This window comes from Klebsiella terrigena, assembly GCF_012029655.1.
Lineage (GTDB): Bacteria > Pseudomonadota > Gammaproteobacteria > Enterobacterales > Enterobacteriaceae > Klebsiella > Klebsiella terrigena.
Window position 1 is genome coordinate 285,043 of record NZ_CP050508.1, and the last position, 226,850, is coordinate 511,892.

The following is a 226,850-nucleotide window of genomic DNA, read 5'->3' on the forward strand; positions in this document are numbered from 1 at the left end:
CGGTTCTTGGGAGTAGCGTCTGATGGGCTTAATCTGGGCGCTGCTTAGCGTCGGGCTGGTCAGCGCCGCGCAGCTGCTGCTGCGCGGGGCGATGGTCGAGCTGCCGCCGCTCACCGACCTGGTCGCGTTTATCGGCCACCTTGTCCATTTCCGGGCCGGCACCTTCGGCCTGGCGCTGGGGCTGGGCGGCTACCTGCTGTCGATGGTGTGCTGGTACTTTGCGCTGCACCGCCTGCCGCTCGCCAAAGCCTATGCCCTGCTGAGCCTGAGCTACATTGTGGTATGGGCCGCCGCTATCTGGCTGCCCGGCTGGCACGAGGCTTTCCGCTGGCGCTCGCTGCTGGGGGTGCTGATTATCGTCGCCGGCGTGCTGACCATCTTCTGGCCGCTGAAACGCAAAGCCTGACTTAGCCCGCCGGTTCGACCTTGAGCTCGAACGGCGTCGGCGTGCACACCGCCAGGCTGAGGTCGCCAAGCTGAAGCTGGCCGACCGACAGCCGTGAGCGGAAGGTGCTGTCAACGCTGGCGATCTGCCAGGCGCTGCCGCCGCGCTGCTTAACGATTGCCTCTTTACGCGTCCAGATGCGCCAGAACGCGGCCAGCTGCATTTCCGGGCTTTCGGCCTCCACCTCGGCGTGCTCGCCGGAGCTAAACACCGCATTGGCGATCCGACGCCAGTTTTCACGCGGGCGAATGACTTCAATATCGCAACCCACTTCGCCCTCGTCGCTGAGCAGCAGCGCGATATCGTCGCCGCTGTGGCTGAGGTTAAACCACAGCGGCGTCCCGTCAGCAAACCCCGGCTTGCCCTGTTCGGCGTAGATAATCTCGGGCAGCGGCGTCACCGCCTGAGACAGCAGCGCGCGGCCGGCCAGCCAGCCGTCGCGGCGCGCGCCCTGCGGCGCAAGGGAGCAGAGCGCCGGCGGTAGCGCCTGGGTGCTTAAGGTCGAAATTTTCCCCAGCAAAAGCCGATACATATCAAGACCAACGTTTAATGATGATGGACGTATTGATGCCGCCAAAGGCGAAGTTATTGCTCTGCAGATACTCACAGTCGATCCTGCGCGCTTCCCCCATGATGTAGTCGAGCTCGCCGCACTGGGGATCCGGCTGGCGCAGGTTGAGCGTCGGGGCGAACCAGCCTTCACGCATCATCTGCAGGCTCATCCAGGCTTCCAGCGCCCCGCAGGCGCCCAGCGTATGGCCAAAATAGCTTTTCAAGGACGAGATCGGCACGCGGTTGCCGAAGAGGGCGGCGCTGGCCCGGCTTTCGGCAATATCGCCGCGATCGGTTGCCGTACCGTGGGCCGAAATATAGCCGATATCTTCGGCGCGTAAACCGGCCATGCTGAGCGCCTGCGCCATGCAGATTTGCATCGTTTCCTGCTGCGGCTGGGTGATATGCGCGGCGTCGCAGTTGGTGGCAAAGCCGACGATTTCGCCGTAGATCGTCGCGCCGCGCGCTTTGGCGTGCTCCAGCTCTTCGAGGATAAGCGTACCGGCGCCTTCGCCAATCACCAGGCCATCGCGACGCTCGTCGAACGGCGACGGGGTGGTTTTCGGCTCATCGTTGCGCTGGCTGGTGGCGAACAGGGTATCAAAGATCGCCGCTTCGGACGGACAGAGCTCTTCGGCGCCGCCGGCCACCATTACCGTTTGATAGCCGTGGCGAATGGCTTCCCAGGCGTAGCCGATGGCCTGGCTGCCGGAGGTGCAGGCGCTGGAGGTGGGAATAACCCGCCCGCGCAGGCCGAAGAAGAGCCCGGTATTGACCGCGGTGGTGTGCGGCATCATCTGCACGTAGGTGGTGCCGGTAATGTTGTTGGTATGCTTTTCCGTCAGCATGGTAGCAAACTCGCTCACCGGGCCGGTGCTGCCGGTCGACGAGCCGTAGGCAATACCGGTTTCGCCGTTCGTCAGCACCGCTTCGCCAATCAGGCCGGCCTGCTCCAGCGCCAGCTCGCTGGCGCGGGTGGACATCAGCGATACCCGGCCCATGGCGCGAATACGCTTGCGGGTATAGTGCTCCGGCAGGGTGAAATCGTCGATCGGCGCGCCGAGCAGGGTGTGCAGGCCGTCGTAGATTTGCCACTCCGGCATCTTGCGCACGGCGTTCTCGTAAGCGAGCAGCCTGGTGGAAACGTCCTGCCAGTTTTCCCCAAAGGCGGTGACGCCGCCCATCCCTGTGATCACGACACGACGTGTCATAACATACCTCCATTGATGGAAATAACCTGGCGGGTGACGTAGCCCGCAATGTCGGACATTAAATAGCTGGCCAGCCCGGCCACTTCCTCTGCCTGGCCCATACGCTTCATCGGGATCATTGCCATCGCCTCTTTCTGCGCGGCCTCTTCCATCTCGATCATCCCGGTATCAATCAGCCCCGGCGCAATGCAGTTGACGGTGATTTTGCGTTTCGCCAGCTCGATAGCCAGCGCCTTGGTGGCGCCGATAATGCCCGCCTTCGCCGCGCTGTAGTTGACCTGACCGCGGTTGCCCATCACCCCGGAAACGGACGACAGGGTAATAATCCGCCCGCCTTGACGGGCGCCGATCATCGGCATAATGCACGGCTGAATGACGTTGTAAAAGCTGTCGAGGTTGGTGTGGATGACGCAATCCCAGTCGTCGTCGCTGAGCGCCGGGAAGGCGCCGTCGCGGGCGATCCCGGCGTTATTTACCACGCCGTACCACGGGCCGTGGACGGCGATATCCTGCTCCAGCACCTCGCGGCACTGCTCGCGGTTGGCGACATCAAAGCTCAGTACCCGTCCGGCACCGCCGGCGGCCTGCAGGGTCTCGAGGGTCTCCCGCGCGCCCTCGGCATCGCGATGGTAATGAACGCCGACGGTAAAACCGTCTGCCGCCAGCTGGCAGGCGATGGCGCGGCCAATGCCCTTGCTGGCACCGGTAACTAATACTGAGCGACTCATGGTTTCTCTCCCTGATTAAAAAGCGTCGTTAACTCTTCGGCGGTGGGCTGGAAGGTATTCACCCGGCCGGTTGCCAGCGCCTCATCCCCGGCGCTGATGGCGCACTCGAAGCTGCCAAAACGCGCGTCCTGCATGAGCAGGCTGACGCTGATGGTCAGCGTCCGGCCGGCGGGCAGAATCCCCGCGGCGCAGATAAGCTCCCTCGCGCCGAGCACCATGCCGAGCGCAATAGTGCTCTGCCCCTGCTGGCGGCGATGCCAGCCCGACCAGACGCCGACGGTCTGCGCCATCAGCTCCAGCGCAAACCAGCCGGGCAGGTTACCGTCGGCGTCAAGAAACGGTGCCAGCACGCCGCGCCCGGTGACGGCAACGCGGCACGCGGCGGTTTCGTCAGTGACCTCCAGCACCTCTTCCAGCAGCAGCATCGGCGCGTCGTGCGGCAGGTAGTCGCCGGGCGATAAATAGTGGTTCATAAAACTCTCCCGAGCAGAATGCTGGCGTTATTGCCGCCAAAGGCGAACGAGTTGGACAGGATCGTCGGACGGGCGAGCGGCTGCGCGGTATCGATGATGCCGCAGGCGGGCAGCGCCGGGTCGCGCGGCGAAAGACTGAAATCCTGAGCCGGCAGCGGCAGGCTGCGCTGCAGGATCAGCATGGCGATTGCCGCCTCGGTGATCCCCGCCGCGCCCAGCGTATGGCCGGTCAGATGCTTGGTGGAGCTGCACGGCACCTGCTCGCCAAACAGCGCGCTCACCACCTGCGACTCCACCTGATCGTTAAGCGGCGTCGCGGTGCCGTGGAGGTTGATGTAGCCCACCGCCTCGGCTGAGAGACCGGCATCGTCGAGCGCCTGGCGAATGGCGCGGATGGCCCCTTCGCCCTGCGGATGAGGGGCCGAAATATGGTGCGCGTCGCTGGATTCGCCCACCCCGAGCAGGGCGATGGGCTGCGGCTCGCGGGTCAGCAGCATCAGCCCTGCGCCTTCGCCGATCGTAATTCCGCTCCGGTCGCGGCCGAAGGGCTGGCACAGCGTCGGGGAGAGGGACTCCAGGCTGTGGAAGCCGTTCACCGGCATCCGGCTGAGGGAGTCGGCGCCGCCGACAATCGCCACGTCCGCGAGGCCGGCCTCGATCAGCCGCCGCCCGCTGATTATCGCGCGGGCGCTGGAGGAGCAGGCGGTGGAGAGGGTAAAGGCCGGGCCGTCGAGATCCAGCCAGTGGCTGAGAAAGCGCGACGGATCGCCCAGCTCCTGCTGCGGGTAGTGCCAGGCCGCGCTCGCCTTCGCGTTGAGGGTCAAGTCCACGTGCCTGTCGCCCTCATCGAGTCCGGAGGTGCTGGTGCCGAGCACCACCGCCACCCGGTCGCGGCCGTAACGGGCGATAGCGTCGTCCACCTGCGGTTGAATCTGCGCCAGCGCCGCCAGCAGCAGCTGATTGTTACGCGAGCGATGGGCGGCAAACGCGTCGCCGATGGCGGGCAGCTCGCCGTCAACGCCGCCGAGCATCGCCTGCGGTTGCCCCTGCAGCCAGCCGGCGCGCGGGCGCATACCGGGGGCGATGCCGCGCGTCAGGTTGCAGGCAATCTCGTCGAGGCTGTTGCCCAGCGCGTTGATCATGCCGACAGCGGAAATGTAGATCATCTCAGTCACCCAGGTATTGAATGGTGATGTGGTAGCCGAAGGCGTGCTGCTGAATGCTGATGGGCTCACGGCGGCCTTTGCGGTTCAGATAGGTGATTTCCGTCACCAGCCTGCCGCGGGCGTTGCGCACCTCGCGCCTGTCGCCGGCGTCGGTCAGCGTCCAGCCTTTCGGCAGCTGCGGCTGCCAGGCCGCTATCGGCCAGTGGCTGAGCATCACGTCGGCCAGCACCTGACTGGCGGGCGGCATCTGCGGCACCACGATCGACTGTTCGGTATGCACGCCTTTTTCATCATAGGTGACGAGGAACAGGCGAATGCCCACCGATGAGAGCCCGGCCAGCGTCACCCTGTGCGCATCGGCGTTGAGCATCACCAGCAGCGACTGGGTCTGGCCGTTAAAGCTGCCGGTCAGCAGCTGCTGTGAGCTGAGCGTCGGCGAGATGCCCGGCGCCGGGAGCGTCACTAGGGTGCCCGGCTCCAGCCACGCCTGCGGGCGGTCCTGCTGCGCCTTCTGCGAATGGCCGCAGCCGGCAAGGGCTAAGGTGGCAATCAGCGCGAGGGCGCGGCCAAATCTGAACGTCATCATCGTCTGTGTTTCCCTTTTTTGCCGGGCATCGCCAGGGGCGATAGCAGGAAGGCGGTGAAAATCCCGCTGACCAGCACGATGCCAAAGCTGGCGATCGCCTGGGTTGAGCTAAATACCAGCATGCCGAGGGTCAGCAGCGTGGTCATCATGGCCAGGGTAACGGCCAGCAGCGAGGTCAGCGGCGTGCCGCGCGGGTTGCTGAAGAACAGCGTGTAGTTGATGCCAATCCCCAGCACCAGCACCAGCGCCAGCAGCGAGAACAGATTGAGCGAGTGGCCGCTGAAGGAGAGCGCCGCGAGGCCGCAGCCTAATGAGAGCACCGAAGGCAGGAGGCTGATAAGCCCTTTACGCCAGCCGAGGCGCAGAACCGCCCCGCAGGCGATGGTCGCCAGGGCGATACCCAGCAGCCCGGTGAGCAAATGGCGATAGAGGGCGAAGAGCTCGTCGAAAGCGCTTTTCCTGTCGACCCACGCCACGCCGCTATATTTTGCGCCAAGGGCCTTCAACATCGGGCTCTCCTTCACGCCGTCAACCGGCACCAGCACGCCGCTCTCGCCGTTCTGCAGGGTTATCCATAGCAGACGCCAGCCTTCGCTGGCCGGGCTGGCAAGCCAGGCGTCCACGGTGACCGGCATGGGACTGAGATCCGGATTGATCGCCTGCAGCCCGGCGCTTTGCAGCACGCGGCTTACCGCCGGGGAGGCGGCCTTCAGCAGCGCCAGATCCTGATGCTGACGGGCCAGCGAGTTCAGGGGGATCGTCCGGTAGCCGTTAAGCAGCCCCTGCCGCTGCGCCTGTTCCAGCGCCGGCGTAAAGGCTTCCAGCCGCTCCAGCGTTTGCTGCGGCGTCCGCCCGTAGACCACGAACCACTTCTGATCGACGCCCTGGCCGGTTAAGGCCGCGATCGTCTTTTCCTGCGCCAGCAGGGGCTGCGGCAGCGCCTGTAGCTGTGAAATATCGTCGTCGACGCGCAGGGTGGCGATCCCCGCCAGCGAGCACAGCGCGAGGGCGACCGGCAGGCCGATGGTGAGCTTTTTATTGCGTCGCCATGCCGCCAGCCAGCGCAGCATCAGAACCATCGCCGGCACCGGACGCACCGGCAGGCCGCGGGAGAGCAGCGGATGCCAGAAGATAACCGTCAGGCAGGAGGCGCTGAGCCCGGCGGCGGCGAATACCGACATCTGGCGAATGCCGGGGAAGGGCGCGAGCATCATGATCAGATAGGCTACGACCACCGTAAGGAGCGCCAGTAGCAGCGCGTTGCGTACCTTGGCGAGGCTTTGCCACGGCGTGACCTCGCCTCCGTGCACCATCCGCTCGGTCAGGTAGTAGAGCGTGTAATCGGCGGAAATACCGATAATGCTCATGCTCATTACCAGCGTCATCAGGTGCAGCTCGCCGAACAGCAGCAGCGTGGCGACGGTGCCCGCCAGCGCGCCGATGCCGATGGAGATCAGGCTCAGGATCAGCGGACGCAGCGAGCGAAAGACCGCGACGATGAGCAGAATAACGCCCAGGATGGTGGCCACGCCGAGGGTTGAGATATCCCGTTTTGCCTGCTGGCTGGCGTAGTCGCTGTAAAATACCGTGCCGCGCGAGAGCAGCTGAGCCTGCGGATAGCGGGCCTTGAGCTCGGCTTCCAGGGCGGAGAGGGTGGTCACAAGACGATGCGTTTGCTGCATATCAAACGACGAACCCGCCAGCTCGCCGTGCAGCAGATACCACTGGTTGCCCTGCTTATCCTCGGTCACCAGCCAGCCATCCTTCAGCTGCATACGCTGGCCGTTTTTCGCCATCGCCAGCTGTGAGCCGCGCATCAGCATCAGCGGGTCATTTTGCAGCTCTTTGCCGCTGACGCCGGAGAAGGCGGAGTAGAGCTGAGAGAGGATCCACTGCGCCTGGGCTTCGCCGCCGTTTTGCAGGCGGGCGCGGGTGGCATCGTCAATCAGTCCGTTGCGGTGCTGCCAGAAAAAAGTGCCCCAGGCCTGCTGGCTGGCGGCATCCATCGGGCCCTTCACCGTCGCCAGCGCGTGGGCGTTCTGCAGCAGTCTGAGCCACTCGCGGGCCACCTGCGGGTCGGCCTGCTTGCCGGGGCTGACCAGCCACACCAGCTGTCGGTCAAGGCGCTGCATAAAGCCCTCATTGAGGCTCGGAGGAACGGCGCCAAGCGCCTGTTTCGGCAGCATCGCCAGCACGCTGCTGTTCATCCGCGACTGCGGCAGCAGCGTCAGCAGCACGCCCAGCATCACCAGGCAGGCGAGCCCCCACAGCAGCGCGAAGCTCCTGCGGTTACTGTGCAGCAAATCGTTGGCGTTCGTCATCGGTCAGTTGCGCTGGCGTAAGTTGATGTTGAGAAAGGGTGATATCGGTGCGGTCGCCCTGCTTATCGTTTAGCTGAATGCGTTCCAGGTAGGCCTGTCCGCCGAGATCGATGGTGGCGAAGATTTTATCCAGCGGCGTGGCTATCGGCGTCAGGCGCAGCGTCCAGCGGCCTGCGCCCGCATCGTTGAATTCAACGCGGAAGTTCTGCTCCAGCACCCGGCGATCGGCCTGGAACAGCGCCCGCAGCAGATGGTTGAACTGAAACATCTGCGGGTTGCTCTCGGCGGTGATGACCTGCGGCGGCTGGCCGTTAATCGCCTGCACCATTCGCCTGTCGTCGAGCAGCAGCTGCATCGGGAACGGCTGGGTTTGATCCCACAGCAGGCCCTTATCGCGGGCGATCAGCATCGTTCCCTGGGATCGCAGCGGCTGCGGCAGATCCTTGATGGTGCGGGTTTGATCGAAGTGGGCGCGGATAACCGGCTGCTCGGTGAAGCGCTGCTGCAGATCGTCGAGCGTCAGCGCGCTGACCAGCGGGCAGACGAGCAGCGCCAGCAGGGGCCAGAGTTTCATGGCGTGACCCCCATGCGTTCAAACAGAATATCCGGGCTGACGAAGCTCATTTCCCGGCTTTTCTCCTCTACCGCGACCTGAATGGTGTAGCCGGTGGTGGTCCGTTTTCCGCTGGCCGCGTCGACGATCTCATAGCCAATGCGCAGCCGGTTCTCATACTCTTCGAGGCGGGCGCGCACGCGAAAGCGCTGTTCAAAGGTGAGCACGTCGCGGTACTTAACGCGGGTGTCGACGACCGGCCACAGGTAGCCGGACTCCTTCATCTGCCGGTAGCCGTAGTTGAACTGATTGAGCAGCGCCTCGCGGGCGATCTCGAAGTAGCGGAAGTAGTTGCCGTGCCACACCACGCCCATCATATCGACGTCGTGAAACGGGACGGTCAGCTCTACTTCGGCAGTAAAACGGGGATCGTTAAGCACCCTTTACTCCTTCTCTTTGGCGTCTGGCAGCTGCCAGAAATCGAAAAAATTAAACCAGTCCAGCGGCGAGCGCAGGGCGTAGTGCTCGAGGCGGCTGGCGTAGCGATCGACCGAGTTTTGGATCGCCTCCTCGCGCCCGGCGCGCGGCAGGATCAGCGGGTCGGCGAACGGTTCACAGTGAATATGCAGCTTGTCCTGCTGGCGGAGGGCGAAGATCAGCTGTACCGGGCAGCGCAGGACCGATGCCAGAATAAAGGGCCCCTGCGGGAACGGCGCGGGCTGGCCCATAAACGGGCTCCAGCAGACGCGCCACGTGCCGCCGCGCTGGGGCGTCACCGCAATGCGGTCGCCGACGATCGCAATCCATTCTCCGCGCTCCAGCTTCTCTTTCAGCAGGATGGCGGTATCCGGACCGATATCGGTTACCGGTATCAGGTTCAGCCCGGCCTGGGGCGCCATCTCCTGCATAATTTGCTTAAAGCGGCGGGCGTTGTCGCTAAACACCAGCGCATTGATGGTTTTGGTGCCCTGCAGCTGCGCCAGCGCCCGGCAGGCTTCGACGTCGCCCAGATGCGAGGCCAGCAGCAGCTTGCCGCCAGGGGCGCTGCTGTGCAGCGTTTCCTCAGCGCCGGGCGCAAAAACCACATCGCGATCGAAGCGGAGCTCGCCGCGCCAGCCGGCGATTTTATCGAGCATCGCATGGCCAAAGCGCAGAAAGTGGCGATAGCTGTTCAGCGCAGGCAGCGGCTGCTGCCGGGCGCGAAGCTGCGTCCGCACGCGGGAGAGCCAGCTGCGGGAGGCACGGCGGGCGCGGTGCGCGCTGAGCCAGTAGACCGCAACCACCGGATAGAGCAGCAGCGAAAACGCTTTGCGTCCCAGCAGACGCCACACCAGCAGCATCAGGCGCATGCCCCACAGCCCTTTGACCTCCTGCTGCTGCGCCCAGTGTACGGGGGAGCGGCGCAGCAGCAGGGAGGGGATGCGCGGCAGCATGCCGAGGAACAGGCGGGTATGCATCCAGGAGATGCGGCAGTTGTCCTTAAAGGCGTCAAAATGAGAGAGCCCGTCCGGCGGATAGGTGACGCGCGTCGGCACAAAATAGCTGGGGTTGCCCTGCCAGTAGAGGCGGACCATGACTTCGGTATCAAAATCCATGCGCTGGCCGAGGGCGACGCGGTGCGCCAGGCGCAGCGTTGGCGCTATCGGGTAAACGCGAAACCCGCACATGCTGTCTTTCAGCTGCAGCGATAGCGTTTCGAACCATACCCAAACGTGCGTTATCCAGCGTCCGTACAGGCGCGAGCGGGGAATGGAGTCGTCGTAAATCGGCTGGCCGGAAATCAGCGCCGCTGGATGGCGGCGGGCCAGCTCGAGCAGCTGCGGAATATCTTCGATGGCGTGCTGGCCGTCGGCGTCGACCTGCACGGCGTGGCTATAGCCGGCTTCGGCGGCGGCCTGCAGCCCGCGGATCACCGCCACCCCTTTGCCGGCGTTCTCGGCCAGCCGAATCAGCGTGAGGTTTGGCTCCCGCGCCGCCAGCTCGTTCAGCTGCAGGCGCGTCTCCTCGCTGCTGCCGTCGTCCACCACGATGCAGGGCAGGTCGAACGGCTGCAGTTGGGCCAGCACGCGCGCCATCATTGCCCCGTGGTTGTAGCAGGGGATCACCACGCAGGGGCGGAAGGTTAGCGACACAGGCGAATCTTCCCGCTGCTGGCGGTATGGCGCGCGTCGCCGTCGTGGCGCTGATAGCTAAAGGCCAGTATCTGGTGCGCTTCCTGCCAGCTCAGGGCCAGCGTGACGGTGGTCTCCGGCAGCAGCGGCGCCTGGAATTTGACGTTCTGAATGCTGTGAAAGCGCCAGCCCGGCGCCAGCAGCGTGGTGGCGTAGTGCATCACCCAGTCGAGCTGCGCGACGCCTGGCAGCAGCGGCTGTACGGCAAAATGGCCGCCGAACCAGAAGAGGTTAGGGTCGAGGTGCAGGACGATTTCAACCTGCTGCGGCTGTGCCTGATGGCGCTCTATTTCATGGGGTATCATGAAAAAATTCCTGTAGTTGCGCATAGACACGCTTGTTCATACTGTTGACCGGGATGTCGTCAATCACGCGCCAGTAGCGGGGGATCGCCACCGGTTCCAGCGTCGGGCGCAGCGCCTGGCGCCACTGCTGCTCAAGGATTTTGCCCTCGTGCTGCCAGCGCTGACGGGTTTGCGCATCCAGCACCAGCAGCGCGCCAATCCCCTGGCGATCGCCGCGGGTGACCGGCAGAGCCACGGCTTCGCGGATCCCCGGCAGGTTCTGGAGCCTGAGTTCTATTTCACTGAGCGAAATCCGCTTCTCTTCAATTTTGACCACCCGCCCACGCCGTCCGGTCAGGCGAAACTGGCCGTTGGCGGTGAATTCCAGGGTATCGTCGATTAACAGCCCGTCTTCATCGGCGATAAGCGGTGAAAACAGGCGGAAAGTCTCCCCCTGCTGCAGCAGCCTGATGCCGGCAAAGGGCTGCCAGGCCGCCTCTTCCTGGCGCCGCGAACGCCAGGCGATCACGCCGGTTTCGGTGCTGCCATAAATTTCGTCCGTCCAGACCTTCAGCCAGGCCGCCGCCTTGGCGACATCTTCCGAGGGAAGCTGGCCGCCGGCAGACAGGACGAGCGCTACCGGCGGCGGCGTCAGATGGGGATCGAGGCGTTTCAAAAACGCCGGGCTGCTGATAAACGCATAGCGGTGCTGCTGGCTCAGGGCGCTGAGCTGCTCGGCGTAAAAGAGCATCGCCGCGTGGAGCGGCAGGCCGAGAGCCATCGGCAGAAAGATGCGAAAGGTGAGCCCGTAGAGGTGCTGAGGCACCACCGAGGCCACGATGCGGCAGCCCTCGAGGCGGGTGGCGAAGCGCGCGGCCAGCAGCTCGGCTTCGCAGTCAAGATGGGCGATCGGTTTGATAACCCGCTTGGGCTTCCCGGTTGAGCCTGAGGTAAACAGCTCTACGCAGGCGTCCCCGGCGATGCGGCAAAACGCGGCGGGCTCTGCCATCGCGCGGCGCGCGCTGCCGATGACCAGCGAGGGTCCGTGCCAGTCGAGGAGCCTGTCGCTGAGTACGCCGTCAAACAGCGCTCGCTGCTCGTTCAGCAGCGAGCTGCGGCTATGTCCAGGGATCACCGGGATTTTATGCGCGTGCAGCGTCGCCAGCAGCGCGACGAGAAAGAGGTAGCTGTCCTCAAAGCACAGCGCCCAGCGTTCGGCATCGTGCTGTTGCAGCCGTTCGACCCACTGCGCCACGTCGTAGCGCAAATGGCCGAGGGTCCAGGTTTGCTCATCCAGCCAGGCGATCGGCGTGTCCGACGGACGCGAAGCGTCCAGCCAGCGCGCCAGTGAGAGAGGCACTATCATGACGACTCTCGCTTTATCATCCGCTGGCGCACCAGCCACTCTGCGGCCATCAGCGTGCCGATCAGCAGATAGGCAATCATGCCGTTCCACGCCGTCCATAGCGCCATATCGCCATACAGCGCGGTAAAGAGCGCCATGCCGCCGTTAAGAATAAAGAGGCCGCACCAGATTTGCGTCACCCGACGGGTGTAGCGTACGCCGGCCGCGGAAAGCTGCGGGTCGCGCAGGCGCGCCAGCCGTTCAACAACCGGCATCGTGGACCACAGCGAGCCGCCGAAAACGGCGAGCATGACGGCGTTGACCACCAGCGGATAAAACAGCAGCAGCTGATGCGTTTTGAGCAGGTAGCTGGCGGTACAGAGTGCCATACCCGCCAGCGCCACCAGCCGGGTGACGGCGTGCAGCGGTCCCGCCTGTCGCCGGGCCTGGCGAAAGCGTAACAGTAGAATCAGCGCCATCAAGGGGAGCAGCCAGTGCAGGCTGTTGCGCGCGAGGCCCAGCCAGATTAAAAATGGCCAGGCCAGCAGGAGCAGGCTCGTTAGCAGCTGTATACCCTTAGATGAAGGGGCTTCCGACATGCGGGTCAGGCTTCTCGGGACAAGCGTTCAACCGCATCAACCACGTCCTGTACGGTACGCACGGCCTTAAACTCTTCCGGCTTAATTTTCTTGCTGGTTTTCTTTTGCAGGTGGACGATCATATCGACGGCGTCAATGCTGTCCAGCTCGAGGTCTTCGTACAGACGCGCTTCCGGGCGGATCTCCTGCGGGTCGATTTCAAACAGCTTAACCAGAAGCGCCGAGACTTCTGCATAAATATCATGTGATTCAGTCATGGGTGGTGCCTCAGGTACGTTGAGCGTGGATGAACGCGGCCAGGGTCGCGACGGAGTAGAAGTGCTGGCGCATCTCGTCGCTTTCGGCGGAAAGCACCACGCCGTAGCGGTTTTTCACCGCCAGCCCCAGTTCCAGGGCGTCAATGGAGTCGAGGCCGAGACCATCGCCAAAGAGCGCCGCGTCGGCGTCGATGTCGTCAGCCGACAGCTCTTCCAGATTCAACGTGTTGATGATGAGATTTTTCAGTTCAAGATAGAGCGCTTGCATCATTAATTCCTGAAGTAGGCGTAGTACCTGATTGTAATTGAAGCAAAATATGCCGATTTAGCTGTCTTGCTGCCAGCGACGGTTCTTGTGAGTTATCGTCGTAAAACTGGGCGATCTGCACCCGCTCGCCTACCTCGATGGTAAACAGGGGCCGGGTTGCCGGCGCATCGTACCATTTACTGTTTTTGCCCAGCATATGTTCGCTGCAGCGAATGACCACTACGCGCAAATCGCTGGCGCAGCGCACGGCAATATTGGCCGCGCCGCGCTGAAGGACCATGGGTTCACCCGGCAGGGTGCGGGTTCCCTCCGGGAAAATTAAGATGGTATCGCCCTGCTGCAGGCGCTGTCGGCTGGCGGGCAGTAGCGCATCGGCCTGATCGTTAATTAAATAGTCCGCCGCGCGGATCACGCCGCTGACGAACGGGTTTTTCAGCAGGGCGCTTTTTACCAGGCAGTCGGTCTCGGGCATGATCGAAGCCAGCATCACGTAGTCGATAAGGCTGGGATGGTTAGCCACCACCAGGCATCCGCGCTCCTGGCGCAGGAGCTCGGCGCCCAGGATCCGGTAATCCAGCACCCCAACGGCTTTGACCACCGTTAAGAAGAGGCGAAAGCTGGCCGAGATGCTGCGTCGCGCCAGGCGACGGCGGCGAGATTTATCTCTGACCACCACCAGCAGCAGGTTAAACCAGACTAAGGAGAGCAGCAGCCCGCCAAGACCGAACAGCGCGAAGCAGACGCCGGTCATCAGCCCGCGCCAGGCGCGATTTATGCGTGATGGAACGCCGTTCATGAGCGGCTCCACTGCCACTGCAGGCGCTCGCCGGCGAGGGTAAAGGCCGAGCTCTCCTGCAGATAGTGGCGTAAAAACTGCAGGCTCTGCGGCAGCTCCGCCTCTTCGCTCGGTGCGGCGCGCTGCGTCGAGCAGCGCCACTCTTCGCCCGCTTCGATAACCAGCGCGAGCGCGTAGGGCCAGGTCGGCATCGCAGGGGGAAGATAGGGGTGATAAAACTCCGGGAGATGGCCGTCGAAATCAACCATCAGCACGCGCTGATAGCCCGCCTGCAGGAGGCACATCGCTTCGCACAGCCCCTGCTGGAAGGTATCCCGCCCGGCGGAGAGTGAAGAGGAGACGATCGGCCTTTGGGCGGCAATGGTCAGGTTACCGACCGCTGAATTATGCACCGAGAGCGCGAAGTCAGTCGGGGAGAGCGCCTGCTCCGTCGCCAGCGCGTGCAGGATGCGGTAGTTGCGTTCAAGCTCGCCGTGGCGGCTGGTGTACAGTACGGCATCGATGCGATGGCGGCGCAGCATCGCCAGCCCGCACTCAACGGCAAGCCGGCTGCCGGAGCTGAGTCGTCTGGCGGTCATCATCGGTAGTTCGCTCAGCTTTGCCTGAGGTGCCGCCGGATCGATGGCGTGCGAAAGCCGTGACCACTGCTGCCACTGCGTCGTTTCGCTTAGTCCTGGGGCTCTGCCCTGCCAGTCAATTATGTTTAGTGCAAATTTCATCAACGCGAGTCCGCGGTAAATCGGTGATTCCGGTAGCGTTTTTTAACGCCACCTTGTTATTTTTCTGCTGGCCTGCCAATACAGTATGACCGACGCCAGGTTATCGGGCGCGCCGCAGCCCGCATTATTTGCCGATCGATTTCGCGTATTTTCGATATTTTCGCGCATCAGTGCAATTTATTGTGGCAAATCTAAGAGCACGAGCCGAATATTTTCATCGTTCCGTCCGCCGCCTGACGCGCATTTTCTGCCGCGACCACCACATATCATACAGGCCGGCTTGCGAATACATAGGATAATGCCGAATCAAATGGCGGTTCGGCATTATCCCGCGGGCCTTCAGGCGATTGCCGGCTGGCGTTAGCGGGATGATGCCGATATAGCGCCGGGCGCTATATTCCTCTTTAGGGGTAAGAACCCTAATCACTTCACGCCGAAGCGCGGAGAGCGAATGCTTACAGCGCGCTTCCCGCAGCCAAATTAACCTGGATGTCTTTATCTAAATTATGTACCCAGCGGTTATAGTTTTTATGGATTTCACCGCCGGAGGCCATCAGGTTGAGGCTGCTGACGTAACGAATAGAATAACCGGTCGCGGAATAGTTAATTTGCACTTCAGCGACGTGATCGCGCGCCTGCTGGCGGGCTTTGATAATACCCGGCGCCGTTTCTGACATTATCCACTGGCGCTGTACGCCGGCTCGGAAAATAGCATTTTTTACCTGAGCATCGGTATGGCCAGCGCTGACCGTGGTCTGAATTTGTTCGATGGGCGCCGTACGGGCGCAGCCTGCCAATGTCCCGATAACGGCAATAGCTGCCAGCCACTTAACAACCTTTTTCATGAACGCTTCCTGTCGAATTATGGGTATATGATGAGATGCCCAATGCTAAGAATAATTAATATCAGTCTCACCGGGCCGGAATTATGTCTCAGGTAAATATCTCGCACGTTTTCCGTTTTGACGTCAGGCGAGAAGGTTTTTCATCATAAAGCATAGATCGCGAGGTCACCAGCGGCAATGAGTAATGATGATGGATTTCATATGGTTAAAATTTACTTTGATAGCCTAAAATTCACAAAAATTATACAATCCTCGCTATTCTTCACCATCAAATTAATCAGTCGGCTTATTCAGTCATATCATTCTCATCATTTAATAATAAGCAAACTATTACCCGGCTATATAATGGGGGTATTATATCTCCGGCTGCCGGGGGCAGCGGGAATTCTGTTTTATTTCCCCGATTTAAGCCGTGAATGACGTAAATCAATATTCAGTTCTGGTAGCTGTTTTTCACCGGATGACGTGGTAACGGGGAAACATCGAGTGGGGCATATCCGCTGAACCTGAATACCGCAACCGGCGCCTGAAGGAGTTCGCTTCCGGCTGCGGATTGGCCGGGAGCGATGTTTAATTTGCCCGCGGCTGACGATCGCGGTGCCGTCGGGGCGGCGGCCAAAAAAAATGGCCCCCGGTGGCGACACCGGAGGCCATAACCTCTGACCGTGAGTTACTGAATGGTCAGGGTATTGATGATGTTTTCCGCCGCAGTCTGCGCCTGCTGCTGGTTGTCCGCCGGCAGAGTGATCTGCAGGGTCAGCAGCTTGTCATCTACCTTGCCGAGAAGAACCGAAGACCAGGCGGTCTGTCCTTTGGCGGAGATGATGCTGTCCAGCTGCTGCAGCGTGTGGCCTTTGATCTCAACGGATTTATTGGTCACGACCTGCAGCTGCGGATCGCGGCTGCGCTGCTGCTCTTCCAGACGCTGAGCCAGTACGGACAGCTCTTCAGTGGTGCTGTCGCCCACAATCACGATCACCGCTTTCTGACCTGTGACATCAGAATAGACGTGCATGTTGTTGGCCTGAGTACCCAGCTTCCCGCTCTGGTCAGTCATCCCAGCGGGCAGGGAGAAGCTCAGTTTGCCGTCCAGCAGGCTCACGGTTTGTCCGCTGGCGTTGCTTTCAGCCGCAGCCCCTTCGGTTGGCGCTTTTGAATCGCTGTTATCACAGGCCGCAAGGCCCACAACCAGCAGGCCAATACCGACATATTTAACCAAATTGCGCATTGACATCTTCCTTTCGATAAACGGCCATTAACGGCTCATTCGCTTATCTTATCACATCAGTCTGCGAGTACTCTTAACCTGGCTGCAATGCTGACAAATCAGATTTATCCGCCATTTTTTTCAGCAGCATATTCAACAACATGCCGTACATCGGCAGGAAGAATACGATGCTAATCAGCACCTTGAAGCAGTAGTCAACGATGGCGATTTCTCCCCAGTGGGCCGCCATAAACGGGTCCGGGCTGCGCCAGAAGGCGATAAAGAAAAAGGCCAGCGTGTCGCTGACGTTGCCAAACAGCGTCGAGGCGGTGGGCGCCAGCCACCAGCGGCGGTTTTGACGCAGGCGGTTAAAGACGTGGACGTCGAGGATCTGCCCCAGCGCATAGGCCATAAAGCTGGCGGCCGCGATACGCGCCACGAACAGGTTGAAGTGCATCAGTGCGGCAAAGCCCTGCCATTCGCCCATATAAAACAGCGCGGAGACGCCATAGGAGATCAGCAGCGCCGGGACCATTACCGCGAGGATGATGCGTCGCGCCAGCGGTGCGCCAAAAATGCGTACCGTCAGATCGGTGGCGAGGAAGATAAACGGAAAGCTGAACGCGCCCCAGGTGGTATGGAAACCAAAAATGGAGATCGGTAGCTGCACCAGATAGTTACTGGAGGTGATCACCAGCAAATGGAATAGCGATAGCCAGACCAGCGCTTTTTTACGCTGTACGGTAGTAAAGGGATTCATATTGTGACCTTTTTATGCCCGTTATCCTTCAGGCTGCAGAGGCGTCGCCGCTTTTCTACAACATGAATGAGTGAGGGACTGAAATTTGGGGTGAGGGAACCCAATTAAAAACGGCTGCATGATACTGCGTTGAGAGCGTAATGCAACGGTTGTTTTTCGCGCAAACGTTAACCTGGCTTGCGTCGCGTGCGGGTGGGGGTAAACTAGGGCCGTTTTGTTGACGTGAGATGAAAATGAGCGAACTTTTTTCCAGTCCTGACCACACTTTGGATGCACAGGGGCTGCGCTGCCCCGAGCCGGTAATGATGGTGCGCAAGGCCGTGCGTACGATGCCGGTTGGCGAGACGCTGCTGATTATCGCCGACGATCCGGCGACAACCCGCGATATTCCCGGCTTTTGCCGCTTTATGGAGCATGAGCTGGTGGCGCAGGAGATTAGCGCCCTGCCGTACCGCTATTTGATTCGTAAAAACCACTGAACTCCCCGCTAAGCGCTGCGCCAGCGGGGAGCGCGTCCGCTACTTCTGGCGCAACAGCCGCAGGGCGTTGACGGTGACCAGCACCGTGGCGCCGGTATCCGCCAGCACCGCCAGCCAAAGTCCGGTCAGGCCGAGCAGCGTGGTTATCAGGAAAATCCCCTTCAGTCCCAGCGCAATCGCAATGTTCTGCCGGATGTTGGCATGGGTGGCGCGAGCCAGCGAAATCATCTGCGCCAGGCCGGTTAAGCGGTTATGGGTTAACGCCGCGTCGGCGGTCTCCAGCGCCACGTCGGTACCGCTGCCCATCGCAATGCCGATGGTGGCCGCCTTCATGGCCGGCGCGTCGTTGATGCCGTCGCCGACCATCGCCAGCGGCGCTTCGGCGTTGAGCGCCATCACCGCCGTGACCTTATCGGCAGGCAGCAGCCCGGCGCGGAACGCCAGCCCCAGCTCGTCGGCGATGGCCGCCGCCGCGCGCGGGTTATCGCCGGTCAGGATCACCCCCTGTACGCCGAGCTGACGCAGATCTTCAACCGCCTGGCGGGCGTCGTCGCGCAGGGTATCGCGCAGCGCCAGAATGCCGAGCAGGATATCCTCACGCAGCACCAGCACCACCGTTTGGCCGGCGCTCTCCAACTGCTGGATCTGCTCTTCATACGCCGCCGCCGCGCCTTTACCTGCCGCGCAAATCAGCACCCGGCGGCCGGCAACGTCGGCTTCGATGCCGGAACCGGCCAGCGCGCGCTGGGCGCTGGCGGTGGGGATATTCAGCCCCCGCTGCTGCGCTTCGCGGACGATGGCCTGGGCCAGCGGATGGCTGGAACCTTGCTCCACCGCGGCGGCCAGCGCCAGCAGGTCGTTCTCATCGATGTCGGCGGTGACGATCGCTGCGCTCACGCGCGGCTGGCCGACGGTCAGGGTGCCGGTTTTATCAAAGGCGACCTGGCGAATCTGGCCCAGCTGTTCAAGCGCGGCGCCGCCTTTAATCAGCGCACCGCGACGGGCCGCGACCGCCAGCCCGGAGGTGATTGCCGCCGGGGTGGAAATCACCAGCGCGCACGGGCAGCCGATCAGCAGCAGCGTCAGCCCCTTGTAGATCCACGGCAGCCAGGCACCGGCAAAAAGCAGCGGCGGTACGACGGCTACCAGCAGGGCAACGAGCATAATGGCCGGGGTATAAATGCGGCTAAAGCGATCGATAAAACGCTCGATGGGCGCCCGGCGCTCTTCGGCTTCCTCAATCAGCTTCAGAATACGATCGATTGCGCTGTCGCCGGGTTCGGAGATGACCGTCAGCTGCACCAGACGGTCGACGCTGGTTGCGCCTGCCGCCACGCGCTGGCCGGCGCTGCGTTCCACCGGGACGGATTCGCCGGTTAACGCGCTCTCATCGAAGCTGGCAAACGGCGTCATCAGCTGACCATCGGCGGGCAGGCGTCCGCCGGCGGCGACCTCAATCAGATCCCCGGGGCGCAGGTCGCGCTGGGCGACGGTTTCCCGCACGCCGTCGCGGATCCGCGTGGCGGTATCGGGCTTGAGGGCCATGAGCGCGCTGACGCCCTGGCGAGCGCGGCTGGCGGCCCAGCCTTCAAGGCGTTCGCCGATCAGGAACAGCAGCAGCACCATCGCGGCTTCGGCGGTGGCACCGATAAACAGCGCCCCGATGGCGGCGACGCTCATTAGCGTTTCAATGGCAAACCAGCTGCCGCTTCTCATCAAACGCACCGCCTGGCGCGCGACCGGCCACAGGCCAACGAGGGTGGTGGCAACGAAGGCCAGCTCGCCGAAAGGGTGGTTGAACTGCTCCAGCCCCCAGCTCAGCGCCATCATCAGCACCAGGGTTATTAGCGGCAGATTCTCCCGCAGCCGGGAGATTTCCTGCTGCGGAGTCTCTTCATCGCGCAGGGTATATCCCGCCGAGCGCACCGCGCTTTCCACCTGCGGGCGGATATCGCTCCCGGCGTTCACCAGCAGCTTTTGCGTGGCAAACAGCACCTGTACCTGGCTGACGCCCGGCACCTGGCGTACGGCGTTCTCGACCTTGCGGGCGCAGGCGGCGCAGTCCATGCCGTCGATTAACCAGCTGTAGCGCGCGGTTTCCAGGGGTTCTTGGCGGGCTTGCGCCGCGCAGGAGGAGTCCGTACAGCAGCTGTCAGGCTGTGCGGCTGCGGGTTTTAATTTGAATGACGAGAACTGTGGGACTTTTTTATCCTGAGCTTCTGGAGTCGACATGGGACCCTCCGGGTAATGATAATTTTCTCATTGCCCAGAGGATACACTCTGGAGTCTACTCCAGAGTCAAGCGCTAAATTAGAGGTACAGCGCACGCACGATCAGGAAGTGTCCGGCGAAGTAGAAGGCGGCGGCAATCGCGTTATCGGCGCGGAAGCGGCGGCGATAGTGGCTGACCAGCCAGACAATATTCCCCAGCAGCAGGAAGGCGGCGCCGATAAAGCCGGAGAGGGCGGTATCGGTCGGGCGCACGAACCACAGCTCGCCCGCCAGCCAGACCATCACCAGCGTCATGCCGATAAAGGTGAATACCGGCAGGCGCATCTCTTCCAGCCGGGTCCAGATTACCGCCAGCAGCAGCGCGCCAACGACCAGCAGCACCAGCGGCAGCGGCCAGAAAAATGACAGCGTCATCTGGCTGGCAAACCAGATGGTATAGAGCAGATGCGAAAGGAAAAAGGCGCCGACGGCGTACATCACCCGCTGGCGCGGCAGCAGCGTCAGCGCGTCGCCGACCAGCGAGGCGCACAGACCGGCCAGCACCAGGTAGCTGATGGCGTTGAACATCGGCGCCTGCCAGGCAAGCAGCAGCAGGAGAATGAGCGTAACGGGTTTAAACAACCAACGTTGCCACGTTGGCCCACGATAGGACGCATCGACGTAAAGCCATGCGGAAAAACAGACAGCAATAAACGACCAAAGCATAGTGAGTCCCTGTATCTGTTATCGCTATACCCGCCGCCTTACAGGCCGCAACCCGAAATGCATAGGGTATAAGTAGTTGTACTGACGGTACTAATGTTCAGTGTAGTGGCTCGGGAGGGCAGATGACAACGTTAATCAAGGCACGGTATGCTGATTCCTGAGAATTCCTGGGGGTAAGATGAATGAGTAAGATCCCGCTGTTTTTTATTATCGTCGTGGCCATCATTGTGGTGGCGGCATCGGTTCGCTATGCGCAGCAGCGACGGGAAGGCAGGGACAACGACGCCGCGCCGCTGCTGCAAAGGCAGGTGGTGGTGAGCAACAAGCGGGAGAAGGTGATTAACGATCGTCGTTCGCGCCAGCAAGCCGTCGCCCCGGCCGGCAGCGAGATGCGCTATGACGTCAGCTTCAGGCCGGAAAGCGGCGGGCTCGAAGTCAGCTTTCGTCTCGAAGAGGCGCAGTATCATGCGCTTAGCGTTGGCGACAGGGGAATGCTGAGCTACAAAGGCTCAAGGTTTGTCGCGTTTACGCCAGATCCTTGAGCCTGCTGCGTCCGGCTATGCTACGCGCCGTGCGGCGCGGCAGCGAGCCGGGCGCCATCACTTCTTACGCAGCGTGGCCTTGAGCTTTTTCTGCCAGGCAACCAGCTCGAATACGCCGAAGACAAAAATGCGTACCTGCTCGAAGCGGCCCAGCGGCGGCGCATCTTTTGGCTGAGTAGCCTTCAGCAGCGTCAGCTGCAGGCCGTGCATCAGGATCATAAAGATAAGCGCGACGTTGACGAAAATATTCAGCGGCTTAGGGAAAGGCTGAAACAGGTTTAAGAGCAAAAAGGCCCATACGCACAGCATCAGTACCCGGCCCAGATTAATCAGCATTCTTTTCTCCTTGTGCCTCTCGTTGATAGAGGCGGTAGGCGACCTGTCCGGCCACTTTCTCACGATACAGGTGCCAGCCGGCCGGTACCGGCGGTAGCCCATTTTCGACTTCACTTTCGACGTAGATCAGCGCCTCGTCGGCGAGCCAGCCGTTATTCTCCAGCAGCCGCAGCGTCTCCTCCAGCAGCCCTTTACGGAAAGGCGGGTCGACGAAGGCTATCTGGTGTGGCGTGCCGGGCTGATTAAGCCAGGTCAGGGTATTGGTGTTGACCACCGTGCCGTTGCTGGCTTTCAGGGTCGCCAGGTTTTTCTGCAGCTGCTGGGCAACGCCGCGCTCCATCTCCAGCAGCGTGGTGCTGCCCGCGTAGCGGGAGAGCGCTTCCAGGCCCAGCGCGCCGCTGCCGGCAAAGCAGTCCAGGCAGCGCGCGTCGACCATAGACGGCGCCAGCCAGTTAAAAAGGGTTTCACGGACCCGGTCGGTGGTCGGGCGCAGGCCCGGGCTCTCCGGCACCGGTAATTTCCGGCCCCGCCACTGTCCGCCGATAATGCGGATCTGGCCGCTGCCTGCGTGGTTTGGTTTCTTCATCTCTCTGCTCAAGTCTCAACTTCCAGCCTGCTATTCTAGCGATCGAAGGCGGATGACGAAACCTTAATCCGGGGGCGGTGATGCGCGTTAAGTTAAGTGATAGACTATCTGACTAATTTCATTATTTTTCAGCTTCCGCGACAGATATGCCGAAGCTGTGCCATGAATAATCAGCGAGGAGTGTAGTCGCAAATGGCGAAAGAGAAAAAACGTGGCTTCTTTTCCTGGCTGGGCTTTGGACAAAAAGAGCAGGCGCAGGAAACAGAAGTTGAACAAAAAGTAGAAGGGCTGCAGGAAGCTGCGGAGCAGGCTTCTGCCGAACAAGCGCCGGCTGAGACCGTCGTGGCGCCTGAAGCCGAAGCGGATCGCGCCCCGGCGCCGGAGAAAGCAGACCCGGAGGCCTTTGCCGCTGACGTCGTTGAGGTCACCGAACAGGTTGCCGAAAGCGAGCAGCCGCAGCCGGTAGCAGAAACCATCGTGGAAGAGGCGGTTCAGCCGCTGCCAGCGATAGACGCCGCGCCGACCGTTGACGTAGCGAAAGAGGCTGCGGTTGAAGAACTCGCCGCTGAGTCGGCCGTCGTCGAGCCGGAAGTGCGACAAGCCGTAGTCGACGAAACGCCGGTGGAAGAGCCGCTGGTTGAAGAGGTGATTGCCGAGCCGGCGGTCGCCGAAGCGCTTGCTGAACAAGAGCCGGAAGAGGCTATCGCCGAGCCGCAGGCAGCCGTGGTGGAAGATACGCTGATTGAGGACGCGCCTGCGCTGTCTGACGATGAGCTGGAAGCCCAGGCGCTGGCGGCAGAGGTTGAGGCAGAGACTGAGGAAGAGAGCGAGCCGCAGGAAGCCGCTCAGATCGAGCAGGAGAAGCCGACGAAAGAGGGCTTCTTTGCCCGACTCAAGCGCAGCCTGGTTAAAACGAAACAGAACCTCGGTTCCGGATTTATCAGTCTGTTCCGCGGCAAAAAAATAGATGATGATCTCTTCGAAGAGCTGGAAGAGCAGCTGCTGATCGCCGACGTGGGCGTGGAAACGACGCGTAAGATTATTACCCACCTTACCGACGTTGCCAGCCGCAAGCAGCTCCGCGATGCCGAAGCGCTGTATGGCCTGCTGAAAGAGGAGATGGGCGATATTCTGGCTAAGGTTGACCAGCCGCTGAACGTTGAAGGGAAAACGCCGTTTGTTATTCTGATGGTTGGCGTCAACGGCGTGGGTAAAACCACGACCATCGGCAAGCTGGCGCGTCAGTTTGAGCAGCAGGGCAAGTCGGTCATGCTGGCCGCGGGGGATACCTTCCGCGCCGCTGCGGTTGAGCAGCTGCAGGTTTGGGGTCAGCGGAATAATATCCCGGTGATTGCGCAGCATACCGGTGCGGACTCGGCTTCGGTTATTTTCGACGCCATTCAGGCCGCTAAGGCGCGCAACGTTGACGTCCTGATTGCCGATACCGCGGGTCGTCTGCAGAATAAATCGCACCTGATGGAAGAGCTGAAGAAAATTGTCCGCGTGATGAAGAAGCTGGACGAAGATGCCCCGCATGAAGTGATGCTAACAATTGATGCCAGCACCGGGCAGAACGCGATTAGCCAGGCCAAACTGTTCCATGAGGCCGTTGGCCTGACCGGCATCACGCTGACTAAGCTGGACGGTACCGCGAAAGGTGGGGTTATCTTCTCGGTTGCCGACCAGTTCAGTATTCCGATTCGCTATATTGGCGTCGGTGAACGTATTGAGGATCTGCGTCCGTTTAACGCGGGCGACTTTATTGAGGCACTTTTTGCCCGAGAGGATTAATCATGATTCGCTTTGAACAAGTCAGCAAAGCCTATCTCGGTGGGAGACAAGCGCTGCAGGGGGTGAACTTCCACCTGCAGTCGGGCGAGATGGCGTTCCTGACCGGCCACTCCGGCGCGGGGAAAAGTACCCTGCTCAAGCTTATCTGCGGCATCGAGCGGCCGAGCGCTGGCAAAATTTTGTTCGGCGGCCACGATATTAGCCGCCTGAAGAGCCGTGAGGTGCCGTTTTTGCGCCGCCAGATCGGCATGATTTTCCAGGATCACCATCTGCTGATGGATCGCACCGTGTTTGATAACGTGGCGATCCCGCTGATTATTGCCGGCGCCAGCGGGGATGATATCCGCCGCCGGGTGTCGGCGGCGCTGGATAAAGTCGGGCTGCTGGACAAAGCGAAAAATCTTCCTATCCAACTCTCCGGCGGTGAGCAGCAGCGCGTGGGCATCGCCCGTGCGGTGGTGAACAAGCCGGCGGTGCTGCTGGCGGATGAACCGACCGGTAACCTCGACGAGGCGCTCTCGGAGGGGATTTTACGACTGTTTGAAGAGTTTAACCGCGTAGGGGTCACGGTTCTGATGGCGACGCACGACCTGGGGCTGATCTCCAGTCGTTCGTATCGCATGCTGACCCTGAGCGACGGGCATATGCACGGAGGCCACTGGGGTGAATAAGCGCGACGCAATAAACCACATTCGCCAGTTTGGCAGTCGATTTGACCGCATCCGCAATGCCGCAGGGGCAGGCGGTGGGCGCAATGCGCCGAAGCGGCCAAAAGCGGCGCCGAACCCGGCTTCTCGTAAAAGCAACGTTTTCAATGAGCAGGTGCGCTACGCCTGGCACGGTGCGGTTCAGGATCTGAAAAGCACGCCGCTGGCCACCTTTCTGACCATCATGGTCATCGCCATTTCGCTGACGCTGCCGAGCGTGTGCTACATGGTGTACAAAAACGTTAACAGCGCGGCGTCGCAGTACTATCCATCGCCGCAGATCACCGTCTACCTGGAGAAGACGCTGGACGATGACGCCGCGGCGCGGGTGGTCGGGCAGCTGCAGGCGGAGCAGGGCGTGGAGAAGGTCAACTATCTGTCGCGGGATGAAGCCTTAGGCGAGTTCCGCAACTGGTCCGGCTTTGGCGGCGCGCTGGATATGCTGGAAGAGAACCCGCTGCCGGCGGTGGCGATTGTCGTGCCGAAGCTGGATTTCCAGGGGACCGACTCGCTCAACACCCTGCGCGATCGGGTTGCGCATATTCAGGGCGTCGATGAAGTCCGCATGGATGACAGCTGGTTTGCGCGCCTCTCTTCGCTGACCGGGCTGGTTGGCCGCGTCTCGGCGCTGATTGGCGTGCTGATGGTGGCCGCCGTGTTCCTGGTGATTGGCAACAGCGTGCGCCTGAGCATCTTTGCCCGCCGCGATACCATCAACGTGCAGAAGCTGATTGGCGCAACGGACGGTTTTATCCTGCGTCCGTTCCTCTACGGCGGCGCGCTGCTGGGCTTCTGCGGGGCGTTTCTATCGCTGATCCTGTCGGAGATTATGGTGATGCGTCTGTCATCAGCGGTAACGGAAGTGGCGAAGGTATTCGGCACTCAGTTTGAGCTCAGCGGCCTGGGCTTCGACGAGTGTCTGCTGATGCTGATCGTCTGCTCGATGATCGGCTGGGTCGCGGCCTGGCTGGCGACGGTGCAACATTTACGTCACTTTACTCCCGATTAAAAATTTTCTGGTATAATCTTTCCCTGCACTGACTGAATGTCTCTCTGCAGGGAAAGAGTCCCTGTTGTCTCTTCCCTACGCTTCATCTCCATGTCACATTTTGTGCGTAATGTATTCACACCGTTGCATGGAACTTGTGGATAAAATCACTGTCTGATACTAATGTGGGTGATATTCTCGTTGCTCATAAACGCTGGCATGATTGTTGCCTGGTTGTCTAAGCGGGAACTGTCGAGCCAGACGATATCGATTGAGAGGATTTGAATGACCAAAGATATGCAAACTTTAGCCTTAGCCCCCGTTGGTAACCTGGAATCCTACATCCGGGCTGCGAACACATGGCCGATGTTATCGGCCGATGAAGAGCGGGAGCTTGCTGAAAAGCTGCATTACCAGGGCGATCTGGAAGCAGCGAAAAGGCTGATCCTGTCTCACCTGCGCTTTGTTGTTCATATTGCTCGTAACTACTCGGGCTATGGCCTGCCGCAGGCGGACCTGATTCAGGAAGGCAACATTGGCCTGATGAAAGCCGTGCGCCGTTTTAATCCGGAAGTTGGCGTGCGCCTGGTCTCCTTTGCCGTGCACTGGATTAAGGCCGAAATTCACGAATACGTTCTGCGTAACTGGCGTATTGTGAAGGTCGCGACCACCAAAGCCCAGCGTAAGCTGTTCTTTAACCTGCGTAAAACCAAGCAGCGTCTGGGCTGGTTTAACCAGGATGAAGTTGAAATGGTTGCCCGCGAGCTGGGCGTATCAAGCAAAGACGTGCGTGAGATGGAATCACGTATGGCGGCGCAGGATATGACCTTCGACATGTCGTCGGACGACGAGTCCGATAGCCAGCCGATGGCTCCGGTGCTCTATCTGCAGGATAAAACGTCTAACTTTGCCGACGGCATTGAAGACGATAACTGGGAAGAGCAGGCGGCAAACAAGCTGACCGACGCGATGCAGGGCCTCGACGAGCGTAGCCAGGATATCATCCGCGCCCGCTGGCTGGACGAAGACAACAAGTCTACGCTGCAGGAGCTGGCGGATCGCTACGGCGTTTCGGCTGAGCGCGTGCGCCAGCTTGAAAAGAACGCCATGAAGAAACTGCGTACCGCTATCGAAGCGTAAGTCCGCGCCCGGCATTAAAAGAAGCTCCCGCTGTCTCAGCGGGGGCTTTTTGTTTTTTTATCCCTCCACGCTTCAACCATATTAATTTCTTCTTCCGCTGGGCTTGAATGCCGGGCAGGCGCTATTGTTTTTAGACAGGCATGACTTACTAAATTCATATAGGGAGAAGGCGGGTGAAAAATAACGATCTTAATCAGCGTCGACAGCAGGCGACGCCGCGCGGCGTGGGCGTCATGTGCGACTTCTACGCGCAAAAGGCCGAGAACGCGACGCTGTGGGATATCGAAGGCCGGGAGTTTATCGATTTTGCGGCGGGGATTGCGGTGCTCAACACCGGGCATCGACACCCCAAAGTTGTCGCCGCGGTGGCCTCGCAGCTGGAGGCTTTTACCCATACGGCCTATCAGATTGTCCCCTACGCCAGCTACGTCACGCTGGCCGAACGCATTAACGCTTTGGTGCCGGTCTCCGGCGCCGTCAAAACGGCCTTCTTCTCCACCGGCGCGGAAGCGGTAGAGAATGCGGTCAAAATTGCCCGCGCCTGGACCCGTCGTCCGGGAATCATCACCTTTGGCGGCGCTTTCCACGGCCGAACCTACATGACGATGGCGCTGACCGGCAAGGTGGCACCCTATAAAATCGGCTTCGGTCCGTTTCCGGGCTCCGTTTTCCACGCTCAGTATCCCAATGCGCTGCACGGCATCAGCAGCGAAGAGGCGATAAAAAGCCTCGAGCGCCTCTTTAAGGCCGATATCGCGGCAGATCAGGTGGCGGCCATCATCATTGAGCCGGTACAGGGCGAGGGCGGGTTCAACGCTGCGCCTGCCGGGTTTATGCAGGCGCTGCGCGCGCTCTGTGATACCCACGGCATCCTGCTGATTGCGGATGAGGTGCAGTCCGGGTTTGGGCGAACCGGCAAGCTGTTTGCGATGGAGCACTATGGCGTGCAGCCCGACCTGATAACGATGGCGAAAAGCCTGGCGGGCGGGATGCCGCTGTCGGCGGTGGCCGGGCGGGCGGAGGTGATGGATGCTCCCGCGCCGGGCGGCCTCGGCGGCACCTACGCCGGTAACCCGCTGGCGATTGCCGCCGCGCACGCGGTGCTGGATGTGATTGCCGAAGAGCAGCTTTGCCAGCGGGCAAATGAGCTTGGCCACCATCTGGTTGAAGTCCTCAATCAGGCCAAAGCGTCGTGCCCGCAGATTGCCGAGGTGCGGGCGCAGGGGTCGATGGTGGCGGTCGAGTTTTTTGATCCGCAAACCGGCGAGCCGTCGAGCGAGTTCACCCAGGCCGTCCAGCGACGCGCGCTGGCTGAAGGGCTGCTGCTGCTGACCTGCGGTGTTTACGGCAACGTCATCCGCTTCCTCTATCCGCTCACCATCCCCGATGCGCAATTCCGCCAGGCGCTGGCGATTATTCAGCGCGCGCTGGCCGCATAGCCCCACATCTCGCCACTCTGCGGAGTGGCGTTCTGCTTCAGTCACATAACTGTTACATAACCTAAAAAAATGTTGTTTCAAATTCTGAAAAATGGGATATGTTCTAGCATAGTGTGCTGCAAAGGCGCGAGCGGCAGACCTCAATCTAGCTATCATATGCTTTTCTTATGTGATTAATTAGAATAATGCGCTAAAAAACAACATCACAACAAATGCAAAAAACCATAATAATGGGGAGCTTCAGGATGAATATGAAGGGTAAAGCGTTACTGGCAGGATGTATCGCCTTGGTAATGAGCAATGCAGCGCTGGCTGAAGATATCAAAATTGCCGTGGTTGGCGCGATGTCTGGCCCGGTGGCGCAGTATGGCGATCAGGAGTTTACCGGCGCTGAGCAGGCGGTTGCCGATATTAACGCGAAGGGCGGTATCAAAGGCAATAAGCTGCAAATCGTAAAATATGATGATGCCTGCGACCCGAAACAGGCGGTAGCGGTAGCCAACAAGGTTGTTAATGACGGCATTAAGTACGTTATCGGCCACTTATGCTCCTCTTCTACTCAGCCGGCGTCTGATATCTATGAAGACGAAGGCATTCTGATGATCACCCCGGCCGCGACGGCGCCGGAGCTGACCGCGCGCGGATATAAAATGATTCTGCGCACCACCGGCCTGGATTCTGACCAGGGCCCGACGGCAGCTAAGTACATCATTGATAAGGTGAAACCGAAGCGCATTGCTATCGTTCACGATAAGCAGCAGTACGGTGAAGGTCTGGCGCGCGCGGTGCAGGATGGCCTGAAAAAAGGCGGCGCTAACGTCGTGTTCTTTGACGGCATCACCGCCGGTGAGAAAGATTTCTCTACGCTGGTGGCGCGTCTGAAGAAAGAAAATATCGACTTCGTTTACTACGGCGGCTATCACCCGGAAATGGGGCAGATTCTGCGGCAATCGCGCGCGGCCGGCCTGAAAACGCAGTTTATGGGACCGGAAGGCGTAGCGAACGTCTCCCTGTCTAACATTGCCGGTCAGTCCGCTGAAGGCATGCTGGTCACCAAGCCGAAAAACTATGACCAGGTTCCGGCGAACAAACCGATTGTAGACGCCATCAAAGCGAAAAAACAGGATCCGAGCGGCGCGTTTGTCTGGACTACCTATGCGGCTATCCAGTCGCTCCAGGCGGGCCTGAACCAGTCTGAAGACCCGGCGGCTATCGCGAAATACCTCAAGGCAAACTCCGTTGATACCGTGATGGGACCGCTGTCATGGGATGCGAAGGGCGACCTTAAAGGCTTCGAGTTCGGCGTGTTTACCTGGCATGCCGATGGCACCGCGACCGACGCCAAATAATTTAACCTTCGCCTTTCACGCTACAGGTGCGTTGGCTGCGCTCTTCAACCCCGGTCACTTACTTATGTAAGCTCCCGGGGATTTCAGAGCTTGCCGCCTGCCTGTAGCGCGAAATTCTCGGTTAAATAAATTGTCAATTTGTTGGCCGGATAAGAGAAGATCCTGGTTAAATGAATGGTCAGCTTATGGCTGGGGAAAGCGGTGAGGATTATTGGTTAAATACGGCGTAATTGTGGTCGGGGAAAGTAGAAATTCTCGGTTAAATAAATGGCCCCTTTTCGGCCGGGAAAAACAGCGATTATGGGTTAAATAAGCGGTCAATTTGCGGCTGGTAAAGACGGGATTACTGGTTACCTAAATTTGCTGAACAAGCTAAAGCCATCGCAGCCCGGATAAGGCGCGATGTGCCGTCATCCGGGGTTTTCCCGCTTAGTTTTTAATGCTTTTGCCAACCGCCGTCCTGGGTGCTGAAGCCCAGAGCCTGCATAAACGCTGACATGACGCGCTGGTCTTCAATACCGGTATCCGCCATCCGCCAGCGACCGATTTCTGGATTTCTTTGTAGCACCTCTTCCACCAGATACTGCCCGACGCCGCGACGGCGGGTGACTTCTCGCACGCACAGCACGCTCAGCTCGCCCTCTGCACCGTCTAAGGTCACGCAAACGGCGGCCAGCAGGCGCTCGTTAAAGCGGGCGGCGTAAATAGCGTGACTTTCATCCACGGTGATCCCGGCCAGATCGCGTGACGGCCAGATTTTCCCTAAATCGATGCGATCCTGATCGCTGAAGTGCGTTAAACGAATAATGGTCAGTTTCATGCGCGGCAAGTCCAGTCAAAACGGATGCGTCAGTGTACCTAAAATGACTGTCCGGCGGAGCGCTGTTTTTTGCGCATTCATCAGGCGATTCGTTTTCCTGGTGAATGCAGGGTAGCGCAATGCGTTATGGATCGAAAAATAAGCAGAGTTTTAACCTAAAGTGCAGCGTTTTATTCCGCCATAAGTATCGTTATTTTATGCTGAAAACGGGACTTTTTTTGTTTATCTTCGCGTGAATACAGAATATTATCTTTGCTTAATCGCCTGAAAAATAGAGATTTTAATCTGGTTTCCGGCAAAAAACTGCGCTAAACCATTAAAGATCATGGTAAAAGTAGCGTTGTTTAATAAAAGCACAGAATGCTTTTTAACCATAAAAATACAAAATATTTACACCACATCACGAACGGGGTTCTGGAGCATGAAAAGGAACGCGAAAACAATCATTGCGGGATTAGTCGCACTGACCATGTCGCACGCGGTAATCGCCAAAGAGATAAAAGTCGCCGTCGTTGGTGCGATGTCTGGTCCGGTAGCGCAATGGGGCGACATGGAGTTCAACGGCGCGCGTCAGGCAATTAAAGACATTAACGCGCAGGGCGGAATTAAGGGCGATAAGCTGGTCGGCGTGGAGTATGACGACGCCTGCGACCCTAAACAGGCCGTCGCGGTGGCGAACAAAATCGTTAACGAAGGGATTAAATACGTTATCGGCCACCTCTGCTCCTCCTCAACCCAGCCGGCCTCCGATATCTACGAAGATGAAGGCATTCTGATGATCTCTCCGGGGGCCACCAACCCCGAGCTGACCCAGCGCGGCTATCAGTACATCATGCGTACCGCCGGCCTCGACTCCTCGCAGGGGCCAACCGCCGCAAAATATATTCTGGAAACGGTGAAACCGCAGCGTATTGCTATCATTCATGACAAGCAGCAGTACGGTGAAGGCCTGGCGCGCTCGGTCCAGGAGAGCCTGAAAAAAGGCAACGCCAACATCGTCTTCTTCGACGGGATCACCGCCGGTGAGAAAGACTTCTCGGCGCTGCTTTCTCGCCTGCAGAAAGAGAATATTGATTTCGTTTACTACGGTGGCTATTACCCGGAAATGGGCCAGATGCTGCGTCAGGCGCGGGCTAACGGGCTGAAAACCGTCTTTATGGGGCCTGAGGGCGTGGGCAATGCTTCGCTGTCCAATATCGCAGGCGCCGCGGCAGAAGGCATGCTGGTGACAATGCCGAAACGCTATGACCAGGATCCGGCAAACAGCGCTATCGTAGACGCGCTGAAAGCAGAGAAAAAAGATCCGAGCGGGCCGTATGTCTGGATTACCTACGCCGCCGTGCAGTCCTTAGCGCAGGCGATGGACAGAAGCAGCAGCCAGGAGCCGCTGGACTTAATCAAAGATCTGAAAGCTCACGGTGCGAAAACCGTGATTGGGCCGCTGAATTGGGACGAAAAAGGCGATTTGAAGGGATTTGAGTTTGGTGTCTTCCAGTGGCATGCGGATGGGTCATCCTCGGCTGCAAAATAAGACAACCCCTCGTCATGGTTCGAGCCGCTGATGCCTCGACGACGTTTCCGCTCCGGGGCTGCCGGGGAGGGAACAGTTTGCCGTCCGTCGCCGCTCGAATCGTTGCGAGTGGGATTCAACATCCCGCCTTGCCGGGTTTAGAAAGGTTACCTTATGTCCGAGCAGTTTCTCTACTTTCTGCAGCAGATGTTTAACGGCGTCACGCTGGGCAGTACCTATGCGCTGATCGCCATCGGTTACACGATGGTATACGGCATTATTGGCATGATTAACTTCGCCCACGGCGAGGTATATATGATAGGAAGCTACGTCTCCTTCATGATCATTGCCGCGCTGATGATGATGGGCATCGATACCAGCTGGCTGCTGGTCGCCGCCGGATTCGTCGGGGCTATCATTATTGCCAGCGCCTATGGCTGGAGTATTGAACGCGTGGCCTATCGGCCGGTGCGCAGCTCCAAGCGCCTGATTGCGCTGATTTCCGCCATCGGGATGTCAATCTTCCTGCAAAACTACGTCAGCCTGACGGAAGGGTCGCGCGACGTGGCGCTGCCGAGCCTGTTTAACGGCCAGTGGACGGTGGGCAGCAGCGAAAACTTCTCTGCCACGATCACCACCATGCAGCTGGTTATTTGGATCGTCACCTTTGTGGCGATGCTGGCGCTGACGCTGTTTATCCGCTATTCGCGCATGGGCCGCGCCTGCCGCGCCTGTGCGGAAGACCTGAAAATGGCCAGCCTGCTGGGGATTAACACCGATCGCGTTATTGCCCTGACCTTTGTTATCGGCGCCGCGATGGCGGCGGTCGCCGGGGTACTGCTCGGTCAGTTCTACGGCGTTATCAACCCCTATATTGGCTTTATGGCCGGGATGAAAGCCTTTACCGCAGCGGTCCTTGGCGGCATCGGCAGTATTCCTGGCGCGATGATCGGCGGCCTGATTTTGGGTATCGCCGAAGCGCTCTCCTCCGCCTATCTCAGCACCGAATATAAAGACGTGGTCTCCTTTGCGCTGCTGATTCTGGTGCTGTTAGTGATGCCTACCGGTATCCTCGGTCGCCCGGAGGTTGAGAAAGTATGAAACCGATGCATATTGCAATGGCGCTGCTGTCCGCGGTGATGTTCTTTATTCTGGCCGGCGTCTTTATGGGCGTGCAGCTGGAGCTGGACGGCACCAAACTGGTGGTAGATACCGCGGCGGATATCCGCTGGCAGTGGATCTTCATCGGCACGGCGGTGGTCTTCCTCTTCCAGCTGATGCGCCCGCTGTTCCAAAAAACCCTGAAAAACGTCTCCGGGCCGAAGTTTATTCTGCCGGCCATCGACGGGTCGACGGTAAAGCAGAAGCTGTTCCTGGTGGCGCTGCTGGTTATCGCCGTCGCGTGGCCGTTTATGGTGTCGCGCGGCACGGTGGATATCGCCACTCTGACCATGATTTACATCATTCTCGGCCTGGGGCTGAACGTGGTGGTGGGGCTGTCCGGCCTGCTGGTGCTGGGCTACGGCGGCTTCTACGCTATCGGCGCCTACACCTTCGCGCTGCTGAATCACTATTACGGCCTCGGCTTCTGGACCTGCCTGCCGCTGGCGGGGCTGGTTTCGGCCGCTGCGGGCTTCCTGCTGGGCTTCCCGGTGCTGCGCCTGCGCGGTGACTATCTGGCGATTGTGACCCTCGGCTTCGGCGAAATTGTGCGTATTTTACTGCTCAATAACACCGAAGTGACCGGCGGCCCGAACGGCATCAGCCAGATCCCTAAGCCGACGCTGTTTGGCCTCGAGTTTAGCCGCAGCGCGCGCGAAGGCGGATGGGATACCTTCAGCAACTTCTTTGGCGTCAAGTACGACCCCAGCGATAGGGTTATTTTCCTCTACCTGGTGGCGCTGCTGCTGGTGGTCTTCTCGCTGTTCGTGATTAACCGCCTGCTGCGCATGCCGCTGGGCCGCGCGTGGGAAGCGCTGCGTGAAGATGAGATTGCCTGTCGTTCTCTGGGCCTCAATCCGACGCGCATCAAGCTCACCGCCTTTACCATCAGCGCCGCGTTTGCCGGCTTTGCCGGGACGCTGTTTGCCGCACGCCAGGGCTTCGTTAGCCCGGAGTCCTTTACCTTCGCCGAGTCGGCCTTCGTGCTGGCCATCGTCGTGCTGGGCGGGATGGGCTCGCAGTTTGCGGTGATTCTGGCCGCTATTTTACTGGTGGTCTCGCGCGAGCTGATGCGTGATTTCAACGAATACAGCATGCTGATGCTGGGTGGACTGATGGTACTGATGATGATCTGGCGTCCGCAGGGTCTGCTGCCGATGACGCGCCCGCAGCTGAAGCTGAAAAAAGGTCAGGCTAAAGGAGAGCAGGCATGAGTCAGCCATTATTATCCGTAAGCGGCCTGATGATGCGCTTTGGCGGCCTGCTGGCGGTCAACAACGTGTCGCTGGAGCTGCGCCCGCAGGAAATTGTTTCGCTGATCGGCCCTAACGGCGCCGGTAAGACCACGGTCTTTAACTGCCTCACCGGTTTCTATAAGCCGACCGGCGGTTCGATTATGCTGCGTGACCAGCACCTGGAAGGGCTGCCGGGCCAGCAGATTGCCCGCATGGGCGTCGTGCGTACCTTCCAGCACGTGCGCCTGTTCCGTGAAATGACGGTGATTGAAAACCTGCTGGTAGCGCAGCATCAGCAGCTGAAAACCGGCGTCTTCTCCGGGCTGCTGAAAACGCCGACCTTCCGTCGCGCGCAGAGCGAAGCGCTGGATCGCGCCGCCGCCTGGCTTGAGCGTATCGGCCTGCTGGAGCAGGCTAACCGCCAGGCCAGCAACCTCGCCTACGGCGACCAGCGGCGGCTGGAGATCGCTCGCTGCATGGTGACGCAGCCGGAAATCCTGATGCTGGACGAACCGGCGGCGGGCCTGAACCCCAAAGAGACCAAGGAGCTTGACGAGCTGATCGCCGAGCTGCGCAGTCATCACAACACCACCATCCTGCTGATTGAACACGATATGAAGCTGGTGATGGGCATTTCCGATCGCATTTACGTGGTAAACCAGGGCACGCCGCTGGCCAACGGAACGCCGGAAGAGATCCGCAATAACCCGGACGTGATCCGCGCATACCTTGGTGAGGCATAAGCATGGAAAAAGTGATGTTATCTTTTGACAACGTAAGTGCCCACTACGGCAAGATTCAGGCGCTGCATAACGTCAGCCTGCATATCAATCAGGGGGAGATTGTGACCCTGATTGGCGCCAACGGCGCGGGTAAAACCACGCTGCTCGGCACCCTGTGCGGCGACCCGCGCGCCAGCAGCGGAAAGGTGGTGTTTGACGGTAAGGATATTACCGACTGGCAGACCGCGAAAATCATGCGCGAAGCGGTGGCGATTGTTCCGGAAGGGCGTCGCGTCTTCTCGCGGATGACGGTCGAAGAGAACCTCGCGATGGGCGGCTTTTTTGCCGACCGTGACCAGTTCCAGACCCGCATTAAGTGGGTATACGAGCTGTTCCCGCGTCTGCTTGAGCGTCGTATTCAGCGCGCGGGCACCATGTCCGGCGGCGAACAGCAGATGCTGGCGATTGGCCGCGCGCTGATGAGCCAGCCGCGCCTGCTGCTGCTGGATGAACCTTCTCTGGGCCTGGCGCCGATTATCATCCAGCAGATTTTCAACACCATCGAACAGCTGCGCGAGCAGGGGATGACCATATTCCTTGTAGAGCAGAACGCCAATCAGGCGCTGAAGCTTGCCGATCGCGGCTACGTGCTCGAGAACGGCCATGTGGTGCTCGAAGATACCGGCGACGCGCTGCTGGCTAACGAAGCGGTGCGTAGCGCCTATCTGGGAGGGTAATCCCAAACCTTTCGCGCTTATTCCCGGCCGCCCGGCCGGGATATCCCTCAGCCAGAAAGCCGCCGGCCGGCAATCATCCCCTTGACGTGTCGCAGCTCCCACTTTCCTGTCTCCGATCTTTCATCGTCTTGCCATCTCCCTGACGTCTTACTATCTTTTTTTTGTAATAAAAGAGTTATTTTTCTGTAATTCGAGCATGTCATGTTACCCCCGCGAACATCAAACGCGTGAAATCGCGCATCTGGAACAACAAGAGAGATAACCGATGATATCGTTACGACATACGGCTTTAGGACTGGCGCTTAGCCTGGCATTTGCCGGCCAGGCCCTCGCAGTAACTACCATCCCGTTCTGGCACTCAATGGAAGGTGAGCTGGGTAAAGAAGTTGATTCTCTGGCGCAGCGTTTCAACGCGGCCAATCCGGATTACAAAATTACGCCGGTCTACAAAGGTAACTACGAGCAGAGCCTGAGCGCCGGTATCGCCGCGTTTCGTACCGGCAACGCCCCGGCGCTGCTGCAGGTTTATGAGGTCGGCACCGCGACGATGATGGCGTCAAAAGCCATCAAGCCGGTGTATCAGGTCTTCGCCGACGCGGGCATTAAGTTTGATGAATCGCAGTTCGTACCGACCGTTTCCGGCTACTACACCGACTCTAAAACCGGCCATCTCCTCTCCCAGCCTTTTAACAGCTCCACCCCGGTGCTGTACTACAACAAAGACGCCTTCAAAAAAGCCGGCTTAGATCCGGAGCAGCCGCCGAAAACCTGGCAGGATCTGGCCGCCTATACCGCGAAGCTGAAGGCCGCCGGAATGAAGTGCGGCTACGCCAGCGGCTGGCAGGGCTGGATTCAGATTGAGAACTTCAGCGCCTGGCACGGCCTGCCGGTCGCCACCAAAAACAACGGCTTCGACGGCACCGACGCGGTTCTGGAGTTCAACAAGCCGGAGCAGGTGAAGCATATCGCCATGCTGGAAGCGATGAACAAGAAGGGCGACTTCAGCTACTTCGGGCGTAAAGATGAGTCCACCGAGAAGTTCTACAACGGTGACTGTGCGATCACCACCGCCTCCTCCGGTTCGCTTGCCGATATCCGCCAGTACGCCAAATTCAACTATGGCGTCGGGATGATGCCGTACGATGCCGACGTTAAGGGCGCGCCGCAGAACGCCATTATCGGCGGGGCGAGCCTGTGGGTGATGCAGGGTAAAGATAAAGAGACCTACACCGGGGTGGCGAAATTCCTCGAATTCCTCACAAAACCGGAAATCGCTGCGGAATGGCACCAGAAAACCGGCTATCTGCCGATCACTACCGCCGCCTACGATCTGACCCGTCAGCAGGGCTTCTATGACAAGAACCCTGGCGCCGATATCGCCACCCGTCAGATGCTGAACAAGCCGCCGCTGCCGTTCACCAAAGGCCTGCGCCTGGGCAATATGCCGCAGATCCGCACCGTAGTGGACGAGGAGCTGGAAAGCGTTTGGACCGGCAAGAAAACCCCGCAGCAGGCGCTGGATTCAGCGGTTGAGCGCGGTAACCAGCTGCTGCGTCGTTTCGAGCAGTCGACGAAGTCGTAACGTATTGATGCCGATTGATTCAGGGCAGTAGGTCGAACGGACGTCCCCCGATAGCGCCTTGCTTACCGGGGGATATCCGCCTTTGGCGATCGCCGATAGCAGCGAATCACTGGGCATCATCGAGCAAAAGAGTAACCTCATGTCATCAACCCGTCCGGTATTCCGCTCGCGCTGGCTGCCCTATCTGCTGGTTGCGCCGCAGCTGATTATCACCATTATTTTCTTTATCTGGCCCGCGGGCGAGGCGCTGTGGTATTCGCTGCAAAGCGTCGACCCGTTTGGCCTCTCCAGCCAGTTCGTCGGCATGGATAACTTCGTTACCCTGTTCCACGATCCGTACTATCTGGACTCATTCTGGACCACCATCAAGTTCAGCTCGATGGTGACGTTCAGCGGCCTGATCGTTTCGCTGTTTTTCGCCGCGCTGGTCGACTACGTAGTGCGCGGTAGCCGCTTCTATCAAACGCTGATGCTGCTGCCCTACGCCGTCGCGCCCGCGGTCGCCGCGGTGCTGTGGATTTTCCTCTTTAACCCAGGACGCGGGCTGATTACCCATTTCCTCGGCGAGATGGGCTACGACTGGAACCACGCGCAGAACAGCGGCCAGGCGATGTTCCTCGTGGTGTTTGCTTCGGTATGGAAGCAGATTAGCTACAACTTCCTGTTCTTCTTCGCCGCGCTGCAGTCGATCCCGCGCTCGCTGGTGGAGGCCGCGGCGATTGACGGGGCCGGCCCGGTCCGCCGCTTCTTCAAGCTGGCGCTGCCGCTGATTGCGCCGGTGAGCTTCTTCCTGCTGGTCGTCAACCTGGTTTACGCCTTCTTCGATACCTTCCCGGTTATCGATGCCGCCACCGCCGGCGGCCCGGTCCAGGCGACGACGACGCTGATTTATAAGATCTATCGCGAAGGCTTCGCCGGGCTCGATCTCTCCGCTTCCGCCGCGCAGTCGGTGGTGCTGATGATGCTGGTGATTGTGCTGACGGTGGTTCAGTTCCGCTATGTTGAACGTAAGGTGCGCTACCAATGATTGAGAACCGTCCCGGGCTGACGATTTTCAGCCACACCATGCTGATTGCGGGAATTGCCGTCATTCTGTTCCCGCTGTACGTCGCCTTTGTCGCGGCCACGCTGGACAACAAGGCGGTCTTTGAGACGCCGATGACGCTGATCCCCGGCGGCCACCTTTTGGAAAATATGGCCATCATCTGGAAACAGGGTGTGGGGGCCAACAGCGCGCCGTTCTGGCTGATGATGCTCAACAGTTTCATCATGGCGTTCAGTATTACGGTGGGCAAAATCGCGGTGTCGATGCTGTCGGCGTTCGCCATCGTCTGGTTCCGCTTCCCGCTGCGTAACCTGTTCTTCTGGATGATCTTTATCACCCTGATGCTGCCGGTTGAGGTGCGAATTTTCCCGACGGTAGAGGTGATTGCCAACCTGAAGATGCTCGATAGCTACGCCGGCCTGACGCTGCCGCTGATGGCCTCGGCAACCGCCACCTTCCTGTTCCGCCAGTTCTTTATGACCCTGCCGGATGAGCTGATTGAAGCGGCGCGCATCGACGGCGCTTCGCCGATGCGCTTTTTCCGCGACATCGTACTGCCGCTGTCGAAAACCAATCTCGCGGCGCTGTTCGTTATCACCTTTATCTACGGCTGGAACCAGTATTTATGGCCGCTGCTGATCGTCCAGGACGTCAATCTTGGCACCGCAGTCGCCGGTATTAAAGGCATGATCGCCACCGGCGAGGGCACCACGCAGTGGAATCAGGTGATGGCGGCAATGCTGCTGACGCTGATCCCGCCGGTTGTTATCGTTTTAGCCATGCAGCGCGCGTTTGTGCGTGGTTTAGTGGACAGTGAGAAGTAGGTTGTATCCCTTGATTGTTCGTGGCGTCGACGCTGAGCCGAAACCGCGTAATCAAGGCGGAGGATGATGGACATAGTGGGCCTATGTCCAAATCCGACAACGCAGAGTACGCGGTTTCGGCACGCGTCCCGAAGGGCTGGGGCCATTTTTGCCCGGTACCGCGTTACTCGCGTCTTATTTGGGCCCACCAAACTGCGACGCTTGCGCCTTGCCCCGAGCAAAAATAGCCGCCAGCGACGTTCATGAACAATCAAGGGATACAACCTTTTATGGCAGGACTTAAATTACAGGCAGTAACCAAAAGCTGGGATGGCAAAACCCAGATTATTCAGCCGCTGACGCTCGACGTGGCGGACGGGGAGTTTATCGTGATGGTCGGGCCTTCCGGCTGCGGCAAATCGACCCTGCTGCGGATGGTGGCCGGGCTTGAGCGCGTGACCAGCGGGGATATCTGGATTAACCGCCAGCGCGTTACCGAGATGGAGCCGAAGGATCGCGGCATTGCGATGGTGTTCCAGAACTACGCCCTCTACCCGCATATGAGCGTGGAGGAGAATATGGCCTGGGGGCTGAAAATTCGCGGGATGGGTAAAAGCCTGATTGACGAGCGGGTGCAGGAAGCGGCGCGCATTCTGGAGCTCGATGGCCTGCTTAAGCGCCGCCCGCGCGAACTCTCCGGCGGCCAGCGCCAGCGCGTGGCGATGGGCCGCGCCATCGTCCGCGATCCGGCAGTATTCCTGTTTGATGAACCGCTGTCGAACCTTGATGCCAAGCTGCGCGTGCAGATGCGTCTGGAGCTTCAGCAGCTGCACCGTCGGCTGAAAACCACCTCGCTGTACGTCACCCACGACCAGGTTGAGGCGATGACCCTTGCTCAGCGGGTGATGGTGATGAATAAAGGCGTTGCCGAGCAGATTGGTACGCCGGTTGAGGTGTACGAAAAGCCGGCCAGCCGCTTTGTGGCGAGCTTTATCGGCAGCCCGGCGATGAACCTGCTCGACGGGCGCATCAGCGACGACGGCAGCCGTTTTGAACTGGAGGGCGGCCTGCATCTGCCGATCAATAGCGAGCATCGTCGGCACGCCGGGCGTAAGATGACCCTCGGTATCCGTCCGGAACATTTTGCCGCAGGCCCCGAGACGGAAGGCGGCGTACCGCTGGTGATGGATACGCTGGAAATTTTAGGTGCCGATAACCTCGCCCACGGGCGCTGGGGCGCGCAGAAGCTGGTCGTCAGGCTGCCGCATCAGCAGCGTCCGGCGGCGGGCAGCACGCTGTGGCTGCATCTGCCGCAGGATCATCTGCACCTCTTTGATGGTGAAACAGGACAACGCGCATGAGTTACTGGCCTTACCCCCATATCGTCGCCCATCGCGGCGGTGGAAAGCTGGCGCCGGAGAATACCCTCGCCGCTATCGATACCGGCGCTCGCTTTGGTCATACCATGATCGAGTTCGACGCCAAGCTGTCGAAAGATGGGCAAATCTTTTTGCTGCATGACGATAATCTCGAGCGCACCAGCAACGGCTGGGGCGTGGCGGGCGAGCTGGCGTGGCATGAACTGCTGAACGTCGATGCGGGAAGCTGGTACGGCCGCGAATTTAAAGGCGAGCCGCTGCCGCTGCTCTCTGCCGTGGCGGAGCGCTGTCGTCAGCTGAACATGATGGCCAATATCGAAATTAAGCCGACCACCGGCAGCGGGCCGCTGACCGGCAAGGTGGTGGCCTTAGCGGCCCGCGAGCTGTGGCACGGCATGACCGCGCCGCTGCTATCATCGTTTGAAATTGACGCCCTGGAAGCGGCGCAGCAGGCGGTGCCTGAGCTGCCGCGCGGGCTGCTGCTGGACGAGTGGCGTGAGGACTGGCGCGAGCTGACCGCCCGGCTGGGCTGCGTGTCGATTCACCTGAACCATAAGCTGCTTGATGAGGCGCGGGTGGCGAGCCTGAAGGCGGCAGGTCTGCATATTCTGGTGTATACCGTCAATAAACCCCAGCGTGCCGCCGAGCTGCTGCGCTGGGGCGTCGACAGCATCTGTACCGATGCGATAGACGTCATCGGCCCCAACTTCCAGCCCTAATCTGCCGACAGGCGGCCTTTACGGGGTCGTCTGTCGCTGCAGCATGCCACCGTTACTATTCGGCAGCACCTGCTGCTGAGAATTCACGTTCCCGCCCTGCAATGCGCGCTGCTGGTTGTTGTTCAGCTGCGTTTGAAGATGCTGCTGCTGAGCGCGCGTCTGGTTCTGCATATCCTGCTTCAGCATGCTCTGATGCTGCTGCTGCTGGACCTGCATCTGGTTTTGCATCCGCTGCTGGCTGGGGATGACGTACCCCGGCTGGTTGGGATTGTTGGTGGTATTAAGCGGCTGTGCCAGGGCGGTCAACGGCATCAGCACCGCCAGAAATAGTATTGCCTTCATTGTTCTCTCCTCCCGTGCGTGGGATCACTTAAGTGTACCTCCTTTCCGGCATAACAATGATTTTTTAGGACTTATCAACCAGGCTTATGCAGGGACAAAAACAGATTCAGGAGTATGGCAATGATAACAACACTATTCTGGCGTCAGGCGGTCATCGCTTTGCTGCTGGCGGGCGGGAGCTTTACCGTCGCCGCCAGCCCCGCCCCACCTCCCGTATCCTACGGGGTTGAAGAGGACGTCTTTCATCCGGTTCGCGCCCAGCAGGGGATGGTGGCGTCGGTTGATGCCCTGGCTACCCGCGTCGGCGTGGATATTTTGCGCCAGGGTGGAAACGCCGTCGATGCGGCGGTGGCCGTGGGCTATGCGCTGGCGGTCACGCACCCGCAGGCGGGCAATATTGGCGGCGGCGGCTTTATGATGCTGCGTACCAAAGACGGTAAAACGACGGCCATCGACTTCCGCGAAATGGCGCCGGAACAGGCGACCCGCGATATGTTCCTCGATGACCAGGGCAACCCGGACAGCAAGAAGTCGCTGACCTCGCATCTCGCCTCCGGCACGCCGGGCAGCGTGGCCGGCTTCTCGCTGGCGCTGGAAAAATACGGCACCATGCCGCTGAACAAGGTGATTCGCCCGGCCATCAAGCTGGCTGAAGAGGGCTTCACGGTCAACGATGCGCTGGCGGACGACCTGAAAACCTACGGCAGCGAGGTGATCCCGAATCACGCCAACAGCCGGGCTATCTTCTGGAAAAACGGTGAGCCGCTGAAAAAGGGCGACAAGCTGGTGCAAAAACAGCTGGGGAAAAGCCTGGAGCTGATCGCCGAGCACGGCCCGGACGCGTTTTATAAAGGGGCGATAGCCGACCAGATTGCCGATGAGATGCAAAAAAACGGCGGGCTGATCACCAAAGCGGACCTGGCGAACTACCGGGCGGTGGAGCGCACGCCGATAAGCGGCGACTATCGCGGCTACCAGGTGTTCTCGATGCCGCCGCCTTCCTCCGGGGGGATCCACATCGTGCAGATCCTCAATATCCTTGAAAACTTCGATATGCATAAGTTCGGCTTCGGCAGCGCGGACGCCATGCAGGTGATGGCGGAAGCGGAGAAGCACGCCTATGCCGATCGCTCTGAGTACCTCGGCGACCCGGATTTCGTTAAGGTTCCGTGGCAGGCGCTCACCAGCAAGGCCTACGCCAAATCGATAGCCGAGCAGATCGATATCAACAAAGCGAAACCCTCCAGCCAGATCCGTCCGGGCAAGCTGGCGCCTTACGAGAGCAACCAGACCACCCACTTCTCGGTGGTGGATAAGGACGGCAACGCGGTGGCGGTGACCTACACGCTGAACACCGTTTTTGGTACCGGCATTGTGGCGGGGAACTCCGGGATCTTAATGAACAACCAGATGGATGATTTCTCGGCGAAGCCCGGCGTGCCTAACGTCTATGGGCTGGTAGGCGGTGACGCCAACGCCGTCGGGCCGAAAAAACGCCCGCTGTCGTCAATGTCGCCGACGATTGTGGTGAAGGACGGTAAAACCTGGCTGGTCACCGGCAGCCCGGGCGGCAGTCGGATTATCACGACGGTGCTGCAAATGGTGGTGAACTCCATCGATTTTGGGATGAACGTAGCGGAAGCCACCAACGCACCGCGCTTCCATCATCAGTGGCTGCCCGATGAGCTGCGGGTTGAGAAGGGCTTTAGCCCGGATACGCTGAAGCTGCTGGCCGATAAAGGGCAGAAAGTGGTGCTGAAAGAGGCGATGGGCAGCACGCAGAGTATTATGGTCGGCCCGGACGGTACGCTGTACGGCGCCTCTGACCCGCGTTCACCGGGGGATTTAACCGCCGGATACTAGGCTATTTTCCACCCTCTCCCGGAGCGGGAGAGGGTGGGGAAGGGCTACTCCTTCAGGCGGGCCATAAAGAGGGCATCGACGTATTCACCGTTGCGCAGCGCAAACTTACGCCCGGTCCCCTCAACGCTAAAGCCGTATTTGCGATAGACGGAGATGGCGGAGGCGTTATCAGCGAATACCGTTAATTCAATGCGTTCGACGCGCAGCCAGTTATCGCACAGGTTGATCATCTCGCGCATCAGGGCGCTGCCGACGCCGCGTCCGTGAAAGGGTGCCGCCACGCTCATACCGAAGGTCGCAACGTGGCTACGGCGCGGGCGGGATTCAACGCTCAGCATCAGGTGGCCGACGACCTGTTCATCGATGCTGGCGACCAGGTGGTGGCTGTTTGGCCGGGGCTGTAGCCGCTCCTGCCACATTTCCATTGCCGGATGAGGTAGCTGTAGCGTGTCGTGATAGACCTCCGGGTGTGCAGTCAGCTGACGTAACGGTTCTGCATCGCGCGGTTCGGCGTGGCGTATCACTATCTCACTCATTCCTCTTCTCCTTAGTGCCTGCATATCAGGCTTTAACTGCTCGTTGAGTCCCTTTCAACATCCCTGACTTTGAAAAACGCGTCAACGGCTATTTTTTGCAAAAAGAAGTAGACAAGTGCGAATGAGAATGATTATTATTGTCCTGCATTCAGGGGGACCCTTGCGGAAAGCCTGAAAGCACGACATTGCTCACATTGCTTCCAGTATTACTTTAGCCAGCCAGGTGCTGGCTTTTTTTTTGCCTTTTTTTGCCGGTCGTTTTCCGCCATCGTCAGTGGGTTAAGGGTTAAGTTCGTCGCCGGGGTGCGCTATGGTTAGCAGCAGAAACCTCAACTAAGGACTGCGTTATGACTCTGCACTGCGCATTTATTGGATTCGGTAAAAGCACCACCCGCTACCATCTTCCTTACGTTCTGCACCGCAAAGACCGCTGGCACGTGGCGCATATCTATCGCCGTAGCGCGAAGCCGGAAGAGCAGGCCCCGCAGTACTCGCATATTCACTTCACCAGCGATCTCGATGAGGTACTTAACGATCCTCAGGTCAGGCTGGTGATTGTCTGCACCCACGCCGACAGCCACTTTGACTACGCGAAGCGCGCGCTGGAAGCGGGCAAGAACGTGCTGGTGGAAAAACCCTTCACCCCGACGCTGGCGGAAGCGAAAGCGCTGTTTGCGCTGGCAAAAAGTAAGGGGCTGACGGTAACGCCGTACCAGAACCGCCGCTTTGACTCCTGCTTCCTGACCGCTAAGAAAGCGATTGAAAGCGGTAAGCTGGGCGAGATCGTTGAAATTGAAAGCCACTTCGACCTCTATCGCCCGGTGGCGGAAACGCAGCCCGGACTCGCGCAGGATGGCACCTTTTATGGCCTTGGCGTGCATACGCTGGATCAGATAATTTCCCTGTTCGGCCGCCCGGATCACGTGGCGTACGACATTCGCAGCCTGCGTAATAAGGCCAACCCGGATGATACCTTCGAGGCCCAGCTGTTCTACGGCGACCTGAAGGCGATTGTTAAAACCAGTTATCTGGTGAAGCTGGCGTATCCGAAATTTATCGTTCACGGCCATAAAGGGTCGTTTATCAAATACGGCATCGACCAGCAGGAAACCAGCCTGAAGGCGAATATCATGCCGGGCGAGCCGGGCTTTGCGGCAGACGAGAGCATCGGCCTGCTGGAGTACGTGGATGATAGCGGCGCGAGCGTGCGCGAAGAGCTGCGGGTGGAGCCCGGCGACTACGGACGGGTGTATGATTCGCTCTACGAGACCGTGGTAAACGGGGCCGAGAATTACGTCAAGGAATCTGACGTTCTCACCAATATGGAGATCCTCGAACGCGGCTTCATGCAGCCATCGCCGGCCACGATAACCCTCGATAAATAAGCTTCCTGAGCTCCTCTGCTCTTATTCATATTTTTTGAACAGAGGAGTCAATTTTCACCCTCTATGATCGTTAGCGGAATGGGTCCACACTTATTCCATCGAAAACATACGGGGGTGCAACATGATCTACTTACGCAAAGCTAACGAACGCGGTCACGCTAATCATGGCTGGCTCGATTCCTGGCATACTTTCTCTTTCGCCAACTATTACGACGCCAATTTTATGGGCTTTTCCGCTCTGCGCGTGATTAACGATGACGTGATTGACGCCGGCCAGGGCTTTGGGACCCACCCGCATAAAGATATGGAAATTCTGACCTACGTGCTGGAAGGGGTGGTTGAACACCAGGACAGTATGGGTAACAAAGAGCAGGTTCCTGCGGGTGAATTCCAGATCATGAGCGCCGGTACCGGGGTTCGTCACTCTGAATACAACCCGAGCAGCACCGAACGTCTGCACCTGTATCAAATCTGGATTATGCCGGAAGAGAACGGCATCGCTCCGCGCTATGAGCAGCGCCGGTTTGATGCGCTGCAGGGCAAACAGCTGGTGCTGTCGCCGGACGCTCGCGAAGGCTCGCTGAAAGTGCATCAGGATATGGAACTGTACCGCTGGGCGCTGCTGAAAGATGAGCAGTCGGTCCATCAGATTGCCGCGGAACGTCGTGTGTGGATTCAGGTCGTCAAAGGTGAAGTCACCATCAACGGCACCAAAGCGACCACCAGCGATGGCCTGGCGATTTGGGATGAGCAGGCTATCTCGGTTCACGCCGATAGCGACAGCGAAATCCTGCTGTTCGATCTGCCGCCGGTCTAATACTCAGTCCTGCTTTTTGCCGCTCACCCGGTCGCCAGCGCGGCCGGGGATTTTTGGCGCAGCGGCCGCAGCGCCGCTCGCCTGATTGCGGCCATTAAGGCTAAATAAAGTCGTTAGCGCGCGTTTCTCCGGGAAGGTTGCGCTTTGTCCGTGATAAACTGAGAGAATCTCTCCCATTTATTACAGTCAGGACGATGAAAAAGAAAAGACCCGTACTTCAGGATGTAGCCGATCTTGTCGGCGTGACCAAAATGACGGTCAGTCGCTTTTTACGTAACCCGGAACAGGTTTCCGAGGCTCTGCGTGGCAAGATTGCCGTTGCTCTCGATGAACTGGGTTATATCCCCAATCGTGCCCCTGATATTCTCTCCAACGCGACCAGCCGCGCCATCGGCGTGCTCCTGCCCTCGTTAACCAACCAGGTCTTTTCTGAAGTGCTGCGCGGTATTGAAAGCGTCACCGATGCTTTTGGCTACCAGACCATGCTGGCGCACTACGGCTATAAGCCTGAAATGGAAGAAAAACGCCTGGAGTCGATGCTCTCGTGGAACATCGACGGACTGATCCTCACTGAACGTACCCACACGCCGCGCACGCTGAAAATGATCGAAGTCGCCGGGATCCCGGTGGTCGAGCTGATGGACAGCCGCTCGCCGTGCCTCGATATCGCCGTCGGTTTTGATAACTTCGACGCCGCGCGCCAGATGACCGCCGCCATTATTGCCCGCGGCCATCGGCACGTGGCCTATCTTGGCGCACGTCTTGATGAACGTACTATCATCAAGCAGAAGGGGTACGAGCAGGCGATGCACGACGCGGGCATGACGCCGTACAGCGTGATGGTCGAACAATCTTCTTCCTACTCGTCAGGGATTGAGCTGATGCGCCAGGCACGTCGCGAATATCCGCAGCTTGACGGGATCTTCTGCACCAACGATGACCTCGCGGTCGGCGCGGCCTTTGAGTGCCAGCGTCTGGGATTACGCATTCCGGATGATATGGCGATTGCCGGCTTCCACGGCCACGATATTGGCCAGGTTATGGAGCCGCGCCTTGCCAGCGTGCTGACGCCGCGTGAGCGGATGGGACGCATCGGCGCCGAGCGTCTGCTGGCGCGTATTCGTGGTGAGACGGTTACCCCTAAGATGTTAGATTTAGGTTTCACATTGTCACCGGGTGGATCTATTTAAACTGACAAGTTTGAAGTAGATCACACATATTCACTTCTGGCACGAATGGTGATTGCTTCTCCCTAAGTCCGGCATGACAATGTTACCGATAACAGTTACCCGTAACAATCAACCTGTGCGCGCGCCGTTCACGTCGAATCCAAACGACCTGAAGGACGACGCGTATGTGTCCAGTGGGAGGAAGCTTTGAGCACGACTAACCATGATCACCACGTCTATGTCCTGATGGGCGTTTCCGGCAGTGGAAAATCCGCTGTCGCCAGCGAAGTGGCGCATCAGCTGCATGCCGCGTTTCTCGACGGCGACTTTCTGCATCCGCGTAGCAATATCAACAAGATGGCTTCCGGCGAGCCGCTGAATGACGACGACCGCACGCCGTGGCTTCAGGCGCTGAACGACGCCGCCTTCGCCATGCAGCGGACCAATAAAGTGTCGCTTATCGTGTGCTCGGCGCTGAAAAAAAGCTATCGCGACATCCTGCGCAAAGGCAACCCGAACCTCTCCTTCGTCTACCTGAAAGGTGATTTCGACCTGATCGAAAGTCGTCTGAAGGCGCGCAAAGGCCACTTCTTCAAAACCCAGATGCTGGTAACGCAGTTTGAAACTCTGCAGGAGCCCGGCGCAGACGAAGGCGATGTGTTAATCGTCGATATTGATCAATCGCTGGAAGGCGTGGTCGCGAGCACCATTGAGGTGATCAACAAAGGCAGTAACTAGTGAGTACATTAACGCTTGTTTTAACAGCAGTCGGCTCCGTTTTGCTGCTGCTGTTTTTAGTCATGAAGGCGCGTATGCATGCCTTCGTGGCTTTGATGGTGGTTTCTATTGGTGCAGGTCTCTTTTCCGGGATGCCGCTGGATAAAATTGCGGCAACCATGGAAAAAGGGATGGGTGGGACGCTCGGCTTTCTGGCGATCGTCGTGGCGCTTGGGGCGATGTTCGGTAAGATCCTTCATGAAACCGGCGCCGTCGACCAGATAGCCGTTAAGATGCTGAAGTCTTTCGGCCACAGCCGGGCGCATTACGCCATTGGCCTGGCCGGCCTTATCTGCGCGCTGCCGCTGTTTTTCGAAGTGGCTATCGTGCTGCTGATTAGCGTTGCTTTCTCGATGGCGCGCCATACCGGCACCAACCTGGTGAAGCTGGTCATTCCGCTGTTTGCCGGCGTTGCCGCCGCTGCGGCATTTCTGCTGCCGGGGCCCGCGCCTATGCTGCTGGCGTCGCAAATGCACGCCGATTTTGGCTGGATGATCCTGATTGGCCTCTGCGCTGCGATCCCGGGGATGCTGATCGCCGGACCGCTGTGGGGCAACTTTATCAGCCGCTATGTCGAACTGCATATTCCTGACGACATCAGCGAGCCGAGCCTCGGTGAAGGCAAGATGCCGTCGTTCGCCTTTAGCCTGTCGCTGATCCTGCTGCCGCTGGTGCTGGTGGGGCTGAAAACGGTCGCCGCGCGCTTTGTCCCGGTTGGCTCGAGCACCTATGAATGGTTCGAATTTATCGGCCATCCGTTCACCGCGATTCTGGTGGCGTGCCTGGTGGCGATTTATGGCCTGGCGGTACGTCAGGGGATGGCGAAAGATCGGGTGATGGAGATCTGCGGCCACGCGCTGCAGCCTGCGGGGATTATCCTGCTGGTCATCGGTGCCGGTGGCGTCTTTAAGCAGGTGCTGGTGGATTCCGGCGTCGGCCCGGCGCTCGGTGAAGCGCTGACCGGTATGGGTCTGCCAATTGCGATTACCTGCTTCGTGCTGGCGGCCGCAGTGCGCATTATCCAGGGCTCTGCGACGGTCGCCTGCTTAACGGCGGTTGGTTTGGTGATGCCGGTTATCGAGCAGCTGAACTACAGCGGCGCGCAAATGGCGGCCCTGTCGATTTGTATCGCCGGCGGTTCAATCGTCGTGAGCCACGTCAACGACGCGGGCTTCTGGCTGTTCGGTAAGTTTACCGGCGCAACGGAAGCCCAGACGCTGAAGACCTGGACCATGATGGAAACCATTCTCGGCACCACCGGCGCCATTGTCGGTATGATTGCGTTTTCGCTGCTCAGCTAAACGTTAAATAAGCGAGTCCGGCGCAGCGCTGCCGGGCTCTTTTCGCCTGACGGCAGACGCCGTTTTTATCCTCGCTTCCTGCCCGCATCCATGCCCCCTTTTTCGCCTGACTCCGCGCCATAATGAGCGCTACGACAAAAGCCTGACGTCTCAGCAGCCCCCGCAGCGCAAGGGTTTGTCGGGTTTTGCTGCGCTGCGGTTAGCGGCCCATTTTCCGTGTAAATCCATAATCCAGATCAATAAAAACGCGGCGGAAATTATTCCCTTTTCGCCACGCTTTCCCCGATAATCTTTAAGGTTTTCCTGAATGCCGATGGCTGCGGATGCTGCATAAGATAAGTTGCTTTACTGATTGCCGGGCAATCATTGATTAATTTCACTTGCGACTTTAGCAGCATTTTGTAATGTGAAGGATGATCCAGTAGGAAACTGGCTTGGCACAAACAGCACACATCTCCCAGGAAATACGTTATGAAAAATGTTGGTTTTATCGGCTGGCGCGGAATGGTCGGCTCTGTACTCATGCAACGCATGGTTGAAGAGCGCGATTTCGACGCCATTCGCCCTGTTTTTTTCTCCACCTCTCAGCTGGGGCAACCTGCTCCATCATTCGGTGGCAGCACCGGCGGTACGCTTCAGGATGCGTTTGACCTGGAAGCACTGAAGGCGCTGGATATCATTGTGACATGCCAGGGCGGCGATTATACCAACGACGTATATCCGAAGCTGCGTGAAAGCGGCTGGCAGGGTTACTGGATTGACGCCGCGTCTTCGCTGCGCATGAAGGACGACGCCATCATTATTCTTGACCCGGTTAACCAGGACGTGATTACCGCCGGCCTGAATAATGGCGTGAAGACCTTCGTTGGCGGCAACTGTACCGTCAGCCTGATGCTGATGTCCCTCGGCGGCCTGTTTGCACAGGATTTAGTCGAGTGGGTCAGCGTCGCGACTTACCAGGCGGCCTCCGGCGGCGGCGCGCGCCACATGCGTGAACTGCTGACCCAGATGGGCCAGCTGCACAGCCACGTTGCGACGGAGCTGGCTAATCCGGCTTCCGCTATTCTGGAGATTGAGCGCAAGGTCACCTCGCTCACCCGCAGCGGCGATCTGGCGGTAGATAACTTTGGCGTACCGCTGGCCGGTAGCCTGATCCCGTGGATCGACAAGCAGCTGGATAACGGCCAGAGCCGTGAAGAGTGGAAGGGCCAGGCGGAGACCAACAAAATCCTCGCCACCTCAGCGGCCATTCCGGTTGACGGCCTGTGCGTGCGCGTTGGCGCGCTGCGCTGCCACAGCCAGGCGTTCACCATCAAGCTGAAAAAAGACGTTTCTATCCCGACCGTTGAGGAGCTGCTGGCAGCGCACAACCCGTGGGCGAAAGTGGTCCCTAACGATCGTGATATTACCATGCGCGAGCTGACTCCGGCTGCCGTCACCGGCACCCTGACGACGCCGGTTGGTCGCCTGCGTAAGCTGAATATGGGGCCGGAGTATCTCTCGGCCTTCACCGTCGGCGACCAGCTGCTGTGGGGCGCAGCCGAGCCGCTGCGCCGGATGCTACGGCAGCTGGCGTAATCACAGGATGAATAAAAAGGGGGTGTCTGACACCCCCTTTTTTTGCGTAATACAAGGAGTAAACGCGGATGTTTGATTTTTCTCAACGGGGGTAAGAAAGCCTTGGCTATGCTTTAGTAAGGAACGACGTTTCCTTACCTGAAGGTGGGACGGAGCAGAAGGATGCACAGTGTGCTGCACCGTTCAGGTCAAAAAAAGTCGCCAGATACAGGAAAGGGCGGCACTTACAACAGGATGAAACCATGTCTAATCATATTGATAGAGACGTGATTAACGCGCTAATTGCCGGTCATTTTGCGGACCCTTTTTCTGTGCTGGGCATGCACGCCACCGATGCCGGGCTGGAAGTACGCGCGTTGTTACCCGATGCCACCGATGTGTGGGTGATTGAACCGAAAACCGGACGCAAAGTCGGCAAGCTTGAGTGCCTCGACTCGCGCGGTTTCTTTTGCGGCACTCTGCCGCGTCGAAAAAATGCTTTTCGCTATCAGCTGGCCGTCACCTGGCATGGTCAGCTCAATCTGATTGATGACCCTTACCGCTTTGGCCCGCTGCTGCAGGATCTGGACGTCTGGCTGCTCTCCGAAGGTACCCATCTGCGGCCGTATGAAACGCTCGGTGCCCATGCCGATACGATGGACGGCATTACCGGCACGCGCTTCTCGGTGTGGGCGCCAAACGCCCGCCGGGTTTCCGTTGTCGGCCAGTTCAACTACTGGGACGGCCGCCGCCACCCGATGCGCCTGCGTAAAGAGTCGGGGATTTGGGAGCTGTTTGTCCCCGGCGCGCAGAACGGCCAGCTGTATAAATTTGAGATGATCGACGCGCACGGCCACCTGCGGGTGAAGTCCGACCCTTACGCCTTTGAAGCGCAGATGCGCCCGGATACCGCCTCGCTGATCTGCGGCCTGCCGGATAAAATTGCCCAGCCGCCGGAGCGCAAGCAGGCGAACCAGTTCGATGCGCCGATTTCGATTTATGAGGTTCACCTGGGCTCCTGGCGTCGCCATACCGATAACAACTTCTGGCTGAGCTATCGCGAGCTGGCGGACCAGCTGGTGCCTTATGCCAAATGGATGGGCTTTACCCATCTGGAGCTGCTGCCGGTTAACGAGCACCCGTTTGACGGCAGCTGGGGCTATCAGCCCACCGGGCTGTACGCGCCGACCCGACGCTTTGGTACCCGCGAAGATTTCCGCTACTTCATTCACGCCGCCCACGCCGCGGGCCTCAACGTGATCCTCGACTGGGTGCCGGGGCATTTCCCCTCCGATGATTTTGCCCTCGCGGCGTTTGACGGGACCTCGCTGTACGAACACAGCGACCCGCGCGAAGGCTATCACCAGGACTGGAATACCCTGATCTACAACTACGGCCGCCGCGAGGTCAGCAACTTCCTCGTGGGCAACGCGCTGTACTGGATTGAGCGTTTCGGCATTGACGCCCTGCGCGTCGATGCGGTGGCCTCGATGATCTACCGCGACTACAGCCGTAAAGAGGGCGAATGGGTGCCGAATGAGTTCGGCGGACGGGAAAACCTGGAAGCGATTGAGTTCCTGCGTAATACCAACCGCGTGCTCGGCGAACAGACCCCTGGCGCGGTCACCATGGCCGAAGAGTCCACCGACTTTGCCGGCGTTTCGCGTCCCTCCTCGACGGGCGGGCTCGGCTTCTGGTTCAAATGGAACCTCGGCTGGATGCACGACACCCTCGACTACATGAAGCTCGATCCGGTTCACCGCCGTCATCATCATGACAAGATGACTTTCGGCATGCTCTACAACTACACCGAGAACTTCGTTCTGCCGCTCTCCCACGATGAAGTGGTCCACGGCAAAAAGTCGATTCTTGACCGCATGCCAGGCGATGCGTGGCAGAAGTTTGCTAACCTGCGCGCCTACTACGGCTGGCTGTTTGCCTTCCCCGGTAAAAAGCTGCTGTTTATGGGCAACGAGTTTGCCCAGGGGCGGGAGTGGAACCACGACGCCAGCCTCGACTGGCATCTGCTGGAAGGCGGCGACAACTGGCACCACGGCGTCCAGCGTCTGGTTCGCGACCTGAACCATACCTATCGTCGTCACAAGGCGCTGCACGAGCTTGATTTTGACCGCTACGGCTTCGAATGGCTGGTTGTAGACGACCACGAGCGCTCGGTGTTTATCTTCGTCCGTCGCGATAAGGCGGGGAATGAGATCATCGTTGCCAGCAACTTCACGCCGGTACCGCGTCACGGCTATCGCTTCGGGATTAACCAGCCGGGTCGCTGGCGCGAAGAGCTGAATACCGACTCGATGCACTACCACGGCAGCAATACCGGTAACTGCGGAATTGTGGAAAGCGAGGCTATCGCCAGCCACGGCCGCGAGAACTCGCTGTCGATTACACTGCCACCGCTGGCAACCGTCTGGCTGGTGCGGGAGGCGGAATGACGACGCTCTCGCCAGGAAAGCCCGCTCCGCTGGGCGCCAGCTATGACGGAAAGGGGGTGAACTTTACCCTCTTTTCCGCCCATGCCGAGCGGGTAGAGCTATGCCTGTTCGATGAGCAGGGGAACGAACGACGTGTTGATCTACCCGCGCGCAGCGGCGACGTCTGGCACGGCTGGCTGGCCGGCGTTGGCCCAGGTTTGCGCTACGGCTATCGCGTCCACGGCCCGTGGGAGCCCGAGCAGGGGCATCGCTTTAACCCGGCGAAGCTGCTGCTCGATCCCTGCTGCCACCGGGTGGATGGCGCGCTGCCTGACGATGAGCGTCTTCACGGCGGCGCCCGGCAGCCCGATAACCGCGATAGCGCGGCAATCGCACCGAAGTCGCGGGTTGTTGACCTGCATTACGACTGGCTGGGCGACAAGCCGCCGCGCACGCCCTGGGGTCAGACGGTCTTTTATGAAGCCCACGTCAAAGGGCTGACGTACCTGCATCCCGGACTGCCGGAGGAGATTCGCGGCACCTACCGGGCGCTGGGTCATCCGGTGATGATCGACTATTTCAATACGCTGGGTATTACCGCGCTGGAGCTGATGCCGGTGGCGCAGTTTGCCAGCGAACCGCGCCTGCAGCGGATGGGCCTGAGCAACTACTGGGGCTACAACCCGCTGGCGATTTTCGCCCTCGACCCGCGCTACGCCAGCCAGCCCGAGCGCGCGCTCGACGAATTTCGCGACGCGGTGAAGGCGCTTCACGCCGCAGGTATCGAGGTGATCCTCGACGTGGTGCTGAACCACAGCGCTGAAATCGATCTTGAAGGGCCGACCTTCTCCCTGCGCGGAATCGATAACCGTAGCTATTATTGGATAAGAGAAGACGGCGACTACCACAACTGGACCGGCTGCGGGAACACCATCAACCTCAGCCATCCTGGGGTGGTGGAGTACGCCCGCCAGTGCCTGCGTTTCTGGGTGGATGAGTGTCACGTTGACGGCTTCCGCTTCGATCTGGCCTCGGTTATGGGACGGACGCCTGAGTTTCGTCAGGATGCGCCGCTGTTTGAGGCGATCCGCCGCGATCCGCAGCTGGCGGAGGTGAAGCTGATTGCTGAGCCCTGGGATATCGGCGCCGGTGGCTATCAGGTGGGCAACTTCCCGCCGCTGTTTGCCGAGTGGAACGACCACTTCCGCGATGTTTCGCGCCGTTTCTGGCTGCAGCAAAACGCCTCGTTGGGGGAGTTCGCCCAGCGCTTTGCCGCTTCCAGCGATCTCTTTCAACGCAGCGGGCGGCAGCCGGCGGCGGCGGTAAATCTGATTACCGCCCATGATGGCTTCACCCTGCGCGACTGCGTCTGTTTCAATCAGAAACATAATGAGGCGAACGGTGAAGAGAATCGCGATGGGACTAACAATAACTACAGCAGCAATCATGGTATAGAGGGTTTAGAGGCTACGCTCGACGTGATTGAAAGGCGCCGGGACAGCGTTCACGCCCTGCTGGTGACGCTCCTGCTGTCGCAGGGAACGCCGATGCTGCTGGCGGGTGATGAACACGGCCATAGCCAGCATGGCAACAATAATGCGTACTGTCAGGATAACGCGCTGACCTGGCTCGACTGGGGCAAGGCGAACAGCGGGCTGACCGCGTTCACTGCGGCGCTTATTCATCTACGCCGCCGTATCCCCGCCTTAACCGGCAACCGCTGGTGGCAGGAGGGAGACGGCAGCGTTCGCTGGCTAAATCAACACGCTCAGCCGCTGAGCGCTGATGAGTGGCAGCACGGCGTGATGCGTTTGCAGATCCAGCTATCCGAACGCTGGCTGATAACGCTGAACGCCACCCCAGAAGTCACAAATATGGAATTACCTGCGGGGGAATGGCACGCCGTTCTTCCGTTCGCCGGAGAGAACAATCCGGTCATCATGGATGTCTGGCATGGGCCCGCGCACGGAGTGTGCGTATTTCAAAGGTCGTAAGCCCTGAGGCTTCCGGTAAGTTTCGCGGCGGCAACGCGGCGGGAAGGGCAGGAAGGCTGGGATGTAAAAAGGAGTTAATCATGGTTAGGCTAGAAAAGAACGATCCGTTGATGCTGGCGCGTCAGCTGCCCATCAAAACCGTTGCGTTGATTCTTGCGGGTGGTCGCGGTACCCGACTGAAAGATTTAACGATTAAGCGCGCAAAACCGGCCGTCCATTTTGGCGGTAAGTTTCGCATTATCGATTTCGCATTATCTAACTGCATTAACTCAGGTATTCGCCGCATTGGCGTTATCACCCAGTATCAATCGCACACGCTGGTACAGCATATCCAGCGCGGCTGGTCGTTCTTTAGCGAAGAGATGAACGAGTTCGTCGATTTGCTTCCGGCGCAGCAGCGCGTGCATGGTGAAAACTGGTATCGCGGTACCGCGGATGCGGTGACCCAGAACCTCGATATTATTCGCCGCTACAAGGCGGAGTACGTGGTGATCCTCGCCGGCGATCATATCTATAAGCAGGACTACTCGCGCATGCTTATCGATCACGTCGAAAAAGGGGCGCGCTGCACCGTGGCCTGTATGCCGGTGCCCATCGAAGAGGCATCCGCTTTCGGCGTGATGGCGGTTGATGAGAGCGACAAGATCATTGAGTTTGTCGAAAAGCCTGCCGTGCCGCCCGCCATGCCGAGCGATGCCAGCAAATCGCTGGCCAGCATGGGTATCTATGTCTTTGATGCCGATTATCTTTATGAGCTGCTGGCGGAAGATGATAACGATGAAAACTCCAGCCACGACTTCGGCAAAGATATCATTCCGAAGATAACCGAAGCTGGCATGGCTTATGCACATCCTTTCCCACTCTCCTGCGTTCAGTCGGATCCCGAGGCCGAACCCTACTGGCGCGACGTGGGGACGCTCGAGGCTTACTGGAAAGCCAACCTCGACCTGGCATCGGTGACGCCGGAGCTGGATATGTACGATCAGAACTGGCCGATTCGTACCCACATGGAGTCGCTGCCGCCGGCTAAATTCGTTCAGGATCGCTCCGGTAGCCACGGCATGACGCTGAACTCGCTGGTCTCCGGCGGCTGTATTATCTCCGGTTCGGTGGTGGTGCAGTCGGTGCTGTTCCCGCGCGTGCGGGTGAACTCATTCTGTAACATTGATTCGGCAGTCTTATTGCCAGAAGTTTGGGTCGGACGCTCGTGCCGCCTGCGCCGCTGCGTGATCGACCGCGCCTGCGTGATTCCGGAAGGCATGGTGATTGGTGAACACGCGGAAGAAGATGCGCGTCGGTTCTACCGCTCAGAGGAAGGTATTGTGCTGGTCACCCGGGATATGTTGCGGAAGTTGGGGCACTCACAGGAGCGATAATGCAGGTCTTACACGTATGTTCAGAGATGTTCCCGCTGTTAAAAACCGGCGGTCTGGCGGATGTCATCGGCGCGCTGCCTGCGGCACAAATTGCAGAAGGTATCGATACGCGCGTGCTGCTGCCCGCGTTTCCTGATATTCGTCGCGGGATAACCGATGCGCAGGTGGTGACGCGCAGAGACACCTTTGCCGGCCGCATCACGTTGCTGTTTGGCCATTTTAACGGCGTGGGCATCTATCTGATTGATGCACCACATCTTTACGATCGCCCGGGGAGCCCTTACCACGATACCAACCAGCATGCCTACACCGATAACGTGCTGCGCTTTGCGCTGCTTGGCTGGGTAGGCAGCGAAATGGCCTGTGGGCTGGATCCCTTCTGGCGCCCTGACGTTGTGCACGCCCACGACTGGCATGCGGGCCTGACCCCGGCCTATCTGGCGGCGCGCGGCCACCCGGCGAAATCGGTTTTCACGGTGCACAACCTAGCCTATCAGGGGATGTTCTACTCCTGGCATATGAACGAGATTGAGCTGCCGTGGTCGTTCTATAACATGCACGGCCTCGAGTTCAACGGCCAGCTCTCGTTCCTGAAAGCGGGCCTCTATTATGCCGACCATATTACGGCGGTCAGCCCAACCTACGCCCGTGAGATAACCGAACCGCAGTTTGCTTACGGCATGGAGGGGCTGCTGCGCCAGCGGCAGCACGAGGGGCGCCTGTCGGGCATCCTTAACGGCGTGGATTCAAATATCTGGAATCCGCAAAACGACCTGCTGCTGGCCGCGCGCTACGACCGCGATAGTCTCGAAGATAAAGCGGAGAACAAGCGCCAGCTGCAAATTGCGATGGGGCTGAAGGTGGACGACAAGGCGCCGCTGTTTGCCGTGGTCAGCCGCCTGACCAGCCAGAAGGGGCTGGACCTGGTGCTTGAAGCGCTGCCGGGCCTGCTGGAGCAGGGCGGGCAGCTGGCGCTGCTGGGCGCCGGCGATCCGGTGCTGCAGGAGGGCTTCCTGGCCGCAGCGGCCGAGCATCCGGGCAAAGTGGGCGTGCAGATTGGCTATCATGAAGCCTTCTCACACCGCATTATGGGCGGCGCCGACGTCATCCTGGTTCCCAGCCGCTTTGAACCGTGCGGGCTGACGCAGCTGTATGGCCTCAAGTACGGCACCCTGCCGCTGGTACGGCGTACCGGCGGCCTGGCGGATACCGTCACCGACAGCTCCCTGGAAAACCTGGCCGATGGCCTGGCCAGCGGGTTTGTCTTTGAAGACAGCAATGCCTTGTCGCTACTGCGAGCAATTCGGCGCGCATTCGTTCTGTGGTCGCGGCCTTCGCTCTGGCGTTACGTGCAGCGCCAGGCGATGAATATGGATTTTAGCTGGCAGGTCGCAGCGAACTCTTATCGCGAACTTTATCAACGCTTGATGTAACCACAGGAGTCATTGCGATGAATGTACCCTTTAGCTACGCATCACCCACGCTGAGCGTTGAGGCACTGAAGCACTCTATCGCCTATAAGCTGATGTTTATCATCGGCAAAGATCCGGCGATCGCCAACAAACATGAATGGCTTAACGCCACGCTGTTCGCCGTGCGTGACCGAATGGTGGAGCGCTGGCTGCGCTCTAACCGCGCTCAGCTTTCGCAGGAAGTTCGTCAGGTTTACTACCTGTCGATGGAGTTTCTGATTGGCCGCACTCTCTCTAACGCGCTGCTGTCGCTGGGTATCTATGAAGATGTCAACAACGCGCTGGAAGAGATGGGGCTCAACCTTGAAGAGCTGATCGACGAGGAGAATGACCCGGGGCTGGGCAACGGCGGGCTCGGGCGTCTGGCGGCCTGCTTCCTCGACTCTCTGGCGGCCCTCGGCCTGCCGGGTCGCGGCTACGGCATCCGCTATGACTACGGGATGTTTAAGCAGAATATCGTCGACGGTCGGCAGAAGGAGTCGCCGGACTACTGGCTGGAATACGGCAACCCGTGGGAGTTTGAGCGCCATAACACGCGCTACAAAGTGCGCTTTGGCGGCCGAATTCAGCAGGAGGGGAAAAACTCCCGCTGGGTGGAAACCGAAGAGATCCTTGCGGAAGCCTACGATCAGATTATCCCGGGCTTCGATACCGATGCCACCAATACCCTGCGGCTGTGGAGCGCTCAGGCCAGCAGCGAAATCAACCTCGGTAAATTCAACCAGGGCGACTACTTCGCGGCGGTAGAAGATAAAAACCACTCCGAAAACGTATCCCGCGTGCTCTATCCGGATGACTCCACCTATTCCGGGCGCGAGCTGCGCCTGCGTCAGGAGTATTTCCTCGTCTCCGCGACGGTGCAGGATATCCTTAGCCGCCACTATCAGCTGCATAAAACCTACGCCAACCTGGCCGACAAAATCGCTATCCACCTCAACGACACCCACCCGGTGCTGTCGATCCCTGAGCTGATGCGTCTGCTGATTGACGAGCATAAGTTTAGCTGGGATGAGGCGTTTGAGGTGACCTGCCAGGTCTTCTCCTACACCAACCATACCCTGATGAGCGAAGCGCTGGAGACCTGGCCTGTCGATATGCTGGGTAAAATTCTGCCGCGCCATCTGCAGATTATCTTTGAGATTAACGACTACTTCCTCAAGACGCTGCAGGAGCAGTATCCCAACGATACCGCGCTGCTGAGCCGGACCTCGATTATCGATGAGTCCAACGGCCGCCGGGTGCGGATGGCCTGGCTGGCGGTGGTCATTAGCCATAAGGTGAACGGCGTTTCCGAGCTGCACTCGAGGCTGATGGTGGAGTCGCTGTTCGCCGAGTTTGCGCGGATTTTCCCGATGCGCTTCACCAACGTGACCAACGGCGTGACCCCGCGCCGCTGGCTGGCGTTGGCGAATCCGCCGCTGTCGAAGGTGCTGGATGAAAATATTGGCCGCACCTGGCGCACCGATCTCAGCCAGCTCAAGGAGCTGGAGCAGCATATTGATTATCCGACGGTGAACCAGGCGGTGCGCCAGGCGAAGCTGGAGAACAAGCAGCGGCTGGCAAACTATATCGGCCAGCAGCTTAACGTGGTGGTTAATCCGAAGGCGCTGTTTGATGTGCAGATCAAGCGTATCCACGAGTACAAGCGTCAGCTGATGAACGTGCTGCACGTGATTGCGCGCTATAACCGCATCAAGGCCGATCCCGACGCCGAGTGGGTGCCGCGGGTCAATATCTTCGCCGGGAAAGCCGCTTCGGCCTACTACATGGCCAAGCACATTATTCATCTCATTAACGACGTGGCGGCAGTGGTCAACAACGATCCGCAGATCGGCGATAAGCTGAAGATCGTGTTTATCCCTAACTACAGCGTCAGCCTGGCCCAGCTGATTATTCCGGCGGCGGATCTCTCCGAGCAGATCTCGCTGGCGGGAACGGAAGCCTCCGGGACCAGTAATATGAAGTTTGCGCTCAACGGCGCGCTGACCATTGGTACCCTCGACGGGGCTAACGTTGAAATGCTCGAGCACGTGGGCGAAGAGAATATCTTCATCTTCGGCAATACCGCGGAGGAGGTTGAGGCGCTGCGCCGCAGCGGCTACAAACCGCGCGACTACTACGAGCAGGATCCGGAGCTGCATCAGACGCTGACGCAGATCGGTACCGGCCTGTTCAGTCCGTCGGAGCCCGGCCGCTATCGCGACCTGCTGGATTCGCTGATTAACTTTGGCGACCACTATCAGGTGCTGGCGGATTATCGTAGCTACGTCGATTGTCAGGATAAAGTGGACGAGCTCTACCGTCACCCGGAAGAGTGGGCCAACAAAGCGATGCTCAACATCGCCAATATGGGCTACTTCTCTTCTGACCGGACGATTAAAGAGTATGCCGACCATATCTGGCATATCGATCCGGTGCGGCTGTAACCGCCGCGATGCCATAAAAAACGGGGCCATCAGGCCCCGTTTTTTTGTCTTTTTTGAACCCCTCAGACCGCGCCTTCTCGTGCGCTTAGCGACCGGCGAGAGACCCCGCCGGGGCGCCTACGAGGCCAGAGAGAGCTCAGACTTTCCCACGTGCTGCGCCAGCCATTCGCTAATGCGCGCCTGCTGCCCGGCGCTGAGCCACATGCCCTGTTTGGTACGACGCCAGATGGCGTCATCGAGGCTGCGCACCCACTCATGCTCCACGAGGTATTTCAGCTCGGCTTCATAGAATTCGTGGCCAAAATCTTCGCCCAGATCGGCAAGCGATGTCGCCTCGCCGAGCACCCACTCGCTGTTGCTGCCGTAGGTGCGGGCGTAGTGACGCGCCATTGATTCGCTGATAAATGCGAAGCGGCGGCGCAGTTTGGCGGCGTAATCGTCGCGATCGCCGTCGATCTCGCCCCCGGGCAGAACGGCGGTTTTGGTCCACGCCGGGCCGATGCCTTTATAGTACGGCGTCAGCTTTTCCAGCGCGTGCTCTGCCAGCTTGCGGTAGGTCGTGAGCTTGCCGCCAAAGACCGACAGCAGCGGCGCCTGGCCGTTTTCGTCATGAATATCGAGCGTATAGTCGCGGGTAATCGCCTGCGGTGAATCAGATTCATCGTCGCACAGCGGGCGGACGCCGGAATAGGTCCAGACGATATCGTCGCGGGACAGCGTCTTTTTAAAGTGCGCGTTGTAGGCGTTGAGCAGGTAGCTAATCTCTTTTTCATCGATCGCCACTTTCTGCGGATCGCCGTTGTACTCCACGTCGGTGGTGCCGATTATCGAGAACTCGTCCATCCACGGGATCACGAACACAATTCGCTTGTCTTCGTTTTGCAGAATATAGGCCTGCTTCTGGGTATGTACGCGCGGTACCACGATGTGGCTGCCCTTAATCAGGCGGATGCCGTAAGGGGAGCGCAGGTGCATCCCTTCATCAAAGAAGTGTTTGACCCACGGGCCGGTAGCGTTCACCAGGCCCCGCGCCTGCCAGGTAAACTTCTCGCCGCTGTCGATATCTTCCGCCTCGACAATCCACAGCCCGTTTTCACGCCGGGCGGAGATGGCACGGGTGCGGGTACGAACCTCGCCGCCTTTGCGCACCACCATCTGCGCGTTCGCCAGAACCAGCCGCGCATCGTCTACCCAGCAGTCGGAATATTCGAAACCGCGCACGATTTCAGGTTTAAGTACCGACTCTGCGCCAAATCGCAAACCGGTTGAGCTGGGTAAGCTGGTGCGTTTTCCCAGGTGATCGTACATAAACAGACCAATACGGATCATCCACGCCGGGCGCAGATGCGGACGGTGCGGCAGGCGGAAGCGCATCGGGAATGCGAGATGCGGCGCCATTTTTAGCAGCACTTCACGTTCGGCCAGCGCTTCGCTGACCAGACGGAATTCGTAGTGTTCAAGGTAGCGCAGCCCGCCGTGAATCAGCTTTGAGCTGGCGCTGGAGGTGGCGCAGGCGAGATCGCGCGCTTCCAGCATCAGTACGGATAAACCACGCCCGGCGGCATCTGCCGCGATACCGGCACCGTTGATGCCTCCGCCTATCACAATCAGATCTTTGGTTTCCACGTTCGCTACCTCTTGCACTTTCGTTTAAGCTCACAAATGTTCGATATCGCTCAATATAGCAAACAAACGCGCTATTGGTAACATCAAAAAAACATTTCAGAGTGATGCATGTAACATATTGGCGTTTATTTCCCGTCTGACGGTAAACTAGGCAGTAGAATCATGGCCGGCAATCAGCCCGCTATATCACCCCGCAATAAAGAGACAAGAGCACATGGATCACTTTGAATGTATCAACGTAGAAGAGGCGCATCAGAAGCTGCAGCAGGCCATGGCGGTACTGGTGGATATCCGCGACCCGCAAAGCTATGCGATGGGCCACACTCCGGGTGCGTTTCATCTGACCAACGATACGCTGGGCGCGTTTATGCGTGATAACGACTTTGAGACGGCGGTGATGGTGATGTGCTACCACGGTAATAGCAGTAAGGGCGCCGCGCAGTATCTGCTGCAGCAGGGCTATGACAAGGTCTACAGCGTGGACGGCGGGTTTGATGCCTGGCATCGTCACTTCCCGGCGGAAGTGGCTCACGGGACGCTCTGACCGGTAACCGTATACGCTTTAGGGTTCAAACAGCCCGCGTACCGGGCGCCTGTGCTCGTTCGCGGCTGCCGTCGCCACGCATCTTGAATGATTTTGCGTATATACTGTCCCCCTTTGTGTGGAATAAGCGATCCGCTGCATGTTAATGATTACCTCTTTTGCCAACCCGCGCGTGGCCCAGGCGTTTGTCGACTATATGGCGACCCAGGGCGTTATCCTGACTATTCAGCAGCACAGCCAGAGCGACGTCTGGCTGGCGGACGAGAGCCAGGCCGCGCGGGTTCAGGCTGAACTGACTCGCTTTCTCGAAAACCCCGCCGACCCGCGCTACCTCGCGGCAAGCTGGCAATCGGGGCAAACTAACAGCGGGCTGCACTACCAGCGCTTCCCCTTCTTCGCGACCCTGCGCCACAACGCCGGGCCCGTTACGTGGGTGGTTCTGACGCTCTGCGTGCTGGTCTTTGTGCTGCAAAATGTCCTTGGCGACCAGCCGGTTATGCTGCTGCTGGCCTGGCCGTACGACCCCTCGCTGAAGTTTGAGGTCTGGCGCTACTTTAGCCATGCGTTGATGCACTTCTCGCTGATGCACATCCTGTTTAACCTGCTATGGTGGTGGTACCTCGGCGGTGCGGTTGAGAAACGGATTGGCAGCGGCAAGCTGGTGGTTATCACCGTCATTAGCGCGCTGCTGAGCGGGTTTGTTCAACATCAGTTTAGCGGCCCCTGGTTTGGTGGCTTATCCGGCGTAGTGTATGCGCTGATGGGCTACGTCTGGCTGCGGGGAGAGCGCGATCCGCAGAGCGGCGTTTATTTACAGCGCGGCTTGATACTCTTCTCCTTAGTATGGTTAATTGCTGGATGGTTTGATGTTTTTGGCATGTCGATTGCGAACGGCGCGCACGTAGCCGGCCTGGTGACCGGACTGGCGATGGCGTTTGTAGATACTCAGCATGTGCGAAAACGAACATAGAGACTCCCCGTCATCCATGATAAGCGAGTCAAATTTTCCCAGGGATATTGCATGAAACAAACACAACGTCATGACGCTATTATCGAGCTGGTAAAAAAACAGGGATATGTCAGTACGGAGGAGCTGGTCGAGCAATTTTCCGTCAGCCCGCAGACCATTCGTCGTGACCTCAACGATCTCGCCGAACAAAAAATGATCCTGCGCCATCACGGCGGCGCCGCGCTGCCTTCCAGCTCGGTTAACACCTCCTGGCACGACAGGAAGGCGACCCAAACCCAGGAAAAAGAGCGTATTGCCCGCAAGGTTGCCAGCCAGATCCCCGACGGGGCGACGCTGTTCATTGATATCGGCACGACGCCAGAAGCGGTGGCGCACGCGCTGCTGGAGCACAACGATCTGCGCATCGTTACCAACAATCTCAACGTTGCGAACACGCTAATGGTGAAGGATGACTTCCGCATCATTCTGGCGGGCGGCGAGCTGCGCAGCCGCGACGGCGGCATTATCGGCGAAGCGACGCTGGATTTTATCTCCCAGTTCCGCCTTGATTTTGGCATTCTCGGCATCAGCGGCGTCGATAGCGACGGCTCGCTGCTGGAGTTTGACTATCATGAGGTCCGCACCAAGCGCGCGATTATTGAAAACTCGCGGCACGTGATGCTGGTAGTGGATCATTCGAAATTCGGTCGTAACGCGATGGTGAACATGGGCAGCATCAGCATGGTTGATGCGGTTTACACCGACGTGATGCCGCCGGCGGGCGTGCTGAAGGTTATTAAGGACAATAACCTGCAGCTGGAGCTGTGCTAAACGGCGTCAGACGCCGTATCCCATCATTTTAAGCAACCGCTGGGCGTGCTGAACGGCATCCTGGCGGTGCGCGACCCCGAGCTTCTGATACAGATTGCGAATGTGCGTTTTAATGGTCGTTGCCGCCACGTCAAGCTCGCCGGCGATCTGCTCGTTGCTGTAGCCGGAATAGATCAGGCCGAGCACCTGCCATTCGCGCTGGGTCAGCGGGCTGGTGCGGATAAGCTCCGGCACTTCCGGGTGGTTGAGCAGCCGTTCGACGAAGCCCTCATCGAAGTGGGCAAACTTGTGGCGATGGTGCTGGTTGATATCGCGCAGAATGCGCTGAGCGCGATGCTGCTCCAGCTCCGGCAGCGTATTGAGCTGAATAAGCTGACGCAGCTGCTGGGCCATGGCCTCGCCTTCAATAACAAAGTGATTGATAAATCCGGTACGGTTGGCGAGCGTGAGCGCTTCCAGCAGGACCTTCTGCGCCTCGCTCTTACGTCCCGCCTGCCAGTAGAGCTGGTTGAGCAGCAGCAGGTTGCGGTTAATATCGCTCATCAGGCGCAGCGAACGCGCGTTTTCATTGAGCTCTTCCAGCACCATTTCGGCGGAATCGAAATCACCGAGCAGGATTTGCGCTCTGGCGATGTTGCGCCACTGGCTCTGCAGGAAGTGATTATTGGCAAACTCGGGCTTCGGCGTCTGGCGCAGCCAGTTGGCCGCCGCGGCTTTATCGCCGATCATCTGCCAGTAGATCACCCGCACCTTGTCGGCATTTGACACCCAGTCGCTGTGATAGTGGCCGTTGCCGAGCAGGTTTTCCAGCCGGTTCAGGTGGCTGCGGGCGTTGTCCAGATCGCCGCGCGCCAGCGAGCACTGGACCATTAGCGCCAGGCACTGCAGCTGCTGCTGCGGCTGATAGGTTGAAAGGACGTTCATCCCGCCGCGCGCAGAGGCCTCGGCTTCGTCCAGCCGCGCCCAGGCCCACAGCAGCTGCGCGCGAATGCGCAGCAGGAATTCGTGCATCGGCAGCTGTTCGAGGTGCTGGTCGCGGATGAGCTGGAAGGCTTTCTCCTGAATTTCCCATGCCGCCTGCAGGAAGCCCTGGGCAAAGAGGATCTCGCTTTGCTGGATCATGCTCCACAGGGCGTAGTGCCAGATATCGTGGCGACGCGCCATCTGCTCGGTCTGCTGCATCACCGCCAGCGATTTGCTCAGCTGGCCCTTGCAGTGCAGCACTTCGCCGTGCACCGAGGTGGCGACGATGCGGCTGTAGTAGCTTGCCAGCGGCAGCTCTTCTAAGGCCACCATCGCCAGGCGTTCGGCTTCTTCCTGATCGCCGGCGTTAATGGCGACCTGCGCGCGCAGGGCGTTAAAGTCGCCGTGCATGGCGATATCCATCTCCGCGTCCATCTCCTGCTCGGCGCGGGCCAGCAGGGTGTTTACTTCGCTATAGCGGTGCTGGCTCTGCATCAGCCAGGCCTGCAGCAGGATCAGCCGCGGGTTTTCCAGCAGGTTTGACCACGGCAGCGCCGCCAGCGACTGCTCGAGCAGCCCCAGCTCGCTGTGGTTGAACATGCCCCAGGCGTGATTCAGTAAAATGTCGCGCAGCATTTTGGCATCGCCAGCCGCCAGCGCATGGTGAATCGCTTCGCTGGGGAAGCCCTGCGCCATCCAGCCTTCTGCCGCACAGCGGTGAATTTCAGGCAGCTCGGTCGCCAGCTCCCACTGACAGCGCTGGCGCAGGAAGTTGCCGAACAGAGGATGGTAGCGGAACCACTCGCCGGAATCGTCCATGCGCTGCATGAACAGCCCCTGGCGTTCGATCTCTTCCAGCTGCATCTGGCCGTTCTCTTCGCCGGTAACGCGAACGATGAGCGCATCGTTCATCGAGCGCAGCAGCGAGCTTTTTAGCAGCACGTTACGGGTGCGCGCGTCGACGTTGTCCAGCACCTCATCGACGAGGTAGTCGGAAAGATGGCTGGCGTTAATGCCGGCGAGGCGGCGGGCGGAGTGCTGGGCGGAGGAGTTATTCTGGCGCGCGGAGAGGGCGATGAGCTGGAGGGCCGTTGCCCAGCCAGCGACGTCGTCACATAGTCTGCCGCTATCTTCGGCCTCAATCGGTGAGGCGAGGCGACAGTCGAAAAATTGTTTTGCTTCCTGATGGGTAAAGGCCAGCTGCTGGCTGCCAATCTCCAGCAGCTGATCGCGCACGCGCAGGTTGGCAATGCCCAGCTGCGGCAGGTTACGCGACAGGACGACCAGCGTCAGGTTTTCCGGCTGATGGCGCAGGAAGAAGCGCATGGCGTCGTGGATCACCGGGTTATTAATCAGATGATAATCGTCGATGACCAGGAATAGCGGGCGCTGCCACTCGGCAAGCTCGATGAACAGCTGGGCAAACAGCGAGGGCAGGCTGGCATACTGGCGCTTTTGCACCATCGTTTCGCTGGCCACGCAGTGGCCCCCGGTCGCCTGTTGAATAGAGGCGATCAGATAGCTGGCAAAGCGCTCCTGTTGGTTATCGCCTTCATCCAGCGAGAACCACCCGAGCTCATTTTTTCCTGCCGCCCACTGAGAAATGAGCGTGGTCTTGCCGTACCCGGCGGGGCTGGTGACCAGCGCGAGACGATAATTATTCGCGCCGGAAAGTTTCGCCAGCAATCGTTCGCGAACCACGGTGTGTTCAAGGCGGACTGGGCGACTTAATTTAGACGGAATCAACATAGTTCAACATTTCGCTGTGCAAGAGAGGGGTGCGATTTTTTTTGCGCTTCGTAATTAATACCTAATAAGGTCGGCGATAATGAAAGTTATTGCAAGTTATGTCCGAATTTTATGCTCTTGAATTTGCTCTATGTCACAAATTCTCAATTAGAACGTCATCATCCTAAAACCGGTACCAGTGGGCATGACGTCTGGGTTTGCCTCACTTCCGGCTGCCAGGAAATCACTTTTATTCCCATTTTTTGTAGTTGTTTGTTTTTATTAAGTTAATGTCAGTTAATTCTGATAAGTAATCTCTTTGACGTATTTACATCATCAAACATGTTTATTTTGCTGTAGGCCTAATTGTTATTTACAGATAATTACCAGGGCCTTTTTTTATTCATCCGTGCGGTATTGGCCTGTAACAAATCTGTTAGCGCGGTAATTGAACGATATATTGTTTCGAAGCGGTGAATTTTGCAGCATCTTTTTGGTGGGAGGCTAACGTTATAGTGGCCGCGATCACACTTTTCGCTCATCCCTGCTACTCCTCCCTGCCTAATCCCTGCCGGGATGAGGACGTTACCCCGGGAGGTCGGCACACTAACGCTAACGTTTTAGTAAAGGACCCGGATTTCTTATGTCACAGACTTCTTTTAACAAAGATCGGTTTCAGGCTGCACTGACGCGTCAGTGGCAGCATTTTGGCCTACAGTCCGCTTCTGAGATGACCCAGCGTCAGTGGTGGCGTGCCGTGAGCGGCGCGTTAGCCGAGCTGCTGGCTGCTCAACCGGCGGCGAGGCCTGCGGAAGGCCAGCGCCACGTTAACTACATTTCGATGGAGTTTTTAATCGGCCGTCTGACCGGCAACAACCTGCTTAACCTTGGCTGGTATCAAGGGGTGAGCGATGAGCTGAAGGTGCATGACGTTCACCTGACTGACCTGCTGGAAGAGGAGATCGATCCGGGCCTGGGTAACGGCGGTCTGGGTCGCCTGGCGGCGTGCTTCCTGGATTCGATGGCCACCGTTGGCCAGTCGGCAACCGGCTATGGCCTGAACTATCAGTACGGCCTGTTCCGTCAGTCTTTCGACGACGGCCAGCAGGCGGAAGCGCCGGATGACTGGGGACGCAGCAGCTATCCGTGGTTCCGCCACAACGAGCAGCTCGACGTGCAGGTCGGGCTAGGCGGCAAGGTCTCGAAAAATGGGCATTGGGAGCCGGCGTTCGTGATTACCGGTGAAGCCTGGGATCTGCCGGTGCTGGGCTATCGCAACAACGTCGCGCAGCCCCTGCGCCTGTGGCAGGCTAAGCACGCGCATCCGTTCAACCTGACCAAATTTAACGACGGCGATTTCCTGCGTGCCGAGCAGCAGGGTATCGACGCGGAAAAGCTGACCAAGGTGCTCTATCCGAACGACAACCACCAGGCAGGGAAAAAGCTGCGCCTGATGCAGCAGTACTTCCAGTGCGCCTGCTCGGTTGCGGATATTCTGCGTCGTCATCACCTGGCGGGCCGTAAGCTGGCCGAGCTGGCGGATTATGAAGTGATCCAGCTGAACGACACCCACCCGACGATTGCGATCCCTGAACTGCTGCGGGTGCTGATCGACGAGCACCAGCTGAGCTGGGACGACGCGTGGGCAATCACCAGTAAAACCTTCGCCTACACCAACCACACGCTGATGCCTGAAGCGCTGGAGTGCTGGGACGAGAAGCTGGTCAAAGCGCTGCTGCCGCGCCATATGCAGATTATCAAAGAGATTAACGCCCGCTTTAAGACGCTGGTGGAGAAAACCTGGCCCGGCGACGAGCAGGTATGGGCTAAGCTGGCGGTGGTGCATGACAAGCAGGTTCGCATGGCGAACATGTGTGTGGTCAGCGGTTTTGCGGTAAACGGCGTAGCCGCGCTGCACTCCGAGCTGGTGGTGAAGGATCTGTTCCCGGAATATCACCAGCTGTGGCCGAACAAGTTCCACAACGTGACCAACGGCATCACGCCGCGCCGCTGGATCAAACAGTGCAACCCGGCGCTGGCCGCGCTGCTCGATAAATCGCTGAAAAAAGAGTGGGCGAACGATCTCGACCAGCTGATTAACCTGGAAAAGTACGCTGATGATGCGGCGTTCCGCCAGAGCTATCGCGAGATTAAGCAGGCCAACAAGGTCCGCCTCGCCGAGTTTGTGAAGGCGCGTACCGGGATCGACATTAACCCGCAGGCGATTTTTGATATCCAGATTAAGCGCCTGCATGAGTACAAACGTCAGCACCTCAACCTGCTGAATATCCTGGCGCAGTATAAAGAGATTCGCGAAAACCCGCAGGCCGACCGCGTACCGCGCGTGTTCCTGTTCGGCGCGAAGGCGGCACCGGGCTACTACCTGGCGAAGAATATCATTTTCGCTATCAACAAGGTGGCGCAGGCCGTCAACAGCGATCCGCTGGTTGGCGATAAGCTGAAGGTGGTCTTCCTGCCGGACTACTGCGTGTCGGCCGCGGAGATGCTGATCCCGGCGGCGGATATCTCTGAACAGATCTCGACGGCGGGTAAAGAAGCCTCCGGTACCGGCAACATGAAGCTGGCGCTGAACGGCGCGCTGACCGTCGGCACGCTGGACGGTGCGAACGTTGAAATCGCCGAGCAGGTGGGCGAGGAGAACATCTTTATCTTCGGTAATACCGTGGAAGAAGTTAAGGCGCTGAAGGCCAAGGGCTACGATCCGCTGAAATGGCGTAAGAAAGACAAGCTGCTGGACGCGGTGCTGAAAGAGCTGGAAAGCGGTAAGTACAGCGGCGGCGATAAGCACGCGTTTGACCAGATGCTGCATAGTCTGCTCAAAGGCGGCGACCCGTACCTGGTGCTGGCTGACTTCGCGACCTATGTGGCCGCGCAGAAGCAGGTGGATGAGCTGTACCGTGACCAGGAGGCCTGGACCCGGGCAACGATCCTGAATACCGCCCGCTGCGGCATGTTCAGCTCCGATCGCTCAATTCGCGATTATCAGCAACGTATCTGGCAGGCAAAACGCTAAGGACAGGCCTATGGAGACGAAACGCCTTGATAACGCCGCGCTAGCGGCGGGGATCAGCCCGAGCTACATCAACGCGCACGGCAAGCCGCAGTCGATTGCCGCGGTGACCAAGCAGCGTCTGCTTGATGCGATGCATCGTACGACCACCGTCGCGAAGGCGGCGGTTAATCCGCTGCCGAATGTACAGGTTTTCACCCACGGCAAAAAGATGTCGCTGCCGGTGGCCGGGCACGGTGAGTTTCACTGGATCCTGACCACCGAAGAAGGGAAGCAGTATCAGGGGCAGGTAAAAGGCGGCGACACGCTGTCGCTGCCGACCAAACTGCCGGAAGGCTATCACACCCTGACGCTCACCCGGGACGGTGAGCGCTGGCACTGTCGGGCGATTGTCGCCCCGGTGCGCTGCTACGAGCCGCAGGCCCTGAAAGAGGGGCAGAAGCTGTGGGGCGCCTGCGTGCAGCTGTATACGCTGCGTTCGGAAAAAAACTGGGGGATTGGCGACTTCGGCGACCTGCGCGCGATGCTGCCGGAAATCGCTCAGCGAGGCGGGGCGTTTATTGGCCTCAACCCGATTCATGCGCTCTATCCGGCCAACCCGGAAAGCGCCAGCCCGTACAGCCCCTCTTCGCGCCGCTGGCTGAACGTTATCTATATCGACGTTAACGCGGTCGAAGATTTCCGTTTGAGCAAAGAGGCGCAGGCGTGGTGGCAGCTGCCGACGACCCAGCAGGCCTTACAGGCGGCGCGGCAGACGGATGATGTTGACTACACCGCCGTCACGGCGTTGAAAATGACCGCGCTGCGCATGGCCTGGAAAGGCTTCTCTGCCCGCAGCGATGAGGCGATGACGGAGTTTCGTCAGTTCGTTCAGCGCGAAGGGGAAAGCCTCTACTGGCAGGCGGCGTTTGATGCGCTGCACGCGCGGCAGGTCCAGCAGGATCCGCTGCGCTGGGGCTGGCCGGCCTGGCCAAAAGCGTACCAGGATATCTCCAGCCCGGAGGTGAAAGCGTTCTGTTCTGAACACGCTGATGAGGTCGATTTTTACCTCTGGCTGCAGTGGCTGGCCTGTTCGCAGTTTGCCACCTGCTGGCACACCAGCCAGCGCGATGCGATGCCGATTGGCCTCTATCGCGATCTGGCGGTTGGCGTAGCGGAAGGCGGGTCTGAGACCTGGTGCGATCGCGAGCTTTACTGCCTGAAAGCCTCGGTAGGGGCTCCGCCGGATATTCTGGGCCCGCTCGGGCAAAACTGGGGCCTGCCGCCGATGGATCCGCACATCATCGTCGCCCGCGCCTATGAGCCGTTTATCGAATTGCTGCGCGCCAATATGCAAAACTGCGGCGCGCTGCGCATCGACCACGTGATGTCGGTGCTGCGCCTGTGGTGGATCCCGTACGGCGAAACCGCCGATCACGGGGCCTACGTTCAGTATCCGGTAGACGATCTGCTCTCTATTCTGGCGCTGGAAAGTAAGCGCCATAGCTGCATGGTGATCGGTGAAGATCTGGGCACCGTGCCGGTGGAAATTGTCAGCAAGCTGCGTAAGAGCGGCGTCTACTCCTACAAAGTGCTCTATTTTGAAAATGACAATGAGAAAACGTTTCGTGCGCCGCAGACGTATCCGGAACAATCAATGGCTGTGGCAACAACGCATGACCTGCCAACGCTGCGCGGCTACTGGGAAAGCGGAGACCTGACGCTCGGCAAATCTCTCGGACTCTATCCGGATGAAGTGGTGCTGCGCGGGCTATATCAGGACCGGGAGCTGGCGAAGCAGGGGCTGCTGGATGCGCTGCATAAGTACGGCTGTCTGCCCAAGCGCGCCGGGCATAACGCGTCGCTGATGACGATGACCTCAACCCTCAATCGCGGAATGCAGCGCTACATCGCCGACAGCAACAGCGCGCTGCTGGGCCTGCAGCCGGAGGACTGGCTGGAGATGGCCGCGCCGGTTAACATTCCGGGTACCAGCACCGAGTATCCGAACTGGCGGCGTAAGCTGTCGACTTCGCTCGAGCAGATGTTTGCCGATGCGCAGGTCAACAAGCTGCTCAAGGATTTAGACAAGCGCCGCAGGGCGGCAGCAAAGAAGAAACCGTAATGAGGTAGCGCTTCCCCGGCGGCAAAGACTCGTCGCCGGGGAGGCGGCCAAAACGATAAATAAAAAGGCCGGGTAGCATCACGCATACCCGGCCTTTTTTTATGCTTAATCGACCCTTACACGACCATTCCCAGCAGCAGACAACCTACCAGGCCGCAGACTGAGATAATCGTTTCCAGCATCGACCACGATCTAATGGTCTCGCCGATGGTCAGGTTGAAGTACTCCTTGAACAGCCAGAATCCCGGATCGTTGACGTGAGAGAAAATCACGCTGCCGGAGCCCACGGCGATAACCATCAGCTCCGGGCTGACGCCGGTGGTGGCGATCAGCGGAGCCGCAATACCGCCCGCGGTAATTGCCGCAACGGTCGCCGAACCCAGCGCAATACGCAGAACCGCCGCAATTGACCACGCCATAAACAGCGGAGACATGCTGGAACCATGCATCATCGAGGCGATGTACTTATCCATGCCGCTATCAACCAGAACCTGCTTAAAGGCGCCGCCGCCGCCGATAATCAGCAGCATCATGGCGATGATTTTAATGGACGAGGTCAGCGTTTCGTTGATCTGTTCCATCGAGCGGCCGCGGTTGAGGCCAAAGGTAAACAGGGCAATCAGAACGGCGATCAGCGTTGCCATCACCGGGTCACCAAAGAATTCGGCGTATCTGAGGAACGCGTGGCCTTTCGGCAGCAGCATTTCGGCAACGGCACGCATCGCCATCAGCACGACCGGCACCAGAGAGGTCCAGACGCTGACGCCAAAGCCCGGCATCTCTTCTTCAGTGAAGGTCTTCGGGTTGTGCAGGCCTTCCGGAATCGGCTTATCGATGTTTTTCAGGAAGCGGGCGAAGACCGGGCCGGCAAGGATCACGGTCGGGATTGCCAGCAGCGTACCGTACAGCAGGGTTTTACCCATATCGGCGTGGAAGATCGTGGCGATCGCCGTCGGGCCCGGGTGCGGTGGCAGGAAGCCGTGAGTTACGGAGAGCGCGGCCGCCATCGGCACGCCGACGTACAGCAGCGGGATGCGGGCTGATGCGGCGATGGTGAACACCAGCGGCAGCATAAGAACGAAGCCCACTTCATAGAACAGCGCAAAACCGACGGTGAAGCCGGTCAGAACGACCGCCCATTGGATGTGCTTTTTGCCAAATTTAGCGATAAGCGTGGTGGCAATGCGCTGCGCGCCGCCGCAGTCTGCCAGCAGCTTGCCGAGCATTGCGCCGAAGCCCATGATCAGCGCGAGGCTGCCGAGGGTGCCCCCGACGCCGTTTTTGATGGATACGATGACTTTATCCAGAGGCATGCCCTGCATAAGTCCGACGGCGAGCGCCACCAGAATCAAAGCGATGAAGCCGTTCATTTTGAAGCGGATCATCAGCAGTAATAACAGGGCGACCCCGATAGCAACGATGACTAATGGCATAATTTACCTGGCCTTTCATTTGTTATGGGTAACGTAAAACTTCAATCTTGTTCCGTTTGCTCCGGGCGGGGATACAAACTGTATGGCGCCATAAAATCGACTATCACTTCTTATCAGAAAGGATAGCTGGCTATTTTTATAGCAGCGGAGCCTGAGAGAGATGATACGGGTAACATATGAAGGTTGAGAATCACCCTGGCGGTGAATATTTTAAATATGAGACTTAAGTCATACTCTTTCCCGGGTTTTTTGCACGTACGACTAACGATAGGGCGGGAGGGGTTGCGTCAGGAGGGAGCGGCCCGGCAGCAAAATACGGCCGGGCTGGGAGTGCGATATGGCGGACGGCTTAGTAGTAGGAGTGCTCGCCGCGCTGATGTTCGGTCAGATCGCGCACGCCTTTCAGTTCAGGGAATTCGGTCAGCAGCTGTTTCTCGATCCCTTCTTTCAGGGTAACGTCGACCATTGAGCAGCCGTTACAGCCGCCGCCGAACTGCAGAATCGCCAGGCCATCTTCGGTGATTTCCATCAGCGTCACGCGACCACCGTGGCCGGCCAGCTGCGGGTTGATCTGCGATTGCAGCATATATTCAACGCGCTCCATCAGCGGCGCGTCGTCGGAGACTTTACGCATCTTGGCGTTTGGCGCTTTCAGCGTCAGCTGGGAGCCAAGCTGATCGGTCACGAAGTCGATTTCAGCGTCTTCCAGGTACGGCGCGCTGAGTTCGTCGACGTACGCGGTCAGCTGCTCAAACTTCAGCGTCGTGTCGGTGTCTTCCACCGCATCCGGTGGGCAGTAGGATACGCCGCACTCAGCGTTTGGGGTGCCGGGATTAATCACAAATACGCGAATTTGTGTCCCTTCTTCCTGATTTACCAGCAGTTTGGCAAAGTGCGCTTGTGCAGCATCGGAAATACGGATCATAGCGTTGGCCTAATAGTTGACTATTTTACTGGGTTATAATACGCCCATCAGCAGGGGTCTACAAGGTACGGCACATACACCATACCTGAACCGTCGCGGCGCCGTTTCGCAAAAGCAGGCGGGATATCTCGGCGACGGTGCTTCCGGTTGTGACGACATCATCCACAATGGCGATATGGTGACCCCGAACCGACAATTCAAGCTGAAACGCATTTTTCAGGTTCCGTTTGCGTAACCTCGCGGTGAGCTGATGCTGAGTTGCGGTAGGGCGGCTGCGCCGCAGCGCGTCGCTGCACCAGGCGGCGCGCGTCCAGCGGGCCAGAGGACGGCATAGCAGATCGCTCTGGTTAAAACCTCGCCGCCATTGCCGCCGCTGCCACAGCGGGACGCCGACAATCCTGTCCGCCGGGGGCAGGCCTGCGCTCTGGCGGATACGCAGCAGCAGCAGGCGAGCCAGCGCCGGTGCCAGCTCCGGGCGGCGGGTAAATTTCAGCTGATGGATCAGGCCGCTTAGCGGCGGAAGGTAGTCGCTGACGGCCACCAGCCGCTGCCACGGCGGGGGATCCTGGATGCAGCGACCGCAGGGGACGCTGGCGGTGCCGGCGGGCAGGCCGCAGCGTGGGCATCGGGGCTGACGGGTGGGCAGCGATGCGCTGCAGCGGGAGCAGAATCCCCAGCTGGCAATGGCCAGCGGCATTTGGCATAGCCAGCATAAGCCGTGTGCTGTTAGCATATTTCCCCCTGATATCTGGTGAAAAGAGAACAATAGCTGATGAACGACATCTGGTGGCAAACCGTGGGCGAAGGGAAGTGTCATCTTGTGCTGCTGCACGGATGGGGGCTGAATGCCGGGGTGTGGGATTGCATTACGCCGCAGCTGGCTTCGCACTTCACGCTGCACGTGGTTGATCTGCCGGGCTATGGTCGCAGCAGCGGTTTCGGCGCGCTGTCGCTGGAGGAGATGGCGCAGCAGGTGCTGAAAAAAGCCCCTGAGCAGGCCATCTGGTTGGGCTGGAGCCTGGGGGGCCTGGTGGCAAGCCAGATAGCCTTACAGCATCCTCAGCGCGTGCTGGCGCTGGTTACCGTCGCCTCTTCCCCGAGCTTCAGCGCGCACGATGACTGGCCGGGCATTAAGCCGGAAGTGCTGAGCGGTTTCCAGCAGCAGCTCAGCGATGACTTTCAGCGCACCGTCGAGCGTTTTCTGGCCCTGCAAACGATGGGAACCGAAAGCGCGCGCCAGGATGCCCGGGCGCTGAAAAGCACCGTTCTGTCGCTCCCGATGCCGTCGATAGCGGCTCTGAACGGCGGGCTGGAAATCCTCAAAACCGCCGATTTGCGCCAGCCGCTGGCGGCGCTGCCGATGCCGTTCCTGCGGCTGTACGGTCGCCTGGACGGCCTGGTGCCGCGCAAAATCGTCCCTCTTCTTGATGCAATGTGGGAACAGAGTGAATCCATCGTCTTTGACAAGGCGGCCCATGCGCCGTTTATCTCGCATCCGCACGACTTCTGCCAGCCGCTGCTGGCGTTGAAAAACCGGTTGAGGAATTATTTTTAACAGAACGTGGTAAAAATCCGGGGCATAGCAATACTTAGATTGTTGCGGCAGATGATTATTTCATTTCATCTCGGCGGCCTAAAAAAACAACCTAATGGAGAGTAGAGGCTATGAAACTTATTACGGGTATTTTGACATCTCTGGTGATTGGAAGTCTGTCATTTGGCGCGTTCGCAGCGAAAGAAATTCAGAAAGACGAGGTCGCGACGATGAATCTGACCAAAGTCGGCAGCATCACCACCTCTAAAACGACCTCGCCGATGGATGCCAAGCGCGATCTGTCGAAAAAGGCGGATGAGCTCGGCGGTAAATACTTCGTGGTGATTGCCGGTAACAAAAACGAAAAAACGGTTCACGCTAACGCAGACGTCTACAAATAACCTGCGTCGACAAGTCATTCGCTAAGCGGGTCTCTCGACCCGCTTCTCAACCCATCAACCCATCAACGCAGCGACCACCACTCCGATAAGCAGGCCTTTCCTTCCGGGCAGCTTTTGCAGCTGCCGGAGAGGCAGCCCTCAGGGTCCTGGGCTACCCGCTGAACCTTACCCATGGCTTCGAGCCGGCTCAGCATCGCGTCAATCAGCGGCTGCGGCGCGTGCAGGCGGGCGCTGAGCTGCGCGGCCTCCATCCGCCCCTGCAGTGCCAGCATATCGCGTACTTCAATCAACGACGCCATCATCACTCCTTAGTGGCAATCGCCGGCCGGGCTCTGGCAGCACGACGACGGCGTTTTGCGCGTCGCCAGCAGCGAGATGTCGACCCGACTGCGCGCGCGACGGAGCAGGCCAAAGAGCACGACGTTGAACAGCACGACGGCAAGGATGCACACCAGGCTGTAGCGCGGGTGCTGGCTAAAGCTCACGGTTTGATAGTAGAGCGTGGAGAGCGAGTATGCGATATTCAGCCCCCACAGGATGGAGAACGACATCCAGCCGCGGCTCGATTCGCGGGCAACGGCGCCCATCACCGAAATACACGGAATATAGAGCAGGACGAAAATCAGATAGCTGTACGCCGCGGCGGCATTGCCGAATTTGCTGCTCATCACGCCCATGGCGCCGGTTGCCATTTCGCCATCGCCCTTGCTGGCCTCAATCGGGTTCGCCAGCACGCTGAGGCTGAAGGTGTCTTTCAGGCTCTGCCAGGTTTCATCCGCGGCCGCCAGCAGCTCATCGCCGAGGCTAAAGGTCTGCGGATTAAACGCTTCGTTTTGAATGTTTTCCGCGGTATAGAGCGTATTTAGCGTGCCGACCACCACCTCTTTGGCCATCGCACCGGTGAACAGCCCGACGGTTGCCTGCCAGTTGTCTTCATGAACGCCAATCGGCTTAAACAGCGGGGTGATGACCCGGCTGACCGACGCCAGCGCCGAGTCGTTAATGTTATCCACCAGCTTGCCGTTGAGCGAGAAGCTGTTCAGCGCGCTGAGGAAGATGCTGACGATCACGATGACTTTACCCGCCCGCAGCACGAAGCCTTTCAGGCGCTGCCAGGTCTGGATGACCAGGCTTTTGATATGCGGCACGTGATATACCGGCAGCTCCATTACAAACGGTGAAGCTTCGCCGCGCATAATGGTGTGCTTGAGCATCAGGCCGGTGAGGATTGCCATCACGATGCCGAGCAGGTACAGCGAGAAGACCGCCAGCGCGCCGTTTTGCCCGAAGAAGGCCGCGGCGAACACGGCAAAGATAGCCAGCCGCGCGCCGCAGGACATAAACGGCGCCATCATGATAGTCATCAGGCGCTCGCGCGGCGCATCCAGCGTACGCGCGCCCATCACCGACGGCACGTTGCAGCCGAAGCCGACAATCAGCGGCACGAAGGATTTCCCCGGCAGGCCCAGCGCCTGCATCAGGCGGTCCATCACGAACGCCGCGCGCGCCATATAGCCGGAGTCTTCGAGGAAGGAGAGGAACAGGTACATCATGCCGATCTGCGGCACCAGCGGCAGCACGGTGTTAATACCGCCGCCGATCCCCTGGGCGAGGAACACGGTCAGCCACTCCGGGAGATGCAGGGTATAGCCCAGCCACTGAATGCCGTGGATAAAGATGGCCACCGATCCGGCGTCGAATATTGGCTGCAGCGCGCCGCCGATGTTGATGGCCAGTAAAAACATCAGATACATGACGAACAGAAAAATGGGCAAGCCAAGTACCCGGTTGAGGATAATTTTATCCATCGCGGCGGTGAAGCGGCTCGGCTCGGCGGTCAGCGTGTTGCTGACGGCATCGCAGATGGCGGCAATGCTCTGGTAGCGGGCATCGGCAATATGCAGCGCCGGATCGTCAATCTCTTTGCCCAGGTTTGCAAGGGCGGCATCGAGCCTATCGGCGGCGTTGCCGGCATAGGCGCGGCTGTAGATATCGCCTTCCAGCATCTGCAGGCCGAGCCAGCAGCGCTGGCGCTGCGGAATCTCACTGGACATGGCCTGCGCCAGTTTTTCCGCCTCGCGCAGCAGCGGCTGCGGATAGTGCACCAGCTCAATCGCCCTGTTTTCCTGATGACGATCGATAGCCATCTTCAGGGCTTCGATACCGCGGCCGCGGGTCGACACCAGCGGGATAACCGGGCAGCCAAGGCGCGCTGAGAGGGCGTCGACGTCGATGCGGATTTTCTGCTTCTCGGCGATATCCAGCATGTTCAGGGCAACGACGCAGGGGATGCCCAGCTCCAGCAGCTGGAGCGTCAGGTAGAGGTTGCGCTCAAGGTTTGACGCATCCACGACGTTAATCAGCAGGTCGGCGTCGCCGCTGAGAATATAGTGACAGGCAATCTGCTCATCCAGCGAGGTTTGCGAGGAGATGGTGGTCAGTGAATAGGTACCGGGCAGATCAACCAGCGTGACCTGATTATCCGTGGTGGTAAAGGCTCCCTCTTTACGCTCAACGGTAACGCCGGCCCAGTTCCCCACGCGCTGGCGGGCGCCGGTGAGCTGATTAAATAACGTGGTCTTGCCGGAGTTAGGATTACCAATTAAACCAATGGTTAATTTTTTCATATTTCAGACTCTTATTGCCGGGCCGGCGTTATTGTGCAACCGCTTCCAGTTCTATTAGGTCGAGATCTTTTTTACGCAATACCAGGCTCACGCGCCGGGTTTCGATATGCACAGGATCGCCAAGCGGCGCCACGCGTACCACGTTAAAAGAAGAGCCAGGCAACATGCCAAGAGATAACAGTTTCTGCCGATAAGCCGGGCTTATATCGCGAGAGAAACCGGTAATTTTCCAAGCGCTATCAGGAGTGAATTGCATAGGGCCTACTTGTATATCGCTAACTGAACGAGAGTTTACCGTGCGCAGCGGCTGCGCGGCACCGGGGAGCATAGCCTACGAAGAAGAATAGAAACTGCAAATAATGATAATGAGAATAGTTTTTATCATCAATACATAACGGGCGCAATAATGGACTTTTGGCGGAAATTTGCTGTTTTTTTGATATGACTCAAGGTCTGTGCGGTAGCAATAAATAAGTTAAATATTACTTTTTTCAATTAATGTTTAATTAAGGTTTCATTGGTTAACGAAATGAAACTTTAATAAATAGAATTTCCGTCTGCGCTTATTAACAGCTTACTGGAATTTATCGAGCGCCGTTTGCGCAATATTGCTGCTTTGTCGGCGGGAGATTGCCCCCCGAGGCGGGGGGCAAAGAGGGGCTAGCGTTTTTTACCCATTGCCGCTGCCAGCGCGTCCATCATCGCGCTATTGCCGTTCGACTGGGCTTCACGGCCGCGCGGCTTCGCCGCTTTTGCCGGCGGACGATTGCCCTGCGGACGCTCGCCGCCGCCGCTGCGGCGCGAGTTGCTCTCGCCCGGCTGCTCATCCAGGCGCATCGTCAGGGCGATACGCTTACGCTGCAGGTCAACTTCCATCACCTTAACCTGGACGATATCGCCCGCTTTGACCACGCTATGCGGGTCTTCCACGAACTTGTTCGATAGCGATGAGATGTGTACCAGGCCATCCTGGTGAACGCCGATATCGACAAACGCGCCAAAGTTGGTGACGTTGGTGACCGCCCCTTCCAGCACCATGCCCGGCAGCAGATCGTTCATGGTTTCTACGCCATCAGCGAACTTCGCGGTTTTGAATTCCGGACGCGGATCGCGGCCCGGCTTTTCCAGCTCTTTGATGATGTCGGTCACCGTCGGCACGCCGAATTTCTCATCGGTGAACTCGCTGGCCTTGAGGTTGCGCAGCTCGCTGCTGTTACCCATCAGCTCTTGTAGCGCCTGCTGAGTGGCGGCCAGAATCCGCTCAACGATCGGATAGGCTTCCGGGTGAACGGTGGAGGCATCCAGCGGGTTATCGCCGTGGTTGATGCGCAGGAACCCCGCGCACTGCTCAAAGGCTTTTGGACCGAGGCGGCTCACCTTCAGCAGCTGCTGGCGGTTCTGGAACTGACCGTTTTCATCGCGCCAGGCGACGATGTTCTGCGCCATCATGCGGGTCAGCCCGGCGACGCGGGTGAGCAGCGGCACGGAGGCGGTATTCAGGTCCACGCCGACGGCGTTTACGCAGTCCTCAACCACCGCATCCAGCTTGCGCGCCAGCTGGGACTGGCTGACATCGTGCTGATACTGGCCGACGCCGATAGACTTTGGATCGATCTTCACCAGCTCGGCCAGCGGATCCTGCAGGCGGCGGGCGATAGAGACGGCGCCGCGCAGGGAAACGTCAAGGTCCGGGAACTCCAGCGCCGCCAGCTCGGAAGCCGAATAAACCGACGCTCCCGCTTCGCTGACAATCACCTTTTGCGCGGTGACCTTCGGGAACTGCTGCTGCACGTCGAGGAAGAAGCGTTCGGTTTCGCGCGATGCGGTGCCGTTACCGATAGCGACCAGCTCAACGTTGTGCTTTTGACACAGCCCGGCGACCGCCACCGCGGCTTTAGCCGCCTGGCCGGTATGCGGATAGATGGTGTCGGTGGCGACCAGCTTGCCGGTCCCGTCAACGACCGCCACCTTCACGCCGGTACGCAGGCCCGGATCGAGGCCCATCGTCGCGCGCAGACCCGCAGGCGCCGCCATCAGCAGGTCGTGCAGGTTGCGGGCAAAGACGTTAATGGCTTCATCTTCCGCACGTTCGCGCACGGTGCCCATCAGCTCGGTTTCGAGATGCATCAGGACCTTGATGCGCCAGGTCCAGCTCACCACCCCTTTACGCCAGCTATCCGCCGGCGCGCCGTTCAGGCGCAGGCCGAGATGGCTGATAATAATCTGCTCGCAGTGGCTCTCTTTCGGCGTCTCGTCGAACTGCGGGTCGGGATTCAGAGCCAGCTGCAGAATGCCTTCGTTGCGGCCGCGGAACATTGCCAGCGCACGGTGAGAAGGCACGGTTGAAATCGGTTCATGATGATCGAAGTAGTCGCGGAACTTCGCGCCTTCTTCTTCTTTCCCACTGACCACCGTCGCGACCAGATGCGCGTTCTTCCACAGATAATCGCGCACTTTTGCCAGCAGTCCGGCATCTTCAGCGAAGCGCTCCATCAGGATATAGCGCGCGCCGTCGAGGGCGGCCTTGGTATCCGCTACGCCGCCGTCGGCATTGATAAATTTGGCGGCTTCGGCTTCCGGATCGTGGGACGGGTCGTTCCACAGCAGATCCGCCAGCGGCTCGAGCCCGGATTCGATAGCGATTTGCCCGCGGGTGCGGCGCTTTGGCTTATACGGCAGGTAGAGATCTTCGAGCTCGGTTTTGCTCAGGGTGGTGGTGATGGCTTTTTCCAGCGCATCGGTCAGTTTACCCTGCTCGCCGATCGATTTGAGGATCGACTGGCGGCGGTCTTCCAGTTCGCGCAGATAGCCGAGGCGGGTTTCCAGATTACGCAGCTGCGTGTCATCCAGACCGCCGGTGACTTCTTTACGATAACGTGCAATAAACGGCACGGTGTTCCCTTCATCAAGCAGGCGAACGGCAGCTTCTACCTGTTCAGTCCTGGCCTGAAGTTCACCCGCAATAATGCGGCAGAGCGAATCATTCATCATGGCTTGGCTTCATCTACTGGATCAAAAAATCAGGGGATAGTTATACGGACTGGCACCGCAAAATGCCAGTCGCGGCGGAGGTCTCTCGGAATCTTCCGGGCATAGATCCGTGAGCAAAGCGGAAAATAAAATCGCCTGATGGTGCTGGGCTCTATTTGACGTATTCAATGTCGTTAACGTACCAGCTGGCTTCGCCGGCGGGCGTCTGGACGATAGCCAGGTCGCCGACCTCTTTTTTCAGCAGGGCGCGGGCCATGGGCGAGTCGATCGAGATATAGTCTTTGCGGCCGAAGATTTCATCGTAGCCGACGATGCGAAAGCGCTTGCTGTCGCCGCTGTCGTTTTCAATCTCGACCCACGCGCCGAAGAACACCTTGCCCTCCTGCTGCGGGGAGTAATCAACGATCTTCAGATGCTCAAGACATTTGCTCAAATAGCGTACCCGGCGGTCAATTTCGCGCAGGCGTTTTTTATTATACTGATAGTCGGCGTTTTCACTGCGGTCGCCGAGGCTCGCCGCCCAGGTGACTTTTTTAGTGACTTCAGGACGCTCTTCGCGCCACAGGTAGTCCATCTCTTTTTTAAGTTTTTCATACCCTTCACGGGTGATCAGCGGCGTTTTCATTAATCGTTCTACCTTCTGACTGTCTGGTATTGCGCAGGGTTCTGTGCGGCTGCGCACAATTCGTAGCGCGTAATAATACCGACAGGATAAATAATGTGTCTTATGATTAAATGTATACTTAAGCTGCTGTTAAATATGCTTTGTAACAATTTAGCCTGGAATATATACCAGATTTAGCTGGTGGCCGGCACGGGCTTTTTTGAGAATACGCACTGACAATTGCAGTGAACCTTTGGGAGTATAAACAATGCAAGAGAATTATAAGATTCTGGTTGTCGATGACGACATGCGCCTGCGCGCGCTGCTCGAGCGTTATCTGACCGAGCAGGGCTTCCAGGTTCGAAGCGTAGCCAACGCTGAACAGATGGATCGCCTGTTGACCCGCGAGTCCTTCCACCTGATGGTGTTGGATTTAATGCTGCCTGGCGAAGATGGCCTCTCCATCTGCCGTCGCCTGCGTAGCCAGAGCAACCCGATGCCGATCATTATGGTGACGGCGAAAGGGGAAGAAGTTGACCGTATCGTGGGCCTCGAGATCGGCGCTGACGACTACATTCCCAAACCCTTCAACCCGCGCGAGCTGCTGGCGCGTATCCGCGCCGTGCTGCGCCGTCAGGCGAATGAGCTGCCAGGCGCTCCTTCGCAGGAAGAGGCGGTTATCGCGTTTGGCAAGTTCAAGCTTAACCTCGGGACCCGCGAGATGTTCCGTGAAGATGAGCCTATGCCGCTGACCAGCGGTGAGTTTGCGGTGCTGAAGGCGTTGGTGAGCCACCCGCGCGAGCCGCTCTCCCGCGATAAGCTGATGAACCTTGCCCGCGGCCGCGAATACTCGGCGATGGAGCGCTCCATCGATGTGCAGATCTCCCGCCTGCGCCGCATGGTGGAAGAGGACCCGGCGCATCCGCGCTATATCCAGACCGTGTGGGGCCTTGGCTACGTCTTCGTACCGGACGGCTCTAAGGCATGAAACGCGTGCGCTTTTCGCCGCGAAGTTCGTTTGCTCGCACCCTGCTGCTGATCGTCACTCTGCTGTTCGTCAGCCTGGTGACGACCTATCTGGTGGTGCTGAATTTCGCGATCCTGCCGAGTCTGCAGCAGTTTAATAAGGTTCTGGCCTACGAAGTCCGTATGCTGATGACCGACAAGCTGCAGCTCGAGGATGGCACCCAATTGGTGGTGCCTCCGGCCTTTCGTCGTGAGATTTATCGGGAGCTGGGCATTTCGCTCTACTCCAACGAAGCGGCGGAAGATGCGGGTCTGCGCTGGGCGCAGCACTATGAGTTTTTAAGCCAGCAGATGGCGCACCAGCTCGGCGGGCCAACCGAAGTGCGGGTTGAGGTCAACAAAAGCTCGCCGGTGGTGTGGCTGAAAACCTGGCTCTCTCCGAATATCTGGGTGCGCGTCCCGCTGACGGAAATCCATCAGGGTGATTTCTCGCCGCTGTTCCGCTATACCCTGGCGATTATGCTGCTGGCGATTGGCGGGGCCTGGCTCTTTATTCGTATTCAGAACCGACCGCTGGTTGACCTTGAACATGCGGCGCTGCAGGTTGGGCGGGGCATTATTCCACCGCCGCTGCGCGAGTACGGGGCGTCCGAGGTTCGCTCGGTGACCCGCGCATTCAATCATATGGCCGCAGGCGTGAAGCAGCTGGCTGACGACCGCACGCTGCTGATGGCCGGCGTGAGCCACGATCTGCGCACGCCGCTGACGCGCATTCGCCTGGCGACGGAGATGATGGCGGCAGAAGACGGCTACCTCGCCGAGTCGATCAATAAAGATATCGAAGAGTGTAACGCCATCATCGAGCAGTTTATTGACTATCTGCGTACCGGTCAGGAGATGCCGATGGAGCTGGCGGACCTGAACTCGGTGCTGGGTGAGGTTATCGCGGCGGAAAGCGGCTATGAGCGCGAAATTGCCACCGACCTGCAGGCCGGAGAGATCCCGCTGCGCATCCATCCTCTGTCCATCAAGCGCGCGCTGGCCAATATGGTGGTGAACGCCGCGCGCTACGGTAACGGCTGGATTAAGGTTAGCAGCGGCAGTGAAGCAAGCAGCGCGTGGTTCCAGGTCGAGGACGATGGCCCTGGCATCAAGCCGGAGCAGCGCGAGCACCTGTTCCAGCCGTTTGTGCGCGGCGATAGCGCCCGCAGCACCAGCGGCACCGGCCTGGGGCTGGCCATCGTGCAGCGTATTATCGATAACCATAACGGTCGGCTGGAGATAGGTTCCAGCGAGCGGGGTGGGCTGTTGATTCGCGCATGGCTGCCGATCCCCGTCCATCGCGCCCTCGCGCCGGCGAGACAGAACAAAGAGAGCTGATAGCGCGTTGCGCCTGGCTGTCAGCCAGCGAAGCCGGGCAACGAGGCATAAAGTGAGGCATAAAAAAGCCGGGCAAAGCCCGGCTTTTTCTTAACGCGCGTTCACGCTTAGCGCTTCGGCCCTGCGGCAACCAGCGCTGCGCCCGCCGGCGTATCGGTATACTTCTCGAAGTTTTCCACAAACAGCTTCGCCAGCTGCTCGGCCTTTTCCTGCCACTGCTCCGGAGAACCGTAGGTGTTGCGCGGATCGAGGATATGGGTATCCACGCCCGGCAGCGCGGTTGGGATCTGCAGGTCGAACATCGGCAGCGTAAAGGTTTCCGCGTCATCCAGCGAGCCGTTAAGGATCGCATCGATGATCGCGCGGGTATCTTTAATCGAAATACGCTTGCCGGTGCCGTTCCAGCCGGTGTTCACCAGATAAGCCTGCGCGCCGGATGCCTGCATACGCTTGACCAGCACCTCCGCGTACTGCGTCGGGTGCAGAGACAGGAAGGCAGCACCGAAGCAGGCGGAGAAGGTCGGCGTCGGCTCCGTCACGCCGCGCTCGGTACCCGCGAGCTTAGCGGTAAAGCCGGAGAGGAAGTGGTACTGCGTCTGATCGGCGGTCAGGCGCGATACCGGCGGCAGTACGCCAAAGGCATCGGCCGTCAGGAAGATAACCTTGGTGGCATGGCCCGCTTTAGAGACCGGCTTAACAATATTTTCGATGTGATTGATCGGGTAGGAGACGCGGGTGTTCTCGGTCTTTGAGCCGTCATCGAAATCGATGGTGCCGTCCGGGCGAACGACGACGTTTTCCAGCAGCGCGTCGCGGCGAATGGCGTGGTAGATATCAGGCTCGGCGGCTTCGGAAAGCTTAATGGTCTTCGCGTAGCAGCCGCCTTCGAAGTTAAACACCCCGTCGTCGTCCCAGCCGTGTTCGTCATCGCCAATCAGGCGACGCTTTGGATCGGTGGAAAGGGTGGTTTTACCGGTGCCGGAGAGGCCGAAGAAGACGGCGACATCGCCTTTCTCACCGACGTTAGCCGAGCAGTGCATTGACGCGATGCCCTGCAGCGGCAGCAGGTAGTTCATGATCGAGAACATCCCTTTTTTCATTTCGCCGCCGTACCAGGTCCCGCCAATCAGCTGGATCCGCTCGGTCAGGTTGAAGGCGACGAAGTTCTCTGAGTTCAGCCCCTGCTCCTGCCACTGCGGGTTGGTGCATTTCGCGCCGTTCATCACGATGAAATCCGGCTCAAATACCGCCAGCTCTTCATCCGTTGGGCGGATAAACATGTTTTTGACGAAGTGCGCCTGCCAGGCCACCTCGGTAATAAAGCGTACGCTCAGGCGGGTGTCGGCATTGGCGCCGCAGAAGGCGTCAACGATAAACAGACGCTTGCCGGAGAGTTGATGGGTAACCAGTCCCTTCAGGTGCTGCCAGGTCTCCTGTGAGAGCGGCTTGTTGTCATTCTTGCCTTTACCCTTATCAGACCACCAGACGGTGTCACGGGTCGTATCGTCACGAACGATATATTTATCTTTCGGCGAACGGCCGGTGAAAATACCGGTATCGACAGCGATAGCACCAAGATTAGTTAATACGCCACGCTCATACCCTTCCAGATTGGGGTCGAGCTCCTCCTTATACAATGTGTCGTAGTCGGGATTGTGGACGATATCCTGGACGTCGTTGATACCATAAGCCTTGAGATCCTGCGGGGTTAAACCATTATTAACGCGCATGTCACTGCTCCTTAGCCAATATATACTGCTTTAAATTGTAGGGGTTATTGAGGGGTATAGACCGCGACCAGGCTCATAGATTTACGTATCTCGACAAACGCCTTGCTGACGGAAAACACGGTGACTCCTGTCACGAAACGGGTGGATTATCTCAGGAAATTGGCTATTGGTGGGGATAGATGTTTCTTAATGGTTAAAAAGTAATTAAAAAAACTGCCGAACTGTGAATGTAATCGCTTTCCTGAAAGAAAATTACGTAACCCTTTCAGTGGGAATCGATTCATCTCGCGCGTAAAAAAATTGACGCCAGGAGCGGCGGGGGAGAAAACCCCGGCGCAGCGCCTGGCGGAGGGGACGATTAGTGAACCTGGGGATCGGCCGGGGAAGCGTTATTGCGGATTTCAGCAATGTCCATGGCGTTGAAGAGATAGTGATTGCCGCAGTAATCGCAGTGCATATCAATTTCGCCTTCGTCGGCCAGGATGCTATAAATTTCTTCATCCGGCAGGGTCTTCAGCGCGCCCGCACAGCGTTCGCGGGAGCAGGTACATTTGAACTCCACGTTCTGCGGATCGTAAACCGTGACCTCTTCTTCATGATACAGGCGCCACAGGACATCGTTGGCCGGCAGGGTGAAAAGCTCCTCGGCCTTAATGGTCTCCGTCAGGGTCGCCAGGTGCTCGAAATCAGCGGCCTGAGCGTCCTGCGCCGGCATCACCTGCAGCAGCATGCCGCCGGCCATTGGTTTTCCATCATGTTCGCCGGTGCGGATGATCAGGCGGGTCGGCAGCTGCTCCGAGCGCTGGAAGTAATCTTCCAGGCAGGCGGCCAGGGTATCACCTTCCAGACCGACGACGCCCTGATAGCGCTCGCCCTCATCCGGAGAGATGGTAATGACCAGATAACCGTTACCCACCAGCGTTTTCAGATCGGCATCTTCCGGGATCTCGCCCTGGATGCGCGCAACGCCGCGCAGCTGCTGCTGGTTAGTGCCGTTAATCACCGCCAGAGAGAGGGGACCGTCACCCTGCAGCTGCACGGTAATATCGCCGGCAAACTTCAGCGTTGCGGTCAGCAGACTGGTAGCAACCAGCAGCTCCGCCAGCACGGTTTTGACCGGCTGCGGGTAGCTATGGTTAGCCAGAATTTGTTCCAGCGTTTCTGAAACGGTTACCAGCTCGCCGCGCACGGCATAGTTTTCAAACAGGTAACGATGTAATTGATCGTGTTGAGTCATAATAGTCTCTCTTGCTGGCAACAGCGCTGCCTGGGTTCAGGCCGTTATTCACTATCGCCGTGTTTAAATCTCATCAGGTCGCGGCGCTCTTTCTTGTCCGGACGTCTGTCGGGATGCGGCATGGTTAGCGCGTTCATTTTGCGCGCCAGCGCCATTTTTTCGCGTTTCTCGATGCTCTCTACCGTCTCTTCGTACAGCGCGACGGCTTCGCTGGCGGGCCGGCGCTGTTCAGTAATACCTTTTACGACGACGGTGCGTTCGTCGTTGCCCTGGCGTAGCGTCAGGGTGGCGTCCAGCTCGACGATTTTTCCAGGCTTGCTGCGCTGTCCGTTATAGTGCACCTTGCCGCCTTCAATCATCTCGCGCGCCAGCGCACGGGTTTTATAGATGCGGGCTGCCCAAAGCCATTTGTCCAGCCTGATGGCGACGACGGGCTTCTCTTTCATGGCCTCTCCTTATTGCGTCAGCGAGGGGATCAGGTGCCGGTAATCATTCATGCCAGGATGGCGGGCGTAGCGCTTTTCCGCCAGCCCGGAATCAGGATTGGTCACCCCAAGACAGTAGCGAATGCCGTACTGCGCTGCTGCATCGAGGATCGCCTCGTTGTCATCGACAAACAGCGTTTTATGCGCATCGAAGCCGGTTTCCTCAGCCACCGCACGCCACAGGCGCTGATCCTCTTTCGGATAACCAAATGTGTGGGTGGAAAGCAATAAATCAAGGTGTGCATCAAGGCCGGTGTGCTTGAGCTTGACCGCCAGGTTGTGGGGATGGGCGTTGGTCAGCAGGATCCGCCGCTTGCCGCTGGCTTTGAGAGCATCAAGGAACGGCACGGTATCTTCGCGCAGGGCGGCCTTCGGCCCCTGCTCGCTGGTCATCGCACGAATATCCAAATTCAGGCGCTCGCTCCAGTAGTCAAGACAGTACCAGTTTAGCGTATGCTGCACCGCGTGATACTCCTGGTGCATTGCTTCTCTGGCCTCCTGCAGGCTAAGGCCGCGGGCGGCTCCCCAGGTTTCCGGAACCAGCTTTTGCCAGAAATAGTTGTCGAAGGCGAGGTCGAGCAGGGTGCCATCCATATCCAGCAGAACGGTATCAACCTCCTGCCAGGCGATATCAAAGTGCATGGTGAGTCTCCAGCGAGGGGAAATGCGCGACAGGTTAACACACCCCGTCGCGCAAAGGATTACTCGTGATGTTCCGGTGAGGAGATGAGTACCGGGTTCAGGCAGCTTTCATAATACTTCTCAATTTCTTCCATCCGCTGGCGATGGCGCTGGTAGCGGCGGATCGCCAGCACGCCGTGCCAGGACATGCAGCCGAGCATCGCCAGCAGCAGCAGCGTCGTGCCGAGATAGCGCCACAGCCCTGAGCGATCGGGAATGCGGTGCAGATTGATATGCTGCGTGCCGTTGGCATCGATATAGAGATTGGTGACGATGCCCTCGGCGTGGAAAGGCGTATGCATCAGCATTGCGGCCAGCCGCTGCAGCTCGCCCCACTGCTCGTGGGCAGGGTAATCATACAGGCTGACGGTTGGCCACGGCTGATTGACCAGATCGCTGCCCTCATCGCTGGCGATTAAAAAACCGCCGGGAGCCGGGCTGTTCAGCGCCTGCGCCGCGCGCGACGTTTCGCGGATCACGAACGGCGCCGTGGAGGTGGTCACCAGGTTTTCCAGCGACTCGGCGCTGACCGGGCGTAGCAGCACGTTGATGCCGTCCAGTTTGCCCGAGCTGGCGCGTTTGGTCAGGGCATCCCAGCTGCGCGTATTGCCAAGGTTGACCAGCGCATTCTTCAGGCGTGTGCAGTCATCTTGTGCCGAGCACAGGCTATTGGTTTTGATAACGATATCGCCAAAATCATCCAGCAGCACCATTCCCGATTTCTGAATGGCCGAGCGCAGCGCCGGGCTAACGCGTGAATCGTCGTCCGGGTCAGGATGCAGCTGGCGCTGGACGGACTGCATCAGCGCGGTGGCTTTGCCGACGATGTCGGACTCCGGCAGCGGCAGGGGAGGGGCATCGTTCCAGACGATTTGCGAGCAGTCAAACGGCATAAACGGCGAGTTCTCTTTTTTTGCCGTCCAGGTATCCGGAGTGTGGATATTGCACATGCCGGTGCCCTTCAGCCGCAGGGTATCGCCGATGCGGACCTGCGACTTCTCTAGCTGAGCAACGGTCGTCGCTTCGATGGTCTGCGCGCCCTTGAGCCACGAAAGCGTGAATTTAAACGGCATATTCAGCGGTACGCTGGCCCACAGCATCACCACCACCAGCAGGGCGCCGGCGGCGATAATGGCGCTGCGTAGCCAGTACTGGAGCGGGAAGTGCCTGACCTCATCGTGTAGCGACAGGAAGCGTCCCTGGCGCGCGACGTGACGGCTGAGGTAGATATCGACATCCGTTTGCTGGCCGAGATCCTGGGCAATCCAGGGCTGCCAGTGGCGGGGATAGATAAGGTCGATGATCCCGAGGGAGATATTATTGATGTGCTCCTGATCGTTTTCACCAAACAGACCCCAGCGTTTTGGCATTCCCCGCAGGCAGTGGATCTCCCGCAGCGCGTTTTTACGCGGCGGAGCATAGATTCCCCACAGGCCAGCGAGCAGCAGCAGGAGCCCGCCGCCGAGCAGCCAGGGCGTGAAAACGTAGGGGCTGATCAGGCTGAAGTAAAACAGCAGGAACGCGGCCACTATCAGTACCGCCTCGCGCAGACCATCGGGGCGGCTAAGCGCGTGCTCTTCGGCGGTCTCCTGGCGAATATTCAGCAGCTCTACCTGCTCACTCTCTTCACCGCGGATGGAGGCCTGGGTAGCCGATGCCCTTTCAAGCGCGTAGCCGCGGGCTTCCTGCGGGTAGTCGCTGAGCGCGTGGCCGTTGAGGGCAATAACCAGCGGCAGGCTGTCGGTTGGGATCAGATCGACGCTATTTTCGTCGTTAATGTGCTGTTCCCAAAAAGGCGGCAGGTGAACCTCCACCGAATCAAGGAAGTAGCGCCATTTGTTCGGATCGTCGGTGGTGATGCCATAGCGGGTGATGGCCCGGGTTACCGTAATAACGGTCTCGCTCTGTGCGTTCAGCGTCAGAGAGACCGGCGCAACGCTGGCGCCGGTGGCCGGTATCTTCTGCGCCTGGCTGAGCCCTTCGAGGTACTTTTCTACCGCCCGGCGCTCCTCGGCGGAGAGCTTGCGCGTAGCGGCATCGCTGAAGGCGTGCAGTAAAGGGAGGCGACGACGCCTGGCATGCGCGCGATACCACCACCCGATCAGCAGTGCGCAGAGCAGCAGTGCCGTGAAGAAAATCAGAAAGGTGCCCATGCCCATCCCATCATAGTTATTCTTTTCTTAGCGGTATCGTTGGCTGCCATTAACACTCAAAAGCCATCCTTCAGGATTATGTTACCTGCGATTATGGGCTGGGAAGAGCGAGAAATCCTCGGGTACGCTGGGTACGCTTCGGTTTCTGCGCGCTATCCGCTCAGACTGCCGGCGACACTTACGCCCGACGGGAGAGGCTCGTCGCGTGAGCCTGCTGTTTGCTACCGGCAGATATTGTGTAAGTAAGGGAAAATTTATTGTGCGTTACAGCAGCATACAAGCTTATCAAAAACCTTAAAATGCAGGAATCGGTAAATTCTCAAATACATTTCAACCTATTGACTTTTTTATCTTTATGATTCTCTCATTGAGCGCTAATACGTTGCAACTATGTAAATTAGTGGCGAATTGAATTGCCGAAAGCGTGCTCCATATCGCACAATGACCTCTGTAATCACAGCATAGACCGATGACGATGAGCAAATCATTACAAAAACCCACCATTCTCAATGTTGAAACGGTAGCGCGTTCGCGTCTTTTTAACGTTGAAAGCGTGGATCTGGAATTCAGCAACGGCGTGCGCCGCGTTTATGAACGCATGCGGCCTTCTACGCGTGAAGCCGTGATGATTGTGCCGATTGTCGATGACCATATTATTCTGATTCGCGAATATGCGGTAGGAACGGAGTCCTACGAGTTAGGTTTCTCGAAAGGGCTGATCGATCCGGGTGAAAGCGTGCTGGAAGCGGCCAACCGCGAGCTGAAAGAAGAGGTTGGCTTCGGCGCGCAGAAGCTGACGTTTCTGAAAAAGCTGAGCATGGCGCCGTCCTACTTTTCCAGCAAAATGAATATTCTGGTTGCCGAAGATCTCTATCCTGAGTCGCTGCCTGGTGATGAGCCGGAACCTTTACCGCAGGTGCGCTGGCCGCTTTCCGAGCTAATGACGCTGCTGGACGAAGAAGATTTTAACGAAGCGCGAAACGTCAGCGCGCTGTTCCTGCTGCGCGAATGGCTGCAGGCGCAGGGGCGACTGTAGTCCGAAGACGCCCCTCGAGGCGATTCTGGGCATCGCCCGTACGAATGGATGAAAAAGAAAAAGCGCCCGCAGGCGCTTTTTTTGTCAGAACAGCTCGTGGGTCTCTCCCCCACCGTCGGTGAGGGTTGTCCCCACTTCATGAACCGCCTGCCGGGTGGGCTGCGTGCCGTCAATAAAGTACTCCGCACGACTATTGCCGCCGCTGGCCAGCTGGCCGGTGCTGCGATCGATATTCACCGTGACGATGCCAGACGGCGGCGTTAGCGGCTCTTCCGGCACGCCTTCAAGCACTCTCTTCATAAAGTCATCCCAGGCCGGCTGGGCGCTTTTTGCCCCGCCTTCGTAACCGGAGATCTGCTCTTTAATGGCGCCGGAAGCGGTTGTACGGCCCAGATCGCGTCGGTGGTCGTCAAAGCCAATCCATACTGACGTCACGACGCCTGGGCCATAGCCTGAGAACCACGCATCTTTCGAGCTGTTGGTGGTCCCCGTTTTGCCGCCGATATCGTGGCGCTGTAGATCGCGGCCGGCGCGCCAACCGGTTCCCATCCAGCCCGGTTCGCCGAAGATGTTGCTGTTCAGCGCGCTTTTGATCAGGAAGGCCAGCGGCGTATTAATCACGTGCGGCGCGTATTCCGGCGCTCCGCTCTGGGCCACCAGGGCCTGGTTCGCCTGCTCAAGCTGCGGCTGCGGCGGCACTGCCGGGTTTTGCGGATCTTCCGAGGTCGCGACCTCTTCGACGTCTTTATTCTCCAGAACGTTGGACTTCGGCGTATCGCCGTAAATCACCGGGGAGTTGCACTGCGGGCAGGCAACTTTCGGCCGCTCTTCGAAGATGACGCCGCCCTGATCGTTTTCTATCTTGCTGATAAAGAACGGTGTAATGAGGAAACCGCCGTTAGCCATCACCGAGTAGCCGCGGGCAACCTGCAGCGGCGTGAAGGAGGCAGAGCCCAGCGCCAGCGATTCGGTGTGCACGATGTTCTGCGCAGGGAAGCCGAAGCGCTGCAGATATTCCGCTGCGTAATCAACGCCCATCGCGCGCATCGCGCGAACCATCACCACGTTTTTCGACTGTCCCAGTCCCTGACGCAGACGAATGGGGCCCGCGTACTGCGGCGGGGAGTTTTTCGGCTGCCAGTCAGAACCCGCGCCGGCATCCCAGCGGGAAATGGGCACATCGTTGAGCATGCTCGCCAGGGTTAGGCCTTTATCCATCGCCGCGGTGTAGAGGAACGGCTTAATGTTCGACCCCACCTGACGCAAGGCCTGAGTGGCGCGGTTAAACTTGCTCTGGTTAAAGTCGAAGCCGCCGACCAGCGCGATAATGGCGCCATTTTGCGGGTTAATGGAGACCAGCGCCGAGTTCACGTCCGGTACCTGCGACAGCCACCAGCTGCTGCCCACCTGGCGGACCCAGATCTGTTGTCCCGTTTGCACTGCGTCGGTCACTTTGCGCGGCGTAGCGCCCTGCTGAGTATCGGAGATAAAGCGACGAGCCCAGCGAACGCCCTCCATATTCAGCATCACCGAGGTGCCGTCGCCGAGCAGCGCAACGGCTTCCTGCGGATTAGCCGACGTCACGACCGCCGGAGAGAGCGGCCCGGAGCCGGGCTGATTTTTTAAGGTCGCGATGATTTTCTTGTTGTCCCACGGGGTTTCACCCACTTTCCACAGCACCGCTGACGGCCCGCGGTAGCCGTGGCGCATATCGTAGTCCAGCACGTTATTACGTACCGCCTGCTGGGCGGACTGCTGGTTTTTACGGGTGATCGTGGTGTAGACGCGATAGCCGTCTTCATAGGCCTTTTCGCCGTAGCGGTTAACCATCTCCTGACGCACCATCTCGCTGAGGTACGGCGAGGAGAAGGCGATTTCCGGCGCATGGTATCGGGCATCGATCGCTTCCCCGCGCGCCTGGTCGTACTGAGGCTGCGTGATATAGCCTTCGCTCAGCATACGCGCCAGCACCACGTTGCGGCGGGCGGTCGCGCGGTCGAGCGAGTACAGCGGGTTAAAGGTCGACGGCGCCTTCGGCAGACCGGCGATGACGGCCATTTCGCTCAGGCTGAGCTGGTCGACCGATTTACCAAAATAGACCTGCGCCGCGGCGCCAACGCCGTAGGCGCGATAGCCGAGGTAGATTTTATTGACGTACAGCTCAAGGATTTCATCTTTGCTCAGCAGCTGCTCGATGCGGATCGCGAGGAAGGCCTCTTTGATCTTACGCATCAGCGTCTTCTCCGGGCTCAGGAAGAAGTTACGCGCCAGCTGCTGGGTGATGGTACTGGCGCCCTGCGACGCATGGCCAGAGAACATGGCGACGCTGGCCGCACGGAAAATACCGACCGGGTCGACGCCATGATGCTCGTAAAAACGGCTGTCTTCGGTGGCAATAAACGCTTTGAGCAGCTCAGGCGGCATTTGTTGCAGGGTTACGGGAATACGGCGCTTCTCGCCATATTGCGCAATAAGCTCGCCATCCGCGCTGTAGACCTGCATCGGGATCTGCAGGCGCACATCCTTCAGGGTCGCGACGTCGGGGAGCTGTGGCTCAATATATTTATAAAGGCCAAAAATCGAGCCTGCACCCAGCAGAACGCAACAGACTGCAAGGATGAATAGATACTTTACGAACTTCACCGGAGATTTCCCATTTAGTTTTATTTGGGCAGTTTATAAACAAACGCGCGGTAGTATAAAGGCAAGCCTGGTGCATTGATAGAGCTCAACCGTAACGGCGGATAAGGAGATATCACCATGGCTTTCAGGAACTGGCGAATAGGGATGCACATCCAGCAGGATAAGATAGCGATCGTGGCGCTGCGGTTTGAGCGCTCCCGCTGGGCGCTGTGTCGCTGGTGGCATATCGCTCTGGCACCCGGCATCGTCCGGAATGGACAGGTGGCTGACGGCATGGCGCTGGCCGAGCGGCTGCGCGGCTGGCGACGAGAGCTGCCGCTACAGCATCAGGTGAGTATCGCGTTTCCGGCCAGCCGAACGCTGCAAAAAAGAGTCCCGTCTCCCCAGCTCTCTCTGCGTGAAAGCGAGCAGGCGATGTGGGCGGCCAGCGCCATGGCACAGCAGCTGGAAATGCCCGCATCCTCGTTATGCGTCGATTATAGCGCATCCCCGGACGCCAGCGAGTGGCGGGTCACCGCCGCTCAGCGACTCGATATCGACGCGCTGCGCCAGCTTGCCGCGCGGCTAAAGCTCAGGGTGAGCGCCATTGTCCCCGATGCCAGCGCGCTGAGCGCCTTTTTCCCCTGGCTACCGGCGGAACTCTCAGGCCTGGCGTGGCACGATGAAATGCACTGGATATGGGCTTTGCCGGATAGCTGGGGCAGCTGCCCGCGGGCTGAAGTGGCCGCATTTGCTCAGCTCTCTGCGCGATTAAACGCCCGGCAGCTCGGGCTTTGTTCGACCCGGCCTGCCGACGAATGTCGCTTTGATCCGTGGAGCGTGATACATCGCCTGCAGCCTCCGCTCCCCGCCTGCGGCGACGGCTTCGCCGTGGCGCTGGGCCTCGCGCTGGGAGTGCACTGAGCGTGGCGCAGGCTATCAACCTTCTTCCCTGGCGAGCAGCCCGTCGGCGGCAGCGGCTGCGACTTTGGCTACTCTCCGCCGGCGGGCTGCTGCTGGGTCTGCTGCTGGCGCTGTCGGTTTCCCGGGCGTCGCGCGAGGCTGACGACAGGCTCAAAGCGGTGAGAGCAGCTGCCGAAAATCAGCTTTATGCGGCGCTCCAGCAGCGTCAACGCCTGATGCAGGAGCAGCTCCAGCAGCATGAAAAGCAGCGCTTGCGCCACCAGCAGCGGGAGCTGACCCGAGCCTGGCAGCCGCGGCTTCGCAGGATTGCGTCGCTGATGCCGGAACAGGCCTGGCTAACCCGACTGGAGTATCAGCAAAACACCCTGACCCTCAGCGGCCTGACTCTACGGCTGAACGCCTTATCGGCGCTGGAAACCGCGCTGAAGACGGTCGATGGATTTCGGCCGGCCAAAATCGGTGAAACCCGGCGTGATACCGGTGGCCGCTGGCTGTTTAGTTTTTCCCTTGCAGGAGAAAGCCATTATGCGGGCACTTATTGAGCGCGGGATGGCATCACTTTTCCCCCTGCGCGGCGGCTGGCTAACGCTGGCAGTCGCCTTGCCGCTCACCCTCGCCGCCGGTTTATGGCTGATATCTCCGCCGCCGGCGCAGGAAAGCGTTCGCTCGGATCGTCTGCGCCAGCAGTGGCTGAAGCTGCTCCCGCTGCGGGTAGCCCTTGGCCGGGAGGAGGTCGCCGGGCCCGCGGAGCGGGTTTTTTCCCCGCTTCATCTGCCGGTCGATGGGGCGGCGCTAATTGCCTGGAAGCCCGCAGGAAGAGGCGGGGAGATGGTGCTTGAGCTTCGCTGGCCGTCGGTACCGGCGCTGTTTTCCTGGCTGGCAGACTGCGGGATGCGGGTTGCCGCGTTTTCGCTACAGCCGCAGAAGCGGGTGCTGCGGCTGAGCCTGCAGCTGGAGGCCGAAGATGCGGAGTAAATGGTGGCGCCTGGCGCTGCTGCTGTCTGTGCCTCTGCCGCTGGCCGGCGAGGCGCGTGACCCCTTCCAGCCGGCGGAAGATCGCTGTCAGGTGGCGGCGTTGACGCAGTGGCGCTACGGCGGGGCGATAGGCTCCCCGCAGCTGTGGATCGGAATCCTGCAGGACAGCGCGGGAAAGTGGCGTCGGGTGAGGGTAAACGACACCCTCGTGGCCGGCTGGAAGATAAGCCTGCTGACGGCGGAAAAAATCGAAATAACGACGGGGCCGGGATGCGAGCCTCTGCACTGGCGCTGGCTGCGTGAGGAAAAAAAAGATGCGATGGATAAGCCTGTTATTTCTGCTGCCGCTGGCGGCAGCGGCGGCCAGGAAAGAGCCGCCGATCTCTCTGGTGGTCGATGAGGCCCCGGTGGTTCAGGTGCTACAAACGCTGGCGGCGCTGCGGCAGCAGAATCTGGTGGTCGCTTCCGACGTGAGCGGGACGCTCTCGCTGCAGCTGCACAACGTTCCCTGGCAGCAGGCCCTGCGGTCAGTCGTCGATAGCGCCGGGCTGACGTTCAGCCAGCAGGGAACGATTCTGTACGTGCATACTTTGGCGTGGAAAAAAGCACAGCAGGCGCAGCTTGAATCCGATCGCGCAAAGCGAAAACAGAATCTCCCGCTGCAGCGGCATAGCATCGTGCTGCGCTATGCCGATGCGGGCGAGCTGGCGAAGGATGGCGACCGGCTGCTCAGCCCGCGCGGTAGCCTGACCGTCGATAAGCGCACCAACCGGCTGCTGATTCGGGATGACGCTGAGCATCTGACCGCGCTGAAGGCCTGGGCTCTGGAGATGGACCTGCCCGTCGGTCAGGTAGAGCTGGCGGCGCATATTGTCTCAATGAGTGAAACCAGCCTGCGCGAGCTGGGGGTAAAATGGAGCCTGGCTGAAGCCAGCAGCGTGCCGGGTTCAGGCAAGCTCACTGCGCTGGGCAGCCAGCTGGCGGTAGGCAATGCCAGTACGCGCACGGGCTTTAATATCGGGCGCATCAACGGGCGCCTGCTGGCGCTGGAGCTGTCGGCGCTGGAGCAAAAGCAGCAGGTCGACATCATCGCCAGCCCGCGGCTGCTGGCTTCCCATATGCAGCCCGCCAGCATCAAGCAGGGGAGCGAGATACCCTATCAGGTTTCCCGGGGAGAGAACGGCGCAACGTCGGTCGAGTTCAAAGAGGCCGTGCTGGGAATGGAGGTCACGCCAACGGTGCTGCAGCAGAACCGCGTGCGCCTGAAGCTGCGAATCAGTGAAAATACGCCGGGTCAGGTGCTGCAGCAGGAAAATGGCGAGGTGCTGGCGATCGATAAGCAGGAAATTGAAACCCAGGTTGAGGTGAACAGCGGTGAAACCCTGGCGCTGGGAGGGATTTTTTCACAAAAAAACAAATCTGCCCGCGACAGTATTCCGCTACTCGGCGATATTCCTCTGCTGGGTCATCTGTTTCGCCGGGACGGGAAAGATAATGAGCGACGCGAACTGGTTGTCTTCATTACCCCACGGATTCTGGCAGTGCATTAGGCGTTTTTCTTGCTAAACACGTTTCAGGTGTTTGACGTGAGGACGGATTTAGCATACAAGGGGTACCGATTTGAGAGTCGGGTTCGGCATCAATCCTCCCTTTTTGTCCGGTGATTTATTCTCATAATCGTTCAAGACGTATTGAGGCGGTAAGCAAGTTCACCCCCAGAAACATAGCTAGCTATGCACCTGGAGGCGAATAAGTGCAGCCAACGGTGAGGTAGTTTGAATAATGAAGCGTATATTCAGTTGCCAAACCTGCCGGAGTATTGAGATAATTTTTAGTCTGACTCTCGCTCTATTGCATATGAGGTTTCAGTTCATGTCCTGCTGCGCTGGGTATTCGCGAAGCGGGTTTATCATTAACGAATAGTCTTAGTAGTACCGAAAAAATGGCAGAGAAACGCAATATCTTTCTGGTTGGGCCTATGGGTGCCGGCAAAAGCACTATTGGGCGCCAGTTAGCCCAACAGCTCAACATGGAATTTTACGATTCCGATCAAGAGATTGAGAAACGCACCGGCGCTGACGTTGGCTGGGTCTTCGATGTTGAAGGCGAAGACGGCTTCCGCGATCGTGAAGAAAAAATCATCAATGAATTGACGGAAAAACAGGGAATTGTGCTGGCAACAGGCGGCGGCTCTGTAAAATCCCGTGAAACGCGTAACCGTCTCTCCGCCCGCGGCGTGGTGGTCTACCTGGAAACAACGATCGAAAAACAGCTTGCCCGTACGCAGCGCGATAAAAAGCGTCCTCTATTACAGGTTGAAGCGCCGCCTCGCGAAGTGCTTGAAGCGTTGGCAGACGAGCGCAACCCGCTGTATGAAGAGATTGCTGACGTCACTATTCGTACTGACGATCAGAGTGCGAAAGTGGTGGCAAACCAGATTATTCATATGCTGGAAAGCAATTGATTCTGGCTTAATAAAGTGCGTCAGAGTAAAAGCAACTGAGGTGGACGTCGCGTTATGGAGAGGCTTACTGTAACTCTCGGGGAACGTAGTTACCCGATTACCATCGCGGCTGGTTTGTTTAACGATCCAGCTTCCTTTCAGCCACTGCAATCAGGCGACCAGGTTATGCTGGTCACCAATGAAACGCTGGCGCCGCTTTATCTGGATAACGTTCGTTCCGTTCTGGAGCAGGCGGGTGTTAAGGTAGACAGTGTTATTTTACCCGACGGCGAGCAGTACAAAAGCCTGACGGTGATGGATACGGTCTTCACCGCTTTGTTGCAAAAACCGCACGGCCGTGACACCACACTGGTAGCACTCGGCGGCGGCGTGGTCGGTGATTTAACCGGCTTTGCTGCGGCTAGCTATCAGCGCGGTGTGCGTTTTATTCAGGTTCCAACCACCCTGCTGTCGCAGGTGGATTCTTCGGTCGGTGGTAAAACTGCCGTCAATCATCCTCTCGGTAAAAATATGATTGGTGCCTTCTGGCAGCCAGTTTCTGTCGTTGTCGATCTCAACTGTCTTAAGACGTTGCCGGCGCGCGAACTGTCTTCCGGCCTGGCTGAAGTCATTAAGTACGGCGTCATCCTTGACGGTGAATTCTTCGACTGGCTGGAAAACAACATCGATGCGCTGATGGCGCTGGATGAAAAAGCAATGGCGTACTGTATTCGCCGCTGCTGTGAGCTGAAAGCCGAAGTTGTTGCCGCCGACGAGCGTGAAACCGGGTTACGTGCTTTACTGAATCTTGGACATACTTTTGGTCATGCTATCGAGGCCGAAATGGGCTACGGTAACTGGCTGCACGGCGAGGCTGTCGCTGCCGGTATGGTCATGGCTGCGCGTACGTCCGAACGATTAGGGCAGTTCAGCGCGCAGGATACGCAGCGTCTTATTACGCTGCTGCAGCGTGCGGGTCTGCCGGTCAGTGGGCCGCAGGAGATGACCGCGCAGGCGTATCTGCCCCACATGATGCGTGATAAAAAGGTGCTGGCAGGCGAAATGCGGCTGGTGCTACCGCTCGCTATAGGGAAAAGCGAGGTTCGCGGCGGAGTGTCGCACGATGTAGTTCTTGGCGCGATTGCTGATACTGAGCAGGCGCAACAATAAGAAGGTCTAGCCGCGTCCGCGCGGCGTTATCATTTCAGGTGACATGCAATAGTCGTGAGCATAAGCCTTTTAGTGGGGTGTTAAATGGATGAATTAAAACCAGAAGACGATTTGAAAGCCGATCGCAACGATCGTCGTGCTGGTCGTTCCCGTCAGTCTTCCGAGCGCGATAGCGATCCGCAGATCAATTTTGATGATGTCGATCTTGATGCGGACGAGAGCCGTCCGACGCGCGCCAGTAAAGCACGCCGTGAGCGCGATGAAGAAGAGTATGAAGAAGACCTGGAGTCTGAAGAAGACGAGGTCGAAGAGCAGCAGGTTGAGCGCCGTCCGCGTAAGCGTAAGAAAGCGCCAGCGAAGCCTGCCTCTCGCCAGTACATTATGATGGGGGTGGGGATCCTCGTGCTGCTGCTGCTGATTGTCGGCATCGGTTCTGCACTGAAGTCGCCGTCTTCCTCGAACGAACAAGCGGCGACAGGTGAGAAGAGTATCAATCTGTCAGACGCGCAGGACAACAGCGCTCAGCCTGCCACGCAGGACCAGACCGCGGGTAACGCCCAGCAGCAGGACGTTTCTCTGCCGCCAATTGCGTCTAACCCAACCCAGGGCCAGACTACCGCTGAGCCGCAGGGACAGCAGCGCGTCGAGGTTCAGGGCGATCTGAACAACGCCCTGACTCAGCAGCAGGGCCAGATTGACAGCGCCGTAGCAAGCTCGACGTTACCGACCGAACCTGCAACCGTCGCCCCGATGCGCAACGGTACGGCTCCGCGTCAGGCAACCACCGAGCGCCAGACGCAGACCGCAGCCGCCGCACCGCGTCCGGCCGAGCGTAAGCACACCGTTATTGAGCCGAAGCCGATGGCTACCGCGAAAGCACCGGTTGAGTCGAAGCCGGCACAGCCGAAGCGTGTTGAAAGCACTGCCGCTGCGGCACCGGTGAAAACGCCTGCCGTCGAGCCTGCTAAGCCTGCCGCTACTGCCCAGGCTAAGCCGACTCCGGCCGCCGCGCCTGCTGCAACCGCTACTGCTACTGCTGCAGCGACCGCTGCTCCAGCGGCGACAGCGGCCGCTTCTGCTGGCAAAACTGCCGGTGACGTAGGCTCGATGAAAGCCGCTCCGTCCGGCAACTACACCCTGCAGCTCAGCTCTTCCTCCAACTACAACAATCTGAGTAGCTGGGCGAAGAAAGAGAAGCTGGATAAGTACGTCGTCTATGAGACTACCCGTAACGGTCAGCCCTGGTATGTGCTGGTCAGCGGCATTTACGCTTCGAAAGATGAAGCTAAACGCGCTGTAGCGACTCTGCCAGCGGACGTGCAGGCGAAAAACCCGTGGGCAAAACCGCTGCATCAGGTCCAGGCTGACCTGAAGTAAGCTGCGGCGTAGTCTTAAGCGCAGGGTGCTGTCGGAGCTTTCTCCACAGCCGGAGAATGTGTAATTATTTAGGCAGCATGAAAAAGAATCGCGCTTTTCTGAAATGGGCGGGGGGGAAATACCCCCTGCTTGACGATATAAAAAAACATTTGCCGCAGGGCGACTGTCTGATTGAGCCCTTTGTGGGCGCCGGGTCGGTATTTCTTAATACCGACTTTTCTCGTTATATCCTCGCGGACATCAACAGCGATCTGATTAGCCTTTACAACATCGTCAAATCGCAGACGGATGATTATGTTGCCGCGGCGCAGGAGATGTTTACGCCTGAGAATAACGTGGCGGAGAGATACTACCAGTTCCGGGCTGAATTCAATCAAAGCCAGGACCCGCTTCGTCGTGCGGTGCTGTTCCTGTATCTGAATCGCCATGGCTACAACGGACTGTGTCGCTACAACCTGCGCGGTGAGTTCAACGTGCCTTTTGGCCGCTATAAGAAGCCCTACTTCCCCGAAGCTGAACTGTATCATTTTGCGCAGAAGGCGCAGAATGCCTACTTCTACTGCGAGTCGTACGCCGACAGCATGGCGCGAGCCGACGGGACTTCAGTGGTCTACTGCGACCCGCCGTACGCGCCTTTGTCTGCTACCGCGAACTTTACGGCGTACCATACGAGCAGCTTTAATTCCGAACAGCAGGCCCATCTGGCGCAGCTGGCGGAGAATCTGTTCGAGCAGCGGGTTCCGGTTCTGATTTCTAACCACGATACCGCGCTTACCCGCGAATGGTATCGTCTGGCTAAACTGCACGTCGTCAAAGTTCGACGCAGTATCAGCAGCAACGGTGGTACCCGAAAGAAGGTGGACGAGCTACTTGCTCTTTACCGTCCGCCGAAGACTAAATAATTTTCAAGGAGATGCGGATGAAGCAGTATTTGATTGCCCCTTCGATTCTGTCGGCTGATTTTGCCCGTTTGGGTGAAGATACCGCCAAAGCGTTGGCTGCAGGTGCAGACGTTGTGCACTTTGACGTAATGGACAACCACTACGTGCCGAATCTGACTATCGGCCCAATGGTGCTGAAAGCGCTGCGCGGCTATGGCATCACCGCGCCTATCGACGTGCACCTGATGGTTAAGCCGGTCGACCGCATCATTCCTGATTTTGCCGCCGCGGGCGCCAGCATCATCACCTTCCATCCGGAGGCGTCAGAGCACGTCGATCGCAGCCTGCAGCTCATCAAAGAGCACGGCTGTAAGGCCGGCCTGGTATTCAACCCTGCGACCCCGCTGAGCTACCTTGATTACGTGATGGATAAGCTGGATGTGATCCTGCTGATGTCCGTCAACCCGGGATTCGGCGGCCAGTCTTTCATTCCGCAGACTCTCGACAAACTCCGTGAAGTTCGCCAGCGCATTGATGCCTCCGGCTACGATATTCGCCTCGAAGTCGACGGCGGCGTAAAAGTTAGCAATATCGCGGATATTGCGGCCGCAGGGGCGGATATGTTCGTTGCCGGCTCGGCCATTTTCGACCAGCCGGACTATAAAACAGTCATCGATCAAATGCGCAGTGAATTAGCGAAGGTTAGTCATGGATAAGTTACAGGCTATTCGCGGTATCGCGTTTGACCTCGACGGCACGCTGGTGGACAGCGCGCCGGGTCTGACGGCGGCCGTTGATAGCGCGCTTTACGCTTTAGAACTCCCGATGGCGGGAGAGGATCGCGTTGTCACCTGGATTGGCAACGGCGCGGACGTTCTGATGGAGCGCGCCCTTACCTGGGCACGCCAGGAGCGCGCGACGCTGCGCGCGGCCGGGGGGAAACCTTCCGCCGATCGCGATGATATCCCGCAGGCCGAGCAGCTGGCGCTGCTGCGCAAGCTGTTTGACCGCTACTACGCTGAAGCCGCGGAAGAGGGCAGCTTCCTGTTCCCGGCGGTTGCCGATACGCTGGGCGCTCTGCACGCCAAAGGGCTGCCGCTGGCGCTGGTCACCAACAAGCCGACGCCGTTCGTTGCGCCGATACTGGCCGCGCTGGATATCGCTAAATATTTTACCGTGGTTATCGGCGGTGACGATGTACAGAACAAGAAGCCGCATCCCGAACCGCTGCTGCGGGTTGCGGAAAAGCTGGGGCTGGCTCCCGCTGAGCTGCTGTTTGTCGGCGATTCGCGTAACGATGTCATGGCGGCGAAAGCGGCCGGCTTTGGCTCAGTTGGCCTGACCTACGGCTACAACTACGGTGAGCCGATCGCGCTCAGCGAGCCGGATTACGTCTTTGATCAATTTAACGAACTCTTACCCGCTCTCGGGTTACCGTACAGTGAAACTCAGGAATTAAAAAATGACTAAGCCCATCGTTTTTAGTGGCGCACAGCCCTCAGGTGAATTGACCATTGGCAACTACATGGGTGCGCTGCGTCAGTGGGTGGGCATGCAGGATGACTATCATTGCATCTACTGCATCGTCGATTTGCACGCCATCACCGCGCGTCAGGATCCTGAGAAACTGCGTAAGGCCACGCTGGATACGCTGGCGCTTTACCTTGCATGCGGTATCGATCCTGCGAAAAGCACCATCTTCGTTCAGTCGCACGTGCCGGAGCATGCGCAGCTGGGCTGGGCGCTGAACTGCTACACCTATTTTGGTGAGCTGAGCCGCATGACCCAGTTCAAGGACAAGTCCGCGCGCTACTCGGAAAACATTAACGCCGGCCTGTTTGATTATCCGGTGCTGATGGCGGCAGACATCCTGCTTTATCAGACCAACCAGGTGCCGGTGGGCGAAGACCAGAAGCAGCACCTGGAGCTGAGCCGCGATATCGCGCAGCGCTTCAACGCAATCTACGGCGAAGTGTTCAAGGTTCCTGAGCCGTTTATTCCTAAATCCGGCGCGCGCGTCATGTCGCTGCTTGAGCCGACGAAAAAGATGTCCAAGTCGGACGACAACCGCAACAACGTGATTGGCCTGCTGGAAGACCCGAAATCGGTCGTCAAAAAGATCAAGCGTGCGGTTACGGATTCCGACGAGCCGCCGGTAGTGCGCTACGACCAGCAGAACAAAGCCGGCGTATCTAACCTGCTGGATATTCTCTCCGGCGTGACCGGCCAGAGCATTGTGGAGCTGGAGCAGCACTTCGACGGGAAAATGTACGGTCATCTGAAGGGCGAAGTAGCCGATGCGGTGTCCGGCATGCTGGTTGAGCTGCAGGAGCGCTATAACCGCTTCCGTAACGATGAAGCCTTCCTCAATCAGGTGATGAGAGACGGGGCAGACAAAGCCAGCGCTCGCGCTTCACAAACGCTGAAAGCGGTATACGAAGCCATTGGTTTTGTTGCGAAGCCGTAAGCGGCGGCGATAAAGACCGCACGCACAAAGCTGAAAAAAAGGGCGGGTTAATCCCGCCCTTTTGCTTTTCTGTCGTTGTCGCTACTCGCCCGTTCAGCACGCTGCGGGCAGAGGCGCGGCGAATCTTAGTGGTTAGAGAACCAGTTGAGCCTGTCGCGAAGGCTCACCACGCGGCCGACGATAATCAGCGCCGGGCTCGCCATCTGCTGCGCCAGCACGTCCAGCTGATCCAGGGTGCCGGTCACCACTTTCTGGCTGACGGCCGTACCGTTTTCAACAATAGCCGCCGGCATATCTGCCGCCATGCCGTGGGCAATAAGCTTCTCTCTGATCGCTGGCGCCTGGTTTAAGCCCATATAAAACACCAGCGTCTGCTTTTCTACCGCCAGGTTTTGCCAGTCCAGCTCGACCCCGGTTTTCAGATGCCCGGTGACCAGGCGTACGCCCTGGGCGAAGTCGCGGTGGGTCAGCGGAATACCCGAATAGGCGGAGCATCCGGAGGCGGCGGTGATCCCCGGAACTACCGAGAAGGGAATACCGGCATTGCACAGGGTTTCGAGCTCTTCGCCACCGCGGCCGAAAATGAACGGATCGCCGCCCTTCAGACGCACAACGCGGCGGCCGTTCTGCGCTTCCCGCAGCAGGATCTGGTTAATCTCATCCTGCGGTACGCAGTGGTATCCCGCACGCTTGCCGACGAATACCCGGTCGGCGTCGCGGCGAACCAGATTCATAATATCGTCTGAGACCAGACGATCGTAAACCACGACATCCGCCTGCTGGATCTGCTGCAGCCCTTTCAGGGTCAGCAGGCCGGCATCACCCGGTCCGGCGCCGACCAGCACGACTTCACCGCGGTGATCCAGCGGTTCGTTCAGCAGCTGCTCGGTGGTATCCGCCACCGCCTGCCGGTCTTCGTTGGCTAACGACTGCGCCAGTCGGTCGTTCATAAACAGCTTTTCCCAGAAGCGTCGACGCTCGGCCACCGTGGCAAACTGTTTTTTAACCCGCGCCCGCAGCTGGCCGGCATAGTGCGCCAGCTGGCCTAAATGCAGCGGCAGAACCGACTCCAGCTTTTCGCGCAGCAGCCGCGCCAGCACCGGCGACGTCCCGCCGGAGGAGACGGCGACCATCAGCGGCGAGCGGTCGATAATCGAGGGCATAATAAAGCTGGCCTGCTGCGGCGAATCCACGACGTTGCAGAAGATGCGTCGCGCTTCCGCCGCCTGGCTAACCTGCTGGTTAACGTCGTTGTCGTCAGTAGCGGCGATCGCCAGCCAGCAGCAGTCGAGCAGTGCGGGATTAAAGCTCTCTTTTACCAGCGTCAGCATCTGCTCATCCGCCCACACCTGAAACTGTGGCGAGAATTCGAGGGCGTTAACCGTTAATTTGGCTCCGGCATCGAGCAGCAGCCGCGCCTTACGTTCGGCAACATCCCCGCCGCCGACCAGCAGACAGTCGCGATCGCGCAACTGGCAAAAAATGGGTAAGTGATCCACGGAATATCCTCGCAGCAGGGCAATGAGAGATGGTGAGCCGTCGTAGCATAGCAGCGGAGGAGCGACAAAATATACGACTTTTCCGGTGCTTACCGCTTAGTGGGCATAAGCAGAATGTATGGTTCCCTCTGAGGACCAGAGGGAACCTCGGGACGTCAGGCTTTAAGCTGAACTTTTCCGTCTTTTACCCGCGCGTCAAAATGGGCGATGGAGTGGCTCTCATCTTCCATACAGACGCCGTCACGCAGACGGAAGCGCTGCTTTTTCAACGGGCTGGCGACCCACAGATCGCCTTCGTGTTCGGCAATGATGCCGCGCGAGAGGACGCTGGCGTTAAAGAACGGATCGATGTTGCTGAGCGCAAAAACCCGCTCGTCATGATAAGGGCGGAAGACGGCAACCTGCTGCTGGCCAAGCAGGGCGCAGACGCCGGTTGCCGGCAGGATTTCGTCAATCTTGCAGATGTTTATCCACTGGCTCATACGTTTTCCTCCACCAGAGTCACCGGAATACGCTCATACGGCGTAGCCGGGCGATGCTGTTCACGTTCCGGCACAACCTGAACGTTCGGGTCACGCTGGCTGCTGTTGATAAAGTGCCTGAAGCGGGTCTGCGCTGCCGGGCTGTTGACGGTTTCAGTCCACTCGCAGGCGAAGGCTGCACGCAGGCGGGCCAGCTCCTCTTCCAGGTGTTCGTTCAGACCAAGCTTGTCGTCGATGATGACGCGCTTCAGATAATCGATGCCGCCTTCCATGTTATCCAGCCATGGCGCGGTACGCGTCAGCTTATCGGCGGTGCGGATGTAGAACATCATAAAGCGGTCGAGATACTTGAGCAGCGTTTCACGGTCAAGGTCGGCGGCCAGCAGATCCGCGTGACGAGGCTTCATCCCGCCGTTGCCGCACACGTAGAGGTTCCAGCCTTTTTCGGTGGCGATGATGCCGACGTCTTTACCCTGCGCTTCCGCGCATTCACGCGTACAGCCGGACACGCCAAACTTCATCTTATGCGGCGTACGGATGCCTTTATAGCGGTTCTCCAGCTCGACGCCGAAGCCTACGCTGTCGCCCACGCCGTAGCGGCACCAGGTGCTGCCGACGCAGGTTTTGGCCATACGCAGGGCTTTGGCGTACGCGTGGCCGGTTTCAAAGCCCGCTTCAATCAGCTGACGCCAGATTTCCGGCAGATCGTCTTTCTGAGCGCCAAACATGCCGATACGCTGCGAGCCGGTGATTTTGGTGTAGAGGTTATATTCGCGCGCGATGCGGCCGACGGCCACCAGCCCTTCCGGCGTGATTTCGCCGCCTGCGGAGCGCGGGATAATCGAGTAGGTCCCGTCTTTCTGGATATTGGCGAGGAAGCTATCGTTGGTCTCCTGCAGCGGCGTATGCTCAGGTTTGAGGATGTACTCATTCCAGCAGGAGGCCAGCAGTGAGCCAACGGTAGGTTTACATACTTCGCAGCCGTAGCCCTTGCCGTGTTTTTCCAGCAGCTCATCGAAGGTTTTGATGCCTTCGACGCGGATCAGGTGGAACAGCTCCTGACGCGAGTAGGCGAAGTGCTCGCACAGGTTATGGTTAACTTCGATACCCTGTTTTGCCAGCTCGGCGTTCAGTACCTGGGTTACCAGCGGAATACAGCCGCCGCAGCCGGTACCGGCTTTGGTTTCAGCTTTCAGCGCGGCGACGGTATGGCAGCCCTTATTGATGGCGGAGATCAGCATGCCTTTGGTCACGTCGAAGCAGGAGCAAATTTGCGCGCTGTCCGGCAGCTTATCGACGCCGATAGAAGGCTTGCCGCTGCCGGCATGGGACGGCAGGATCAGCGCGTCCGGGTTTTCCGGCAGTTCGATAGCGTTGAGCACCAGCTGCAGCAGGTTGCCGTAGTCGCTGGTATCGCCGACCAGCACCGCGCCGAGCAGGGTTTTGTTATCTGCGCTGACGATCAGGCGTTTGTAGACTTCTTTGCTCTCATCGAGATAGACGTAGCTGCGTGCGCCAGGCGTGCGGCCATGCGCATCGCCGATGCCGCCAACGTCAACGCCGAGCAGCTTCAGCTTGGCGCTGAGGTCGGCGCCGGTGAAGGCGTTGTCCGTGCCGAGGATATGGTCGACGGTCACCTGGGCCATTTTGTAGCCCGGCGCGACCAGACCATAGACGCGGTTGTTCCAGCTGGCGCATTCGCCGATGGCGTAGATATCCGGATCGGAGGTCTGGCAGGTATCATTCACGACGATACCGCCGCGCTGTGCCACCGCCAGACCGCATTGGGTCGCCAGCTTGTCGCGCGGGCGGATACCGGTGGAGAACACGATGAAATCGACCTGCAGCTCGCTACCGTCGGCAAATTGCATAGTTTTCCGCGCTTCGGTGCCCTGCTGGACGATCTCTTTGGTATTTTTGCTGGTATGAACCTTCACGCCCATACTTTCAATTTTGCGCTTCAGCTGCTCGCCGCCCATATTATCAAGCTGCTCGGCCATCAGCATTGGCGCAAACTCGATAACGTGGGTTTCAACGCCGAGGTTTTTCAGCGCGCCTGCGGCTTCGAGGCCCAGCAGGCCGCCGCCGACGACGGCGCCGCGTTTGCTGCGGCGGGCGCAGGATTCGATAGCGTTGAGATCTTCAATCGTGCGGTAAACGAAGCAGTCCTGAGTTTCCGCGCCTTTAATCGGCGGGATCCACGGATAGGAGCCGGTTGCCATCACCAGTTTGTCGTAAAATACGGTGCGTCCCGCGCTGGAGTGAATGACCTTCTCCTGGCGGTTAATCGTAATCGCGCGCTCGCCGATAAGGACGTTAACGCCGTGCTTCTCGTAAAATCCTTCACGAACCAGCGAAAGTTCTTCCGCGGTATGATGGGAGAAGTAAGATGACAGGTGGACGCGGTCGTAAGCGATACGGGGTTCTTCGCAGAACACGGTAATGTCAAACTCTCCGGCAGGCGCCTTATCAAGAAGCTCTTCGATAAAGCGATGGCCAACCATGCCGTTACCGATAATAGCGATTCTGACTTTGCTCATTTTTGCCTCGATTTCTTTTCTAATACCGCCTACCTTAACGATTCAGCCGGTACACTTATTGATGCAAATCAAATTCAATCCTGCCTACCCCTTAATGGGTATTATCATGATTTATTTAGGTTTTTCTAAGTTGTGGAAAACTCAGGCTTTTCCTTTTTGTTGCTTTTATGTACAAAAATGGCAGGGGAACGCGGGGGCGGGTTGGGTGAAAATTAAGCAATTTTAACGGGAGCCATCAAGATGACAGCAGCACCACTTTGGTTGATTCAGAACGTGCGCCTGCCCGGCCGCGACGGGCTATGGCAGATAGCAATAGATAAAGGCTGCTTTGGCGATATTACCCCGATGGGCGACGCGCGCGGCGAGAGTCTTGAAGTGCTCAACGCCCGCGGTGGGCTGGCCATTCCACCGTTTATTGAACCGCATATTCATCTGGATACGACGCAAACTGCCGGTGAGCCGAGCTGGAATCAATCCGGGACGCTGTTCGAGGGTATTGAGCGTTGGGCGGAGCGCAAGGCGTTGTTGAGCCATGAGGATGTCAAAGCCCGGGCGTGGAAAACCCTGAAGTGGCAAATTGCCAACGGCATACAGTTTGTGCGCACGCATGTCGATGTTTCAGATCCGACGCTGACCGCCTTAAAAGCGATGCTGGAAGTGAAGCAGGAGGTAGCCCCGTGGGTAGATTTGCAGATAGTTGCCTTCCCACAGGAGGGGATTTTATCCTACCCCAATGGGGAGGCCCTGCTGGAAGAGGCGCTGCGCCTTGGTGCCGACGTGGTGGGAGCTATTCCTCACTTCGAGTTTACCCGCGAGTACGGCGTTGAGTCCCTGCATATCGCCTTTCGCCTGGCGCAGAAATATCAGCGTCCGCTGGATATCCACTGCGATGAAATCGATGATGAGCAGTCGCGGTTTGTCGAAACGGTCGCGGCCCTGGCGTTAAAAGAGGGGATTGGCCCGCGGGTTACGGCCAGCCATACCACCGCCATGCACTCCTATAACGGCGCCTATACCTCACGGCTGTTTCGCCTGCTGAAGCTCTCGGGGATCAACTTTGTCGCTAACCCGCTGGTGAATATCCACCTGCAGGGACGCTTCGATGATTACCCCAAGCGGCGCGGTATTACCCGGGTAAAAGAGCTGATGGCCGCAGGGATTAACGTGTGCTTTGGTCACGACGACGTTTTCGATCCGTGGTATCCGCTGGGCACCGGCAATATGCTGCAGGTACTGCATATGGGTCTGCACGTTTGTCAGCTGATGGGCTATCAGCAGATTAACGACGGCCTGAAGCTGATTACCGACAACAGCGCCCGCACCTTTGGTCTGAGCGACTACGGCATCAGCACGGGGAATACCGCCAACCTGATTATTCTGCCTGCGGAAAACGGTTTTGAAGCCGTGCGCTGCCAGGTGCCGGTACGCTGGTCGATTCGTCAGGGACGGGTTATTGCCACCACGCAGCTGGCGCAGACCTGGATACAGACCGATAGAGGCGGGGAGGAGCTGTTCTTTACTCGCAATAGCCCCTCTGCGGATGCAAAGGGGCCAAAGGACTAGCGTGGCTTAGTGTGACCCTGCCTGCGCGCCGTGCTGGCGGTGGCGGGAGACGAAGCCGAGGATAATGCACATCACGAATACCACGGCATAGAGGCCGTTAGCGGTTTGCAGCGCTGCCAGCGGGCCGCTGGCGGCAACGATAGGACCGGTGACCACGAAGGTCAGCATCGTCCCGATGGTGCCGCAGGTGAGCACAAAGTTAACCAGCTTCGGTGAGGAGACTTTGGTCTGCTGCGAACCCAGGGTAATCAGCGAGGTGTAGATAGCGCTGGAGAAGAAGCCAAGGGTCAGGATAAACCACGGCATATGTTCCGGCGAACCGTTAATAAACAGGTACATCAGCACCGTTGCCAGGCCCGCCAGAACGGTAAGAATGCGCTGCAGGTCGAAGAAACGCAGGATGAAGCTGAATGACCACATACCGATCATGTACGACATCCAGAAATCGCTCACCAGCTTACCCGCGTCGCCAAGGCTCATGCCCAGGCCCTTGGCATATTCCGGCACCCAGGAGATAAAGCCCAGCTGGCCAAGGATATAGCACAGCGCGGCGATGGACAGAAACAGTACGCCGATACCCCATTTCTCTTTGACGACCGGCTGGCTGTCCTGCTGCGCTTTTTGACCCAGCACCGGGAATTCACAGCCGAAGGTCAGAACGAAGATGGCGACGTAAACCAGACCAATACAGACATACACCCAGTACCACTCGATGCTGCGCGCCAGCAGATAGGCGGCAACCATCGGGAAAATCATTCCCGCCATGCTGAAGAAGGAGTCGGTAAACAGCAGGCGCGCACCGCGCTGGCGGCCTTCATACATATGGGTTATCAGGAAGGTGCCGATCGACATGGTGATCCCGCTGACCAGACCCAGCACGAACATCGACGCGGAGAACAGCGTCAGGCTGTGGCCAAAGATCAGCCCGATGACCGCCAGTACCATCAGGATAAAGCCAAACCGCAGCTGCGTTTTCAGCGGTACGATTTCCATCAGCCAGGCGTTGAGGAAGATAGAGATCAGGATCCCGGCATTGAGGAAAGTGAAGGTGTTGCTCATACTCGAAACGGGCACATGGAAGTAATCGGCGATATTGCCCATCACCATCCCGGTGACGATCACCAGCGCGCCGGTCAGGGCGTAGGAGAAGAAGCTGATCCATGTGAGCTTGATACGATTGCTGTTAGTCATGACTGGCCTGTGAATAGAAATGTAAAGCGCGTTGACTCTGCGCCAGGGCGGACAGATTTTATTCGTTCGAGTGATGTAAGCAAACGTTTATTATGAAATGTAGATCTTTTTGCACGGATTAGTGTGATGTGGATCTCTTTTATAGATTCAGCGGATCGAAGTGCGCCTCGTTACAACTGTTTCAGCTACGTAAAATTAGGTAAAAGGCTGGCCCAGGATGCAAAGGCTCTTTAGAATCAATGCACTTGCTTTTTTTCTGCTCCGTTAAGGAATCTCGATGCTCAAATCAACTCTGGCGGCGGTGGTTGCCGTTTTCGCTATTTCCGCTTTCTCCCCGGCCATGGCAGCAAAGGGCGATCCTCATGTCTTGCTGACGACTTCTGCGGGAAATATTGAGCTGGAGTTAAATAGCCAGAAAGCACCGATTTCCGTCGATAACTTCCTGAAGTACGTGAACAGCGGCTTCTATAACAACACCACTTTTCACCGCGTGATCCCCGGCTTTATGGTGCAGGGCGGCGGCTTCAGCGAACAGATGCAGCAAAAGCAGCCGAACCCGCCAATCAAGAACGAAGCGGATAACGGCCTGCGTAACACCCGCGGCACCATCGCGATGGCGCGCACCGCCGATCAGGACAGCGCGACCAGCCAGTTCTTCATCAACATCGCCGACAACGCCTTCCTCGATCACGGACAGCGCGATTTTGGCTACGCGGTATTCGGTAAAGTGGTCAAAGGAATGGACGTCGCCGACAAGATTTCCCAGGTCCAGACGCATAACGTTGGGCCGTACCAGAATGTACCGTCCAAACCCGTTGTGATCCTCTCCGCGAAGGTTCTGCCTTAAGCTCTTCCGCGCGCGGGCGGCCCACGCTCGCGCCGTTGTTTCGGCCTTTCTGCGTGACCCGAAATTGCTGCTTATACTTGTGGCACAGGGGACGACAAGAGAGGCGAGCATGCGTTCACTCACCGATAAGCAAAAATCCCGGCTCTGGGAACAGACTCGTAGCGTGAATTTTCAGGCCAGCCGTCGGCTGGAAGGCGCCGCTGTGCCTTTGGTGACGCTAAGCGCCGAAGAAGCGCTGGCACGCCTTGCTGAGCTAAGGGGGCGTCATGAGCAGTAAATTTGGCGATGGCCGCGATCCCTATCTCTACCCCGTACTCGACGTATTGCGCAATCTTCCCGGTATTCGCCAGGCCCGGCGGCTCGAGCAGGTCATGCTGGAGATAACCTCCCTACGTGCGGCGACGATTCCCCTGGGGCCGCGCGGGCGCGGGCTGCCCTATCTCTGCGCGATTCACCATCAGCTCTACCAGGATATTTTTGCCTGGGCCGGACGGTTCAGGGAGATTGATATCTATCAGGGAGATACGCCTTTTTGTCATTTCGCATGGATTGAAAAGGAAGGTAACGCGCTGATGCGGGCTCTGGAAGAGGAGAACTATCTTAGCGGCCTCGACCGCAGCGCTTTTATTACGCGCCTGAGCTGGTACTACGGTGAAATCAATGTGCTACACCCTTTTCGCCTCGGCAGCGGGCTGGCGCAGCGTATTTTCTTTGAGCAGCTGGCCATTCATGCCGGCTTTATTCTCGACTGGCGCGATATCGATCCTGAGGCGTGGAGCCGGGCTAATCAGCTGGGGGCCATGGGCGATCCGCAGCCGCTGGAAGCGATCTTTGCCAAAGTGGTAAGCGAAGCGTGAGAATCTGAGTAGAATAGCCCGGTTTTGTTTTTTCCGGAGCCGCTATGATCCTGCTTATCGACAACTATGATTCTTTCACCTGGAATTTGTACCAGTATTTTTGCGAGCTGGGAGCTGAGGTGCTGGTTAAGCGTAACGATGAGCTGACGCTGGAGGAGATCGCGACGCTGGCGCCGGAGAAAATCGTTATCTCACCCGGGCCCTGCACGCCGGACGAGTCGGGGATCTCCCTGGCCGTCATCGGGCATTATGCCGGGAAGGTGCCGCTGCTGGGCGTCTGCCTGGGGCATCAGGCTATCGCCCAGGTCTTCGGGGCGACCATCGTCCGTGCCGCCAAAGTCATGCACGGAAAAACCTCCCCTATCAGCCACGACGGACGCGGCGTGTTTCAGGGATTAAACAATCCCCTCACCGTGACCCGCTACCACTCTCTGGTCATTGACCCGGATACCCTGCCTGAGTGCTTCGACGTGACGGCCCGCAGCGAGAGCGGAGAGATTATGGCCATTCGCCATCGAGAGTGGGATCTTGAGGGGGTGCAATTTCACCCGGAAAGCATTCTCAGCGAGCAGGGGCATCAGCTGCTGGCAAACTTCCTCAAGCGTTGATTTGTAGTTGCCATTGACTGATTTTTTATGCATATTTTGTGATTATAATATCATAATCATTTTTGCATAACGAAGAAGGATGGCATCACATGGCAACTGAGCAACCGGCAATTACCCGCGCCACGTTCGATGAGGTTATTTTGCCGATTTATGCACCGGCAGAATTTATTCCGGTAAAAGGTAAAGGTAGCCGCGTATGGGATCAGCAGGGCAAAGAGTACGTTGATTTTGCGGGCGGTATTGCCGTCACGGCGCTCGGTCATTGCCATCCGGCGCTGGTTGCGGCGCTGCATGAGCAGGGGGAAACGCTGTGGCATACCAGCAACGTTTTCACCAACGAACCGGCGCTGCGCCTGGGCAGAAAGCTGGTCGATGCCACCTTCGCCGACCGCGTGGTGTTTATGAACTCCGGCACTGAAGCCAACGAAACGGCATTCAAGCTGGCGCGCAACTACACGATCACCCGCCATAGCCCCTATAAAACCAAAATCATCGCCTTCCATAACGCTTTCCACGGTCGTTCGCTGTTTACGGTCTCCGTTGGCGGGCAGCCGAAATATTCTGACGGCTTCGGGCCGAAGCCGGCGGATATCATTCACGTACCGTTCAACGACCTGCACGCGGTGAAGGCGGTCATGGACGATCACACCTGCGCGGTGGTGGTTGAGCCGATTCAGGGCGAAGGCGGCGTGATGGCTGCGACCCCGGAGTTCCTCAAAGGGCTGCGTGAGCTTTGCGATCGGCATCAGGCGTTGCTGGTGTTTGATGAAGTGCAGTGCGGAATGGGGCGTACCGGTTCGCTGTTCGCCTATATGCATTACGGCGTGACGCCGGATATCCTGACCAGCGCGAAAGCGCTCGGCGGCGGTTTCCCGATTAGCGCCATGCTGACCACCCACGATATTGCCAGCGCGTTCCATGCCGGCTCCCACGGTTCAACCTACGGGGGTAATCCGCTCGCCTGCGCCGTCGCCGGTGCGGCGTTTGATTTGATTAATACGCCTGAGGTACTGGACGGCGTCAACGCGAAGCGCGAACGCTTTGTACAGCATCTGCAGCAGATTGACGCCCGCTTCGATCTGTTTAGCGATATTCGCGGTATGGGGCTGTTGATCGGTGCGGAGCTGAAGCCGCAGCATCACGGCCGGGCGCGTGATTTCCTGTATGCCGCGGCGGAAGCGGGGGTTATGGTGCTCAATGCCGGGCCTGACGTGATGCGCTTTGTGCCTTCGCTGGTCATTGACGATAGCGATATTGACGAAGGAATGGCGCGCTTTGCACAGGCGGTACAGCGCGTACTTAGCGCTTAGTTGCGCGTAGCCAGATGCCGTGATGCGGGCGCTGACGCCATGCCACCGATGAGATGGTGTGCATGGTGTTCAGATGATCGAGGATCCGCTGCAGGTGCTGCTCCATGGTGCTCAGCGGGCCGCGGGGCACGTCCGCATCCTGCGACTCCATAATATTCACCTCGCCGGCGCTACCCGGCCCGTCGGTATCCAGCCGCTGCTGACAGCGCTGTAGCGCAATCTCACAGGATTCAAGATAGCGCCGGGCCAGATCCGGCGTCAGCATATTGTGCTCGCGGGCCAGCGTGGTCATGGCGTTGATATGCTCGACAATAAACTGGCTATGGGTGACCCATAGCTTCATATCGTCAAGATATTGCGAGTTAAAGCCGGGCTCCTGCATCGCCTGATTCAGCGAGTTATACAGCGAGTTGTGTGCCTGGTTGACGCGCATCCGCCGATAGGCCAGCGCCGGCGCCTGGTGATCGTCGCTGAGAATAAGGCGGATGGCCTCCTGGTCCGCCTCCAGCGCGTCGTGGGCGTTTTTACGCAGCAGGCCGCTTTGCCACTGTGGCCACAGCCATACCATCCCGCCGAAGGCAATCAGACACCCGATAAGCGTATCGATAAGCCTGGCGACAATAAACTGCTCGCCGTTAAGCGTCAGCAGCTGCAGGGTATAAACCGCCGTGACGGTAAAGCCCACCATCGCCCAGCCGTAGCTCTTGCGAATAATCAGATAGCTCAACAGCGTGATAATTAGCATCGCGGTCAGCGTATAGCCCTCAGGGACGTGAAAGTGCAGCGTCAGTCCGGCAATCACCAGGCCGGCGAGGGTCCCTGCCGCCCGGTGGACGATGCGGACCCGCGTTGCGCCGTAGCCGTTCTGGGTGACGAAAAGCACCGTCATCAGGATCCAGTAGGGTTTGGGCAGGTTTAGCGCACTGCCCATCAGGCTCGCGGCGGTGAGCATCACGCAGATCCGGGCGGCGTTGCGTAAAGCCGGCGATTTGTAAGAGAGATAGTTTTTCAGCGCAGGCAGTAGCGGCAGGCGCCGTTCCTTATCGGCCATCAGGTTACGTGGGTACAGCGGACGCTGGGTGCGCAGCACCCGGGCAAGGCGGCTGAAGTGCCATGCGCAGAATTGCCCGACCGGGTTGTCGGGGTGCTGAGAGGCAATCTTCTCCAGGGCGCCGATCTGCTTATCCATGTTAAAGCGCTGCGGATAGCGGTGGTAGAGGATGTCATCCGCCAGCACCCTTAGCCGCGCGGCGACGGTTTGCGCATTCCAGCGGATTACCGCTTCCGCGTGGCTGCGTTCGACCAGCTTCTGCACCTCTTCCGGCTGATGCAGGCTGACGGAAATATGTTCCTGCAGATCGAGGGCAACCTGAAACGCCCGCAGCAGGCGCTTATGGTCGCTACGCTGATTGGCCGCCAGCATATGCATCTGCTGGTAGCACTGGGTGATCAGGTCGACGACCTTTTGCTGACGGGTCAGCAGCGGAGGCAGCGAGGTTGCCGGGTCGATATGCTGGGTCAGCAGGCTGTATTTGGCTTCACAATAGTTGGCCAGCTCCCGGTAGAGCAGGCTTAGCGATTCGCGCAGCGGCTGCTCGCGCCACAGCCAAAACCAGAACCAGTTGAATAGCCCGTACCACAGCGTGCCAAGCGCGTAGATCAGCAGCGGTTCCCAGATCGGCATATTGCCGGCGAGGCTCAGAGTAAAGATGGCGGCAATCAGCGAGGCGGGCAGCAGCCTCGCGTGCAGCGAGCTGATTTCTGCCGTGACGCCAAGGAGCAGGGTCAGGCCGCTGAGAATTAAAGGGAGCGGGATATCGTGCTGGAGAAGGAGCTGAACGATCAGGCTGCAGCCGGCAAAGAGCGAGCCGCCAATAATCAGGCGTTTAAAGAAGCGCTTATGCGGTGTATCAAGACCGGCGACGTTGCAGCATGCGGGAACCAGCGAGAACAGCAGACCCTGCTGCAGATGGCCGAGAAGGAGGCCTATTGCGACCGGCAAACACAGCACCAGCGTTTGCCGCAGTGCGTAGTTGACTTCCGGGTGGTAAATCAGCCTGCGCCACATAGAGGGAAAACAAAAACGGCGTGTTGCAGGAGCAACACGCCGTTTTATCAGCTTAACGCGTGCCGTAGACGACGATAGTTTTACCGTGTGCGGAGATCAGATTTTGATCTTCCAGCATCTTCAGAATACGGCCAACGGTTTCACGTGAACAGCCGACGATCTGACCGATTTCCTGACGGGTAATTTTGATTTGCATACCGTCCGGGTGGGTCATGGCGTCAGGTTGTTTTGCCAGGTTCAGCAACGTCTGGGCGATACGGCCGGTGACGTCGAGGAAGGCAAGGTTACCGACTTTCTCAGAGGTAACCTGCAGACGGCGGGCCATCTGCGACGAGAGACGCATCAGAATATCCGGGTTAACCTGGATTAGCTGACGGAATTTTTTATAGGAGATTTCGGCCACTTCACATGCGGTTTTCGCACGTACCCAGGCGCTACGCTCCTGGCCTTCTTCAAACAAGCCTAATTCACCGATGAAATCGCCCTGGTTGAGGTAAGAGAGAATCATCTCTTTACCTTCTTCATCCTTGATGAGCACAGCCACAGAGCCTTTGACGATGTAGTACAACGTTTCTGCTTTTTCACCCTGGTGGATCAGCGTGCTTTTAGATGGGTACTTATGAATGTGGCAATGAGACAAGAACCATTCGAGGGTAGGGTCTGTTTGCGGTTTGCCAAGCACCATGCGCGGTTATCCTCTGTTATAAGCTATCTCCGGGTGCCGACACTACACGGCATCCGGGCATGCAATCGTATTGTTTCCCTATGCCTGGGAAGCTGGCTGGTGATTTTTCTTCAGCCTGTAATGTGAATTCCTCTGCATACATGCAGTACATCAATGTAATACTGTAGCATCCTGACTGTTTTAGCATAGCTTTTGCCGCGTGTCTCCTGGTGTCTCGCTTCAGCATGATGCAGGTCGCCTTCCGTTGCGAGATTTGTTATGTACGTGTAATCTGTCAGGAAAATTGCAACCTTGGAGTTAAATTTTATGCAAGCTCGTGTGAAATGGGTGGAAGGGTTAACCTTCATCGGTGAGTCGGCTTCCGGCCACCAGATTTTGATGGACGGTAACTCCGGGGATAAAGCGCCGAGTCCGATGGAAATGGTGCTGATGGCCGCCGGCGGCTGTAGCGCCATCGACGTGGTCTCAATTTTGCAGAAAGGACGTCACGATGTGACCAACTGTGAGGTGAAGCTGACCTCAGAGCGTCGGGAAGAGGCGCCGCGCCTGTTTACCCACATCAACCTGCACTTTATCGTGACCGGCCGCGAGCTGAAGGATGCGGTCGTTTCGCGAGCGGTAGACCTGTCGGCGGAGAAATACTGCTCGGTGGCGCTGATGCTGCAAAAAGCGGTAAATATCACGCATTCGTACGAAGTTATCGAGGGCTAAGCCGGAAGGCCAGCCCGTGGCCCCGGTTTGCGTCGTGCAGCCGGGGTGTTTACCGGCTTAACCGATCTTTTTCCCTGCCATCAGCCGTTCAACCAGCGGCGCCATGATCAGCTCCATCGCCAGCCCCATTTTGCCGCCCGGTACCACCAGCGTATTGATATGCGAGATAAACGACCCTTGCAGCATCGCCAGCAGCCACGGGAAGTCGATATCCTGCAGGTTGCGGAAGTGGATCACCACAAAGCTTTCATCCAGCGAGGGAATACCTTTAGCGGCGAAGGGGTTCGACGTATCAACGGTGGGAACCCGCTGGAAGTTGATATGGGTACGCGAGAACTGCGGGGTGATGAAGTTAATATAATCTTCCATTGAGCGGACGACCGAATCCATCACCGCTTCGCGAGAGTGCCCGCGCTCGCTGGTATCGCGGATGAGCTTCTGGATCCACTCCAGGTTGACGATGGGCACGACGCCCACCAGCAGGTCGACATTGTGCGCCACGTTGTGCTGCGGGGTGACAACGCCGCCGTGTAGCCCTTCGTAAAACAGGACGTCGGTCGGCTCCGGCAGCGGCTGCCAGGGCGTGAAGGTGCCCGGTACCTGATTCCACGGCACGGCCTCGTCATAGGTATGCAGATATTTTCTCGACTGGCCGGTTCCGCTGCGTCCGTACTCGAGGAAGGTGTTTTCCAGCAGGCCGAAGTCGTTTGCTTCCGGGCCAAAATAGCTGATGTGCTTCCCCTGATCCCGCGCTTTGCGGATCGCCATGTCCATTTCCGGGCGGGTGTAGCGATGGAAGCTATCGCCCTCGACTTCGGCGGCACGCAGGTTCAGCTGGGCGAAGATTTTGCGAAAGGCGAGGCTGGTGGTGGTGGTTCCCGCGCCGCTGGAGCCCGTGACGGCAATCACCGGATGTTTGGCAGACATATCAACTCCCAGATTAAACGATGGTGTGGCGCCGCCTTAGCCGTGGAACTGCTTGCGGGGCATGATGTTGACCGTCTCGTGCAGCTCTGACCACACCAGTACGGCTTCTCCGCTTTTCAGCTGCTGTTTTACATCGGCGACCTTATCGGCCAGCGAGCGTTCATGTTCACCATAATCGGTGCCTTCGCGCAACACAAAGGTTTCAATCAGGTTATCCAGCGTTTCGGGATCCAGATCCTGCCAGGGAATAATCATTTTTTTCCTTCCAGCCAGCGCGTTAGCCAGTCCGGGATCCGTCTTTCCAGCCACATCTCAGGCCTGCGCAGCGTGCCGCCGACAAACCCGACGTGCCCGCCCTGTTCGGTCAGCTGGTACTCGACGTTGGCCGGTAGCTGCTCCTGCGGCGGAATGGAATGATGGTCCATGAACGGATCGTCTTTCGCGTGAATGATCAGCGTGGGTTTCGTGATATCGCTCAGACGCGGCATCGCGCTGCACTGGCGATAGTAGTCCAGCGCATCGGCAAAGCCGTGAATTTTGGCGGTGATGGTATCGTCAAACTCGCGAATGCGCCGCATGCCTTTGAGCTGGCGTAAATCAACCGGCAGAGAGCCCGGGTAGGCTTTCAGCTTGCGCGCGGCGTTCGCTTTTAACAGGTTCAGCAGATAGCGCTGGTAGACGCGGGAGAAGCCTTTATCCATATGGTAGCTGCAGGCCTCCAGCATGAACGGGGCCGACACGATGACCGCCGCGTCGAGCGGGACGCTGTCGCCCTCGTTTGCCAGCAGGCAGCCGAGCATATTGCCGCCCAGCGAATAGCCTACGGCGGCCGTGGGCGCGGGACCAAATTCGCGCTGCAGCCAGCGCAGGAACCAGGTGCCGTCTTCCGTCTCTCCGGAGTGGTAGATGCGGTTATTACGGTTAGGCTCGCCGCTACAGCCGCGGAAATGCATCACCACGCCGAGCCAGCCGCGCTGCATTGCCGCGTGGATCAGGCCGTGAGCGTAAGGGCTGTGCAGGCTTCCTTCCAGACCGTGAAAAACCACCAGCCGCGGCTTATGGCGGGCTGATTCGGGATCTTCGCTCCAGGCCAAATCGATAAAATCACCGTCGGGGAGTTCAAGGCGCTGCCAGTGTGGAGTAAAGCCCAGTTTGCGGCGGATCAGTCGCGGCAGCATGGTTTGCAGATGACGATTGCCCACGCCGCGCATTGGGTGAAACTCGCGCGAGTCGTCTTCGGGGGGCGTCATTTCTGTAGGGGTGATTTCAACCATAGCACCAGAGCAATTAATAAACTTATAAACACTATACCGCGCATGAAGTGCGCAGGTTAGCCAATATGTGATCTTATGGCCAGCTGGTGGAGATTACGCGAAAAAGAGCGGGCGCTATAGGGCCTTTTGTGGCATGAAGAGTGGCCCCGAAAGCTCATTGCCAGTGAACCGTCGAGGCCGCGCGCTCGGCCCGCAGGGCTTAGCCTTCCTGCAGCATCTGCTCCAGCTGTTCCTGCGCCTCCAGCCAGGCCATTTCGCACTCTTCCAGACCCGATTTGGCACTGGCCTGCTGCTGCAGGCAGGCGGTCAGGTCCGCTTTGCGGGATGCGTCATACAGGCCGCTGTCGCCCAGTTTCTCTTCCGCCTGCGCGAGCTGGGCGTTGAGCTTATCCATCTCTTTCTCAAGACGGGTAATCTCTTTACGCAATGGCTGAGTCAGGGTGCGCAGCTCCGCTTCCCGGCGCTTTTGGTCTTTGCGGGACTGGGCGCTGTTGCCGTTATCTTTGATCGCGTCAGACGACTGACTCTCCTGCTTCTGCGAGTCGCTCAGCCACTGCTGGTAATCTTCCAGATCGCCGTCGAACTGCTCAACCTTGCCGTCGTGGACCAGATAGAGATCGTCGGTGGTCGAACGGATCAGGTGGCGATCGTGCGAGACCACCACCAGCGCGCCTTCGAAATCAATCAGCGCTTCGGTTAAAGCCTGGCGCATATCGAGGTCAAGGTGGTTAGTCGGTTCATCGAGCAGCAGAAGATTAGGGCGCTGCCAGACGATCAGCGCCAGCACCAGGCGCGCTTTTTCGCCGCCGGAGAAGCGCTGGGTTGCTTCGTTGACCTTATCGCTCTGGAAACCGAAGCCGCCGAGATAGTCGCGCAGCTTCTGCTCCAGCTCCTGCGGCGCCAGGCGAGCCAGGTGCTGCAGCGGTGATTCATCCGCCCGCAGGAACTCCAGCTGATGCTGAGCGAAGTAGCCCAGCTTAATCCCTTTTGCCAGCCCCACTTCGCCCTGCAGCGGCTGCAGCTCGCCGGCCAGTAGCTTGATGAGCGTCGATTTACCGGCGCCGTTGCGTCCCAGCAGGCCGATGCGTGAGCCGGGAACCAAATTCAGCTTGATCGAGTCGAGGATAATGCGTTCACCGTAGCCAGCGCTGACTTTTTCCATCTTCAGCAGCGGGTTGGGCAGGCTTTCCGGCGCGCGGAAGCTAAAGTGGAACGGGTTATCGACGTGGGCCGGGGCGATAAGCTCCATGCGCTCCAGCATTTTAATGCGGCTCTGGGCCTGCTTCGCCTTGGTGGCCTTGGCGCGGAAGCGATCGATATAGCTTTGCAGATGGGCGACGCGCAGCTGCTGGCTTTCATACATCGACTGCTGCTGCGACAGACGGGTGGCGCGCTGTATTTCGAACGAGCTGTAGTTGCCGGTGTACTCGAACATGTTTTGCTGTTCGATATGCATAATTTTATCGACGATCGGATCGAGAAAATCGCGATCGTGCGAGATAAGGATCAGCGTGCCGGTATAGCTTTTGAGCCACTTTTCCAGCCAGATCACCGCATCGAGATCGAGGTGGTTAGTCGGTTCATCCAGCAGCAGGAGGTCAGAGCGACAAATGAGCGCCTGCGCCAGGTTCAGGCGCATACGCCAGCCGCCGGAGAAGTCGCTCACCGGGCGCTCCAGCTGTTCGTTGCTGAAGCCCAGGCCGTGCAGCAGGCTCGAGGCGCGTGAGCGGATCGTCCAGGCGTCAATGGCATCCAGCTTGCCGTGAACCGTCGCAATGGCGTGACCGTCATTGCGCTCGTTGGCCTGATTTAAATCGGCCTCGAGCTGGCGATATTCCCGATCGCCGTCAATAACATAATCAATGGCCGGCTGCGCTAGCGCAGGGGTTTCCTGATTAACCCACGCCAGCTGCCAGTTGCCCGGAAAGGTCATACTGCCGCCGTCGGCGCTAATCTCGTTTTTCAAAAGCGATAGCAGCGTGGATTTACCGCAGCCGTTTTTGCCCACCAGACCGACCTTCTGGCCAGGGTTGATGGTAGCGGTGGCGTTGTCCAGCAGGACGCGTACGCCGCGACGAATTTGTAACGAGGAGAAAACAATCATAAGGCGCCGTATGTTCAGACTATGTTAATTTGTCATTATGATAATGTAATGTGGTAGCAAATAGCTCCACCGGGCCGCAATGGTAGCCCAAAATGAAGACGATACACAAAGTCATTCTGGTTGCGTTGAGGCGCAGCCGTTGTTCAGGCCACTACAAGACGTTGGGAGGGGAATGATGTCTCAGACAGCGAAGGTTTTGCTGCTGTATGCCCACCCAGAATCTCAGGATTCCGTGGCTAACCGGGTTTTGCTTGAACCGGCCTTACAGCTGCCGAACGTCACCGTGCACGATCTTTACGCACACTATCCCGATTTTTTTATCGATATTGCCTGGGAGCAGGATCTCCTGCGTCAGCATGAGGTGATTGTTTTCCAGCATCCGCTCTATACGTGGAGCTGCCCGGCGCTGCTAAAAGAGTGGCTGGACAGAGTGCTGAGCCGCGGTTTTGCCAGCGGTGCCGGGGGGAATCAACTGGCGGGAAAGTACTGGCGTAGCGTGATCACCACCGGTGAGCCGGAAAGCGCCTACCGTCGCGACGCTAACCGCTATCCAATGAACGATATTCTCCGACCTTTCGAACTGACCGCCGGCATGTGCCGGATGCACTGGATGAGCCCGATTATTGTCTACTGGGCCCGTCGGCAATCGCCCGCCGATCTGAAAAGCCATGCGCGCGCTTATCGTGACTGGTTGGCCAACCCCATCGCGTCAGGAGGAGTCATAAATGGAGGGAGCTGATCTGCTTTTGGCTGGCGTGCTGTTTCTGTTCGCCGCCGTTGTCGCGGTACCGCTGGCCGCCCGGCTGGGCATTGGTGCGGTACTCGGCTATCTGCTCGCCGGGATCGCCATTGGCCCGTGGGGGCTGGGGTTCATCAGCGACGTCGATGAAATCCTTCATTTCTCCGAGCTGGGCGTGGTGTTCCTGATGTTTATCATCGGGCTCGAGCTCAACCCGTCGAAGCTCTGGCGCCTGAGAAGCTCCATCTTTGGCGTTGGGGCGGCCCAGGTTTTATGCAGCGCGGCAATCCTCGGCGGCCTGCTGATGGTCACCGGATTCACGTGGCAGGCGGCGGTTGTCGGCGGGATTGGCTTAGCGATGTCCTCTACGGCGATGGCGCTGCAGCTGATGCGCGAGAAGGGGATGAGCCGCAGTGAGTCCGGCCAGCTGGGATTCTCCGTTCTGCTGTTTCAGGATTTGGCGGTGATCCCCGCGCTGGCGCTGGTACCGCTGCTGGCCGGCTCCGGCGACGATCGCTTTGATTGGGTGACGATAGGGCTGAAGGTGCTGGCCTTTGCCGGCATGCTGATCGGCGGCCGCTTTTTGCTGCGGCCGGTGTTCCGTTTTATCGCGGCCTCCGGCGTGCGGGAGGTTTTTACCGCCGCGACGCTGCTGCTGGTGTTGGGTTCGGCGCTGTTTATGGATGCGCTCGGCCTGTCGATGGCGCTGGGAACCTTCATCGCCGGGGTACTGCTGGCTGAAAGCGAATATCGCCACGAGCTGGAAATCGCCATTGAGCCTTTTAAAGGTCTTCTGCTCGGCCTGTTCTTTATCTCCGTTGGCATGGCGCTGAATCTGGGCGTTCTCTACACCCATCTGCTGTGGGTCGCCGCCAGCGTCGCGGCGCTGGTGATGGTGAAAGCGCTCGTGCTGTACGTTCTGGCGCGGGTGTACGGCCTTCGCAGCTCGGAGCGGATGCAGTTTGCCGGAGTTCTGAGCCAGGGCGGGGAGTTTGCCTTTGTGCTGTTCTCGTTACCGGCTTCGCTGCGGCTGTTCGAAAATGACCAGATGGCGCTGCTGCTGGTCACGGTTACGCTGTCGATGATGACCACGCCGCTGCTGATGACCCTGATAGATTACGTGCTCTCCCGACGCTTTAACCAGCCGGAGGAAGAGGACGAAGCGCCGTGGGTTGAGGATGATAAACCGCAGGTGATTATCGTCGGCTTCGGCCGCTTTGGGCAGGTCATTGGCCGTCTGCTGATGGCCAATAAAATGCGCATTACCGTGCTTGAGCGCGACATCAGCGCGGTGAACCTGATGCGTAAATATGGCTATAAGGTTTACTTCGGCGATGCGACGCAGCTGGAGCTGCTGCGCTCGGCGGGAGCGGAGGACGCGCAGTCAATCGTGATTACCTGCAACGAGCCGGAAGATACCATGAAGCTGGTTGAGATGTGTCAGCAGCACTTTCCGCATCTGCACATTCTGGCGCGAGCGCGGGGCCGCGTTGAAGCCCATGAGCTGCTGCAGGCCGGGGTGGCGCAGTTCTCGCGCGAAACCTTCTCCAGCGCGCTGGAGCTGGGGCGCAAGGCGCTGGTCAGCGTCGGAATGCATCCGCATCAGGCGCAGCGCGCGCAGCTGCACTTCCGTCGTCTGGATATGCGAATGCTGCGAGAGTTAATGCCGGTACATACTGATACTCTGCAGATATCGCGCGTGCGGGAAGCGCGGCGGGAGCTGGAGGAGATTTTTCAGCGTGAAATGCAGAAAGAGAGCAGGCAGCTTGACGGCTGGGATGAGTTTGAATAAAGGGTAAATCATTATGGCAGTGCGTAAACGTTTTATCGCCGGGGCAAAATGCCCGGCGTGCCAGGCCCAGGATTCTCTGGCAATGTGGCGGGAAAATAATGTCGATATTGTTGAGTGTGTTAAGTGCGGACACCAGATGCGCGAGGCGGATAAAGAGGCCCGCGAGCACGTACGTAAAGACGAACAAGTGATCGGCATTTTTCATCCGGACTAGCGTTATCTGTCGCCTTTTTTTAAGCTAGAGGGTACACGGCTGCAGAATTCCGCTACAATCTGCGCCACTATTCTTCCCATGCTCAGGAGATATCATGAAAGTAGCAAAAGACCTGGTGGTCAGCCTGGCCTATCAGGTACGTACAGAAGACGGTGTGTTGGTTGATGAGTCTCCGGTAAGCGCGCCGCTGGACTACCTGCATGGTCACGGCTCCCTGATTTCCGGCCTGGAAACTGCGCTGGATGGTCATGAAGTGGGCGACAAATTTGATGTTGCTGTCGGCGCGAACGATGCGTACGGCCAGTACGACGAAAACCTGGTTCAGCGCGTTCCTAAAGACGTCTTCATGGGCGTTGATGAGCTGCAGGTTGGCATGCGTTTCCTGGCGGAAACCGATCAGGGTCCGGTACCGGTTGAAATTACCGAAGTTGACGACGAGCACGTAGTTGTTGACGGTAACCACATGCTGGCTGGCCAAAACCTGAAGTTCAACGTTGAAGTTGTGGCGATTCGTGAAGCAACGGCTGAAGAGCTGGAGCACGGTCATGTACACGGCGCGAATGGTCACGATCACGACCATGACCACGATCATGACGGATGCTGCGGTGGCCACGGTCACAGCCATGACCACGACCACGGTCACGAACATGGCAAAGGCGGCTGTGGCGGTAACGGCGGCTGCGGCTGTCACTAAGACCTGTCGTCTTACAAGCCGCAGGCGCGTTGGCTAGCGCTGCCGGCTATAAAAAAGCGGGGAAACCCGCTTTTTTTACGCCTCAATAATGTGGAGGCGGCGTCTCTTCAGACTGCGATGCGATATACGATGACTGCGTCGCCTTCAGCTTTTCTACCATCAGACGCATATGTTCACGCATCTTTGCCATTTCGATCTCATGGGCGGTAACGGTCTTGTTGAGGTCTTCAATGGTGATTTCCTGATACGCCAGCCGGCTTTCCAGCTCCGCCAGGCGAGTCTCCAGTTTGCTATCGTGCATGAGTAACCTCTTCTGTCTTATCTCGCGGGCGGATTCTACTGAATTTTCAGCATTCGTGCAGCATCGTAACGCCCGACAGGAAACTAATTCATACAAAAATAGTCTGAAAAGAGGCGATATTCAGGTACGTCCGTATGTAGATTTGTCCTGCAACGTTCTATAGTACATTTTTTGCTTTTTACGCTAACCCTGGGGTGAGATGCCCCGGCCCTGGAGAAATGGATGAAATCACTGTTTAAAGTAACGCTGCTGGCGACCACGATGGCCGTCGCGCTGAATGCACCGCTGACCTTTGCTGCGGATACCGCTGCAAAGACGGCACCTGCAACGGAAAGCAAATCGGCATTTAAGAATGACGATCAGAAATCTGCTTATGCGCTGGGTGCATCGCTGGGACGTTACATGGAAAACTCCCTGAAAGAACAAGAAAAACTGGGCATTAAACTGGATAAAGATCAGCTGATCGCTGGCGTGCAGGACGCGTTTGCCGATAAGAGCAAACTCTCCGATCAGGAAATCGAACAGACTCTGCAAGCGTTTGAAACTCGTGTGAAAACCGCTGCTCAGCAAAAAATGGAAAAAGATGCATCTGAGAACGATGCTAAAGGTAAAGCCTATCGCGACACCTTCGCTAAAGAGAAGGGCGTGAAAACCTCTAAATCCGGCCTGCTGTATAAAGTCGAGAAAGCCGGTACCGGTGACGCACCGAAAGACAGCGATACCGTGGTTGTGAACTACAAAGGGACGCTGATCGACGGTAAAGAGTTCGATAACTCCTATACCCGCGGCGAGCCGCTCTCTTTCCGTCTGGACGGCGTGATCCCGGGCTGGACTGAAGGCCTGAAGAACATTAAGAAAGGTGGTAAAATCCAGCTGGTCATCCCACCGGATCTGGCATACGGCAAAACCGGCGTTCCGGGTATCCCGGCTAACTCTACTCTGGTCTTCGACGTAGAGCTGCTGGATATCAAACCGGCTCCGAAAGCGGATGCGAAGCCTGAAGCTGCCGCTGACGCAAAAGCGGATGCAGCAAGCGCAGACGCTAAGAAGTAATGGAATTGACGCCGCCGCCCTCAAAGGCGGCGGCTTTTTTATTTGGGGCAGATATAATTAAAACTGGAAAGTGCCTCAAGCGCTGTATTACTTTAGATAGCTTAATCTTATTAATGACGATGAGCCTGCCCTGACAAGCTACACCTCATCCTTCAAGCTGCCTCTGAGCTGGCTGCATTTGCTGACTCCAGCCTCTTACTGGATTCGGTCCTGGGTATCGATAGGAGACAACCTTGTCTCTTACAAGAGCCAGCCTTCGGCTGGTCAAATTCGCTGTTGACGAATTTGTCTCAGATTTGCCGCCGCGGCGTACCTTGAACGGTTTTGTGTAAAAAATGACAGGCTCCTGAAAAGGAGTGCTTTTTTTCATGTCCAGGTCGCTTTTAACCAACGAAACCAGCGAGCTTGACCTGCTGGATCAACGTCCTTTCGACCAGACCGACTTCGATATCCTAAAATCCTATGAAGCGGTGGTGGACGGGTTAGCGATGCTCATTGGTTCCCACTGTGAAATCGTGCTGCATTCTTTACAGGATCTGAAATGTTCCGCCATTCGCATCGCCAACGGTGAACATACCGGTCGTCAAATCGGCTCGCCAATCACTGACCTGGCGCTGCGTATGCTGCACGATATGACTGGAGCTGATAGCAGCGTTTCCAAATGCTATTTTACTCGCGCTAAAAGCGGAGTGCTGATGAAGTCGGTGACGATTGCGATACGCAACCGCGAGCACCGGGTGATCGGCCTTTTGTGCATTAACATGAACCTCGATGTCCCGTTCTCCCAGATTATGAGCACTTTTATTCCGCCGGAAACGCCGGAAGTGAACTCGCAGGTCAACTTTGCCTCATCGGTTGACGATCTGGTCGCGCAAACCCTCGAGTTTACGATTGAAGAAGTGAACGCCGATCGCAACGTTTCCAATAACGCCAAAAATCGTCAGATCGTCCTGAATCTTTACGAGAAAGGGATCTTTGATATCAAGGATGCTATCAACCAGGTTGCCGATCGCCTGAATATCTCGAAGCACACGGTGTATCTCTATATCCGCCAGTTCAAAAGCGGTGATTTCCAGGGTCTGGATAAGTAATGCGTTTTGCCATTACGGTGACGGGCCCGGCCTACGGTACGCAGCAGGCCAGCAGCGCCTGGCAGTTTGCGCAGGCCGTGCTGGAGGAGGGGCATGAGCTGATTTGCGTCTTTTTCTATCGCGAAGGCGTCTATAACGCAAACCAGCTGACCGCTCCCGCCAGCGATGAGTTTGACCTCGTGCGGGCATGGCAAACATTACACGAAGCGCATGCAGTCTCGCTGCATATCTGCGTTGCGGCGGCGCTGCGACGCGGCGTGACGGACGAACATGAAGCGCAGCAGCTTGGTTTGTCTGCGTTTAATCTGCAACCTGGATTCACGCTCAGCGGCCTTGGGGCGCTGGCGGAAGCTGCATTAACCTGCGATCGGATGGTGCAGTTCTGATGAAACGCGTTGCCTTTGTTTTTTCCTCCGCGCCTCATGGCTCCGCGTCCGGCCGGGAAGGCCTGGATGCGCTGCTGGCGACCTCAGCGCTGACCGATGAACTCGGCGTTTTCTTTATCGGCGACGGCGTGTTTCAGCTACTGCCAGAGCAGCGGCCAGGCGCCATTCTGGCCCGCGACTATATCGCAACCTTTAAGCTCCTCTCCCTGTACGATATCGAACAGTGCTGGATGTGCGCCGCTTCTGCCCGCGAGCGCGGCCTGTTGCCCTCCACGCGGTGGGTCATAGATGGCGAGTGGCTGGAGCCAGAGGCGCTACGTGCCCGACTCGATGATTTCAACGTGATACTGCGCTTCTGAGGCCACTATGCTCCACACTCTCAGCGTTTCCCCATGGCATACCGATCTGGCAGCGATGCTGCGTCTGGTAAAGGATGGCGACGATCTGCTGCTGCTTTCCGATGGCGTCATCGCGGCAGCCGACGGCGGGCGCTACCTTGAAATCCTGCTTTCCGCCCCCATAACCATCCATGCGCTGCAGGATGATATTGAAGCCCGCGGCCTGACCGGGCAAATTGCGGGCAGTGTCATCAGGGTTGGCTATACTGACTTCGTCAGACTTGTGCTCAAACACCCTGGACAGTTGGCCTGGTAATGGCAGGATTGTTGTATATTTCTTGACACCTTTTCGGCACCGCCCTAGAATTCTGCGTCCTCATATTATCTGAGGCGATTTATTACATGTTTACGAAGCAAAAGCTAAAACCAGGAGCTATTTAATGGCAACAATTAACCAGCTGGTACGCAAACCACGCGCACGCAAAGTTGCAAAGAGCAACGTGCCTGCACTGGAAGCCTGCCCGCAGAAACGTGGCGTATGTACTCGCGTATATACTACCACTCCTAAAAAACCAAACTCCGCACTGCGTAAAGTATGCCGTGTGCGTTTGACCAACGGTTTTGAAGTGACTTCCTACATCGGTGGTGAAGGTCACAACCTGCAGGAACACTCCGTGATCCTGATCCGTGGCGGTCGTGTAAAAGACCTTCCGGGTGTTCGTTACCACACCGTTCGTGGTGCGCTTGACTGCTCCGGCGTTAAAGACCGTAAGCAATCTCGCTCCAAATATGGCGTGAAACGTCCTAAGGCTTAATGGTTCTCCGTTAAGTAAGGCCAAACTGTTTTACCTTAATGTCAAACTAAACTCTTAGAGTTTTGGACAATCCTGAATTAACAACGGAGTATTCCCATGCCACGTCGTCGCGTCATTGGTCAGCGTAAAATTCTTCCGGATCCTAAGTTCGGATCAGAACTGCTGGCAAAATTTGTAAATATCCTGATGGTAGATGGTAAAAAATCTACTGCAGAAGCTATCGTATACAGCGCGCTGGAGACCCTGGCTCAGCGTTCTGGTAAAAATGAACTGGAAGCTTTCGAAGTCGCTCTCGACAACGTTCGCCCGACTGTAGAAGTTAAGTCCCGCCGCGTTGGTGGTTCTACTTATCAGGTTCCAGTTGAAGTCCGTCCGGTTCGTCGTAATGCTCTGGCAATGCGTTGGATCGTTGAAGCTGCTCGTAAACGTGGTGATAAATCCATGGCTCTGCGTCTGGCGAACGAACTTTCTGATGCTGCAGACAACAAAGGTACTGCAGTTAAGAAACGTGAAGACGTACACCGCATGGCAGAAGCCAACAAGGCGTTCGCTCACTACCGTTGGTAATCCCTTCGGAGTCATAGTCACCAGACGGGCGCTTCAGGTAAGTCGCCCGTTTTGGATAACTTAACTGAACGCCTAAAGAAACAAACGAGGAATCAAATGGCTCGTAAAACACCCATTGAGCGCTACCGTAACATTGGTATCAGCGCTCATATCGACGCCGGTAAGACAACAACTACCGAACGTGTTCTGTTCTACACTGGTGTAAACCACAAAATCGGTGAAGTTCATGATGGCGCAGCCACCATGGACTGGATGGAGCAGGAGCAGGAACGTGGTATTACCATCACGTCCGCTGCGACTACCTGTTTCTGGTCAGGAATGGCTAAACAGTTCGAACCACACCACATCAACATCATCGACACCCCAGGGCACGTTGACTTCACTATCGAAGTAGAACGTTCCATGCGTGTTCTTGATGGTGCGGTAATGGTTTACTGTGCTGTTGGTGGTGTTCAGCCACAGTCTGAAACCGTATGGCGTCAGGCAAACAAATATAAAGTTCCACGTATCGCGTTCGTTAACAAAATGGACCGTATGGGTGCTAACTTCCTGAAAGTTGTTGATCAGATTGAAAAGCGTCTGGGCGCGAACCCGGTCCCTCTGCAGCTGGCTATCGGCGCAGAAGAGAAATTCACCGGTGTTGTTGACCTGGTGAAAATGAAAGCTATCAACTGGAACGAAGCCGATCAGGGCGTGACCTTCGAATACGAAGAGATCCCAGCTGATATGCAGGAACTGGCTGAAGAATGGCGCCAGAAACTGGTTGAAGCCGCTGCTGAAGGTTCTGACGAACTGATGGAGAAATTCTTTGGTGGCGAAGAGCTGACTGAAGAAGAGATCAAAACTTCTCTGCGTAAGCGCGTACTTAACAACGAAATTATCCTGGTTACCTGTGGTTCTGCATTTAAGAACAAAGGTGTTCAGGCGATGCTGGATGCGGTTGTTGAATACCTGCCAGCGCCGACTGATGTTACTGCGATTAACGGTATCCTGGACGACGGTAAAGACACTCCGGCAGTTCGTCACTCTGATGACAACGAGCCGTTTGCTGCGCTGGCGTTCAAAATTGCTACCGACCCGTTTGTTGGTAACCTGACCTTCTTCCGCGTTTACTCTGGCGTTGTTAACTCTGGCGACACCGTGTTCAACCCGGTGAAATCAGCACGTGAGCGTCTGGGCCGTATCGTACAGATGCACGCCAACAAACGTGAAGAGATCAAAGAAGTTCGTGCGGGCGACATCGCTGCAGCGATTGGTCTGAAAGAAGTGACTACCGGTGACACCCTGTGTGACCAGGATAATGTAATTATCCTGGAGCGTATGGAGTTCCCGGAGCCGGTAATCTCGATCGCCGTTGAACCAAAAACCAAAGCTGACCAGGAAAAAATGGGTCTGGCTCTGGGCCGTCTGGCTAAAGAAGACCCGTCATTCCGCGTATGGACTGACGAAGAAACTAACCAGACTATTATCGCCGGTATGGGTGAGCTGCACCTCGACATCATCGTTGACCGTATGAAGCGTGAATTCAACGTTGAAGCGAACGTCGGTAAACCTCAGGTTGCTTACCGCGAAGCGATTCGCTCTAAAGTTACCGATATCGAAGGTAAACATGCTAAGCAGTCTGGTGGTCGCGGTCAGTATGGTCACGTTGTGATCGACATGTACCCACTGGAGCCGGGCTCAAATCCGAAAGGATACGAGTTCATCAACGACATCAAAGGTGGTGTAATTCCTGGTGAATACATCCCTGCCGTTGATAAAGGTATTCAGGAACAGCTGAAAGCTGGTCCGCTGGCAGGTTACCCGGTAGTTGATCTCGGCGTGCGTCTGCACTTCGGTTCTTACCATGACGTTGACTCCTCCGAGCTGGCGTTTAAACTGGCCGCTTCTATTGCCTTCAAAGATGGCTTTAAGAAAGCGAAACCAGTTCTGCTTGAGCCGATCATGAAGGTTGAAGTAGAGACTCCGGAAGAGAACACTGGTGACGTCATCGGTGACCTTAGCCGTCGTCGTGGTATGCTGCGTGGTCAAGAATCCAACGTTACTGGCGTTGTGATTCACGCTGAAGTTCCGCTGTCTGAAATGTTCGGATATGCAACTCAGCTGCGTTCTCTGACCAAAGGTCGTGCTTCTTACTCCATGGAGTTCCTGAAGTATGATGACGCACCGAACAACGTTGCTCAGGCCGTAATTGAAGCCCGTGGTAAATAAGCCGTAGGGTTAAACCAAAATCCCGTGCTCTCTCCTGAAGGGGAGAGCGCTATAGTAAGGAATATAGCCGTGTCTAAAGAAAAATTTGAACGTACAAAACCGCACGTCAACGTCGGTACTATCGGCCACGTTGACCATGGTAAAACTACTCTGACCGCTGCAATCACTACCGTTCTGGCTAAAACCTACGGTGGTTCTGCTCGTGCATTCGACCAGATCGATAACGCACCGGAAGAAAAAGCTCGTGGTATCACCATCAACACTTCCCACGTTGAATATGACACCCCGACTCGCCACTACGCACACGTAGACTGCCCGGGCCACGCCGACTATGTTAAAAACATGATCACCGGTGCTGCTCAGATGGATGGCGCGATCCTGGTTGTTGCTGCGACTGACGGCCCGATGCCGCAGACTCGTGAGCACATCCTGCTGGGTCGTCAGGTAGGCGTTCCGTACATCATCGTGTTCCTGAACAAATGCGACATGGTTGATGACGAAGAGCTGCTGGAACTGGTTGAGATGGAAGTTCGTGAACTGCTGTCTCAGTACGATTTCCCGGGCGACGACACTCCGATCATCCGTGGTTCTGCTCTGAAAGCGCTGGAAGGCGAAGCAGAGTGGGAAGCTAAGATCGTTGAACTGGCTGGCTACCTGGATTCTTACATCCCGGAACCAGAACGTGCTATCGACAAGCCGTTCCTGCTGCCTATCGAAGACGTATTCTCCATCTCCGGCCGTGGTACTGTTGTTACCGGTCGTGTAGAGCGCGGTATCGTTAAAGTTGGCGAAGAAGTTGAAATCGTTGGTATCAAAGAGACTGCTAAGTCTACCTGTACCGGCGTTGAAATGTTCCGCAAACTGCTGGACGAAGGCCGTGCTGGTGAGAACGTTGGTGTTCTGCTGCGTGGTATCAAACGTGAAGAAATCGAACGTGGTCAGGTACTGGCTAAGCCGGGTTCTATCAAGCCGCACACCAAATTCGAATCTGAAGTTTACATCCTGTCCAAAGATGAAGGCGGCCGTCATACTCCGTTCTTCAAAGGCTACCGTCCGCAGTTCTACTTCCGTACAACTGACGTGACTGGCACCATCGAACTGCCGGAAGGCGTAGAGATGGTAATGCCGGGCGACAACATCAAAATGGTTGTTACCCTGATCCACCCGATCGCGATGGACGACGGTCTGCGTTTCGCAATCCGTGAAGGCGGCCGTACTGTAGGTGCGGGCGTTGTTGCTAAAGTTCTGAGCTAATCCTTTAGTTCTGAATTAAAAAGGGCGCTTCGGCGCCCTTTTTGCTGCCCGTCATTTAGACCCGCTAAGCGCGAGAACGACTAATATAAAAAAGTGCGTTATCGGATCTATTATATAGAGAGACTATTGTAATCATAACTATTCTCATTTACACTTTGAGCATAAATTGAACGGGAGTGAATATGTACGTTTGTTTGTGTAATGGTGTAAACGATAAAAAAATTCGTCAGGCCGTGCGTCAATTTCACCCTCAATCTTTTCAGCAGCTGCGTAAGTTTATTCCCGTTGGAAATCAATGTGGTAAATGCGTCCGCGCCGCTCGCGAGATCATGGAAGATGAATTAACTCGCATGCCGGAATATAAAGAGATCGCCTGAGACCTCCGGCTTTTCTTTGACATCTATATAGTGCGAACTACGCTTCAATGAGTGGAAGCGGAGGGACTATATAATGAAAGGTGATGTCAAAGTCATAAGTTATCTCAATAAATTATTGGGAAATGAGCTTGTCGCAATAAATCAGTACTTTCTCCATGCCAGGATGTTCAAGAACTGGGGCCTGATGCGCCTCAACGATATCGAATACCATGAATCCATTGATGAAATGAAGCACGCTGATAAATATATCGAGCGTATTTTGTTTCTTGAAGGACTGCCCAATCTGCAGGATCTCGGCAAGCTGGGTATCGGTGAAGACGTTGAGGAGATGCTGCAGTCCGATTTAAGGCTGGAGCTGGAAGGCGCCAAAGATTTACGCGAGGCGATCGCCTATGCTGACAGCGTCCACGATTATGTCAGCCGCGATATGCTGATTGAAATTCTTGCCGATGAGGAAGGCCACATTGACTGGCTGGAAACCGAGCTGGACCTGATCGGCAAAATTGGCCTGCAGAATTATCTCCAGTCACAGATTAAAGTTGCTGACTAAAAGCGTTTGCCATCCACAGTAAAAACCCGCTGCAGCCAAAAAAGGGCCAAACGGCAGCGGGTTGTTCAGAACCCCCCGGCGATTCAAGATAACGACGCGCAGTAGCAGCGTGGCGCAGGCGATGAGCGTCGCCATAAATACCAGCTGCGGCAGCGACTGCCAGCCGTGCCAGGCGCCGAGAGCAGCTAGAAATTTCACATCGCCATAGCCTAACCCCTCATACCCGCGAACCCCTCTGTAAACCCAGTAGACTAAAGCAAAGGCCAGATACCCCGCGATAGCACCCCAGACGGCATTTTCCAGGCCCGTCGGCATCTGACAAAGATAAAACAGCAGGCCAAGCCAGAGCAGGGGACAGGTCAAACGGTCGGGAAGCAGCCCATACCGCAGATCGTGCCAGCACAGCGCCAGAGAAAACCCGCAGTAGAAAAGCAGAAAGGGGAGGGTCATGTACATGCGATACCCCGGCGGATGAGTTGTATACGTCGATTCTGACCACGCAAGGTGCGAACGGCAAAGCGCGATGGCGGGCTTTACGCGCGGCAATCCACTCAGTTTGCTATTTTTCAGCCGGCAACACCGCTTTCTCCAGCAGCCTCGCAAATATAAATGATGATTTTCTACGCAGCCCTTGTGTTGGGTCCGATTTTGCGTATAATGCGCGGGCCTGTCAAAATTGGCAGGCCGGTTCGATATGAACCCCGATAGAGCTTTTAGCTATCAAACAATGTTCCCAATCGGGGAACTATGTAAGAACGGTTACACTCTCCCATCAATCGTAATGGGTATGAGGAGTAATCATTTCGTCTATAAATAATTGGAGCTCTGGTCTCATGCAGAACCAAAGAATCCGTATCCGTCTTAAAGCGTTTGATCATCGTCTGATCGATCAATCAACCGCGGAAATCGTCGAGACTGCCAAGCGCACTGGTGCGCAGGTCCGTGGTCCGATCCCGCTGCCGACCCGCAAAGAGCGCTTTACCGTTCTGATCTCTCCGCACGTCAACAAAGATGCGCGCGATCAGTACGAAATTCGCACTCACAAGCGTCTGGTTGACATCGTTGAGCCAACTGAGAAAACCGTTGATGCTCTGATGCGTCTGGATCTGGCTGCCGGTGTAGACGTGCAGATCAGCCTGGGTTAATCAGGTCATCGAGCGATTGAGAGGTTGAAACAATGATTGGTTTAGTCGGTAAAAAAGTGGGTATGACCCGCATCTTCACTGAAGATGGCGTTTCTATCCCAGTAACCGTAATCGAAGTTGAAGCAAACCGTGTTGCACAGGTTAAAGACCTGGCTAACGACGGTTACCGCGCAATTCAGGTTACCACCGGTGCTAAAAAAGCTAACCGTGTAACCAAGCCGGAAGCTGGTCACTTCGCTAAAGCTGGCGTTGAAGCTGGCCGCGGCCTGTGGGAATTCCGTCTTGCTGATGGCGAAGAATTCACCGTAGGTCAGAGCATTAGCGTTGAACTGTTTGCTGACGTTAAAAAAGTTGACGTAACCGGTACCTCTAAAGGTAAAGGTTTTGCTGGTACCGTTAAGCGCTGGAACTTCCGTACTCAGGATGCTACGCACGGTAACTCCTTGTCTCACCGCGTTCCGGGTTCTATCGGTCAGAACCAGACTCCGGGCAAAGTGTTCAAAGGCAAGAAAATGGCAGGTCAGCTGGGCAACGAACGTGTCACTGTTCAGAGCCTGGACGTAGTACGTGTTGACGCTGAGCGCAACCTGCTGCTGGTTAAAGGCGCGGTCCCGGGTGCTACCGGTAGCGACCTGATCGTTAAACCAGCTGTGAAGGCGTAAGGGGATAGCAATGGAATTAGTATTGAAAGACGCGCAGAGCGCGCTGACTGTTTCCGAAACTACCTTCGGTCGTGATTTCAACGAAGCGCTGGTTCACCAGGTTGTAGTTGCTTATGCAGCTGGTGCTCGTCAGGGTACTCGTGCTCAGAAGACTCGTGCTGAAGTAACTGGTTCAGGCAAAAAGCCGTGGCGCCAGAAAGGTACCGGCCGTGCGCGTTCAGGTTCTATCAAGAGCCCGATCTGGCGTTCCGGTGGCGTAACCTTCGCTGCTCGCCCGCAGGACCACAGTCAAAAAGTTAACAAAAAGATGTACCGCGGCGCGCTGAAAAGCATTCTGTCCGAACTGGTACGTCAGGATCGTCTGATCGTTGTCGAGACGTTCTCTGTAGAAGCGCCTAAAACTAAGCTGCTGGCACAGAAACTGAAAGACATGGCTCTGGAAGATGTGCTGATCATCACCGGTGAGCTGGACGAGAACCTGTTCCTGGCTGCGCGCAACCTGCACAAGGTTGACGTACGCGATGCAACTGGTATCGACCCGGTTAGCCTGATCGCCTTCGACAAAGTCGTAATGACTGCTGATGCTGTTAAGCAAGTTGAGGAGATGCTGGCATGATTCGTGAAGAACGTCTGCTGAAGGTGCTGCGTGCACCGCACGTTTCTGAAAAAGCGTCTGCTGCGATGGAAAAAACAAACACCATCGTTCTCAAAGTTGCTAAAGACGCGACTAAAGCAGAAATCAAAGCTGCTGTGCAGAAACTGTTTGAAGTCGAAGTCGAAGTCGTTAACACCCTGGTAGTTAAAGGGAAAGTTAAACGTCACGGACAGCGTATCGGTCGTCGTAGCGACTGGAAAAAAGCTTACGTCACCCTGAAGGAAGGCCAGAATCTGGACTTCGTTGGCGGCGCTGAGTAAGTCGGAGGAGTAATACAATGGCAGTTGTTAAATGTAAACCGACATCTCCGGGTCGTCGCCACGTTGTTAAAGTGGTTAACCCTGAGCTGCACAAGGGCAAACCTTTTGCTCCGTTGCTGGAAAAAAACAGCAAATCCGGTGGTCGTAACAACAATGGCCGTATCACCACCCGTCATATCGGTGGTGGCCACAAGCAGGCTTACCGTATTGTTGACTTCAAACGCAACAAAGATGGTATCCCGGCAGTTGTTGAGCGTCTTGAGTACGATCCGAACCGTTCCGCGAACATCGCGCTGGTTCTGTACAAAGATGGCGAGCGCCGTTACATCCTGGCCCCTAAAGGCCTGAAAGCTGGCGACCAGATTCAGTCTGGCGTTGATGCTGCAATCAAAGCAGGCAACACCCTGCCGATGCGCAATATCCCGGTTGGTTCTACCGTTCATAACGTAGAAATGAAACCAGGTAAAGGCGGTCAGCTGGCACGTTCCGCTGGTACTTACGTTCAGATCGTTGCTCGTGATGGTGCTTATGTCACCCTGCGTCTGCGTTCTGGTGAAATGCGTAAAGTCGAAGCAGACTGCCGCGCTACTCTGGGCGAAGTTGGCAATGCTGAGCATATGCTGCGCGTTCTGGGTAAAGCAGGTGCTGCACGCTGGCGTGGTATTCGTCCTACCGTTCGCGGTACTGCGATGAACCCAGTCGACCACCCACATGGTGGTGGTGAAGGTCGTAACTTTGGTAAGCACCCGGTTTCCCCGTGGGGCCTGCAGACCAAAGGTAAGAAGACCCGCAGCAACAAGCGTACTGATAAATTCATCGTACGTCGCCGTAGCAAATAATTTTAGAGGATAAGCCATGCCACGTTCTCTCAAGAAAGGTCCTTTTATTGACCTGCACTTGCTGAAGAAGGTAGAGAAAGCGGTGGAAAGCGGAGACAAGAAGCCCCTGCGCACTTGGTCCCGTCGTTCAACGATCTTTCCTAACATGATCGGTTTGACCATCGCTGTCCATAATGGTCGTCAGCACGTTCCAGTATTTGTTTCCGACGAAATGGTTGGTCACAAACTGGGTGAATTCGCACCGACTCGTACTTATCGCGGCCATGCTGCTGATAAAAAAGCGAAGAAGAAATAAGGTAGGAGGAAGAGATGGAAACTTTAGCTCAACATCGCCATGCTCGTTCTTCTGCTCAGAAGGTTCGCCTCGTAGCTGACCTGATTCGCGGTAAGAAAGTGTCGCAGGCCCTGGATATTCTGACCTACACCAACAAGAAAGCTGCTGTACTGGTCAAGAAGGTACTGGAATCTGCCATTGCTAACGCTGAACACAACGATGGCGCTGACATTGACGATCTGAAAGTTACGAAAATTTTCGTAGACGAAGGCCCGAGCATGAAGCGCATTATGCCGCGTGCGAAAGGTCGTGCAGATCGCATCCTGAAGCGCACCAGCCACATCACTGTGGTTGTGTCCGATCGCTGAGACTCTGGAGACTAGCAATGGGTCAGAAAGTACATCCTAATGGTATTCGCCTGGGTATTGTCAAACCATGGAACTCTACCTGGTTCGCGAACACCAAAGAATTCGCTGACAACCTGGACAGCGATTTTAAAGTACGTCAGTTCCTGACTAAGGAACTGGCTAAAGCGTCCGTATCTCGTATCGTTATCGAGCGTCCGGCTAAGAGCATTCGTGTGACTATTCACACCGCTCGCCCGGGCATCGTTATCGGTAAGAAAGGCGAAGACGTAGAAAAACTGCGCAAGGTCGTAGCGGATATCGCTGGCGTTCCTGCACAGATCAACATCGCCGAAGTTCGTAAGCCAGAACTGGACGCTAAATTGGTTGCTGATAGCATCACTTCACAGCTGGAACGTCGCGTTATGTTCCGTCGTGCTATGAAGCGTGCTGTACAGAACGCAATGCGTCTGGGCGCTAAAGGTATCAAAGTTGAAGTTAGCGGCCGTCTGGGCGGCGCGGAAATCGCACGTACCGAATGGTACCGTGAAGGTCGCGTACCGCTGCACACTCTGCGTGCTGACATCGACTACAACACCTCTGAAGCGCACACCACTTACGGTGTAATCGGCGTTAAGGTATGGATCTTCAAAGGCGAGATCCTGGGTGGTATGGCTGCTGTTGAACAACCGGAACCGGCTGCTCAACCTAAAAAGCAGCAGCGTAAAGGCCGTAAATAAGGAGCGTCGCTGATGTTACAACCAAAGCGTACAAAATTCCGTAAAGTGCACAAAGGCCGCAACCGTGGTCTGGCGCAGGGTACGGATGTTAGCTTCGGCACTTTCGGTCTGAAAGCTGTTGGCCGTGGTCGTCTGACTGCACGTCAGATCGAAGCAGCACGTCGTGCTATGACCCGTGCAGTTAAGCGTCAAGGTAAAATCTGGATCCGTGTTTTCCCGGACAAACCGATTACCGAGAAGCCGCTGGAAGTTCGTATGGGTAAAGGTAAAGGTAACGTGGAGTACTGGGTTGCCTTGATTCAGCCGGGTAAAGTCCTTTATGAAATGGACGGCGTACCGGAAGAGCTAGCCCGTGAAGCATTCGGCCTGGCAGCAGCGAAACTGCCGATCAAAACCACCTTTGTAACTAAGACGGTGATGTAATGAAAGCAAAAGAGCTGCGTGAAAAAAGCGTTGAAGAGCTGAACGCTGAGCTGCTGAACCTGCTGCGTGAGCAGTTCAACCTGCGTATGCAGGCTGCAAGTGGCCAGCTGCAACAGACTCATCTGCTGAAGCAAGTGCGTCGTGATGTTGCACGCGTTAAGACTTTACTGACTCAGAAGGCGGGTGCGTAATGACCGATAAAATCCGTACTCTGCAAGGTCGTGTAATTAGCAACAAAATGGAGAAATCCATCGTTGTTGCTATCGAACGTGTGGTGAAACACCCGGTATACGGTAAGTTCATCAAGCGTACGACCAAACTGCACGTACATGACGAGAACAACGAATGCGGTATTGGTGACGTGGTCGAAATCCACGAATGCCGTCCGCTGTCCAAGACTAAGTCCTGGACGCTGGTTCGCGTCGTAGAGAAAGCGGTTCTGTAATAGAGCCGTATTCTCAACGGATAAACGGCTCAGCGATGAGCCGTTTATTTTTTCTACCCATATCCGATTTCCGGTGTTATAATGCCGCGCCCTCGATATGGGGATATTTAACGGCTCGATTTTGGGTCTCAGTAGTAGTTGACATTAGCGGAGCACTAAAATGATCCAAGAACAGACTATGCTGAACGTCGCCGACAACTCCGGTGCACGTCGCGTAATGTGTATCAAGGTTCTGGGTGGCTCGCACCGTCGCTACGCAGGCGTAGGCGACATCATCAAGATCACCATCAAGGAAGCAATTCCGCGTGGTAAGGTCAAAAAAGGTGATGTGCTGAAGGCGGTAGTGGTGCGCACCAAGAAGGGTGTTCGTCGCCCGGACGGTTCTGTCATTCGCTTCGATGGTAATGCATGCGTTATTCTCAACAATAACAGCGAGCAGCCCATCGGTACGCGTATTTTTGGGCCGGTAACTCGTGAGCTTCGTACCGAGAAGTTCATGAAAATTATCTCTCTGGCACCAGAAGTACTCTAAGGAGCGAATCATGGCAGCGAAAATCCGTCGTGATGACGAAGTTATCGTGTTAACCGGTAAAGATAAAGGTAAACGCGGTAAAGTTAAGAATGTCTTGTCTTCCGGCAAGCTCATTGTTGAAGGTATCAACCTGGTTAAGAAACATCAGAAGCCGGTTCCGGCCCTGAACCAACCAGGTGGCATCGTTGAAAAAGAAGCTGCAATTCAGGTTTCTAACGTTGCACTCTTCAATGCGGCAACCGGCAAGGCTGACCGTGTAGGCTTTAGATTCGAAGACGGCAAAAAAGTCCGTTTCTTCAAGTCTAACAGCGAAACTATCAAGTAATTTGGAGTAGTACGATGGCGAAACTGCATGATTACTACAAAGACGAAGTAGTTGGTAAACTCATGACTGAGTTTAACTACAATTCTGTCATGCAAGTCCCTCGGGTCGAGAAGATCACCCTGAACATGGGTGTTGGTGAAGCGATCGCTGACAAGAAACTGCTGGATAACGCAGCAGCGGATCTGACAGCAATCTCCGGTCAAAAGCCGTTGATCACCAAAGCACGCAAATCAGTTGCAGGCTTCAAAATCCGTCAGGGCTATCCGATCGGCTGTAAAGTAACCCTGCGTGGCGAACGCATGTGGGAGTTCTTTGAGCGCCTGATCACTATTGCTGTACCGCGTATCCGTGACTTCCGTGGCCTGTCCGCTAAGTCATTCGATGGTCGTGGTAACTACAGCATGGGTGTCCGTGAGCAGATCATCTTCCCAGAAATCGACTACGATAAAGTCGACCGCGTTCGTGGTTTGGATATTACCATTACCACTACTGCGAAATCTGATGAAGAAGGCCGCGCTCTTCTGGCTGCCTTTGACTTCCCGTTCCGCAAGTAAGGTAGGGTTACTTAATGGCTAAGCAATCAATGAAAGCACGCGAAGTAAAGCGCGTGGCTTTAGCTGATAAATTCTTCGCTAAACGCGCTGAACTGAAAGCTATCATCTCTGATGTGAACGCAACCGACGAAGATCGTTGGAATGCTGTTCTCAAGCTGCAGACTCTGCCGCGTGATTCCAGCCCGTCTCGTCAGCGTAACCGCTGCCGTCAAACAGGTCGTCCGCATGGTTTCCTGCGGAAGTTCGGGTTGAGCCGTATTAAGGTCCGTGAAGCCGCTATGCGCGGTGAAATCCCGGGTCTGAAAAAGGCTAGCTGGTAATTGTCACCAATTGAATCACGGGAGTAAAGACAGATGAGCATGCAAGATCCGATCGCGGATATGCTGACCCGTATCCGTAACGGTCAGGCCGCGAATAAAGCTGCGGTCACCATGCCTTCCTCCAAGCTGAAAGTGGCAATTGCCAACGTGCTGAAGGAAGAAGGCTTTATTGAAGATTTTAAAGTTGAAGGCGACATCAAGCCGGAACTGGAACTGACTCTTAAGTATTTCCAGGGTAAAGCTGTTGTAGAAAGCATTCAGCGTGTCAGCCGCCCAGGTCTGCGCATCTACAAACGTAAAGATGAGCTGCCGAAAGTTATGGCGGGTCTGGGTATCGCAGTTATTTCTACCTCTAAAGGTGTTATGACTGATCGTGCAGCGCGCCAAGCTGGTCTTGGTGGCGAAATTATCTGCTACGTAGCCTAATCGGAGGAAAAAATGTCTCGTGTTGCTAAAGCACCGGTCGTTGTTCCTGCCGGCGTTGACGTAAAAATCAACGGTCAGGTTATTACGATCAAAGGTAAGAATGGCGAGCTGACTCGTACTCTCAACGATGCTGTTGAAGTTAAACATGCAGATAATGCACTGACTTTCGGTCCGCGTGATGGTTTCGCAGACGGTTGGGCTCAGGCTGGTACCGCGCGTGCCCTGCTTAACTCAGTAGTTATCGGTGTTACCGAAGGCTTCACTAAAAAGCTTCAGCTGGTTGGTGTAGGTTATCGTGCAGCGGTTAAAGGGGATGTAGTAAACCTGGCTTTAGGTTTCTCTCATCCTGTTGAACACAAGCTGCCGGCAGGTATCACTGCAGAATGTCCGACTCAAACTGAAATCGTGCTGAAAGGCGCTGATAAGCAGGTGATCGGTCAGGTTGCAGCAGATCTGCGCGCCTACCGTCGTCCTGAGCCTTATAAAGGCAAGGGTGTTCGTTACGCCGACGAAGTCGTGCGTACCAAAGAGGCTAAGAAGAAGTAAGGTAACACTATGGATAAGAAATCTGCTCGTATCCGTCGTGCGACCCGCGCACGCCGCAAGCTCCAGGAGCTGGGTGCAACTCGCCTGGTGGTACATCGTACCCCGCGTCATATTTACGCACAGGTAATTGCACCGAACGGTTCTGAAGTTCTGGTAGCTGCTTCTACTGTAGAAAAAGCTATCGCTGAACAACTGAAGTACACCGGTAACAAAGACGCGGCTGCAGCTGTGGGTAAAGCTGTCGCTGAACGCGCTCTGGAAAAAGGCATCAAAGATGTTTCCTTTGACCGTTCCGGGTTCCAATATCATGGTCGTGTCCAGGCACTGGCAGATGCTGCCCGTGAAGCTGGCCTTCAGTTCTAAGGTAGAGGTGTAAGATGGCTCACATCGAAAAACAAGCTGGCGAACTGCAGGAAAAGCTGATCGCGGTTAACCGCGTATCTAAAACCGTTAAAGGTGGTCGTATTTTCTCCTTCACAGCTCTGACTGTAGTTGGTGACGGTAACGGTCGCGTAGGTTTTGGTTACGGTAAAGCGCGTGAAGTTCCAGCAGCGATCCAGAAAGCGATGGAAAAAGCCCGTCGCAATATGATTAACGTCGCGCTGAACCACGGCACCCTGCAGCACCCGGTTAAAGGTGTTCACACGGGTTCTCGTGTATTCATGCAGCCAGCTTCCGAAGGTACCGGTATCATCGCCGGTGGTGCAATGCGCGCCGTTCTGGAAGTTGCTGGAGTTCATAACGTTCTGGCCAAAGCATATGGTTCCACCAACCCGATTAACGTGGTTCGTGCAACTATTGATGGCCTGGAAAATATGAATTCTCCAGAAATGGTCGCTGCCAAGCGTGGTAAATCCGTTGAAGAAATTCTGGGGAAATAAACCATGGCAAAGACTATTAAAATTACTCAAACCCGCAGTGCAATCGGTCGTCTGCCGAAACACAAGGCAACGCTGCTTGGCCTGGGTCTGCGTCGTATTGGTCACACCGTAGAACGCGAGGATACTCCTGCTGTTCGTGGTATGGTCAACGCGGTTTCCTTTATGGTTAAAGTTGAGGAGTAAGAGATGCGTTTAAATACTCTGTCTCCGGCCGAAGGCTCTAAAAAGGCGGGTAAGCGCCTGGGTCGTGGTATCGGTTCTGGCCTCGGTAAGACCGGTGGTCGTGGTCACAAAGGTCAGAACTCTCGTTCTGGCGGTGGCGTACGTCGCGGTTTCGAGGGCGGTCAGATGCCTCTGTACCGTCGTCTGCCGAAATTCGGCTTCACTTCTCGTAAAGCAATGATCACTGCAGAGATTCGTCTCTCCGATCTGGCTCACGTAGAAGGCGATGTAGTCGACCTGAACACGCTGAAAGCAGCTAACATTATCGGTATTCAGATTGAGTTCGCGAAAGTGATTCTTTCTGGCGAGGTAGCTCGTCCGGTAACTGTTCGTGGCCTGCGCGTGACTAAAGGTGCTCGTGCTGCTATCGAAGCTGCTGGCGGTAAAATTGAGGAATAAGTAGCAGATGGCTAAGCAACCGGGATTAGATTTTCAAAGTGCCAAAGGTGGACTTGGCGAACTGAAACGCAGACTTTTGTTTGTTATCGGTGCGCTGATTGTATTCCGTATTGGTTCTTTTATTCCGATCCCTGGTATTGATGCCGCTGTACTTGCCAAACTGCTTGAGCAACAGCGAGGTACTATCATTGAAATGTTTAACATGTTCTCTGGTGGTGCCCTCAGCCGTGCTTCTATCTTTGCCCTGGGCATCATGCCGTATATTTCGGCATCGATCATTGTCCAGCTGTTGACGGTTGTTTATCAGCCGTTAGCAGAAATGAAGAAAGAAGGGGAGTCTGGTCGTCGTAAGATCAGCCAGTACACCCGCTACGGTACTCTGGTGCTGGCGATATTCCAGTCGATCGGTATTGCTACCGGTCTACCGAATATGCCTGGTATGCAGGGCCTGGTGATGAATCCGGGCTTTGCATTCTATTTCACCGCTGTTGTAAGTCTGGTCACAGGAACTATGTTCCTGATGTGGCTCGGCGAACAGATTACTGAACGTGGTATCGGTAACGGTATCTCGATCATTATCTTCGCTGGTATCGTTGCGGGTCTCCCGCCGGCCATCGCCCATACTATCGAGCAAGCGCGTCAAGGCGACCTGCACTTCCTCCTGTTGCTATTGGTTGCAGTATTAGTGTTTGCCGTGACCTTCTTTGTTGTATTCGTTGAACGTGGTCAACGCCGCATTGTGGTGAACTACGCGAAGCGTCAACAGGGTCGTCGCGTCTATGCTGCACAGAGCACACATTTGCCGCTGAAAGTGAATATGGCGGGTGTAATCCCTGCAATCTTCGCTTCCAGTATTATTCTGTTCCCTGCGACCATCGCGTCATGGTTCGGGGGCGGTACCGGTTGGAACTGGCTGACAACAATTTCGCTGTATTTGCAGCCTGGGCAACCGCTTTATGTGTTACTCTATGCGTCTGCAATCATATTCTTCTGTTTCTTCTACACGGCTTTGGTTTTCAACCCGCGTGAAACAGCAGATAACCTGAAGAAGTCCGGTGCATTTGTACCAGGAATTCGTCCGGGAGAGCAAACGGCGAAGTATATCGATAAAGTAATGACTCGCCTGACTTTGGTTGGTGCACTGTATATTACCTTTATCTGCCTGATCCCGGAGTTCATGCGTGATGCAATGAAGGTGCCGTTCTACTTCGGTGGAACCTCGCTGCTAATTGTTGTCGTCGTGATTATGGACTTTATGGCTCAAGTGCAAACTCTGATGATGTCGAGTCAGTACGAGTCTGCATTGAAGAAGGCGAACCTGAAAGGCTACGGCCGATAACTGGTCGCCTGAGAAGTTACGGAGAGTAAAAATGAAAGTTCGTGCTTCCGTCAAGAAATTATGCCGTAACTGCAAAATCGTTAAGCGTGATGGTGTCATCCGTGTGATTTGCAGTGCCGAGCCAAAGCATAAACAGCGCCAAGGCTGATTTATTCGCATATTTTTCTTGCAAAGTTGGATTGAGCTGGCTAGATTAGCCAGCCAATCTTTTGTATGTCTGTGCGTTTCCATTTGAGTATCCTGAAAACGGGCTTTTCAGCATGGTGCGTACATATTAAATAGTAGGAGTGCATAGTGGCCCGTATAGCAGGCATTAACATTCCTGATCACAAACATACCGTAATCGCATTAACTGCTATTTTCGGTATCGGCAAGACCCGCTCTAAAGCCATCTGTGCTGACACGGGTATCGCTGAAAATGTTAAGATCAGTGAGCTGTCTGAAGAACAAATTGAAGTTCTGCGTGAAGCAGTAGGTAAATTTGTCGTTGAAGGTGATCTGCGCCGTGAAATCACCCTGAGCATCAAGCGTCTGATGGACCTTGGTTGCTATCGTGGTTTACGCCATCGTCGTGGTCTTCCGGTTCGCGGTCAGCGTACTAAGACCAACGCACGTACCCGTAAGGGTCCGCGTAAACCGATCAAGAAATAATCGGGGTGATTGAATAATGGCAAAGGCACCAGTTCGTGCACGTAAGCGTGTAAGAAAACAAGTCTCTGATGGCGTGGCTCATGTCCATGCGTCTTTTAACAACACCATCGTTACCATCACTGATCGTCAGGGTAACGCACTGGGTTGGGCAACAGCCGGTGGTTCCGGTTTCCGTGGTTCGCGTAAATCAACTCCGTTTGCAGCTCAGGTTGCAGCAGAGCGTTGCGCTGAAGCCGTAAAAGAATACGGCATCAAGAATCTGGAAGTTATGGTCAAAGGTCCGGGTCCGGGTCGCGAATCTACTATTCGTGCTCTGAACGCCGCTGGTTTCCGCATCACTAATATTACTGATGTGACTCCGATCCCTCATAACGGTTGTCGTCCGCCGAAAAAACGTCGCGTATAACGCGCTCGTTTCTAGGATTGTTGGAGAAAGAAAATGGCAAGATATTTGGGTCCTAAGCTCAAGCTGAGCCGTCGTGAGGGCACAGACCTGTTCCTTAAGTCTGGCGTTCGCGCGATCGATACCAAGTGTAAAATTGAACAAGCTCCTGGCCAGCACGGTGCGCGTAAACCGCGTCTGTCTGACTATGGTGTGCAGTTGCGTGAAAAGCAAAAAGTTCGCCGTATGTACGGTGTGCTGGAGCGTCAGTTCCGTAACTATTATAAAGAAGCAGCACGTCTGAAAGGCAACACCGGTGAAAACCTGTTGGCTCTGCTGGAAGGTCGTCTGGACAACGTTGTATACCGTATGGGCTTCGGCGCAACTCGTGCTGAATCACGTCAGCTGGTTAGCCATAAAGCTATCATGGTAAACGGTCGTGTTGTTAACATCGCTTCTTATCAGGTTAAAGCGAACGACGTCGTCAGCATTCGTGAGAAAGCGAAAAAGCAATCTCGCGTGAAAGCCGCTCTGGAGCTGGCTGAGCAGCGTGAAAAGCCAACCTGGCTGGAAGTTGATGCTGGCAAGATGGAAGGTACGTTCAAGCGTCAGCCGGAACGTTCTGATCTGTCTGCGGACATTAACGAACACCTGATCGTCGAGCTTTACTCCAAGTAAAGCTTAGTACCAAAGAGAGGACACAATGCAGGGTTCTGTGACAGAGTTTCTAAAACCGCGCCTGGTCGATATCGAGCAAGTGAGTTCGACGCACGCCAAGGTGACCCTTGAGCCTTTAGAGCGTGGCTTTGGCCATACTCTGGGTAACGCACTGCGCCGTATTCTGCTCTCATCGATGCCGGGTTGCGCGGTGACCGAGGTTGAGATTGATGGTGTACTTCATGAGTACAGCACCAAAGAAGGCGTTCAGGAAGATATCCTTGAAATCCTGCTCAACCTGAAAGGGCTGGCGGTGAGAGTTCAGGGTAAAGATGAAGTTATCCTTACTTTGAATAAATCTGGCATTGGCCCTGTGACCGCAGCCGACATCACCCATGATGGTGATGTCGAAATCGTCAAGCCGCAACATGTGATCTGCCACCTGACCGATGAGAACGCTGCTATTAGCATGCGTATCAAAGTTCAGCGCGGTCGTGGTTATGTGCCGGCTTCTGCCCGAATTCATTCGGAAGAAGATGAGCGCCCAATCGGCCGTCTGCTGGTCGACGCATGCTACAGCCCCGTAGAGCGTATTGCCTACAATGTTGAAGCAGCGCGTGTAGAACAGCGTACCGACCTGGACAAGCTGGTCATCGAAATGGAAACCAACGGCACAATCGATCCTGAAGAGGCGATTCGTCGTGCGGCAACCATCCTGGCAGAACAACTTGAAGCTTTCGTTGACTTACGTGATGTACGTCAGCCGGAAGTGAAAGAAGAGAAACCAGAATTCGATCCGATCCTGCTGCGCCCTGTTGACGATCTCGAATTGACTGTCCGCTCTGCTAACTGCCTGAAGGCAGAAGCTATCCACTATATCGGTGATCTGGTACAGCGTACCGAGGTTGAGTTGCTGAAAACGCCGAACCTGGGTAAAAAATCTCTTACTGAGATTAAAGACGTGCTGGCTTCACGTGGTCTGTCTCTGGGCATGCGCCTGGAAAACTGGCCACCGGCAAGCATTGCTGACGAGTAACCGGATCACAGGTTAAGGTTTTACTGAGAAGGATAAGGTCATGCGCCATCGTAAGAGTGGTCGTCAACTGAACCGCAACAGCAGCCATCGCCAGGCTATGTTCCGTAACATGGCTGGTTCGCTGGTTCGTCATGAAATCATCAAGACGACCCTGCCGAAAGCGAAAGAACTGCGTCGCGTAGTTGAGCCGCTGATTACTCTTGCCAAGACTGATAGCGTAGCTAATCGTCGTCTGGCATTCGCCCGTACTCGTGATAACGAGATCGTGGCAAAACTGTTTAACGAGCTGGGCCCGCGTTTCGCGAGCCGCGCCGGTGGTTACACTCGCATTCTGAAGTGTGGCTTCCGTGCAGGCGACAACGCGCCGATGGCATACATCGAGCTGGTTGATCGTGCTGAGCCGAAAGCAGAAGCTGCTGCAGAGTAATCTGTAGTAACGTAAAAAAACCCGCCTCGGCGGGTTTTTTTATATCCTCCACATCTCTGCTTCATTACACTATCTGTATTCTTTTTGTTCATCCCCGGAGCCGTATGATGTGGTTGCTGGATCAGTGGGCAGAACGCCATATCCTTGACGCACAAAATAAAGGTGATTTCGATAATCTTCCCGGCCGCGGTGAACCGCTGATCCTGGATGACGATCTGCATGTACCACCTGAGCTACGCGTCAGCTACCGTTTACTCAAGAACGCCGGCTGTTTACCTCCTGAACTGGAACATCGTAGAGAAGCCGTTGAGCTGGTTGATTTGCTTAACGTCGTTCGTCAGGATGACCCGCAGCATGCCGAACTGAGCCGCAGGCTTGCTTTGCTCGAGCTAAAGCTACGCCAGGCCGGGCTGAATACAGATTTTCTGCGCGGTGAGTATTCTGCCAGGCTGCAAAACAAAATGAGTGAGGAGTAAGTATGTATCGTATCGGTGAGCTCGCGAAGCTGGCGGATGTTACACCCGACACCATTCGCTACTACGAAAAGCAGCAGATGATGGCCCACGATGTTCGTACTGAGGGAGGATTTCGCCTTTATACCGACAATGACCTTCAGCGGCTACGTTTTATCCGCTACGCGCGGCAGCTGGGCTTCACGCTCGAATCGATCCGCGAGCTGCTGTCGATCCGCATCGATCCTGAACACCATACCTGCCAGGAATCAAAAGGGATCGTACAGGCACGCCTGAGCGAAGTTGAATCGCGTATTAAGGAATTACAGACGATGCGCCGATCCTTACAGCGGCTTAACGATGCATGCTGCGGTAGCGCCCACAGCAGCGTCTACTGCTCCATTCTTGAAGCGCTTGAGCAGGGGGCCAGCAGCGGTAATGCAGGGCGTTGATTTTTTGCGCGCGGAGATCTACACTCGCGTCGATCTCATTCACTATCAGGAGTTACTATGAGTCGCTATCAGCACACCAAAGGGCAAATAAAAGATAATGCCATCGAGGCACTGCTTCATGACCCGCTATTCAGGCAACGCGTTGAGAAAAACAAGAAAGGGAAAGGAAGCTATCAGCGAAAAGAAAAATATGCAGTACGGGGTGACCGGGAGGCCAGTGGCAAGAAAGTGAATCACTTTTTTACCACTGGCTTTCTGCTTTCTGTAGCCTGATTACGAGCGGTTGTTCTGCTCTTTTAACAGGTCACGAATTTCACTCAGCAGCACTTCTTCTTTAGTCGGTGCCGGCGGAGCTGCAGGGGCCTCTTCTTTTTTACGGTTCAGGTTATTCATCAGTTTAATTGCCATAAAGATGGCAAACGCAACGATAACGAAGTCAAAAACGTTCTGAATAAACACGCCATAATGCATTACAACGGCCGGGATATCTCCCTGAGCATCGCGCAGCGTGACGGCAAAAGATTTAAAATCGATCCCACCAATAAGTAAGCCAAGCGGCGGCATAATAATATCGGCAACCAGCGACGATACAATTTTACCGAACGCTGCACCAATGATGACACCCACTGCCAGATCGACCACATTCCCGCGCATCGCGAAGTCGCGAAACTCTTTTAAAATACTCATTTCATTCTCCTTGAACCAGCTGACAGAGATAAGTTTAACAAATGTATTTCCATTTTCCATTATTGTTGAATAATTGCATAAAAATATTATCCATTGATAAATAAAGGTTAATGGATATGGGCGCGATACCGGCGCCCAAATAAATTACAGGAAGAAAGGGCTTGGCTGGAACAGCCGTTCGACATCGGAGATAAATTTTTTGTCGGTCAGAAACATAATTACGTGATCGCCCTGCTCAATACGTAAATTATTATTGGCAATCATCACGTCATTTCCGCGAACCACGGCGCCAATGATCGTCCCCGGCGGAAGCTTGATCTCATCGATCGAACGGCCCACGACGCGTGAGGTGCTTTCATCTCCGTGGGCGACGGCTTCGATCGCTTCAGCTACGCCGCGGCGCAGGGAAGAGACGCCCACAATATCGGCTTTACGGACATGGCTGAGCAGCGCTGAAATGGTCGCCTGCTGCGGGGAGATAGCAATATCGATAACGCTGCCCTGAACCAGATCGACATAGGCTTTTCGCTGAATAAGCACCATGACCTTTTTGGCGCCCATCCGCTTGGCCAGCATTGCAGACATGATGTTGGCTTCGTCATCATTGGTAACGGCAATGAAGAGGTCGACTTGATCAATATGCTCTTCCGCGAGGAGCTCCTGATCCGAGGCGTCACCATAAAAGACGATGGTGTTTTGGAGCTTTTCCGCCAGCTCGGCGGCGCGCTGCTGATCGCGTTCAATTAGCTTGACGCTATAGTCTTTTTCCAGCCGATGGGCCAGACCCGCACCGATATTTCCGCCGCCAACTAGCATGATGCGCTTGTAGGGTTTCTCCAGGCGCTGCAGCTCGCTCATCACGGCACGAATATGCTGGGATGCGGCAATAAAGAATACTTCATCGCCGGCTTCAACAATGGTAGAACCCTGGGGGCGAATAGGGCGATCGTGGCGGAAAATAGCCGCCACACGGGTGTCGATATGCGGCATGTGTTCACGCATTGTCGAGAGCGCGTTGCCTACCAACGGACCACCGTAGTAGGCTTTAACAACCGCCAGACTTACTTTCCCTTCGGCAAAGTTTACGACCTGCAGCGCGCCTGGATACTCAATCAGGCGGTAAATATTGTCGATAACAAGCTGTTCCGGCGCGATCAAATGGTCAATCGGCACGGCTTCAGAGTGGAAAAGCTTATCGGCGTCACGCACGTAGTCCGGAGAACGAATGCGGGCAATACGATTAGGCGTATTAAACAGGGAATAGGCGACCTGGCAGGCCACCATATTGGTTTCATCAGAACTGGTGACGGCAACCAGCATGTCGGCATCATCCGCTCCGGCTTCGCGCAGTACGCGCGGATGAGAGCCATGCCCCTGAACAACACGCAGGTCAAACTTATCCTGCAGACTGCGCAGGCGGTCACCGTTGGTATCAACCAGGGTAATATCGTTGTTCTCTCCGACGAGGTTTTCCGCGAGAGTTCCGCCAACCTGTCCGGCGCCCAGAATAATAATCTTCATCAGCAGTGATCCGTTATTTCCGATGTTTGATCAGCTTAGCGTAAAAGAACCCGTCACCCTCTTCCGCACCGGGCAGATTTTGCTGTCCTGGCTGCTCAGGTGTTCCGGTGATGCTAAGTTCTGCATCAGGCGTGCGTGCCAGGAATGCCGCAATTTGCTGGCTATTTTCTTCCGGCAGAATTGAGCAGGTCGCATAGACCATGGTGCCGCCGGGTTTTAAATGCCCCCAGATGGCGTCAAGAATCTCAGCCTGAAGCTGTGCCAGCTCCGCGATATCGCGGTCACGACGCAGCCATTTAATATCCGGATGGCGGCGAATGACGCCAGTTGCCGAGCAGGGCGCATCGAGCAGAATACGATCGAATTTTTCATCATCGCACCACTGCGCTGGATATCTACCATCACCCTGTTTTACCTGGGCTTTCATTCCCAGACGCTTCAGATTGTCATAGACACGGGACAGCCGCTGCTCATCGATGTCGACAGCCATTACGCTGGCCTGCGGGGCGACTTCCAGGATATGGGTTGTTTTACCGCCAGGCGCGGCGCAAAGGTCGAGGATCCTTTCGCCATTTTCCGGGGTCAGGTAACGCATACAGCCCTGGGCGGATGCATCCTGAACGGTGACCCAGCCTTGCTCAAAGCCGGGCAAGGCCTGTACAGGCGCCGGCGTCGCCAGACGAACGGCGTCCGGATAGTCGGGGTGAACAAACCCCTGCATGCCCGCCTCTTCAAGGAGCGCCAGCCATTCATCGCGTGAGTGGTGATTGCGATTAACGCGTAGCCACATCGGCGGACGCTGGTTATTGGCATCCGCAATGGCCTGCCACTGCTGTGGCCAGGCCTTTTGAATACGTTTGATTAACCATGCGGGATGCAGGAAGCGGCTCTCGCTTTCGGCGAATTCGCCAAGCAATTCTTCCTGCTGACGCTGGAACTGGCGCAGCACGCCGTTGATCAGTCCTTTGAGCTGCGGGCGTTTAATGGCTACCGCGCCCTCAACCGTTTCTGCCAGCGCTGCATGGGCGGGGATACGGGTGTGCAGCAGTTGATAAAAGCCGACCATAATTAAATAGTGAACGGTGCGCTGTTTTCCCGTCATCGGGCGAGCCATCAGCTTATTGATCAGCCATTCCATCTGACTGAGGGTGCGCAGAACGCCAAAGCACAGCTCTTGCAGCAGCGCTTTATCTTTTTCACCGACTTTCTGCTGCAAAGGCGGCAGCACGTTGCTTAACGACTGGCCCTTCTCGACAACCTGTTCAACGGCTTGAGCCGCCAGACTACGTAAATTAAGATTTTTTTTCATAACCGTAAAAATAAAAAGGCCCGGTAGATCCGGGCTTTAGAAGTGACTACCGTCAGGAAAGACGGTTACCTGGGATAAACCACTCCCGGCGAGAATTTAGCAAATCCTGGGCGCTCATCGCTTTTTTACCTGCCGGCTGCAGGGATTCCAGATTCAGAATGCCATTGCCGGTTGCCACCTGAATACCCTGCTTGCTGGCAGCCACAATGGTGCCAGGCTCAGCGGTACTGGCTTCGGCAATAGCCGACGCCTGCCAAACCTTCACCGGCTGTGCGTCAATTTCCAGCCAGCTCATCGGCCACGGATTAAAAGCGCGGATGCAACGTTCGAGCTGTTCGGCTGAAAGCGACCAGTCAATACGGGCTTCTTCTTTGCTGAGCTTTTCAGCGTAGGTGGCTAAGGCTTCATCCTGGACTTCAGGTTGAGTGGCTGCGTTAGCTACCTGGGTCAGCGTATTCAGCAGCCCCTGTGGGCCGAGGTTTGCAAGCTTGTCATACAGGCTGGCACTGGTATCTTCTGCGGTTATCGGACAGGATAGCTTATACAGCATATCGCCGGTATCGAGACCGACGTCCATCTGCATAATCGTTACGCCTGTTTCCGTATCGCCGGCCCATAATGAGCGCTGAATAGGTGCAGCACCGCGCCAGCGAGGCAGCAGAGAACCGTGGACGTTAATACAGCCAAGACGCGGCATATCCAGAACCGCTTTGGGCAGAATCAGTCCGTAGGCGACAACCACCATAACATCGGCATTAAGCGAGGAAACCAGCTCCTGGTTTTCCTGTGGACGCAGGGATGCGGGCTGGAATACCGGCAAATTGTTGGCTTCAGCCAGAACTTTTACCGGGCTCGGCATAAGCTTTTTACCGCGGCCAGCGGGGCGATCGGGCTGCGTAAAGACGCCGACGATCTGGTGCTCAGACGACAACAGCGCGTCAAGATGACGCGCTGCAAAATCGGGTGTACCCGCAAAAATAATACGTAGTGATTGTGACACGTTAATCCTTGTCCTCAGGCACGCGTACGCAAACGATCCAGTTTTTCAACTTTCTGACGAATGCGCTGTTGTTTGAGCGGCGACAGATAATCGATGAACAGTTTGCCTACCAGATGATCCATTTCATGCTGAATACAGATAGCCAGCAGGCCGTCAGCATCCAGTTCGAACGGCTTGCCTTCACGATCCAGGGCACGGATTTTCACGGTTTCGGCACGTGGTACCAGCGCACGCTGTTCCGGAATGGACAGGCAGCCTTCTTCAATACCGGTTTCACCGTCTTTTTCCAGCAGCTCAGGGTTAATTAACACCAGCTGACCTTCACGGTTCTCCGACACATCAATAACAATAATGCGCTGATGGATATCAACCTGCGTTGCCGCCAGGCCAATACCCTCTTCCGCGTACATCGTCTCGAACATATCATCGACGATACGCTGAATTTCTGCATTGACTTCTTTTACCGGCTCGGCGACTTTGCGAAGGCGCTCGTCCGGAATATGTAACACTTGCAAAACTGCCATAAAGATCCAGAGTCGTATTCAGGAGTTGATAAGATTATTACCTCTATTCTAGACAAAACCCCCTCTAATTGACAGTCTCACTGTCCAATCGCAAAGATTGTTAAAGCCGCTTATGGCAGGGGAGTATGGATGGCGCCCGCAGAGATTTGGCTACGCCTGATGAGGGTAAACGGCCTGTATGGTGAGGCGATGGCGACCGTCGCTCACCGGATAGGCACCGCTGTCGGGCTTAATAATGAAGCTTTACGTCTCTGCGGCCTGAGCGCGGCGCAGGCGAGGCAATTTTTGACCTTTGGCCAGCGGGATATCGACGCCGCTCTGGAATGGCTGGAACAGCCAGAGCACCATCTGCTCTCGACCGACAGTCCTCTCTATCCACCGCAGCTGCGCGCAACCGCTGATTATCCCGGCGCGCTTCTGGTTAAAGGTGACCTCGCTATTTTGCAGAGCCGGCAGCTAGCGGTTGTCGGGAGCCGCGCGCACTCCTGGTACGGCGAACGCTGGGGGAGAGTGTTCTGCGAAGCCCTGGCACGCTATGGCATCACGATTACCAGCGGCCTGGCGATTGGTATTGACGGCGTTGCCCATCGCGGCGCGCTTGCCGCGAATGGAAAAAGCATTGCGGTGCTCGGGAATGGGTTAGGGGATATTTACCCGCGTCGGCACGCCGCTTTAGCAAGGCAGATTGTCGATAGCGGAGGAGCGCTGCTTTCTGAGTTTCCTCTCGCCACACCGCCATTACCTGGAAATTTCCCTCGCCGTAACCGGATTATCAGCGGCTTAAGTATTGGGGTATTGGTGGTGGAGGCGGCATTGAGAAGCGGCTCGTTGGTTACCGTCCGCTGTGCACTTGAACAGGGAAGGGAGGTTTTTGCGCTGCCCGGGCCGATAGGCAGCCCAGGCTCAGAGGGCCCGCATTGGCTTATCAAGCAGGGCGCTGTCCTCGTTACTGCGCCCGAGGATATCGTCGAATACTGGCAGCATGAGCTGCTATGGCTGCGCGAGACGCCGTACGATATAAATAATTGCACGGATCGGCCACCCGTAGCATTGCCATTTCCTGAGCTCCTGGCTAACGTAGGAGATGAGGTAACACCTGTTGACGTTGTCGCTGAACGTGCCGGCCAATCTGTACCAGTGACCGTAGCTCAGCTACTTGAACTGGAGTTAGCAGGCTGGATCGCAGCTGTACCCGGCGGCTATGTCCGATTAAGGAGGGCAAGCCATGTTCGACGTACTCATGTATTTGTTTGAGACTTACATCCATAACGAAGCAGAAATGCGCGTAGACCAGGATAAGCTGACCCGGGATCTCACCGACGCCGGTTTTGAACGGGAAGATATTTATAACGCGTTGATGTGGCTCGAGAAACTGGCTGACTATCAGGAAGGCCTTGTCGCGCCCATGCAGCTGGCTTCTGACCCACTCTCTTTACGGATTTACACCGAAGAAGAGTGTCAGCGTCTGGATGCTAGTTGCCGAGGATTCTTATTATTCCTCGAGCAAATTCAGGTGTTGAACCTCGAAACGCGAGAAATGGTAATTGAACGCGTTCTGGCGCTGGATACGGCAGAGTTCGAACTGGAAGACCTTAAATGGGTGATCCTGATGGTGCTGTTTAATATTCCGGGCTGTGAAAACGCCTACCAGCAGATGGAAGAATTACTCTTCGAAGTAAATGAAGGTATGCTGCATTAATCTTTTTGCAGCAACGTCGAGTATTTATGACCAAATCAGCACTGTTTCAGGTGCGTAAAAATGAGCCCTGTCCACAGTGCGGGGCTGAACTGGTAATCCGCTCCGGGAAGCATGGACCGTTTCTTGGCTGTTCGCACTATCCGGACTGTAACTACGTCCGTCCCCTGAAAAGTCAGGCGGACGGACATATCGTTAAAGTGCTGGAGGGGCAGGAGTGTCCATCCTGCGGTGCCGTGATGGTGCTGCGTCAGGGACGCTTCGGTATGTTTATTGGTTGCAGCAGCTATCCGCAATGCCAGCATACTGAACTTATTGATAAGCCTGATGAGACGGCTATCGCGTGCCCGCAGTGTGGTCAGGGGCATTTGGTTCAGCGCCGCTCTCGTTTTGGCAAAACTTTTCACTCCTGCGATCGTTACCCCGATTGCCAGTTCGTCATTAACTTCAAACCGATAGCGGGCGAGTGTCCTGAATGCCACTATCCGCTATTAATCGAAAAGAAAACGGCGCAGGGCGTTAAATGCTTTTGTGCCAGTAAACAATGTGGAAAGCCGATATCGGCGGAACAAATCAGTGAATAATAACCTGCACTCAGAAACCGTCGCCCATGCAGTGGCGGTTCTGAATAACGAACACGTCATCGCCTATCCCACAGAAGCTGTTTTTGGCGTTGGCTGCGATCCCGACAGCGAAACGGCCGTCATGCGTCTGCTGGACCTCAAGCAGCGGCCGGTCGAGAAAGGCCTGATTCTTATCGCCGCCCGCTTTGAACAGCTACTTCCTTATATAGATGACTCTCAGCTTAGCGAGGCGCAGCTGGCGACAATTTTTAGCTGCTGGCCAGGACCGGTGACGTTCGTCTTCCCGGCGCGTAAAACAACTCCGCGCTGGTTGACCGGGCGTTTTGACTCTCTGGCGGTACGCGTTACCGATCACCCGCTTGTGGTTGAGCTATGCGAGGCCTATGGAAAACCGCTGGTTTCGACCAGTGCGAATTTATCCGGCCAGCCTCCCTGTCGCACCACGGCTGAAGTTCACGCCCAGTTTGGCGCCGATTTTCCGGTGGTTAATGGGTTAACCGGCGGTCGTCAGAATCCGTCTGAAATTCGCGACGCCCTGACGGGCGAACTCTTCCGCCAGGGGTAAGTGATGGAAAGCTACGCAGTCTTTGGAAATCCTATTGCCCACAGCAAATCACCCGCTATCCATCAGCTTTTTGCGCAGCAGCTGCAGATTGCACATCCGTACGGACGTATTCTGGCGCCACGAGATGAATTTATCAGTACCCTGAATGCTTTCTTTAATGAAGGGGGGCGAGGCGCCAACGTTACCGTTCCGTTTAAAGAGGAAGCGTTCGCCCGCGCCGATGAGCTCACCGAACGAGCCGCGCTCGCCGGGGCCGTGAATACCCTGAAACGTCTGGACGATGGCCGTTTGCTGGGGGATAACACCGATGGCATTGGGCTATTGAGCGATCTGGAGCGGCTCGGTTTTATTAAACCTGGCTTTCGTGTCCTGCTTATCGGGGCAGGAGGCGCATCGCGCGGCGTGCTGTTACCGCTTCTGTCCCTCGATTGCGCCGTGACGATTGTCAACCGCACCAGCTCCCGCGCGCATGAACTGGCGGCGCTCTTTTCTCATACCGGCAGTATTCGTGCGCTGGAAATGGATACGCTGGCTGAACATGAGTTTGATCTCATCATTAATGCGACCTCCAGCGGTATTGGCGGTGAGGTCCCGGCGATACCCGCTGCGTTAATTAATACGCACGTCCACTGCTACGACATGTTTTATCAGCAGGGCAATACGCCGTTTCTGACCTGGTGCCAGCAGCATGGTGCAAAAAAGTGTGCTGACGGTTTAGGTATGCTGGTAGCTCAGGCCGCCCATGCCGTATTACTCTGGCATGGCGTACTGCCAGACATTACTCCGGTGATTCAAACCTTGCATAAGGAATTGAATCCGTGAATCAGGCGATTCAGTTTCCTGATAGGGAGGAGTGGGATCCTGAAAAACAGTGCATTACATTCCCCGCGTTGGTTCATGGTATGCAGCTGACCTGCGCAATCGGAAGCGTAACGCTAGAAAAACGCTTTGGTGGAAAAGAGCCAGCTCAGTGGCTGGCTGCATTTCGCGAACATCGCTGGGATCTGGAAGAAGAAGCGGATGAGATGATCCGTAACCAGCAGGAAGACGATCAGGGCTGGGTTTGGTTTTCCTGATCCAGGTAATCGTTCTTCCATTTCACGTAGTTGTTTGCTGAATAGATCAGCCCCGCTATTTCCGCCTCTGTCAGGGGGCGGATTTGTTTCACCGGGTTGCCAAAGTAAAGATAGCCGCCTGCCAGCCGCTTATTCTGCGGTACCAGACTACCGGCACCAATCATGACGTCATCCTCTATTACTACACCATCCAGCAGAATTGAACCCATCCCCACCAGTACCCGATTACCGATAGTGCAGCCGTGCAGCATGACTTTATGGCCGATGGTGACATCTTCCCCAACGATCAGGGGATTACCCTGCGGGTTATAGGATGATTTATGGGTGACATGCAGCACGCTACCGTCCTGGATATTGGTGCGAGGGCCGATTTGCACATAGTTAACGTCTCCGCGAATGGCAACCAGTGGCCAGATGCTGACATCATCAGCCATCCTGACATCGCCGATCGCTACGCTGGTGGCATCGATCATCACGCGCAGGCCTGTTTGTGGGAATAAATCTTTATAGGGACGTAAATTTGCGGACATGCTTACCTCGATAATTCAGGGTTGTGCGAAGACTTTGGTGGCTTTCCCCGCCGCCTGCAACCCTTTATTGTGGTAAAAACTGAGCAGATCGAACAATAACGCTGCGAAAAGGGCGAAAAAGCATCATCCGGAAAAAAAGATCGATAAAAGACTTGTGCAATAAAATGGGATCCCTATAATGCGCTCCCACTGACACGGCGGATGTGAATCACTTCACACCAACTAGCCGGTTCGGTTGAAGAGAAAAATCCTGAATTAAAGGGTTGACTCTGAAAGAGGAAAGCGTAATATACGCCACCTCGCAACGGTGAGCGAAAGCCGCGTTGCACTGCTCTTTAACAATTTATCAGACAATCTGTGTGGGCACTCAAAGTGACATGGATTCTTAACGTCCTCGGACGAAAAATGAATACCAAGTCTCTGAGTGAACATACGTAATTCATTACGAAGTTTAATTCACGAGCATCAAACTTAAATTGAAGAGTTTGATCATGGCTCAGATTGAACGCTGGCGGCAGGCCTAACACATGCAAGTCGAGCGGTAGCACAGAAGAGCTTGCTCTTTGGGTGACGAGCGGCGGACGGGTGAGTAATGTCTGGGAAACTGCCTGATGGAGGGGGATAACTACTGGAAACGGTAGCTAATACCGCATAACGTCGCAAGACCAAAGTGGGGGACCTTCGGGCCTCATGCCATCAGATGTGCCCAGATGGGATTAGCTAGTAGGTGAGGTAATGGCTCACCTAGGCGACGATCCCTAGCTGGTCTGAGAGGATGACCAGCCACACTGGAACTGAGACACGGTCCAGACTCCTACGGGAGGCAGCAGTGGGGAATATTGCACAATGGGCGCAAGCCTGATGCAGCCATGCCGCGTGTATGAAGAAGGCCTTCGGGTTGTAAAGTACTTTCAGCGAGGAGGAAGGCATTAAGGTTAATAACCTTAGTGATTGACGTTACTCGCAGAAGAAGCACCGGCTAACTCCGTGCCAGCAGCCGCGGTAATACGGAGGGTGCAAGCGTTAATCGGAATTACTGGGCGTAAAGCGCACGCAGGCGGTCTGTCAAGTCGGATGTGAAATCCCCGGGCTCAACCTGGGAACTGCATCCGAAACTGGCAGGCTAGAGTCTTGTAGAGGGGGGTAGAATTCCAGGTGTAGCGGTGAAATGCGTAGAGATCTGGAGGAATACCGGTGGCGAAGGCGGCCCCCTGGACAAAGACTGACGCTCAGGTGCGAAAGCGTGGGGAGCAAACAGGATTAGATACCCTGGTAGTCCACGCTGTAAACGATGTCGACTTGGAGGTTGTTCCCTTGAGGAGTGGCTTCCGGAGCTAACGCGTTAAGTCGACCGCCTGGGGAGTACGGCCGCAAGGTTAAAACTCAAATGAATTGACGGGGGCCCGCACAAGCGGTGGAGCATGTGGTTTAATTCGATGCAACGCGAAGAACCTTACCTACTCTTGACATCCAGAGAACTTAGCAGAGATGCTTTGGTGCCTTCGGGAACTCTGAGACAGGTGCTGCATGGCTGTCGTCAGCTCGTGTTGTGAAATGTTGGGTTAAGTCCCGCAACGAGCGCAACCCTTATCCTTTGTTGCCAGCGGTTCGGCCGGGAACTCAAAGGAGACTGCCAGTGATAAACTGGAGGAAGGTGGGGATGACGTCAAGTCATCATGGCCCTTACGAGTAGGGCTACACACGTGCTACAATGGCATATACAAAGAGAAGCGACCTCGCGAGAGCAAGCGGACCTCATAAAGTATGTCGTAGTCCGGATCGGAGTCTGCAACTCGACTCCGTGAAGTCGGAATCGCTAGTAATCGTGGATCAGAATGCCACGGTGAATACGTTCCCGGGCCTTGTACACACCGCCCGTCACACCATGGGAGTGGGTTGCAAAAGAAGTAGGTAGCTTAACCTTCGGGAGGGCGCTTACCACTTTGTGATTCATGACTGGGGTGAAGTCGTAACAAGGTAACCGTAGGGGAACCTGCGGTTGGATCACCTCCTTACCTAAAAGAACCTGCCTTTGTAGTGCTCACACAGATTGTCTGATGAATGATAAATTTCAAAATGTACTGTTAAGTGCATTGTGAAATTTTGCTCTTTAAAAATCTGGATCAAGCTGAAAATTGAAACGACGCACTGTTTCCTTTCTCCGTAATAAGAAAGGAAAGATGGTGTGTTCGAGTCTCTCAAATTTTCACAACACGACCTGTTTTACGAAACAGCTTCGGGTTGTGAGGTTAAGCGACTAAGCGTACACGGTGGATGCCCTGGCAGTCAGAGGCGATGAAGGACGTGCTAATCTGCGATAAGCGTCGGTAAGGTGATATGAACCGTTATAACCGGCGATTTCCGAATGGGGAAACCCAGTGTGTTTCGACACACTATCGTTAAGTGAATACATAGCTTAACGAAGCGAACCGGGGGAACTGAAACATCTAAGTACCCCGAGGAAAAGAAATCAACCGAGATTCCCCCAGTAGCGGCGAGCGAACGGGGAACAGCCCAGAACCTGAATCAGTTTGTGTGTTAGTGGAAGCGTCTGGAAAGTCGCAGGGTACAGGGTGATACTCCCGTACACTAAAATGCACATTCTGTGAGTTCGAAGAGTAGGGCGGGACACGTGGTATCCTGTCTGAATATGGGGGGACCATCCTCCAAGGCTAAATACTCCTGACTGACCGATAGTGAACCAGTACCGTGAGGGAAAGGCGAAAAGAACCCCGGCGAGGGGAGTGAAACAGAACCTGAAACCGTGTACGTACAAGCAGTGGGAGCCTCTTTTATGGGGTGACTGCGTACCTTTTGTATAATGGGTCAGCGACTTATATTCTGTAGCAAGGTTAACCGTATAGGGGAGCCGCAGGGAAACCGAGTCTTAACTGGGCGTTAAGTTGCAGGGTATAGACCCGAAACCCGGTGATCTAGCCATGGGCAGGTTGAAGGTTGGGTAACACTAACTGGAGGACCGAACCGACTAATGTTGAAAAATTAGCGGATGACTTGTGGCTGGGGGTGAAAGGCCAATCAAACCGGGAGATAGCTGGTTCTCCCCGAAAGCTATTTAGGTAGCGCCTCGTGAACTCATCTTCGGGGGTAGAGCACTGTTTCGGCTAGGGGGTCATCCCGACTTACCAACCCGATGCAAACTACGAATACCGAAGAATGTTATCACGGGAGACACACGGCGGGTGCTAACGTCCGTCGTGAAGAGGGAAACAACCCAGACCGCCAGCTAAGGTCCCAAAGTCATGGTTAAGTGGGAAACGATGTGGGAAGGCACAGACAGCCAGGATGTTGGCTTAGAAGCAGCCATCATTTAAAGAAAGCGTAATAGCTCACTGGTCGAGTCGGCCTGCGCGGAAGATGTAACGGGGCTAAACCATGCACCGAAGCTGCGGCAGCGACACTCAGGTGTTGTTGGGTAGGGGAGCGTTCTGTAAGCCGTTGAAGGTGGCCTGTGAGGGTTGCTGGAGGTATCAGAAGTGCGAATGCTGACATAAGTAACGATAAAGCGGGTGAAAAGCCCGCTCGCCGGAAGACCAAGGGTTCCTGTCCAACGTTAATCGGGGCAGGGTGAGTCGACCCCTAAGGCGAGGCCGAAAGGCGTAGTCGATGGGAAACAGGTTAATATTCCTGTACTCGGTGTTACTGCGAAGGGGGGACGGAGAAGGCTATGTTGGCCGGGCGACGGTTGTCCCGGTTTAAGCATGTAGGCGGAGAGTTTAGGTAAATCCGGACTCTTATTCAACGCTGAGGTGTGATGACGAGGCACTACGGTGCTGAAGTAACAAATGCCCTGCTTCCAGGAAAAGCCTCTAAGCATCAGGTAACATCAAATCGTACCCCAAACCGACACAGGTGGTCAGGTAGAGAATACCAAGGCGCTTGAGAGAACTCGGGTGAAGGAACTAGGCAAAATGGTGCCGTAACTTCGGGAGAAGGCACGCTGATGGTAAGTGAAGTGACTTGCTCACGGAGCTGAAATCAGTCGAAGATACCAGCTGGCTGCAACTGTTTATTAAAAACACAGCACTGTGCAAACACGAAAGTGGACGTATACGGTGTGACGCCTGCCCGGTGCCGGAAGGTTAATTGATGGGGTTATCCGTAAGGAGAAGCTCTTGATCGAAGCCCCGGTAAACGGCGGCCGTAACTATAACGGTCCTAAGGTAGCGAAATTCCTTGTCGGGTAAGTTCCGACCTGCACGAATGGCGTAATGATGGCCAGGCTGTCTCCACCCGAGACTCAGTGAAATTGAACTCGCTGTGAAGATGCAGTGTACCCGCGGCAAGACGGAAAGACCCCGTGAACCTTTACTATAGCTTGACACTGAACATTGAGCCTTGATGTGTAGGATAGGTGGGAGGCTTTGAAGCGTGGACGCCAGTCTGCGTGGAGCCAACCTTGAAATACCACCCTTTAATGTTTGATGTTCTAACGTAGACCCGTGATCCGGGTTGCGGACAGTGTCTGGTGGGTAGTTTGACTGGGGCGGTCTCCTCCCAAAGAGTAACGGAGGAGCACGAAGGTTAGCTAATCCTGGTCGGACATCAGGAGGTTAGTGCAATGGCATAAGCTAGCTTGACTGCGAGCGTGACGGCGCGAGCAGGTGCGAAAGCAGGTCATAGTGATCCGGTGGTTCTGAATGGAAGGGCCATCGCTCAACGGATAAAAGGTACTCCGGGGATAACAGGCTGATACCGCCCAAGAGTTCATATCGACGGCGGTGTTTGGCACCTCGATGTCGGCTCATCACATCCTGGGGCTGAAGTAGGTCCCAAGGGTACGGCTGTTCGCCGTTTAAAGTGGTACGCGAGCTGGGTTTAGAACGTCGTGAGACAGTTCGGTCCCTATCTGCCGTGGGCGCTGGAGAATTGAGGGGGGCTGCTCCTAGTACGAGAGGACCGGAGTGGACGCATCACTGGTGTTCGGGTTGTCATGCCAATGGCATTGCCCGGTAGCTAAATGCGGAAAAGATAAGTGCTGAAAGCATCTAAGCACGAAACTTGCCCCGAGATGAGTTCTCCCTGACTCCTTGAGAGTCCTGAAGGAACGTTGAAGACTACGACGTTGATAGGTCGGGTGTGTAAGCGTAGCGATACGTTGAGCTAACCGATACTAATGAACCGTGAGGCTTAACCTTACAACGCCAAAGCTGTTTGGTGTGATGAATTTGAGAGATTTTCAGCTGATACAGATTAACTGACAGGCCTGATGGCGTGTTGGTAACAGAATTTGCCTGGCGGCAATAGCGCGGTGGTCCCACCTGACCCCATGCCGAACTCAGAAGTGAAACGCCGTAGCGCCGATGGTAGTGTGGGGTCTCCCCATGTGAGAGTAGGGAACTGCCAGGCATCAAATTAGTAGTATGGCACTGACTTTCGAGGCAGTTCACTACTCGACAGAGAGTAGGACAAAAGCGAACGCTTTTGAACGTTGCACAGCAACGGCCCGAAAATTATGCCCGGTACCAAATTAAGCGTGCTGATATGGCTCAGTTGGTAGAGCGCACCCTTGGTAAGGGTGAGGTCCCCAGTTCGACTCTGGGTATCAGCACCAGTTTTTAAGTTAGAAAACAGTATTTTAAAGAATTTGCCTGGCGACAAGAGCGCGGTGGTCCCACCTGACCCCATGCCGAACTCAGAAGTGAAACGCCGTAGCGCCGATGGTAGTGTGGGGTCTCCCCATGTGAGAGTAGGGAATTGCCAGGCATCAAATAAAGCAGAAGGCCCAGTCGAAAGACTGGGCCTTTTTGCTTGTCTGCTATTTAATGACGCAGCTTACCGATAAACGGCGGCCTAAGCTGCTGTAGAACGGCCTGGAATACCGGCGAGCGGCGTATTTCTGCGCTCATAGCGCGGTTTTCATACCCTGTCGTCCACGAAAAAGGGCCCGGTCTCGCGACCCGACCCTTATTTATATCCGTTCTCTCACTGGAGAGTAAACCCAATCCAGTGGAACGGTAATGATTAACGGGTCAGCGCTACAATTCCCAGCGTTAATCCAGCCACTGCCGCCGCGCCGCCGGCAATTGCCCCAGCCGTTTCCCAGTTATCCTGAGTCGTGCCTTTCATGCAGGTGTTGGTATGAACTAGCCTGCCTTCAGAATCGTAGACCGGCACGCAGGGAGAGTCATGCGCGCAGCCGGCGAGTAAAGTTGCCAGCAGCGTCACTAAAATAAATTTCTTCATGATATTACCTCTGAATAGTCCGTTTTACTGCATCGGGTGAGATACACGACGGAATAGCCTATTTTACCATCGCTGATACAGAGGCCTGATAGAGGAAATTATCTCAATTTATGAGCTACGTAAATGTCATGGAGATAAGCGGGGAATTGCGTAGAAAAGATGTAGAACAAAATAACGAAATAAAGGCAGGGGCTGCCGATCTTATCATTATTGAATATAGTAAATTTAATTTAACTAATTGAATAATAGTAATAAAAAAGGCGCCAGCGCGGCGCCTTTGAGGAGGAGATACGCTACTTCTCGCGTCGGGTAAAGCGGCCCCTTACCACCACGAAAAATACCGGTACGAAGAAGATTGCCAGCAGCGTAGCGGTTAACATCCCGCCCATCACGCCGGTGCCCACCGCATTTTGCGCCCCGCTTCCGGCGCCATGGCTAATAACTAAAGGCAGCACCCCGAGTATAAAGGCTAATGATGTCATGAGGATCGGACGCAGGCGCATACGCGATGCCTCGAGCGTCGCCTCGATAATCCCTTTGCCTTCTTTATCCATAAGATCTTTAGCAAACTCGACGATCAGAATGGCATTTTTTGCCGATAAGCCAATCGTGGTTAATAAGCCGACCTGGAAATAGACATCATTATTGAGCCCACGAAGCGATGCCGCCAGCAACGCCCCAACAACCCCTAAGGGCACGACCAGCATCACCGAGAAGGGGATTGACCAGCTCTCATAGAGCGCGGCGAGGCACAGGAAGACAACAATCAGGGAGATGGCGTAGAGCGCAGGCGCCTGGTTGCCGGAGAGCCGTTCCTGATAGGACATTCCCGTCCAGTCGTAACCGATACCGGTCGGCAGCTTGCTGGCCAACTGCTCCATCAGGATCATTGCGTCCCCGGTACTTTTACCCGGCGCGGCCTCGCCGAGAATTTCCATCGAAGGCAAGCCGTTGTAACGCTCAAGTCGCGGAGAGCCATAGACCCAGCGCGACGTGACGAACGACGAGAACGGCACCATTTCACCGTTGGCGCTGCGCACATACATATTATTGATATCATTCGGCAGCATACGGAAATGCGCATCAGCCTGAACGTAAACCTTTTTCACCCGACCATGGTCGATGAAATCGTTAACGTAGTACCCGCCGAGGGCGGCAGAAATCGTTTCGTTGATATCCGCTAATGAAATCCCGAGCGCCTGGGCCTTCTCCTGATCTACGTCGAGCTTAAACTGCGGCGTATCCTCCAGCCCGTTTGGCCGCACGCGCACCAGCTGGTCCGGATGCTGCCTGACCATGCCCAGCAGCTGATTACGCGCCTGGGTTAGTACGCTATGGCCGAGGTTGCCCTGATCGACAAGCTCAAAGTCAAAACCCGTTGCGGTACCGAGTTCGATAATGGCCGGCAGATTGAACGGGAAGACCATGGCGTCCTTAATCTGGCTGAATGCAACGGTGGCTCGTTTGATAATCGCCTCCACGCCGTTCTCTGCTCCACTGCGTTGTTCCCACGGTTTAAGGCTGACGAAGGCCATGCCGGAGTTTTGCCCCTGACCGCTGAAGCTAAAGCCGTTGACGGTAAAGACGCTCTCGACGTTGGCCTTTTCATTATGCAGATAGTAGTCGGTAACGGTATCCAGCACTTTCTGCGTTCGCTCCTGCGTAGCGCCGGAAGGCAGCTGGAGCATGGTCATAAACACGCCCTGATCTTCATCCGGCAGGAAGGAGGTTGGCAGACGCATAAAGAGCACGGCCATCCCCACGACGATGAGCAAATAGATAGCCAGGTAGCGTCCGGTACAGCGAAGGATCCTGCTGACGCTGTTGGTGTAGTGGTTAACGCTGCTGTCGAACCTGGCGTTGAACCAACCGAAAAAGCCTTTCTTTTCATCATGGTTGGCGGAAGAAGGCTTTAGCAAGGTGGCACACAGCGCCGGCGTCAGGATCAGCGCAACCAGCACGGAGAGCGCCATGGCCGAGACGATGGTGATAGAGAACTGACGATAAATGGCGCCCGTGGAGCCGCCAAAGAAGGCCATGGGTACAAACACCGCTGACAGCACCATCGCGATGCCAACGAGGGCGCCCTGAATTTGCGACATGGACTTTTCGGTCGCTTCCTTCGGCGAAAGCCTCTCTTCCACCATCACGCGCTCGACGTTTTCCACCACTACGATAGCGTCATCTACCAGCAGCCCTATCGCCAGCACCATGCCGAACATCGTCAGGGTATTAATGGAGTAGCCGAATGCGGAAAGCACCGCAAAGGTCCCGAGTAAAACAACCGGGACTGCGATGGTGGGAATGAGCGTTGCGCGTATATTCTGCAGGAACAGATACATCACGAGGAACACGAGGACGATGGCTTCAAACAGCGTTTTGACCACCTCGTGAATCGATATTTTCACAAACGGCGTGGTGTCGTACGGATAGACAACCTTCATCCCCTGCGGGAAATAGGGCTGCAGCTCGGCAAGCTTTGCCTTAATCGCCGCTGCGGTATCAAGGGCATTGGCGCCGGTTGCGAGCTTAATCCCGAGGCCGGAAGCCGGCTTACCGTTAATTTTCGCCACCACGTTGTAGTTTTCGCCGCCCAGCTCGATACGCGCGACGTCTTTCAGATGGACCACCGAACCGTCGGCGTTCACCCGCAGCGTTACCTTGCCAAACTCTTGCGGATCCTTCAGGCGGGTTTGCGCGATGATCGAGGCGTTCAGCTGCTGGCCCGCCACCGCCGGCGTTCCTCCAAGCTGACCGGCGGCAATCTGATCGTTTTGTACCTGCAGCTGGTTGATGACGTCGACCGGCGTCAGGTTATATTTATTCAGCAGATTACTATCAAGCCACACGCGCATCGCGTACTGGGCGCCAAACAGCTGCACATCGCCAACGCCGTTGAGACGGCTAATCGAATCCTTGACGTTTGAGGCGACGTAGTCAGAGATATCATCCTGAGCGGTATTGGGATTATCGGAAATGAAGCCTGCAACCAACAGGAAGCTGCTGCTGGATTTCTCGACGCTAATCCCCTGCTGCTGCACCTCCTGCGGCAGCAGCGGCGTAGCAAGCTGTAGCTTGTTTTGTACCTGGACCTGGGCAATATCCGGATCGGTACCTGACCGGAAGGTCAGCGTGATGGTGACGCCGCCTGCAGAGTCACTGGTGGAGGACATATACATCAGGTTGTCGATACCGTTCATGTTCTGTTCGATAACCTGCGTCACGGTATCCTGTACGGTCTGAGCATCGGCGCCGGGATAGGTGGCGGATACGGCAACGGCCGGAGGAGCAATTGTCGGATACTGCGCAATGGGCAGCTGCATAATCGCGAGGCCGCCGGCAATCATCATAATGATCGCCAGTACCCAGGCGAATACCGGGCGATGGATAAAAAACTTAGACATAGTGATTCATACCTTATTGTGCGACGGGTGCCGCGGTATCCTCTGTGGCCTTCACCGTCGTACCCGGGTGAACCTTCTGCAGGCCGCTGATGACAACTTTGTCACCGCTTTGCAGGCCGCGGGTTATCAACCAACGATCGCCGATTGCCTGGGATGCAATAACGTCGCGGGTTTCAACCTGGCCGTGGTCGTTGACCAGCATGACGGTGGCATCACCGCGCGGCGTGCGGGTTACCCCCTGCTGCGGCACCAGAATCGCCTGCGGATCCACGCCTTCATCGATGCGGGCGCGGACGAACATCCCCGGCAGCAGGCTGTGCTGCGGGTTTGGGAAGATGGCGCGCAGGGTGATGGAGCCAGTGCTTTCATCTACCGTCACGTCGGAGAATTGCAAAGAGCCCTTGAGCGGGTAAGGCTGGCCATTTTCCATGACCAGCTGAACGTTCTGCATATCGCTGCCGCGCTGCAGGCTCTGCTGCTTGAGGTGCATAAAATCGCTGCTGGATTCAGTGACGTCGACGTAAATGGGGTCAAGCTGCTGGACTGTGGCCATCGCCTCGGCCTGGCCGTTGGTGACCAGAGCGCCCTCGGTGACGCTGGATTTACCGATACGTCCGACGATAGGCGAGGTGACTTTGGTATAGGCAAGATTAATGCGCGCGCTTTCGACCGCCGCTTTTGCCGCCATCACGTCGGCATCGGCCTGGCTGGCCGTTGCCAGCGCCTGATCGTACTCCTGGCGGCTGATGTACTGCGTCCCGAGCAGAGGAAGATAGCGCTTAACCGTGAGGTGCGCGATGGTGGCTGCCGCGACGGCTTTAGCCTCATCACCCTTCGCGCTGCTGTAGGCGGCCTGATAGGTCGCCGGGTCAATTTGATAGAGCGGCTGGCCCGCCTTTACGTCGCTCCCCTCAATAAAGCTGCGTTGCAGGACGATCCCGCTGACCTGAGGACGAACCTCCGCGACGCGAAATGCCGACGTGCGGCCCGGCAGCTCCGTGGTGACGGATAGCGGTTCGCTGCTGACAACATGGACGGTGACCTGCGGTATTTGTGCCGGCGGCTGCCCGCTGTTTGAATTATCACAGCCGGTGAGCAGGAGCGCTGTGATAATTAGGCTGGATAAAAGTGTAACCCTGGCGTGACTCGTCATTACCGTTCCTTATAGATTCCGCACCCTGTTCGGCTACGAACCTGTGAAAGAAATAGAGAATAAAAAAGCAGACCGGTATCCTACAAATAAACATCGGTGGATGTAAGGAATAGTTATTTTTGGAGTAACGCAAGGGCACGCAAAAACAAAAAAATGCGAATTTATATTTTAAGAATGACCTTATTATTAACAACGAGCTTAATAACATTTGTCATGTGAATGTATTATTACTTATTCATTCTTTATATGCATTAGTTGGGCGTGATATCTCAAGGGGGAATATCTCCCTTTTTGCTAAGTAATATTAATTAGAGAATGCTAGATTTAATCCCGTCTCAATACTCCCACTATTCCGCTGTTCGGCAGCAGGTGAAGCAATGTATGGTCAGAAAAACAAAAGAAGAGGCGCTACGCACGCGCCAGCTGCTGATTGACGCAGCCATCCGGCAGTTTGCGCTGCGCGGGGTGGCGAACACGACGCTTACGGACATCGCCGATGCCGCCGGCGTAACCCGCGGAGCGATATACTGGCATTTCTCGAGCAAGTCACAGCTGTTTAATGAAATGTGGCAGCAGCAGCTCCCGCTGCGAGAGCTTCTTCCACCGCCGGCATCACAAATATCCGCAAGCGATCTTCTGCATCATTTAAGAGAGAAATTTATCCGCGGCCTGCAGTATATTGCCGAGGATCCGCGGCAGCGCGACCTGATGCAGATTCTCTATCATAAATGCGAGTTTGCCTGCGACATGATGTCTGAACAGGATATTCGGCAAAAAATTGGGTTTAGCTATCCCACTATTCGCGAGATTTTAGCTGAGTGTATCCGTAACCGTTTATTACCTGCGGAAACAAATATTGAATTAACGTTAATTATATTACACGGATCTTTTAGCGGTATTATTAAAAACTGGCTAATGGCGCCGCAGCGATTCGATCTCTATCAGCAGGCGCCGCTGCTGGTGGATAATATTATGTCGATGCTCTGTGTACCGAGTCGTCGGACGACGAGCTAGCTCAGAGGGGTTAGCAGTCTGCTGCGGGAAGGGGGGAAACGCGAGGCAGTAAAAAGGCGCTTCCCCATGCCGAAGAGCGCCTTTTATTCAAGCAATTAACTGACTAGTATCAGTTCATGCCGTATTTCTTCAATTTTTTACGCAGCGTACCGCGGTTGATGCCCATCATCAGGGCAGCACGGGTCTGGTTACCGCGGGTGTATTGCATCACCATGTCCAACAGGGGCTGTTCTACTTCAGCCAGTACCAGCTCATACAGGTCACTAACGTCCTGACCGTTCAGTTGAGCAAAATAGTTCTTCAGTGCCTGTTTAACCGAGTCACGCAGGGGCTTTTGAGTTACCTGATCCTGAGAGTTAACGGTAGAAACGGTCAGTACGTCAGAATTTACGCGTTGTTCGAACATAGTTCTGTCAGCTCTTTATTTCTGTTTACGCAAAATTTTCGAAGTATGCCTCCAACGCCTCCAGCTGATCGCTGGCATCCTCTATGGCGTTGAATGTGCGCCGAAACTGGTCATTTGGAGCGTGCTCCTGGAGATACCAGGAAACGTGTTTACGCGCAATTCGGTACCCTTTTGCCTGACCGTAAAAGTCATGCAATTCCCGAACGTGAGCGCAAAGCAAGCGCTTAACCTCTGCCAACGGCAGGGGGGGCAGCAGCTCTCCAGTGTCCAGATAATGCTGGATTTCCCGAAAGATCCAGGGTCTTCCCTGAGCTGCGCGGCCTATCATAAGGGCATCAGCCCCCGTATAGTCGAGCACAGCTCTGGCTTTAAGCGGGTCAGTAATGTCACCATTCGCGATAATCGGAATGGAAACTTTCTGCTTAACTGCCCGAATACTGTCGTATTCAGCGTCTCCGTTAAACAAACAGGCGCGCGTGCGTCCGTGAATAGTCAGAGCCTGAATGCCACACTCTTCAGCCAGTTGGGCAATTTCTACACAGTTACGGTGTTCCGGCTCCCAACCGGTGCGAATCTTGAGTGTCACGGGAACGTCCACTGCCTTGACGACCGCCGTCAGGATTAACTTCACCTGCTCGGGATGCTGCAAGAGGGCTGAACCTGCGAGCTTGCGATTCACCTTTTTCGCCGGGCACCCCATATTAATATCAATAATTTGGGCACCGCTTTCCACGTTAATACGGGCGGCTGCGGCCATCTCTTCCGGTACGCTACCGGCGATTTGCACGGTACGAATACCGGGCTCATCAACGTGCACCATCCGTAAACGGGACTTGTCGCTCTCCCAAACCTGAGGGTTGGAGGACATCATCTCGGAAACGGTTAAACCTGCTCCCATCTCATAGCACAGCGTCCTGAATGGTCTGTCAGTAATGCCAGCCATAGGTGCTGCGATCAGGCGATTTCTAAGCTGGTAGTGTCCGATGCGCATGAGTTAAGAAATGACCATACTGTGACTGCAAGGCGGCGTATATTACGCATTTTTTGCACGAGATGAAAGGCCAAACTTTGAGCAATCCCCTGTCACAGATCAATGAATCCAGGGGTAACGAAAATACCATGGATAAATTATCATATTAATCATTGCGTTAATGCAAAGTGGATAATTTGTGTCCAATTATAAAATCGTAAAACTTATCTATTTTTCTTAGAAAAATGGGGTCATTGGCGGCATAAAACGCTGTTTTTGTAGCCAAAAAAGCGCTTCGTAATGCGATCTGGCTCCCATTTCTTGACGTCATTCGGCGGTTACTGGAAACAAAAATGCGGCCCGCAGGCCGCATTCGCGCTTACTTGCGCTGGCCGGTAATCCGGCACCACTCTTCTTTTTCAACCACCGGGTCGAGATTAAAGCGATCGGCGTAGGCTTCACAGACGCCGTCAGCCTGGCTGGCAAGGATCCCGGAGAGGCCCAGCAGACCGCCTGCAACGGGCAGGACGCTGATTAACGGAGCCAGCTCGCGTAACGGGCCGGCCAGAATGTTGGCGACCACGACGTCGGCGCTGAGAGCCTCTGGCTGATCCTGAGGTAAATAGAGCTCCAGACGATCCGAGACGCCGTTACGCTCGGCGTTATCGCGGCTGGCCTGAATCGCCTGCGGATCGATATCGATACCGATGGCCTTAGCCGCGCCGAGCTTCAGGGCAGCAATCGCCAGGATGCCGGAACCGCAGCCGAAATCAATAATCGTTTTACCCGCCAGATCCAGCCCATCGAGCCACTGCAGGCACAGGGAGGTCGTCGGGTGGGTACCGGTACCGAAGGCGAGGCCCGGATCGAGCATCACGTTCACCGCGTTGGCATCCGGCACTTCACGCCAGCTTGGGCAAATCCACAGCCGCTCGCCGAAGCGCATCGGGTGGAAGTTATCCATCCATTCGCGCTCCCAGTCTTTGTCTTCCAGCTGCTCGATTTTGTGCGCGAAGCCGGCGCCCAGAAGGGGATGCTGCTCAAGGATAGCAACGACTTCGTTCATGTCGCTCTCTGCATCGAACAGGCCGGTCACGTCGGTGTCGCCCCACAGGCGGGTTTCCCCCGGCAGCGGTTCGAATACCGGCGTATCGTGGGTATCCTGGAAGGTGATAGAGACGGCACCGGCCTCCATCAGCGCATCGCTTAAATCTTCAGCGTGTGCGCCGGTCGTGTTCAGTTTCAGTTGGATCCATGGCATGGCAAAACTCTTTATTTATCAGTAGTCATAATAGGGGCTGGTGGGACGGGCTGACCGAAACGGTTGCCAATCACAAAAGCCAGCAAGCTTAACAGCAGCGAGGGCACAATCGGATGAAAGCCCAGGTACTGAATATTGAATGTCGCCAGCACGGCGTACAGCACGCCGCCAACGATCATGGCGCTGAGGGCGCCGGTAGCGTTAGCGCGCTCCCAGTACAGGCCCATCACCAGCGGCCATAAGAACACCGCTTCCAGACCGCCGAAGGCCAGCAGGTTGAGCCAGATGATCATCTCGGGCGGCCGCCAGGCTGCCAGCATCATCAGGATCCCAATGACCAGGGTGGTGGCGGTGGAGATCCTTTTCAGCTTTTGCTCATTATGCTTTTTGGCAGGCTGAGCGCTGAGCCAAAGATCTTTAATGATCGTAGCCGATGCCTGCAATAAGTGGGCATTAACGTTCGACATGATCGCCGCCATTGGCGCCGCCAGGAACAGACCCGCGGCCCACGGTGGCAGCACCTGGACCATCAGCGTTGGGATCACCTGATCGGGGACGGTGAGGTGCGGCAGAACCGCGCGGCCCAGCGCACCCGCGAGGTGCATGCCAAACATCAGCAGCGCGACGACCACGGTACCGATGATGATCCCCCGGTGAACGGCTTTGCTGTCTTTATAAGAGATGCAGCGTACGGCGGTATGGGGCAGGCCGATAACGCCGAAGCAGACCAGCACCCAAAACGAGGTCATAAAGGTCGGAGTAAGGATTCCGTCTACGCCGTGCGGCGATACCAGCTGCGGATCTATCTTCTGTAAGGTATCGACGGCGTGATGCAGACCGCCCGCAGCGTGGACAACCCCGACCAGCAGCACGATAGTGCCGATCAGCATGACCATACCCTGCATGGTGTCATTGAGCACGCTGGCGCGAAAACCGCCGAACGCGGTGTACAGAGCAATGGTGATCCCGAAGATCAGCAGGCCGTTTTCATATTTGATTCCCGCCGCAGTCTCCAGCAGGCGCGCGCCGCCGATAAACTGCACAGCGATCGCCCCGACGAAGGCTACCAGCAGGCTGATGCTGGCGATCCAGACGACGGCGCGGCTTTGGTAGCGGGCCTGCAGCATGTCGTTGAGGGTGATGGCGTTATAGCGTCGCGCCAGAATAGCGAATTTCTTCCCGAGGATCCCCAGCGAAAGCCAGATCGTCGGTACCTGGATCATCGCCAGCAGCACCCAGCCGAGCCCGTACTTATAGGCAGCGCCGGGCCCGCCGATAAATGAACTGGCGCTGATGTAGGTGGCGGTGAGCGTCATGGCCAGCACGAAGCCACCCATGGAACGGCTGCCGAGGAAATACTCGCTGAGAAAGCTGCCGCTGCTGCGTTTGCGCATGGCGTAAAGCGACAGGCCGAAGACCACGAACAGATAGGCAATCAGGATGACGATGATTTCAAGCTGCATCGCTATCCTCCAGCGGAATGTCGCGGAATACGAAACGCACCATCGCCCAGCACAGCAGGATAAATATCAGAGGCACCAGCAGGCAGGCCATTTCGAACCAGTGCGGCAGCCCGGTTATGCCGATAGCGCTGTCCGGGAGATAGGCCGCAGCCAGCCAGGCGGCAAGATAGAGAAGGGTCAGCCACAGCGCCCAGCGCGCTTCTTTGTGGGCCTGAACAAACCGATTGTCCATTTTTTAGTCCCAGGAGGATGAAGAAAGCGGGGATTGTACCGCATGGAAAAGATGAGGGGAGAGAAAAAGAAAAAAGGCCGGATTATCCGGCCTTTTGCAGCGATGCAGGATTATTTTTCCTGCATACCGAGCTTTTTCTCCAGATAGTGGATATTGGTACCACCATGCTGGAAGTGCTCGTCATTCATGATGCGAATCTGCAGATCGACGTTAGTTTTGATGCCGTCGATGATCAGCTCCTGCAGCGCATTTTTCATGCGTGAAATGGCCACATCACGGTTTTCGCCGTAGCAGATAAGCTTGCCGATCATTGAGTCATAGTACGGTGGCACGGTGTAGCCAGCGTAGATATGAGACTCCCAGCGAACGCCAAAACCGCCCGGCGCGTGGAAGCGGGTAATTTTACCCGGGCTCGGCAGGAAGGTATTCGGGTCTTCGGCGTTAATACGGCATTCAACCGCATGGCCACGCACCTGAACTTCTTCCTGCTTGATGGACAGCGGCTGGCCTGCGGCAATCCGCAGCTGCTCTTTAATCAGGTCAACGCCGGTGATCATTTCTGTTACCGGGTGTTCAACCTGAATACGGGTGTTCATTTCAATGAAGTAGAACTCGCCGTTTTCGAACAGGAACTCAAAGGTACCCGCCCCGCGATAGCCGATATCGACGCAGGCCTTGGAGCAGCGCTCGCCGATGTAGCGACGCAGTTCCGGAGTAATACCCGGCGCCGGCGCTTCTTCGACAACTTTCTGGTGACGACGCTGCATGGAGCAGTCGCGCTCAGCCAGATAGATAGCGTTACCCTGGCCATCAGCCAGTACCTGGATCTCGATATGACGAGGATTTTCCAGGTATTTCTCCATATACACCATGTCGTTGCTGAAAGCGGCTTTCGCTTCAGCTTTGGTCATGGAGATGGACTGCGCCAGCTCGGCATCGCTGCGCACAACGCGCATGCCGCGACCGCCGCCGCCGCCGGAGGCTTTGATGATAACCGGGTAGCCGATGCGTTTCGCATGGGCGCGGTTAGCGTCCATGTCGTCGCCCAGCGGGCCATCGGAGCCAGGAACGGTTGGTACGCCGGCTTTCTTCATGGCGGTAATCGCCGACACTTTGTCGCCCATCAGACGAATAGTGTCAGCCTTCGGGCCGATAAAGATAAAGCCGGAACGTTCAACCTGCTCAGCAAAGTTGGCGTTTTCCGAGAGGAAGCCATAGCCCGGGTGAATCGCCACCGCGCCGGTGATTTCAGCCGCGCTGATGATCGCCGGGATATTCAGGTAGCTCTTAATGGACGGAGCCGGGCCAATACAGACCGTCTCATCCGCTAACAATACGTGTTTTAAATCGCGATCCGCAGTGGAGTGTACAGCAACGGTCTTGATGCCCAGTTCTTTACAGGCACGCAGGATACGCAGTGCAATCTCGCCACGGTTGGCGATAACAATTTTATCCAGCATGTTCGCCTCGTTACTCGATGACTACCAGCGGCTCGTCAAATTCTACCGGTTGGCCGCTTTCGATCAGAATGGCTTTCACCACGCCGGCTTTGTCGGCTTCGATCTGGTTCATCATTTTCATTGCTTCGACGATGCACAGAGTGTCGCCCACGTTGACTTTCTGGCCGATTTCCACAAACGCTTTAGCGTCCGGGCTCGGGGTGCGGTAGAAAGTACCGACCATCGGGGAACGTACGATGTGACCACTGATTTCCGCTTTCGCCGGGGCTTCTGCCTGCGCGGCTGCCGGTGCTGCGGCAACAGGTGCCTGTGCCTGCATCATCGGAGCGGCATAAGCCTGCTGCATCACTGGATAACCGGTGTTCGGAGCTGAGCGGCTGATGCGCACAGACTCTTCGCCTTCAGAAATTTCCAGTTCGTTGATGCCAGACTCTTCGACCAGCTCGATCAGTTTTTTAATCTTACGAATATCCATGAGTGGGTTCCGTACTCTTTGTTTAGTGTGATTGTGACAGGCGTTTTACCGCCGTCTGTAAAGCGTATGAATAACCGTCCGCCCCCAATCCACAGATAACGCCTGCGGCGATATCCGACAGATAAGAGTGATGACGGAATGGTTCGCGGGCATGCACGTTGCTCAGGTGGATCTCGATAAACGGGATACTCACCGCAAGTAGCGCGTCGCGGATTGCCACGCTGGTGTGCGTAAACGCGGCCGGATTAATCAGGATATAGTCGACAGCGTCTTTAGCCTGATGAATTCGGTCGATTAACGCGTACTCCGCGTTTGATTGCAGGTGATCCAGCGCCACGTTCAGAGCCGCAGCTTCTGATTCCAGACGGTTAACAATCTCAGAAAGCTTGAGGGTGCCGTACTTCTCAGGCTCGCGTGTACCAAGCATGTTAAGGTTGGGTCCATTCAAAAGCAAAATGCGAAACTTGTCAGCCATTGTGCGGCTATCTCCTGCCATTCTCGGGTAAAAAACAAAATATACCTTCGAAACGCGCTTGTCACCTTTTCAGGGCGTAAAAACCCCTCCAGGAAAACCAAAGTCGCACATTATAACGATTTCGTAGCATTTGGCAGCTAAATACTGGTCTTATCAGGGAAGATTATCAACCGCTATCGTTAAATGAGTCGCGGTTGATAAAAGATCTGCGGGAAACTGCACATATCCGGGGATTAGCGCCACCACTGACGGAACTTCTTGTAACGCCACGCCAAAAGCACAACCGCCAGCCCGGCATATATCAACGGCTGTGGGGATAATATCTTCACGGACCATAGATAGTGGATGGGGGCAAGGATCGCCACCAGATAGACGAAGTTATGCAATGTTTGCCAGCGACGGCCTAATTTTCGCTGCAGTGCCTGCGTCGAGGTGACCGCCAGCGCCAGCAGGGTAAGCCAGCTGATAAACCCCAGCGTCAGATAGGGCCGATTCACCAGCTCAGAACCCAGCAGCGCCAGATTGTTAATCCCGAGTTCCAGCAGCGTGTAGCTGGTCAGGTGCAGCGTCGCCCAGGCAAAACACCACAGTCCCAGCAGGCGCCTGGTACGAATCAACAGCGGCTGTTTAGCGTAGCGCGCCAGCGGCGACACAAGCAAGGTTGCCAGCAGAAATTTAAGAGCCATCCTACCGGTAAAGTGTTGAATATCCTTTGCCGGGTCGGCGCTGAAATACCCCTGCTGCGCAGCCCAGAATAGCCAGAGAAAGGGAAGAAACCCGGCCAGATGGAGCATAACCTTGAGCCAGGTAATCTGTTTTACGTTCAGGCGCACTAGTAATTCTCCCGCAAATTCAGGCCCCGGTAGAGCGAAGCCACTTCGTCAGCATAGCCGTTGAACAGCAGCGTCGGCTGGCGCTTGACGTCCAGCACGCCTCCGGAACCGATAAAGCGTTCCGTTGCCTGCGACCAGCGCGGATGATCGACATGCGGATTGACGTTGGCGTAAAAGCCGTATTCATCCGGTCCCGCCAGATTCCAGGTGGTCGGCGGCCGCTCGCGGGTGAGTTCGATACTGACAATCGACTTAATCCCTTTGAAGCCATACTTCCACGGGACCGTCAGGCGCACCGGCGCGCCGTTCTGCGGCGGCAGCGCCTTACCGTAGACGCCCACGCTCAGCAGGGTGAGGGGATGCATCGCCTCATCCAGGCGCAGGCCTTCGACATAAGGATAGGCCAGGCCGCCGCCGATGAAGCGATCCTTCTGCCCCGGCATCTGGTCGGGGGCATAGATGGTTTTAAACGCCACGTAGCGGGCGCTGCTGGTGGGCTCAACCAGCGCCAGCAGCTTATGCAGCGGGAAGCCAACCCACGGCACCACCATCGACCAGGCTTCGACACAGCGCATCCGGTAAATGCGCTCTTCGAGCGGAAAGCGGGTGGTCAGATCGTGATGATCGAGCGTCAGCGGTTTAGCAACTTCTCCGCCGATGGTCAGCGTCCACGGATCGGTACGCAGGCTGCCCGCGTTGGCCGCCGGATCGGCTTTATCCAGACCGAACTCATAGAAGTTGTTGTAGCCGGATACCTTATCCTCCGGGGTGAGCGTTAGCGCGTTTTGCCATGCGGCGGGTTTGTCGAAGGTCAGCGCTTTGCCCGCCGGCGCGGGAGGGCGGTCGTGGCCTTTGAACCAATCGAGAAGATCGGCTTTTGCCGTAGGGGAAAGGGAAAGGGCCGTTGCGGTAATCCCCAGCGTTTTCAAAACCTGGCGACGCTGCAGCATAAAAACGGATTCTGCCGTGACGTCGGCTTCCGTTAGCTTTTTGTGTTTCATGACATCCTCCGGCATGCTTTTTCCTAAGCATGACGGAGGCGGAGAGTTATCGCGAATATGTCACGAAAAATTGCATATTAGGCGATTTTCACCAGCGTCCGACCCTGGATTTGGTTAGCCATAATCTTATCGGCAAAGGCCGGCGCTTCGGCGAGCGTAATTTCCGTCGCGCTTTGCGCATAGAACGACTCAGGCAGATCGCCAACCAGCCGCTGCCAGGCTTGAGCCCGGCGCGCGGGCGGAGTCATTACCGAATCAATGCCCTGCAGGCGGACGTTACGCAAAATAAACGGCATCACCGTCGTCGGCAGAGCAAAGCCGCCGGCCAGGCCGCAGGCGGCTACGCAGCCGCCGTAGTTCATCTGTGCCAGCACTTTCGCCAGCACCTTATCGCCGACAGTATCGACCGCACCGGCCCACAGCTGTTTCTCCAGCGGACGGGTTTCGGCAAACTCCTCGCGCCCAACGATCCGCTGCGCGCCCAGCGCTTTCAGATAATCATGGGTGCTTTCGCGACCAGAAACGGCGACCACCTGGTAACCCAGGCGATGCAGCAGGGCGACCGCGGTGCTGCCGACGCCGCCGCTGGCGCCGGTGACGACAACCTCGCCGTCCTGGGGACGAATGCCGGCATCTTCCAGCGCCATCACGCACAGCATGGCGGTGAAGCCGGCGGTACCGATGGCCATCGCTTTACGGCCGTCCAGTCCTTCAGGCATCGCAACCAGCCAGTCGCCTTTCACGCGCGCCTGCTCGGCCAGGCCGCCCCAGTGATTTTCGCCAACGCCCCATCCGGTGAGAAGCACCTGCTGGCCCGCATGGAAACGCGGATCTTCGCTGGTGTGGACGATACCGGCAAAATCGATGCCAGGAATCATCGGAAAGTTGCGGATGATTTTTCCGCTGCCGGTGATCGCCAGCGCGTCTTTATAGTTGAGGCTGGACCACTGAATATCGACGGTCACATCGCCCTGCGGCAGCCGGCTGGCGTCGATGGTTTGCACCGAAGAGATTGTTTTGCCATCCTGCTGTTCTAATATTAAAGCCTGCATATGCGGGTCCTTATTGGTACAAAGATTGGAAAAATTTTTCTGCAGACTATACTCGCTATCGGCATTATTACGCCGATACAACGCAATAAATTGCCAGATACGTCAGCTTTGATAGTATGCCTCGCACTTTAAAAAGTTAGTGCTTACTTTGGGGAAAGCGCCAGTACCGGAGTCCGAATATTCATCGGGCAGTCATTCACACGCGGAGTTAACACAGGGATGCGATTAACGACGAAATTCTCAGCATTTGTCACGCTGCTTACCAGCCTGACTATCTTTGTCACGCTTATTGGCGCGTCGCTGAGTTTTTATAACGGTATTCAGCAAAAAATGGAGAATCGCGTCCAGGCCGTAGCGACGGTGCTGGATAACCGCCTGATCTCTTCATCCTTTGCCCGGCTTGAACCACAGATGGATGAGCTGATGACGCCGGTCGACGTTGTGCAGGTTGATTTTCTCCTTAACGGCAAATCGGTGTACAGCCACGCGCGTAGCGACAGCTACCGCCCGCTGGGGAGTAATAACCAGTTTCGGGAGATCACGGTCCCGTCGCTAAAGCACCCCGGCATGACGCTGCATCTGGTCTATCTGGACCCGATGGTTAACTACTTCCGCTCGCTGCACGTGACCGCACCGCTTTCTATCGCCATTGGCTTTATGGTGCTGATGATGTTTTTTTCCGTTCGCTGGATCCGTCGTCAGCTGTCCGGGCAGGAGCTGCTGGAGCTGCGGGCGACGAGGATCCTTAACGGCGAGCGCGGGCCTCAGGTGCGCGGATCGGTGCACGAATGGCCGGTGAGCACCAGCAGCGCGCTGGATATGCTGCTATCCGAGCTGCAGTTTGCCAGCGATCAGCGAAGCCGTATGGATACGCTTATTCGCTCCTATGCCGCTCAGGACACCAAAACCGGCCTCAATAACCGCCTGTTCTTCGATAACCAGCTTGCCACGCTGCTGGAAGATCAGGAAAAGGTCGGCTCGTACGGCATTGTGATGATGATCCGCCTGCCGGAGTTCGATTTACTGCGCGATAACTGGGGGCGCGCCGCAGCGGAGGAGCATTACTTCACGCTCATCAACCTGCTTTCTACTTTTATTATGCGCTATCCCGGCGCGCTGCTGGCGCGTTATCACCGCAGCGATTTTGCCGTCCTGCTGCCGCACCGCACCCAGAAGGAGGCGGACAGCATCGCCGGGCTGCTGCTGAAGGCGATGGACGCGCTGCCGCCCACGCGCATTCTTGACCGCGATGACATGATGCATATCGGTATTTGCGCCTTCCGCAGCGGACAGACCACGGCTCAGGTGATGGAGCGCGCGGAAGCGGCCACGCGCAACGCGGTTCTGCAGGGGAGCAATAGCTGGGCGGTTTATGACGATTCGCTGCCGGAGAAAGGGCGCGGCAACGTGCGCTGGCGCACCCTGATTGAACAGATGCTAAGCCGCGGTGGACCGCGGCTCTATCAGAAGCCCGCGGTGAATCGCGACGGTCGCGTCCATCACCGTGAGCTGATGTCCCGCCTGTATGACGGTACGGAAGAGGTGATTGCGGCGGAATATATGCCGATGGTGCAGCAGTTTGGCCTGGCGGAAGAGTACGACCGCCTGCAGATCACGCGGCTGCTGCCATTTTTAGGCTTCTGGCCGGACGAAAACCTCGCTTTACAGGTGACGGTGGAGTCGCTGATCCGTCCTCGATTCCAGCGCTGGCTGCGCGATACTTTGATGCAGTGTGAAAAATCGCAACGTCAGCGCATTATTTTTGAACTTGCAGAGGCAGATGTTTGTCAATATATCGGCCGCCTGCAGCCGGTTATGCGGCTGATTAACGCTTTAGGTATTAAAGTCGCCGTGGTTCAGGCCGGATTAACGCTGGTTGGAACCAGCTGGATCAAGCAGTTGGACGTCGAAGTCATCAAGCTACACCAGGGACTGTCGCGCAATATTGAAAAACGCAGTGAGAACCAGCTGCTGGTTCAGAGCCTGGTGGAGGCCTGCAAGGGTATGCCGGTCCAGGTTTTTGCAACCGGAGTACGCAGTCGTAGTGAGTGGCAGGTCCTGTCTCAATGCGGTGTTACCGGTGGCCAGGGGGAATTTTTTGCCGCCTCACAGCCACTTGACACAAATGTGAAAAAATATTCGCAAAGATACTCGGTTTGATCTGCCGTTTAGCGTGATTTCACGTAGAATAACGCGCGCCATAGTGAAGGGGGTGTGCTTGTCTACCTGCCGGATTATCGCAATGTAAATGCCAGTAAATGACCTTTGACAGGTTGCAAATTGAAGCGTGGAGCGCTGCTGAAGTTTTCAGCACTGAACGGAGCCGGAAAATTTGTAACAAAGGAAATGAACTGCACTAATTTTCACCGTAGCAGATGATTTTTGCGCCTTGTCGCTGCTGCGTGTGGTTGGTAAAGTAAGCGGATTTTGTTTTCCGCCCCAGCTTTCAGGATTATCCCTTAGTATGTTAAAAAAATTTCGTGGCATGTTTTCCAATGACCTGTCCATTGACCTGGGTACCGCGAATACCCTTATCTATGTAAAAGGACAAGGCATCGTATTGAATGAGCCTTCCGTTGTGGCCATTCGTCAGGATCGTGCCGGATCGCCGAAAAGCGTCGCCGCTGTCGGTCATGAAGCGAAGCAGATGCTCGGGCGTACACCGGGCAACATCGCGGCAATTCGCCCGATGAAAGACGGCGTTATCGCCGACTTCTTTGTTACCGAAAAAATGCTGCAACACTTCATCAAACAGGTGCATAGCAACAGCTTCATGCGTCCGAGCCCGCGCGTTCTGGTGTGTGTACCGGTTGGTGCAACCCAGGTTGAACGTCGTGCCATCCGCGAATCCGCTCAGGGCGCTGGCGCCCGTGAAGTCTTCCTGATCGAAGAGCCGATGGCGGCTGCGATCGGTGCGGGCCTGCCGGTTTCTGAAGCAACCGGTTCGATGGTTGTGGATATCGGCGGCGGTACCACGGAAGTGGCGGTTATCTCCCTGAACGGCGTGGTTTACTCCTCTTCCGTGCGTATCGGCGGTGACCGTTTCGATGAAGCCGTGATTAATTATGTGCGTCGTAACTACGGCTCCCTGATCGGTGAAGCGACGGCAGAACGTATCAAGCATGAAATCGGCTCCGCTTATCCGGGCGATGAAGTGCGTGAAATCGAAGTGCGCGGTCGTAACCTGGCTGAAGGCGTTCCACGCGGCTTCACCCTGAACTCGAACGAAATTCTCGAAGCGCTGCAGGAACCGCTGACCGGCATCGTTAGCGCGGTGATGGTTGCTCTCGAGCAGTGCCCGCCAGAGCTGGCTTCTGATATCTCCGAGCGCGGTATGGTCCTGACCGGCGGCGGTGCGCTGCTGCGTAACCTCGACCGCCTGCTGATGGAAGAGACAGGTATTCCTGTCGTAGTTGCAGAAGATCCACTGACTTGCGTCGCGCGTGGCGGCGGTAAAGCGCTGGAAATGATCGATATGCACGGCGGCGACTTGTTTAGCGAAGAGTAGTCAGCCGAAGGTCTGGGGTGGCTCAAGGGTTGCCCCTGGTCTTAACTGACACGAGAATACGCATAGCCTATGAAGCCAATTTTTAGCCGTGGCCCGTCGCTACAGATTCGCCTTATTCTGGCGGTTCTGGTGGCGCTTGGCGTGATTATCGCCGACAGCCGCCTGGGTACGTTCAGCCAGATTCGAACGTACATGGATACAGCCGTCAGTCCTTTCTACTTTATTTCTAACGGTCCTCGGGAATTGCTGGATAGCGTATCGCAAACGCTGGCCACCCGCGATCAGCTCGAACTGGAAAACCGCGCGCTGCGTCAGGAACTGCTGCTGAAAAACAGCGACCTGCTGATGCTGGGCCAGTACAAGCAGGAGAACGCGCGTCTGCGTGAACTGCTGGGCTCCCCGCTGCGCCAGGATGAGCAAAAAATGGTGACTCAGGTCATCTCAACGGTTAACGATCCCTACAGCGATCAGGTGGTTATCGATAAAGGCAGCGTCAGCGGCGTTTACGAAGGCCAGCCGGTTATCAGCGATAAGGGCGTTGTCGGTCAGGTTGTTGCCGTCGCGAAGATGACCAGCCGCGTGCTGCTTATCTGTGACGCCACCCATGCGCTGCCGATTCAGGTGCTGCGCAACGATATCCGCGTGATTGCCGCCGGTAATGGCTGCACTGACGATCTGCAGCTGGAGCATCTGCCGGCGAATACCGATATTCGCGTCGGCGACGTGCTGGTGACTTCAGGTCTTGGCGGCCGTTTCCCGGAGGGGTATCCGGTGGGCGTGGTCTCTTCCGTCAAGCTGGATACGCAGCGCGCGTATACCGTTATTCAGGCTCGCCCGACCGCGGGCCTGCAGCGTTTGCGCTATCTGCTGCTGCTGTGGGGGGCCGATCGTAACGGCTCCAACCCGATGACCCCGGAAGAGGTTCATCGCGTCGCCAATGAACGTCTGATGCAGATGATGCCGCAGGTTCTGCCTGCGCCGGATTCCGTCGGGCCACAAATGCCGGCTCCCGCAACCGGCCTGACGCCACCTGCTAAACCTCTGCCTGCAGGGGGGCAATAGTGGCAAGCTACCGTAGCCAGGGACGCTGGGTTATCTGGCTCTCGTTTCTTATTGCACTCTTGCTACAGATCATGCCCTGGCCGGCGGACATCAGCGTCTTCCGGCCAAACTGGGTACTGCTTATCCTGCTGTACTGGATCCTCGCATTACCGCATCGGGTGAACGTCGGCACGGGCTTCGTGATGGGCGCCGTTCTCGATCTCATCAGCGGCTCGACGCTGGGCGTTCGCGCGCTATCGTTAAGCATCATCGCTTATCTGGTCGCTCTGAAATATCAGCTGTTCCGCAATCTGGCGCTCTGGCAGCAGGCGCTGGTGGTGATGATGCTCTCCCTCGCGGTGGACATCGTTGTTTTCTGGGCAGAGTTTTTAGTGATCAACGTCTCTTTCCGTCCGGAAGTGTTCTGGAGTAGTGTAGTAAACGGTGTGCTCTGGCCATGGCTATTCCTGCTGATGCGTAAAGTGCGTCAGCAATTTGCGGTGCAATAAGGTTGATATGACAACTCTGTATCTTGCTTCAGGTTCTCCACGTCGACAGGAGCTGTTGACTCAGATGGGACTCTCCTTCGAGCGCGTGGTTCCCGGTATTGAGGAGCGACGCCAGCCGCAGGAGAGCGCTCAGCATTACGTCACTCGCCTGGCGCGTGAAAAAGCGCAGGCAGGCGTTGCGCTGGCATCGCGCGATCTGCCGGTGCTGGGTGCGGATACCATTGTCATCCTTAACGGCGAAGTGCTGGAAAAGCCGCGTGATGCCGGGCACGCCGCAGAGATGCTGCGCATGCTTTCCGGGAAAACGCATCAGGTGATGACCGCGGTTGCCCTGGCGGATAAGCAGCAGGCGCTGGACTGTCTGGTGGTAACGGAGGTGACCTTCCGCCTGCTGAGCGAGCAGGATATCGCCGGCTACGTCGCCAGCGGCGAACCTTTAGATAAAGCAGGTGCATACGGTATTCAAGGGCTGGGTGGCTGTTTTGTCAGGAAGATTAATGGCAGCTATCACGCCGTAGTCGGCTTACCGCTGGTAGAAACGTATGAGTTGCTGAGTAACTTTAACTCACTGCGTGAAGAAAAGGGATAAAGATGACGGCTGAATTATTAGTGAACGTAACGCCATCGGAAACGCGCGTCGCGTATATCGATGGCGGTATTCTGCAGGAAATTCACATTGAGCGCGAAGCGCGGCGTGGGATCGTAGGCAATATCTACAAGGGTCGTGTCAGCCGAGTGCTGCCGGGGATGCAGGCGGCTTTTGTAGATATTGGCCTGGATAAGGCCGCATTTCTGCACGCTTCAGACATCATGCCGCACACCGAGTGCGTCGCCGGGGAAGAGCAAAAGCAGTTCACCGTGCGCGATATTTCCGAGCTGGTCCGTCAGGGCCAGGACCTGATGGTGCAGGTGGTGAAAGACCCCCTTGGTACGAAAGGCGCCCGTCTGACGACCGATATCACCATTCCTTCCCGCTATCTGGTGTTTATGCCTGGGGCCTCGCACGTTGGGGTTTCCCAGCGTATTGAGAGCGAAGCGGAGCGCGAGCGCCTGAAGAAGGTTGTCGCCGACTACTGCGATGAGCAGGGCGGATTTATCATCCGTACGGCGGCGGAAGGCGTACACGAGCAGGAAATGGCCGCCGATGCTGCCTACCTCAAGCGCGTCTGGACGAAGGTCATGGAGCGTAAGAAGCGCCAGCAGACCCGCTATCAGATGTACGGCGAGCTGGCGCTGGCTCAGCGCGTGCTGCGCGATTTTGCCGACGCCCATCTTGACCGCATTCGCGTCGACTCCCGCCTGACCTACGAATCGCTGCTGGAGTTCACCGCCGAATATATGCCGGAGATGACCAGCAAGCTCGAGCACTACAGCGGCCGTCAGCCGATCTTCGATCTCTTTGACGTGGAGAACGAAATTCAGCGCGCGCTGGAGCGTAAAGTGGAGCTGAAGTCCGGCGGCTATCTGGTTATCGATCAGACCGAGGCGATGACCACCGTTGACATCAACACCGGGGCCTTCGTCGGCCACCGCAATCTTGACGATACCATCTTCAATACCAACATTGAGGCGACCCAGGCGATTGCCCGCCAGCTGCGGCTGCGCAACCTCGGCGGGATTATTATCATTGATTTCATTGATATGAATAATGAAGATCACCGCCGCCGGGTGCTGCATTCTCTGGAGCAGGCGCTGAATAAGGATCGGGTGAAAACCAGCATCAACGGCTTCTCCCAGCTTGGGCTGGTGGAGATGACCCGTAAGCGCACCCGCGAAAGCGTGGAGCACGTGCTGTGTAAGGACTGCCCGACCTGCCACGGTCGCGGCACGGTAAAATCGGTTGAAACGGTGTGTTATGAAATCATGCGCGAGATCGTCCGCGTACATCATGCCTACGACTCCGATCGTTTCCTGGTCTATGCTTCTCCTGCCGTCGCGGAAACCCTGAAAGGGGAAGAGTCCCACGCGCTGGCGGAAGTCGAAATCTTTGTCGGTAAACAGGTCAAAGTGCAAATTGAACCGCTCTATAATCAAGAGCAGTTTGATGTGGTGATGATGTAATCATCTGGTTTGCCCTCGTTCGGCCTTTCGGCCGCGGTGATGCGCCGGCCGGGCGGAACCCGTGAACGCAGCGCCGAGGGGCAGATGAAGGATGAGGTGTAATAGTTTGACAAGGAGAGATGCGTGAGGCGACTGCCCGGGATATTACTGCTCACCGTGGCAACACTGATTGTTGTCATCGCACTGCTGGTGAGCGGTCTGCGTCTCGTGCTGCCGCAGCTGGACGCATGGCGCCCCCAGCTGCTGGAGAAAATCTCCGCGATCTCCGGCTCACCGGTCGAGGCTTCCCGGCTGAGCGCCAGCTGGGAGACTTTTGGCCCCACGCTGGACGTCCGCGATGTGAAAGCCGGTCTCAAAGACGGCGGTGAGCTGTCGGTTAAACGCGTTACCCTCGCGCTGGACGTATGGCAAAGCCTGCTCCACATGCGCTGGCAGTTTCGCGATCTCACCTTCTGGCAGCTAAAAATCCACACCAACACGCCGATCCAGACTAACGACGGCGGCGAGAGCCTGAAAACCGACCACATCGGCGATCTGTTCCTGCGCCAGTTCGATCACTTTATTCTCCGCGACAGCCACCTGAGCTTCGTGACCCTCTCCGGCCAGCGCGCCGAACTCGCCATTCCGCAGCTCACCTGGCTGAACGGTAAAAATCGTCATCGCGCGGAAGGCGAGCTGAGCCTTTCCAGCCTCAACGGCCAGCATGGGGTGATGAAGGTGCGGATGGATCTGCGCGATGAAAACGGCCTGCTGAACAAGGGCCGCGTATGGCTGCAGGCGGATGATATTGACGTGAAGCCGTGGCTGGGCCGCTGGATGCAGGACAATATCGCCCTGCAGAGCGCGCGTTTTAGCCTTGAAGGCTGGATGACTATCGACAAAGGCGATATCGCCGGCGGCGACGTATGGCTGAAAAAAGGCGGCGCCAGCTGGCAGGGCGATAATCAGCCCCATCGGCTGGTGGTGGATAACCTGACGGCGCACATCTCCCGCGATAAGCAGAGCTGGGGCTTCCGTATCCCCGATACGCGGATCTCGATTGACGGCAAGTCGTGGCCTCGCGGCGCGCTGGCGATGGCGTGGATCCCGGCGCAGGACGTTGGCGGGGACGACCGTTCCCGCAGCGACGAGCTGCGCATCCGCGCGAGCAACCTTGAGCTGAACGGTCTGACCGGGCTGCAGCCTTTTGCCGATAAGCTGGCGCCCGCGCTCGGCGAAATCTGGCGCACCACCCGGCCAAACGGCAAAATTAATCTTCTGGCGCTGGATATCCCGCTGCAGGCGGCGGAAAAATCGCGCTTTCAGGCCAGCTGGAGCGACTTTTCGTGGAAGCAGTGGAAGCTGCTGCCCGGTGCGGAGCACTTCTCCGGCAGCGTCGCCGGAAGCGTAGAGAACGGCTCCCTGCATGCCAGCATGACGCAGGCGAAAATGCCCTATGAAACGGTATTTCGCGCGCCGCTGGAAATCGCGCAGGGCGACGCGACCCTTAGCTGGGTAAAGAATGAAAAGGGCTTTATGCTCGACGGGCGCAATATTGACGTACAGGCAACCGGCGTGCGCGCTCGGGGCGGCTTCCGCTATTTACAGCCGCAGGGAGATGAACCCTGGCTGGGCATCCTGGCAGGGATCAGCACCAATGACGGCGGTCAGGCGTGGCGCTATTTCCCGGAAAACCTGATGGGCAAACAGCTGGTGGATTACCTCAGCGGCGCGATTCAAGGCGGCCAGTCCACCGGTGCGACGCTGGTTTACGGCGGCAACCCGCACCTGTTCCCCTATCTGCACAACGAAGGCCAGTTCCAGGTTTCCGTCCCGCTGACCAACGCCACCTTCGCTTTCCAGCCGGACTGGCCGGCGCTGACCGGTCTGGACATCAACCTCGACTTTATCAACAACGGGCTGTGGATGAAGGCCGATAAGGTCATGCTGGGCAAGGTGACCGCCAGCAACCTTGAGGCGGCGATCCCTGACTATTCGCGGGAAAAGCTGCTGATCGACGCCGATATCAACGGTGCGGGCAAAGAGGTTGGCCCGTACTTCAAAGAGACGCCGCTCAAAGAGACGCTGGGCACCGCGCTGGATGAGCTGCAGCTGGATGGTGGTGTGAGCGCTCGCTTACATCTCGACATTCCGCTGGACGGTGAGCTGACGACCGCCAAAGGCGACGTGAACCTCAAAAATAACAGCCTGTTTATCAAGCCTATCAATGCGACGCTGGACAACCTCAGCGGTAAATTCAGCTTTGTTAACGGCAATCTGAAAAGCGAGAACATGAGCGCCAGCTGGTTTAATCAGCCGCTGAATCTTAATTTCTCCACCACCGAGGGGCAGAAAGCCTTCCTGGTCGATGTGGGAATGAACGCCAGCTGGCAGCCTTCGCGCACCGGCCTGCTGCCGAAAGCTATCGATGAGGCGGTGAGCGGCAGCGTGCCGTGGGACGGTAAGGTGGCGATTGAGCTGCCGTATCGCGGCAGCGCAAGCTACAAGGTCGATATTAACGGCGATCTAAAGAATGTGAGCAGTCGCTTACCTGCGCCCGTAGACAAGCCAGCCGGCGAAGCGCTGCCGGTGAAAATTAACGTCGCAGGCGGGCTCAGCAGCTTTGATTTGACCGGCTCCATCGGCGCGAAAAACCATATCAACAGCCGCTGGCTACTGAACCGCAAGCTGACGCTGGATCGGGCGATTTTAACCTCCGACAGCAAGGCCATTTCGCCGCTCCCCGAACAGGCTGGCGTAGAGCTCAACATGCCGCCGATGGACGGCGCGCAGTGGCTGGCCCTGTTCCAGGGCGGTGCGGCCAATGAAGTCAGCAGCAATATCATCTTCCCTGAGCGGATCACCCTGCGGACGCCGTCGCTGACCTTTGCCGGGCAAAGCTGGAATAACGTCAGCCTTGTCTCCCGACCGGAGGCCGGTGGTTCGAAGGTTGAAGCGCAGGGCCGGGAAATTAACGCTTCCCTGACAATACGCCAAAACGCCCCGTGGCTGGCGGCCATTCGCTACCTCTATTACAACCCGACCGCCGCGCAGAAGAGCGATGCGGCGCCGGGCGGCAGCAATCCTTTTGCCGATAGCCGAATCGATTTCCGCGGCTGGCCGGATCTCCAGCTGCGCTGCGCGGAGTGCTGGCTGTGGGGGCAAAAATACGGGCGTATCGACGGCGACTTCGCGATTAGCGGCGATACGCTTACGCTCGCCAACGGGCTGGTGGATACCGGTTTCGGCCGACTGACCGCCGATGGCGTGTGGGTCAATGCGACAAGCGGCATACGCACCTCGTTGAAAGGTAAGCTTCACGGCAGTAAAACGGACGCTTTCGTCGGCTTCTTTGGCGTTTCAACGCCGGTGAAAGGCTCGTCGTTTGACGTCGACTACGATCTGCACTGGCGCGCGCCGCCGTGGCAGCCGGACGTGGCCTCGCTTAACGGGGTGCTGAAAAGCCGTCTTGGCAAGGGCGAGTTTACCGACATTAGCACCGGTCACGCCGGGCAGCTGCTGCGCCTGCTGAGCGTGGACGCACTGCTGCGCAAGCTGCGCTTCGACTTCAGCGACACCTTCAGCGAAGGATTCTGGTTCGATTCGATCCGCAGTACCGCATGGATTAAAGATGGCGTGCTCAATACCGATGATACGCTGGTTGACGGCCTTGAAGCGGATATTGCGATGAGAGGCTCGGTGGATCTCGTGCGCCGCGAACTGGACCTGCAGGCGGTGGTGGCGCCGGAAATATCGGCGACCGTCGGCGTGGCAACGGCGTTCGTGATTAACCCGATTGTCGGGGCCGCGGTGTTTGCCGCCAGCAAGGTGCTGGGGCCGCTGTGGAATAAGGTGTCTATTTTGCGCTATCGCATCACCGGTCCTATCGATCAGCCGCAAATCAATGAAGTGCTGCGCCAGGCGCGCAGCGACAAAAAGCAATGATTTGACGATTGCGGGGAATTATCGCACTCTCAATATATAGCGTTCTATACCCGTTATATTTCAAACTGCAGATGCGTTGGCTACGCCTGTTGACCCCGGAGCTAAGCTGCCGGGGTTGGTCGGCTGCCGCCTTTCTGCAACCTGAATGATTATGGGTACCTATTTCCGCCTGACAGGCGGCAACAAACGAGTAGCAAACGATGAGTCTGAACCTGGTAAGTGAACAATTACTGTCGGCAAACGGCCTGAGCCATCAGGACCTTTTCGCCATTCTTGGCCAGCTGGCCGAGCGCCGTCTTGATTACGGCGATCTCTATTTTCAGTCGAGCTATCACGAATCCTGGGTTCTGGAAGACAGCATCATCAAAGATGGTTCGTATAATATCGACCAGGGCGTTGGCGTCCGCGCGGTAAGCGGTGAAAAGACCGGTTTCGCCTATGCTGACCAAATCAGCCTGCTGGCGCTGGAGCAAAGCGCGCAGGCGGCCCGTACCATCGTGCGCGACAGCGGCGACGGTAAGGTGCGCACTCTTGGCGCGGTGGAGTATAGCCCTCTGTATGCCAGCATCGATCCGCTGCAAAGCATGAGCCGCGAAGAGAAGCTGGATATTCTGCGTCGCGTAGACAAAGCGGCGCGGGCCGCCGATAAGCGCGTGCAGGAGGTGTCTGCCAGCCTCAGCGGCGTGTATGAACTGATTCTGGTTGCGGCGACCGACGGTACGCTGGCGGCGGACGTTCGACCGCTGGTCCGCCTTTCCGTCAGCGTGCTGGTGGAAGATGATGGCAAACGCGAGCGCGGCTCCAGCGGCGGCGGCGGACGTTTCGGCTACGACTATTTTCTCGGTAGCGAAGAGGGCGAGGTTCGCGCTGACGCCTGGGCAAGAGAGGCCGTGCGCATGGCGCTGGTGAATCTCTCCGCCGTAGCGGCCCCGGCCGGCATGCTGCCGGTGGTATTAGGCGCGGGCTGGCCTGGGGTACTGCTGCATGAAGCGGTAGGCCACGGTCTGGAAGGCGACTTTAACCGTCGCGGGACGTCGGTGTTCAGCGGCCATATGGGCGAGCTGGTGGCGTCGGAACTCTGTACCGTGGTCGATGACGGCACCATCGCCGATCGCCGCGGTTCGCTGGCTATTGACGATGAGGGTACGCCGGGTCAATACAACGTGTTGATCGAGAACGGTATCCTCAAAGGCTATATGCAGGACAAGCTCAACGCCCGCCTGATGGGCGTCGCGCCTACCGGTAACGGCCGTCGCGAATCCTACGCGCATCTGCCGATGCCGCGTATGACCAACACCTACATGCTGGCGGGTAAATCGACGCCGCAGGAGATTATCGAATCGGTTGATTACGGTATTTTTGCGCCAAACTTCGGCGGCGGCCAGGTGGATATCACCTCCGGCAAGTTTGTTTTCTCCACCTCTGAAGCCTATCTGATTGAAAAAGGGAAGGTGACTAAGGCGGTGAAAGGGGCGACGCTTATCGGCTCCGGGATCGAAGCCATGCAGCAGATTTCCATGGTGGGGAACGACCTGAAGCTGGATAGCGGCGTTGGCGTTTGCGGCAAAGAGGGCCAGAGCGTGCCGGTTGGCGTCGGTCAGCCGACGCTGAAGGTCGATAAGCTCACCGTCGGCGGCACTGCCTGAGTATCTTCAATACGCCTTCGCATTCGTCGAAGGCGTAACCTTTCCCGTACTTATCCCGCCGCACGTTATCGCCAGCGGCTAGTGGTCAAGCCCGCGGCCGTGCATCCCCTGATAAATTTTCGCCACTTCGACAAAATATTCGGTCAGGTAGTTAATGCACACCTGTACCTTCAGCGGCAGCTTGTCTTTTTCGGTATAGAGCGCGTACACCGGGCGGGGATCCGACTGATAGCTTGGCAGCAGGATCTCAAGCTCCCCGCGGTTGATCTCTTCGATCGCCCACATGAGCGGAACGTAAGCGACGCCGACGCCGGCGCTCAGCCAGCGCACCAGCGTCATCGGATCGTTAGTGACGAAGCGCCCCTGCGGGATCAGCTTCGTCGAGATCCCTTCTGGCGCGATGATTTCGAATTCGTTATCCGGACGCACGCTGTATTCAAGCCAGGAGTGGCTGGCGAGATCCGCCGGCTTTTCCGGGATCCCCGCCTGCTGCAGGTAGCTCTTTGCCGCGCAGAGCACCATCGGCATCGACCCCAGACGACGTGAAAAGAGGCTGGAATCCTGCAGCGCGCCGACGCGAATAACCACGTCCAGGCCGTCGGCGATCAGGTCCGGTGCCGGGATCCCGGTGACCAGATTAACCGACAGTCCGGGGTACTCTTTGAGCATGCCTGCGGTAATGTGGGACAGGACATTCTGTGCCATAGTTGAAGAGCAGCCGACGCGCAGCGTGCCGATTGGCGTGTTGTTAAACGCGTAAAGCTGCTCGTGGACGTCCTGGGCTTCATGCAGCATTCGGCGGCAGCCCTGATAATAAATTTTCCCGGCTTCCGTTAAGGCAAGGCTGCGGGTGCTGCGGTTAAGCAGCTTTACCTGCAGCTCATCTTCCAGCCTGGATACGGTTTGGCTGATTGAAGATACGCTCATCTGGAGCTGGCGGGCCGCGGCGGTAAATGAACCCAGTTCAACCACTCTGGCAAAAACGGACATGCGTTTTAGTCGTTCCATTGTTCACTCTGACTTAAAAGTGATTTAGATCACATAATATAGATCATGCTGCAATTGTTACGTTACTATATTGTTAGCTACATAATAAATGCTTCACGCTTACCACCTGTACGCTTCTTATCAAGGTCATCATGAGTCTGTTTCCTGTCATCGTGATTTTCGGCTTGTCGTTTCCGCCGATCTTCTTTGAGCTGTTAATATCGCTGGCCGTTTTCTGGCTGGTGCACCGACTGCTGGTTCCTACCGGCATCTATGACTTCGTCTGGCACCCTGCACTGTTTAATACCGCGTTATATTGCTGCCTTTTTTATCTGATATCGCGTTTGTTCGTTTGAGGTTGATGTGAAAACACTAACAAGAAATATCCTCCGTACCGCAATCACTGTGATACTGGTTATCCTGGCATTTGTCGCAATTTTTCGCGCGTGGGTCTACTACACCGCATCGCCGTGGACGCGCGATGCGCGCTTTAGCGCCGATATCGTGGCCATCGCCCCCGACGTCTCGGGGCTGATTTCGCAGGTTAACATCAAGGATAACCAGCTGGTTAAGCAAGGTCAGGTTTTATTCGTGATTGACCAACCGCGCTACCAGAAGGCGCTTGAAGAGGCCGAGGCCGACGTCTCCTATTACCAAACTCTGGCCCAGGAAAAGCGCGTTGAGGCCGGCCGTCGTAACCGGCTCGGCGTTCAGGCAATGTCCCGGGAGGAGATAGACCAGGCCAATAACGTCCTGCAGACGGTGGAACACCAGCTGGCGAAATCGGTGGCAAGCCGCGATCTGGCGAAGCTCGACCTGCAGCGGACGGTTATCCGCGCGCCGGCCGACGGCTGGGTGACCAACCTCAACGTCTACAGCGGTGAATTTATTACCCGCGGCTCTACGGCGGTGGCGCTGGTGAAACAGGATACCTTCTACGTGGTGGCCTACCTCGAAGAGACCAAGCTGGAAGGCGTACGTCCGGGCTTCCGGGCGGAGATCACCCCGCTGGGCAGCAGCAGCACGATCAAAGGGACGGTTGACAGCATTGCCGCCGGGGTGACCAACGCCAGCAGCAGCAGCGATGCAAAAGGCATGGCCTCCGTGGACTCGAACCTCGAGTGGGTGCGCCTGGCGCAGCGCGTACCGGTGCGTATTCGTCTCGATAAGCAGCAGGGCAATATTTGGCCGGCGGGAACCACCGCAACGGTGGTGATCACCGGCAAAGAGGACCGCGACGTCCGGCAGGCGAATTTCTTCCAGAAACTGGCCCTGCGCCTGCGTGAGTTTGGTTAATCGTCATGGGGATCTTCACAATCGCCCCCCGGCACCTCCGCTTTGCCATTAAGCTGGCATGCGCGGTGGTGCTGGCACTCTTCGTTGGCTTCCACTTTCAGCTGGAAACGCCCCGCTGGGCGGTGCTGACGGCGGCAATCGTTGCCGCGGGCCCGGCGTTTGCGGCCGGCGGAGAGCCCTATTCGGGTGCCATTCGCTATCGTGGGATGCTGCGTATCGTCGGCACCTTTATCGGCTGTATTGCGGCGCTGGCTATTATCATCCTGATGATCCGCGCCCCGCTGCTGATGATGCTGGTGTGCTGCCTGTGGGCCGGCTTCTGCACCTGGCTCTCTTCGCTGGTGCGGGTTGAAAACTCCTACGCATGGGGACTCGCGGGCTATACCGCGCTGATCATTGTTATCACTATTCATACCGATCCGATGCTGGCACCGCAGTTTGCCGTCGAGCGCTGCAGCGAGATCGTGGTCGGTATCGTCAGCGCCATCGTGGCGGACCTGCTGTTTTCGCCGCGGTCGATCAAAAAAGAGATCGACCTCGAGCTGGATAACCTGCTGGTCGAACACTATCGCCTGATGCAGCTCTGCGTGGCGCATGGCGACAGCGCAGTGGTGGACAAAGCCTGGGGAGCGTTGGTTCGTCGGACCAGCGCGCTGGAAGGCATGCGCGGAAACCTGATTATGGAGTCCTCGCGCTGGGCCAAGGTGAACCAGCGGCTGAAGGCGATTAATACGCTCTCCCTGACGCTGATCACCCAGGCCTGCGAGACCTACCTAATCCAGAATTCACGCCCGGAAATGGTGACGGATGATTACCGCGAGCTGTTCGCCGAGCCGGTTGAGAGCGTGCAGGATGTCCATCGCCAGCTGAAGAGAATGCGCCGCTTTCTGACCTGGAAAGGGGAGCATAATACGCCGGTCACGATCTATAGCTGGGTCGGCGCCGCGACGCGCTATCTGCTGTTAAAAAGGGGCGTGGTCGGCAATACCAAAATTAGCCGCATTGAAGATGAGGTGCTGCGGGGCGAAGTGGTCATCAAGGCCGAGTCAGCCGAGCGCCACCATGCGATGGTGAACTTCTGGCGAACCTCCATTTCGTGCATTCTCGGCACCTTGTTCTGGCTGTGGACCGGCTGGACCTCCGGCAGCGGGGCGATGGTGATGATCGCCGTAGTCACGGCGCTGGCGATGCGCCTGCCGAACCCGCGTATGGTGGCGCTGGACTTCCTCTACGGGATGCTTGTGGCGCTTCCGCTGGGGGCGTTTTTCTTCCTCGTGATTATGCCCGCGACGCAGCAGAGCATGCTGCTGCTGTGTATTAGCCTGGCGGTAATGGCATTCTTCATCGGGATTGAAGTACAGAAGCGGCGGCTGGGTTCGATGGGGGCGCTGGCCGGTACCATCAATATCCTGGTGCTGGATAACCCGATGCAGTTCCAGTTCAGCCAGTTCCTTGACAGCGCGTTAGGCCAGATAGTCGGCTGTTTCCTCGCGCTGATGGTTATCCTGCTGGTGCGGGATAATTCGCGGGAGCGCACCGGGCGCGTGCTGCTCAATCAGTTTGTCTCGGCGGCGGTGTCATCGCTCACCACCAATACCGCCAGGCGCAAAGAGAACCATCTGCCGGCCCTCTATCAGCAGCTCTTCTTATTGCTGAGCAAGTTCCCGGACGATATTGCCCGTTTCCGCCTGGCGCTGACGCTGATTATTGCTCACCAGCGCCTGCGCGATGCGCCGGTGCCGGTTAACGACGATCTGTCGGCATACCATCGCCAGCTGCGCCGCACTGCGGATCACGTTATCTCCGCAGGCAATGACGACAAGCGTCGACGCTACTTCTCCCGCCTGCTCGATGAGCTGGATATTTATCAGGAGAAGCTACGGCTCTGGGAAGCCTCGCCGCAGGTGACGGAGCCGGTCCGACGGCTGGTGGAGATGCTGCGTAAGTATCAGCATGTGCTGACAAATAGCTAAAAACTAAAAACCGACGCCTGAAGCGTCGGTTTTTTTATCGCTATACTTATTCATCAACGGTACCCCTTCGATTGAGAAATATAAGGATGGTAAAGCGACCGTCCGGCGGTATGGTATTTAGCGGGGAATGGCTGCGGGTTTTTAGCGGGGGCGGGCGATGACGGTCTACACGTTTGATTTCGATGACATAGCGGAACAGCAGGATTTCTATCGCGAGTTTTCACGCGTCTTTGAGCTGGGTCGGGAGAGAGTAAACAACCTAGATTCGCTCTGGGAAGCGACCACCGGTGGTCTGCTGCCGCTACCGCTGGAGATTGAGTTTATTCACTTGAGCGATAAGCAGCGACGGCGCTTTGGCGCGTTGATCCTGCTGTTTGATGAAGCGGAAGAAGAGCTGGAAGGGGAGCTGCGTTTTAATGCCAGACAGGCATAAAAAAGCCCCCGACAGGCGGGGGCAAGTCGTCGGACAAGACGACGAGGGTTTATTTGTACAACTCAGCCGTAGCGTGCCAGCTGTCGCCGGTACGGGCTTCAATAATACGGTAGCTGCTGGCGCCTTCTTTAGCGGCTTTCGCCGCCAGTTCCTGGCGCATATCCATCGGCGCGCTGCCTACCTGCGAGACAGAAACGGTGCCCATGGACTGTAGATTTTGAGCCTGTTCGGCGTTGACCTGCTGTACGGCGGCGCTTGCGCCGAAGGAGAGTACGGAAGCCAGGCCCAGGGATGCGATGATCATTGCAGTTTTCATAATTTTTACTCCAACCATGTTGATTGCAGCGGCGGGAGGTTTGCGATGTACCTGGGCCGCTGGAGATATTCTGTATTCAGTTAATAACCGACTGTCGTTAACGCTTATTTATAAAGCTCTGCCGTTGCGTGCCAGTGGTCACCGGTGCGCGCTTCGATAATGCGATAGGAAGAAGCCCCTTCCTCCTGCGCTTTTTTGTTCAGCATTTCGTGCATATCCATCGGGGAAGCACTTACCGCGCCGACGGAAACGGTGCCGATTGACTGACGGCCTTGAGCCTGATCGCTGTTGATTGAATCAGCGGCAAAAGCGCCAAAAGAGAGCACGGACAGGATACTGAGTGCAGCTACGGTTGTTTTGATTTTCATGATGTTCACCTCGTCGAATCTTTTTATTGAGGGCTCTTTGTTTCGTGACCCTCATCACAAAATCAAGTATACACTAATCACCAAAAATATTAATACCGTGCTAATTGTTTTGAGTGTAAATAATTACATAGAAATGTCTTTTTTATAACGTATAAGAATTAGAAATGTCATTTATTAGCCGCAGGCGCCCGCTATTTCTAATAAAATCATACGGATGGGTGTATTTGATATTTTGTGCGTTTTCGGTCCATTCATTCAGTAAAGGAATGTATAGGCGTGAAAAACCACACTAAATGTTAAAAAAATGCTGCATTTTTTGAAGGGCCCTCCGGCGGCAGCCAGAGGGTGAGGGAGAGGGCTTAGAGTTCTTGCTCAAACAGGACCAGAATCGCGTCGTGCAGATCTTTGACGGTAAAGCCTCTGGCCGGGGTGGTAAAGATGGTGTCATCGCCGGCAATACTGCCGAGGATGCCTTCCGCTTTACCCAGGGAGTCGAGAAGACGCGCGATGAGCTGCGCTGCGCCTGGGCTGGTATGGATAACCACGACGGCGTCGTTATAGTCGATGTCCAGTACCAGGTTTTTCAGCGGGCTGGACGTCGTCGGAACGCCAAGCTCGGCAGGCAGACAGTAGACCATTTCCATTTTGGCATTGCGGGTGCGTACCGCGCCAAATTTTGTGAGCATGCGCGAGACTTTCGATTGGTTGATATTATCGAAACCTTCTTCCTGCAACGCCTGGACGATTTCACCTTGAGAGCTGAATTTTTCTTCTTTAAGCAGTAGTTTAAATGCTTTAACCAGTTCTTCTTGTTTTGCCGAACTTCGCATAAGTCACCCAGATTATGGTGGTAAAAACAACATCATTATGCATAATCATGAATTTTTATGCAAATAATCCGCAAGGGGATAAAGTAAATAATGTTATGAAGGGGGCATATTTTAGCAAATAACCCTGCTAAGGAACATGCCTTCATCACGGGGCGTAAATAGCTGTAAAAGTAAATTAAATGTTATGAGATTGGTGTTGTTTTGCCGAACAGGCTGGGTGTATTGTAACCACTAGTCGGTCCGGTACTACGCTTTGCTGGATGGTCAGTCTCAGGGATGAAAATGCGAAGCGGATGCATCGCTGCGCACCAGAACGCATTCTTCAACCATACTTATTGTAATTGTTCATCTTGTGAATTAAGGTCCAGGCGACGGAGTAACGAAAGACTATATTAACCATAATAAGGAGTTTAGGATGAAAGTTGCAGTCCTCGGCGCCGCTGGTGGAATCGGCCAGGCGCTTGCCCTACTACTTAAGACCCAACTGCCTTCAGGTTCAGAACTCTCGTTGTACGACATTGCTCCGGTAACCCCGGGCGTGGCGGTTGATCTTAGCCATATCCCTACCGATGTAAAAATCAAAGGTTTCTCCGGTGAAGACGCAACCCCGGCGCTCGAAGGCGCTGATGTGGTGCTGATTTCCGCTGGCGTTGCGCGCAAGCCAGGAATGGATCGCTCCGATTTATTTAACGTTAACGCCGGTATCGTGAAAAATCTGGTTCAGCAGATTGCCAAAACCAGCCCGCAGGCCTGCATCGGTATTATTACCAACCCGGTGAACACGACGGTGGCGATTGCGGCAGAAGTGCTGAAAAAAGCCGGCGTTTACGATAAGAACAAGCTGTTTGGCGTCACCACGCTGGACATTATCCGCTCTAATACCTTTGTCGCTGAGCTGAAAGGTAAATCCTCATCTGATGTCGAAGTGCCGGTGATTGGCGGCCACTCTGGCGTCACAATCCTGCCGTTACTGTCACAGATTGCTGGCGTAAGCTTCAGCGAACAAGAGGTGGCAGACCTGACGAAACGTATTCAAAACGCCGGCACCGAAGTCGTTGAGGCCAAAGCCGGTGGCGGATCGGCAACCCTCTCTATGGGCCAGGCGGCAGCGCGTTTCGGCCTCTCGCTGGTCCGCGCGATGCAGGGCGAGAAGGGCGTGGTGGAATGCGCCTATGTTGAAGGCGATGGCCAGTACGCGCGCTTCTTCTCACAGCCGCTGCTGTTGGGCAAAAATGGTGTAGAAGAGCGTCGTTCGATTGGCACGCTCAGCGCGTTTGAACAACAGGCACTGGAAGGCATGCTCGATACGCTGAAGAAAGATATCGCCCTGGGCGAAGATTTCGTTAATAAGTAACTGTTCTGATTTGCGAATGATATAAACGAGCGGGCAGCCTTGCCCGCTCGCTGTTTTAAAGCCTCTGCTGGTCCACTCGCCTTTAATTGTTATCAAAATGTGATCGCCTCTGCAACTTCTGCAATCCCTTCCTGATTCTTGATTTTTTGGTCACGCTACGACCGAATTTCCACCCGGCTCTTAAGGCGGCGCGGCTTTTGGCTGGCTTATATTGATTCCACCTTGCCGCCATCACCGGGAAAAACATGACCTCCTTAATGCTAAAGCGCAGTGATTACTTCGCGAGTGCCGCCCATCCGGTGGCGGTGGAACATCGTTGTCCGCAGGATATCTTCCCTCTACATCGCCATGATTTTGATGAAATTGTCATCGTCTGGCGCGGTAATGGACTGCATATCTGGAACGGGCTGCCGTACCGCATTACCTACGGCGACGTGCTGTACGTGACCCAGCAGGATAGCCACTATTATCAGTCGGTCGATAACCTCGAGCTGGGCAACATTCTGTTTTGCCGCGACCGCCTGCGCCTGGGCACCGACTGGCACAATCTGCTGCCCGGCACGGAAACCCACCAGCAAAGCCGCAGCTGGCGATTGACCCGGGAGTCGCTGGCATTAATTCGCCAGCACGTCGAGCGCCTCGCTGGGGAATGCAGCAAGCGGGAGCCCCTCTCTTTACGCCTGACCGAGTCGATATTTCTCGAACTGGTACTTTTGCTAATGCGCCACCGCTACGCGCCGGACACGCTGGCTTCTCGTGCCCGTCAGGATATCGATCTGGTCATTGCCAGCCTCGGCTCGCGGCTGAATGAGAAGTTTGAGCTGGAGTCCCTCTGCGCGCAGCACCAGCTTTCTCCGCGTTCGGTGCGCGACGCTTTCAAACAGATAACCGGTATGACCATCAGCCGCTATCAGATGCAGCGCCGCCTGTGCCGCGCCATTACGCTGCTCGGCACCAGTGAACTCTCCATTGCAGAAGTGGCAGCGGTGAGCGGATTTAGCGACAGCAACTACTTCGCGGTCATCTTTCAGAAAACCTTTAATCAGTCCCCCAGCCACTGCCGGCGAGCGCTGCAGGAACGGGGCCCGGGACGCGGTCATTTTCCTTTCTCAGAAGATTTATCCTCATCAGGAGATAACCTATGAACACACCCGTCGTGCTTAATGCCGCGCTATTTGGTATCGGGCTCAATACCTACTGGCCACAGTTCAGCGGCCTTGAGCAGCGCCTACTGGGCTATTTGCAGGAGATTGAAGGGCAGCTCTGCGCGCCGTCGATCGATATCATCAACGGCGGGCTGGTCGATTCGCTGGAGAAAAGTGATGCGCTGGCCCGGCGCCTCAGGCAGTTTTCCCCGGACGTCATCGTGATCGCCATCAGCACCTACGCCCTGAGCTCGACGGTGCTGCCGCTGGTGCAGCAGTTTAGCGTGCCGGTGCTGATCCTCGCTCTCCAGCCCGAGCGCTCCTTGCCGTATAGCGTGATTCGCGATCTGCCCGATCGCGGGGCGCGCACCGGCGAGTGGCTGGCGCATTGCCAGGCATGCAGCGCGCCGGAGCTGGCGAACGTGTTTAATCGCGCCGGGATCCGCTGGGAAATGATCGTCGGGGCGCTGCATAACGATCCTCACGTCTGGCGTGAAGCCGGCGCCTGGCTGACGGCGCTGACCCTGAAAAAGCAGCTGGCGCAGACGCAGATTGGCGTGCTGGGCCACTACTACAACGGCATGTACGACGTCTATTCCAACATGACGAACCTCTCGGCAAAGCTTGGCGTGCGCTTCCAGCCGCTGGAGATGTGCGAGTTGCTGAGCTGGCGCGAGCAGGTTTCCGCCAGGCAGATAGAAGAGAAGCTGCGGGAAATAAAAGAAACGCTGGTCATCGATGACAGCTGCGATGAGCAGGAGCTGCGGCGAGCCACGCACACCGCCGTCGCCCTCGACAGCCTGGTCCAGGAAAACAAACTGCACGCGCTGGCTTATTACTACGAAGGCACGCCGGGCAGCGCCCATGAAAATATTGTCACCTCACTGATTGTGGGCAACACGCTGCTCACCGGACGAGAGATTCCGGTCGCCGGGGAGTACGAGGTTAAAAACGTCATCGCGATGAAAATTCTCTCGCTGCTGGGTGCCGGAGGCTCGTTTGCTGAACCTTACGGCATTGATTTTGATGATGATGTTGTGCTGTGGGGACACGATGGTCCGGCGCATCCGGCCATGGCGGAAGGAGAGGTGCGTCTTGTTCCTTTGCCGGTTTATCACGGCAAGCCCGGCAAGGGGATCTCAATCCAAATGAGCGTACGCAACGGGCCGGTCACCTTTCTGTCGGTGGTAGAAGACGTCAACAACCGGGTGATTTTGCAGTACGCCGAAGGGGAGTCGTTGGCAGGTGAAGTGCTGGATATCGGCAATACCAACAGCCGCTACCGTTTCGCCTGCGGCGCCAGGACCTTCACCGAAAGCTGGTCGCGCGGTGGGGCTGCTCATCACTGCGCCATCGGCATCGGCCACCACGGTGCAACGCTTGAAAAGCTTGCTGGCCTGCTCGGCGTGGCGGCTACCCGCATTGTATAACCGCAAAGGAGAACCTGTATGAGTGCAAAAATTGGTATTTTCGCTATCGGCCTTGAGGCTTACTGGCCGCAGTTTTCGGGCATGAAAGAGCGCCTGATGGAGCACCATCATCGGCTACTGGAAAAATTCTCGCCACGCGACGTCGTTGCCGTCGGGATGGTAGACAACCCGGAAAGGGCGCGGGAGGCGGGGCTGCGCTTTCAGGCGGAAGATGTGGATATTATCTTCTGCCACCTGACAACTTACGCCTCGTCAGAGTCACTGCTGCCGGTCGTGCGCGCGCTGGGCAACGTGACGCTGGTGCTGTTGAACGTGCAGTCAGTACCCGCGCTGGATCTGGATAAAACCCGGACTATCGACGACTGGCTGGGCCAAGGCTGTACCTGCGCCGGTCTGCCCGAAATGACTGCCGTGCTGCGCCGTTTCGAGCATTCTTTTGCGGTGGTTTCCGGCTATCTCGAGGGAGATACGATCCTTGATGAGAAGATGAGCCAGTGGTGCGATGCGGCTAATGCCTGTCGTCGTCTAAAGTCCGGGAATATTGGCATTCTTGGCCGCCCTTATCCGGGGATGATGGATCTCAACGTCGATGAAACGCAGATTTTCCGCACTTTCGGCAGCTATGTGAAGCACCTGAACTGGGAAGACATTGCGGCCAATATTGCTCACGGCTTTAACCAGGACGACATCGAGCGGGTGGGACGGGAGGTGAAAGAGGTGTTCCGCCTGCCGGAGGATCTGGATGAGCAGCACCTGACCTCAATGATTGAGGTCTATCTGGCGACCCGCAAGCTGGTGGGCGATCACCGGCTGATTGCGCTGTCGAACCATTTCGAGGTGCAGCCTGGCGGCTATATGCACCAGATAATCTCCGCGTCGAATCCGGTCTTTTCCATGCTGACCCGCCAGGGCATCGCCTGCCCGGTAGAGGCCGACATCAAAACGGCGATCGCGCTGACGCTGATGAAATCCCTGGCCGGCAGCGCGACGCTGACCGAGCTTTACTCGATGGATTTTAACCAGGATCTTTGCATCGTTGGGCACAGCGGGGCGGGCGATCCTGACATCGCCGATGAAAAATCCCTGCTCAAAATGAGCCCGGTCTTCCACGGCAAGCCGGGCAGCGGTTTTCTGACGCAGTTTACCCCGGCTACCGGGCCGGTCACTCTGGCTTCAGTGACTCAAGGGGCCGACGGACAGTACATGCTGGTGCTGGCCGAGGGCGAGTTGGTGGAAGGTAAAACGCTGCAGCTTGGGGATACCAACGCTCTGTTCCGTTTCCGCAAAGGGCTGCGCGCTTTTGTGGATGAGTGGTCCGCCTGCGGCCCGACCCACCACTGCGCCATGGGACGGGGATACCACGCCCAGGCGTTTCATAAACTTGGGCAGCTTCTGAAGATCCCTGTTCACGAGGTGTGATCTTTAGCGCGCACGATCGTCCCGATCCGATTGCCGTAGCGCGCCGTACGACCTGTGGGAAGCCCGTTTTCTCCCATTAATCCTTACTTTTTGTGATACCTGCTATCGCCTGGCCTCCCTTTGCCGAAATTTGGCCCAGGGAGCCTGACTATTCTCTTGTGAGGTTAATATGAACAACTTATCGACCCGTCCCACAACCAGCGATCGCGGTAGACGCTACAGCTTTCTGGTCGCCATCGGCGCAAGTATTGGCGGCCTGCTCTACGGCTACGATACGGGCATCATTGCCAGCGCCTTGCTCTTTCTGCGCGAGGATTTTGCCATCGCGGACAACGCCTTTATGCAGTCGGTGGTCACCTCCGCCACGCTGCTCGGTGCGATATTTGGCGCGCTGCTGACCGGCCCGCTCTCGGACCGCCTGGGCCGACGCAGAACCGTCATCGTTATCTCAATATTGTTTGCCTTATTCGCTCTGGGCTGCGCCTTAGCGACCTCTCTCAATATGCTGATTATCATGCGTTTCCTGCTTGGCCTGGGCGTTGGCGGCTCCTCGCAAATCGTGCCGATGTATATCGCCGAGCTCGCGCCTGCCCATCGGCGGGGCGCTCAGGGCGTGCTGTTCCAGATGATGATCTGCGTCGGCACGCTGCTGGCCTACGCCGTAGTCTATCTGCTTGGTCCGTCCGGCGCCTGGGAGTGGATGCTCGGGCTGGCGGTGATCCCGGCGGTGATTTTTATCGTGATGATGCTGTATCTGCCGGAAAGCCCGCGCTGGCTGGTGGGCAAGCAGCAGGCTAAACGGGCGGAGGAAATACTCGTCCGCGTAGGGCGCACCGGACACGAAGCCGCTCTGGAAGTAAAGGAGATAGAACGACTGCATCGGGACCAGCATTCGAGCTGGAGAGAGCTGTTTCAGCCCTGGGTGCGCCCCGCGCTGGTGGCAGGCCTTGGCATCGCTATTTTCTCTCAGGCTACCGGCATCAGCGCCATCATCTATTACGCCCCTTCTTTACTGGTGATGGCGCAGTTTGGCAAATCGGTGGCGATCCTGGGTTCCGTCGGGATCGGCGTGGTGCTCACGGTATTTACACTGCTGGGCATTTGGCTGCTGGACGTACTCGGGCGGCGGCGGCTGATGCTGATTGGCCTGCCCGGCGCGGTAGTCGTGCTGGCGGTGATGTCGATGCTGTTGCCCTGGTCCGCTCACGCGCAGGAGCTGCTGAGCGACGGCCATAAAATCATCGTGCTGGCCTGCCTGCTGGGATATTTCGCCTTCAACGGCGGCAGCCTGTCGGTGGTGACCTGGCTGTACTGCGCCGAAATATTCCCCCTTGGCGTGCGGGGCAAGGGGACGGCTTTGTGCTCGTTCGCGCTGTGGGTCGTCAATTTCCTTGTCACCCTGCTGCTCTATTTCACGGCGGATGCCCTTGGCATTGGCCTCGTGTTTGGCGCGCTGGCGGTGGTCAATGCGCTCGCCTGGGTCTTCGTATGGCGCTACGCCCCGGAGACGCGGGGAAGAACGCTGGAGGATATTGAACAGAGCCTGCTTAACGGGCAGTTCAACTCGCGCAATGCTGCTTCTTCGGGCGTTTTGCTCAATAAAATCAACTCAGACTAAGAGGTCGTTATGGAATTTAAAACGGATATTCCGCAGAGCCAGCGCGCGCTGTTTCTGATGGCGAAAAAAAACCTTGAGCTGCGAACTACGGATGTGCCGAAGCCGCAGGCCGGAGAAGTATTGCTGAAAATCGGTTCGGTGGGCGTATGCGGTTCAGACAAGCATTTTTACTTCGACGGCCGATGCGGCAGCGAAATGATTACCGAGCCGATGATTATGGGGCACGAGTTTGGCGGTGCGATTGTGGCGGTGGGGAAGGGCATTTCTCCGCATAGAGTAGGTCAGCGCGTCTCGGTGGATCCGCTGGTGCCCTGCGGCCGCTGCCAGCATTGTTTGCAGGGGAATTACAATATCTGTCCGACGCAGAAATTTTTCGGCGTGCCGGGTACCTACGGCGCCATGCAGCAGTATCTTTGCGTCCCCTCAGGTAATGCGCATGCCATCAGCGAGGCCGTTAGCGACGGCGCGGCGGCGATGGTCGAAACTATTTCGGTTGCCCTGGCCGGGGCACAAAAAGGCCGGATTGGCCTGGGTTCCCGGGTGTTAATTACCGGCGGTGGCCCGGTAGGTTTATTTGCCGTTCAGGTTGCGAAAACGCTTGGCGCGACGGAGGTCGTGCTGGCTGAACCTCAGGAAGGACGGCGCAAAATTGCCCACGAGCTGGGGGCTGAAACGCTGAGCGATCTGGCCGAAAACGATCGGCAGTACGACGTGCTGCTGGAATGCACGGGCGTGCAGTCCGTGCGCCACGACGCCTGTCTGAGCGTGCTTTCCGGCGGCCGGGCAATAATGATTGGCGTGGGCGAGCAGGTGGGAGGCTTTCCTATGTCGGCAGTGATAGAACGCGAAGTCACTGTTCATGGCGTAATGCGCTACAAGTTTACCTGGCCTGCGGTTATTGCGGCGCTGGAGGCGCAGAGGCTGAACGCCGATATCCTGATAAGCCGACGTTTGCCGCTGGCGCGTGCGCAGGAGGCATGGACGCTGCCGGTGGCCAATGAAATTAAGACGATGATCGACGTTAACGCCTGATTGACGTTAACGTCGATATGACGAGCTAAAGCCCGAGCCTTCGGGCTTTAGTTGGTTGCCGGGTATTCCTGAACGGCGATATGCAGGGTGATTTTCTTATCTTCGCGCATGATCACCACCGGAATTTCTGAACCTGGGCGGATCTCAGCAACCTGATCCATGGTTTCGAGAGCAGAAACCGCGGGCTTGTCATTGACCGAGATAATCACGTCGTTGGCGCGGATGCCGGCCTGGGCCGCAGGCCCTTCAGGCGCAACGTCGTTCACGACGATCCCCTGCAGCTGATCGATTCCGCCGCCCTGCGCATGTAGCGGCGCGATCTCACGACCGCTAATGCCGATGTAGCCGCGGATCACGCGGCCGTCGCGGATCAGCTTATCCATGATCTTAGTCGCCAGCTGGAAGGGGATAGCAAAACCGATCCCTTCCGGCGTTTCGCCGTCGTTGCTTTTATCAAATGAGAGCGTGTTAATGCCCATCAGCTCGCCCAGCGAGTTGACCAGCGCGCCGCCGGAGTTGCCGTGGTTGATAGAGGCATCGGTTTGCAGGAAGTTTTGTCGGCCCGTCGGGTTAAGGCCGATACGACCGGTGGCGCTGATAATCCCCTGAGTAATGGTTTGCCCGAGGTTATACGGGTTACCAATCGCCAGAACCACATCGCCAATATGCGGCACGCGTTTCGGATTAATCGGAATAACCGGCAGGCCGCCGTTGGCGTTGATTTTCAATACCGCAAGATCGGTCAGGGTATCAGAACCGACCAGCAGGGCTTCAAAGACGCGGCCGTCCTGCAGCGCGATGATGATCTGGTCAGCGTCGTTAATAACGTGCTTATTGGTCAGAATATACCCGCGCTGGTCCATGATGACGCCGGAACCCAGGGTCAGCTGATTGTGGCTGGTGCCGTTGAGGGCACGGTTATAGACGTTGACCACCGCAGGCGCAGCCCGGCGGACGGCAGGATTATAGCTGGCGGGCGATTCGTCCGCGCTATCGTACTGGGTCGTCGTCGACAGATGCCATTGACGCAGCGAGGGCATTGCGGCCAGCAGCAGTCCCCCGACGATCAAACCAATGAGTACTGAACGTAAAAGCTTTCCAGGCATGATGCAGATATCGTTGATTAATGGACAGGCGCAGCATAACACGACTTACGGGCGTCGTCTTTCACGTTACCGGCGCGCAGGCTGCGTCCCGTCGCCCGATAGGAATAGCGTATTTCCGGACATCGCGGCGATCGCCATGTCCGGATCCGTGCGTTAGCGCAGCAGGAGATAAATGCTTTCGTTACCGCGCATCACGTTCAGCGCGATGACCGCCGGCTTACTCTCCAGCACCTTGCGCAACTCGGCGATAGTGTTAATGCGCTCGCGGTTAAGGCCGATGATAATATCGTCCTTATGCAGGCCGACCTGTGCCGCAGGGCTGGCTTTATCGACGCTATCAACCACCACGCCTTTGGTACCGTCCTTCATCTGACCATCGTTCAACGATGCGCCCTGCAGGGCGGGTATAATCAGCTCGGCGCTGGCGCTGGAAGAGGTGCTCTTATCCAGGGTGACCTCAACATTCACCGGCTTACCGTCGCGCAGAAGCCCCAGCTTCACTTTGGTGCCCGGCTCGGTGGTGGCGATACGCGACCGCAGCTCGGCAAAGCTGTTGAGCGGCTTGTCGTTCATGCTGACAATCACGTCCCCGGATTTAATCCCCGCCTTAGCTGAACCGGAGTTCGGCAGCACTTCGCTGACAAAAGCACCGCGCTGAGCGTCGATATTCATCGCCCTGGCGATATCGGCGCTCATTTCAGTACCTTTAATTCCCAGCAGGCCGCGTTTGATTTCACCAAACTGAATCAGCTGCTGAGCGAGGGTTTTTGCCATGTTGCTGGGGATGGCAAAGCCGATGCCGACGCTGCCGCCGCCCGGAGCCAGAATCGCCGTATTGATGCCAATAAGTTCGCCATTCAGGTTCAGCAGCGCGCCGCCGGAGTTACCGCGGTTAATAGAGGCATCGGTCTGAATGAAGTTCTCCAGCCCTTCCAGGTTCAGGCCGCTGCGGCCGAGGGCGGAGATTATGCCCGAGGTGGCGGTCTGTCCGAGGCCGAAGGGGTTGCCGACGGCGACGGCGAAATCACCCACGCGCAGCTTATCGGAATCGGCGATAGCGATTTGCGTGAGGTGGGTTGGTTTTAGCAGCTGCAGCAGGGCGATATCGCTTTGATCGTCGCTGCCGACCAGCTTCGCATCAAACTCGCGACCATCGTTGAGCTGGACGCTTATCTTTTGCGCCTGGCTGATGACGTGATTATTGGTCAGCACATAGCCTTTTTCGGCGTCGATGATAACGCCTGAGCCGAGCCCCTCAAAAGGCTGAGCCTGCTCCTGCGGCGCATTGTCGCCAAAGTATTTTTTTAGCTCTTCCGGCATGTTTTGCGCAGGAGAGGCGGTGCCTTCAACCTGAACGCTAACCACCGCAGGCAGCACTTTTTCCAGCATCGGCGCCAGGCTCGGCAGCGCTCCCTGGCCCGGTACCTGCGTGGGTATCGACGCCGTAGCCGTAGGTATAACGGACAACGATAATCCGATGCTTAACGCTAACGCACTCAACAGCAAAGTCTGTTTCTTCATTAGATGCTGGCTCTCGTAACCTGAGGTGTGTGGAAAATCGTCCCGAATGGCCTGATGTTATTGAATTTTCGACCAGGTAACAACGTGGTCAATGTTTTAAATTGTAGCTGGGATGTAGGGGGGAAGACGGGCGCAGAGAGTGCGCCCGGAAAATATTTTTACGCTAACCGCAGGATTAGTCGCGTTTTGCACCACCGCGCAGCAGGCCGGATGCGCCTTCAGAATAGTCGCGCGGCATCTGCACCGGCGCCTGATCGTTACCGGCTTCTGATTCAGCCAGGCGGTTGCGGAACGGATTAGCCTCCGCCATGGTATCCGGCAGCAGGCTGCTGGAGCTTTTTGCCATATGCTGGTACAGCTGGCGATAGTCATCGGCCATGTTATCCAGCAGTTCAGCGCTGCGCGCAAAATGGCTGACCAGCTCTTCGCGATACTCTTCAAGCTCTGTTTTATTCTTTTCGAGTTCGAACTGCAGCGCCTGCTGTTGACGTAATTTGCGGTTGCCAAAACGCATGGCGACGGCACCGATGATGATACCGACAACTAGCCCAATTAGCGCATATTCCCAGGTCATGTACATCTCCCGTTGTTTTGTGGTTCCGTAGGGTGGCTATGAGGCTCTCCGCCTGCGCCCGATAGTGCCACTATAACCGCTAATTCCACAGAAGTGGAATCCTGGCGTATCATCGCGTAGTGTAGAACGGCCTTTTTTTCGACAATCGTGAGCTTTGACGTTACGATTTTCAAGGAATAACAATTAGATCATGCAAAGCCTGTCCCCAACATCGCGTTACCTTTTAGCTCTCAAAGAGGGCACTCATCAGCCCGACGACGTCCAGCAAGAAGCGGTAAGCCGCCTCGATACTATCTATCATGAACTGCAGGAAAAACCCGCGCCAACTCCGCAAAGCGGCGGCCTGCGGGCGAAATTTGGCAAACTGCTAGGCAAGCGTGAGCCAACGCCTGAAACGGGCTCCGCCCGCGGCCTGTACATGTGGGGTGGCGTGGGGCGCGGTAAAACCTGGCTGATGGACCTCTTTTATCAGAGCCTGCCCGGCGAGCGTAAGCAGCGCCTGCACTTTCACCGCTTTATGCTGCGCGTTCATGAAGAGCTGATTGCCCTGCAGGGGCACAGCGACCCGCTGGAGATCCTTGCTGACCGCTTCAAGGCGGAAACCGATGTGCTGTGCTTTGATGAGTTTTTTGTTTCAGACATTACCGATGCCATGCTGCTGGGTGGGTTAATGAAAGCGCTGTTTGCGCGCGGCATCACGCTGGTGGCGACCTCTAATATTCCCCCGGACGATCTGTATCGTAACGGCCTGCAGCGCGCCCGCTTCCTGCCGGCTATCGAGGCGATCAAGCAGCATTGCGATATCATGAACGTCGATGCGGGCATTGATTACCGTTTACGCACGCTCACTCAGGCCCACCTCTGGCTATCGCCGCTCAACGAGCAGACCCGGCAGCAGATGGATAAGCTGTGGCTGGCGCTGGCCGGCGCGAGGCGCGAGCAGACGCCGACGCTGGAGATTAACCACCGTCCTCTGCCCACGCTCGGCGTGGAGAACCAGACCCTGGCGGCGTCGTTCGCTACGCTGTGCGTTGATGCGAGGAGCCAGCATGACTATATTGCGCTGTCTCGCCTGTTCCATACCGTCATGCTATTTGATGTTCCGGTTATGACGACGCAGCTGGAGAGCGAGGCGCGGCGCTTCATTGCGCTGGTTGATGAATTCTACGAGCGCCACGTTAAGCTGGCGGTCAGCGCGGCGGTGCCGTTGCACGAAATTTACCAGGGCGAACGCCTGAAGTTCGAGTTCCAGCGCTGCCTGTCACGTCTGCAGGAGATGCAGAGCGAGGAGTATTTAAAGCGTCCTCATATGCCGTAACGCGCCTTTCTCCCTCTCCCGGCGGGAGAGGGCTAACGCAGATGCGCGAGGGCCCCCTCCGGTCGCGAAAAAACCCAATCCAAATCACATAAAGGGGTCGATCTTTACGCGTGACTTCTCTATAATCTTGCGACCCCACGTTACGAGAAGGTTTTTTTCCCAAAACTTTCTATGTGCCGGCATAGGCTATTCGAAGGGGTAGGTTTGCTGGACAATGTCGTGTGAACCTCAACTGACTAAACGTTTGGGTGTTCACCAACGTGTAACTTATTATTTGGGTAAGCTTTTAATGAAAACTTTTACAGCTAAACCAGAAACCGTAAAACGCGACTGGTATGTTGTTGACGCGACCGGTAAAACTCTGGGCCGTCTGGCTTCCGAACTGGCTCTGCGCCTGCGCGGCAAGCATAAAGCGGAATACACTCCGCACGTTGATACTGGTGATTACATCATCGTTCTGAACGCAGAAAAAGTTGCTGTAACCGGCAACAAGCGCGAAGACAAAATGTATTACCATCACACCGGCCACATCGGTGGTATCAAAGAAGCGACCTTTGAAGAGATGATTGCTCGCCGTCCTGAGCGTGTGATTGAAATCGCGGTTAAAGGCATGCTGCCAAAAGGCCCGCTGGGTCGTGCTATGTACCGTAAACTGAAAGTTTACGCGGGTAACGAGCACAACCACGCGGCACAGCAACCGCAAGTTCTTGACATCTAATCGGGATTATAGGCAATGGCTGAAAATCAATACTACGGCACTGGTCGCCGCAAAAGTTCTGCAGCTCGCGTTTTCATCAAACCGGGCAGCGGCAAAATCGTTATCAACCAACGTTCTCTGGAACAGTACTTCGGTCGTGAAACTGCCCGCATGGTAGTTCGTCAGCCGCTGGAACTGGTCGACATGGTTGAGAAACTGGATCTGTACATCACCGTTAAAGGTGGTGGTATCTCTGGTCAGGCTGGTGCGATCCGTCACGGTATCACCCGCGCTCTGATGGAGTATGATGAGTCCCTGCGTGGCGAACTGCGTAAAGCTGGTTTCGTTACTCGTGATGCTCGTCAGGTTGAACGTAAGAAAGTCGGTCTGCGTAAAGCACGTCGTCGTCCTCAGTTCTCCAAACGTTAATTGTTTTCTGCTCACGCAGAACAATTTGCGAAAAAACCCGCTTCGGCGGGTTTTTTTATGGATAAAACGGTCGTTTTGCATGGCGAAGTCACCCATTCTTACCACTTTTTCAGCATTTCCAGAATCCCCTCACCACAACGTCGTCAAGATCTGGTAAACTATCATCCAATTTTCTGCCCAAATGCTGGTGATTGTTCGTTTTTTGTTTCTTTCATAAACGAGAATGTCTTCCCGCGAATGGGGTTTTTACATCTGGCTAGCCATGCGTGGCTGGTAGCAGTACAAAATTCTGAATATACCTGGAGGTTTTCATGGCTGTCGCTGCCAACAAACGTTCGGTAATGACGCTGTTTTCTGGTCCTACTGACATCTATAGCCACCAAGTCCGCATCGTGCTGGCAGAAAAAGGTGTTAGTTTTGAGATAGAACACGTGGAGAAGGATAACCCACCTCAGGATCTGATTGACCTCAACCCAAATCAAAGCGTACCGACGCTGGTGGATCGTGAGCTCACTCTGTGGGAATCCCGCATCATTATGGAATATCTGGATGAGCGTTTCCCACATCCGCCGTTAATGCCGGTTTATCCGGTGGCGCGTGGTGAAAGCCGTCTGTACATGCAACGTATCGAAAAAGACTGGTATTCGCTGATGAATACCATTCAGACCGGCACCGCCGCACAGGCTGATAACGCGCGTAAGCAGCTGCGTGAAGAGCTGCAGGCGATTGCGCCAGTCTTCACCCAGAAGCCTTATTTCCTGAGCGATGAGTTCAGCCTGGTAGACTGCTACCTTGCACCGCTGCTGTGGCGTTTACCGGTACTCGGCGTCGAAGTGATTGGTGCGGGTGCGAAGGAGCTCAAGGGCTATATGACTCGCGTATTTGAACGTGACTCCTTCCTGGCTTCCTTAACTGAACCCGAGCGTGAAATGCGACTCGGTCGAGGCTAACCGATGGATGTATCGCAGCTAACGCCGCGTCGCCCGTATCTGCTACGGGCGTTCTATGAGTGGCTGCTGGATAACCAGCTGACTCCGCATCTGGTCGTCGATGTCACTTTGCCGGACGTTATGGTTCCGATGGAGTATGCGCGCGACGGACAGATCGTTCTCAACATTGCTCCGCGTGCCGTCGGGAATCTGGAGCTGGCTAACGATGAAGTGCGCTTCAACGCCCGCTTTGGCGGCGTTCCGCGCAATGTCTCCGTACCGCTGGCTGCCGTACTGGCTATCTACGCGCGTGAAAACGGCGCAGGGACCATGTTCGAGCCGGAAGCGGCTTACGATGAGGACGCCATCAGCCTGAATGATGACGAAGCATCGTTAAGCAACGATAACGAAACGGTGATGTCAGTGATTGACGGTGATAAGCCGGATAATCACGAGGATGACCCTGATGACACGCCGCCGCCTCGCGGTGGGCGACCGGCGCTACGCGTCGTGAAGTAATCCTCCAGGCAGGGCCATCAGGCCCTGCTTTTTTTATCTCATCCTGCGCCTGAATCCAGCGGTCTCACGCATCGTTAGCCGTCGTTCTGCCCTGGCTGCCGTTAGCTTCACCCGCCAGATGTTCCTATGATATGATGAATCTGCTGTCACATTTGTCACTCTTCGCTACCTATGGACACTATGAAAGCATCGGATACACCCGCTGAAAGTACTGCTGATAACGTCGGACGCTCGCTGCGTAGCCGGCCGCTGACGCGTAAAAAACTGTCCGAAATGGTCGAAGAAGAGCTGGAGCAAATGATTCGCCGGCGCGAGTTTGCCGAAGGTGAGCAGCTTCCCTCAGAGCGGGAGCTGATGACATTTTTCAACGTCGGCCGCCCGTCGGTACGTGAAGCGCTGGCGGCGCTAAAGCGTAAAGGTCTGGTGCAGATTAGCAACGGCGAACGGGCCCGCGTTTCGCGACCTTCTGCCGACACCATCATCGGGGAGCTCTCCGGTATGGCGAAAGATTTCCTCTCCCATCCCGGCGGAATCGCGCATTTCGAGCAGCTGCGTCTGTTTTTTGAATCCAGCCTGGTTCGCTACGCGGCTGAGCATGCCAGCGATGAACAGCTTGAAAAGCTGGTACAGGCTCTTGAGATCAACAGCCAGTCGCTGGATGACAATACGCTGTTTATCCGTTCAGACGTTGAGTTCCACCGCGTGCTGGCGGAAATTCCCGGCAATCCGATTTTTATGGCCATTCACGTTGCGCTCCTCGACTGGCTCATCGCCGCGCGTCCTAAGGTCCCTGAAAGGGAACTTTATGAGCATAATAATTTAAGCTATCAACAGCATATCGATATCGTTGCCGCCATTCGCCGCCGCGATCCGGATGAAGCCGATCGCGCTCTGCAAACCCACCTCAACAGCGTTTCCGCCACCTGGCACGCCTTCGGCAAGAAAAAACAGCCGCGTAAATCCGTCTAAGGATCTTCAGGATCGTTTAGTGAAGCAGATCGCATAATAAGCGTTTGGTATGAGGCTGCTGCTTATTCGTTCTGGTATAACAGGTATAAAGGTACACAGTTAATCACAACAAATAACACGACGAGGTCTCTATGGCGGTGAATTTACGTGGGGTAATGGCGGCGCTGCTGACGCCGTTTGACGGGCAGCAAAAGCTGGATCAAGACAGCCTGCGGCGGCTGGTGCGTTTTAATCTCAATCAGGGGATCGACGGGCTGTACGTCGGCGGTTCTACCGGCGAGGCGTTCGTGCAGACCAGCGCTGAGCGCCAGCAGGTGCTGGAAATCGTGGCTGAAGAAGCGCAGGGGAAGATGACGCTGATTGCCCACGTCGGCTGCGTCAGCACAATGGAAAGCCAGCAGCTTGCGCAGGCAGCCGAAGGGTACGGCTACGACGCGGTGTCCGCGGTGACGCCGTTCTACTATCCGTTCAGCTTTGAAGAACACTGCGCTCACTATCAGGCGATTATTGATTCCGCTAACGGCCTGCCGATGGTGGTCTATAACATCCCGGTGCTCAGCGGCGTGAAGCTGACGCTCGATCAGATAGGCACCCTGGTGACGCTCCCGGGCGTGGGCGCGCTGAAGCAGACTTCCGGCGATCTTTACCAGATGGAGCAGATCCGCCGATCGCATCCGGATTTGGTACTGTACAACGGCTTTGACGAAATCTTTGCCTCCGGGCTGGTGGCCGGCGCAGACGGCGGGATCGGCAGCACCTACAACATTATGGGCTGGCGCTATAAGGGGATCGTTAAAGCGCTTCAGACCGGCGATATTGCGCAGGCGCAAAGGCTGCAGGCTGAATGTAATAAGGTCATCGACCTGCTGATCAAAACCGGCGTATTCCGCGGGCTTAAAACCGTCCTTCACTATATGGACGTCGTTGCTGAACCGCTGTGCCGTAGGCCATTCGCGCCGGTGGATGAGAAATTCCTGCCGGAGCTGAAGGCGCTGGCGCAGCAGCTGCAGCAAGAGAAGCAGCATCTGGGTTGAGGATAGCCTCCGCGCTATGAGAGTGGAGCAACGCCCGGAGAGCGGCAGCAGCGCTTCCGTCCGGGCGACAACATTGATATGCCAGATGGGTGATAGCGGCATCTGGCATGAGAAACCAAGCGTGGGTCTGACCCATCGCGGGAGAGTAAAATGAGCACAACGACCCAGAACATCCCGTGGTATCGCCATCTCAACCGGGCGCAGTGGCGGGCTTTCTCCGCCGCCTGGCTGGGGTATTTGCTTGATGGTTTTGATTTTGTATTAATCGCCCTGGTGTTGACGGAAATCCAGGGAGACTTCGGCCTGACCACCGTTGAGGCGGCGAGTCTTATCTCTGCGGCCTTCATCTCGCGCTGGTTTGGCGGGCTGATGCTCGGGGCGATGGGCGATCGCTATGGACGGCGGCTGGCGATGGTCAGCAGCATTATTCTTTTTTCGGTGGGCACCCTGGCCTGCGGCTTTGCGTCGGGCTACACCACCCTGTTTATCGCCCGGCTGGTGATCGGCATGGGGATGGCGGGGGAGTATGGTTCCAGCGCCACCTACGTTATTGAAAGCTGGCCCCAAAAGCTGCGCAATAAGGCCAGCGGATTCTTGATCTCCGGCTTCTCCGTAGGGGCAGTCGTTGCTGCACAGGTCTATAGCCTGGTGGTTCCCGTTTGGGGATGGCGAGCGCTATTTTTCATCGGTATCGTACCGATTGTTTTTGCGCTGTGGCTGCGAAAAAACATCCCGGAAGCGGAAGACTGGCAGCAGAAGCATGCCGGAAAAACGCCGGTGCTCACGATGGTCGATATTCTGTACTGCGGAAAACACCGGGTGATAAATATTTTCCTGACCCTCGCTGCGGCAACGGCGCTGTGGTTCTGCTTCGCGGGTGAGCTGCAAAATGCCGGAATAGTGGTGGTCCTGGGGCTGCTGTGCGCGGCTATATTTATCAGCTTTATGGTGCAAAGTAGCGGCAAACGCTGGCCGACCGGCGTGACGCTGATGGTCGTTGTGCTGTTTGCCTTCCTGTATTCATGGCCCATTCAGGCGCTTCTGCCAACCTATCTCAAGACGGATCTGGCTTACGATCATACTACCGTCGCGCAGGTTCTGTTCTTTAGCGGCTTTGGCGCCGCGGTTGGCTGCTGCGTCGGCGGCTTTCTCGGCGACTGGCTGGGGACGCGAAAAGCCTATGTTTACAGCCTGCTTGCGTCACAGCTCCTCATTATTCCCGTCTTTGCTATCGGCGGCACAAACGTCTGGGTCCTTGGCCTGCTACTGTTTTTCCAGCAGATGCTGGGGCAAGGGATCTCCGGGATCCTGCCGAAGCTGATTGGCGGCTACTTCGATACCGACAAGCGTGCGGCCGGCCTGGGTTTTACCTACAACGTGGGCGCGCTGGGCGGAGCGATTGCCCCGGTGCTTGGCGCCCTGATTGCGCAGCGAATGGATCTCGGCACGACCCTGGGATCGCTTTCCTTCGGCCTGACCTTCGTCGTGATCCTGCTGATTGGCCTGGATATGCCCTCCCGCGTTCAGCGCTGGATCCGTCCCGAAGCCTTGCGGACCCACGACGCGATTGACGGTCTGCCGTTCAGCGGCGCCACGGCGTCGGGTGCGCGCAAACGTGGCCTAATGAAAATCCGCTAACCTGTGCCCGGCAGCATGCCGGGCGATTGTCTTTGCCAGGGAGTCATCATGTCTTTGCTTGAACTACTCGATACCCGCATCCGCGCCAACGGTGGATTAATTGTTTCCTGTCAGCCGGTCCCCGGCAGCCCGCTGGATACGCCGCCCATCGTTGCCGCCATGGCGCTCGCCGCAGAACGTGCCGGGGCGGTGGCGTTACGTATTGAAGGCGTGGAGAACCTCCGCGCGACCCGGGCCGCGGTGACGATACCGATTATCGGCATCCTCAAACGCGACCTGACGGATTCAGCGGTGCGTATCACGCCGTTTCTCGAGGATGTGGATGCCCTGGCGCTGGCTGGGGCGGATATCATCGCCATCGACGGCACCGACCGCCCGCGGCCGGTGCCGGTAGCAGCGCTGCTGGCGAGGATCCATCAGCACAATACGCTGGCGATGACCGACTGCTCATCTCCTGAAGATGGTCTCTCCTGCCAGCGGCTGGGGGCGGAGATTATTGGTACCACGCTGTCGGGCTACACCGGCGGGGAAACGCCGCAGGAGCCGGACCTCGCGCTGGTCCGCACCCTGCACGCGGCGGGCTGTCGGGTGATTGCGGAAGGGCGCTACAACACGCCGGAGCAGGCGGGGGAGGCGATGCGCAACGGCGCGTGGGCGGTTACCGTTGGCTCGGCGATTACCCGCCTGGAGCATATCTGTGAATGGTATAACGCGGCGCTGAAAAAGGCGGCACCATGAGCACGCTGGCGATAGATATCGGCGGGACGAAGCTGGCTGCGGGGCTGGTGGGCGATGAGCTTACGCTGCTGGAGCGGCGTGAAATGCCCACTCCGGCCAGCCGAACGGCGGCGGCGCTAGCCGCTGCGTTAGAAGAGCTCGTTGCCCCGCTGGCCGCGCGCGCAGAGCGTTTTGCCGTGGCCTCAACCGGGATCATCCGGCACGGCACCTTAACCGCCATCAACCCGGCCAATCTTGGCGGCCTGGCGTATTTTCCTCTGGTCGACTGTCTGTCCACGCTCACCGGGCTACCCGGTATCGCGCTCAACGATGCGCAGGCGGCGGCATGGGCGGAGTATCAGGCACTGCCGGAGAAAGTCGGTGAGATGCTCTTTTTAACCGTGTCGACGGGGGTCGGCGGCGGAGTGGTTAGCCGCGGCAGGCTGCATACCGGAAGCGGCGGTCTGGCCGGGCATTGTGGCCATACGCTGGCGGATCCCCACGGCCCGCGATGCGGCTGCGGGCGTACCGGCTGCGTGGAAGCCGTCGCGTCAGGGCGCGGTATTGCGGCAGCCGCAGAGGGCGAGCTGAGCGGGCTGGACGCGAAAGCTATCTTTAGCCGTGCGGCACAGGGGAACCCGCAGGCGGAGCGGCTTATGCGGCGCTCGGCGCAAGCGCTGGCGCGGCTGATTGCCGACCTGAAAGCCGTTACCGACTGTCAGCTCGTGGTGGTTGGCGGCAGCGTGGGTCTTGCTGGCGGCTATCTGCCTCTGGTTAACGAATATCTGTTACAGGAACCCGCGGTCTATCATGTCCCGCTGCGGGAAGCTTACTACCGACACGATGCGGGCCTGCTCGGCGCGGCATTATGGGGACAGGGAGAGAACGAATGATTTTGGGCAATGTTCACCAGCCCTTCGCCGCCGGCCTTCCGCCGGCGCTGGCGCAGGCAATTCTTCTGGCACAAGCTCACGACCTGCAAAGCATCGCGCCGGGGCGCTACGAGCTGCAGGGTGACAGCATATTTATGAACGTGATGCAGTTCAGTACCGGGGCGCCGGCAGAGAAAAAGGCGGAGCTGCATACGCGGTTTATTGATATCCAGATCCTGCTGGCGGGGGAAGAGCGGATATTTTACGGCGTAGCGGGAGCCGCACGCGAGTGCGAAGACGCGCACGACGAGGATGATTATCAGCTGTGTCGAAGCATTCACGGCGAACAGGTATTGACCCTGCAGGCCGGTATGTTTGCGGTATTCATGCCCGATGAACCGCATAAACCGGGCTGCACGGTGACGCAGGCCGCTGAGATTAAAAAGGTGGTGATCAAAGTTAGTGCCAGCCTGCTGGCGAAATAGAAAAAGCCCGATGGCAACAAACCATCGGGCTTTTTTTGGCGACCCGGCTAAGCAGCTATCCGGGCCCTGGCGTTACACTTCCAGGTAGTTGAGGATCCCGTCAGCCGCTTTGCGACCTTCGGCAATCGCCGTCACCACCAGGTCAGAACCGCGCACGATATCGCCGCCGGCGAAGATCTTCGGGTTGCTGGTCTGGAACGCGTTTTCGTTACCTTCAGGGGCAATAATACGACCCTGTGAGTCGAGCTCAACGCTGTGTTTCGCCAGCCATTCCATGCTGTGCGGACGGAAGCCAAATGCCATAACTACCGCATCGACCGGAATGACGTGCTCGGAACCGGCAACGATTTCGGCCCGACGGCGGCCCTTCGCATCCGGCTGGCCCATCTCGGTGCGCGCCATCTTCACGCCGCACACTTTACCGTTGGCATTCACCTCAACGCCCAGCGGCTGAACGTTGAACTGGAACTCCACGCCCTCTTCACGCGCGTTTTTGACTTCGCGTTTCGAGCCCGGCATGTTCTCTTCGTCACGGCGGTAGGCGCAGATAACGTGAGTAGCGCCCTGGCGGATAGAAGTACGCACGCAGTCCATCGCGGTGTCGCCACCGCCGAGAACCACGACGCGCTTGCCTTCCATGCTGACGTACGGCTCGTCCGGCGTCTCGCCAAAGCCCATCGTCTGCTTGGTGTTGGCAATCAGGAACGGCAGCGCATCATACACGCCGTTCGCATCTTCGTTTTCCAGTCCGCCGCGCATCGACTGATAGGTACCGACGCCGAGGAACACGGCATCGTACTCTTTCAGCAGATCGTCGAGCTGAACGTCGCGGCCCACTTCAACGTTGAGTTTGAACTCGATCCCCATGCCGGTGAAAATTTCCCGACGGCGGGTCATGACCTCTTTTTCCAGCTTAAATGCCGGAATGCCGAAGGTCAGCAGGCCGCCGATTTCCGGATGGCGGTCGAACACCACGGCCTTCACGCCGTTACGGGTCAGGACGTCAGCACAGGCGAGGCCCGCCGGGCCCGCACCGATAATGGCGACCGTTTTGCCGACCGGCTTGACGCCGGAAAGGTCGGGACGCCAGCCCATCTCGAATGCTTTATCGTTGATATAGCGCTCGATATTGCCGATGGTCACGGCGCCAAACTCATCGTTCAGCGTACAGGAACCTTCACACAGACGGTCCTGCGGGCACACGCGGCCGCACACTTCCGGCAGGGTGTTGGTCTGATGCGACAGCTCAGCCGCTTCAAAAATACGCCCTTCATTGGCCAGCTTCAGCCAGTTAGGGATGTAGTTGTGAACCGGGCACTTCCATTCACAGTACGGGTTGCCGCAGGAGAGGCAGCGGTCTGCCTGCGCCTTAGCCTGGCCCTCTGAAAACGGCTCGTAAATCTCAACAAATTCAATTTTGCGGATCTTCAGCGGCTTCTTTGGCGGATCAACGCGCTGTAAGTCGATAAACTGGTATACGTTCTGGCTCATCTGAATTCCTTACTGCGCCTGCACACGCAGCTCTGCTGCGCTACGACTACGGTGACCCAACAGTGCTTTAACATCGCTGGACTTTGGTTTAACCAGCGCGAATTTCGCCGAGAAGGCCGGCCAGTTGGCCAGGATCTCTTCCCCGCGCGACGAGCCGGTCAGCTGCACGTGTTCGGTAATCAAACCACGCAGATGCTCCTCGTGGATAGCCAGAGAGTCAACGTCCAGCACTTCCACCAGCTCCGGGTTCACGCGTTTGCGGAAGTCGCCGGCTTCATCCAGCACGTAGGCGAAGCCGCCGGTCATCCCTGCGCCAAAGTTGACGCCGGTTTTACCGATCACGCAGACGATGCCGCCGGTCATATATTCGCAGCCGTTATCGCCGATGCCTTCAACGACGGTGATGGCGCCGGAGTTACGCACCGCAAAACGTTCACCTGCGCGGCCTGCCGCGTACAGACGACCGCCGGTCGCGCCGTACAGGCAGGTATTGCCGATGATGCTCGCTTCATGGCTGCGGAAGGCGGAGCCTACCGGAGGACGAATCGCGAGCAGGCCGCCGGCCATACCTTTACCGACGTAGTCGTTCGCATCACCGGTCAGGTGCAGCTCTACGCCACCGGCGTTCCATACGCCGAAGCTCTGGCCCGCGGTACCGCTGAAGTGGGCGGTAATCGGGTCGGCAGCCAGCCCCTGGTCGCCGTGAGTCTGGGCAATATAGCCGGACAGCGAGGCGCCAACGGAGCGGTCGGTGTTGCGGATATCAAACCAGAACGTTTTGCTCTGCTTGCCGTCAACGAACGGTTTTGCCTGCTGCAGCAGCTGCGCGTTCAGCACGCCGTTATCAAACGGCGGGTTGTTCTCGGTGCAGTACAGCGCTTTGCCCGCGTGCGGCTCGGCGGTCTCCAGCAGTTTTGACAGATCCAGCTTCTGCTGCTTCGCGGTAAAGCCGTCCAGCACCTTCAGCAGATCGGTGCGACCGATCAGATCCACCAGACGCTTCACGCCCAGCTGGGCCATCAGCTCGCGGGTTTCGCGGGCGATGAATTCAAAGTAGTTGGTCACTTTGAACGGCAGGCCGTGGTAGTGGTTCTTACGCAGTTTGTCATCCTGGGTTGCTACGCCGGTTGCGCAGTTGTTCAGGTGGCAAATACGCAGGTATTTACAGCCCAGCGCCACCATCGGGCCGGTGCCGAAGCCGAAGCTTTCCGCGCCGAGGATCGCCGCTTTGATGATATCGAGGCCGGTTTTCAGGCCGCCGTCCACCTGCAGGCGAATCTTATGCCGCAGGCCGTTGGCCACCAGCGCCTGCTGGGTTTCAACCAGGCCGAGCTCCCACGGACATCCCGCATATTTCACCGAGGAGAGCGGGCTGGCACCGGTGCCGCCGTCATAGCCGGCGATAGTGATAAGGTCGGCATAGGCTTTCGCCACGCCGGTGGCGATAGTGCCAACGCCCGGCTCGGAGACCAGCTTCACTGAAATCATCGCTTTCGGATTGACCTGTTTCAGGTCAAAAATCAGCTGCGCCAGATCTTCGATCGAGTAAATATCGTGATGCGGCGGCGGCGAAATCAGCGTCACGCCCGGTACCGAGTAGCGCAGTTTGGCAATGTACGGGGTGACTTTATCACCCGGCAGCTGGCCACCTTCGCCCGGTTTGGCGCCCTGAGCGACTTTAATCTGAATAACGTCGGCGTTAACCAGGTAAGCCGGGGTGACGCCGAAGCGGCCGGAGGCAACCTGCTTGATGCGCGACACTTTGTTGGTGCCGTAGCGCGCCGGGTCTTCGCCGCCTTCGCCGGAGTTGGAGAAGCCGCCGATGCTGTTCATCGCTTCCGCCAGCGATTCATGCGCTTCCGGGCTTAATGCGCCGATAGACATGGCCGCGGTATCGAAGCGTTTGTACAGCTCTTTTGCCGACTCAACGTGGGCGATATCGATCGCTTCGTCGCCAGGATTCAGCGCCAGCAGATCGCGCAGCGTAGCGGCCGGGCGCTCGTTGACCAGCTGAGAATACTGCTGGTAATCGCGGTATTCACCGCTCTGAACCGCCTGCTGCAGGGTGCGTACGACGTCCGGGTTATAGGCGTGATATTCACCACCGTGAACGTATTTCAGCAGACCGCCCTGGTCCAGCGGCTTGCGGACCAGCCACGCGCGTTTCGACAGGTTCAGCAGGTCCTGCTGGAAGTCGTCGAAGCCTGCGCCGCCGATGCGGCTGACTACGCCGAGGAAGCAGAGGTCGGAAACTTCGCGATGCAGGCCAACGGCTTCAAACAGCTTCGAGCAGCGATAGGACGCGATGGTCGAAATACCCATCTTCGACATGATCTTGTAGAGACCTTTGTTGATGCCGTTACGATAGTTCAGCATCACCGTGCGGTAGTCTCTGTCGATGGCTTTGCTATCGACCAGTCTGGCCAGGGTTTCATAGGCCAGATACGGATAGATAGCCGTTGCGCCGAAGCCCAGCAGGACCGCGAAGTGGTGCGGGTCGCGGGCGCTGGCGGTTTCAACAATGATGTTGGCATCGCAGCGCAGGCTCTTATCGACCAGACGAGTCTGGATAGCCCCGACCGCCATTGGTGCCGGTACCGGCAGGCGATCTTTCGCAATGTTGCGATCCGACAGCACCAGCAGCACGGTACCGTTGCGTACCATCTGCTCTGCTTTGTCGCACAGCGCCTTCACCGTCTCGGCCAGGGTTGTTTCCGCGGCGTTGAAGGTGATGTCCAGGGTATCGGCGCGATAGTGCTCCTCTTCCATGGTGGT

Annotated in this window: 227 protein-coding genes, 1 tRNA gene and 4 rRNA genes (2 of these 232 only partly in view); 148 read left to right on the forward strand and 84 right to left on the reverse strand. The window is 57.0% G+C overall.

The window, feature by feature from the left end; translation table 11 throughout:
* Together arnE and arnF are read left to right on the forward strand one after the other, a co-directional pair.
* On the forward strand, positions 1–23 hold the 3' end of the coding sequence (arnE, locus tag HCK03_RS01270; RefSeq protein ID WP_041143085.1) for a 4-amino-4-deoxy-L-arabinose-phosphoundecaprenol flippase subunit ArnE. 316 nt of this gene lie to the left of the window's left edge; 23 of the gene's 339 nt are visible here — the last part of the coding sequence; the start codon falls outside the window, past its left edge; it ends in the stop codon at positions 21–23.
* Entirely contained in the window at positions 23–406 is a 384-nt protein-coding gene (gene arnF, locus HCK03_RS01275) for a 4-amino-4-deoxy-L-arabinose-phosphoundecaprenol flippase subunit ArnF (RefSeq protein ID WP_134528056.1), read from the forward strand. Before arnE ends, arnF begins: the two co-directional genes overlap by 1 nt.
* Position 407: 1 nt before the next feature.
* Here the strand turns inward: arnF and acpT are convergent, their stop codons facing one another.
* The 20 genes from acpT to HCK03_RS01375 all read right to left on the reverse strand — a co-directional run bounded on the left by acpT (position 408) and on the right by HCK03_RS01375 (position 17,286).
* Positions 408–977 carry a 4'-phosphopantetheinyl transferase AcpT gene (acpT, locus tag HCK03_RS01280; protein ID WP_167691045.1) on the reverse strand — a complete coding sequence of 190 codons (570 nt, stop codon included), beginning with the start codon at positions 975–977 and terminating at the stop codon, positions 408–410.
* 1 nt (position 978) lies between these two features.
* Complete coding sequence (locus HCK03_RS01285; RefSeq protein WP_041143082.1) at positions 979–2,208, reverse strand: beta-ketoacyl-ACP synthase; 1,230 nt, start codon at positions 2,206–2,208, stop codon at positions 979–981.
* A complete protein-coding gene (locus tag HCK03_RS01290) occupies positions 2,205–2,936 on the reverse strand; it encodes a 3-ketoacyl-ACP reductase FabG2 (RefSeq protein WP_115191722.1) in 732 nt (243 codons plus the stop codon). Before HCK03_RS01290 ends, HCK03_RS01285 begins: the two co-directional genes overlap by 4 nt.
* Entirely contained in the window at positions 2,933–3,409 is a 477-nt protein-coding gene (locus tag HCK03_RS01295; RefSeq protein ID WP_143717606.1) for a hotdog family protein, read from the reverse strand. The genes HCK03_RS01290 and HCK03_RS01295 overlap by 4 nt, the downstream gene beginning before the upstream one ends.
* Positions 3,406–4,575 carry a beta-ketoacyl-[acyl-carrier-protein] synthase family protein gene (locus tag HCK03_RS01300; RefSeq protein ID WP_167691046.1) on the reverse strand — a complete coding sequence of 390 codons (1,170 nt, stop codon included), beginning with the start codon at positions 4,573–4,575 and terminating at the stop codon, positions 3,406–3,408. The genes HCK03_RS01295 and HCK03_RS01300 overlap by 4 nt, the downstream gene beginning before the upstream one ends.
* 1 nt (position 4,576) lies before the next feature.
* Entirely contained in the window at positions 4,577–5,161 is a 585-nt protein-coding gene (locus HCK03_RS01305; RefSeq protein WP_167691047.1) for a DUF3261 domain-containing protein, read from the reverse strand.
* Positions 5,158–7,482 carry an MMPL family transporter gene (locus tag HCK03_RS01310; RefSeq protein WP_167691048.1) on the reverse strand — a complete coding sequence of 775 codons (2,325 nt, stop codon included), beginning with the start codon at positions 7,480–7,482 and terminating at the stop codon, positions 5,158–5,160. The genes HCK03_RS01305 and HCK03_RS01310 overlap by 4 nt, the downstream gene beginning before the upstream one ends.
* Positions 7,451–8,056, reverse strand: a complete 606-nt coding sequence (locus HCK03_RS01315; RefSeq protein WP_076946182.1) for an outer membrane lipoprotein carrier protein LolA — start codon at positions 8,054–8,056, stop codon at positions 7,451–7,453. The genes HCK03_RS01310 and HCK03_RS01315 overlap by 32 nt, the downstream gene beginning before the upstream one ends.
* Positions 8,053–8,475, reverse strand: coding sequence for an acyl-CoA thioesterase (locus HCK03_RS01320; protein WP_041143075.1), 423 nt, complete (start codon positions 8,473–8,475; stop codon positions 8,053–8,055). The genes HCK03_RS01315 and HCK03_RS01320 overlap by 4 nt, the downstream gene beginning before the upstream one ends.
* Positions 8,476–8,478: 3 nt before the next feature.
* On the reverse strand, positions 8,479–10,167 hold the full coding sequence (locus HCK03_RS01325; RefSeq protein WP_167691049.1) for a glycosyltransferase family 2 protein: 1,689 nt from the start codon (positions 10,165–10,167) through the stop codon (positions 8,479–8,481).
* On the reverse strand, positions 10,158–10,511 hold the full coding sequence (locus HCK03_RS01330) for a beta-hydroxyacyl-ACP dehydratase (RefSeq protein WP_167691050.1): 354 nt from the start codon (positions 10,509–10,511) through the stop codon (positions 10,158–10,160). Before HCK03_RS01330 ends, HCK03_RS01325 begins: the two co-directional genes overlap by 10 nt.
* On the reverse strand, positions 10,498–11,856 hold the full coding sequence (locus tag HCK03_RS01335) for an AMP-binding protein (protein WP_167691051.1): 1,359 nt from the start codon (positions 11,854–11,856) through the stop codon (positions 10,498–10,500). The genes HCK03_RS01330 and HCK03_RS01335 overlap by 14 nt, the downstream gene beginning before the upstream one ends.
* Entirely contained in the window at positions 11,853–12,434 is a 582-nt protein-coding gene (locus tag HCK03_RS01340) for a COG4648 family protein (RefSeq protein ID WP_167691052.1), read from the reverse strand. The genes HCK03_RS01335 and HCK03_RS01340 overlap by 4 nt, the downstream gene beginning before the upstream one ends.
* 5 nt (positions 12,435–12,439) lie before the next feature.
* Positions 12,440–12,691: an acyl carrier protein gene (locus tag HCK03_RS01345; protein ID WP_045853985.1), complete on the reverse strand. Its 252-nt coding sequence runs from the start codon at positions 12,689–12,691 to the stop codon at positions 12,440–12,442.
* Positions 12,692–12,701: 10 nt separating this feature from the next.
* The gene (locus HCK03_RS01350; RefSeq protein WP_041143069.1) at positions 12,702–12,959 is read right to left on the reverse strand and encodes a phosphopantetheine-binding protein; all 258 of its coding nucleotides are present in this window, start codon (positions 12,957–12,959) and stop codon (positions 12,702–12,704) included.
* Positions 12,940–13,755, reverse strand: coding sequence for a lysophospholipid acyltransferase family protein (locus HCK03_RS01355; RefSeq protein ID WP_135183873.1), 816 nt, complete (start codon positions 13,753–13,755; stop codon positions 12,940–12,942). The genes HCK03_RS01350 and HCK03_RS01355 overlap by 20 nt, the downstream gene beginning before the upstream one ends.
* Positions 13,752–14,474: a beta-ketoacyl synthase chain length factor gene (locus HCK03_RS01360; RefSeq protein WP_167691053.1), complete on the reverse strand. Its 723-nt coding sequence runs from the start codon at positions 14,472–14,474 to the stop codon at positions 13,752–13,754. The genes HCK03_RS01355 and HCK03_RS01360 overlap by 4 nt, the downstream gene beginning before the upstream one ends.
* Before the next feature lie 455 nt (positions 14,475–14,929).
* Positions 14,930–15,319, reverse strand: coding sequence for an LptM family lipoprotein (locus HCK03_RS01365; protein WP_041143066.1), 390 nt, complete (start codon positions 15,317–15,319; stop codon positions 14,930–14,932).
* A 670-nt stretch (positions 15,320–15,989) separates the two neighbouring features.
* A complete protein-coding gene (locus HCK03_RS01370; protein WP_076946173.1) occupies positions 15,990–16,547 on the reverse strand; it encodes a DcrB family lipoprotein in 558 nt (185 codons plus the stop codon).
* Between the two features lie 73 nt (positions 16,548–16,620).
* On the reverse strand, positions 16,621–17,286 hold the full coding sequence (locus tag HCK03_RS01375; RefSeq protein ID WP_167691054.1) for a 7-cyano-7-deazaguanine/7-aminomethyl-7-deazaguanine transporter: 666 nt from the start codon (positions 17,284–17,286) through the stop codon (positions 16,621–16,623).
* Positions 17,287–17,519: 233 nt separating this feature from the next.
* On the opposite strand from HCK03_RS01375, the gene tusA reads away from it, so the two are divergent.
* Positions 17,520–17,765 (forward strand): sulfurtransferase TusA, encoded by a 246-nt coding sequence (tusA, locus tag HCK03_RS01380; protein ID WP_041147480.1) that lies wholly within the window; start codon positions 17,520–17,522, stop codon positions 17,763–17,765.
* A gap of 39 nt (positions 17,766–17,804) precedes the next feature.
* Here the strand turns inward: tusA and zntA are convergent, their stop codons facing one another.
* On the reverse strand, positions 17,805–19,997 hold the full coding sequence (gene zntA / locus HCK03_RS01385; protein ID WP_167691055.1) for a Zn(II)/Cd(II)/Pb(II) translocating P-type ATPase ZntA: 2,193 nt from the start codon (positions 19,995–19,997) through the stop codon (positions 17,805–17,807).
* 78 nt (positions 19,998–20,075) lie between these two features.
* Positions 20,076–20,702, reverse strand: a complete 627-nt coding sequence (locus tag HCK03_RS01390) for a lysoplasmalogenase (RefSeq protein WP_076946171.1) — start codon at positions 20,700–20,702, stop codon at positions 20,076–20,078.
* A gap of 191 nt (positions 20,703–20,893) precedes the next feature.
* Here HCK03_RS01390 and HCK03_RS01395 point away from each other — a divergent pair, with 191 nt between their 5' ends.
* The gene (locus HCK03_RS01395) at positions 20,894–21,244 is read left to right on the forward strand and encodes a DUF2500 domain-containing protein (protein ID WP_167692382.1); all 351 of its coding nucleotides are present in this window, start codon (positions 20,894–20,896) and stop codon (positions 21,242–21,244) included.
* A 57-nt stretch (positions 21,245–21,301) separates the two neighbouring features.
* Here the strand turns inward: HCK03_RS01395 and HCK03_RS01400 are convergent, their stop codons facing one another.
* Positions 21,302–21,580, reverse strand: a complete 279-nt coding sequence (locus HCK03_RS01400) for a DUF1145 family protein (protein ID WP_041143060.1) — start codon at positions 21,578–21,580, stop codon at positions 21,302–21,304.
* Complete coding sequence (rsmD, locus tag HCK03_RS01405) at positions 21,570–22,166, reverse strand: 16S rRNA (guanine(966)-N(2))-methyltransferase (RefSeq protein WP_041143059.1); 597 nt, start codon at positions 22,164–22,166, stop codon at positions 21,570–21,572. Before rsmD ends, HCK03_RS01400 begins: the two co-directional genes overlap by 11 nt.
* 192 nt (positions 22,167–22,358) lie before the next feature.
* Here rsmD and ftsY point away from each other — a divergent pair, with 192 nt between their 5' ends.
* From ftsY to livJ, 6 genes are all read left to right on the forward strand, one after another.
* The gene (ftsY, locus tag HCK03_RS01410; protein WP_167691056.1) at positions 22,359–23,957 is read left to right on the forward strand and encodes a signal recognition particle-docking protein FtsY; all 1,599 of its coding nucleotides are present in this window, start codon (positions 22,359–22,361) and stop codon (positions 23,955–23,957) included.
* 2 nt (positions 23,958–23,959) lie between these two features.
* Complete coding sequence (gene ftsE, locus HCK03_RS01415) at positions 23,960–24,628, forward strand: cell division ATP-binding protein FtsE (protein ID WP_004868565.1); 669 nt, start codon at positions 23,960–23,962, stop codon at positions 24,626–24,628.
* Entirely contained in the window at positions 24,621–25,673 is a 1,053-nt protein-coding gene (gene ftsX / locus HCK03_RS01420) for a permease-like cell division protein FtsX (RefSeq protein WP_041143057.1), read from the forward strand. Before ftsE ends, ftsX begins: the two co-directional genes overlap by 8 nt.
* Before the next feature lie 264 nt (positions 25,674–25,937).
* Positions 25,938–26,792 (forward strand): RNA polymerase sigma factor RpoH, encoded by an 855-nt coding sequence (gene rpoH / locus HCK03_RS01425; protein ID WP_041143056.1) that lies wholly within the window; start codon positions 25,938–25,940, stop codon positions 26,790–26,792.
* 173 nt (positions 26,793–26,965) lie between these two features.
* Entirely contained in the window at positions 26,966–28,231 is a 1,266-nt protein-coding gene (locus tag HCK03_RS01430) for a 4-aminobutyrate--2-oxoglutarate transaminase (protein ID WP_134528024.1), read from the forward strand.
* 245 nt (positions 28,232–28,476) lie between these two features.
* Positions 28,477–29,580 (forward strand): branched chain amino acid ABC transporter substrate-binding protein LivJ, encoded by a 1,104-nt coding sequence (livJ, locus tag HCK03_RS01435; RefSeq protein WP_115191735.1) that lies wholly within the window; start codon positions 28,477–28,479, stop codon positions 29,578–29,580.
* A gap of 436 nt (positions 29,581–30,016) precedes the next feature.
* Here livJ and panM read toward each other — a convergent pair whose 3' ends face one another.
* Positions 30,017–30,400 carry an aspartate 1-decarboxylase autocleavage activator PanM gene (gene panM / locus HCK03_RS01440; RefSeq protein WP_167691057.1) on the reverse strand — a complete coding sequence of 128 codons (384 nt, stop codon included), beginning with the start codon at positions 30,398–30,400 and terminating at the stop codon, positions 30,017–30,019.
* A gap of 421 nt (positions 30,401–30,821) precedes the next feature.
* Between panM and livK the strand changes: the two genes are divergently transcribed.
* The 10 genes from livK to ugpQ all read left to right on the forward strand — a co-directional run bounded on the left by livK (position 30,822) and on the right by ugpQ (position 41,293).
* Positions 30,822–31,931, forward strand: coding sequence for a high-affinity branched-chain amino acid ABC transporter substrate-binding protein LivK (gene livK / locus HCK03_RS01445; protein ID WP_041143051.1), 1,110 nt, complete (start codon positions 30,822–30,824; stop codon positions 31,929–31,931).
* Between the two features lie 153 nt (positions 31,932–32,084).
* Positions 32,085–33,011 carry a high-affinity branched-chain amino acid ABC transporter permease LivH gene (gene livH, locus HCK03_RS01450; RefSeq protein WP_041143050.1) on the forward strand — a complete coding sequence of 309 codons (927 nt, stop codon included), beginning with the start codon at positions 32,085–32,087 and terminating at the stop codon, positions 33,009–33,011.
* Positions 33,008–34,285, forward strand: a complete 1,278-nt coding sequence (gene livM / locus HCK03_RS01455) for a branched chain amino acid ABC transporter permease LivM (RefSeq protein ID WP_041143049.1) — start codon at positions 33,008–33,010, stop codon at positions 34,283–34,285. Before livH ends, livM begins: the two co-directional genes overlap by 4 nt.
* Complete coding sequence (gene livG / locus HCK03_RS01460; protein ID WP_041143048.1) at positions 34,282–35,049, forward strand: high-affinity branched-chain amino acid ABC transporter ATP-binding protein LivG; 768 nt, start codon at positions 34,282–34,284, stop codon at positions 35,047–35,049. The genes livM and livG overlap by 4 nt, the downstream gene beginning before the upstream one ends.
* A gap of 2 nt (positions 35,050–35,051) precedes the next feature.
* Positions 35,052–35,765: a high-affinity branched-chain amino acid ABC transporter ATP-binding protein LivF gene (gene livF, locus HCK03_RS01465; RefSeq protein WP_004868545.1), complete on the forward strand. Its 714-nt coding sequence runs from the start codon at positions 35,052–35,054 to the stop codon at positions 35,763–35,765.
* Between the two features lie 265 nt (positions 35,766–36,030).
* Positions 36,031–37,347: a sn-glycerol-3-phosphate ABC transporter substrate-binding protein UgpB gene (ugpB, locus tag HCK03_RS01470; protein ID WP_143717600.1), complete on the forward strand. Its 1,317-nt coding sequence runs from the start codon at positions 36,031–36,033 to the stop codon at positions 37,345–37,347.
* A gap of 139 nt (positions 37,348–37,486) precedes the next feature.
* Positions 37,487–38,374 carry a sn-glycerol-3-phosphate ABC transporter permease UgpA gene (gene ugpA / locus HCK03_RS01475; RefSeq protein WP_041147479.1) on the forward strand — a complete coding sequence of 296 codons (888 nt, stop codon included), beginning with the start codon at positions 37,487–37,489 and terminating at the stop codon, positions 38,372–38,374.
* Positions 38,371–39,216 (forward strand): sn-glycerol-3-phosphate ABC transporter permease UgpE, encoded by an 846-nt coding sequence (gene ugpE / locus HCK03_RS01480; RefSeq protein WP_041143046.1) that lies wholly within the window; start codon positions 38,371–38,373, stop codon positions 39,214–39,216. The genes ugpA and ugpE overlap by 4 nt, the downstream gene beginning before the upstream one ends.
* Before the next feature lie 269 nt (positions 39,217–39,485).
* Positions 39,486–40,556 (forward strand): sn-glycerol-3-phosphate import ATP-binding protein UgpC, encoded by a 1,071-nt coding sequence (locus HCK03_RS01485; protein ID WP_076946165.1) that lies wholly within the window; start codon positions 39,486–39,488, stop codon positions 40,554–40,556.
* A complete protein-coding gene (ugpQ, locus tag HCK03_RS01490; RefSeq protein ID WP_115191737.1) occupies positions 40,553–41,293 on the forward strand; it encodes a glycerophosphodiester phosphodiesterase in 741 nt (246 codons plus the stop codon). The genes HCK03_RS01485 and ugpQ overlap by 4 nt, the downstream gene beginning before the upstream one ends.
* 18 nt (positions 41,294–41,311) lie before the next feature.
* On the opposite strand, the gene HCK03_RS01495 is transcribed toward ugpQ, so the two are convergent.
* Positions 41,312–41,635: a DUF2756 family protein gene (locus tag HCK03_RS01495; RefSeq protein ID WP_041143043.1), complete on the reverse strand. Its 324-nt coding sequence runs from the start codon at positions 41,633–41,635 to the stop codon at positions 41,312–41,314.
* Between the two features lie 120 nt (positions 41,636–41,755).
* Here HCK03_RS01495 and ggt point away from each other — a divergent pair, with 120 nt between their 5' ends.
* Positions 41,756–43,498, forward strand: coding sequence for a gamma-glutamyltransferase (ggt, locus tag HCK03_RS01500; RefSeq protein ID WP_115191738.1), 1,743 nt, complete (start codon positions 41,756–41,758; stop codon positions 43,496–43,498).
* 44 nt (positions 43,499–43,542) lie between these two features.
* On the opposite strand, the gene yhhY is transcribed toward ggt, so the two are convergent.
* On the reverse strand, positions 43,543–44,022 hold the full coding sequence (gene yhhY / locus HCK03_RS01505; RefSeq protein ID WP_166793793.1) for an N-acetyltransferase: 480 nt from the start codon (positions 44,020–44,022) through the stop codon (positions 43,543–43,545).
* A gap of 359 nt (positions 44,023–44,381) precedes the next feature.
* Here yhhY and HCK03_RS01510 point away from each other — a divergent pair, with 359 nt between their 5' ends.
* The 11 genes from HCK03_RS01510 to glgP all read left to right on the forward strand — a co-directional run bounded on the left by HCK03_RS01510 (position 44,382) and on the right by glgP (position 60,737).
* On the forward strand, positions 44,382–45,419 hold the full coding sequence (locus HCK03_RS01510; RefSeq protein ID WP_041143040.1) for an oxidoreductase: 1,038 nt from the start codon (positions 44,382–44,384) through the stop codon (positions 45,417–45,419).
* Positions 45,420–45,540: 121 nt separating this feature from the next.
* Positions 45,541–46,236 carry a quercetin 2,3-dioxygenase gene (gene yhhW / locus HCK03_RS01515; protein ID WP_041143039.1) on the forward strand — a complete coding sequence of 232 codons (696 nt, stop codon included), beginning with the start codon at positions 45,541–45,543 and terminating at the stop codon, positions 46,234–46,236.
* A 194-nt stretch (positions 46,237–46,430) separates the two neighbouring features.
* Entirely contained in the window at positions 46,431–47,426 is a 996-nt protein-coding gene (gene gntR, locus HCK03_RS01520) for a gluconate operon transcriptional repressor GntR (RefSeq protein ID WP_041143038.1), read from the forward strand.
* 186 nt (positions 47,427–47,612) lie between these two features.
* Positions 47,613–48,143, forward strand: coding sequence for a gluconokinase (gene gntK / locus HCK03_RS01525; protein WP_004868532.1), 531 nt, complete (start codon positions 47,613–47,615; stop codon positions 48,141–48,143).
* Entirely contained in the window at positions 48,143–49,483 is a 1,341-nt protein-coding gene (gene gntU / locus HCK03_RS01530) for a gluconate transporter (protein ID WP_041143037.1), read from the forward strand. Before gntK ends, gntU begins: the two co-directional genes overlap by 1 nt.
* A 471-nt stretch (positions 49,484–49,954) precedes the next feature.
* On the forward strand, positions 49,955–51,061 hold the full coding sequence (asd, locus tag HCK03_RS01535) for an aspartate-semialdehyde dehydrogenase (RefSeq protein WP_134528015.1): 1,107 nt from the start codon (positions 49,955–49,957) through the stop codon (positions 51,059–51,061).
* 242 nt (positions 51,062–51,303) lie between these two features.
* Positions 51,304–53,490: a 1,4-alpha-glucan branching enzyme gene (gene glgB / locus HCK03_RS01540; protein ID WP_041143035.1), complete on the forward strand. Its 2,187-nt coding sequence runs from the start codon at positions 51,304–51,306 to the stop codon at positions 53,488–53,490.
* Positions 53,487–55,463, forward strand: coding sequence for a glycogen debranching protein GlgX (gene glgX, locus HCK03_RS01545; RefSeq protein ID WP_167691058.1), 1,977 nt, complete (start codon positions 53,487–53,489; stop codon positions 55,461–55,463). The genes glgB and glgX overlap by 4 nt, the downstream gene beginning before the upstream one ends.
* 80 nt (positions 55,464–55,543) lie before the next feature.
* Positions 55,544–56,839, forward strand: coding sequence for a glucose-1-phosphate adenylyltransferase (glgC, locus tag HCK03_RS01550; protein ID WP_041143033.1), 1,296 nt, complete (start codon positions 55,544–55,546; stop codon positions 56,837–56,839).
* The gene (glgA, locus tag HCK03_RS01555; protein WP_041143032.1) at positions 56,839–58,272 is read left to right on the forward strand and encodes a glycogen synthase GlgA; all 1,434 of its coding nucleotides are present in this window, start codon (positions 56,839–56,841) and stop codon (positions 58,270–58,272) included. The genes glgC and glgA overlap by 1 nt, the downstream gene beginning before the upstream one ends.
* Positions 58,273–58,289: 17 nt before the next feature.
* Positions 58,290–60,737, forward strand: a complete 2,448-nt coding sequence (glgP, locus tag HCK03_RS01560; RefSeq protein WP_041143031.1) for a glycogen phosphorylase — start codon at positions 58,290–58,292, stop codon at positions 60,735–60,737.
* Positions 60,738–60,854: 117 nt separating this feature from the next.
* Here glgP and glpD read toward each other — a convergent pair whose 3' ends face one another.
* Positions 60,855–62,363, reverse strand: coding sequence for a glycerol-3-phosphate dehydrogenase (glpD, locus tag HCK03_RS01565; protein WP_041143030.1), 1,509 nt, complete (start codon positions 62,361–62,363; stop codon positions 60,855–60,857).
* Positions 62,364–62,577: 214 nt separating this feature from the next.
* Here glpD and glpE point away from each other — a divergent pair, with 214 nt between their 5' ends.
* The 3 genes from glpE to HCK03_RS01580 all read left to right on the forward strand — a co-directional run bounded on the left by glpE (position 62,578) and on the right by HCK03_RS01580 (position 64,687).
* The gene (gene glpE, locus HCK03_RS01570; protein ID WP_041143029.1) at positions 62,578–62,907 is read left to right on the forward strand and encodes a thiosulfate sulfurtransferase GlpE; all 330 of its coding nucleotides are present in this window, start codon (positions 62,578–62,580) and stop codon (positions 62,905–62,907) included.
* Between the two features lie 139 nt (positions 62,908–63,046).
* Entirely contained in the window at positions 63,047–63,877 is an 831-nt protein-coding gene (gene glpG, locus HCK03_RS01575) for a rhomboid family intramembrane serine protease GlpG (protein ID WP_076946157.1), read from the forward strand.
* Positions 63,878–63,928: 51 nt separating this feature from the next.
* Positions 63,929–64,687 (forward strand): DeoR/GlpR family transcriptional regulator, encoded by a 759-nt coding sequence (locus HCK03_RS01580; RefSeq protein ID WP_041143027.1) that lies wholly within the window; start codon positions 63,929–63,931, stop codon positions 64,685–64,687.
* Positions 64,688–64,693: 6 nt separating this feature from the next.
* Here HCK03_RS01580 and malT read toward each other — a convergent pair whose 3' ends face one another.
* Positions 64,694–67,399 carry an HTH-type transcriptional regulator MalT gene (malT, locus tag HCK03_RS01585; protein WP_167691059.1) on the reverse strand — a complete coding sequence of 902 codons (2,706 nt, stop codon included), beginning with the start codon at positions 67,397–67,399 and terminating at the stop codon, positions 64,694–64,696.
* A 622-nt stretch (positions 67,400–68,021) separates the two neighbouring features.
* Here malT and malP point away from each other — a divergent pair.
* Positions 68,022–70,412: a maltodextrin phosphorylase gene (gene malP, locus HCK03_RS01590; RefSeq protein ID WP_167691060.1), complete on the forward strand. Its 2,391-nt coding sequence runs from the start codon at positions 68,022–68,024 to the stop codon at positions 70,410–70,412.
* A 10-nt stretch (positions 70,413–70,422) separates the two neighbouring features.
* Positions 70,423–72,513, forward strand: coding sequence for a 4-alpha-glucanotransferase (malQ, locus tag HCK03_RS01595; protein WP_167691061.1), 2,091 nt, complete (start codon positions 70,423–70,425; stop codon positions 72,511–72,513).
* Positions 72,514–72,629: 116 nt separating this feature from the next.
* On the opposite strand, the gene gntT is transcribed toward malQ, so the two are convergent.
* The 3 genes from gntT to gntX form a co-directional block, all read right to left on the reverse strand.
* Positions 72,630–73,946, reverse strand: coding sequence for a gluconate transporter (gntT, locus tag HCK03_RS01600; RefSeq protein ID WP_135183879.1), 1,317 nt, complete (start codon positions 73,944–73,946; stop codon positions 72,630–72,632).
* Positions 73,947–74,295: 349 nt separating this feature from the next.
* Entirely contained in the window at positions 74,296–74,871 is a 576-nt protein-coding gene (gene nfuA, locus HCK03_RS01605) for a Fe-S biogenesis protein NfuA (protein ID WP_041143022.1), read from the reverse strand.
* Between the two features lie 58 nt (positions 74,872–74,929).
* Positions 74,930–75,604 carry a DNA utilization protein GntX gene (gntX, locus tag HCK03_RS01610; RefSeq protein WP_167691062.1) on the reverse strand — a complete coding sequence of 225 codons (675 nt, stop codon included), beginning with the start codon at positions 75,602–75,604 and terminating at the stop codon, positions 74,930–74,932.
* Positions 75,605–75,643: 39 nt separating this feature from the next.
* Between gntX and bioH the strand changes: the two genes are divergently transcribed.
* Positions 75,644–76,426 (forward strand): pimeloyl-ACP methyl ester esterase BioH, encoded by a 783-nt coding sequence (bioH, locus tag HCK03_RS01615; RefSeq protein WP_167691063.1) that lies wholly within the window; start codon positions 75,644–75,646, stop codon positions 76,424–76,426.
* A 110-nt stretch (positions 76,427–76,536) separates the two neighbouring features.
* Positions 76,537–76,806 (forward strand): YdgH/BhsA/McbA-like domain containing protein, encoded by a 270-nt coding sequence (locus tag HCK03_RS01620; RefSeq protein ID WP_041143019.1) that lies wholly within the window; start codon positions 76,537–76,539, stop codon positions 76,804–76,806.
* A gap of 62 nt (positions 76,807–76,868) precedes the next feature.
* Here HCK03_RS01620 and feoC read toward each other — a convergent pair whose 3' ends face one another.
* The 5 genes from feoC to greB form a co-directional block, all read right to left on the reverse strand.
* Positions 76,869–77,105 carry a [Fe-S]-dependent transcriptional repressor FeoC gene (feoC, locus tag HCK03_RS01625; RefSeq protein WP_041143018.1) on the reverse strand — a complete coding sequence of 79 codons (237 nt, stop codon included), beginning with the start codon at positions 77,103–77,105 and terminating at the stop codon, positions 76,869–76,871.
* Positions 77,106–77,114: 9 nt separating this feature from the next.
* Positions 77,115–79,433 (reverse strand): Fe(2+) transporter permease subunit FeoB, encoded by a 2,319-nt coding sequence (gene feoB, locus HCK03_RS01630; protein ID WP_115191745.1) that lies wholly within the window; start codon positions 79,431–79,433, stop codon positions 77,115–77,117.
* 28 nt (positions 79,434–79,461) lie between these two features.
* On the reverse strand, positions 79,462–79,689 hold the full coding sequence (gene feoA / locus HCK03_RS01635; RefSeq protein ID WP_004868486.1) for a ferrous iron transporter A: 228 nt from the start codon (positions 79,687–79,689) through the stop codon (positions 79,462–79,464).
* 404 nt (positions 79,690–80,093) lie between these two features.
* Positions 80,094–82,424 (reverse strand): Tex family protein, encoded by a 2,331-nt coding sequence (locus HCK03_RS01640; RefSeq protein WP_167691064.1) that lies wholly within the window; start codon positions 82,422–82,424, stop codon positions 80,094–80,096.
* 151 nt (positions 82,425–82,575) lie between these two features.
* Positions 82,576–83,049, reverse strand: coding sequence for a transcription elongation factor GreB (gene greB, locus HCK03_RS01645; RefSeq protein ID WP_045854031.1), 474 nt, complete (start codon positions 83,047–83,049; stop codon positions 82,576–82,578).
* A 247-nt stretch (positions 83,050–83,296) separates the two neighbouring features.
* Between greB and ompR the strand changes: the two genes are divergently transcribed.
* Both ompR and envZ read left to right on the forward strand, forming a co-directional pair.
* The gene (gene ompR / locus HCK03_RS01650) at positions 83,297–84,016 is read left to right on the forward strand and encodes an osmolarity response regulator transcription factor OmpR (RefSeq protein WP_001157751.1); all 720 of its coding nucleotides are present in this window, start codon (positions 83,297–83,299) and stop codon (positions 84,014–84,016) included.
* Positions 84,013–85,374 (forward strand): two-component system sensor histidine kinase EnvZ, encoded by a 1,362-nt coding sequence (gene envZ / locus HCK03_RS01655; protein ID WP_041143014.1) that lies wholly within the window; start codon positions 84,013–84,015, stop codon positions 85,372–85,374. The genes ompR and envZ overlap by 4 nt, the downstream gene beginning before the upstream one ends.
* A 107-nt stretch (positions 85,375–85,481) precedes the next feature.
* Here the strand turns inward: envZ and pckA are convergent, their stop codons facing one another.
* From pckA to HCK03_RS01680, 5 genes are all read right to left on the reverse strand, one after another.
* Positions 85,482–87,104 (reverse strand): phosphoenolpyruvate carboxykinase (ATP), encoded by a 1,623-nt coding sequence (pckA, locus tag HCK03_RS01660; RefSeq protein ID WP_148250747.1) that lies wholly within the window; start codon positions 87,102–87,104, stop codon positions 85,482–85,484.
* Positions 87,105–87,462: 358 nt separating this feature from the next.
* The gene (gene hslO / locus HCK03_RS01665; protein WP_167691065.1) at positions 87,463–88,341 is read right to left on the reverse strand and encodes an Hsp33 family molecular chaperone HslO; all 879 of its coding nucleotides are present in this window, start codon (positions 88,339–88,341) and stop codon (positions 87,463–87,465) included.
* Between the two features lie 44 nt (positions 88,342–88,385).
* Complete coding sequence (gene hslR, locus HCK03_RS01670; protein WP_041143011.1) at positions 88,386–88,787, reverse strand: ribosome-associated heat shock protein Hsp15; 402 nt, start codon at positions 88,785–88,787, stop codon at positions 88,386–88,388.
* A gap of 9 nt (positions 88,788–88,796) precedes the next feature.
* A complete protein-coding gene (yrfG, locus tag HCK03_RS01675; RefSeq protein WP_167691066.1) occupies positions 88,797–89,468 on the reverse strand; it encodes a GMP/IMP nucleotidase in 672 nt (223 codons plus the stop codon).
* 59 nt (positions 89,469–89,527) lie between these two features.
* A complete protein-coding gene (locus HCK03_RS01680; protein ID WP_167691067.1) occupies positions 89,528–91,660 on the reverse strand; it encodes an intracellular growth attenuator family protein in 2,133 nt (710 codons plus the stop codon).
* Positions 91,661–92,135: 475 nt separating this feature from the next.
* On the opposite strand from HCK03_RS01680, the gene nudE reads away from it, so the two are divergent.
* A complete protein-coding gene (gene nudE / locus HCK03_RS01685) occupies positions 92,136–92,696 on the forward strand; it encodes an ADP compounds hydrolase NudE (protein ID WP_041147478.1) in 561 nt (186 codons plus the stop codon).
* Between the two features lie 84 nt (positions 92,697–92,780).
* Here the strand turns inward: nudE and mrcA are convergent, their stop codons facing one another.
* On the reverse strand, positions 92,781–95,339 hold the full coding sequence (gene mrcA / locus HCK03_RS01690) for a peptidoglycan glycosyltransferase/peptidoglycan DD-transpeptidase MrcA (RefSeq protein WP_041143008.1): 2,559 nt from the start codon (positions 95,337–95,339) through the stop codon (positions 92,781–92,783).
* 117 nt (positions 95,340–95,456) lie between these two features.
* Between mrcA and HCK03_RS01695 the strand changes: the two genes are divergently transcribed.
* The 12 genes from HCK03_RS01695 (at position 95,457) to trpS (ending at position 105,555) form a co-directional block, all read left to right on the forward strand.
* A complete protein-coding gene (locus HCK03_RS01695; RefSeq protein WP_167691068.1) occupies positions 95,457–96,242 on the forward strand; it encodes a type IV pilus biogenesis protein PilM in 786 nt (261 codons plus the stop codon).
* A gap of 2 nt (positions 96,243–96,244) precedes the next feature.
* Positions 96,245–96,784, forward strand: a complete 540-nt coding sequence (locus tag HCK03_RS01700) for a PilN domain-containing protein (protein ID WP_167691069.1) — start codon at positions 96,245–96,247, stop codon at positions 96,782–96,784.
* Positions 96,768–97,217, forward strand: a complete 450-nt coding sequence (locus HCK03_RS01705) for a HofO family protein (RefSeq protein ID WP_227544390.1) — start codon at positions 96,768–96,770, stop codon at positions 97,215–97,217. Before HCK03_RS01700 ends, HCK03_RS01705 begins: the two co-directional genes overlap by 17 nt.
* A complete protein-coding gene (locus tag HCK03_RS01710) occupies positions 97,207–97,617 on the forward strand; it encodes a HofP DNA utilization family protein (protein ID WP_167691070.1) in 411 nt (136 codons plus the stop codon). The genes HCK03_RS01705 and HCK03_RS01710 overlap by 11 nt, the downstream gene beginning before the upstream one ends.
* On the forward strand, positions 97,532–98,767 hold the full coding sequence (hofQ, locus tag HCK03_RS01715) for a DNA uptake porin HofQ (protein WP_115191752.1): 1,236 nt from the start codon (positions 97,532–97,534) through the stop codon (positions 98,765–98,767). The genes HCK03_RS01710 and hofQ overlap by 86 nt, the downstream gene beginning before the upstream one ends.
* A gap of 392 nt (positions 98,768–99,159) precedes the next feature.
* On the forward strand, positions 99,160–99,681 hold the full coding sequence (aroK, locus tag HCK03_RS01720; protein ID WP_004868452.1) for a shikimate kinase AroK: 522 nt from the start codon (positions 99,160–99,162) through the stop codon (positions 99,679–99,681).
* Positions 99,682–99,735: 54 nt separating this feature from the next.
* Complete coding sequence (gene aroB, locus HCK03_RS01725) at positions 99,736–100,830, forward strand: 3-dehydroquinate synthase (RefSeq protein WP_041143002.1); 1,095 nt, start codon at positions 99,736–99,738, stop codon at positions 100,828–100,830.
* An 84-nt stretch (positions 100,831–100,914) separates the two neighbouring features.
* Positions 100,915–102,207 (forward strand): cell division protein DamX, encoded by a 1,293-nt coding sequence (gene damX, locus HCK03_RS01730; protein ID WP_167691071.1) that lies wholly within the window; start codon positions 100,915–100,917, stop codon positions 102,205–102,207.
* A 77-nt stretch (positions 102,208–102,284) separates the two neighbouring features.
* Positions 102,285–103,109 carry an adenine-specific DNA-methyltransferase gene (gene dam, locus HCK03_RS01735; protein WP_041143000.1) on the forward strand — a complete coding sequence of 275 codons (825 nt, stop codon included), beginning with the start codon at positions 102,285–102,287 and terminating at the stop codon, positions 103,107–103,109.
* A 17-nt stretch (positions 103,110–103,126) separates the two neighbouring features.
* The gene (rpe, locus tag HCK03_RS01740; protein WP_041142999.1) at positions 103,127–103,804 is read left to right on the forward strand and encodes a ribulose-phosphate 3-epimerase; all 678 of its coding nucleotides are present in this window, start codon (positions 103,127–103,129) and stop codon (positions 103,802–103,804) included.
* A complete protein-coding gene (gene gph, locus HCK03_RS01745; RefSeq protein WP_123552450.1) occupies positions 103,797–104,558 on the forward strand; it encodes a phosphoglycolate phosphatase in 762 nt (253 codons plus the stop codon). The genes rpe and gph overlap by 8 nt, the downstream gene beginning before the upstream one ends.
* Complete coding sequence (gene trpS, locus HCK03_RS01750) at positions 104,551–105,555, forward strand: tryptophan--tRNA ligase (protein WP_041142997.1); 1,005 nt, start codon at positions 104,551–104,553, stop codon at positions 105,553–105,555. The genes gph and trpS overlap by 8 nt, the downstream gene beginning before the upstream one ends.
* Before the next feature lie 125 nt (positions 105,556–105,680).
* Here trpS and cysG read toward each other — a convergent pair whose 3' ends face one another.
* The 3 genes from cysG to nirB all read right to left on the reverse strand — a co-directional run bounded on the left by cysG (position 105,681) and on the right by nirB (position 110,076).
* The gene (cysG, locus tag HCK03_RS01755; protein WP_115191754.1) at positions 105,681–107,054 is read right to left on the reverse strand and encodes a siroheme synthase CysG; all 1,374 of its coding nucleotides are present in this window, start codon (positions 107,052–107,054) and stop codon (positions 105,681–105,683) included.
* Positions 107,055–107,209: 155 nt separating this feature from the next.
* Complete coding sequence (gene nirD / locus HCK03_RS01760; protein WP_041142995.1) at positions 107,210–107,536, reverse strand: nitrite reductase small subunit NirD; 327 nt, start codon at positions 107,534–107,536, stop codon at positions 107,210–107,212.
* Positions 107,533–110,076, reverse strand: coding sequence for a nitrite reductase large subunit NirB (nirB, locus tag HCK03_RS01765; protein WP_041142994.1), 2,544 nt, complete (start codon positions 110,074–110,076; stop codon positions 107,533–107,535). Before nirB ends, nirD begins: the two co-directional genes overlap by 4 nt.
* Positions 110,077–110,316: 240 nt before the next feature.
* On the opposite strand from nirB, the gene HCK03_RS01770 reads away from it, so the two are divergent.
* Complete coding sequence (locus HCK03_RS01770) at positions 110,317–111,639, forward strand: cytosine deaminase (protein WP_123552447.1); 1,323 nt, start codon at positions 110,317–110,319, stop codon at positions 111,637–111,639.
* A 6-nt stretch (positions 111,640–111,645) separates the two neighbouring features.
* Here HCK03_RS01770 and tsgA read toward each other — a convergent pair whose 3' ends face one another.
* Entirely contained in the window at positions 111,646–112,830 is a 1,185-nt protein-coding gene (gene tsgA, locus HCK03_RS01775) for an MFS transporter TsgA (protein ID WP_076946134.1), read from the reverse strand.
* A 277-nt stretch (positions 112,831–113,107) separates the two neighbouring features.
* On the opposite strand from tsgA, the gene ppiA reads away from it, so the two are divergent.
* The 5 genes from ppiA to argD all read left to right on the forward strand — a co-directional run bounded on the left by ppiA (position 113,108) and on the right by argD (position 116,452).
* Complete coding sequence (gene ppiA / locus HCK03_RS01780; RefSeq protein ID WP_045854052.1) at positions 113,108–113,677, forward strand: peptidylprolyl isomerase A; 570 nt, start codon at positions 113,108–113,110, stop codon at positions 113,675–113,677.
* 109 nt (positions 113,678–113,786) lie between these two features.
* Complete coding sequence (locus HCK03_RS01785) at positions 113,787–113,954, forward strand: YhfG family protein (protein WP_148250753.1); 168 nt, start codon at positions 113,787–113,789, stop codon at positions 113,952–113,954.
* Entirely contained in the window at positions 113,944–114,534 is a 591-nt protein-coding gene (locus tag HCK03_RS01790; protein WP_041142990.1) for a putative adenosine monophosphate-protein transferase Fic, read from the forward strand. Before HCK03_RS01785 ends, HCK03_RS01790 begins: the two co-directional genes overlap by 11 nt.
* 44 nt (positions 114,535–114,578) lie before the next feature.
* Positions 114,579–115,142, forward strand: coding sequence for an aminodeoxychorismate synthase component 2 (pabA, locus tag HCK03_RS01795; RefSeq protein WP_123552445.1), 564 nt, complete (start codon positions 114,579–114,581; stop codon positions 115,140–115,142).
* Positions 115,143–115,231: 89 nt separating this feature from the next.
* Positions 115,232–116,452, forward strand: a complete 1,221-nt coding sequence (argD, locus tag HCK03_RS01800; RefSeq protein ID WP_041142988.1) for a bifunctional acetylornithine/succinyldiaminopimelate transaminase — start codon at positions 115,232–115,234, stop codon at positions 116,450–116,452.
* On the opposite strand, the gene HCK03_RS01805 is transcribed toward argD, so the two are convergent.
* A complete protein-coding gene (locus HCK03_RS01805; protein ID WP_148250757.1) occupies positions 116,442–118,520 on the reverse strand; it encodes a YccS/YhfK family putative transporter in 2,079 nt (692 codons plus the stop codon). The genes argD and HCK03_RS01805 overlap by 11 nt on opposite strands.
* A 52-nt stretch (positions 118,521–118,572) precedes the next feature.
* Positions 118,573–119,205, reverse strand: a complete 633-nt coding sequence (crp, locus tag HCK03_RS01810) for a cAMP-activated global transcriptional regulator CRP (protein ID WP_000242758.1) — start codon at positions 119,203–119,205, stop codon at positions 118,573–118,575.
* A 306-nt stretch (positions 119,206–119,511) separates the two neighbouring features.
* Between crp and HCK03_RS01815 the strand changes: the two genes are divergently transcribed.
* Positions 119,512–119,916 (forward strand): OsmC family protein, encoded by a 405-nt coding sequence (locus tag HCK03_RS01815; protein WP_041142986.1) that lies wholly within the window; start codon positions 119,512–119,514, stop codon positions 119,914–119,916.
* A 57-nt stretch (positions 119,917–119,973) separates the two neighbouring features.
* Here the strand turns inward: HCK03_RS01815 and HCK03_RS01820 are convergent, their stop codons facing one another.
* The 4 genes from HCK03_RS01820 to HCK03_RS01835 form a co-directional block, all read right to left on the reverse strand.
* Entirely contained in the window at positions 119,974–120,843 is an 870-nt protein-coding gene (locus tag HCK03_RS01820) for a phosphoribulokinase (protein ID WP_041142985.1), read from the reverse strand.
* A gap of 36 nt (positions 120,844–120,879) precedes the next feature.
* A complete protein-coding gene (locus HCK03_RS01825) occupies positions 120,880–121,098 on the reverse strand; it encodes a YheU family protein (RefSeq protein WP_041142984.1) in 219 nt (72 codons plus the stop codon).
* Positions 121,095–122,117: a hydrolase gene (locus HCK03_RS01830; RefSeq protein ID WP_041142983.1), complete on the reverse strand. Its 1,023-nt coding sequence runs from the start codon at positions 122,115–122,117 to the stop codon at positions 121,095–121,097. Before HCK03_RS01830 ends, HCK03_RS01825 begins: the two co-directional genes overlap by 4 nt.
* 199 nt (positions 122,118–122,316) lie before the next feature.
* Entirely contained in the window at positions 122,317–124,221 is a 1,905-nt protein-coding gene (locus HCK03_RS01835) for an ABC transporter ATP-binding protein (protein WP_076946130.1), read from the reverse strand.
* Positions 124,222–124,393: 172 nt separating this feature from the next.
* Between HCK03_RS01835 and kefG the strand changes: the two genes are divergently transcribed.
* The 4 genes from kefG to slyD all read left to right on the forward strand — a co-directional run bounded on the left by kefG (position 124,394) and on the right by slyD (position 127,660).
* Positions 124,394–124,960 (forward strand): glutathione-regulated potassium-efflux system ancillary protein KefG, encoded by a 567-nt coding sequence (gene kefG, locus HCK03_RS01840; protein WP_041142981.1) that lies wholly within the window; start codon positions 124,394–124,396, stop codon positions 124,958–124,960.
* Complete coding sequence (gene kefB / locus HCK03_RS01845; protein WP_167691072.1) at positions 124,947–126,752, forward strand: glutathione-regulated potassium-efflux system protein KefB; 1,806 nt, start codon at positions 124,947–124,949, stop codon at positions 126,750–126,752. Before kefG ends, kefB begins: the two co-directional genes overlap by 14 nt.
* A gap of 13 nt (positions 126,753–126,765) precedes the next feature.
* The gene (locus HCK03_RS01850; RefSeq protein ID WP_013364433.1) at positions 126,766–126,966 is read left to right on the forward strand and encodes a YheV family putative zinc ribbon protein; all 201 of its coding nucleotides are present in this window, start codon (positions 126,766–126,768) and stop codon (positions 126,964–126,966) included.
* Between the two features lie 94 nt (positions 126,967–127,060).
* The gene (gene slyD / locus HCK03_RS01855) at positions 127,061–127,660 is read left to right on the forward strand and encodes a peptidylprolyl isomerase (protein WP_041142979.1); all 600 of its coding nucleotides are present in this window, start codon (positions 127,061–127,063) and stop codon (positions 127,658–127,660) included.
* 82 nt (positions 127,661–127,742) lie between these two features.
* On the opposite strand, the gene HCK03_RS01860 is transcribed toward slyD, so the two are convergent.
* Positions 127,743–127,961: a protein SlyX gene (locus tag HCK03_RS01860; protein WP_041142978.1), complete on the reverse strand. Its 219-nt coding sequence runs from the start codon at positions 127,959–127,961 to the stop codon at positions 127,743–127,745.
* Between the two features lie 222 nt (positions 127,962–128,183).
* Here HCK03_RS01860 and fkpA point away from each other — a divergent pair, with 222 nt between their 5' ends.
* The 11 genes from fkpA (at position 128,184) to bfr (ending at position 136,603) form a co-directional block, all read left to right on the forward strand.
* The gene (fkpA, locus tag HCK03_RS01865) at positions 128,184–129,014 is read left to right on the forward strand and encodes an FKBP-type peptidyl-prolyl cis-trans isomerase (protein ID WP_041142977.1); all 831 of its coding nucleotides are present in this window, start codon (positions 128,184–128,186) and stop codon (positions 129,012–129,014) included.
* Positions 129,015–129,382: 368 nt separating this feature from the next.
* Entirely contained in the window at positions 129,383–130,105 is a 723-nt protein-coding gene (locus tag HCK03_RS01870; RefSeq protein WP_004868391.1) for a helix-turn-helix transcriptional regulator, read from the forward strand.
* Positions 130,105–130,491, forward strand: coding sequence for a sulfurtransferase complex subunit TusD (tusD, locus tag HCK03_RS01875; protein WP_076946127.1), 387 nt, complete (start codon positions 130,105–130,107; stop codon positions 130,489–130,491). The genes HCK03_RS01870 and tusD overlap by 1 nt, the downstream gene beginning before the upstream one ends.
* A complete protein-coding gene (gene tusC / locus HCK03_RS01880; RefSeq protein WP_167691073.1) occupies positions 130,491–130,850 on the forward strand; it encodes a sulfurtransferase complex subunit TusC in 360 nt (119 codons plus the stop codon). The genes tusD and tusC overlap by 1 nt, the downstream gene beginning before the upstream one ends.
* 7 nt (positions 130,851–130,857) lie before the next feature.
* Positions 130,858–131,145, forward strand: coding sequence for a sulfurtransferase complex subunit TusB (gene tusB, locus HCK03_RS01885; RefSeq protein ID WP_041142974.1), 288 nt, complete (start codon positions 130,858–130,860; stop codon positions 131,143–131,145).
* Between the two features lie 124 nt (positions 131,146–131,269).
* Positions 131,270–131,644: a 30S ribosomal protein S12 gene (gene rpsL / locus HCK03_RS01890; RefSeq protein WP_045854063.1), complete on the forward strand. Its 375-nt coding sequence runs from the start codon at positions 131,270–131,272 to the stop codon at positions 131,642–131,644.
* Positions 131,645–131,740: 96 nt separating this feature from the next.
* On the forward strand, positions 131,741–132,211 hold the full coding sequence (gene rpsG / locus HCK03_RS01895; protein ID WP_004106370.1) for a 30S ribosomal protein S7: 471 nt from the start codon (positions 131,741–131,743) through the stop codon (positions 132,209–132,211).
* A gap of 96 nt (positions 132,212–132,307) precedes the next feature.
* Positions 132,308–134,422 (forward strand): elongation factor G, encoded by a 2,115-nt coding sequence (fusA, locus tag HCK03_RS01900; protein WP_041142973.1) that lies wholly within the window; start codon positions 132,308–132,310, stop codon positions 134,420–134,422.
* 69 nt (positions 134,423–134,491) lie between these two features.
* A complete protein-coding gene (gene tuf, locus HCK03_RS01905) occupies positions 134,492–135,676 on the forward strand; it encodes an elongation factor Tu (protein WP_045854065.1) in 1,185 nt (394 codons plus the stop codon).
* A gap of 182 nt (positions 135,677–135,858) precedes the next feature.
* Positions 135,859–136,053, forward strand: a complete 195-nt coding sequence (bfd, locus tag HCK03_RS01910) for a bacterioferritin-associated ferredoxin (protein ID WP_071844856.1) — start codon at positions 135,859–135,861, stop codon at positions 136,051–136,053.
* A 73-nt stretch (positions 136,054–136,126) separates the two neighbouring features.
* Positions 136,127–136,603, forward strand: coding sequence for a bacterioferritin (gene bfr, locus HCK03_RS01915; protein ID WP_076948229.1), 477 nt, complete (start codon positions 136,127–136,129; stop codon positions 136,601–136,603).
* Here the strand turns inward: bfr and HCK03_RS01920 are convergent.
* Entirely contained in the window at positions 136,580–137,059 is a 480-nt protein-coding gene (locus HCK03_RS01920; protein WP_167691074.1) for a prepilin peptidase, read from the reverse strand. The genes bfr and HCK03_RS01920 overlap by 24 nt on opposite strands.
* A 377-nt stretch (positions 137,060–137,436) precedes the next feature.
* On the opposite strand from HCK03_RS01920, the gene rpsJ reads away from it, so the two are divergent.
* From rpsJ to HCK03_RS02075, 31 genes are all read left to right on the forward strand, one after another.
* Positions 137,437–137,748, forward strand: coding sequence for a 30S ribosomal protein S10 (gene rpsJ, locus HCK03_RS01925; RefSeq protein ID WP_001181005.1), 312 nt, complete (start codon positions 137,437–137,439; stop codon positions 137,746–137,748).
* A 32-nt stretch (positions 137,749–137,780) separates the two neighbouring features.
* A complete protein-coding gene (gene rplC / locus HCK03_RS01930) occupies positions 137,781–138,410 on the forward strand; it encodes a 50S ribosomal protein L3 (protein ID WP_004868374.1) in 630 nt (209 codons plus the stop codon).
* Positions 138,411–138,420: 10 nt separating this feature from the next.
* Complete coding sequence (gene rplD / locus HCK03_RS01935; RefSeq protein ID WP_015960716.1) at positions 138,421–139,026, forward strand: 50S ribosomal protein L4; 606 nt, start codon at positions 138,421–138,423, stop codon at positions 139,024–139,026.
* Entirely contained in the window at positions 139,023–139,325 is a 303-nt protein-coding gene (gene rplW, locus HCK03_RS01940) for a 50S ribosomal protein L23 (protein ID WP_004868363.1), read from the forward strand. The genes rplD and rplW overlap by 4 nt, the downstream gene beginning before the upstream one ends.
* A gap of 17 nt (positions 139,326–139,342) precedes the next feature.
* Positions 139,343–140,164: a 50S ribosomal protein L2 gene (rplB, locus tag HCK03_RS01945; RefSeq protein WP_041142969.1), complete on the forward strand. Its 822-nt coding sequence runs from the start codon at positions 139,343–139,345 to the stop codon at positions 140,162–140,164.
* Between the two features lie 16 nt (positions 140,165–140,180).
* A complete protein-coding gene (gene rpsS / locus HCK03_RS01950) occupies positions 140,181–140,459 on the forward strand; it encodes a 30S ribosomal protein S19 (RefSeq protein ID WP_001138115.1) in 279 nt (92 codons plus the stop codon).
* Between the two features lie 14 nt (positions 140,460–140,473).
* Positions 140,474–140,806, forward strand: coding sequence for a 50S ribosomal protein L22 (gene rplV / locus HCK03_RS01955; RefSeq protein ID WP_000448832.1), 333 nt, complete (start codon positions 140,474–140,476; stop codon positions 140,804–140,806).
* 17 nt (positions 140,807–140,823) lie between these two features.
* Entirely contained in the window at positions 140,824–141,522 is a 699-nt protein-coding gene (gene rpsC, locus HCK03_RS01960) for a 30S ribosomal protein S3 (protein WP_002919766.1), read from the forward strand.
* A 12-nt stretch (positions 141,523–141,534) separates the two neighbouring features.
* Positions 141,535–141,945 carry a 50S ribosomal protein L16 gene (gene rplP, locus HCK03_RS01965; RefSeq protein ID WP_002919759.1) on the forward strand — a complete coding sequence of 137 codons (411 nt, stop codon included), beginning with the start codon at positions 141,535–141,537 and terminating at the stop codon, positions 141,943–141,945.
* Positions 141,945–142,136 carry a 50S ribosomal protein L29 gene (gene rpmC, locus HCK03_RS01970; protein WP_002919754.1) on the forward strand — a complete coding sequence of 64 codons (192 nt, stop codon included), beginning with the start codon at positions 141,945–141,947 and terminating at the stop codon, positions 142,134–142,136. Before rplP ends, rpmC begins: the two co-directional genes overlap by 1 nt.
* On the forward strand, positions 142,136–142,390 hold the full coding sequence (gene rpsQ, locus HCK03_RS01975; protein ID WP_041142968.1) for a 30S ribosomal protein S17: 255 nt from the start codon (positions 142,136–142,138) through the stop codon (positions 142,388–142,390). Before rpmC ends, rpsQ begins: the two co-directional genes overlap by 1 nt.
* A 160-nt stretch (positions 142,391–142,550) precedes the next feature.
* Positions 142,551–142,922 (forward strand): 50S ribosomal protein L14, encoded by a 372-nt coding sequence (gene rplN / locus HCK03_RS01980; RefSeq protein ID WP_002919748.1) that lies wholly within the window; start codon positions 142,551–142,553, stop codon positions 142,920–142,922.
* A 10-nt stretch (positions 142,923–142,932) separates the two neighbouring features.
* Entirely contained in the window at positions 142,933–143,247 is a 315-nt protein-coding gene (rplX, locus tag HCK03_RS01985) for a 50S ribosomal protein L24 (RefSeq protein WP_041142967.1), read from the forward strand.
* Between the two features lie 14 nt (positions 143,248–143,261).
* Positions 143,262–143,801 carry a 50S ribosomal protein L5 gene (rplE, locus tag HCK03_RS01990; protein WP_041142966.1) on the forward strand — a complete coding sequence of 180 codons (540 nt, stop codon included), beginning with the start codon at positions 143,262–143,264 and terminating at the stop codon, positions 143,799–143,801.
* 14 nt (positions 143,802–143,815) lie between these two features.
* Positions 143,816–144,121 (forward strand): 30S ribosomal protein S14, encoded by a 306-nt coding sequence (rpsN, locus tag HCK03_RS01995; RefSeq protein WP_002919667.1) that lies wholly within the window; start codon positions 143,816–143,818, stop codon positions 144,119–144,121.
* A gap of 33 nt (positions 144,122–144,154) precedes the next feature.
* A complete protein-coding gene (rpsH, locus tag HCK03_RS02000) occupies positions 144,155–144,547 on the forward strand; it encodes a 30S ribosomal protein S8 (RefSeq protein WP_004106343.1) in 393 nt (130 codons plus the stop codon).
* Between the two features lie 12 nt (positions 144,548–144,559).
* Positions 144,560–145,093: a 50S ribosomal protein L6 gene (gene rplF, locus HCK03_RS02005; protein WP_041142965.1), complete on the forward strand. Its 534-nt coding sequence runs from the start codon at positions 144,560–144,562 to the stop codon at positions 145,091–145,093.
* Between the two features lie 9 nt (positions 145,094–145,102).
* Entirely contained in the window at positions 145,103–145,456 is a 354-nt protein-coding gene (gene rplR, locus HCK03_RS02010) for a 50S ribosomal protein L18 (RefSeq protein WP_000358960.1), read from the forward strand.
* 14 nt (positions 145,457–145,470) lie between these two features.
* The gene (rpsE, locus tag HCK03_RS02015; protein ID WP_004106339.1) at positions 145,471–145,974 is read left to right on the forward strand and encodes a 30S ribosomal protein S5; all 504 of its coding nucleotides are present in this window, start codon (positions 145,471–145,473) and stop codon (positions 145,972–145,974) included.
* A gap of 3 nt (positions 145,975–145,977) precedes the next feature.
* Positions 145,978–146,157, forward strand: coding sequence for a 50S ribosomal protein L30 (rpmD, locus tag HCK03_RS02020; RefSeq protein WP_001140434.1), 180 nt, complete (start codon positions 145,978–145,980; stop codon positions 146,155–146,157).
* A gap of 3 nt (positions 146,158–146,160) precedes the next feature.
* Positions 146,161–146,595: a 50S ribosomal protein L15 gene (gene rplO / locus HCK03_RS02025; protein ID WP_041142964.1), complete on the forward strand. Its 435-nt coding sequence runs from the start codon at positions 146,161–146,163 to the stop codon at positions 146,593–146,595.
* Between the two features lie 7 nt (positions 146,596–146,602).
* Positions 146,603–147,934, forward strand: coding sequence for a preprotein translocase subunit SecY (secY, locus tag HCK03_RS02030; protein WP_041142963.1), 1,332 nt, complete (start codon positions 146,603–146,605; stop codon positions 147,932–147,934).
* 31 nt (positions 147,935–147,965) lie between these two features.
* Positions 147,966–148,082, forward strand: a complete 117-nt coding sequence (rpmJ, locus tag HCK03_RS02035) for a 50S ribosomal protein L36 (RefSeq protein ID WP_000868187.1) — start codon at positions 147,966–147,968, stop codon at positions 148,080–148,082.
* 146 nt (positions 148,083–148,228) lie between these two features.
* Positions 148,229–148,585 (forward strand): 30S ribosomal protein S13, encoded by a 357-nt coding sequence (gene rpsM, locus HCK03_RS02040; RefSeq protein WP_041142962.1) that lies wholly within the window; start codon positions 148,229–148,231, stop codon positions 148,583–148,585.
* Between the two features lie 16 nt (positions 148,586–148,601).
* Positions 148,602–148,991, forward strand: coding sequence for a 30S ribosomal protein S11 (gene rpsK, locus HCK03_RS02045; RefSeq protein WP_004138423.1), 390 nt, complete (start codon positions 148,602–148,604; stop codon positions 148,989–148,991).
* A gap of 33 nt (positions 148,992–149,024) precedes the next feature.
* Positions 149,025–149,645: a 30S ribosomal protein S4 gene (rpsD, locus tag HCK03_RS02050; RefSeq protein ID WP_004868345.1), complete on the forward strand. Its 621-nt coding sequence runs from the start codon at positions 149,025–149,027 to the stop codon at positions 149,643–149,645.
* 25 nt (positions 149,646–149,670) lie between these two features.
* Entirely contained in the window at positions 149,671–150,660 is a 990-nt protein-coding gene (locus tag HCK03_RS02055; protein WP_002919219.1) for a DNA-directed RNA polymerase subunit alpha, read from the forward strand.
* A 40-nt stretch (positions 150,661–150,700) separates the two neighbouring features.
* On the forward strand, positions 150,701–151,087 hold the full coding sequence (gene rplQ, locus HCK03_RS02060; RefSeq protein ID WP_002919206.1) for a 50S ribosomal protein L17: 387 nt from the start codon (positions 150,701–150,703) through the stop codon (positions 151,085–151,087).
* A gap of 107 nt (positions 151,088–151,194) precedes the next feature.
* Positions 151,195–151,563: a DnaJ family domain-containing protein gene (locus HCK03_RS02065; protein WP_134528661.1), complete on the forward strand. Its 369-nt coding sequence runs from the start codon at positions 151,195–151,197 to the stop codon at positions 151,561–151,563.
* A 2-nt stretch (positions 151,564–151,565) separates the two neighbouring features.
* Positions 151,566–151,991: a Zn(2+)-responsive transcriptional regulator gene (zntR, locus tag HCK03_RS02070; RefSeq protein WP_041142960.1), complete on the forward strand. Its 426-nt coding sequence runs from the start codon at positions 151,566–151,568 to the stop codon at positions 151,989–151,991.
* 57 nt (positions 151,992–152,048) lie between these two features.
* On the forward strand, positions 152,049–152,264 hold the full coding sequence (locus HCK03_RS02075; protein ID WP_041142959.1) for an alternative ribosome-rescue factor A: 216 nt from the start codon (positions 152,049–152,051) through the stop codon (positions 152,262–152,264).
* Here the strand turns inward: HCK03_RS02075 and mscL are convergent, their stop codons facing one another.
* The 5 genes from mscL to def form a co-directional block, all read right to left on the reverse strand.
* Positions 152,265–152,678, reverse strand: a complete 414-nt coding sequence (gene mscL / locus HCK03_RS02080; protein ID WP_041142958.1) for a large-conductance mechanosensitive channel protein MscL — start codon at positions 152,676–152,678, stop codon at positions 152,265–152,267.
* 144 nt (positions 152,679–152,822) lie between these two features.
* Positions 152,823–154,199 carry a Trk system potassium transporter TrkA gene (gene trkA / locus HCK03_RS02085; protein WP_041142957.1) on the reverse strand — a complete coding sequence of 459 codons (1,377 nt, stop codon included), beginning with the start codon at positions 154,197–154,199 and terminating at the stop codon, positions 152,823–152,825.
* 13 nt (positions 154,200–154,212) lie between these two features.
* Positions 154,213–155,508, reverse strand: a complete 1,296-nt coding sequence (gene rsmB / locus HCK03_RS02090; protein WP_167691075.1) for a 16S rRNA (cytosine(967)-C(5))-methyltransferase RsmB — start codon at positions 155,506–155,508, stop codon at positions 154,213–154,215.
* A gap of 52 nt (positions 155,509–155,560) precedes the next feature.
* A complete protein-coding gene (gene fmt / locus HCK03_RS02095; RefSeq protein ID WP_041142955.1) occupies positions 155,561–156,508 on the reverse strand; it encodes a methionyl-tRNA formyltransferase in 948 nt (315 codons plus the stop codon).
* Positions 156,509–156,522: 14 nt separating this feature from the next.
* Complete coding sequence (def, locus tag HCK03_RS02100) at positions 156,523–157,032, reverse strand: peptide deformylase (RefSeq protein WP_041142954.1); 510 nt, start codon at positions 157,030–157,032, stop codon at positions 156,523–156,525.
* A gap of 129 nt (positions 157,033–157,161) precedes the next feature.
* Between def and dprA the strand changes: the two genes are divergently transcribed.
* The 6 genes from dprA to HCK03_RS02130 are packed head-to-tail and all read left to right on the forward strand — an operon-like array spanning position 157,162 to position 160,953.
* Positions 157,162–158,286: a DNA-protecting protein DprA gene (gene dprA, locus HCK03_RS02105; protein WP_167691076.1), complete on the forward strand. Its 1,125-nt coding sequence runs from the start codon at positions 157,162–157,164 to the stop codon at positions 158,284–158,286.
* Positions 158,258–158,731: a DUF494 family protein Smg gene (gene smg / locus HCK03_RS02110; protein ID WP_041142952.1), complete on the forward strand. Its 474-nt coding sequence runs from the start codon at positions 158,258–158,260 to the stop codon at positions 158,729–158,731. The genes dprA and smg overlap by 29 nt, the downstream gene beginning before the upstream one ends.
* A 26-nt stretch (positions 158,732–158,757) precedes the next feature.
* The gene (locus tag HCK03_RS02115; protein WP_071844854.1) at positions 158,758–159,312 is read left to right on the forward strand and encodes a DNA topoisomerase family protein; all 555 of its coding nucleotides are present in this window, start codon (positions 158,758–158,760) and stop codon (positions 159,310–159,312) included.
* Positions 159,305–159,877, forward strand: coding sequence for an L-threonylcarbamoyladenylate synthase type 1 TsaC (gene tsaC / locus HCK03_RS02120; protein WP_041142951.1), 573 nt, complete (start codon positions 159,305–159,307; stop codon positions 159,875–159,877). Before HCK03_RS02115 ends, tsaC begins: the two co-directional genes overlap by 8 nt.
* Before the next feature lie 3 nt (positions 159,878–159,880).
* Positions 159,881–160,699: a shikimate dehydrogenase gene (gene aroE, locus HCK03_RS02125; protein WP_123552439.1), complete on the forward strand. Its 819-nt coding sequence runs from the start codon at positions 159,881–159,883 to the stop codon at positions 160,697–160,699.
* Positions 160,696–160,953 (forward strand): DUF1488 family protein, encoded by a 258-nt coding sequence (locus HCK03_RS02130; protein WP_148251455.1) that lies wholly within the window; start codon positions 160,696–160,698, stop codon positions 160,951–160,953. The genes aroE and HCK03_RS02130 overlap by 4 nt, the downstream gene beginning before the upstream one ends.
* Here HCK03_RS02130 and HCK03_RS02135 read toward each other — a convergent pair.
* Entirely contained in the window at positions 160,929–161,483 is a 555-nt protein-coding gene (locus tag HCK03_RS02135) for a gamma carbonic anhydrase family protein (protein ID WP_045854074.1), read from the reverse strand. The two genes, HCK03_RS02130 and HCK03_RS02135, sit on opposite strands and share 25 nt — an antisense overlap.
* Positions 161,484–161,956: 473 nt before the next feature.
* Here HCK03_RS02135 and HCK03_RS02140 point away from each other — a divergent pair.
* The 5 genes from HCK03_RS02140 (at position 161,957) to rrf (HCK03_RS02160) (ending at position 167,207) form a co-directional block, all read left to right on the forward strand.
* Positions 161,957–163,498, forward strand: a 16S ribosomal RNA gene (locus HCK03_RS02140).
* Between the two features lie 232 nt (positions 163,499–163,730).
* Positions 163,731–166,639, forward strand: a 23S ribosomal RNA gene (locus HCK03_RS02145).
* Between the two features lie 95 nt (positions 166,640–166,734).
* A 5S ribosomal RNA gene (gene rrf, locus HCK03_RS02150) occupies positions 166,735–166,850 on the forward strand.
* Between the two features lie 129 nt (positions 166,851–166,979).
* A tRNA-Thr gene (locus HCK03_RS02155) sits at positions 166,980–167,055 on the forward strand.
* A gap of 36 nt (positions 167,056–167,091) precedes the next feature.
* Positions 167,092–167,207: ribosomal RNA gene (gene rrf, locus HCK03_RS02160) — 5S ribosomal RNA — on the forward strand.
* The 16S, 23S and 5S rRNA genes sit together here with 1 tRNA gene alongside, the layout of an rRNA operon.
* Before the next feature lie 258 nt (positions 167,208–167,465).
* On the opposite strand, the gene HCK03_RS02165 is transcribed toward rrf (HCK03_RS02160), so the two are convergent.
* The 3 genes from HCK03_RS02165 to HCK03_RS02175 all read right to left on the reverse strand — a co-directional run bounded on the left by HCK03_RS02165 (position 167,466) and on the right by HCK03_RS02175 (position 172,244).
* Positions 167,466–167,687, reverse strand: coding sequence for a lipoprotein (locus HCK03_RS02165; protein WP_041147475.1), 222 nt, complete (start codon positions 167,685–167,687; stop codon positions 167,466–167,468).
* A 293-nt stretch (positions 167,688–167,980) separates the two neighbouring features.
* Positions 167,981–171,091 carry an efflux RND transporter permease subunit gene (locus HCK03_RS02170; RefSeq protein ID WP_167691077.1) on the reverse strand — a complete coding sequence of 1,037 codons (3,111 nt, stop codon included), beginning with the start codon at positions 171,089–171,091 and terminating at the stop codon, positions 167,981–167,983.
* Between the two features lie 13 nt (positions 171,092–171,104).
* A complete protein-coding gene (locus HCK03_RS02175) occupies positions 171,105–172,244 on the reverse strand; it encodes an efflux RND transporter periplasmic adaptor subunit (protein WP_167691078.1) in 1,140 nt (379 codons plus the stop codon).
* Between the two features lie 381 nt (positions 172,245–172,625).
* Here HCK03_RS02175 and envR point away from each other — a divergent pair, with 381 nt between their 5' ends.
* A complete protein-coding gene (gene envR, locus HCK03_RS02180) occupies positions 172,626–173,258 on the forward strand; it encodes an acrEF/envCD operon transcriptional regulator (RefSeq protein WP_167691079.1) in 633 nt (210 codons plus the stop codon).
* 109 nt (positions 173,259–173,367) lie between these two features.
* On the opposite strand, the gene fis is transcribed toward envR, so the two are convergent.
* The 11 genes from fis to acuI all read right to left on the reverse strand — a co-directional run bounded on the left by fis (position 173,368) and on the right by acuI (position 182,886).
* Positions 173,368–173,664 carry a DNA-binding transcriptional regulator Fis gene (fis, locus tag HCK03_RS02185; protein WP_003855228.1) on the reverse strand — a complete coding sequence of 99 codons (297 nt, stop codon included), beginning with the start codon at positions 173,662–173,664 and terminating at the stop codon, positions 173,368–173,370.
* Between the two features lie 25 nt (positions 173,665–173,689).
* A complete protein-coding gene (gene dusB, locus HCK03_RS02190; protein WP_041147471.1) occupies positions 173,690–174,655 on the reverse strand; it encodes a tRNA dihydrouridine synthase DusB in 966 nt (321 codons plus the stop codon).
* Positions 174,656–175,013: 358 nt separating this feature from the next.
* Positions 175,014–175,895, reverse strand: coding sequence for a 50S ribosomal protein L11 methyltransferase (prmA, locus tag HCK03_RS02195; protein WP_041147470.1), 882 nt, complete (start codon positions 175,893–175,895; stop codon positions 175,014–175,016).
* 11 nt (positions 175,896–175,906) lie between these two features.
* A complete protein-coding gene (gene panF / locus HCK03_RS02200) occupies positions 175,907–177,358 on the reverse strand; it encodes a sodium/pantothenate symporter (RefSeq protein WP_076946530.1) in 1,452 nt (483 codons plus the stop codon).
* A complete protein-coding gene (locus tag HCK03_RS02205; RefSeq protein ID WP_041147468.1) occupies positions 177,348–177,590 on the reverse strand; it encodes a YhdT family protein in 243 nt (80 codons plus the stop codon). Before HCK03_RS02205 ends, panF begins: the two co-directional genes overlap by 11 nt.
* Before the next feature lie 110 nt (positions 177,591–177,700).
* Positions 177,701–179,050, reverse strand: a complete 1,350-nt coding sequence (gene accC / locus HCK03_RS02210; RefSeq protein WP_041147467.1) for an acetyl-CoA carboxylase biotin carboxylase subunit — start codon at positions 179,048–179,050, stop codon at positions 177,701–177,703.
* A 10-nt stretch (positions 179,051–179,060) separates the two neighbouring features.
* Complete coding sequence (accB, locus tag HCK03_RS02215) at positions 179,061–179,525, reverse strand: acetyl-CoA carboxylase biotin carboxyl carrier protein (protein WP_041147466.1); 465 nt, start codon at positions 179,523–179,525, stop codon at positions 179,061–179,063.
* A 22-nt stretch (positions 179,526–179,547) separates the two neighbouring features.
* Positions 179,548–180,000, reverse strand: coding sequence for a type II 3-dehydroquinate dehydratase (gene aroQ, locus HCK03_RS02220; RefSeq protein WP_041147465.1), 453 nt, complete (start codon positions 179,998–180,000; stop codon positions 179,548–179,550).
* Positions 180,001–180,233: 233 nt separating this feature from the next.
* Complete coding sequence (gene msrQ, locus HCK03_RS02225; RefSeq protein ID WP_115191773.1) at positions 180,234–180,833, reverse strand: protein-methionine-sulfoxide reductase heme-binding subunit MsrQ; 600 nt, start codon at positions 180,831–180,833, stop codon at positions 180,234–180,236.
* Positions 180,833–181,834, reverse strand: coding sequence for a protein-methionine-sulfoxide reductase catalytic subunit MsrP (msrP, locus tag HCK03_RS02230; RefSeq protein ID WP_041147463.1), 1,002 nt, complete (start codon positions 181,832–181,834; stop codon positions 180,833–180,835). The genes msrQ and msrP overlap by 1 nt, the downstream gene beginning before the upstream one ends.
* Before the next feature lie 77 nt (positions 181,835–181,911).
* Positions 181,912–182,886: an acrylyl-CoA reductase (NADPH) gene (acuI, locus tag HCK03_RS02235; RefSeq protein WP_115191774.1), complete on the reverse strand. Its 975-nt coding sequence runs from the start codon at positions 182,884–182,886 to the stop codon at positions 181,912–181,914.
* Positions 182,887–183,105: 219 nt separating this feature from the next.
* Here acuI and csrD point away from each other — a divergent pair, with 219 nt between their 5' ends.
* From csrD to tldD, 8 genes are all read left to right on the forward strand, one after another.
* Positions 183,106–185,046, forward strand: a complete 1,941-nt coding sequence (gene csrD / locus HCK03_RS02240) for an RNase E specificity factor CsrD (protein WP_167691080.1) — start codon at positions 183,106–183,108, stop codon at positions 185,044–185,046.
* Between the two features lie 304 nt (positions 185,047–185,350).
* Positions 185,351–186,394: a rod shape-determining protein MreB gene (gene mreB / locus HCK03_RS02245; RefSeq protein WP_002918653.1), complete on the forward strand. Its 1,044-nt coding sequence runs from the start codon at positions 185,351–185,353 to the stop codon at positions 186,392–186,394.
* 69 nt (positions 186,395–186,463) lie between these two features.
* Entirely contained in the window at positions 186,464–187,456 is a 993-nt protein-coding gene (mreC, locus tag HCK03_RS02250; protein ID WP_041147460.1) for a rod shape-determining protein MreC, read from the forward strand.
* Entirely contained in the window at positions 187,456–187,944 is a 489-nt protein-coding gene (gene mreD / locus HCK03_RS02255; RefSeq protein ID WP_041147459.1) for a rod shape-determining protein MreD, read from the forward strand. The genes mreC and mreD overlap by 1 nt, the downstream gene beginning before the upstream one ends.
* A gap of 7 nt (positions 187,945–187,951) precedes the next feature.
* Positions 187,952–188,533, forward strand: a complete 582-nt coding sequence (locus tag HCK03_RS02260; protein WP_041147458.1) for a Maf family protein — start codon at positions 187,952–187,954, stop codon at positions 188,531–188,533.
* Between the two features lie 2 nt (positions 188,534–188,535).
* Positions 188,536–190,005: a ribonuclease G gene (rng, locus tag HCK03_RS02265; protein ID WP_041147457.1), complete on the forward strand. Its 1,470-nt coding sequence runs from the start codon at positions 188,536–188,538 to the stop codon at positions 190,003–190,005.
* Positions 190,006–190,128: 123 nt separating this feature from the next.
* Positions 190,129–193,929, forward strand: coding sequence for an AsmA2 domain-containing protein YhdP (gene yhdP, locus HCK03_RS02270; RefSeq protein WP_167691081.1), 3,801 nt, complete (start codon positions 190,129–190,131; stop codon positions 193,927–193,929).
* Positions 193,930–194,129: 200 nt separating this feature from the next.
* Complete coding sequence (gene tldD, locus HCK03_RS02275) at positions 194,130–195,575, forward strand: metalloprotease TldD (RefSeq protein WP_041147455.1); 1,446 nt, start codon at positions 194,130–194,132, stop codon at positions 195,573–195,575.
* Positions 195,576–195,653: 78 nt separating this feature from the next.
* Here tldD and aaeR read toward each other — a convergent pair whose 3' ends face one another.
* Entirely contained in the window at positions 195,654–196,583 is a 930-nt protein-coding gene (gene aaeR, locus HCK03_RS02280) for an HTH-type transcriptional activator AaeR (protein WP_115191777.1), read from the reverse strand.
* A 131-nt stretch (positions 196,584–196,714) separates the two neighbouring features.
* Between aaeR and aaeX the strand changes: the two genes are divergently transcribed.
* The 4 genes from aaeX to HCK03_RS02300 all read left to right on the forward strand — a co-directional run bounded on the left by aaeX (position 196,715) and on the right by HCK03_RS02300 (position 200,264).
* Positions 196,715–196,918: a p-hydroxybenzoic acid efflux pump operon protein AaeX gene (gene aaeX / locus HCK03_RS02285; RefSeq protein WP_041147453.1), complete on the forward strand. Its 204-nt coding sequence runs from the start codon at positions 196,715–196,717 to the stop codon at positions 196,916–196,918.
* Positions 196,919–196,925: 7 nt separating this feature from the next.
* Positions 196,926–197,858 carry a p-hydroxybenzoic acid efflux pump subunit AaeA gene (aaeA, locus tag HCK03_RS02290; RefSeq protein ID WP_041147452.1) on the forward strand — a complete coding sequence of 311 codons (933 nt, stop codon included), beginning with the start codon at positions 196,926–196,928 and terminating at the stop codon, positions 197,856–197,858.
* A 5-nt stretch (positions 197,859–197,863) separates the two neighbouring features.
* Positions 197,864–199,831 (forward strand): p-hydroxybenzoic acid efflux pump subunit AaeB, encoded by a 1,968-nt coding sequence (gene aaeB / locus HCK03_RS02295; protein ID WP_041147451.1) that lies wholly within the window; start codon positions 197,864–197,866, stop codon positions 199,829–199,831.
* Between the two features lie 157 nt (positions 199,832–199,988).
* Positions 199,989–200,264 (forward strand): barstar family protein, encoded by a 276-nt coding sequence (locus HCK03_RS02300; protein WP_041147450.1) that lies wholly within the window; start codon positions 199,989–199,991, stop codon positions 200,262–200,264.
* Positions 200,265–200,313: 49 nt separating this feature from the next.
* On the opposite strand, the gene yhcN-B is transcribed toward HCK03_RS02300, so the two are convergent.
* From yhcN-B to argR, 3 genes are all read right to left on the reverse strand, one after another.
* Positions 200,314–200,580 carry a DUF1471 family stress response protein YhcN-B gene (gene yhcN-B, locus HCK03_RS02305; protein WP_045857851.1) on the reverse strand — a complete coding sequence of 89 codons (267 nt, stop codon included), beginning with the start codon at positions 200,578–200,580 and terminating at the stop codon, positions 200,314–200,316.
* A gap of 104 nt (positions 200,581–200,684) precedes the next feature.
* The gene (gene yhcN, locus HCK03_RS02310) at positions 200,685–200,948 is read right to left on the reverse strand and encodes a peroxide/acid stress response protein YhcN (protein ID WP_041147449.1); all 264 of its coding nucleotides are present in this window, start codon (positions 200,946–200,948) and stop codon (positions 200,685–200,687) included.
* A 359-nt stretch (positions 200,949–201,307) separates the two neighbouring features.
* Positions 201,308–201,778: a transcriptional regulator ArgR gene (argR, locus tag HCK03_RS02315; RefSeq protein ID WP_041147448.1), complete on the reverse strand. Its 471-nt coding sequence runs from the start codon at positions 201,776–201,778 to the stop codon at positions 201,308–201,310.
* 415 nt (positions 201,779–202,193) lie between these two features.
* Between argR and mdh the strand changes: the two genes are divergently transcribed.
* The 6 genes from mdh (at position 202,194) to HCK03_RS02345 (ending at position 209,776) form a co-directional block, all read left to right on the forward strand.
* The gene (gene mdh, locus HCK03_RS02320; RefSeq protein WP_041147447.1) at positions 202,194–203,132 is read left to right on the forward strand and encodes a malate dehydrogenase; all 939 of its coding nucleotides are present in this window, start codon (positions 202,194–202,196) and stop codon (positions 203,130–203,132) included.
* A gap of 245 nt (positions 203,133–203,377) precedes the next feature.
* Positions 203,378–204,277: a helix-turn-helix domain-containing protein gene (locus tag HCK03_RS02325; RefSeq protein ID WP_123551873.1), complete on the forward strand. Its 900-nt coding sequence runs from the start codon at positions 203,378–203,380 to the stop codon at positions 204,275–204,277.
* Entirely contained in the window at positions 204,274–205,707 is a 1,434-nt protein-coding gene (locus HCK03_RS02330; protein ID WP_167691082.1) for an arabinose isomerase, read from the forward strand. Before HCK03_RS02325 ends, HCK03_RS02330 begins: the two co-directional genes overlap by 4 nt.
* A gap of 18 nt (positions 205,708–205,725) precedes the next feature.
* Positions 205,726–207,126, forward strand: a complete 1,401-nt coding sequence (locus HCK03_RS02335; RefSeq protein WP_167691083.1) for a sugar isomerase — start codon at positions 205,726–205,728, stop codon at positions 207,124–207,126.
* Positions 207,127–207,295: 169 nt separating this feature from the next.
* The gene (locus tag HCK03_RS02340; protein ID WP_167691084.1) at positions 207,296–208,744 is read left to right on the forward strand and encodes a sugar porter family MFS transporter; all 1,449 of its coding nucleotides are present in this window, start codon (positions 207,296–207,298) and stop codon (positions 208,742–208,744) included.
* Positions 208,745–208,753: 9 nt separating this feature from the next.
* Positions 208,754–209,776 (forward strand): alcohol dehydrogenase catalytic domain-containing protein, encoded by a 1,023-nt coding sequence (locus HCK03_RS02345; RefSeq protein WP_167691085.1) that lies wholly within the window; start codon positions 208,754–208,756, stop codon positions 209,774–209,776.
* Positions 209,777–209,823: 47 nt separating this feature from the next.
* Here the strand turns inward: HCK03_RS02345 and degS are convergent, their stop codons facing one another.
* The 3 genes from degS to zapG all read right to left on the reverse strand — a co-directional run bounded on the left by degS (position 209,824) and on the right by zapG (position 212,977).
* A complete protein-coding gene (degS, locus tag HCK03_RS02350; RefSeq protein WP_041147441.1) occupies positions 209,824–210,882 on the reverse strand; it encodes an outer membrane-stress sensor serine endopeptidase DegS in 1,059 nt (352 codons plus the stop codon).
* A gap of 153 nt (positions 210,883–211,035) precedes the next feature.
* A complete protein-coding gene (gene degQ, locus HCK03_RS02355; RefSeq protein WP_167691086.1) occupies positions 211,036–212,403 on the reverse strand; it encodes a serine endoprotease DegQ in 1,368 nt (455 codons plus the stop codon).
* Positions 212,404–212,578: 175 nt separating this feature from the next.
* Positions 212,579–212,977: a Z-ring associated protein ZapG gene (gene zapG, locus HCK03_RS02360; RefSeq protein WP_041147439.1), complete on the reverse strand. Its 399-nt coding sequence runs from the start codon at positions 212,975–212,977 to the stop codon at positions 212,579–212,581.
* Positions 212,978–213,167: 190 nt separating this feature from the next.
* On the opposite strand from zapG, the gene zapE reads away from it, so the two are divergent.
* From zapE to nanQ, 11 genes are all read left to right on the forward strand, one after another.
* Positions 213,168–214,295, forward strand: a complete 1,128-nt coding sequence (zapE, locus tag HCK03_RS02365) for a cell division protein ZapE (RefSeq protein ID WP_134527902.1) — start codon at positions 213,168–213,170, stop codon at positions 214,293–214,295.
* Positions 214,296–214,584: 289 nt separating this feature from the next.
* Positions 214,585–215,013, forward strand: a complete 429-nt coding sequence (gene rplM, locus HCK03_RS02370; protein WP_004106200.1) for a 50S ribosomal protein L13 — start codon at positions 214,585–214,587, stop codon at positions 215,011–215,013.
* A 15-nt stretch (positions 215,014–215,028) separates the two neighbouring features.
* A complete protein-coding gene (gene rpsI / locus HCK03_RS02375) occupies positions 215,029–215,421 on the forward strand; it encodes a 30S ribosomal protein S9 (protein ID WP_003025138.1) in 393 nt (130 codons plus the stop codon).
* 311 nt (positions 215,422–215,732) lie between these two features.
* Entirely contained in the window at positions 215,733–216,371 is a 639-nt protein-coding gene (gene sspA, locus HCK03_RS02380; protein ID WP_041147437.1) for a stringent starvation protein SspA, read from the forward strand.
* Positions 216,372–216,374: 3 nt separating this feature from the next.
* Positions 216,375–216,869, forward strand: a complete 495-nt coding sequence (gene sspB / locus HCK03_RS02385; RefSeq protein WP_041147436.1) for a ClpXP protease specificity-enhancing factor — start codon at positions 216,375–216,377, stop codon at positions 216,867–216,869.
* A gap of 171 nt (positions 216,870–217,040) precedes the next feature.
* Complete coding sequence (gene nanR / locus HCK03_RS02390; protein WP_041147435.1) at positions 217,041–217,838, forward strand: transcriptional regulator NanR; 798 nt, start codon at positions 217,041–217,043, stop codon at positions 217,836–217,838.
* A gap of 131 nt (positions 217,839–217,969) precedes the next feature.
* Complete coding sequence (nanA, locus tag HCK03_RS02395; protein WP_041147434.1) at positions 217,970–218,872, forward strand: N-acetylneuraminate lyase; 903 nt, start codon at positions 217,970–217,972, stop codon at positions 218,870–218,872.
* Positions 218,873–219,022: 150 nt separating this feature from the next.
* Positions 219,023–220,510 carry an MFS transporter gene (locus HCK03_RS02400; protein WP_041147433.1) on the forward strand — a complete coding sequence of 496 codons (1,488 nt, stop codon included), beginning with the start codon at positions 219,023–219,025 and terminating at the stop codon, positions 220,508–220,510.
* A gap of 48 nt (positions 220,511–220,558) precedes the next feature.
* Positions 220,559–221,248 carry an N-acetylmannosamine-6-phosphate 2-epimerase gene (locus HCK03_RS02405; RefSeq protein ID WP_148250292.1) on the forward strand — a complete coding sequence of 230 codons (690 nt, stop codon included), beginning with the start codon at positions 220,559–220,561 and terminating at the stop codon, positions 221,246–221,248.
* A complete protein-coding gene (nanK, locus tag HCK03_RS02410; RefSeq protein ID WP_076946546.1) occupies positions 221,245–222,120 on the forward strand; it encodes an N-acetylmannosamine kinase in 876 nt (291 codons plus the stop codon). Before HCK03_RS02405 ends, nanK begins: the two co-directional genes overlap by 4 nt.
* The gene (nanQ, locus tag HCK03_RS02415) at positions 222,117–222,584 is read left to right on the forward strand and encodes an N-acetylneuraminate anomerase (RefSeq protein ID WP_167691087.1); all 468 of its coding nucleotides are present in this window, start codon (positions 222,117–222,119) and stop codon (positions 222,582–222,584) included. Before nanK ends, nanQ begins: the two co-directional genes overlap by 4 nt.
* Positions 222,585–222,656: 72 nt before the next feature.
* On the opposite strand, the gene HCK03_RS02420 is transcribed toward nanQ, so the two are convergent.
* Both HCK03_RS02420 and gltB read right to left on the reverse strand, forming a co-directional pair.
* Positions 222,657–224,075 (reverse strand): glutamate synthase small subunit, encoded by a 1,419-nt coding sequence (locus HCK03_RS02420; protein ID WP_041147429.1) that lies wholly within the window; start codon positions 224,073–224,075, stop codon positions 222,657–222,659.
* Between the two features lie 9 nt (positions 224,076–224,084).
* Positions 224,085–226,850 carry the 3' portion of a glutamate synthase large subunit gene (gene gltB, locus HCK03_RS02425; protein ID WP_071844990.1) on the reverse strand. It continues 1,695 nt past the right edge of the window, so only the last 2,766 of its 4,461 coding nucleotides appear in the window; its start codon lies off the right edge, out of view — the gene reads right to left on this strand; the stop codon is at positions 224,085–224,087.

Coding starts and splice junctions, on each gene's coding strand:
- arnF (WP_134528056.1), top strand. CDS start 23: ATGGGCTTAATCTGGGCGCTGCTTAGCGTCGGGCTGGTCAGCGCCGCG.
- acpT (WP_167691045.1), bottom strand. CDS start 977: ATGTATCGGCTTTTGCTGGGGAAAATTTCGACCTTAAGCACCCAGGCG.
- HCK03_RS01285 (WP_041143082.1), bottom strand. CDS start 2,208: ATGACACGTCGTGTCGTGATCACAGGGATGGGCGGCGTCACCGCCTTT.
- HCK03_RS01290 (WP_115191722.1), bottom strand. CDS start 2,936: ATGAGTCGCTCAGTATTAGTTACCGGTGCCAGCAAGGGCATTGGCCGC.
- HCK03_RS01295 (WP_143717606.1), bottom strand. CDS start 3,409: ATGAACCACTATTTATCGCCCGGCGACTACCTGCCGCACGACGCGCCG.
- HCK03_RS01300 (WP_167691046.1), bottom strand. CDS start 4,575: ATGATCTACATTTCCGCTGTCGGCATGATCAACGCGCTGGGCAACAGC.
- HCK03_RS01305 (WP_167691047.1), bottom strand. CDS start 5,161: ATGATGACGTTCAGATTTGGCCGCGCCCTCGCGCTGATTGCCACCTTA.
- HCK03_RS01310 (WP_167691048.1), bottom strand. CDS start 7,482: ATGACGAACGCCAACGATTTGCTGCACAGTAACCGCAGGAGCTTCGCG.
- HCK03_RS01315 (WP_076946182.1), bottom strand. CDS start 8,056: ATGAAACTCTGGCCCCTGCTGGCGCTGCTCGTCTGCCCGCTGGTCAGC.
- HCK03_RS01330 (WP_167691050.1), bottom strand. CDS start 10,511: ATGATACCCCATGAAATAGAGCGCCATCAGGCACAGCCGCAGCAGGTT.
- HCK03_RS01335 (WP_167691051.1), bottom strand. CDS start 11,856: ATGATAGTGCCTCTCTCACTGGCGCGCTGGCTGGACGCTTCGCGTCCG.
- HCK03_RS01340 (WP_167691052.1), bottom strand. CDS start 12,434: ATGTCGGAAGCCCCTTCATCTAAGGGTATACAGCTGCTAACGAGCCTG.
- HCK03_RS01345 (WP_045853985.1), bottom strand. CDS start 12,691: ATGACTGAATCACATGATATTTATGCAGAAGTCTCGGCGCTTCTGGTT.
- HCK03_RS01350 (WP_041143069.1), bottom strand. CDS start 12,959: ATGCAAGCGCTCTATCTTGAACTGAAAAATCTCATCATCAACACGTTG.
- HCK03_RS01355 (WP_135183873.1), bottom strand. CDS start 13,755: ATGAACGGCGTTCCATCACGCATAAATCGCGCCTGGCGCGGGCTGATG.
- HCK03_RS01360 (WP_167691053.1), bottom strand. CDS start 14,474: ATGAAATTTGCACTAAACATAATTGACTGGCAGGGCAGAGCCCCAGGA.
- HCK03_RS01365 (WP_041143066.1), bottom strand. CDS start 15,319: ATGAAAAAGGTTGTTAAGTGGCTGGCAGCTATTGCCGTTATCGGGACA.
- HCK03_RS01370 (WP_076946173.1), bottom strand. CDS start 16,547: ATGCGCAATTTGGTTAAATATGTCGGTATTGGCCTGCTGGTTGTGGGC.
- HCK03_RS01375 (WP_167691054.1), bottom strand. CDS start 17,286: ATGAATCCCTTTACTACCGTACAGCGTAAAAAAGCGCTGGTCTGGCTA.
- tusA (WP_041147480.1), top strand. CDS start 17,520: ATGAGCGAACTTTTTTCCAGTCCTGACCACACTTTGGATGCACAGGGG.
- zntA (WP_167691055.1), bottom strand. CDS start 19,997: ATGTCGACTCCAGAAGCTCAGGATAAAAAAGTCCCACAGTTCTCGTCA.
- HCK03_RS01390 (WP_076946171.1), bottom strand. CDS start 20,702: ATGCTTTGGTCGTTTATTGCTGTCTGTTTTTCCGCATGGCTTTACGTC.
- HCK03_RS01400 (WP_041143060.1), bottom strand. CDS start 21,580: ATGCTGATTAATCTGGGCCGGGTACTGATGCTGTGCGTATGGGCCTTT.
- rsmD (WP_041143059.1), bottom strand. CDS start 22,166: ATGAAGAAACCAAACCACGCAGGCAGCGGCCAGATCCGCATTATCGGC.
- ftsY (WP_167691056.1), top strand. CDS start 22,359: ATGGCGAAAGAGAAAAAACGTGGCTTCTTTTCCTGGCTGGGCTTTGGA.
- ftsE (WP_004868565.1), top strand. CDS start 23,960: ATGATTCGCTTTGAACAAGTCAGCAAAGCCTATCTCGGTGGGAGACAA.
- rpoH (WP_041143056.1), top strand. CDS start 25,938: ATGACCAAAGATATGCAAACTTTAGCCTTAGCCCCCGTTGGTAACCTG.
- livJ (WP_115191735.1), top strand. CDS start 28,477: ATGAATATGAAGGGTAAAGCGTTACTGGCAGGATGTATCGCCTTGGTA.
- panM (WP_167691057.1), bottom strand. CDS start 30,400: ATGAAACTGACCATTATTCGTTTAACGCACTTCAGCGATCAGGATCGC.
- livK (WP_041143051.1), top strand. CDS start 30,822: ATGAAAAGGAACGCGAAAACAATCATTGCGGGATTAGTCGCACTGACC.
- livH (WP_041143050.1), top strand. CDS start 32,085: ATGTCCGAGCAGTTTCTCTACTTTCTGCAGCAGATGTTTAACGGCGTC.
- livM (WP_041143049.1), top strand. CDS start 33,008: ATGAAACCGATGCATATTGCAATGGCGCTGCTGTCCGCGGTGATGTTC.
- livG (WP_041143048.1), top strand. CDS start 34,282: ATGAGTCAGCCATTATTATCCGTAAGCGGCCTGATGATGCGCTTTGGC.
- livF (WP_004868545.1), top strand. CDS start 35,052: ATGGAAAAAGTGATGTTATCTTTTGACAACGTAAGTGCCCACTACGGC.
- ugpB (WP_143717600.1), top strand. CDS start 36,031: ATGATATCGTTACGACATACGGCTTTAGGACTGGCGCTTAGCCTGGCA.
- ugpA (WP_041147479.1), top strand. CDS start 37,487: ATGTCATCAACCCGTCCGGTATTCCGCTCGCGCTGGCTGCCCTATCTG.
- ugpE (WP_041143046.1), top strand. CDS start 38,371: ATGATTGAGAACCGTCCCGGGCTGACGATTTTCAGCCACACCATGCTG.
- HCK03_RS01485 (WP_076946165.1), top strand. CDS start 39,486: ATGGCAGGACTTAAATTACAGGCAGTAACCAAAAGCTGGGATGGCAAA.
- ugpQ (WP_115191737.1), top strand. CDS start 40,553: ATGAGTTACTGGCCTTACCCCCATATCGTCGCCCATCGCGGCGGTGGA.
- HCK03_RS01495 (WP_041143043.1), bottom strand. CDS start 41,635: ATGAAGGCAATACTATTTCTGGCGGTGCTGATGCCGTTGACCGCCCTG.
- ggt (WP_115191738.1), top strand. CDS start 41,756: ATGATAACAACACTATTCTGGCGTCAGGCGGTCATCGCTTTGCTGCTG.
- HCK03_RS01510 (WP_041143040.1), top strand. CDS start 44,382: ATGACTCTGCACTGCGCATTTATTGGATTCGGTAAAAGCACCACCCGC.
- yhhW (WP_041143039.1), top strand. CDS start 45,541: ATGATCTACTTACGCAAAGCTAACGAACGCGGTCACGCTAATCATGGC.
- gntR (WP_041143038.1), top strand. CDS start 46,431: ATGAAAAAGAAAAGACCCGTACTTCAGGATGTAGCCGATCTTGTCGGC.
- asd (WP_134528015.1), top strand. CDS start 49,955: ATGAAAAATGTTGGTTTTATCGGCTGGCGCGGAATGGTCGGCTCTGTA.
- glgB (WP_041143035.1), top strand. CDS start 51,304: ATGTCTAATCATATTGATAGAGACGTGATTAACGCGCTAATTGCCGGT.
- glgX (WP_167691058.1), top strand. CDS start 53,487: ATGACGACGCTCTCGCCAGGAAAGCCCGCTCCGCTGGGCGCCAGCTAT.
- glgC (WP_041143033.1), top strand. CDS start 55,544: ATGGTTAGGCTAGAAAAGAACGATCCGTTGATGCTGGCGCGTCAGCTG.
- glgA (WP_041143032.1), top strand. CDS start 56,839: ATGCAGGTCTTACACGTATGTTCAGAGATGTTCCCGCTGTTAAAAACC.
- glgP (WP_041143031.1), top strand. CDS start 58,290: ATGAATGTACCCTTTAGCTACGCATCACCCACGCTGAGCGTTGAGGCA.
- glpE (WP_041143029.1), top strand. CDS start 62,578: ATGGATCACTTTGAATGTATCAACGTAGAAGAGGCGCATCAGAAGCTG.
- glpG (WP_076946157.1), top strand. CDS start 63,047: ATGTTAATGATTACCTCTTTTGCCAACCCGCGCGTGGCCCAGGCGTTT.
- HCK03_RS01580 (WP_041143027.1), top strand. CDS start 63,929: ATGAAACAAACACAACGTCATGACGCTATTATCGAGCTGGTAAAAAAA.
- malT (WP_167691059.1), bottom strand. CDS start 67,399: ATGTTGATTCCGTCTAAATTAAGTCGCCCAGTCCGCCTTGAACACACC.
- malP (WP_167691060.1), top strand. CDS start 68,022: ATGTCACAGACTTCTTTTAACAAAGATCGGTTTCAGGCTGCACTGACG.
- malQ (WP_167691061.1), top strand. CDS start 70,423: ATGGAGACGAAACGCCTTGATAACGCCGCGCTAGCGGCGGGGATCAGC.
- gntT (WP_135183879.1), bottom strand. CDS start 73,946: ATGCCATTAGTCATCGTTGCTATCGGGGTCGCCCTGTTATTACTGCTG.
- nfuA (WP_041143022.1), bottom strand. CDS start 74,871: ATGATCCGTATTTCCGATGCTGCACAAGCGCACTTTGCCAAACTGCTG.
- gntX (WP_167691062.1), bottom strand. CDS start 75,604: ATGCTAACAGCACACGGCTTATGCTGGCTATGCCAAATGCCGCTGGCC.
- bioH (WP_167691063.1), top strand. CDS start 75,644: ATGAACGACATCTGGTGGCAAACCGTGGGCGAAGGGAAGTGTCATCTT.
- HCK03_RS01620 (WP_041143019.1), top strand. CDS start 76,537: ATGAAACTTATTACGGGTATTTTGACATCTCTGGTGATTGGAAGTCTG.
- feoC (WP_041143018.1), bottom strand. CDS start 77,105: ATGGCGTCGTTGATTGAAGTACGCGATATGCTGGCACTGCAGGGGCGG.
- feoB (WP_115191745.1), bottom strand. CDS start 79,433: ATGAAAAAATTAACCATTGGTTTAATTGGTAATCCTAACTCCGGCAAG.
- feoA (WP_004868486.1), bottom strand. CDS start 79,689: ATGCAATTCACTCCTGATAGCGCTTGGAAAATTACCGGTTTCTCTCGC.
- HCK03_RS01640 (WP_167691064.1), bottom strand. CDS start 82,424: ATGATGAATGATTCGCTCTGCCGCATTATTGCGGGTGAACTTCAGGCC.
- greB (WP_045854031.1), bottom strand. CDS start 83,049: ATGAAAACGCCGCTGATCACCCGTGAAGGGTATGAAAAACTTAAAAAA.
- ompR (WP_001157751.1), top strand. CDS start 83,297: ATGCAAGAGAATTATAAGATTCTGGTTGTCGATGACGACATGCGCCTG.
- envZ (WP_041143014.1), top strand. CDS start 84,013: ATGAAACGCGTGCGCTTTTCGCCGCGAAGTTCGTTTGCTCGCACCCTG.
- pckA (WP_148250747.1), bottom strand. CDS start 87,104: ATGCGCGTTAATAATGGTTTAACCCCGCAGGATCTCAAGGCTTATGGT.
- hslO (WP_167691065.1), bottom strand. CDS start 88,341: ATGACTCAACACGATCAATTACATCGTTACCTGTTTGAAAACTATGCC.
- hslR (WP_041143011.1), bottom strand. CDS start 88,787: ATGAAAGAGAAGCCCGTCGTCGCCATCAGGCTGGACAAATGGCTTTGG.
- yrfG (WP_167691066.1), bottom strand. CDS start 89,468: ATGCACTTTGATATCGCCTGGCAGGAGGTTGATACCGTTCTGCTGGAT.
- HCK03_RS01680 (WP_167691067.1), bottom strand. CDS start 91,660: ATGGGCACCTTTCTGATTTTCTTCACGGCACTGCTGCTCTGCGCACTG.
- nudE (WP_041147478.1), top strand. CDS start 92,136: ATGAGCAAATCATTACAAAAACCCACCATTCTCAATGTTGAAACGGTA.
- HCK03_RS01695 (WP_167691068.1), top strand. CDS start 95,457: ATGGCTTTCAGGAACTGGCGAATAGGGATGCACATCCAGCAGGATAAG.
- HCK03_RS01705 (WP_227544390.1), top strand. CDS start 96,768: ATGCGGGCACTTATTGAGCGCGGGATGGCATCACTTTTCCCCCTGCGC.
- HCK03_RS01710 (WP_167691070.1), top strand. CDS start 97,207: ATGCGGAGTAAATGGTGGCGCCTGGCGCTGCTGCTGTCTGTGCCTCTG.
- hofQ (WP_115191752.1), top strand. CDS start 97,532: ATGCGATGGATAAGCCTGTTATTTCTGCTGCCGCTGGCGGCAGCGGCG.
- aroK (WP_004868452.1), top strand. CDS start 99,160: ATGGCAGAGAAACGCAATATCTTTCTGGTTGGGCCTATGGGTGCCGGC.
- aroB (WP_041143002.1), top strand. CDS start 99,736: ATGGAGAGGCTTACTGTAACTCTCGGGGAACGTAGTTACCCGATTACC.
- damX (WP_167691071.1), top strand. CDS start 100,915: ATGGATGAATTAAAACCAGAAGACGATTTGAAAGCCGATCGCAACGAT.
- dam (WP_041143000.1), top strand. CDS start 102,285: ATGAAAAAGAATCGCGCTTTTCTGAAATGGGCGGGGGGGAAATACCCC.
- rpe (WP_041142999.1), top strand. CDS start 103,127: ATGAAGCAGTATTTGATTGCCCCTTCGATTCTGTCGGCTGATTTTGCC.
- gph (WP_123552450.1), top strand. CDS start 103,797: ATGGATAAGTTACAGGCTATTCGCGGTATCGCGTTTGACCTCGACGGC.
- trpS (WP_041142997.1), top strand. CDS start 104,551: ATGACTAAGCCCATCGTTTTTAGTGGCGCACAGCCCTCAGGTGAATTG.
- nirD (WP_041142995.1), bottom strand. CDS start 107,536: ATGAGCCAGTGGATAAACATCTGCAAGATTGACGAAATCCTGCCGGCA.
- nirB (WP_041142994.1), bottom strand. CDS start 110,076: ATGAGCAAAGTCAGAATCGCTATTATCGGTAACGGCATGGTTGGCCAT.
- HCK03_RS01770 (WP_123552447.1), top strand. CDS start 110,317: ATGACAGCAGCACCACTTTGGTTGATTCAGAACGTGCGCCTGCCCGGC.
- tsgA (WP_076946134.1), bottom strand. CDS start 112,830: ATGACTAACAGCAATCGTATCAAGCTCACATGGATCAGCTTCTTCTCC.
- ppiA (WP_045854052.1), top strand. CDS start 113,108: ATGCTCAAATCAACTCTGGCGGCGGTGGTTGCCGTTTTCGCTATTTCC.
- HCK03_RS01785 (WP_148250753.1), top strand. CDS start 113,787: ATGCGTTCACTCACCGATAAGCAAAAATCCCGGCTCTGGGAACAGACT.
- HCK03_RS01790 (WP_041142990.1), top strand. CDS start 113,944: ATGAGCAGTAAATTTGGCGATGGCCGCGATCCCTATCTCTACCCCGTA.
- pabA (WP_123552445.1), top strand. CDS start 114,579: ATGATCCTGCTTATCGACAACTATGATTCTTTCACCTGGAATTTGTAC.
- argD (WP_041142988.1), top strand. CDS start 115,232: ATGGCAACTGAGCAACCGGCAATTACCCGCGCCACGTTCGATGAGGTT.
- HCK03_RS01805 (WP_148250757.1), bottom strand. CDS start 118,520: ATGTGGCGCAGGCTGATTTACCACCCGGAAGTCAACTACGCACTGCGG.
- crp (WP_000242758.1), bottom strand. CDS start 119,205: ATGGTGCTTGGCAAACCGCAAACAGACCCTACCCTCGAATGGTTCTTG.
- HCK03_RS01815 (WP_041142986.1), top strand. CDS start 119,512: ATGCAAGCTCGTGTGAAATGGGTGGAAGGGTTAACCTTCATCGGTGAG.
- HCK03_RS01820 (WP_041142985.1), bottom strand. CDS start 120,843: ATGTCTGCCAAACATCCGGTGATTGCCGTCACGGGCTCCAGCGGCGCG.
- HCK03_RS01825 (WP_041142984.1), bottom strand. CDS start 121,098: ATGATTATTCCCTGGCAGGATCTGGATCCCGAAACGCTGGATAACCTG.
- HCK03_RS01830 (WP_041142983.1), bottom strand. CDS start 122,117: ATGGTTGAAATCACCCCTACAGAAATGACGCCCCCCGAAGACGACTCG.
- HCK03_RS01835 (WP_076946130.1), bottom strand. CDS start 124,221: ATGATTGTTTTCTCCTCGTTACAAATTCGTCGCGGCGTACGCGTCCTG.
- kefG (WP_041142981.1), top strand. CDS start 124,394: ATGATGTCTCAGACAGCGAAGGTTTTGCTGCTGTATGCCCACCCAGAA.
- kefB (WP_167691072.1), top strand. CDS start 124,947: ATGGAGGGAGCTGATCTGCTTTTGGCTGGCGTGCTGTTTCTGTTCGCC.
- HCK03_RS01850 (WP_013364433.1), top strand. CDS start 126,766: ATGGCAGTGCGTAAACGTTTTATCGCCGGGGCAAAATGCCCGGCGTGC.
- slyD (WP_041142979.1), top strand. CDS start 127,061: ATGAAAGTAGCAAAAGACCTGGTGGTCAGCCTGGCCTATCAGGTACGT.
- HCK03_RS01860 (WP_041142978.1), bottom strand. CDS start 127,961: ATGCACGATAGCAAACTGGAGACTCGCCTGGCGGAGCTGGAAAGCCGG.
- fkpA (WP_041142977.1), top strand. CDS start 128,184: ATGAAATCACTGTTTAAAGTAACGCTGCTGGCGACCACGATGGCCGTC.
- HCK03_RS01870 (WP_004868391.1), top strand. CDS start 129,383: ATGTCCAGGTCGCTTTTAACCAACGAAACCAGCGAGCTTGACCTGCTG.
- tusD (WP_076946127.1), top strand. CDS start 130,105: ATGCGTTTTGCCATTACGGTGACGGGCCCGGCCTACGGTACGCAGCAG.
- tusC (WP_167691073.1), top strand. CDS start 130,491: ATGAAACGCGTTGCCTTTGTTTTTTCCTCCGCGCCTCATGGCTCCGCG.
- tusB (WP_041142974.1), top strand. CDS start 130,858: ATGCTCCACACTCTCAGCGTTTCCCCATGGCATACCGATCTGGCAGCG.
- rpsL (WP_045854063.1), top strand. CDS start 131,270: ATGGCAACAATTAACCAGCTGGTACGCAAACCACGCGCACGCAAAGTT.
- rpsG (WP_004106370.1), top strand. CDS start 131,741: ATGCCACGTCGTCGCGTCATTGGTCAGCGTAAAATTCTTCCGGATCCT.
- fusA (WP_041142973.1), top strand. CDS start 132,308: ATGGCTCGTAAAACACCCATTGAGCGCTACCGTAACATTGGTATCAGC.
- bfd (WP_071844856.1), top strand. CDS start 135,859: ATGTACGTTTGTTTGTGTAATGGTGTAAACGATAAAAAAATTCGTCAG.
- bfr (WP_076948229.1), top strand. CDS start 136,127: ATGAAAGGTGATGTCAAAGTCATAAGTTATCTCAATAAATTATTGGGA.
- HCK03_RS01920 (WP_167691074.1), bottom strand. CDS start 137,059: ATGTACATGACCCTCCCCTTTCTGCTTTTCTACTGCGGGTTTTCTCTG.
- rpsJ (WP_001181005.1), top strand. CDS start 137,437: ATGCAGAACCAAAGAATCCGTATCCGTCTTAAAGCGTTTGATCATCGT.
- rplC (WP_004868374.1), top strand. CDS start 137,781: ATGATTGGTTTAGTCGGTAAAAAAGTGGGTATGACCCGCATCTTCACT.
- rplD (WP_015960716.1), top strand. CDS start 138,421: ATGGAATTAGTATTGAAAGACGCGCAGAGCGCGCTGACTGTTTCCGAA.
- rplW (WP_004868363.1), top strand. CDS start 139,023: ATGATTCGTGAAGAACGTCTGCTGAAGGTGCTGCGTGCACCGCACGTT.
- rplB (WP_041142969.1), top strand. CDS start 139,343: ATGGCAGTTGTTAAATGTAAACCGACATCTCCGGGTCGTCGCCACGTT.
- rpsS (WP_001138115.1), top strand. CDS start 140,181: ATGCCACGTTCTCTCAAGAAAGGTCCTTTTATTGACCTGCACTTGCTG.
- rplV (WP_000448832.1), top strand. CDS start 140,474: ATGGAAACTTTAGCTCAACATCGCCATGCTCGTTCTTCTGCTCAGAAG.
- rpsC (WP_002919766.1), top strand. CDS start 140,824: ATGGGTCAGAAAGTACATCCTAATGGTATTCGCCTGGGTATTGTCAAA.
- rplP (WP_002919759.1), top strand. CDS start 141,535: ATGTTACAACCAAAGCGTACAAAATTCCGTAAAGTGCACAAAGGCCGC.
- rpmC (WP_002919754.1), top strand. CDS start 141,945: ATGAAAGCAAAAGAGCTGCGTGAAAAAAGCGTTGAAGAGCTGAACGCT.
- rpsQ (WP_041142968.1), top strand. CDS start 142,136: ATGACCGATAAAATCCGTACTCTGCAAGGTCGTGTAATTAGCAACAAA.
- rplN (WP_002919748.1), top strand. CDS start 142,551: ATGATCCAAGAACAGACTATGCTGAACGTCGCCGACAACTCCGGTGCA.
- rplX (WP_041142967.1), top strand. CDS start 142,933: ATGGCAGCGAAAATCCGTCGTGATGACGAAGTTATCGTGTTAACCGGT.
- rplE (WP_041142966.1), top strand. CDS start 143,262: ATGGCGAAACTGCATGATTACTACAAAGACGAAGTAGTTGGTAAACTC.
- rpsN (WP_002919667.1), top strand. CDS start 143,816: ATGGCTAAGCAATCAATGAAAGCACGCGAAGTAAAGCGCGTGGCTTTA.
- rpsH (WP_004106343.1), top strand. CDS start 144,155: ATGAGCATGCAAGATCCGATCGCGGATATGCTGACCCGTATCCGTAAC.
- rplF (WP_041142965.1), top strand. CDS start 144,560: ATGTCTCGTGTTGCTAAAGCACCGGTCGTTGTTCCTGCCGGCGTTGAC.
- rplR (WP_000358960.1), top strand. CDS start 145,103: ATGGATAAGAAATCTGCTCGTATCCGTCGTGCGACCCGCGCACGCCGC.
- rpsE (WP_004106339.1), top strand. CDS start 145,471: ATGGCTCACATCGAAAAACAAGCTGGCGAACTGCAGGAAAAGCTGATC.
- rpmD (WP_001140434.1), top strand. CDS start 145,978: ATGGCAAAGACTATTAAAATTACTCAAACCCGCAGTGCAATCGGTCGT.
- rplO (WP_041142964.1), top strand. CDS start 146,161: ATGCGTTTAAATACTCTGTCTCCGGCCGAAGGCTCTAAAAAGGCGGGT.
- secY (WP_041142963.1), top strand. CDS start 146,603: ATGGCTAAGCAACCGGGATTAGATTTTCAAAGTGCCAAAGGTGGACTT.
- rpmJ (WP_000868187.1), top strand. CDS start 147,966: ATGAAAGTTCGTGCTTCCGTCAAGAAATTATGCCGTAACTGCAAAATC.
- rpsK (WP_004138423.1), top strand. CDS start 148,602: ATGGCAAAGGCACCAGTTCGTGCACGTAAGCGTGTAAGAAAACAAGTC.
- rpsD (WP_004868345.1), top strand. CDS start 149,025: ATGGCAAGATATTTGGGTCCTAAGCTCAAGCTGAGCCGTCGTGAGGGC.
- HCK03_RS02055 (WP_002919219.1), top strand. CDS start 149,671: ATGCAGGGTTCTGTGACAGAGTTTCTAAAACCGCGCCTGGTCGATATC.
- rplQ (WP_002919206.1), top strand. CDS start 150,701: ATGCGCCATCGTAAGAGTGGTCGTCAACTGAACCGCAACAGCAGCCAT.
- HCK03_RS02065 (WP_134528661.1), top strand. CDS start 151,195: ATGTGGTTGCTGGATCAGTGGGCAGAACGCCATATCCTTGACGCACAA.
- zntR (WP_041142960.1), top strand. CDS start 151,566: ATGTATCGTATCGGTGAGCTCGCGAAGCTGGCGGATGTTACACCCGAC.
- HCK03_RS02075 (WP_041142959.1), top strand. CDS start 152,049: ATGAGTCGCTATCAGCACACCAAAGGGCAAATAAAAGATAATGCCATC.
- mscL (WP_041142958.1), bottom strand. CDS start 152,678: ATGAGTATTTTAAAAGAGTTTCGCGACTTCGCGATGCGCGGGAATGTG.
- trkA (WP_041142957.1), bottom strand. CDS start 154,199: ATGAAGATTATTATTCTGGGCGCCGGACAGGTTGGCGGAACTCTCGCG.
- rsmB (WP_167691075.1), bottom strand. CDS start 155,508: ATGAAAAAAAATCTTAATTTACGTAGTCTGGCGGCTCAAGCCGTTGAA.
- def (WP_041142954.1), bottom strand. CDS start 157,032: ATGGCAGTTTTGCAAGTGTTACATATTCCGGACGAGCGCCTTCGCAAA.
- dprA (WP_167691076.1), top strand. CDS start 157,162: ATGGCGCCCGCAGAGATTTGGCTACGCCTGATGAGGGTAAACGGCCTG.
- smg (WP_041142952.1), top strand. CDS start 158,258: ATGTTCGACGTACTCATGTATTTGTTTGAGACTTACATCCATAACGAA.
- HCK03_RS02115 (WP_071844854.1), top strand. CDS start 158,758: ATGACCAAATCAGCACTGTTTCAGGTGCGTAAAAATGAGCCCTGTCCA.
- aroE (WP_123552439.1), top strand. CDS start 159,881: ATGGAAAGCTACGCAGTCTTTGGAAATCCTATTGCCCACAGCAAATCA.
- HCK03_RS02135 (WP_045854074.1), bottom strand. CDS start 161,483: ATGTCCGCAAATTTACGTCCCTATAAAGATTTATTCCCACAAACAGGC.
- HCK03_RS02165 (WP_041147475.1), bottom strand. CDS start 167,687: ATGAAGAAATTTATTTTAGTGACGCTGCTGGCAACTTTACTCGCCGGC.
- HCK03_RS02170 (WP_167691077.1), bottom strand. CDS start 171,091: ATGTCTAAGTTTTTTATCCATCGCCCGGTATTCGCCTGGGTACTGGCG.
- HCK03_RS02175 (WP_167691078.1), bottom strand. CDS start 172,244: ATGACGAGTCACGCCAGGGTTACACTTTTATCCAGCCTAATTATCACA.
- envR (WP_167691079.1), top strand. CDS start 172,626: ATGGTCAGAAAAACAAAAGAAGAGGCGCTACGCACGCGCCAGCTGCTG.
- fis (WP_003855228.1), bottom strand. CDS start 173,664: ATGTTCGAACAACGCGTAAATTCTGACGTACTGACCGTTTCTACCGTT.
- dusB (WP_041147471.1), bottom strand. CDS start 174,655: ATGCGCATCGGACACTACCAGCTTAGAAATCGCCTGATCGCAGCACCT.
- prmA (WP_041147470.1), bottom strand. CDS start 175,895: ATGCCATGGATCCAACTGAAACTGAACACGACCGGCGCACACGCTGAA.
- panF (WP_076946530.1), bottom strand. CDS start 177,358: ATGCAGCTTGAAATCATCGTCATCCTGATTGCCTATCTGTTCGTGGTC.
- HCK03_RS02205 (WP_041147468.1), bottom strand. CDS start 177,590: ATGGACAATCGGTTTGTTCAGGCCCACAAAGAAGCGCGCTGGGCGCTG.
- accC (WP_041147467.1), bottom strand. CDS start 179,050: ATGCTGGATAAAATTGTTATCGCCAACCGTGGCGAGATTGCACTGCGT.
- accB (WP_041147466.1), bottom strand. CDS start 179,525: ATGGATATTCGTAAGATTAAAAAACTGATCGAGCTGGTCGAAGAGTCT.
- aroQ (WP_041147465.1), bottom strand. CDS start 180,000: ATGGCTGACAAGTTTCGCATTTTGCTTTTGAATGGACCCAACCTTAAC.
- msrP (WP_041147463.1), bottom strand. CDS start 181,834: ATGAAACACAAAAAGCTAACGGAAGCCGACGTCACGGCAGAATCCGTT.
- acuI (WP_115191774.1), bottom strand. CDS start 182,886: ATGCAGGCTTTAATATTAGAACAGCAGGATGGCAAAACAATCTCTTCG.
- csrD (WP_167691080.1), top strand. CDS start 183,106: ATGCGATTAACGACGAAATTCTCAGCATTTGTCACGCTGCTTACCAGC.
- mreB (WP_002918653.1), top strand. CDS start 185,351: ATGTTAAAAAAATTTCGTGGCATGTTTTCCAATGACCTGTCCATTGAC.
- mreC (WP_041147460.1), top strand. CDS start 186,464: ATGAAGCCAATTTTTAGCCGTGGCCCGTCGCTACAGATTCGCCTTATT.
- HCK03_RS02260 (WP_041147458.1), top strand. CDS start 187,952: ATGACAACTCTGTATCTTGCTTCAGGTTCTCCACGTCGACAGGAGCTG.
- rng (WP_041147457.1), top strand. CDS start 188,536: ATGACGGCTGAATTATTAGTGAACGTAACGCCATCGGAAACGCGCGTC.
- tldD (WP_041147455.1), top strand. CDS start 194,130: ATGAGTCTGAACCTGGTAAGTGAACAATTACTGTCGGCAAACGGCCTG.
- aaeR (WP_115191777.1), bottom strand. CDS start 196,583: ATGGAACGACTAAAACGCATGTCCGTTTTTGCCAGAGTGGTTGAACTG.
- aaeX (WP_041147453.1), top strand. CDS start 196,715: ATGAGTCTGTTTCCTGTCATCGTGATTTTCGGCTTGTCGTTTCCGCCG.
- aaeB (WP_041147451.1), top strand. CDS start 197,864: ATGGGGATCTTCACAATCGCCCCCCGGCACCTCCGCTTTGCCATTAAG.
- HCK03_RS02300 (WP_041147450.1), top strand. CDS start 199,989: ATGACGGTCTACACGTTTGATTTCGATGACATAGCGGAACAGCAGGAT.
- yhcN-B (WP_045857851.1), bottom strand. CDS start 200,580: ATGAAAACTGCAATGATCATCGCATCCCTGGGCCTGGCTTCCGTACTC.
- yhcN (WP_041147449.1), bottom strand. CDS start 200,948: ATGAAAATCAAAACAACCGTAGCTGCACTCAGTATCCTGTCCGTGCTC.
- argR (WP_041147448.1), bottom strand. CDS start 201,778: ATGCGAAGTTCGGCAAAACAAGAAGAACTGGTTAAAGCATTTAAACTA.
- mdh (WP_041147447.1), top strand. CDS start 202,194: ATGAAAGTTGCAGTCCTCGGCGCCGCTGGTGGAATCGGCCAGGCGCTT.
- HCK03_RS02325 (WP_123551873.1), top strand. CDS start 203,378: ATGACCTCCTTAATGCTAAAGCGCAGTGATTACTTCGCGAGTGCCGCC.
- HCK03_RS02330 (WP_167691082.1), top strand. CDS start 204,274: ATGAACACACCCGTCGTGCTTAATGCCGCGCTATTTGGTATCGGGCTC.
- HCK03_RS02335 (WP_167691083.1), top strand. CDS start 205,726: ATGAGTGCAAAAATTGGTATTTTCGCTATCGGCCTTGAGGCTTACTGG.
- HCK03_RS02340 (WP_167691084.1), top strand. CDS start 207,296: ATGAACAACTTATCGACCCGTCCCACAACCAGCGATCGCGGTAGACGC.
- HCK03_RS02345 (WP_167691085.1), top strand. CDS start 208,754: ATGGAATTTAAAACGGATATTCCGCAGAGCCAGCGCGCGCTGTTTCTG.
- degS (WP_041147441.1), bottom strand. CDS start 210,882: ATGCCTGGAAAGCTTTTACGTTCAGTACTCATTGGTTTGATCGTCGGG.
- degQ (WP_167691086.1), bottom strand. CDS start 212,403: ATGAAGAAACAGACTTTGCTGTTGAGTGCGTTAGCGTTAAGCATCGGA.
- zapG (WP_041147439.1), bottom strand. CDS start 212,977: ATGACCTGGGAATATGCGCTAATTGGGCTAGTTGTCGGTATCATCATC.
- zapE (WP_134527902.1), top strand. CDS start 213,168: ATGCAAAGCCTGTCCCCAACATCGCGTTACCTTTTAGCTCTCAAAGAG.
- rplM (WP_004106200.1), top strand. CDS start 214,585: ATGAAAACTTTTACAGCTAAACCAGAAACCGTAAAACGCGACTGGTAT.
- rpsI (WP_003025138.1), top strand. CDS start 215,029: ATGGCTGAAAATCAATACTACGGCACTGGTCGCCGCAAAAGTTCTGCA.
- sspA (WP_041147437.1), top strand. CDS start 215,733: ATGGCTGTCGCTGCCAACAAACGTTCGGTAATGACGCTGTTTTCTGGT.
- sspB (WP_041147436.1), top strand. CDS start 216,375: ATGGATGTATCGCAGCTAACGCCGCGTCGCCCGTATCTGCTACGGGCG.
- nanR (WP_041147435.1), top strand. CDS start 217,041: ATGGACACTATGAAAGCATCGGATACACCCGCTGAAAGTACTGCTGAT.
- nanA (WP_041147434.1), top strand. CDS start 217,970: ATGGCGGTGAATTTACGTGGGGTAATGGCGGCGCTGCTGACGCCGTTT.
- HCK03_RS02400 (WP_041147433.1), top strand. CDS start 219,023: ATGAGCACAACGACCCAGAACATCCCGTGGTATCGCCATCTCAACCGG.
- HCK03_RS02405 (WP_148250292.1), top strand. CDS start 220,559: ATGTCTTTGCTTGAACTACTCGATACCCGCATCCGCGCCAACGGTGGA.
- nanK (WP_076946546.1), top strand. CDS start 221,245: ATGAGCACGCTGGCGATAGATATCGGCGGGACGAAGCTGGCTGCGGGG.
- nanQ (WP_167691087.1), top strand. CDS start 222,117: ATGATTTTGGGCAATGTTCACCAGCCCTTCGCCGCCGGCCTTCCGCCG.
- HCK03_RS02420 (WP_041147429.1), bottom strand. CDS start 224,075: ATGAGCCAGAACGTATACCAGTTTATCGACTTACAGCGCGTTGATCCG.